General features: G+C 35.1%; 203 protein-coding genes and 1 pseudogene (2 of these 204 cut by a window edge). 109 read left to right on the top strand and 95 right to left on the bottom strand.

The window, feature by feature from the left end:
* The 4 genes in view from AACZ49_RS00780 to panC are tightly spaced (at most 27 nt apart) and all read right to left on the bottom strand, a layout consistent with a single transcriptional unit that may run on beyond the window.
* Positions 1-990, bottom strand: the 5' portion of a protein-coding gene (locus AACZ49_RS00780) for an alpha/beta hydrolase-fold protein (RefSeq protein ID WP_339650594.1). It extends 153 nt beyond the left edge of the window; only the first 990 of its 1,143 coding nucleotides appear in the window; its start codon is at positions 988-990; the stop codon falls past the left edge of the window.
* Between the two features lie 27 nt (positions 991-1,017).
* The gene (locus AACZ49_RS00785; RefSeq protein ID WP_339650595.1) at positions 1,018-1,983 is read right to left on the bottom strand and encodes a lysylphosphatidylglycerol synthase transmembrane domain-containing protein; all 966 of its coding nucleotides are present in this window, start codon (positions 1,981-1,983) and stop codon (positions 1,018-1,020) included.
* Positions 1,984-1,985: 2 nt separating this feature from the next.
* On the bottom strand, positions 1,986-2,336 hold the full coding sequence (gene panD, locus AACZ49_RS00790) for an aspartate 1-decarboxylase (protein WP_079511283.1): 351 nt from the start codon (positions 2,334-2,336) through the stop codon (positions 1,986-1,988).
* A gap of 13 nt (positions 2,337-2,349) precedes the next feature.
* Entirely contained in the window at positions 2,350-3,195 is an 846-nt protein-coding gene (gene panC / locus AACZ49_RS00795; protein WP_339650599.1) for a pantoate--beta-alanine ligase, read from the bottom strand.
* A 102-nt stretch (positions 3,196-3,297) separates the two neighbouring features.
* On the opposite strand from panC, the gene AACZ49_RS00800 reads away from it, so the two are divergent.
* From AACZ49_RS00800 to AACZ49_RS00830, 7 genes are all read left to right on the top strand, one after another.
* Positions 3,298-4,107 carry a glycogen/starch synthase gene (locus AACZ49_RS00800; RefSeq protein ID WP_339650600.1) on the top strand — a complete coding sequence of 270 codons (810 nt, stop codon included), beginning with the start codon at positions 3,298-3,300 and terminating at the stop codon, positions 4,105-4,107.
* Between the two features lie 5 nt (positions 4,108-4,112).
* Entirely contained in the window at positions 4,113-6,023 is a 1,911-nt protein-coding gene (locus tag AACZ49_RS00805) for a DUF4270 family protein (protein WP_339650603.1), read from the top strand.
* A 153-nt stretch (positions 6,024-6,176) separates the two neighbouring features.
* Positions 6,177-8,021: a glutamine--fructose-6-phosphate transaminase (isomerizing) gene (gene glmS / locus AACZ49_RS00810; RefSeq protein ID WP_339650606.1), complete on the top strand. Its 1,845-nt coding sequence runs from the start codon at positions 6,177-6,179 to the stop codon at positions 8,019-8,021.
* A 195-nt stretch (positions 8,022-8,216) separates the two neighbouring features.
* Entirely contained in the window at positions 8,217-11,000 is a 2,784-nt protein-coding gene (locus tag AACZ49_RS00815) for a TonB-dependent receptor (RefSeq protein WP_339650608.1), read from the top strand.
* Between the two features lie 20 nt (positions 11,001-11,020).
* Positions 11,021-12,655 carry a G-D-S-L family lipolytic protein gene (locus tag AACZ49_RS00820; protein WP_339650611.1) on the top strand — a complete coding sequence of 545 codons (1,635 nt, stop codon included), beginning with the start codon at positions 11,021-11,023 and terminating at the stop codon, positions 12,653-12,655.
* Between the two features lie 167 nt (positions 12,656-12,822).
* Positions 12,823-14,331 carry a F0F1 ATP synthase subunit beta gene (gene atpD, locus AACZ49_RS00825; RefSeq protein ID WP_339650613.1) on the top strand — a complete coding sequence of 503 codons (1,509 nt, stop codon included), beginning with the start codon at positions 12,823-12,825 and terminating at the stop codon, positions 14,329-14,331.
* A 72-nt stretch (positions 14,332-14,403) separates the two neighbouring features.
* Positions 14,404-14,682, top strand: coding sequence for a F0F1 ATP synthase subunit epsilon (locus AACZ49_RS00830; RefSeq protein WP_339650615.1), 279 nt, complete (start codon positions 14,404-14,406; stop codon positions 14,680-14,682).
* A gap of 53 nt (positions 14,683-14,735) precedes the next feature.
* Here the strand turns inward: AACZ49_RS00830 and AACZ49_RS00835 are convergent, their stop codons facing one another.
* The 4 genes from AACZ49_RS00835 to AACZ49_RS00850 form a co-directional block, all read right to left on the bottom strand.
* On the bottom strand, positions 14,736-14,942 hold the full coding sequence (locus tag AACZ49_RS00835; RefSeq protein WP_339650617.1) for a helix-turn-helix transcriptional regulator: 207 nt from the start codon (positions 14,940-14,942) through the stop codon (positions 14,736-14,738).
* A gap of 2 nt (positions 14,943-14,944) precedes the next feature.
* Entirely contained in the window at positions 14,945-15,457 is a 513-nt protein-coding gene (locus tag AACZ49_RS00840) for a DUF2975 domain-containing protein (protein ID WP_339650619.1), read from the bottom strand.
* A gap of 71 nt (positions 15,458-15,528) precedes the next feature.
* A complete protein-coding gene (locus tag AACZ49_RS00845; RefSeq protein ID WP_339650621.1) occupies positions 15,529-16,062 on the bottom strand; it encodes a GNAT family N-acetyltransferase in 534 nt (177 codons plus the stop codon).
* The gene (locus tag AACZ49_RS00850) at positions 16,063-17,592 is read right to left on the bottom strand and encodes a PDZ domain-containing protein (protein ID WP_339650622.1); all 1,530 of its coding nucleotides are present in this window, start codon (positions 17,590-17,592) and stop codon (positions 16,063-16,065) included. It lies immediately after the preceding gene.
* A 438-nt stretch (positions 17,593-18,030) separates the two neighbouring features.
* Here AACZ49_RS00850 and ltrA point away from each other — a divergent pair, with 438 nt between their 5' ends.
* A complete protein-coding gene (gene ltrA, locus AACZ49_RS00855) occupies positions 18,031-19,284 on the top strand; it encodes a group II intron reverse transcriptase/maturase (protein ID WP_339650624.1) in 1,254 nt (417 codons plus the stop codon).
* A gap of 75 nt (positions 19,285-19,359) precedes the next feature.
* Here ltrA and AACZ49_RS00860 read toward each other — a convergent pair whose 3' ends face one another.
* Both AACZ49_RS00860 and AACZ49_RS00865 read right to left on the bottom strand, forming a co-directional pair.
* Entirely contained in the window at positions 19,360-19,722 is a 363-nt protein-coding gene (locus AACZ49_RS00860) for a hypothetical protein (protein WP_339650626.1), read from the bottom strand.
* Between the two features lie 92 nt (positions 19,723-19,814).
* The gene (locus tag AACZ49_RS00865) at positions 19,815-22,193 is read right to left on the bottom strand and encodes a T9SS type B sorting domain-containing protein (protein WP_339650629.1); all 2,379 of its coding nucleotides are present in this window, start codon (positions 22,191-22,193) and stop codon (positions 19,815-19,817) included.
* 631 nt (positions 22,194-22,824) lie between these two features.
* On the opposite strand from AACZ49_RS00865, the gene AACZ49_RS00870 reads away from it, so the two are divergent.
* From AACZ49_RS00870 to bioD, 3 genes are read left to right on the top strand one after another with little or no spacing between them, the layout of a single operon-like run.
* Positions 22,825-23,976, top strand: coding sequence for an aminotransferase class I/II-fold pyridoxal phosphate-dependent enzyme (locus AACZ49_RS00870; protein ID WP_339650630.1), 1,152 nt, complete (start codon positions 22,825-22,827; stop codon positions 23,974-23,976).
* 6 nt (positions 23,977-23,982) lie between these two features.
* Positions 23,983-24,366, top strand: coding sequence for a DUF2007 domain-containing protein (locus AACZ49_RS00875; RefSeq protein WP_339650632.1), 384 nt, complete (start codon positions 23,983-23,985; stop codon positions 24,364-24,366).
* Between the two features lie 6 nt (positions 24,367-24,372).
* Positions 24,373-24,990 (top strand): dethiobiotin synthase, encoded by a 618-nt coding sequence (bioD, locus tag AACZ49_RS00880; protein WP_339650634.1) that lies wholly within the window; start codon positions 24,373-24,375, stop codon positions 24,988-24,990.
* On the opposite strand, the gene AACZ49_RS00885 is transcribed toward bioD, so the two are convergent.
* Positions 24,976-26,466, bottom strand: a complete 1,491-nt coding sequence (locus tag AACZ49_RS00885; protein WP_339650636.1) for a glycosyltransferase family 39 protein — start codon at positions 26,464-26,466, stop codon at positions 24,976-24,978. The genes bioD and AACZ49_RS00885 overlap by 15 nt on opposite strands.
* A 63-nt stretch (positions 26,467-26,529) precedes the next feature.
* Here AACZ49_RS00885 and bioA point away from each other — a divergent pair, with 63 nt between their 5' ends.
* The 4 genes from bioA (at position 26,530) to AACZ49_RS00905 (ending at position 31,165) form a co-directional block, all read left to right on the top strand.
* The gene (gene bioA / locus AACZ49_RS00890) at positions 26,530-27,804 is read left to right on the top strand and encodes an adenosylmethionine--8-amino-7-oxononanoate transaminase (protein WP_339650639.1); all 1,275 of its coding nucleotides are present in this window, start codon (positions 26,530-26,532) and stop codon (positions 27,802-27,804) included.
* A 6-nt stretch (positions 27,805-27,810) separates the two neighbouring features.
* Positions 27,811-29,007 carry a beta-ketoacyl synthase N-terminal-like domain-containing protein gene (locus tag AACZ49_RS00895; protein ID WP_339650641.1) on the top strand — a complete coding sequence of 399 codons (1,197 nt, stop codon included), beginning with the start codon at positions 27,811-27,813 and terminating at the stop codon, positions 29,005-29,007.
* 112 nt (positions 29,008-29,119) lie between these two features.
* Entirely contained in the window at positions 29,120-30,214 is a 1,095-nt protein-coding gene (bioB, locus tag AACZ49_RS00900) for a biotin synthase BioB (RefSeq protein ID WP_339650644.1), read from the top strand.
* A gap of 78 nt (positions 30,215-30,292) precedes the next feature.
* A complete protein-coding gene (locus tag AACZ49_RS00905) occupies positions 30,293-31,165 on the top strand; it encodes a cupin-like domain-containing protein (RefSeq protein WP_339650646.1) in 873 nt (290 codons plus the stop codon).
* 2 nt (positions 31,166-31,167) lie between these two features.
* Here the strand turns inward: AACZ49_RS00905 and AACZ49_RS00910 are convergent, their stop codons facing one another.
* The 3 genes from AACZ49_RS00910 to AACZ49_RS00920 form a co-directional block, all read right to left on the bottom strand.
* A complete protein-coding gene (locus tag AACZ49_RS00910) occupies positions 31,168-31,644 on the bottom strand; it encodes a regulatory protein RecX (protein ID WP_339650649.1) in 477 nt (158 codons plus the stop codon).
* A 57-nt stretch (positions 31,645-31,701) separates the two neighbouring features.
* The gene (locus AACZ49_RS00915) at positions 31,702-33,249 is read right to left on the bottom strand and encodes an Rne/Rng family ribonuclease (RefSeq protein WP_339650651.1); all 1,548 of its coding nucleotides are present in this window, start codon (positions 33,247-33,249) and stop codon (positions 31,702-31,704) included.
* Positions 33,250-33,504: 255 nt separating this feature from the next.
* Entirely contained in the window at positions 33,505-33,795 is a 291-nt protein-coding gene (locus AACZ49_RS00920) for an HU family DNA-binding protein (protein WP_027065813.1), read from the bottom strand.
* 127 nt (positions 33,796-33,922) lie between these two features.
* On the opposite strand from AACZ49_RS00920, the gene mutY reads away from it, so the two are divergent.
* From mutY to AACZ49_RS00945, 5 genes are read left to right on the top strand one after another with little or no spacing between them, the layout of a single operon-like run.
* Positions 33,923-34,972: an A/G-specific adenine glycosylase gene (mutY, locus tag AACZ49_RS00925; RefSeq protein ID WP_339651430.1), complete on the top strand. Its 1,050-nt coding sequence runs from the start codon at positions 33,923-33,925 to the stop codon at positions 34,970-34,972.
* A gap of 27 nt (positions 34,973-34,999) precedes the next feature.
* Complete coding sequence (gene ssb, locus AACZ49_RS00930; RefSeq protein WP_339650653.1) at positions 35,000-35,461, top strand: single-stranded DNA-binding protein; 462 nt, start codon at positions 35,000-35,002, stop codon at positions 35,459-35,461.
* A gap of 19 nt (positions 35,462-35,480) precedes the next feature.
* Positions 35,481-36,809 carry a gliding motility-associated protein GldE gene (locus tag AACZ49_RS00935; RefSeq protein WP_339650654.1) on the top strand — a complete coding sequence of 443 codons (1,329 nt, stop codon included), beginning with the start codon at positions 35,481-35,483 and terminating at the stop codon, positions 36,807-36,809.
* Positions 36,799-37,356 carry a gliding motility lipoprotein GldD gene (gldD, locus tag AACZ49_RS00940; protein ID WP_339650655.1) on the top strand — a complete coding sequence of 186 codons (558 nt, stop codon included), beginning with the start codon at positions 36,799-36,801 and terminating at the stop codon, positions 37,354-37,356. Before AACZ49_RS00935 ends, gldD begins: the two co-directional genes overlap by 11 nt.
* A 12-nt stretch (positions 37,357-37,368) precedes the next feature.
* Complete coding sequence (locus tag AACZ49_RS00945) at positions 37,369-38,316, top strand: pyridoxal-phosphate dependent enzyme (protein WP_339651431.1); 948 nt, start codon at positions 37,369-37,371, stop codon at positions 38,314-38,316.
* A 24-nt stretch (positions 38,317-38,340) separates the two neighbouring features.
* On the opposite strand, the gene AACZ49_RS00950 is transcribed toward AACZ49_RS00945, so the two are convergent.
* On the bottom strand, positions 38,341-38,763 hold the full coding sequence (locus AACZ49_RS00950; RefSeq protein WP_339650656.1) for a hypothetical protein: 423 nt from the start codon (positions 38,761-38,763) through the stop codon (positions 38,341-38,343).
* A gap of 1 nt (position 38,764) precedes the next feature.
* Positions 38,765-39,121 carry a heavy metal-associated domain-containing protein gene (locus AACZ49_RS00955; protein ID WP_339650657.1) on the bottom strand — a complete coding sequence of 119 codons (357 nt, stop codon included), beginning with the start codon at positions 39,119-39,121 and terminating at the stop codon, positions 38,765-38,767.
* A 156-nt stretch (positions 39,122-39,277) separates the two neighbouring features.
* On the opposite strand from AACZ49_RS00955, the gene AACZ49_RS00960 reads away from it, so the two are divergent.
* Complete coding sequence (locus AACZ49_RS00960) at positions 39,278-40,168, top strand: DMT family transporter (RefSeq protein WP_339650658.1); 891 nt, start codon at positions 39,278-39,280, stop codon at positions 40,166-40,168.
* Positions 40,169-40,241: 73 nt separating this feature from the next.
* Positions 40,242-40,985: a head GIN domain-containing protein gene (locus AACZ49_RS00965; RefSeq protein WP_339650659.1), complete on the top strand. Its 744-nt coding sequence runs from the start codon at positions 40,242-40,244 to the stop codon at positions 40,983-40,985.
* A 69-nt stretch (positions 40,986-41,054) separates the two neighbouring features.
* On the opposite strand, the gene AACZ49_RS00970 is transcribed toward AACZ49_RS00965, so the two are convergent.
* Positions 41,055-43,127, bottom strand: coding sequence for a pitrilysin family protein (locus tag AACZ49_RS00970; protein WP_339650660.1), 2,073 nt, complete (start codon positions 43,125-43,127; stop codon positions 41,055-41,057).
* 5 nt (positions 43,128-43,132) lie between these two features.
* Positions 43,133-44,455, bottom strand: a complete 1,323-nt coding sequence (locus tag AACZ49_RS00975; protein WP_339650661.1) for a pitrilysin family protein — start codon at positions 44,453-44,455, stop codon at positions 43,133-43,135.
* A 177-nt stretch (positions 44,456-44,632) separates the two neighbouring features.
* Here AACZ49_RS00975 and AACZ49_RS00980 point away from each other — a divergent pair, with 177 nt between their 5' ends.
* The 3 genes from AACZ49_RS00980 (at position 44,633) to rpmA (ending at position 46,152) form a co-directional block, all read left to right on the top strand.
* Complete coding sequence (locus AACZ49_RS00980; protein ID WP_339650662.1) at positions 44,633-45,088, top strand: DUF4199 domain-containing protein; 456 nt, start codon at positions 44,633-44,635, stop codon at positions 45,086-45,088.
* Positions 45,089-45,185: 97 nt separating this feature from the next.
* Complete coding sequence (gene rplU, locus AACZ49_RS00985) at positions 45,186-45,851, top strand: 50S ribosomal protein L21 (protein WP_339650663.1); 666 nt, start codon at positions 45,186-45,188, stop codon at positions 45,849-45,851.
* Positions 45,852-45,891: 40 nt separating this feature from the next.
* Positions 45,892-46,152, top strand: coding sequence for a 50S ribosomal protein L27 (gene rpmA, locus AACZ49_RS00990; RefSeq protein WP_091620949.1), 261 nt, complete (start codon positions 45,892-45,894; stop codon positions 46,150-46,152).
* Positions 46,153-46,242: 90 nt separating this feature from the next.
* Here rpmA and AACZ49_RS00995 read toward each other — a convergent pair whose 3' ends face one another.
* Positions 46,243-46,764 (bottom strand): 5'(3')-deoxyribonucleotidase, encoded by a 522-nt coding sequence (locus AACZ49_RS00995; RefSeq protein ID WP_339650664.1) that lies wholly within the window; start codon positions 46,762-46,764, stop codon positions 46,243-46,245.
* Between the two features lie 229 nt (positions 46,765-46,993).
* Between AACZ49_RS00995 and AACZ49_RS01000 the strand changes: the two genes are divergently transcribed.
* Entirely contained in the window at positions 46,994-47,578 is a 585-nt protein-coding gene (locus tag AACZ49_RS01000; RefSeq protein WP_339650665.1) for a DUF3332 domain-containing protein, read from the top strand.
* 67 nt (positions 47,579-47,645) lie between these two features.
* Here AACZ49_RS01000 and ahcY read toward each other — a convergent pair whose 3' ends face one another.
* A complete protein-coding gene (gene ahcY, locus AACZ49_RS01005) occupies positions 47,646-48,962 on the bottom strand; it encodes an adenosylhomocysteinase (RefSeq protein WP_339650666.1) in 1,317 nt (438 codons plus the stop codon).
* Positions 48,963-49,065: 103 nt separating this feature from the next.
* Here ahcY and AACZ49_RS01010 point away from each other — a divergent pair, with 103 nt between their 5' ends.
* The 8 genes from AACZ49_RS01010 (at position 49,066) to AACZ49_RS01045 (ending at position 57,630) form a co-directional block, all read left to right on the top strand.
* A complete protein-coding gene (locus AACZ49_RS01010) occupies positions 49,066-49,698 on the top strand; it encodes a 4'-phosphopantetheinyl transferase superfamily protein (protein WP_339650669.1) in 633 nt (210 codons plus the stop codon).
* 30 nt (positions 49,699-49,728) lie between these two features.
* Positions 49,729-49,989: a thiamine-binding protein gene (locus tag AACZ49_RS01015; protein ID WP_339650670.1), complete on the top strand. Its 261-nt coding sequence runs from the start codon at positions 49,729-49,731 to the stop codon at positions 49,987-49,989.
* Positions 49,973-50,605 carry a nicotinamide riboside transporter PnuC gene (gene pnuC / locus AACZ49_RS01020; RefSeq protein WP_339650673.1) on the top strand — a complete coding sequence of 211 codons (633 nt, stop codon included), beginning with the start codon at positions 49,973-49,975 and terminating at the stop codon, positions 50,603-50,605. The genes AACZ49_RS01015 and pnuC overlap by 17 nt, the downstream gene beginning before the upstream one ends.
* Positions 50,566-51,129 carry an ATP-binding protein gene (locus tag AACZ49_RS01025; protein WP_339650675.1) on the top strand — a complete coding sequence of 188 codons (564 nt, stop codon included), beginning with the start codon at positions 50,566-50,568 and terminating at the stop codon, positions 51,127-51,129. The genes pnuC and AACZ49_RS01025 overlap by 40 nt, the downstream gene beginning before the upstream one ends.
* A complete protein-coding gene (locus AACZ49_RS01030) occupies positions 51,126-52,664 on the top strand; it encodes a DUF4301 family protein (protein ID WP_339650676.1) in 1,539 nt (512 codons plus the stop codon). The genes AACZ49_RS01025 and AACZ49_RS01030 overlap by 4 nt, the downstream gene beginning before the upstream one ends.
* Positions 52,665-53,251: 587 nt before the next feature.
* Positions 53,252-53,557 carry a hypothetical protein gene (locus AACZ49_RS01035; RefSeq protein ID WP_339650678.1) on the top strand — a complete coding sequence of 102 codons (306 nt, stop codon included), beginning with the start codon at positions 53,252-53,254 and terminating at the stop codon, positions 53,555-53,557.
* Positions 53,558-54,690: 1,133 nt separating this feature from the next.
* Entirely contained in the window at positions 54,691-56,853 is a 2,163-nt protein-coding gene (locus AACZ49_RS01040) for a TonB-dependent receptor (protein WP_339650679.1), read from the top strand.
* Between the two features lie 399 nt (positions 56,854-57,252).
* Positions 57,253-57,630 carry a hypothetical protein gene (locus AACZ49_RS01045; RefSeq protein WP_339650680.1) on the top strand — a complete coding sequence of 126 codons (378 nt, stop codon included), beginning with the start codon at positions 57,253-57,255 and terminating at the stop codon, positions 57,628-57,630.
* 3 nt (positions 57,631-57,633) lie between these two features.
* On the opposite strand, the gene AACZ49_RS01050 is transcribed toward AACZ49_RS01045, so the two are convergent.
* Positions 57,634-58,071 (bottom strand): hypothetical protein, encoded by a 438-nt coding sequence (locus AACZ49_RS01050; RefSeq protein WP_339650682.1) that lies wholly within the window; start codon positions 58,069-58,071, stop codon positions 57,634-57,636.
* 132 nt (positions 58,072-58,203) lie between these two features.
* On the opposite strand from AACZ49_RS01050, the gene greA reads away from it, so the two are divergent.
* Positions 58,204-58,680 carry a transcription elongation factor GreA gene (gene greA, locus AACZ49_RS01055; RefSeq protein ID WP_339650684.1) on the top strand — a complete coding sequence of 159 codons (477 nt, stop codon included), beginning with the start codon at positions 58,204-58,206 and terminating at the stop codon, positions 58,678-58,680.
* Between the two features lie 75 nt (positions 58,681-58,755).
* Positions 58,756-59,148 carry an HIT family protein gene (locus AACZ49_RS01060; RefSeq protein ID WP_339650687.1) on the top strand — a complete coding sequence of 131 codons (393 nt, stop codon included), beginning with the start codon at positions 58,756-58,758 and terminating at the stop codon, positions 59,146-59,148.
* Here the strand turns inward: AACZ49_RS01060 and AACZ49_RS01065 are convergent.
* The gene (locus tag AACZ49_RS01065) at positions 59,135-59,491 is read right to left on the bottom strand and encodes a hypothetical protein (protein WP_339650689.1); all 357 of its coding nucleotides are present in this window, start codon (positions 59,489-59,491) and stop codon (positions 59,135-59,137) included. The genes AACZ49_RS01060 and AACZ49_RS01065 overlap by 14 nt on opposite strands.
* 2 nt (positions 59,492-59,493) lie before the next feature.
* Positions 59,494-60,642 carry a HAMP domain-containing sensor histidine kinase gene (locus AACZ49_RS01070; protein WP_339650691.1) on the bottom strand — a complete coding sequence of 383 codons (1,149 nt, stop codon included), beginning with the start codon at positions 60,640-60,642 and terminating at the stop codon, positions 59,494-59,496.
* Positions 60,643-60,768: 126 nt separating this feature from the next.
* Here AACZ49_RS01070 and AACZ49_RS01075 point away from each other — a divergent pair, with 126 nt between their 5' ends.
* Positions 60,769-61,143 carry a DUF3127 domain-containing protein gene (locus AACZ49_RS01075; RefSeq protein WP_339650694.1) on the top strand — a complete coding sequence of 125 codons (375 nt, stop codon included), beginning with the start codon at positions 60,769-60,771 and terminating at the stop codon, positions 61,141-61,143.
* Between the two features lie 114 nt (positions 61,144-61,257).
* Positions 61,258-61,911 (top strand): leucyl/phenylalanyl-tRNA--protein transferase, encoded by a 654-nt coding sequence (aat, locus tag AACZ49_RS01080; RefSeq protein ID WP_339650697.1) that lies wholly within the window; start codon positions 61,258-61,260, stop codon positions 61,909-61,911.
* Between the two features lie 14 nt (positions 61,912-61,925).
* On the opposite strand, the gene AACZ49_RS01085 is transcribed toward aat, so the two are convergent.
* From AACZ49_RS01085 to AACZ49_RS01100, 4 genes are all read right to left on the bottom strand, one after another.
* Positions 61,926-62,513 (bottom strand): hypothetical protein, encoded by a 588-nt coding sequence (locus tag AACZ49_RS01085; protein ID WP_339650700.1) that lies wholly within the window; start codon positions 62,511-62,513, stop codon positions 61,926-61,928.
* A gap of 23 nt (positions 62,514-62,536) precedes the next feature.
* Entirely contained in the window at positions 62,537-63,100 is a 564-nt protein-coding gene (locus tag AACZ49_RS01090; RefSeq protein WP_339650703.1) for a DNA-3-methyladenine glycosylase I, read from the bottom strand.
* A gap of 55 nt (positions 63,101-63,155) precedes the next feature.
* On the bottom strand, positions 63,156-63,473 hold the full coding sequence (cutA, locus tag AACZ49_RS01095) for a divalent cation tolerance protein CutA (RefSeq protein WP_339650706.1): 318 nt from the start codon (positions 63,471-63,473) through the stop codon (positions 63,156-63,158).
* A 107-nt stretch (positions 63,474-63,580) separates the two neighbouring features.
* Positions 63,581-63,943 (bottom strand): hypothetical protein, encoded by a 363-nt coding sequence (locus tag AACZ49_RS01100; protein ID WP_339650707.1) that lies wholly within the window; start codon positions 63,941-63,943, stop codon positions 63,581-63,583.
* Positions 63,944-64,098: 155 nt separating this feature from the next.
* Here AACZ49_RS01100 and AACZ49_RS01105 point away from each other — a divergent pair, with 155 nt between their 5' ends.
* The 6 genes from AACZ49_RS01105 (at position 64,099) to AACZ49_RS01130 (ending at position 70,771) form a co-directional block, all read left to right on the top strand.
* Positions 64,099-64,785, top strand: a complete 687-nt coding sequence (locus AACZ49_RS01105; RefSeq protein ID WP_339650709.1) for a TetR/AcrR family transcriptional regulator — start codon at positions 64,099-64,101, stop codon at positions 64,783-64,785.
* Positions 64,778-66,460 carry an ATP-binding cassette domain-containing protein gene (locus AACZ49_RS01110; protein ID WP_339650711.1) on the top strand — a complete coding sequence of 561 codons (1,683 nt, stop codon included), beginning with the start codon at positions 64,778-64,780 and terminating at the stop codon, positions 66,458-66,460. Before AACZ49_RS01105 ends, AACZ49_RS01110 begins: the two co-directional genes overlap by 8 nt.
* Entirely contained in the window at positions 66,453-67,805 is a 1,353-nt protein-coding gene (locus AACZ49_RS01115) for a biotin/lipoyl-binding protein (protein ID WP_339650714.1), read from the top strand. The genes AACZ49_RS01110 and AACZ49_RS01115 overlap by 8 nt, the downstream gene beginning before the upstream one ends.
* Positions 67,806-67,807: 2 nt before the next feature.
* Positions 67,808-69,211, top strand: coding sequence for a TolC family protein (locus AACZ49_RS01120; RefSeq protein WP_339650717.1), 1,404 nt, complete (start codon positions 67,808-67,810; stop codon positions 69,209-69,211).
* A gap of 20 nt (positions 69,212-69,231) precedes the next feature.
* Complete coding sequence (locus AACZ49_RS01125; protein ID WP_339650720.1) at positions 69,232-70,110, top strand: YitT family protein; 879 nt, start codon at positions 69,232-69,234, stop codon at positions 70,108-70,110.
* A 64-nt stretch (positions 70,111-70,174) separates the two neighbouring features.
* Positions 70,175-70,771 carry a thioredoxin family protein gene (locus AACZ49_RS01130; RefSeq protein ID WP_339650722.1) on the top strand — a complete coding sequence of 199 codons (597 nt, stop codon included), beginning with the start codon at positions 70,175-70,177 and terminating at the stop codon, positions 70,769-70,771.
* On the opposite strand, the gene AACZ49_RS01135 is transcribed toward AACZ49_RS01130, so the two are convergent.
* From AACZ49_RS01135 to AACZ49_RS01160, 6 genes are all read right to left on the bottom strand, one after another.
* Positions 70,754-71,482, bottom strand: a complete 729-nt coding sequence (locus AACZ49_RS01135; protein ID WP_339650724.1) for a hypothetical protein — start codon at positions 71,480-71,482, stop codon at positions 70,754-70,756. The two genes, AACZ49_RS01130 and AACZ49_RS01135, sit on opposite strands and share 18 nt — an antisense overlap.
* Positions 71,483-71,547: 65 nt before the next feature.
* Positions 71,548-72,261: a tRNA pseudouridine(55) synthase TruB gene (gene truB, locus AACZ49_RS01140; protein ID WP_339650727.1), complete on the bottom strand. Its 714-nt coding sequence runs from the start codon at positions 72,259-72,261 to the stop codon at positions 71,548-71,550.
* A 24-nt stretch (positions 72,262-72,285) separates the two neighbouring features.
* Positions 72,286-73,083 carry an undecaprenyl-diphosphate phosphatase gene (locus AACZ49_RS01145; RefSeq protein ID WP_339650729.1) on the bottom strand — a complete coding sequence of 266 codons (798 nt, stop codon included), beginning with the start codon at positions 73,081-73,083 and terminating at the stop codon, positions 72,286-72,288.
* A complete protein-coding gene (locus AACZ49_RS01150) occupies positions 73,084-73,347 on the bottom strand; it encodes a DUF3098 domain-containing protein (protein ID WP_339650731.1) in 264 nt (87 codons plus the stop codon).
* Positions 73,348-73,356: 9 nt separating this feature from the next.
* Complete coding sequence (locus tag AACZ49_RS01155; RefSeq protein ID WP_339650733.1) at positions 73,357-74,235, bottom strand: permease-like cell division protein FtsX; 879 nt, start codon at positions 74,233-74,235, stop codon at positions 73,357-73,359.
* 65 nt (positions 74,236-74,300) lie between these two features.
* Positions 74,301-76,115: a T9SS type B sorting domain-containing protein gene (locus tag AACZ49_RS01160; protein ID WP_339650734.1), complete on the bottom strand. Its 1,815-nt coding sequence runs from the start codon at positions 76,113-76,115 to the stop codon at positions 74,301-74,303.
* Positions 76,116-76,400: 285 nt separating this feature from the next.
* Between AACZ49_RS01160 and AACZ49_RS01165 the strand changes: the two genes are divergently transcribed.
* From AACZ49_RS01165 to AACZ49_RS01190, 6 genes are all read left to right on the top strand, one after another.
* Complete coding sequence (locus tag AACZ49_RS01165; RefSeq protein ID WP_339650735.1) at positions 76,401-76,592, top strand: hypothetical protein; 192 nt, start codon at positions 76,401-76,403, stop codon at positions 76,590-76,592.
* Positions 76,593-76,594: 2 nt separating this feature from the next.
* Entirely contained in the window at positions 76,595-77,125 is a 531-nt protein-coding gene (locus AACZ49_RS01170; RefSeq protein WP_339650736.1) for a UbiA family prenyltransferase, read from the top strand.
* A gap of 83 nt (positions 77,126-77,208) precedes the next feature.
* Positions 77,209-80,115: a class I tRNA ligase family protein gene (locus tag AACZ49_RS01175; protein ID WP_339650737.1), complete on the top strand. Its 2,907-nt coding sequence runs from the start codon at positions 77,209-77,211 to the stop codon at positions 80,113-80,115.
* A gap of 276 nt (positions 80,116-80,391) precedes the next feature.
* The gene (gene ald / locus AACZ49_RS01180; RefSeq protein WP_339650738.1) at positions 80,392-81,492 is read left to right on the top strand and encodes an alanine dehydrogenase; all 1,101 of its coding nucleotides are present in this window, start codon (positions 80,392-80,394) and stop codon (positions 81,490-81,492) included.
* A gap of 135 nt (positions 81,493-81,627) precedes the next feature.
* Positions 81,628-82,323 carry a zinc metallopeptidase gene (locus AACZ49_RS01185; RefSeq protein WP_339650739.1) on the top strand — a complete coding sequence of 232 codons (696 nt, stop codon included), beginning with the start codon at positions 81,628-81,630 and terminating at the stop codon, positions 82,321-82,323.
* Positions 82,324-82,401: 78 nt separating this feature from the next.
* Complete coding sequence (locus tag AACZ49_RS01190) at positions 82,402-82,902, top strand: GNAT family N-acetyltransferase (protein ID WP_339650741.1); 501 nt, start codon at positions 82,402-82,404, stop codon at positions 82,900-82,902.
* Here the strand turns inward: AACZ49_RS01190 and AACZ49_RS01195 are convergent.
* Together AACZ49_RS01195 and AACZ49_RS01200 are read right to left on the bottom strand one after the other, a co-directional pair.
* Entirely contained in the window at positions 82,899-83,369 is a 471-nt protein-coding gene (locus AACZ49_RS01195) for an Lrp/AsnC ligand binding domain-containing protein (protein WP_339650743.1), read from the bottom strand. The two genes, AACZ49_RS01190 and AACZ49_RS01195, sit on opposite strands and share 4 nt — an antisense overlap.
* Positions 83,370-83,430: 61 nt before the next feature.
* Positions 83,431-84,804, bottom strand: coding sequence for a saccharopine dehydrogenase family protein (locus AACZ49_RS01200; protein WP_339650745.1), 1,374 nt, complete (start codon positions 84,802-84,804; stop codon positions 83,431-83,433).
* A gap of 81 nt (positions 84,805-84,885) precedes the next feature.
* Between AACZ49_RS01200 and AACZ49_RS01205 the strand changes: the two genes are divergently transcribed.
* From AACZ49_RS01205 to pckA, 4 genes are all read left to right on the top strand, one after another.
* Complete coding sequence (locus AACZ49_RS01205; RefSeq protein ID WP_339650747.1) at positions 84,886-85,221, top strand: DUF423 domain-containing protein; 336 nt, start codon at positions 84,886-84,888, stop codon at positions 85,219-85,221.
* Positions 85,222-85,374: 153 nt separating this feature from the next.
* Positions 85,375-86,844 (top strand): DASS family sodium-coupled anion symporter, encoded by a 1,470-nt coding sequence (locus AACZ49_RS01210; RefSeq protein WP_339650749.1) that lies wholly within the window; start codon positions 85,375-85,377, stop codon positions 86,842-86,844.
* A complete protein-coding gene (locus tag AACZ49_RS01215; RefSeq protein WP_339650751.1) occupies positions 86,841-87,974 on the top strand; it encodes a glycerate kinase in 1,134 nt (377 codons plus the stop codon). The genes AACZ49_RS01210 and AACZ49_RS01215 overlap by 4 nt, the downstream gene beginning before the upstream one ends.
* A gap of 251 nt (positions 87,975-88,225) precedes the next feature.
* Positions 88,226-89,842 (top strand): phosphoenolpyruvate carboxykinase (ATP), encoded by a 1,617-nt coding sequence (gene pckA / locus AACZ49_RS01220; RefSeq protein ID WP_339650753.1) that lies wholly within the window; start codon positions 88,226-88,228, stop codon positions 89,840-89,842.
* A 54-nt stretch (positions 89,843-89,896) separates the two neighbouring features.
* On the opposite strand, the gene AACZ49_RS01225 is transcribed toward pckA, so the two are convergent.
* From AACZ49_RS01225 to AACZ49_RS01235, 3 genes are read right to left on the bottom strand one after another with little or no spacing between them, the layout of a single operon-like run.
* Entirely contained in the window at positions 89,897-90,640 is a 744-nt protein-coding gene (locus tag AACZ49_RS01225; protein WP_339650754.1) for a uroporphyrinogen-III synthase, read from the bottom strand.
* Positions 90,641-90,648: 8 nt separating this feature from the next.
* Entirely contained in the window at positions 90,649-91,302 is a 654-nt protein-coding gene (locus tag AACZ49_RS01230; protein WP_339650755.1) for a DUF4271 domain-containing protein, read from the bottom strand.
* Positions 91,302-92,975 carry a glycosyltransferase family 39 protein gene (locus AACZ49_RS01235; RefSeq protein WP_339650757.1) on the bottom strand — a complete coding sequence of 558 codons (1,674 nt, stop codon included), beginning with the start codon at positions 92,973-92,975 and terminating at the stop codon, positions 91,302-91,304. Before AACZ49_RS01235 ends, AACZ49_RS01230 begins: the two co-directional genes overlap by 1 nt.
* Positions 92,976-93,110: 135 nt before the next feature.
* Between AACZ49_RS01235 and AACZ49_RS01240 the strand changes: the two genes are divergently transcribed.
* Genes AACZ49_RS01240 through AACZ49_RS01250 form a run of 3 tightly spaced genes read left to right on the top strand, consistent with a single transcriptional unit; the run spans position 93,111 to position 95,598 of the window.
* A complete protein-coding gene (locus tag AACZ49_RS01240) occupies positions 93,111-93,839 on the top strand; it encodes a polyprenol monophosphomannose synthase (RefSeq protein ID WP_339650759.1) in 729 nt (242 codons plus the stop codon).
* Positions 93,840-93,841: 2 nt separating this feature from the next.
* A complete protein-coding gene (locus AACZ49_RS01245; protein ID WP_339650760.1) occupies positions 93,842-95,179 on the top strand; it encodes a dihydroorotase in 1,338 nt (445 codons plus the stop codon).
* On the top strand, positions 95,176-95,598 hold the full coding sequence (locus AACZ49_RS01250; protein ID WP_339650762.1) for a DUF4296 domain-containing protein: 423 nt from the start codon (positions 95,176-95,178) through the stop codon (positions 95,596-95,598). Before AACZ49_RS01245 ends, AACZ49_RS01250 begins: the two co-directional genes overlap by 4 nt.
* On the opposite strand, the gene AACZ49_RS01255 is transcribed toward AACZ49_RS01250, so the two are convergent.
* The gene (locus AACZ49_RS01255; RefSeq protein WP_339650764.1) at positions 95,595-96,602 is read right to left on the bottom strand and encodes an NAD-dependent epimerase/dehydratase family protein; all 1,008 of its coding nucleotides are present in this window, start codon (positions 96,600-96,602) and stop codon (positions 95,595-95,597) included. The two genes, AACZ49_RS01250 and AACZ49_RS01255, sit on opposite strands and share 4 nt — an antisense overlap.
* Before the next feature lie 104 nt (positions 96,603-96,706).
* Between AACZ49_RS01255 and tyrS the strand changes: the two genes are divergently transcribed.
* From tyrS to AACZ49_RS01270, 3 genes are all read left to right on the top strand, one after another.
* The gene (tyrS, locus tag AACZ49_RS01260; RefSeq protein ID WP_339650765.1) at positions 96,707-97,999 is read left to right on the top strand and encodes a tyrosine--tRNA ligase; all 1,293 of its coding nucleotides are present in this window, start codon (positions 96,707-96,709) and stop codon (positions 97,997-97,999) included.
* A gap of 49 nt (positions 98,000-98,048) precedes the next feature.
* Positions 98,049-98,210 carry a hypothetical protein gene (locus AACZ49_RS01265; RefSeq protein ID WP_339650767.1) on the top strand — a complete coding sequence of 54 codons (162 nt, stop codon included), beginning with the start codon at positions 98,049-98,051 and terminating at the stop codon, positions 98,208-98,210.
* A gap of 340 nt (positions 98,211-98,550) precedes the next feature.
* Positions 98,551-98,853 carry a hypothetical protein gene (locus AACZ49_RS01270; RefSeq protein ID WP_339650769.1) on the top strand — a complete coding sequence of 101 codons (303 nt, stop codon included), beginning with the start codon at positions 98,551-98,553 and terminating at the stop codon, positions 98,851-98,853.
* 19 nt (positions 98,854-98,872) lie between these two features.
* Here the strand turns inward: AACZ49_RS01270 and AACZ49_RS01275 are convergent, their stop codons facing one another.
* The 5 genes from AACZ49_RS01275 to AACZ49_RS01295 all read right to left on the bottom strand — a co-directional run bounded on the left by AACZ49_RS01275 (position 98,873) and on the right by AACZ49_RS01295 (position 105,743).
* Complete coding sequence (locus AACZ49_RS01275) at positions 98,873-99,850, bottom strand: acyl transferase (RefSeq protein WP_339650771.1); 978 nt, start codon at positions 99,848-99,850, stop codon at positions 98,873-98,875.
* Between the two features lie 75 nt (positions 99,851-99,925).
* The gene (locus AACZ49_RS01280) at positions 99,926-100,249 is read right to left on the bottom strand and encodes a T9SS type A sorting domain-containing protein (RefSeq protein ID WP_339650773.1); all 324 of its coding nucleotides are present in this window, start codon (positions 100,247-100,249) and stop codon (positions 99,926-99,928) included.
* Between the two features lie 180 nt (positions 100,250-100,429).
* Complete coding sequence (locus AACZ49_RS01285) at positions 100,430-100,738, bottom strand: T9SS type A sorting domain-containing protein (RefSeq protein ID WP_339650775.1); 309 nt, start codon at positions 100,736-100,738, stop codon at positions 100,430-100,432.
* Positions 100,739-100,886: 148 nt separating this feature from the next.
* On the bottom strand, positions 100,887-102,911 hold the full coding sequence (locus AACZ49_RS01290) for a hypothetical protein (RefSeq protein WP_339650776.1): 2,025 nt from the start codon (positions 102,909-102,911) through the stop codon (positions 100,887-100,889).
* A 24-nt stretch (positions 102,912-102,935) separates the two neighbouring features.
* On the bottom strand, positions 102,936-105,743 hold the full coding sequence (locus tag AACZ49_RS01295; protein WP_339650777.1) for a TonB-dependent receptor: 2,808 nt from the start codon (positions 105,741-105,743) through the stop codon (positions 102,936-102,938).
* A gap of 183 nt (positions 105,744-105,926) precedes the next feature.
* On the opposite strand from AACZ49_RS01295, the gene AACZ49_RS01300 reads away from it, so the two are divergent.
* The 5 genes from AACZ49_RS01300 to AACZ49_RS01320 are packed head-to-tail and all read left to right on the top strand — an operon-like array spanning position 105,927 to position 109,394.
* On the top strand, positions 105,927-106,613 hold the full coding sequence (locus AACZ49_RS01300) for a response regulator transcription factor (protein ID WP_339650779.1): 687 nt from the start codon (positions 105,927-105,929) through the stop codon (positions 106,611-106,613).
* Positions 106,614-107,684 (top strand): ATP-binding protein, encoded by a 1,071-nt coding sequence (locus AACZ49_RS01305; RefSeq protein ID WP_339650781.1) that lies wholly within the window; start codon positions 106,614-106,616, stop codon positions 107,682-107,684.
* 52 nt (positions 107,685-107,736) lie between these two features.
* Positions 107,737-108,405: a tRNA (guanosine(46)-N7)-methyltransferase TrmB gene (gene trmB / locus AACZ49_RS01310; protein WP_339650783.1), complete on the top strand. Its 669-nt coding sequence runs from the start codon at positions 107,737-107,739 to the stop codon at positions 108,403-108,405.
* A gap of 4 nt (positions 108,406-108,409) precedes the next feature.
* On the top strand, positions 108,410-109,036 hold the full coding sequence (locus AACZ49_RS01315; RefSeq protein WP_339650785.1) for a LysE family transporter: 627 nt from the start codon (positions 108,410-108,412) through the stop codon (positions 109,034-109,036).
* Between the two features lie 13 nt (positions 109,037-109,049).
* Entirely contained in the window at positions 109,050-109,394 is a 345-nt protein-coding gene (locus AACZ49_RS01320; protein ID WP_339650786.1) for an MGMT family protein, read from the top strand.
* Positions 109,395-109,396: 2 nt separating this feature from the next.
* On the opposite strand, the gene AACZ49_RS01325 is transcribed toward AACZ49_RS01320, so the two are convergent.
* On the bottom strand, positions 109,397-110,743 hold the full coding sequence (locus tag AACZ49_RS01325) for an ATP-binding protein (protein WP_339650787.1): 1,347 nt from the start codon (positions 110,741-110,743) through the stop codon (positions 109,397-109,399).
* Positions 110,743-112,107: a sigma-54 dependent transcriptional regulator gene (locus AACZ49_RS01330; RefSeq protein ID WP_339650789.1), complete on the bottom strand. Its 1,365-nt coding sequence runs from the start codon at positions 112,105-112,107 to the stop codon at positions 110,743-110,745. The genes AACZ49_RS01325 and AACZ49_RS01330 overlap by 1 nt, the downstream gene beginning before the upstream one ends.
* A 201-nt stretch (positions 112,108-112,308) precedes the next feature.
* On the opposite strand from AACZ49_RS01330, the gene AACZ49_RS01335 reads away from it, so the two are divergent.
* The 10 genes from AACZ49_RS01335 to AACZ49_RS01380 all read left to right on the top strand — a co-directional run bounded on the left by AACZ49_RS01335 (position 112,309) and on the right by AACZ49_RS01380 (position 131,476).
* Positions 112,309-113,655, top strand: a complete 1,347-nt coding sequence (locus AACZ49_RS01335) for a TolC family protein (protein ID WP_339650790.1) — start codon at positions 112,309-112,311, stop codon at positions 113,653-113,655.
* Positions 113,656-113,691: 36 nt separating this feature from the next.
* On the top strand, positions 113,692-114,942 hold the full coding sequence (locus tag AACZ49_RS01340; RefSeq protein WP_339650792.1) for an efflux RND transporter periplasmic adaptor subunit: 1,251 nt from the start codon (positions 113,692-113,694) through the stop codon (positions 114,940-114,942).
* Positions 114,943-115,006: 64 nt separating this feature from the next.
* The gene (locus tag AACZ49_RS01345) at positions 115,007-115,702 is read left to right on the top strand and encodes an ABC transporter ATP-binding protein (RefSeq protein ID WP_091620775.1); all 696 of its coding nucleotides are present in this window, start codon (positions 115,007-115,009) and stop codon (positions 115,700-115,702) included.
* 107 nt (positions 115,703-115,809) lie between these two features.
* Positions 115,810-118,245 carry an ABC transporter permease gene (locus tag AACZ49_RS01350; protein WP_339650794.1) on the top strand — a complete coding sequence of 812 codons (2,436 nt, stop codon included), beginning with the start codon at positions 115,810-115,812 and terminating at the stop codon, positions 118,243-118,245.
* Positions 118,246-118,300: 55 nt separating this feature from the next.
* Complete coding sequence (locus tag AACZ49_RS01355; protein ID WP_339650795.1) at positions 118,301-120,703, top strand: ABC transporter permease; 2,403 nt, start codon at positions 118,301-118,303, stop codon at positions 120,701-120,703.
* Positions 120,704-120,730: 27 nt separating this feature from the next.
* Positions 120,731-123,160, top strand: coding sequence for an ABC transporter permease (locus tag AACZ49_RS01360; protein WP_339650797.1), 2,430 nt, complete (start codon positions 120,731-120,733; stop codon positions 123,158-123,160).
* A gap of 197 nt (positions 123,161-123,357) precedes the next feature.
* Entirely contained in the window at positions 123,358-125,790 is a 2,433-nt protein-coding gene (locus AACZ49_RS01365) for an ABC transporter permease (protein WP_339650798.1), read from the top strand.
* 71 nt (positions 125,791-125,861) lie between these two features.
* Positions 125,862-128,261: an FtsX-like permease family protein gene (locus AACZ49_RS01370; protein WP_339650799.1), complete on the top strand. Its 2,400-nt coding sequence runs from the start codon at positions 125,862-125,864 to the stop codon at positions 128,259-128,261.
* 12 nt (positions 128,262-128,273) lie between these two features.
* Complete coding sequence (locus AACZ49_RS01375; RefSeq protein ID WP_339650800.1) at positions 128,274-130,724, top strand: FtsX-like permease family protein; 2,451 nt, start codon at positions 128,274-128,276, stop codon at positions 130,722-130,724.
* An 80-nt stretch (positions 130,725-130,804) separates the two neighbouring features.
* Positions 130,805-131,476, top strand: a complete 672-nt coding sequence (locus AACZ49_RS01380; protein WP_339650802.1) for an ABC transporter ATP-binding protein — start codon at positions 130,805-130,807, stop codon at positions 131,474-131,476.
* 54 nt (positions 131,477-131,530) lie between these two features.
* Here the strand turns inward: AACZ49_RS01380 and AACZ49_RS01385 are convergent, their stop codons facing one another.
* Entirely contained in the window at positions 131,531-133,204 is a 1,674-nt protein-coding gene (locus tag AACZ49_RS01385; RefSeq protein ID WP_339650804.1) for an amidase, read from the bottom strand.
* A 196-nt stretch (positions 133,205-133,400) separates the two neighbouring features.
* On the opposite strand from AACZ49_RS01385, the gene AACZ49_RS01390 reads away from it, so the two are divergent.
* The 4 genes from AACZ49_RS01390 (at position 133,401) to AACZ49_RS01405 (ending at position 136,323) form a co-directional block, all read left to right on the top strand.
* Positions 133,401-134,546 carry an Mrp/NBP35 family ATP-binding protein gene (locus tag AACZ49_RS01390; protein ID WP_339650806.1) on the top strand — a complete coding sequence of 382 codons (1,146 nt, stop codon included), beginning with the start codon at positions 133,401-133,403 and terminating at the stop codon, positions 134,544-134,546.
* A 2-nt stretch (positions 134,547-134,548) separates the two neighbouring features.
* Positions 134,549-134,791 carry a NifU family protein gene (locus AACZ49_RS01395; RefSeq protein WP_339650807.1) on the top strand — a complete coding sequence of 81 codons (243 nt, stop codon included), beginning with the start codon at positions 134,549-134,551 and terminating at the stop codon, positions 134,789-134,791.
* A gap of 70 nt (positions 134,792-134,861) precedes the next feature.
* On the top strand, positions 134,862-135,920 hold the full coding sequence (locus AACZ49_RS01400; RefSeq protein WP_339650809.1) for an NAD(P)/FAD-dependent oxidoreductase: 1,059 nt from the start codon (positions 134,862-134,864) through the stop codon (positions 135,918-135,920).
* 70 nt (positions 135,921-135,990) lie between these two features.
* A complete protein-coding gene (locus AACZ49_RS01405; RefSeq protein ID WP_339650810.1) occupies positions 135,991-136,323 on the top strand; it encodes a ferredoxin in 333 nt (110 codons plus the stop codon).
* A 121-nt stretch (positions 136,324-136,444) separates the two neighbouring features.
* Here AACZ49_RS01405 and AACZ49_RS01410 read toward each other — a convergent pair whose 3' ends face one another.
* Complete coding sequence (locus AACZ49_RS01410; protein WP_339650812.1) at positions 136,445-138,181, bottom strand: ABC transporter ATP-binding protein; 1,737 nt, start codon at positions 138,179-138,181, stop codon at positions 136,445-136,447.
* Positions 138,182-138,311: 130 nt separating this feature from the next.
* Between AACZ49_RS01410 and AACZ49_RS01415 the strand changes: the two genes are divergently transcribed.
* Both AACZ49_RS01415 and AACZ49_RS01420 read left to right on the top strand, forming a co-directional pair.
* The gene (locus tag AACZ49_RS01415; protein ID WP_339650814.1) at positions 138,312-139,361 is read left to right on the top strand and encodes a TPM domain-containing protein; all 1,050 of its coding nucleotides are present in this window, start codon (positions 138,312-138,314) and stop codon (positions 139,359-139,361) included.
* Positions 139,362-139,413: 52 nt separating this feature from the next.
* Complete coding sequence (locus AACZ49_RS01420) at positions 139,414-141,591, top strand: acylase (RefSeq protein ID WP_339650817.1); 2,178 nt, start codon at positions 139,414-139,416, stop codon at positions 141,589-141,591.
* Between the two features lie 60 nt (positions 141,592-141,651).
* Here AACZ49_RS01420 and AACZ49_RS01425 read toward each other — a convergent pair whose 3' ends face one another.
* The 9 genes and pseudogenes from AACZ49_RS01425 to AACZ49_RS01465 all read right to left on the bottom strand — a co-directional run bounded on the left by AACZ49_RS01425 (position 141,652) and on the right by AACZ49_RS01465 (position 150,643).
* Positions 141,652-142,305: a hypothetical protein gene (locus AACZ49_RS01425; protein WP_339650819.1), complete on the bottom strand. Its 654-nt coding sequence runs from the start codon at positions 142,303-142,305 to the stop codon at positions 141,652-141,654.
* 107 nt (positions 142,306-142,412) lie between these two features.
* A complete protein-coding gene (locus tag AACZ49_RS01430) occupies positions 142,413-143,477 on the bottom strand; it encodes a membrane dipeptidase (protein WP_339650822.1) in 1,065 nt (354 codons plus the stop codon).
* Positions 143,478-143,479: 2 nt separating this feature from the next.
* Positions 143,480-144,592 (bottom strand): D-TA family PLP-dependent enzyme, encoded by a 1,113-nt coding sequence (locus AACZ49_RS01435; RefSeq protein ID WP_339650824.1) that lies wholly within the window; start codon positions 144,590-144,592, stop codon positions 143,480-143,482.
* A gap of 6 nt (positions 144,593-144,598) precedes the next feature.
* Positions 144,599-145,066: a RidA family protein gene (locus AACZ49_RS01440; protein WP_339650827.1), complete on the bottom strand. Its 468-nt coding sequence runs from the start codon at positions 145,064-145,066 to the stop codon at positions 144,599-144,601.
* 13 nt (positions 145,067-145,079) lie between these two features.
* On the bottom strand, positions 145,080-146,396 hold the full coding sequence (locus AACZ49_RS01445) for a gluconate:H+ symporter (RefSeq protein WP_339650829.1): 1,317 nt from the start codon (positions 146,394-146,396) through the stop codon (positions 145,080-145,082).
* 100 nt (positions 146,397-146,496) lie between these two features.
* Positions 146,497-147,188: pseudogene (gene aqpZ, locus AACZ49_RS01450) on the bottom strand (aquaporin Z).
* A 182-nt stretch (positions 147,189-147,370) separates the two neighbouring features.
* Positions 147,371-148,489 carry an acyltransferase family protein gene (locus AACZ49_RS01455; protein ID WP_339650830.1) on the bottom strand — a complete coding sequence of 373 codons (1,119 nt, stop codon included), beginning with the start codon at positions 148,487-148,489 and terminating at the stop codon, positions 147,371-147,373.
* Between the two features lie 77 nt (positions 148,490-148,566).
* Positions 148,567-149,736, bottom strand: a complete 1,170-nt coding sequence (locus tag AACZ49_RS01460; protein ID WP_339650832.1) for an AraC family transcriptional regulator — start codon at positions 149,734-149,736, stop codon at positions 148,567-148,569.
* Positions 149,737-149,743: 7 nt separating this feature from the next.
* Positions 149,744-150,643, bottom strand: coding sequence for a serine/threonine protein phosphatase (locus AACZ49_RS01465; RefSeq protein ID WP_339650834.1), 900 nt, complete (start codon positions 150,641-150,643; stop codon positions 149,744-149,746).
* Between the two features lie 111 nt (positions 150,644-150,754).
* Between AACZ49_RS01465 and AACZ49_RS01470 the strand changes: the two genes are divergently transcribed.
* On the top strand, positions 150,755-153,127 hold the full coding sequence (locus tag AACZ49_RS01470) for a GAF domain-containing protein (RefSeq protein ID WP_339650835.1): 2,373 nt from the start codon (positions 150,755-150,757) through the stop codon (positions 153,125-153,127).
* Here the strand turns inward: AACZ49_RS01470 and AACZ49_RS01475 are convergent.
* Positions 153,116-154,333 carry a Pycsar system effector family protein gene (locus AACZ49_RS01475; protein ID WP_339650836.1) on the bottom strand — a complete coding sequence of 406 codons (1,218 nt, stop codon included), beginning with the start codon at positions 154,331-154,333 and terminating at the stop codon, positions 153,116-153,118. The two genes, AACZ49_RS01470 and AACZ49_RS01475, sit on opposite strands and share 12 nt — an antisense overlap.
* Before the next feature lie 57 nt (positions 154,334-154,390).
* Between AACZ49_RS01475 and AACZ49_RS01480 the strand changes: the two genes are divergently transcribed.
* Entirely contained in the window at positions 154,391-158,107 is a 3,717-nt protein-coding gene (locus AACZ49_RS01480; RefSeq protein WP_339650837.1) for a metallophosphoesterase, read from the top strand.
* Between the two features lie 9 nt (positions 158,108-158,116).
* Here AACZ49_RS01480 and AACZ49_RS01485 read toward each other — a convergent pair whose 3' ends face one another.
* The 5 genes from AACZ49_RS01485 to AACZ49_RS01505 are packed head-to-tail and all read right to left on the bottom strand — an operon-like array spanning position 158,117 to position 167,821.
* A complete protein-coding gene (locus AACZ49_RS01485) occupies positions 158,117-158,974 on the bottom strand; it encodes a hypothetical protein (RefSeq protein ID WP_339650840.1) in 858 nt (285 codons plus the stop codon).
* Positions 158,967-159,866 (bottom strand): AraC family transcriptional regulator, encoded by a 900-nt coding sequence (locus tag AACZ49_RS01490; RefSeq protein WP_339650842.1) that lies wholly within the window; start codon positions 159,864-159,866, stop codon positions 158,967-158,969. Before AACZ49_RS01490 ends, AACZ49_RS01485 begins: the two co-directional genes overlap by 8 nt.
* 6 nt (positions 159,867-159,872) lie before the next feature.
* The gene (locus AACZ49_RS01495) at positions 159,873-161,219 is read right to left on the bottom strand and encodes a vanadium-dependent haloperoxidase (protein WP_091620708.1); all 1,347 of its coding nucleotides are present in this window, start codon (positions 161,217-161,219) and stop codon (positions 159,873-159,875) included.
* Between the two features lie 4 nt (positions 161,220-161,223).
* Positions 161,224-164,475: a VCBS repeat-containing protein gene (locus AACZ49_RS01500; RefSeq protein WP_339650845.1), complete on the bottom strand. Its 3,252-nt coding sequence runs from the start codon at positions 164,473-164,475 to the stop codon at positions 161,224-161,226.
* Positions 164,465-167,821 (bottom strand): VCBS repeat-containing protein, encoded by a 3,357-nt coding sequence (locus tag AACZ49_RS01505; RefSeq protein ID WP_339650847.1) that lies wholly within the window; start codon positions 167,819-167,821, stop codon positions 164,465-164,467. The genes AACZ49_RS01500 and AACZ49_RS01505 overlap by 11 nt, the downstream gene beginning before the upstream one ends.
* 389 nt (positions 167,822-168,210) lie before the next feature.
* Between AACZ49_RS01505 and AACZ49_RS01510 the strand changes: the two genes are divergently transcribed.
* The gene (locus AACZ49_RS01510) at positions 168,211-169,863 is read left to right on the top strand and encodes a solute:sodium symporter family transporter (protein ID WP_091620702.1); all 1,653 of its coding nucleotides are present in this window, start codon (positions 168,211-168,213) and stop codon (positions 169,861-169,863) included.
* Between the two features lie 512 nt (positions 169,864-170,375).
* On the opposite strand, the gene AACZ49_RS01515 is transcribed toward AACZ49_RS01510, so the two are convergent.
* Both AACZ49_RS01515 and AACZ49_RS01520 read right to left on the bottom strand, forming a co-directional pair.
* The gene (locus AACZ49_RS01515; protein ID WP_091620700.1) at positions 170,376-171,986 is read right to left on the bottom strand and encodes a RagB/SusD family nutrient uptake outer membrane protein; all 1,611 of its coding nucleotides are present in this window, start codon (positions 171,984-171,986) and stop codon (positions 170,376-170,378) included.
* A gap of 19 nt (positions 171,987-172,005) precedes the next feature.
* Positions 172,006-175,128: a SusC/RagA family TonB-linked outer membrane protein gene (locus AACZ49_RS01520; RefSeq protein WP_339650854.1), complete on the bottom strand. Its 3,123-nt coding sequence runs from the start codon at positions 175,126-175,128 to the stop codon at positions 172,006-172,008.
* Between the two features lie 323 nt (positions 175,129-175,451).
* Here AACZ49_RS01520 and AACZ49_RS01525 point away from each other — a divergent pair, with 323 nt between their 5' ends.
* The 7 genes from AACZ49_RS01525 to AACZ49_RS01555 are packed head-to-tail and all read left to right on the top strand — an operon-like array spanning position 175,452 to position 183,911.
* Positions 175,452-176,474: a LacI family DNA-binding transcriptional regulator gene (locus AACZ49_RS01525; RefSeq protein WP_091620694.1), complete on the top strand. Its 1,023-nt coding sequence runs from the start codon at positions 175,452-175,454 to the stop codon at positions 176,472-176,474.
* 13 nt (positions 176,475-176,487) lie between these two features.
* Positions 176,488-177,156: a beta-phosphoglucomutase gene (pgmB, locus tag AACZ49_RS01530; RefSeq protein ID WP_091620691.1), complete on the top strand. Its 669-nt coding sequence runs from the start codon at positions 176,488-176,490 to the stop codon at positions 177,154-177,156.
* A 56-nt stretch (positions 177,157-177,212) separates the two neighbouring features.
* Complete coding sequence (locus AACZ49_RS01535) at positions 177,213-179,522, top strand: glycoside hydrolase family 65 protein (protein WP_339650857.1); 2,310 nt, start codon at positions 177,213-177,215, stop codon at positions 179,520-179,522.
* Positions 179,523-179,564: 42 nt separating this feature from the next.
* On the top strand, positions 179,565-181,340 hold the full coding sequence (locus AACZ49_RS01540; RefSeq protein ID WP_339650860.1) for an alpha-amylase family glycosyl hydrolase: 1,776 nt from the start codon (positions 179,565-179,567) through the stop codon (positions 181,338-181,340).
* Between the two features lie 59 nt (positions 181,341-181,399).
* On the top strand, positions 181,400-182,089 hold the full coding sequence (locus AACZ49_RS01545; protein WP_339650863.1) for a glycerophosphodiester phosphodiesterase family protein: 690 nt from the start codon (positions 181,400-181,402) through the stop codon (positions 182,087-182,089).
* A complete protein-coding gene (locus AACZ49_RS01550) occupies positions 182,089-183,366 on the top strand; it encodes an NAD(P)/FAD-dependent oxidoreductase (protein WP_339650866.1) in 1,278 nt (425 codons plus the stop codon). The genes AACZ49_RS01545 and AACZ49_RS01550 overlap by 1 nt, the downstream gene beginning before the upstream one ends.
* Complete coding sequence (locus tag AACZ49_RS01555; protein WP_339650869.1) at positions 183,366-183,911, top strand: DUF1697 domain-containing protein; 546 nt, start codon at positions 183,366-183,368, stop codon at positions 183,909-183,911. The genes AACZ49_RS01550 and AACZ49_RS01555 overlap by 1 nt, the downstream gene beginning before the upstream one ends.
* Before the next feature lie 23 nt (positions 183,912-183,934).
* Here AACZ49_RS01555 and AACZ49_RS01560 read toward each other — a convergent pair whose 3' ends face one another.
* Positions 183,935-184,408, bottom strand: coding sequence for a TspO/MBR family protein (locus AACZ49_RS01560; RefSeq protein ID WP_339650872.1), 474 nt, complete (start codon positions 184,406-184,408; stop codon positions 183,935-183,937).
* Positions 184,409-184,489: 81 nt separating this feature from the next.
* On the opposite strand from AACZ49_RS01560, the gene AACZ49_RS01565 reads away from it, so the two are divergent.
* The 7 genes from AACZ49_RS01565 to AACZ49_RS01595 all read left to right on the top strand — a co-directional run bounded on the left by AACZ49_RS01565 (position 184,490) and on the right by AACZ49_RS01595 (position 189,581).
* On the top strand, positions 184,490-185,572 hold the full coding sequence (locus AACZ49_RS01565; RefSeq protein WP_339650875.1) for a diphosphomevalonate decarboxylase: 1,083 nt from the start codon (positions 184,490-184,492) through the stop codon (positions 185,570-185,572).
* A 135-nt stretch (positions 185,573-185,707) separates the two neighbouring features.
* Positions 185,708-186,646: a mevalonate kinase gene (locus AACZ49_RS01570; RefSeq protein ID WP_339650877.1), complete on the top strand. Its 939-nt coding sequence runs from the start codon at positions 185,708-185,710 to the stop codon at positions 186,644-186,646.
* A gap of 12 nt (positions 186,647-186,658) precedes the next feature.
* Positions 186,659-187,564: a geranylgeranylglycerol-phosphate geranylgeranyltransferase gene (locus tag AACZ49_RS01575; protein WP_339650880.1), complete on the top strand. Its 906-nt coding sequence runs from the start codon at positions 186,659-186,661 to the stop codon at positions 187,562-187,564.
* Positions 187,565-187,639: 75 nt separating this feature from the next.
* Positions 187,640-188,482, top strand: coding sequence for a pseudouridine synthase (locus AACZ49_RS01580; protein ID WP_339650883.1), 843 nt, complete (start codon positions 187,640-187,642; stop codon positions 188,480-188,482).
* 36 nt (positions 188,483-188,518) lie between these two features.
* Complete coding sequence (locus AACZ49_RS01585) at positions 188,519-188,758, top strand: zinc-ribbon domain-containing protein (protein ID WP_339650885.1); 240 nt, start codon at positions 188,519-188,521, stop codon at positions 188,756-188,758.
* A 135-nt stretch (positions 188,759-188,893) separates the two neighbouring features.
* Positions 188,894-189,118, top strand: a complete 225-nt coding sequence (locus AACZ49_RS01590; protein ID WP_339650887.1) for a putative zinc-binding metallopeptidase — start codon at positions 188,894-188,896, stop codon at positions 189,116-189,118.
* 40 nt (positions 189,119-189,158) lie between these two features.
* On the top strand, positions 189,159-189,581 hold the full coding sequence (locus AACZ49_RS01595) for a putative zinc-binding metallopeptidase (protein ID WP_339650890.1): 423 nt from the start codon (positions 189,159-189,161) through the stop codon (positions 189,579-189,581).
* Positions 189,582-189,751: 170 nt separating this feature from the next.
* On the opposite strand, the gene argH is transcribed toward AACZ49_RS01595, so the two are convergent.
* The 15 genes from argH to AACZ49_RS01670 all read right to left on the bottom strand — a co-directional run bounded on the left by argH (position 189,752) and on the right by AACZ49_RS01670 (position 204,574).
* The gene (gene argH, locus AACZ49_RS01600; protein ID WP_339650893.1) at positions 189,752-191,029 is read right to left on the bottom strand and encodes an argininosuccinate lyase; all 1,278 of its coding nucleotides are present in this window, start codon (positions 191,027-191,029) and stop codon (positions 189,752-189,754) included.
* A gap of 63 nt (positions 191,030-191,092) precedes the next feature.
* Positions 191,093-192,157 (bottom strand): M20 family metallo-hydrolase, encoded by a 1,065-nt coding sequence (locus AACZ49_RS01605; RefSeq protein ID WP_339650896.1) that lies wholly within the window; start codon positions 192,155-192,157, stop codon positions 191,093-191,095.
* Position 192,158: 1 nt separating this feature from the next.
* Positions 192,159-192,938, bottom strand: coding sequence for an acetylglutamate kinase (gene argB / locus AACZ49_RS01610; RefSeq protein WP_339650898.1), 780 nt, complete (start codon positions 192,936-192,938; stop codon positions 192,159-192,161).
* Position 192,939: 1 nt separating this feature from the next.
* A complete protein-coding gene (locus AACZ49_RS01615; RefSeq protein WP_339650901.1) occupies positions 192,940-193,692 on the bottom strand; it encodes an SDR family oxidoreductase in 753 nt (250 codons plus the stop codon).
* Between the two features lie 7 nt (positions 193,693-193,699).
* On the bottom strand, positions 193,700-194,638 hold the full coding sequence (locus tag AACZ49_RS01620; RefSeq protein WP_339650904.1) for an acetylornithine carbamoyltransferase: 939 nt from the start codon (positions 194,636-194,638) through the stop codon (positions 193,700-193,702).
* Positions 194,635-195,402: a glutamate 5-kinase gene (proB, locus tag AACZ49_RS01625; protein ID WP_339650906.1), complete on the bottom strand. Its 768-nt coding sequence runs from the start codon at positions 195,400-195,402 to the stop codon at positions 194,635-194,637. The genes AACZ49_RS01620 and proB overlap by 4 nt, the downstream gene beginning before the upstream one ends.
* Before the next feature lie 65 nt (positions 195,403-195,467).
* A complete protein-coding gene (locus tag AACZ49_RS01630) occupies positions 195,468-196,664 on the bottom strand; it encodes a glutamate-5-semialdehyde dehydrogenase (RefSeq protein ID WP_339650907.1) in 1,197 nt (398 codons plus the stop codon).
* Positions 196,661-197,788 (bottom strand): aminotransferase class III-fold pyridoxal phosphate-dependent enzyme, encoded by a 1,128-nt coding sequence (locus AACZ49_RS01635; RefSeq protein ID WP_339650908.1) that lies wholly within the window; start codon positions 197,786-197,788, stop codon positions 196,661-196,663. The genes AACZ49_RS01630 and AACZ49_RS01635 overlap by 4 nt, the downstream gene beginning before the upstream one ends.
* Positions 197,789-197,835: 47 nt before the next feature.
* The gene (proC, locus tag AACZ49_RS01640) at positions 197,836-198,630 is read right to left on the bottom strand and encodes a pyrroline-5-carboxylate reductase (RefSeq protein ID WP_339650910.1); all 795 of its coding nucleotides are present in this window, start codon (positions 198,628-198,630) and stop codon (positions 197,836-197,838) included.
* A gap of 122 nt (positions 198,631-198,752) precedes the next feature.
* The gene (argC, locus tag AACZ49_RS01645) at positions 198,753-199,727 is read right to left on the bottom strand and encodes an N-acetyl-gamma-glutamyl-phosphate reductase (protein WP_339650912.1); all 975 of its coding nucleotides are present in this window, start codon (positions 199,725-199,727) and stop codon (positions 198,753-198,755) included.
* Between the two features lie 58 nt (positions 199,728-199,785).
* Positions 199,786-200,967 (bottom strand): argininosuccinate synthase, encoded by a 1,182-nt coding sequence (gene argG, locus AACZ49_RS01650; protein WP_339650914.1) that lies wholly within the window; start codon positions 200,965-200,967, stop codon positions 199,786-199,788.
* A 68-nt stretch (positions 200,968-201,035) separates the two neighbouring features.
* Entirely contained in the window at positions 201,036-201,665 is a 630-nt protein-coding gene (locus tag AACZ49_RS01655; protein ID WP_339650915.1) for a GNAT family N-acetyltransferase, read from the bottom strand.
* Between the two features lie 237 nt (positions 201,666-201,902).
* Entirely contained in the window at positions 201,903-203,246 is a 1,344-nt protein-coding gene (locus tag AACZ49_RS01660) for a glycosyltransferase 87 family protein (RefSeq protein WP_339650917.1), read from the bottom strand.
* Between the two features lie 52 nt (positions 203,247-203,298).
* Entirely contained in the window at positions 203,299-204,081 is a 783-nt protein-coding gene (gene speB / locus AACZ49_RS01665) for an agmatinase (protein ID WP_339650919.1), read from the bottom strand.
* Between the two features lie 178 nt (positions 204,082-204,259).
* Entirely contained in the window at positions 204,260-204,574 is a 315-nt protein-coding gene (locus tag AACZ49_RS01670; protein WP_339650922.1) for a hypothetical protein, read from the bottom strand.
* Here AACZ49_RS01670 and AACZ49_RS01675 point away from each other — a divergent pair.
* The gene (locus AACZ49_RS01675; RefSeq protein ID WP_339650924.1) at positions 204,563-204,853 is read left to right on the top strand and encodes a Dabb family protein; all 291 of its coding nucleotides are present in this window, start codon (positions 204,563-204,565) and stop codon (positions 204,851-204,853) included. The two genes, AACZ49_RS01670 and AACZ49_RS01675, sit on opposite strands and share 12 nt — an antisense overlap.
* Before the next feature lie 190 nt (positions 204,854-205,043).
* Here the strand turns inward: AACZ49_RS01675 and AACZ49_RS01680 are convergent, their stop codons facing one another.
* Both AACZ49_RS01680 and AACZ49_RS01685 read right to left on the bottom strand, forming a co-directional pair.
* Positions 205,044-205,763, bottom strand: a complete 720-nt coding sequence (locus tag AACZ49_RS01680; RefSeq protein WP_339650927.1) for an SGNH/GDSL hydrolase family protein — start codon at positions 205,761-205,763, stop codon at positions 205,044-205,046.
* A 122-nt stretch (positions 205,764-205,885) separates the two neighbouring features.
* Positions 205,886-207,412, bottom strand: a complete 1,527-nt coding sequence (locus AACZ49_RS01685; protein WP_339650929.1) for a carboxylesterase family protein — start codon at positions 207,410-207,412, stop codon at positions 205,886-205,888.
* A 311-nt stretch (positions 207,413-207,723) separates the two neighbouring features.
* Here AACZ49_RS01685 and AACZ49_RS01690 point away from each other — a divergent pair, with 311 nt between their 5' ends.
* The 6 genes from AACZ49_RS01690 (at position 207,724) to AACZ49_RS01715 (ending at position 213,441) form a co-directional block, all read left to right on the top strand.
* On the top strand, positions 207,724-209,526 hold the full coding sequence (locus tag AACZ49_RS01690) for a DUF885 domain-containing protein (protein WP_339650931.1): 1,803 nt from the start codon (positions 207,724-207,726) through the stop codon (positions 209,524-209,526).
* A 115-nt stretch (positions 209,527-209,641) separates the two neighbouring features.
* A complete protein-coding gene (locus tag AACZ49_RS01695; protein WP_339650933.1) occupies positions 209,642-210,316 on the top strand; it encodes a class I SAM-dependent methyltransferase in 675 nt (224 codons plus the stop codon).
* 131 nt (positions 210,317-210,447) lie between these two features.
* Positions 210,448-210,864, top strand: coding sequence for a hypothetical protein (locus AACZ49_RS01700; RefSeq protein WP_339650934.1), 417 nt, complete (start codon positions 210,448-210,450; stop codon positions 210,862-210,864).
* 103 nt (positions 210,865-210,967) lie between these two features.
* On the top strand, positions 210,968-211,441 hold the full coding sequence (locus tag AACZ49_RS01705; RefSeq protein WP_339650936.1) for a group II intron maturase-specific domain-containing protein: 474 nt from the start codon (positions 210,968-210,970) through the stop codon (positions 211,439-211,441).
* A gap of 258 nt (positions 211,442-211,699) precedes the next feature.
* A complete protein-coding gene (locus tag AACZ49_RS01710; RefSeq protein WP_339651433.1) occupies positions 211,700-212,107 on the top strand; it encodes a group II intron maturase-specific domain-containing protein in 408 nt (135 codons plus the stop codon).
* A 335-nt stretch (positions 212,108-212,442) separates the two neighbouring features.
* On the top strand, positions 212,443-213,441 hold the full coding sequence (locus tag AACZ49_RS01715) for an IS110 family transposase (protein ID WP_339650938.1): 999 nt from the start codon (positions 212,443-212,445) through the stop codon (positions 213,439-213,441).
* Between the two features lie 97 nt (positions 213,442-213,538).
* Here the strand turns inward: AACZ49_RS01715 and AACZ49_RS01720 are convergent, their stop codons facing one another.
* From AACZ49_RS01720 to AACZ49_RS01750, 7 genes are all read right to left on the bottom strand, one after another.
* A complete protein-coding gene (locus tag AACZ49_RS01720; protein ID WP_339650940.1) occupies positions 213,539-215,731 on the bottom strand; it encodes a DNA/RNA helicase domain-containing protein in 2,193 nt (730 codons plus the stop codon).
* Positions 215,731-216,060, bottom strand: a complete 330-nt coding sequence (locus AACZ49_RS01725) for a nucleotide pyrophosphohydrolase (RefSeq protein ID WP_339650942.1) — start codon at positions 216,058-216,060, stop codon at positions 215,731-215,733. Before AACZ49_RS01725 ends, AACZ49_RS01720 begins: the two co-directional genes overlap by 1 nt.
* A 156-nt stretch (positions 216,061-216,216) precedes the next feature.
* Positions 216,217-217,701: a cellulose synthase family protein gene (locus tag AACZ49_RS01730; RefSeq protein WP_339650944.1), complete on the bottom strand. Its 1,485-nt coding sequence runs from the start codon at positions 217,699-217,701 to the stop codon at positions 216,217-216,219.
* 1 nt (position 217,702) lies between these two features.
* The gene (locus AACZ49_RS01735; protein ID WP_339650946.1) at positions 217,703-218,392 is read right to left on the bottom strand and encodes a glycosyltransferase family 2 protein; all 690 of its coding nucleotides are present in this window, start codon (positions 218,390-218,392) and stop codon (positions 217,703-217,705) included.
* 23 nt (positions 218,393-218,415) lie between these two features.
* Entirely contained in the window at positions 218,416-218,883 is a 468-nt protein-coding gene (locus AACZ49_RS01740) for a hypothetical protein (RefSeq protein WP_339650947.1), read from the bottom strand.
* Positions 218,884-219,105: 222 nt separating this feature from the next.
* Positions 219,106-220,686: a 4Fe-4S binding protein gene (locus AACZ49_RS01745; protein ID WP_339650949.1), complete on the bottom strand. Its 1,581-nt coding sequence runs from the start codon at positions 220,684-220,686 to the stop codon at positions 219,106-219,108.
* Between the two features lie 11 nt (positions 220,687-220,697).
* Positions 220,698-222,044: an FAD/NAD(P)-binding oxidoreductase gene (locus AACZ49_RS01750; RefSeq protein ID WP_339650951.1), complete on the bottom strand. Its 1,347-nt coding sequence runs from the start codon at positions 222,042-222,044 to the stop codon at positions 220,698-220,700.
* A gap of 279 nt (positions 222,045-222,323) precedes the next feature.
* Here AACZ49_RS01750 and AACZ49_RS01755 point away from each other — a divergent pair, with 279 nt between their 5' ends.
* From AACZ49_RS01755 to AACZ49_RS01765, 3 genes are all read left to right on the top strand, one after another.
* Entirely contained in the window at positions 222,324-223,037 is a 714-nt protein-coding gene (locus tag AACZ49_RS01755; protein ID WP_339650953.1) for a DUF547 domain-containing protein, read from the top strand.
* Between the two features lie 127 nt (positions 223,038-223,164).
* Entirely contained in the window at positions 223,165-224,172 is a 1,008-nt protein-coding gene (locus AACZ49_RS01760) for a glycoside hydrolase (protein ID WP_339650955.1), read from the top strand.
* Between the two features lie 62 nt (positions 224,173-224,234).
* Positions 224,235-225,260 (top strand): N-acetylmuramoyl-L-alanine amidase, encoded by a 1,026-nt coding sequence (locus AACZ49_RS01765; protein WP_339650957.1) that lies wholly within the window; start codon positions 224,235-224,237, stop codon positions 225,258-225,260.
* Between the two features lie 3 nt (positions 225,261-225,263).
* Here AACZ49_RS01765 and AACZ49_RS01770 read toward each other — a convergent pair whose 3' ends face one another.
* The 4 genes from AACZ49_RS01770 to AACZ49_RS01785 are packed head-to-tail and all read right to left on the bottom strand — an operon-like array spanning position 225,264 to position 228,147.
* Positions 225,264-225,968, bottom strand: a complete 705-nt coding sequence (locus AACZ49_RS01770; RefSeq protein ID WP_339650960.1) for a TIGR04283 family arsenosugar biosynthesis glycosyltransferase — start codon at positions 225,966-225,968, stop codon at positions 225,264-225,266.
* A 44-nt stretch (positions 225,969-226,012) separates the two neighbouring features.
* Positions 226,013-226,828, bottom strand: a complete 816-nt coding sequence (locus AACZ49_RS01775) for a purine-nucleoside phosphorylase (protein WP_339650961.1) — start codon at positions 226,826-226,828, stop codon at positions 226,013-226,015.
* Entirely contained in the window at positions 226,825-227,496 is a 672-nt protein-coding gene (locus tag AACZ49_RS01780) for a TIGR04282 family arsenosugar biosynthesis glycosyltransferase (protein WP_339651435.1), read from the bottom strand. Before AACZ49_RS01780 ends, AACZ49_RS01775 begins: the two co-directional genes overlap by 4 nt.
* A 42-nt stretch (positions 227,497-227,538) precedes the next feature.
* On the bottom strand, positions 227,539-228,147 hold the full coding sequence (locus AACZ49_RS01785; RefSeq protein WP_339650964.1) for a rhodanese-like domain-containing protein: 609 nt from the start codon (positions 228,145-228,147) through the stop codon (positions 227,539-227,541).
* On the opposite strand from AACZ49_RS01785, the gene AACZ49_RS01790 reads away from it, so the two are divergent.
* A complete protein-coding gene (locus tag AACZ49_RS01790) occupies positions 228,146-229,684 on the top strand; it encodes a glycoside hydrolase family 32 protein (protein ID WP_339650967.1) in 1,539 nt (512 codons plus the stop codon). The two genes, AACZ49_RS01785 and AACZ49_RS01790, sit on opposite strands and share 2 nt — an antisense overlap.
* A gap of 2 nt (positions 229,685-229,686) precedes the next feature.
* Here AACZ49_RS01790 and AACZ49_RS01795 read toward each other — a convergent pair whose 3' ends face one another.
* Positions 229,687-230,686 carry the 3' portion of an ADP-ribosylglycohydrolase family protein gene (locus AACZ49_RS01795; protein ID WP_339650969.1) on the bottom strand. The gene runs 278 nt beyond the window's last position, so the window shows 1,000 of its 1,278 coding nt (coding positions 279-1,278); its start codon lies off the right edge, out of view; it ends in the stop codon at positions 229,687-229,689.

Genomic DNA, 230,686 nt, shown 5'->3' on the forward strand with positions numbered 1-230,686 from the left:
AAAGCCGAGCATAGTTTCAGGATATTCTTTTTTACAAAGATCAGAAAGTGGTTTTAATGACTCAAAATCTTCTTTCTTTCTTGACGCTGCGTATATTGCCATGATGTCATTAAGTTCTACGGGTTTGCTAAAACCAAATATATCAGCAATGCCTTGGTATTTGCTTTCTAAATAATTGAAAACCGGTTCTTCGCTAGTAAGTATCTGTGTTTTGTATTCTTTAGGGCTAATTGGCTTGAACATGCCAAAAATATTATCAAATGCTTTGCCTATGCCATAAGTGGCTACTGAAATATGGTCGGCATTTTTATATTCATCAAAATAGTAATGTAACGATTCTTTTTCCAAAGCTTTAATACCTTGGTTCATAGCTGCTATTCGTTGAGTATCCTTGTTTTGTTCACCTTCTACTATGACCTGATAGAATATTTGATTTTCAAAAGTATTAAGTCTCATTGGCACTCTAGTTTCCATTTCTGGAGCGAGAGTAGGCGAAATACTTATATATGCATCAAAAATAGGGTTATCCTTAAATAACCAGTAATTCATGAAGTTAGCTGTGATGTCGTAACCAACAATCATTTTGAAAGGAGCAGTGCTATAGTTTAAGTCTAAATATGGAATAAGTTCCATGCCTATGAACTCATAAAAGTTTTTGCCTTTTTCAGAAGGCAAACCGCTTTCAGCATCAAATGCACAATCTTCAAATCTTAAATCATTCTTGCTTTGATCTATACCAATGACGATGCTTTGAGGCATGCCATGAAAACGACTATAGAATTTTGAGGAGGCAACAACTTGTTCAAAAAGATATTCTCCATCAAGAACTATAATAAGAGGATATTTTTTGTCCTCATGCATATTCTCAGGAAAATAGTAATGTACGTCCCGTCTTTGTTGAAGTTTAAAAGACTCAAAAATTTCTTGGGTTGTTTGGGAATAAGATATTACGCCAAATAAAAGTGCGAATATTAGGGCTACAAAACGCATATACGGTAATTGTAAATAGTACGGATACTATTTGATTCTGTTCAATAACGGTAATAAAATAAAAGATATTGCACCAAAAACAACTATCATTAATGTTTGGGCAATCCAAATTATCCATCCGAAGGCATCACCAGAGATAGTGCTTATGCCAAAAATAGATAAAGCACTACTTACGGCGATTGGGTAAAGACCTATGCCTCCATTCGTGGTTGCCATAGCGAAAGCCCCAGCTACAAAGGCTACGAGTAATTGACTAAGGGTAAGAGAAATAGTTTCGGGGACCGTAAATTTTATAATCCATAGCATGCCTATGTAGCATCCCCAAATAAACAAAGTATGAAAAATAAAAAGCCACTTATGCTTCATTTTAAAAATACTGAAAACACCGTCAAGTAAACCCTTTACAAAAGTTTTGATTTTCTGTGCAAATGCATTTTTTGATTTTTTAATCAATACGGCGAATAAAATGAATAATATAATTCCTGCACCAGCAAGTATGAGAAGGCCATTTAAATTAAAGCCTCGCTGTTGAAGCATGTCCATTATTACATCTGTCTGTAATAGAAATGTTATTAGAACAATTGAAAGTAGCATTATGACATCTATGACCCTTTCGGTAACTATAGTGCCAAATCCTTTTTCAAAAGGTACATTTTCATAAGTGGTGAGTGCTGTAGCTCTCAAAACCTCACCTGTTCTTGGTATGCCAAGATTTGCAAAATAGGAGGTTAATATAATTAAGATATTATTGGAAATACGAGGTTTATAACCTAAAGGTTCTAAGAGGTAGTTCCATCGAATTGCCCTGGAAATATGACCTAAAATACCTAAAAGAACAGAAAGTAAAACGTAAAGAGGATCTGCTTCTTTAATATAAAAGATTATTTCTTTTCTATTTTCTGGTGTGGTAGAATTATAAGAATACCAAACTAAAAAAACTCCCAATAGCATTGGGAGTATGATCTTAAGATTTTTTTTTAGCGTATTCGTCAAGATTAAGTCAATAAATTATTTTCTTCATTTGGAAAAACCAATGACGGATTAAATTTTTTTGCTTCTTCAATATCCATCCAAGTATACGAAATTAAAATAAGTACATCACCTACAGATACCTTTCTCGCTGCAGCTCCGTTTAAAGTGATTTCGCCACTTTTTCTTGGTCCAGGAATGATATAAGTTTCAAGGCGCTCTCCGTTATTATTGTTTACAATTTGTACTTTTTCACCACGGATAAAATTTGCTGCATCCATAAGATCTTCATCAATAGTGATGCTTCCTACGTAATTAAGATCTGCGCCAGTAACCTTTACTCGATGTATTTTTGATTTTACTACTTCTACTTGCATAATGCAAAATTAATTAATTGAGGGCAATGTTATCTATAAGTCTTACACCTTCTACATAAACAGCTATAAAGGCCCTATATTTTATATTGATATTTTTGTTCGTTGCTGGGGTCAAAGTTTCAACATCGGTAATTTCAAAATATTCTAGCTTAAAATCCGAGCTGTTCTTAAATTGCTTGGCTACCCAATCTTTAACATTTAGTACACTTTCCATGCCAAATTTATGTTTGGCGGTTTTCAAGGTTTCGTATATGAATGCAGCATTTTGTCGTATTGTTGAGCTCAACCTTTCATTTCTGGAGCTCATGGCTAAGCCGTTATTTTCACGTACAATCTCGCAGCCAATAATCTCAACAGGTATTTTCTGTATTTCTACAAGCTTTTGGATAATACATAATTGTTGAAAATCTTTTTCGCCGAAATATGCTCTATTCGGCTTTACAAGATTAAAAAGAACTTCAACAATTGTACCAACTCCGTTGAAGTGATTATCTCTAAATTCACCTTCCATAACTTTGTCAAGACCAGCAAAATCATAAATTTTGGTTTTCACATGGTTTTTGTAGATTTCATTAATAGAAGGAGCGAAAACGATTATTTCATTTGAAATAGTGGAAATTAAATTAACATCGTTTTCTAAAGTTTTTGGATATTTTTCAAGATCCTCGTTATTGTTGAACTGGGTTGGGTTAACGAAAATACTAACAACTACTTTTTTATTTTCTGACAAGGCCATTTCTAAAAGGGATATGTGTCCTTGATGTAGCGCTCCCATAGTAGGTACTAGGCCAATATCTGATGAATCATCGATTTTATTTAATTCGCTCCTAAGTTCATTTATGGTTTTAACTACCAGCATTGAAAAGTTCATTAGCGAGCAAACTTACTATAATTACTTCTAATCTCTATATTTTTTGTAATTTTGCAGTTACGTTCCAGTGAAAAATAAAATATAACCTTTATGAATGGTAAAAAGATATTGTTTGTATCTTCTGAATTAGTTCCTTACTTACCCGAAAACGAAGTTTCTTTAATGTCTTATGAAGCGCCTAGAATGGTCAACAGCAATGGTGGTCAAATTAGGATTTTTATGCCGAGATATGGGAACATTAATGAAAGAAGGCATCAATTGCATGAGGTAATTCGGCTTTCTGGAATGAATTTGGTGATTAATGATATGGACATGCCATTGATCATTAAGGTAGCATCTATTCCAAAAGAAAGAATACAAGTTTACTTTATAGATAATGAAGAGTATTTTAAGCGTAAAGCAACATTTACTGATAAGCAAGGAAATCTTTTCCCAGACAATGATCAACGTGCAATTTTCTTTGCAAAAGGTGTTATGGAAACTGTGAAAAAATTGAATTGGTCACCTGATATTATTCATGTACATGGATGGATGGCTAGCTTGTTGCCATTGTATTTGAAAAAATATTATGCTGATGAGCCACTTTTTGCCGATAGTAAAATTGTTTTGTCTGTTTATGGTAAAAGCTTCGAAGGTTCTCTAGATAAGGATATGATTAAAAAAATAGCTTTTGATGGTATACCGGATGAGGCAATTGCATCTATTGCAGAACCAACCTATAATAATTTGTTAAAGGTAGCTGTAGATTATTCTGATGCTATTATTTTAGCATCGGAAGACATTCCTGAAGAATTAGAAAACCATATTTCCAACCAAGAAAAACCAGTGTTGCCATATGTACCCGTTCAAGAATTTGAAGAGGCTTATGCTAATTTTTATAACACAGAAGTTTTAAAATAATCTGAATGAATTTTTTTGATAATTCCGCTACTCCCAAATTTTTGGGAATGTTATTGATATTTGGTTTTTTAGTATCATGTGAACAAGATTTGACAACTATTGGCGCCGGTGTGGTTGGTAATGAGCCATTTACTACAGGTAAAGAAACATATGATGTTTTCGTTTATAATAAGAATATAGAGGCGGTTCAAACGAATAAGTTGCCAATTTATCAACTTGGTGTTTTTAACGACCCCGTATATGGTAAAACTAATGCATCGGTAACATCTCAAATGTTTCTTAGTGCAGCTAATCCAACTTTCGGTGCTTTGTCTCAAGATAAAGAGAACAAGGCAGGGAACACAGGTGAGGCGATAACCACCATTGAGGAAAATGAAACGATAAAGGAAGTTTATCTTTATATTCCGTTTTTAACTAAAAGTATAGCTACAGATAGTGATGGCGATGGTGTAGTTGATGAATTTGATAAAGTGCCCAGTGAGGATAATGATAATGATGGAGATGGGGTTTTGAATTCCGTTGAAATTGCATCAAATACCGATCCTTTAGATGGCACTAGCGTTGATGAAGATGGAGATGGATTGAATGATGGAGATAGCGCGCCTATTTTTACAAATAATTTTGCAAAAAAGATTGAGTTAGATAGCATTTATGTAAATGGTTCTAATTATGACATAGTTTCAAAATCAGCTATTCCTTCATTTGGTCTTAAGGTAGGGAGGTCAACTTTTTTTCTTCGCGATTTAGATCCGAATACTAATTTTCAAGAATCACAAGAGTATTTTTCAAATCAAGAATTTTCTCCTGCATTCGTTTCAGATGTTTTATTTGAAGGTGTTGTTGAAATCAACGATGAAGAAATATTAATACCCAATGACGATGATTTAACGACTGAAGATGTAGATGAATCATTAACGTTTAGAAAACTTGGTCCAGGCATTCGAATTCCTTTAAATAATGAATTTTTTCAAACGAATATTTTAAATAAGGAAGGAAGCTTAGAGTTGTTGAGTCAATCTAATTTTATTGAATTCATAAGAGGTTTGCATTTTTCTATTATGGATGAAATGGGTGATGATGTCATGTTTCTTTTCGATTTAAAAGATTCGAACGTTACTATGACTTATAGCTATACGAATTACGATACTAACGGTACTTTGGCCGATACAAGTGATGATAAGCCGAGTGTTGTAAAAGAAAAAGATTTTGTTTTCTCCTTCTTGTCTCAAGTTCAAAACGGTCCGGTAACGGGTAATGCCATTAATTCGATTATAACGGAGAATTATGGGCCTCAGATAATACAAGCCTTGGAGAATACAGAAAGCGCTTCCAGAATTTATTTAAAAGGTGGGCCAGGTATTTATGCCGAAATTAATTTGTTCGAAGAAAATGGAGCAGAGAATATTGTTGAACAAATACGCAGTGAGAATTGGGTTATTAATGAGGCAAATCTCGTTTTTTATATAGACAGAAACCAATTAGATGCCAGTGGTAGTGAATTAGATCCTCCTAGACTTTATTTATATAATGCAGAAAATAATTTTCCGTTGATAAATGCAAATACTGAGCAAACTGATCCTACAGTAAACGCATTGTTTGGCACATATTTAAATTATGGCGGTATTATAGAGAAATCTAGTGGAAAAGGAGAAAAGTATTCGGTAAAAATAACTGATCATATAAATAATCTGGTGGTTCGAGACTCAGCAAACGCAACATTGGCTTTAACGTTGTCAACTAATATTCAAAATTGGAATGTTGGTGTGGCTAAAGTCGGTGGTGGGGAAAAAAGAATTGCGACAACTTCTAATTTAACTCCTTTAGGTACTGTTTTATATGGTAGCAATCTTCAAGTTACTGACCCTGATTATGAAAAGCGATTAAAGCTGGAAATTTTTTACACAAAGGCCAATTAATTTAAATTTAATCATAGATTTTGGTATTTTTTTGAATAAACATATCAATTTAAAGAATATTCGCGTTATACATCTTGAATGGGTTTATTTCTAATGATATTAACATAATTTCGTGGAAATTAATTTTGCTTAAACTTATCAAACTATAGTATTATGTGTGGAATTGTTGGTTATATAGGTTATCGGGATGCTTTTCCTATTATAATAAAAGGTCTTCAGCGCTTAGAATATCGTGGATACGATAGTGCTGGGATTGCTTTGTTTGATGGTAGTCAGATTAACCTTGCTAAAACTAAGGGTAAAGTAGAAGATTTAAAGAAGAAGGCTGAGGGTATTTCTCAAAAAGGAAGTATTGGTATTGGCCATACACGTTGGGCTACACATGGTGTTCCAAATGATTTAAATTCTCATCCGCATTATTCGAATTCTGGAGAGTTAGTAATAATTCATAATGGAATCATAGAAAACTATGAGGCTATTAAGCAAGAATTGACTAAAAGAGGGTATACGTTTCAGTCGGATACAGATACTGAGGTTTTGGTTAATCTTATTGAAGAGGTTAAGAAAACTGAAAACGTAAAATTAGGTAAGGCTGTTCAAATTGCTTTAAATCAAGTTGTTGGGGCTTATGCTATTTCGGTATTTGATATTCAAAAGCCAGATGAAATTGTAGTTGCCAAATTAGGTAGTCCTTTGGCAATTGGGATTGGTGAAAAAGAATTTTTTATAGCTTCAGATGCTTCTCCTTTTATAGAGTTTACAAATAATGCTGTTTATCTTGAAGATGAGGAAATGGCTGTTATTAGGTTGGGTAAAGAAATTAAATTAAGAAAAATAAAAGATGATTCAGTTGCTTATCCTAGGATTTTAGAATTGCAAATGAATTTGGAAGAGATTGAAAAGGGTGGTTATGACCATTTTATGTTGAAGGAGATTTATGAACAACCTAGGGCGATAAAAGATACATATAGAGGTCGTTTGTTAGCGGATCAGGGTTTAATCAGAATGGCGGGAATTGACCAGAATATGGAAAAGTTCCTTAATGCCAATAGAATTATTATTGTTGCTTGTGGTACTTCATGGCATGCAGGTTTAGTTGCTGAATATATATTTGAAGATTTAGCAAGAATTCCGGTAGAAGTTGAATACGCATCAGAGTTTAGATACAGAAATCCTGTAATTACTGATAAAGATATTCTTATAGCTATTTCGCAATCAGGTGAAACAGCAGATACTTTAGCCGCAATTAAACTTGCTAAGGAAAAAGGAGCTTTTGTTTTCGGTGTTTGTAATGTGGTTGGATCATCAATTGCTAGGGAAACAGATGCAGGAGCATATACTCATGCTGGACCAGAGATAGGAGTTGCTTCTACAAAAGCTTTTACGACGCAGATAACCGTACTTACATTAATTGCCTTAAAATTGGCAAAAGCAAAAGGTGTTTTCTCAGAATCTAGATATCATGAGTATTTAACTGAATTAGAGACTATACCTAGTAAAGTGGAAAAGTCACTACAGTCAAATACATTAATTGAGATAATTGCCGATGTATATAAAGATTCGACAAATTGCCTTTATTTGGGAAGAGGATATAATTTCCCTGTTGCATTAGAGGGTGCTCTTAAATTGAAAGAAATAAGCTACATTCATGCTGAAGGTTATCCAGCAGCAGAAATGAAGCATGGTCCAATTGCATTGATTGATGAACATATGCCGGTTTTCGTAATTGCGACTAAAAAAGGTCATTATGAAAAGGTAGTGAGTAACATACAGGAAATTAAATCAAGAAAAGGTAAAATTATAGCGATTGTTACTGAAGGCGATGAACAAGTAAGAGATTTGGCTGATCATGTTATCGAGGTGCCAGAAACTTTAGAGAGCTTAACGCCTTTGTTGACAACAATACCTCTACAATTATTATCCTACCATATTGCGGTTATGAGAGGTTGTAATGTTGATCAACCAAGGAATCTTGCAAAATCGGTAACGGTGGAATAAACTTAATCAAACGATACAAAAAAAAGGGACATGAAATATTTCATGTCCCTTTTTTTTATATTGCAAATTTGTCAAAATATAATGGTAAAAATTATCATAATAATATTATGCGTGCATAATTTATTTCAAATTACTATAATCCATTTGAAATAATCTGTATCTTGGGCCCAAACTAATTTTAAACTTTAATTAAGAATGAGAGCAATACTACTTTTAGCATTGATGGCTATTGGTGCTATTGGGTTTTCCCAAACCAATATCAATGGTAATGTTGTTGATCAAAACAACGAACCTATCCCCGGAGCCAATATCGTTATTGTTGGTAAGACCATTGGAACCGTAACTGATTTTGATGGTAATTTTAATTTGGCCACATCAGAAATCCCACCTTTTAAAATAGAGATTTCAAGTATTGGATATGCAAATTCTACACAAACTATTACCAGTAGCAGTCAAACGATTACTGTTGTTCTAAATGAGTCACAAACTTTTTTAGATGAAGTTGTAATATCAGCATCTAGAACACCTGAACGAATTTTTGAATCACCTGTAACTGTAGAGAGAATTGGTCTTTCTGAAATAAAAAGTACTACTGCAGCGGATTTTTATGGCGGACTTGAAAATTTAAAGGGTGTTGATGTTAATACCAATAGTTTGACATTTAAATCGGTCAATACAAGAGGTTTTGCATCTTTTGCCAATACACGTTTTATGCAATTGGTTGATGGTATGGATAATTCAACACCAGCCTTGAATTTCCCTATTGGAAATTTAGTAGGTATGGTAGAAACCGATGTTTTAAGTGTTGAGTTATTGCCAGGTGCTTCATCTGCACTATATGGAGCAAATGCTTTTAATGGTATTTTATTCATGAGAAGTAAGAGTCCATTTGATTACGAGGGCATTAGTGTTTCCATTAAGCGCGGTATAACTTCTCAAAAATCTGCAGGTGACAATGCATATACAGATTTCGGAATAAGAGCTGCTCATAAATTTAGTGACAAATTTGCTGCCAAAGTAAATTTCGGTTACCTAAAAGGTACTGATTGGGCTGCAACTAGTGAGGTTGATAAAACATCTCCTGGAGGCACAAGAGCTGATCTAAATTATGACGGAATAAACGTTTATGGTGATGAGGTGTCAACAGATATAAAAGATGTAGCATTAACTCTTGAAGGTTTGGGTATTTTGCCTGCTGGAGCTAATGCTCTAGTGCCATCTCAAGTTGTAAGTAGAACCGGTTATAATGAAAGCGATCTTACCAACTATAATGCTGAAAGCATTAAAGCTGATTGGGGGTTGTACTATAGACCTATTGAAGATAATAGTTTGGAACTTTCGTATGTTGGTAAAGTAGGTACTGGTAATACTATTTACCAAGGTACTAATAGATATAATATTAAAGGTTTCTTTCAAGAACAGCATAAGTTGGAAATTAAGAATGACAACTTTTTTGTAAGAGGGTATTTGGTTGGCGATAAATCAGGTGATTCCTACGATATGGTTTTTACCGGTATTAATATCAATAGAGCTTGGAAAGATGATAATACTTGGTTCGGAGAATATACAGGTGCATATGTACAAGCTACTCTGGGTGGTGCCACAGATGAGCAAGCACACGCTGCCGCAAGAGCACAAGCAGAATCAGGAAGATACTTGCCCGGATCTCCCGAATTTCAAGCGGCATTCAATAGAAGTGTCAATGACCCTGATTTAAGTACAGGATCTAAGTTTCAAGATGCTTCAAAGTATTATCATGCAGATGCTAACTATAATTTTAGCCATTTAATTGACTGGGCAGAAATACAATTGGGAGGCTCTTTTAGGGAGTACAGTTTAAATTCATCTGGTACTATCTACACTGACTCTGATGGGCCAATTAATTATTCTGAATACGGTATTTATTCGCAAGTGCAGAAAACGCTGCCTTTTGAAAATGAAAAAAGTTTGAAATTAACTGGTTCTATCCGTTATGATAAATCTGAATTCTTTGATGGATTTTTCTCTCCAAGATTATCAGCTGGTTTCACATTAAATAGAAATCACAATATTAGAGCTTCGGCACAAACAGGATTCAGAAACCCTACTACTCAAGATTTTTTCATAGGCCTAAACGCTGGTAGAGCTATATTGGTGGGGTCTGCTCCAGATAATTTAGATCGATATTCTAGCGACTTTGCAGTAAGTGGAGGTGGCCAATTATTAGGTCAGCCAGCAACAATTTCCCAAACAGGTGCAGCAGCGTATAATAATTCATATTCTTTAGCTTCGGTTACGGAATTAGGTGCAACAGGAAATCCAGCTGTTTTAGAAGTGGCTAATCCAGATCTTATTAATCCTGAAAAAGTGACTTCATTTGAAATTGGGTATAGAGGTAAAGTTGAAAAATTAGTAATTGATTTTAGTACTTATTATAATAGGTATAAGGACTTTATTTCGCAAGAGGTGGTTATCGCTCCATATTACGGTACTGTTGGTGATGGGGCATTGTCTGTTGCGGCAATAGCAAATGGTGATTACCAGGCCTATAGTGCATATACAAATACCGATGCCGACGTAAATTCATATGGTGCATCATTAGGTTTGAGTATGAAAGTACTTGGAAATTTTGACTTAGAGGGTAGTTATACGTACACGAAACTAGATTTTGACCGTGATGCTAATCCAGATGTGATGTTGAATTTCAATACACCAGAGCATAAGTTCAAAGCTTCTTTTGGAAATCAACAATTGTTCGACAATTTTGGTTTCAATGTTTCTTACAGATTCAGTGATGATTACTTCTGGGAAGCTACTTTCGGAAACGGTGTGATTCCAGAATTTCATGTAGTTGATGCTCAGATTAATTATGATGTTCCAAGTATTAAGTCTTCATTTAAATTGGGAGGTACCAATTTGACTAATAAGGAATATTATACTGCATTCGGTACTGGATTCATAGGCTCTATGTACTACCTGTCTTGGACAATTAACAACTAATTTTAAATCAGGATTTTGAAATGAAAAATTTTAAATTTATATATATAAGTATTGGGATTTTAGCTTTTACAGCTTGTAATGATCCAGAAGACGTGGACATTGCTGCAGAAGTAATGGTTGAAGAGTCGGTTGAATTAACTGCTGGCTCAGCAGATTTTTCAAACTATGTTTCTTTAGGAAATTCTTTAACAGCAGGGTTAACGGATGGTGCCTTATTTCAAGCGGGTCAAGCATCTTCTTTACCAAATTTATTATCACAAAAATTCAGTTTAGTTGGTGGTGGTAGTTTTGTTCAACCACTTACAAATGATAACATAGGCGGACTTGCCGCTGGTGGTGCAAGAATACAGAATCCAAGATTGGTTTTTGGTGGTGCCGGTCCAGTAGGTTTAGAAACTTTAATCGGGCCCGTAACGGTTACAACAGATATCGTATTGAACAACCCAACAGGGCCGTTCAATAATTTAGGTGTGCCTGGTGCAAAGAGTTTTCATCTTTTAGCGCCCGGATATGGTAATTTAGCTAATGTTTCATTGGGACTTGCAAATCCTTATGCTGTTAGATTAACAGGAACCACGCCAAACGCAAGTATTTTAGAATTGGCGGTAGCGCAAGCGCCTAGTTTTTTCTCATTATGGATAGGTAATAATGATGTATTAGGTTATGCTACTACAGGTGGTGACGGTACCAATCCGATTACTCCTGTTTCAGGAGCACCTGGTGTTGGTTTTGATGGTAGTTATGGAGCATTGATTGCTACGTTGACCGCTGGAGGAGCACAGGGTGTTGTTGCCAACATTCCTAATGTTACAGATGTGCCACATTTTACTACAGTACCACATAATCCTTTAGATCCTACGAATCCTGATTTTGGACCACAGATCGCTACGTTAAATGGAATTTTCGGACAATTAAATCAAGTTTATGCTTTTTTAGGTGTTCCAGAGCGTTCTATCGTTTTTTCTTCAACGGCTGCAAGTGAAGTTGTTATAAGAGATGAGACCTTACCAGATTTATCAGCTCAAATTGCTGGAGTTTTAGGTGCAAGTCCAACTTTCCCCGCATTTGTACAGTCTTTTGGATTACCGGTTGAAGCGGCGCCTTTAGTTGCTGGGTTATTAGGAAGTACTTATGGGCAAACAAGAGAGGCTACGGCCGACGATTTATTTGTTTTACCAAGTGCTTCAGTAATAGGAACTGTAAATTTAGAATCGGTAGGTGCTTTAATGGGGGCTGGCTTGCCACAGGCATTAGCTGGTCAGTTCTCGGTTGAGGGGATATCGCTTCCTTTAGAGGATAAGTGGGTTTTGATTCCAAGTGAACAAGAAGAAATTACGGCTGCAACCGAAGCATTTAATCAAATAATTTCGGCAACAGCAAGTCAGGCGGGCCTAGCTTTTGTAGATGCAAATTCTTTGTTGAATCAATTAGCAAATGGTGGAATTACAAGCGGGCAATTCACATTAACCTCAAGTTTGGTTGTTGGTAGTGCATTTTCATTAGATGGTATTCATCCGACGGCAAGGGGTTATGCTTTGTTGGCAAATGAATTTATGAAAGCTATTGATGTAACATACGGCTCAAATTTTGAAGATTCCGGTAATTTATTGAACGTAGGTGATTATCCTACAAATTATCCTGCGACGCTTCAATAATAGTAAATAAAATAGTCAAGTTTAAAAGGTGCTTAATAGGCACCTTTTTACTTTTGTAAAAAACCGAAAAAACAGTTTTTCTTTAAAATTGAATACTATATCTTTGCAGCCTGAAAATGAGAGCATTTTTAAGGTTATATTAAACGTAATACATAAACATAAAAGTAATGTCAAAAGTTACAGGTAAAGTTTCGCAAATCATTGGACCCGTGGTTGATGTAGAATTTCAATCAGGTGCTGATCTACCTAGAATCTATGATTCCTTGGAGATAATTAACAAGGATAAGTCTATTTTGGTATTGGAAGTACAATCTCATGTTGGCGAAAATACGGTTAGAACTATCTCTATGGATTCTACCGATGGTCTAAGTAGAGGTGTTGAGGTGGTTGCTACTGGTAGCGCGATCCAAATGCCTGTTGGAGACGATGTATATGGTCGTTTGTTCAATGTAATCGGTGATGCTATCGATGGACTGGGTAATTTGCCTAAGTCAGGAAAAGATGGACTTCCTATTCATAGAGAGGCTCCAAAATTCGAAGATCTTTCAACTTCAACAGAAGTACTTTTTACAGGTATTAAAGTTATCGATTTAATTGAGCCTTATGCAAAAGGTGGTAAAATTGGTTTGTTCGGTGGTGCTGGTGTTGGTAAAACTGTATTGATTCAGGAATTGATTAACAACATTGCTAAAGGGCATGGTGGTCTTTCTGTATTTGCAGGAGTAGGTGAAAGAACTCGTGAAGGAAATGATTTACTTCGTGAGATGTTAGAGTCTGGTATTATTAAATACGGTGATGATTTCATGCATTCTATGGAAGAAGGCGGTTGGGATTTATCCAAAGTAGATAAAAAAGTGATGAAAGATTCAAAAGCGACTTTCGTTTTTGGACAAATGAACGAACCACCGGGAGCACGTGCAAGAGTTGCTCTTTCAGGTTTGACAATTGCAGAGTACTTCCGTGATGGTGCAGGTGAAGGTCAAGGAAAAGATGTACTTTTCTTCGTAGATAATATTTTCCGTTTTACACAAGCAGGTTCAGAGGTTTCTGCGTTATTAGGTCGTATGCCTTCTGCTGTAGGATATCAACCAACTTTGGCAACAGAGATGGGTGCTATGCAAGAACGTATTACATCAACAAAAAGGGGTTCTATTACTTCTGTACAGGCGGTTTACGTACCTGCAGATGATTTAACGGATCCAGCCCCGGCAACTACGTTTGCTCACTTAGATGCAACAACGGTATTGTCTCGTAAAATTGCTGAGCTAGGTATTTATCCTGCGGTGGATCCATTGGATTCTACATCAAGAATTTTAACAGCTGAAATTTTAGGAAAAGACCATTATGCATGTGCGCAAAGAGTAAAAGAACTTTTGCAACGTTATAAGGAGCTACAAGATATTATTGCCATCTTAGGTATGGAAGAATTATCTGAAGAAGATAAATCGGCTGTAGGTAGAGCAAGACGTGTACAACGTTTCTTATCTCAACCTTTCCACGTAGCAGAGCAGTTTACAGGTCTTAAAGGAGTTTTAGTAGATATTAAAGAAACAATTAAAGGCTTTAATATGATTATGGATGGTGAGTTAGATCACTTACCAGAATCTGCTTTTAACCTTAAAGGTACAATTGAAGAGGCTATTGAAGCAGGAGAGAAAATGTTGTCTGAAGCTTAAAACTAGTAAACGGTTTGCAGTGCCAGTTTTGTTACTGAGTACTAATCACTGAATACTGAATACTTAAAAATTATGTATTTAGAAATTGTATCACCAGAAGCTACATTGTTTGCAGGGGAAGTTACTTCGGTAACCGTACCTGGTATTAATGGGGAGTTTCAAATGTTGAAAGATCACGCACCAATTGTATCATTGTTGCAAGAAGGTAAGGTAAAGTTTGAAGGGAATGTTACTTTGGATAAGGACTATGCCTCAAAGTTTAGTAAAGATGCTGATGGAAATACGGTATTACCAATTTCTAGTGGTACTATTGAGTTGAAGAACAATAAAGTTATTGTACTAGCAGATTAACGATTGCATAACGTAATAAATTAAAAGGCTACACTGTAAAGTGTAGCCTTTTTTTATTCTTTTTCATAAGCTAATATATCTGCTGGTTGACATTCTAGTGCCTTACAAATAGCTTCTAGGGTAGAGAAGCGTATAGCCTTAGCTTTTCCTGATTTAAGTATAGAAAGGTTGGCTTCAGTAATACCGATCATTTCAGCGAGTTCTTTGCTTTTCAAATTTCGCTCAGATAATACGTTGTTTAAGTTTACGACTATGCTCATGATTATATGGTTAGGTCGTTTTCAGATTGTACAGTATATCCTTTTTGAAATACGTAGGTTAGAAACAAGGATATCATTCCAAATATAATCAGGAGAATAAGATTGTGGATACTTCCGAGCTTATTATGATGCATTATTGGAAATTGAATAAGAAAGTATAGAATAGGACCAACAATTAAATTTAATATGGTTAAGAGTTTTAAATTTCTGATAATGCCTATACTAAATATAACTCTTTCTTTTAGGGCTTTAAATATGTTAGAAAGTAAATAGAGAAATAGAATCCCAAAAATTAAAGTTAGGCAAATAGTAAGAATGACGCTAAACTGATTATCAGCCTGTATAGAACTTCCTGTAAGAGGAATTTTCAAATTAAATCTACCGTCTTTAACCGTAAATCTATCAGTAATAAAAGCAAATTCTATATAGGTTAGAAAAACCAATAGTACAATTGAAATACTTCTAAAAATATAATAGAATAAGGTTGAAATTGATTTTGGACCAAATACCTTCATGATATATAAATCATTGTTTAGCGATAATAAATATATAAAATTTATCGAAAAACAATAATAAAATAAATTGTTTAAGACGTTTTTAAAGAGATTAATTCCCAGTCTTGGCCTAAGCTATGGTACGTGCAAATTTTCTCAAAACCAACTGCATAATGTGCCCCTAAAGAGCGTCTATTAGTGGCATCAACTTCAGTAATAATTGCATCGTAAGTTGGGTAAGAAGCTTTCTTCATTGCTTCGTATAGGCCTCTAAATATGCCTTGTTTTCTATGTGTCTTTGCTACACAAATTTGCCCCATGGTTATATAGTTTTGAATTTTATTTTCTTCAAGCTCTGTAAACATTGGTCTCAAAACAGAAATTTCGTATTTAAAGTCTTGTGTCATTGAAAGTGCATAGCCAACTACTAGGTCATTGTCTTTAGCTATAATGTGTGGACAAGCATCATTCATTCTGGTAAGTAAATCTAGATCATGATGAACAGTAACGAAACCCTCTTGTTCCATTTCATCGCTAGAGACAGCAGATTTTAAATTCATTTTTTGTAATGATAGAATTCGTTCTAATTCATCCGTTGTTTTAGCTGTGGTATAATGGATTTTCATTTATTCAGTTTTTAACCAATCTTTTCGTGCTTTTAAAATCTTTTTGGAAGGTTTTATTCCTTCTTTTTCTTCTAAATAAATAGAAAAACTTGGGTCTGATTCAAGAATCACTTCTGTACTTCTTTCTTGACCGTCTCTTAAAAATGATATCGATAGTTTGTCTTTGGGTTTAAATTCTTTAATGAACACATCAAATTGAATTCCGCTCGGAAATGGTTTTCCATGTATTGCAATAATAACATCGTCTTTATCTAGACCAGCTTTATATGCCGGACTACCAATTTTTGTATTACTTTGAATCTTGCCATTTAAATCATCTGTTATAGATACAGTGGCGCCGAAATAGGGCAATTCATTATTCTGAGACAAACTAACCCCAACAATTTTAAAAAGTTCGTTATACCTTGGTATTTCGCTTTCGTAGATAAAGTTATTGAAGAAGTTGTTCCCAAATTCCTCACCAGCATAAGAGTTCAATGATTTGTTTAAATTTTCTATAGTATATGGAATTTCTGTTTCTCCATAAGTAAGCCAAACCAGTTTCATAAAATCATCTAAATTCAAATCTTTCTCTCTTAAAGATAAATCTAATGCTAACCCAAGTACACTGCCATAAGAATAATAGGATATAAAGGTATTTTCACGGTTTACTGGGTCAACAGAGGTAGCTGCATCTACAAAAGGTGCCTGAAAACTCATTTCTATAGGATTGAAAAACTGTCTGGCTGGAGAATTCCAAACATAATTAAAGGTACCTGTTAATCCCTCTACGTATTTTTCTGGTGAAATTAACTGTGCTCTACAAAGTATAAGGTTTGTATAGTAACTTGTAAAGCCCTCTGCAAACCAAAGTTCTCCACTCATATTGGCTTCTTCGAAATTAAAGGGCTCTAATGTTTTTGGTCGAATACGTTCAACATTCCAACTATGAAAAAACTCATGGGAGACTGTTCCTATATTTCCTTCCATACCCCCGTTTGCCAAAGTTCTGGTGCTGGTTAATATGGTAGAGTTTCTATGCTCCATACCATCACCGGAGGCATTTGGTGTGTAGCAAGCTAAAAAAGTATACGAGCCATAATCAAAAGTGGGTAGTGCTCCAAAAACTTCCTTTTCAGCGATTACTACTTTTTTAACCTTTTCAAAATAGGCATCTGCATCTTCCTCAGTTCCTGGGTCATGAAGAGCAAGTTTTACGGTTTGATTGTCAATATTGAATTCCCTAACCTTATGATCACTTAGTTCTGTAGGGCTATCCATAAAATAATACAGGTCTAGGGCGCTATAAGTATTATCCTTTAAATGGGGTAGTTGGGTGGCAACTTTCCAGTTTAAATCTTCTCTTATGGTAAAACTCACTTCAATTTGTCGTTCATGTAGGGTAGGAGCATAAATGAATGTAGCCGGTATATTTAGATGTGCATGAGTTTCATCTATTTGTGTGTACGTACCATCACCTCGATGTGTGCTGTGTAAGCTATAATAAAGATGGAGGTAGGTCCTCCGATGAGGGTTTTTAGGAAAACTCATCAAACCACTTCTATGATGCACTTGCGGTAACAACGGTGTGTGAAGCGATAGAAGAAAAGGCTATTTAAATAGTCAGGTACGGATAGAAGAGATGAGCGAAAGCGAACCTTCCGATGAAGTGACGAAATGACCAGTAGTTGTCAAAACCCGGTTTATATCGAGGAACCGGGGATAAGTATAGAGGAATCCTAATTACTGTCTATGCGGCAACCGTCATAAAGGAGGCATGACTTCTATCCAGGCTTTATTGTGGAACCACAGGAAGCCTATATGCTATGCCAAAAGGAAAACGCAAGCAGGAAATACCTGTAAGCTGATTACTGATGAGCATATAGGTGGCGGATGAAGTTGTAGTAGTGGTGAAGCTCCTGTAATGGGAGTGGAGCGAAGGACTTCAGTTATGCGGTTTAGATTTAAGAACAACTTAAAATTGTAAGGATGATTTTTAAAGAACAAACAAAGTCGGTTCCCATAACCAAGGAGATGGTCTGGGAATCCTACAAGAAGGTGAAAAGTAACGGAGGAAGTGCTGGGATAGACCATCAAAGCCTATCGGATTTCGATAGTGTACGTTCAAATGAACTGTACAAGTTGTGGAACAGACTGGCATCGGGAAGTTATTTTGCACCTGCAGTAAGGAGGGTCAACATTCCCAAGGCAGGCGGTAAGACCCGTCCATTGGGAATACCCACCGTAGGTGATAGGATAGCACAACAAGTGGTAAAGCAGTACCTTGAACCTAGATTGGAACCCATATTTTCAGATAATTCTTATGGATACCGCCCGAACAGGAATGCACACACGGCCATTGAGAAAGTACGCCAAAATGTACGACACTACAGCTGGGTGATAGATTTGGACATACAGGAATTCTTCGGGAATGTAGACCATGGCCTTCTGTTGAAAGCTTTGGAACGCCATGTTTCGGAGAAGTGGGTATTGCTCTACATCAAACGGTGGCTGGAAGCTCCAGTAATACTAGAAGATGGAACGGTCAAAATGTCCACGGGCAAAGGAACACCTCAAGGAGGTGTAATCAGCCCATTGCTGTCCAATCTATATATGCATTACTGTGTGGACAAATGGTTGGAGAAATACTATCCATTGGTAAAGATGGTGCGCTATGCAGATGACCTGATTATCCATTGTAGGAGCCATGAGGAAGCTGCCCGGACACTTACAGTACTAAAAGGACGTCTGACGGAGTGCGGTCTGACCGCACATCCTGAAAAGACCAAAATAGTCTACTGTAAGAAGGATGGTAGAGACCTCAAAGGGTACCCCGTGCAGTTCGATTTCTTGGGATTCAGCTTTCAGCCGTTAAGGTTCAGGTTGAAAAAGGGCGGAAGCTTCCTTCAGTTCGATTGTAAAATGAGCCGAAAGTCGAAAGCTCGAATCACGGGAGAACTCCGTAAACTTGCTTTCCAAAACAAGACCCAACGCGGGATACAGGATTTGGCAAATCTGCTGAACCCAAAGATTCGTGGTTGGGTACAGTATTACGGAAAGATAAGTCGTAGGAGCTTACAACCTGTGTTCTATTACCTACACCACCGTTTGATCAGGTGGATATTGAACAAGTACAAAAGCTTCAAGGGAAGCAAGATCAAAGCTGTAAAATGGCTCAGGTTTATTACGAATTCATATCCAAACCTTTTCTACCATTGGGAATTGGGCTACAAACTGGTCTAAGCTATTTAGACTTTTACTGACTGCATAACAAGAGCCGTATGAATCGAGAGGTTCACGTACGGTTCTGAGAGAGGTTTAGGGGTGAGACTCCCCTTTACCTACTCGACTGGCAAATAAATTGTATGAAATATTCACTGTGCCATCATGTCCGGTAATTACCCAAGAATATGGGTTTGGTCTAGTTATGGTCAGGTTATTTCCTTTACTGTCGGTTGCTTTGAAATAATAGATATTTTTGGCAAACTCATGTAATGCATAGCGTCCTGGCGAAGTTCTACTCATCTGAACAACCAGTGAATCTGCAATTATATTTGGAAAGGTTGCCGTAACCTGAGCTTCATGATGCACGGCATTAGCAAAGGAAATCTCATAGGTATTGGTTTGGGAAAAACCTAAAGTGTAAACGGTAATAAAAATGTATAAAGAAAAGTACTTCATAGTTCATTTGGTTTGACAACTAAGATACCAATTCTTACTATGGTTTGGGATTCTTTTAAAAGAGTCAAAAGTGTTTTAAAATAGAAAATTTATCATCGTATAAGTGAAAAATGGCTCTTAAATTCTTTTCCGTTATCAAGCATCATACTGAACCAATATTCAGACGAAGGAAGAATTTTTCCGTTATATGTACCATCCCAACCCATTTCGTTAGTATTTAATTGTTTGATTAGTTTGCCATACCTATCAAAAATGTGTATTATTTTGTCTTGTAAATTAGCTTTGGTCTTAATGATTTGCCATACATCGTTGGCACCATCACCATTGGGGCTAAAAAATTTTGGAAATCCTACAATAGCGAAATCATCTTCAGATATACCACAACCATTTTTATCTCTTACGAAAACAGAATAAAAACCATTTTCAATTGAATCGAATCTGGGTTGGTCTTGATAAGTTACCCCATCTATTGAATATTCATAATCACCCTCACCGAAAACGTTTATAATAATCGAAGAATCATTGAAAGATTCCAAGATTTCAATGTCTTGGAAGGTAGCTCGGTTTGAAGGTGAAACAATAAAATCGTCGCTTGTTGAACAGTTTATAAGGTTAGTATTATTGTCGGATTTGTATCCAACTTCTAATCTATAATTTCCTGTAGTGGGTATAATTATTTGTTGCTCGTCACCTATTTCGACAATTTGACCAAGATCTAATTCAAACCATTTATATCTATTAAAACCTATGGGTGCTTCGATGGTTATTGGTTCCCCGTCTGTACATAAGTAATAATTTTTTTTTATTGACAACTTCGGAAATGGATTTACTATTAGTTTAATTTCTTTAATTATTACACATTGATTATTTTCAATACGGGCAAAGATGTTAGTTGAGTTAGTTCTATAGTTTCCGTGTAGTGAATTTTGTTCTAACTCAGCATTCTGTAAGGTGTCATAAAAGCTTATTTTCAATCCTGAAAAATTTGTTTGCTTAATACTCTCCAAGTCAAAAGTACTTTCTAAGATTTCATCCTCACTATTTTCATCGCACGCTTGTATTGAATTTAATGTATTTAAATTTGTAGTTGTTGCATTTACTGAGATTGTTAATTCTCCCAGACTTTCGCAATTGTCGCTTAATATTTTATAAAATATGACTGTATTGAAAGTTGTTGTCACCAAATAATCGTTTGGGTTCTCAATAGGAATGTCACTATCTCTTTGGGCATATGTTTCATAGAATAAAATTTTTGAATCAGAAGTAAATGGGAATGCCTGTTCTAAATCAACAGATGTTAAACCATCTATTGAGTTTTCCTGTTCTGTGTCACATTGTATCAAATTTAATGTAGCAGGATACTCTGGAGTGGTAACCTCTAAGAATATAGGAAAAGTTATAAAACACTCTGTTGTATTAACCAAGCTAATCCGTGCATATACATTGGAAGTGGGAACAGTAATTATGGGTTCTATTAATGGGTTGCTATTAGCTATGGCATTGCTTTCATTCATATAAAGCAAAACTTGGAAATTATTTGAATCTTCAAGACTATTTTCGATATCGGTTATGATATCAACAATAGAGAATTCACCTAAATTATCTCTATTACCGTCGCATTGTACATAATCTATATTAGGAGTATTGATGAATTCTAAAGTTGAAATAGAGAAAGTAACAACCTCAAAACAATCATTTGGATTGGTCACTCTTATAAAAATAGGGGTGAAATTGCCATTAAAGGCAAATTGTGTTGGGTTAATAATAGAATTTTCATTGGCAAAAGCATCTTCATAATTTGTGAAATAGGATATGGCAACACTAGTACTATTGGTAATTGCAGATTCTTGATTTGTAAGGTCTAATAGTAAGTTATCTTGGTTGGGACAAATAATCAAGTCCATTGGTTCGTTCACATTTGGAAGCGGAAAAAATTTTGCGCTTCCTGTCCATTCAAGATTAAATCCACCGTTGCCTTCAGGGCGATTAATTAGAATATAATATTGTTCGCCTGTGTCAACTGGTATTGAAGAGACATAGCTATTACCAAATTCTCCGGGGCCTTCATTCTGGTCTGTTTCAGAATCTCTTAGGCCAGTAAAATTATTATCCAGATTTGCTTGTAAAGGGTTGGTTGTTGAACATCTTATAGGGTCGTCGAAATTACCGCAATCATTGTTTGGGCCAAAAATATAAAAATCGTAATCGACCTCAATACCTACATTAACTGGGCTAAGATTAAAGGCCAGGGAACCACCAGTAGCGATTCTTATACTTAACCATAAACTATTTGCCTCTTCAGCGCTACAAGAGTTGGATTCTTCATCCAATTCTTGAATACCAAACCCAGAAATGTTACTTAAGATATTTGTGTTGCCACATACTACAATTGCATTTACACAATCATTTGCCTCTTGGGAAAATGAAAATGAAAATGAGAAATAGATAAGTAGGCAGCCAAGTTTTTTCATGTATTTTTTTCGGTATTCTGGTTGTGAATATAAAATTTATGAGTATTTTATACTAACCCTAAGTAGTAAAAATCATTAAAGTGTTGGATTTTCCTGATGAAATTACTGTTTGAAGGGAATAAAGGAACCAATACTTTTCTATTTTTATAGAATCCCTAGAGCTAATAAATAATTCTATGAAGTTTATTTAGTATAGAAAAAATACTGGGGTTTCAACTAAAAAGTGGGTATTTAGAAAAGAATTATACGTCATACTGCCACTACTTGATTGAACATTTCGATTTCAAATTCTTCAATAGTTTTATACCTCAATGTTGACCTTGGCCTTTATCAAATGGCAAAAGAGTATGTAGATTTTAAATCATCAAAGAAGGCATGCCGAAATAGAAAAAGTACCACCAGACCAAATATATAACCCCTAAAAATTGGACTATTGATGAACTAAAAATTACCTTTAACCTGCCTTACCTTTGGGGTGTATAGTATTATCAATAGTATAAATAATTGGTGTTGTAAGATTTTATCACAAAATTTATGGGCTTTTGACTTATTAATAATTTTTAAATTTAAAAATTAATTTTTCTTTTTAGTTTATCTGTATAAAGCTATTAAATTTGAATGTATGACCCATATGCCAAAAAAGCTATCTTGTAAAATAGAAACAAGAACAAAGGAAAATAAGCTACGATCATTAAGCCTATCGAACAATCTTGTCGATTTTTCATCAAACGATTATTTAGGGTTTGCGAAAAACGAAACCTTGTTTTCCAAAATATTTCAATTGGTGCTACGTGAAAATATAAGTCAGAACGGTGCTACTGGTTCTAGACTAATCAGTGGTAACCATAAATTATACTCAGTTTTGGAAGATTTATTGGCGAATTTTCACCAAACAGAAGCTGCTCTAGTCTTTAATTCTGGGTACGATGCAAATATTGGGTTTTTTAGTGCTGTGCCACAGCGGGGTGATTTTGTATTTTATGATGAGCTCATTCATGCAAGTATTCGAGACGGTATTAGCATGGGGCATGCCAAAGGTTATAATTACAGGCATAACGATTTAGAGGATTTAAAAAGGGTATTGACATCACTTAAAATTGACACTTCTATTAAAGGAAACACTGAGGTATATGTGGTTACCGAGTCTGTTTTTTCTATGGATGGTAATACTCCGGATCTAATAGCATTTGCTCAATTTTGTAAGGGTAATGGTTTTCATTTGGTGGTGGATGAGGCTCACGCATTGGGTGTTTTAGGAAATAATGGGGAAGGATTAGTACAGGAATTAGGATTACAGGCTTCTATTTTTGCGCGGATTATTACCTTTGGTAAAGCTATGGGTGTCCACGGTGCTGCCATTTTAGGGGGTGTAGAATTGATGCAATATCTGCTCAATTTTGCGAGGAGTTTTATTTACTCTACAGGACTTTCACCACATGCTGTTGCAAGTATATTAGCTTCCTATGAATTTTTGAATGCCGATGGTAGAGAAGAACGAATACAGCTTACTGAAAGACTTGTTTACTTTAGGGAACAAATAAGGAAATTTAAATTAGAACCATATTTTATTCCAAGTAGGTCGGCCATACAATCTTGTGTGCTTCCAGGTGTTGACAAAGTGAAGTCGATTTCTGATAAATTAAAAGATGATGGTTTTTATGTTAAACCTATTCTTGCCCCTACCGTTACAGCAGGTCAGGAGCGTTTGCGTTTTTGTCTTCATAGTTATAATTCTAAAGAAGAAATTGGTTTGGTTTTAAAGTTGCTTTCTGGTTATCTTTAAGCCATTATGGAGGATACATTTTATCAACTTGCCACATTTGAATATGTTGCCGACGTACAGATTGTGAAAGGAAAACTTGAATCTGAAGGTATACCTGTATTTCTTAAAGATGAAAACACCTTGAATTCAGACCCCATAATCAGTAATGCTATTGGAGGGGTTAAATTACAGGTATACTCAAAAGATAAAGAGAGAGCAGTAGCAATATATAATGAAATTAGAGCCTATGCCATAGATAATGATGGGGTACCCATAGTTTGTCCAAATTGTAAAGCTCAAAAATCAGAAGCTTATTATAACAGGAAAGGAGTATTTTATAAACTTTTCCCATTTTTTGAAAAAAGAAAATATAAGTGCCTAAATTGTGGTATGATCACTAACTCAAAGTAAAACAGAATGCAGAAGATATTTGTAACCGGAATTTCAACTAGTGTAGGAAAAACTATTGCTTCGGCCATTTTTACTGAAGCTTTACAGGCAGATTATTGGAAACCTGTTCAAGCAGGAGATTTGGATAATTCAGATACCGATAGGGTTAAAGGTCTAATCTCGAATAGTAAGTCCAAGTTTCATCCTTGTAGTTATGAGTTAACATCTCCCATGAGTCCGCATGCTGCTGCGGAAATCGATGGTATTCGAATTGATAGATTTCATATCAATGAACCTGAAACGGATAACAATTTAATTATAGAAGGCTCTGGCGGAATTTTGGTGCCTTTAAATGAGGAAGATACCTTATTCGATATTATTATGCCAGATTATAAAGTTGTTGTGGTTTCAAGAAATTATTTAGGTAGTATTAATCATTCTTTATTGACCATAAATTGGTTGCAAAATAAAGGCTACGATGTTTCTGTTTTGTTTAGTGGAGAAGCAAATTCGCAGTCAGAAAATATTATTCTTCATAAAACCGGAGTATCACTTTTGGGTAGAATAGATGAAGAGGAGAAATTTGATAAAGAGGTAATTAAAAAATATGCCGATAAATTTGAAGGTGTATTAAGGTCGCTCTAGACGCTGTAGAATCTCTGCATTTTCAACAGTAGCGAAATTGTTATAATGTTTGGCTAAATACGCGTCAATATATTCATTTTCCTCAATTTCTTTTTTGTCCAAAATTCGTCTGCCTTTTCGTATGACAACCGTTTTAGGCCGTAACTCTTCCATGATAAATTTCAATTCTTCTAAAGAGTTTTTTCTAGGGTTGTCAAAGAATGTAAAAAGTTCATCTCTGCAAATGTTACTAGGGTGGGTCGAAGCAATGGTTGGGGGTAAGGTGTCTAAATTCCAATACCCGATATGGTATTCGAAGAACAAGATGTTTTTGGTTTCTAAATTATTGTTTTTAATAAAAGAAGGTACAGAAAATCCTTCCCCGTTAAAGAAGGTCTTGCGTTCATAGTTATTCTTTATAATGTTGGCGTATTCCAGATAACTTTCCGCAGGTATTAATAAAACTATGAGCAGTATATATTTTGGTGCTTTAAGCTTAAAATCTGTGGTCGGTTTTTGAGTTACAATTGCAACCAAAATCAATAGCATAGGGTGTAATTGTATGAGGTAATGTCCATTAATTCTTCCTCCTTTTACGAATGACATTAATACACCGATAATAGCCACTAATACTATTTGTACCGTTCTATTCTTAAAATTAAGACTATTGCTTTTATAAGCATAAAAAAGAAAAAGAATTGTAATGACGAATATGGGGGCTAGTTTAAAAATAGAATACCTTCTAGCCTCTGTGTATTCTAATGGAGCCAATATAACAGATTCCCACCAAACAATGGCCTGGTCAGAAAGATAATAAGGTAGAATTGTAGCGAAAATTACAGCTAAAACACCCGTTCCGAATAATAGTACATGAAGCAAGTTAATATGCTTTTTAGCGAAAAATGCTTCGTAAATAAGATAAAGCCCAACAAAGAATATAGGAAAAGCCATATTCAGTTTAACCATTACTGTAGCTCCCATTAATAAGCCAGCTAGAAAAGTATAACCTAATGTCTTTTTACTTTGTAAAAAATAAAGGGCAGGTATAAAAAAGGCAATACAAATATGTTCAGACATTACACCTTGTAGACTGCCGAATAGACTTAAAAGAAAAATGCAAAGCACACCTACTATTATTGAGGCTTTTTTAGATAGAACAGATAATGCAATCTTATAGGTGTAGTAAGAAGTAATGACCACTAAAAAAACGCCTGCTAATCGAATGGCAATAAAGCTTTTACCGAAAACAGATATAATTGCGGCAAAAAAGGCAAATGTTAGTGGCGGTTTTAAATCCCATAATTGGGTGTATGGTAGAAAGCCATCTGCCCACGATTGGCCTAAAAGAATAAAAGTACTCTCATCTCGGTCAATATAATCTCTAAAGAAAAAGGGAAAGCGAATAAAAAAGGTAATTATAAAAAAGAATAGGAATACCAAGCTATTCTTGACTTCGGAAAAATATAAAAATGCTTTTTTGTTTCTTTCTGTGGGCATCTCTTTGTTGCGGTTTATTTCCCGATCTTTGCAAGATAGATAAAATGACGAATTATAAATTCTATGACCGTGGAAAATCTATCTACTCGAGATAAAAAACATTTATGGCATCCGCTAACCCAACATAAGTTGAATAAACGGCAATTGGCTATTGTAAGGGCGAAAGATGCACTGTTATTTGATGAAGATGGTAAAGAATATATTGATGGTATAGCTTCTTGGTACACGGTAATGTATGGCCATTCTAACAAGTATATTGTTTCGGCAATGACCAAGCAAATGAATAAGTTGGATTTTGTGATGTTCAGCGGTTTAACACACGAACCAGCAATTGAATTATCTGAAAAATTGATGGAGATTTTACCAGAAAATCAGGCAAAGATATTTTTCAACGATAATGGTTCTACGGCTATCGAAGCGGCGATAAAAATGGCATTACAATTTTATCATAACAAAGGTGAATTAAGAGATACCCTTATAGCATTTGAGGATGGATTTCATGGTGATACGTTTGGTGCTATGAGCGCATCAGGACTTTCATCATACAATGGCCCTTTTGAAGATTTTCTTTTGAAGGTTGTGCGAATACCTACACCACAAGATGATAATATAGATGAGGTTAAAAATTTATTGACCCATATTTTAAAGAAAAACAAATGTGCAGCTTTTGTTTTTGAGCCATTAGTGCAAGGTGCGGCTGGTATGAGATTTCATTCGACCAAAGGTCTTGATGAGTTAATTGATATATGTCAAAAAAATAATGTGCTAAGTATTGCAGATGAGATAATGACCGGTTTCGGTAAAACAGGAAAGAACTTTGCTTCAGATTATTTGGAGAATAAACCTGATATTATTTGTTTAAGTAAAGCACTTACGGCAGGTATGTTTCCTTTAAGTATTACGAGTTGTTCGCAAGTAGTTTTTAATCGATTTTTAAGTGATGAGGTACATAAAGGGTTCTTTCATGCACATACATTTAGTGCACACCCTATTGGTTGTGTAGCTGCGTTAGCGGGTATTGAGCTTTTGAATTCACCTGAAATTATAGAAAGAAGAAAATATATAGAAAGTGCCCATATATCTTTTGCTACAAGAATCGAAAATCATGAAAAAGTTGGTAATGTAAGGGTAAAGGGGGTCATACTGGCCATAGACTTAAGCAAACAAATGGAGCGTTATGGTAATTTACGTGATGATTTATATGAATTCTTTGTAGCGAGAGGGGTTTTATTAAGACCGCTTGGTAATACAATTTACGTGCTTCCACCTTATGTAATTACAAATTCACAACTTCAAAAGATTTACAAAACCATTATAGCGGCACTAGAAACTTTTTAGATTACGATGTTGAAAGAGAAAATATCCATAACAGCTATAGCATCCCTCTCACCTTTAGGTAGCATATTAGAAGAAACTTGGCGATCCTATCAAAATAAAGAACATTGCTTTTCATTGGTTGATACAAATGGTGAAAAGGCTTGGGTCGCACCATTGTCTAAATCGGGAAGAATTCTTGTAGAGAAACTTCGAGCATCAGATGCCAAGTATAGGAAATTAGACGATAGTGTTTTATATGCAATGGTAGCTTCAAGATTAGCTGTAAGAGATTCTGGATGGAAAAGGGATGCTGAATTTGGAATAAATTTAGGTTCTTCTAGAGGGGCTACAAAATTATTTGAACAATACCATTCAGAGTTTTTAGAAACTGGCCTAGCATCTACATTAAGTTCACCAACAACTACTTTAGGAAATATTTCTTCATGGGTGTCACATGACTTAGGAGCTACGGGTCCTGAAATTTCCCATTCGATTACTTGTTCTACAGGTCTACACTCTGTGCTAAATGGTGTTGCTTGGATTAATAGTGGTATGGCCAATAGGTTTTTGGTAGGCGCAAGTGAAGCGCCTTTAACCGATTTTACGATTGCCCAAATGAAGGCATTGAAGATTTACGCAAAAGCACCCGAGTCGAATTTTTCGTCGGTTGTAGAGCGTAGTCGAAGTTACCCTTGCCAAGCATTGAATTTAGAAAAGGAGAGTAATAGTATGGTACTAGGCGAAGGGGCATCGGTAGCGTGTATAGAAAAAGGAGTAGTGAAAAATGCTTTGGCTACAATTAACGGAGTAGGCTATGCAACTGAAATTTTAAAACACAATACATCTATATCGGCAAATGGCCTTTGTTTTCAAAAATCCATGAAAATGGCCTTGGGTGATTTAGATCCCTCTGAGGTCGATGTTATAGTGCTGCATGCCCCAGGAACTATTAAAGGCGATTTATCAGAATACAATGCTATTAAAAAAGTTTTTGGCAGCAAACACCCTTTGTTAACAACCAATAAATGGAAATTAGGTCACACATTCGCAACTTCTGGTATGCTAAACATAGAGATGGGGGTGCTAATGCTTCAATACGACAAAATGATTTCTGTGCCATTTTTGAGTCAAAAACCAACGGAGCGAGAAATCAAATATGTAATGATAAATGCGGTAGGTTTTGGTGGTAATGCCGTTAGTATTTTATTATGTAGGTTCAATTAAGGTTATTGGTGTAAGAATTAGTTTTTGGTAATCTTAATATTTTAAAACCCAGCAATTATATTTTCTATTCTAATTCAGTTATTTTTGAACTCTGGTAACAACCTAAGATTATATGAGCGAAGCAAGACATAATTGGTCAAAAGAGGAAATTCTAGAAATATATAATACGCCTTTAATGGAGCTTCTTTATGAGGCTGCAACTGTGCATAGAAAGAATCATGACCCCAATACGGTTCAAGTTTCTACCTTACTTTCGATAAAGACAGGCGGTTGTCCTGAAGATTGTGGCTATTGCCCTCAGGCAGCTCGTTATCATACCGATATTAAAGGTAATGACCTTATGGCCGTTTCTCAAGTTAAGGCTCAAGCACTACGAGCGAAAGCATCGGGAAGCTCAAGAGTTTGTATGGGTGCTGCTTGGAGAAATGTAAAAGATGGCCCTGAGTTCGACCAGGTTCTAGAAATGGTGCGTACCATTAATAAATTAGATATGGAAGTATGTTGTACATTAGGTATGATTACCGAAAATCAGGCAAAGCGTTTGGCTGAAGCCGGACTTTACGCCTACAACCATAATTTAGATACTTCAGAAGATTATTATAAAGATGTTATTTCTACGCGTGCCTTTGAAGATCGTTTAGATACTATAGAGAATGTTCGTAAAAGTAATGTTACCGTTTGTAGCGGTGGTATTATTGGTATGGGAGAGGCATTAGAAGATAGAGCAGGGATGCTAGTTGCATTGACTTCTTTAAATCCGCAACCAGAATCTGTACCTATTAATGCACTGGTTGCAGTTGAAGGAACGCCAATGGAAGATATAGAGCCTATATCTATTTGGGAGATGATACGTATGGTGGCAACCACAAGAATTGTTATGCCAGAGACTCAAGTGAGGTTGTCTGCAGGTCGTACCCAAATGAGTAGAGAAGGGCAGGCTATATGCTTCTTCGCTGGTGCCAATTCAATTTTTGCAGGTGATAAATTATTGACCACACCAAACCCTGATGTCAATGAAGACATGGCAATGTTTAAAATGTTGGGCTTAAATCCGCAAAAACCATTTACAAAAGTATCTCAGCCAAAAACAGTGGAAGCAACAGATTCGCAATTACAGGCAATGGGTGAGAAGCCAAAATGGTCTAGACCAGGTCATTCTATCGAGCGAAATGAAACTGCTAAGCAAAAGGCCAAAATTAGTAACTAGTATTACATTTATACATTTTTAAGAAAATCTTTTCTATTCGTTAATTACCTTTGGTTTCCCTAAAAAAACCATGTGTAATTGAAGTTAGCAGAAATTCCGAGGGTAAATAATATTACCAAGGAAGATTTTATCAAGAACTATTTTAAGCTTCAAAAGCCTGTAGTAATACAACGGGCTATTGAAGATTGGCCAGCTTTTGACAAATGGAATCTGTCTTATATGAAAAATGTAGCGGGAGACATTACCGTACCATTATATGATAATAGACCAGTTCAGCATAAAGATGGTTTTAACGAGCCACATGCTAAAATGAAGATGGCTGATTATGTCGATTTATTAAAAAGGGAGCCTACTAAGTATCGAATTTTTCTTTGGAATATTTTAAAGGAGGTTCCTGAGTTGCAGAAAGACTATACTTTTCCGGATTTCGGATTGAAACTGCTTAAAGGACTACCAATGTTGTTCTTTGGCGGTAAAGATTCGTACACTTTCATGCATTATGATATTGATTTGGCTAACATATTTCATTTTCATTTTGATGGAGAAAAGGAAATTGTTCTATTCCCGCAATCGGAATCAAAAAATCTCTATAAAGTACCACATTCATTAATTACACATGAAAGTATAGATTTTTCAAATCCCGATTATGAAAAATGGCCAGCATTAGAAAAAGCTTCAGGATTTAAAACAACACTTTCACATGGTGAAGTTTTATATATGCCAGAAGGTTATTGGCACTACATGAAGTATAGATCTCCTGGGTTTTCAATGAGCCTTCGTGCTATGGCGCAAAACCCCAAAAATTTAGCTAAAGCCTCCTATAATATATTGATTATGCGTTATTACGACGTACTCATGCGTAGATTGAAAGGTCAAAATTGGATAGATTTGAAGAATAAAAAGGCCATTTCTAGAACGAATAAAAGTCTTGAGGCTTTGGTTAAAAGATAATTTTATTTTATGAGTTCCTGTAATTTTTCATAAACCAAGTGACTTTCCCACCCTCTATACATTAGATAATCGGCTAGTTTTTTTCTCCTCTTTTGAATATTTGTGTCAGATATTTGCCCTAATCTTTTTATAGCTAAGGAGTCTAAAGTGGTTGAATATTCATGAGGGTCTATTTCTTTTAAGGCGATGGTTATGTTGTATTTAGAAATATTTCTAAATTTTAGTTCCTTGACTATTCTATTTTTTCCCCACTTTTTTATATTGAATTTACCTCTGGCAAAACTCTTGGCAAAGCGTTCTTCGTTTAAAAATCTATCTTCAATTAGTTGACCGATTATACTGTCAATAGCTAGTGGAATCATGCCCATTTCTTTCAGTTTGCCATTAACTTCTTTATGGCAACGATCTTGATAGGCGCAGTAGCTTTCAATTTTTTTTGTGGCTTCTTGAATGGTGTAGCCTTTGGTTTTGTACTTCATACTTTTCAAAAGTACTAAACAAAAAAAGCGACTCCGTTAGGAAGTCGCTTTTTTTACTTAATATATTGTTTTACCGTCTTTGTTCTTAAAACGGTATTCAAGATACGTATACGCATCACGTGGTTGTATTTTGATCCATCTTTTGTATTCCAAGAACCATTTAGTTCTTAAGGATGGAAATCCTTTTGTAATATAAGCCGCTATAAAAGGATGTATATTTAGTGTTATACTATTATCCTTTGCTGGCCCTTTAAGGAGTTTTTCAAGATCCACTGTAATTTTGTCTATTAAAACAATAGGTGCTTCGACCTCTTTCCCTGCATTATTAGGGTCCTCTTCGGTTGTTTTAATATTCATTTCAGGGCGTACCCTTTGTCGGGTAATCTGAATCAAACCAAATTTACTTGGGGGAAGTATTTTGTGTTTGGCGCGATCGTCTTTCATTTCATCCCTTAGATGTTCAAAAAGCCTTTTTCTATGTTGAGGTTTTACCATGTCGATAAAATCTACTACAATGATGCCTCCCATATCACGAAGGCGTAATTGCCTTGCAATTTCTGATGCTGCCAATAAATTTACTTCTAATGCAGTATCTTCTTGGTTTTTGGCTTTATTGGATCTATTGCCGCTATTAACATCTACTACATGAAGTGCTTCGGTATGCTCTATTATTAAATAAGCACCTTTGCTCATGGTAGCAGTGCGGCCAAAAGACGTTTTAATTTGTCTTTCTATTCCAAATTTTTCAAAAATTGGTACGTTGGAGTCGTAGTGTTTCACGATATTCTCCTTGTCTGGAGCAATTTCGGCCACGTACTCCTTAACTTCATTATATAAGGTGACGTCATCTACATGAATACCTGTATAACTGTCATTAAATACATCTCTTAAAATAGAAGATGCTCTGTTGAGTTCTACAAATACTTTCGATGGTGTTTGAGCACGATATAATTTTTTACACATTGCTGTCCATTTGTTCAGCAAGTTTTCTAGATCTTTGTCCAGTTCCGCTACTTTTTGCCCTTCGGCAACTGTTCTGATAATTACACCAAATCCTTTTGGTTTAATACTCCTCACAAGTCTTTTTAGCCTGTCTTTCTCTTCTTTGCTCTCTATTTTTTGTGATACAGATACACGGTCTGAGAAAGGGACCATTACCAAAAAACGTCCGGCAATTGAAAGCTCAGAGCTGATCCTTGGTCCTTTAGTAGAAATAGGTTCTTTAACAATTTGAACCAATAGGGATTGGTTGGCTTTAATGACATCGGTTATTACACCATTTTTGTCAATATCGGTCTCGATTGGAAAGTTTTTTAAGGAGTAATCCTTTAATTTTCCTGAGCTCACTTGTTTTATGAACTTGAGCATTGAAGATAATTGAGGACCAAGGTCATGGTAATGCAAAAATGCATCTTTTTCATAGCCAACGTTAACAAACGCAGCATTGAGACCGGTTACCGGTTTTCTGATTTTGGCGAGAAAAATATCGCCTACAGAAAAATCATTACTACTTTCTTCTTTGTGCAGTTCAGTGAGTTTTCCGTCCTTTAACAAGGCAAAGTCAACGGCTTGGGAACTAGATCTTACGATTAATTCTCTATTCACCTGAATATATTTTTAGTCGTTCCAACTAAATATAGGGAACGAACTGATTAAACAATACCATAGACAGATACTATTGTACCTGCCGAAATCCAATATATGGATCTCTATGTCAATGAACGTAAAAAGAAAAAGTAGTTATAAAACTACTTTTTCTTGTGTCGGTTAGCTCTTCTACGCTTCTTGCGCTTGTGTGTAGCTACCTTATGTCTCTTTCTTTTTTTACCGCTTGGCATAAAGTTCTTTTTTTAAGATTAATTATTTTACGTGTACGTTGCTCTTAACTCCTTCTACAAAAACCTTTGCAGGTTTAAATGCTGGAATGTTGTGAGCGGGTATTTTAATGGTTGTATTCTTGGAAATATTTCTACCGGTTTTTTCAGCTCTAGTTTTAATAATAAAACTGCCAAAACCTCTAAGGTAAACATTATCACCACTTTCCAATGAAGTTTTTACCTCTTCCATAAAGGATTCAACTGTAGCTTGTACATCTCCTTTTTCAATTCCCAGCTTATCTGAGATTTTCGATACAATTTCCGCTTTCGTCATCTTTCAATATTAGATTTTCTGTATGTTTTTTCGGGTTGCAAATATATAAATTAAATTCAATCTTTCTTTCTAATGGGTTAATTTTAAGTGGATAAACTGCTACTTTTATCACTTAGTATAGATGAGTATGGCTTTTTCGGGTAAAATATTAGATTGGTATCATCAAAATAAGCGTTCATTACCATGGCGAGAATCCATAAGTCCATACAAGATATGGTTGTCAGAAATTATTCTTCAACAGACTCGTGTTGCCCAGGGTACACCATATTACTTAAGATTTGTTGAGGAATTTCCAACAGTACACCATATGGCCAAAGCTAGTGAAGAAGAAGTTTTGAAACTATGGCAAGGTTTGGGCTATTATTCTAGAGCAAGAAATTTACATACTACGGCAAAAATAGTCGTTAATCAATATAATGGGAATTTTCCAGATACCTATAAAGAGCTTTTAAAGTTGAAAGGTGTTGGTGATTATACGGCAAGTGCCATATCTTCTATATGTTTTAATGAGCCACAAGCTGTGGTAGATGGTAATGTGTACAGAGTTTTATCTAGATATTTCGGAATCGACATCCCTATTAATAGTACTGAAGGCATAAAATATTTTAAGTCATTGGCTGAAAATGTAATGGATATAAATGATATAAGAGATTATAATCAAGGTATCATGGAGTTTGGCGCTATTCAATGCTCACCGAAGAAACCACTTTGTTTACACTGTCCTTTAAATGAAAGCTGTGTTGCTTTACAAAAGGGAATTGTAGATCAATTACCCGTGAAGTTGAAAAAGACAAAAGTGAGAAATCGGTACTTTAATTATCTTATACCTATATATAAGGATACAGATGGAAACCTATTTACAAATCTTCAACAAAGAAAAGGAAAGGGCATTTGGCAGAATTTATGGGAGTTTCCATTATTAGAGTCAAATTCTATATTAGAAATGGAAGACGTTAATAATAGGTATAAAGAAGTATTGGGTGGTATTGACGAAGTAGAATTACTAGAATTTAATGAGGTCGCCATTATTCATAAGTTGTCACATCAGCATTTACATACTAAGTTTTGGATATTAAACACTAACTCTGAAATACCGAACCAAATTTCCATTGAAAAAATTAAGGAATTTCCTGTACCTGTTTTAATAGCAGATTTTATTAAAGCGTTTAAATTTTAGTACTTTTGATTTTTATATCTTTAAGTTATGAGCGGTACATTAAATAAGGTAATGTTGATTGGACATTTAGGTGATGAGGTGAAAATGCATTATTTTGAAGGCGGCGGCAGTATTGGGAGATTTCCTATTGCCACAAATGAGACATATACCAATAAATCTACTGGTGAGCGTGTTACGAATACAGACTGGCATAACATTGTGGTCAGAAACAAAGCTGCCGAAATTTGCGAAAAATACCTAAGTAAAGGCGATAAAGTATATGTTGAAGGAAGGTTGAAAAATCGTCAATGGCAAGGTGAAGATGGTAATACAAGGTATAGTACAGAAGTGCATGTAACAGAATTTACCTTTTTGACCACCAAGAAAGAGGCTGGGACAAATGATACTAGTACCGTCTCTTATTCTCCAAAAGCAAGTAATGACAAAGGTAAGCCAGCGAAGGTTCCTGCACCGGCAAGCCCAGAGGCCGAGGATGACCTTCCTTTTTAATAATAAATAATAGAAACTTTTGGACTTAGACCCCTTTCCGTTTTTAGTAACTTTATTGGCCGTAAACGGTGTGTTTACAATTAATATAATCGTGTTATGTTTATTGCTTACTTGCTCTGCACTGGTTTCTGGTGCTGAAGTGGCAATGTTCGGTCTTTCTTCAACCGAAATTAAAGAGTTGCAAGATGAAAAATCGGCAAAAAGCGCAATTCTTATTAAGTTGCTTGCGCGCCCAAAAAAACTACTGGCCACCATATTAATTGCCAATAATGCCATTAATATTGGTATTGTTCTGTTGTTCAGTATAATAGGTGATACGCTTTTTAAAAATGTTGATCAAGTATTATTTGGGGTGGTATCAGTCCGTTTTTTACTTGAAGTGGTTGTTGCGACATTTCTAATTTTAATGTTCGGTGAAATTCTACCTAAGGTCTATGCAAATAGAAATAAAATGAGTTTTTCGCATTTAATGGCATTTCCATTACGTGTATTAGATGTTGTTTTTTCGCCATTAAGTTTACCTATGCGTTCAGGAACATTGTTTTTATACAACAAACTAGGCAAGCAGAAATCAAATTTGAGTATTGATCATTTGTCTCAAGCATTAGATTTGACTTCTCATGGCGATACGACCAAAGAGGAGAAGAAAATTTTAGAAGGTATAGTAACCTTTGGTAATACGGATACGAAACAAGTCATGCGCCCTCGTATTGATATTTTTGCCCTTAATGAGCAAATGAAGTTTCTAGAAGTTATAGGCGAAATAAAGAAAAACGGATATTCTCGTATTCCTGTTTTTGGTGAAAATATAGATACTGTAAAAGGTGTGTTGTATGTAAAAGATTTGTTGCCATATTTAGATAGAAAAACCTTTAATTGGATGACGTTGATACGTGAGCCATACTTTGTTCCGGAGAATAAAAAGCTTGATGATTTATTGGCTGAATTTCAAGAAAAGAAAAATCATTTGGCAATTGTAGTCGATGAATATGGTGGTACTTCAGGTTTGGTGACATTAGAAGATATTATTGAGGAAATTGTTGGTGATATAAGCGATGAATTTGATGATGAGGATTTGATTTTTTCTAAGTTGGATGATTTTAATTATGTTTTCGAAGGTAAAACTCCGCTTAAGGATTTTTACCGTGTAATAAAATTAGAAGACAGTGATATCTTTGAAGAAAATAAAGGAGAATCGGAAACCCTTGCAGGATTTGTTTTAGAGAAAGCTGGAAGTTTTCCTAAACGAGGTGAAAAGATTTTATTTGAATCTTATACTTTTATGGTTGAGGGTATGGATAAAAAAAGATTGAAACAAATAAAAGTAACCCTACCCCATGAAGCTTAAATCGTTAGTCGGTATTTTAAGTGTTGTTGTTTTTGTCATGAGTTGTCAAGACGAGCCGATTCCTAAACCAAAGGCTAAAATGCGCTTAGAGTATCCACAAGGTAAGTTAGCAGATTTGGAAACTGAAAATTTTAGTTTTAAATATAATCAGCTTGCAGTGGCTAAGTTGAATGGAGATAAGGCGTATACCATTTCGTATCCAGAGATGAAAGGAGCTATTTTTCTAAGCTATAAGAAAGTAGACGATAATTTGGAACAATTAATTAATGACTCAAAGCGACTTAGTTACGAGCATGCTGCTAAGGCAGATAATATTGTGGAGCAACCATATATAAACCCTGATGATAAGATATACGGAGCTTTATTTGAAGTTCAGGGTAATGCAGCTTCACAGTCACAGTTTTTTGTAACTGATAGTATCAACCATTTTCTTACAGGCTCTGTCTATTTTTATACAAAGCCCAATTATGATTCTATTTTACCGGCAGCATCATATCTTCAGAATGATATTAGGGGAATTATAGAAACCCTTAGGTGGAAAAACTAACTATTTAGAATGATGACGAAAGAGGATCTTTTAAATTGTCATAAGCGAATACAGCCATTTATTCATAAAACTGCAGTGCTTACCTCTAGGTTAATCGACAAGGAAGTCAATGCCCACCTTTTTTTTAAGTGCGAAAATTTTCAAAGAGCTGGTGCTTATAAAATGCGAGGTGCGACAAATGCAATTTTGCAATTATCGGTGGAACAGAAGAAAAACGGAGTAGTGACCCATTCTTCTGGTAATTTCGCCCAAGCTCTTTCTTTGGCTGCGCAAAGTGTTGGTGTAACTGCTTATATAGTAATGCCTAATACGGCGCCAGAAGTAAAAAAGGTAGGTGTAAAGGAGTATGGTGGTAAGATTTATGAATGCGCGCCTACAGTGTATGCTAGACAAGCTTTGGCAGATGAAATTGCCATAAAAACAGGTGCAACATTCATTCATCCCTCGAACGATGAGAATGTTATACTAGGTCAAGGTACAGCGGCTTTAGAATTATTGAAAGAACATCCTGATTTAGATTTTATATTTTGTCCTGTTGGTGGAGGCGGACTCATAGCAGGTTCCGCTTTAGCTGCAAAATATTTTGGGGATAGTTGTAAGGTATATGGAGCAGAACCTTTTGAGGCAGATGATGCTTATCGTTCTTTATTAAGTGGAAAAATTGAAGGTAATGATACCGTTAATACCATTGCAGACGGGCTCAAAACTACATTAGGGGATATAAATTTCCCAATTATAAAGGAGTTGGTGAACGATATAATTAGGGTTGATGAAGATGAAATTATTGCCGCAATGAAACTTGTTTGGGAACGAATGAAAATTATCATTGAACCATCTAGTGCAGTAACTGTCGCTGCTGTAATCAGGCAATCTAAAGAGAACCCACAGGCTTTAAAAAATAGAAAAGTGGGAATTGTAATTTCTGGTGGAAATGTCGATTTATCTAATCTTCCTTTTTAATTCTCTAAGTTCTACTAGAATTATTTATTGCTTTTTTAAAATTTCTTCAGCACGTTGAATGCTAGAATTGATATCCTCTTTCACCTTTTTAACTTTCTCTTCTTCTTCCTTTAGCCATTGCTCTTTTTCTTCAGAAAGTTCTTTACCGTTCATTATTTCTTCAGAATCAAAACGATTACCAAAACCTTGCATCCAATCCATCATAGCTTTATTTGCTTGTTGCAAATCTTTCATCGCTTTTGCTTCTATAGATTCTGCACCAAGTGAATCTGCCATAGGTTTCAATTGCCCTACTAGTTTGCCTAAAGTTCCCATTTTCGGCATTACTTCATCATGAATGTCCATAACTTGTTCCATTCGTGAAGGTTCATCCACTTTTTTAGAATCCTTGCAAGAAGTTATACTTAGTAGACCGGCGATAGTAAGTAGTGTGAATAATTTTTTCATTTTATTTTTTTTCTTTAATGGTTACAGAATTTATAGTGTACACGTAATCCTTTACTTTGGTACTGGTTATTACAGATTTCAAATCTTCAATTGAAACTAGATTTGGGTCGAATACAATAATTCCTTTTTTATCTTTAAAACTAACTTCTGTCGAGATAACACCTTTCTTTTCATTTAGGTTAGAAGCTATCTTGTCTGCACAACCTTCTTGGCAGGCCATACCATTAATTTCTATGGTAACCACTGTAGATAAGGTAGGTTCAATTATAGTAGTAGAATTAGCAGTGCCTTGAGCTACCAAAATGTTTGCGGTTAAACAAAGCATTATAATGTTTACGAGTAAATAATTGATTTTCATGTTAAAGATTTATAGGTAATAAAAAGTAATACAAAAATTGATGCTTTTGTAAAGATACCAAATATCGAAAATGAACGTGGTAAACAAATATTAAAATAAGTACTTAGACCAATCATTATCTTAGAAAAAAAGCCACATTTGTTTAAAATTAAAGAGTTGAAGAAAATTGATCAAAAGTGGGGTTACCTTATTATTCTTTCAATGATTTGGGGTTCATCTTTTATTCTGATTAAAAAATCACTTTTGGGCTTTACGCCTATGCAAGTTGGGGGATTACGTATTTTATTTGCTTCCCTTTTACTTTTTTTATTAGGCTTTAACTCATTGAAAACCCTAAGAAAAGCCGATTGGAAATGGGTGATTATTGCTGGTCTGTGTAGTTCGTTTTTTCCACCATTTTTCTTTGCTTTAGCGCAAACCGAAATAAGTAGTGGCATTACATCGATTTTAAATTCTGTTTCGCCATTATTCACAACTTTGGTCGGAATTGCTCTTTTTGGACTAGCATTAAAAGGCAGGCAGATTCTAGGGGTGTTTATTGGTCTTTTAGGAACTGTGGTGCTTATCGCTGAGGGAATGGAGAATAACATCAATCAAAACTATTGGTATTCGTTTTTTATCATTTTTTCTGCATTAGGTTATGCCTTTAATATCAACATCATTAAAAAACATTTATCACATTTAAGTTCGTTGGCAGTTACGACTGCAAGTTTTGGAGTAGCTTTTTTTCCGGCTTTAATTTTGCTGGTATATTCCGGGTTTTTCAGTCATTTTGTAAATAATACTGGCATGCAGCATGCGGTATGGTATCTGTTGGCATTGGCATTATTGGGTACAGCATTGGCAAACATATTATTCAATAAGCTTATCAACCTTTCTAGTCCGGTTTTTGCGGCGTCCGTCACATACTTAATACCCCTAGTAGCGGTATTATGGGGCTTTTTGGATGGTGAACGAATTTCTATAGTTCAGTTGTTAGGCGGACTAATTATTTTGTTTGGTGTATGGCTTGTAAATCGCAAAAAAGCAATAATTAGTGCAGGTTAAATCAAGTTTACTGTAACAAATTATATTTAGCCTTGTCTCTAAAAGGAAGTAATTAGATTTAAAACAAGAACTTATGAAAAATTTATATTTTATCGCTTTATCCTTCGTTTTCATTGTAACCGGAATTCGTGCTCAAGAAAAAACATATGCCGTTACATCATTTGATAAGTTAATTGTAAGTCCACATATTGAGGTAAACCTTGTTGAAGGTGACGAAGAAAGCGTTGTAATTGATAATTCAAAAGTTTTATTAGATAAAATAAACGTAGAAGTAGAGGGTAGAACTTTACGATTATACTTGGATGGTGCTAAAATGGTAACAAAATCTGAGCGTATATCTAATGGTCAATGGCGGGGCAGTAAGCCATTATATAATGGCACTATGGCATCGGTTACCGTAACCTATAGAAAGCTTGAAAATTTATCTATTAGAGGTGAAGAGATAGTTAGATGTAAAAATCTTTTTAGTGTCGATGATTTTAAAATGTCTTTATATGGTGAAGCCAAAGTTTATTTTGACTCGGTTTCTATAGATGAAATGACGGTTGCAATTTATGGGAGCAGTTATTTGGAAATCCGTGAAGGTTCAGTATCTCGCCAAGTCTATAGAGCATATGGTGAAAGCGAAGTAAATACCGAAGGTATGGTTGCTGATGAAACTAAAATTACTGCCTACGGTGAAAGCAATTTTAGGGTGAATGTTGTCGACCGATTAACAGTTACATGTTATGGTGAAACCAATATAAACTATTCAGGTAACCCAGAGGTAGATAAAGGATTAATTTTTGGCGAAGCCAGAATAAGAAAGATAGGATAGTGATTTAGTATTAAAGAAAAATAAAAACCCGCTATTTAGCGGGTTTTTAAATACTTAATAATTCAAATTTTATTCAAAATCAACATCGGAGACACCATCATTAATCTTAATTTCAGAAACAATGAACTCAAAATTTTGAGGCCCTATTGTTTGAATTAATTTAAATGGGAATAATATTCCGTCGACTTCCCGGTAATTTTCATAGTTGGAAGTGCTTGTCATTTGCTGCCCTTGCATTTCTGCTATGTTAACTTCTTGTAGTTTTAGTCCAGTTTCAACATCATAAAAGGCCGACTTTTTGTCGTTCACTTTTAGTTTATAAGTATTTTTGTCACCGACCATTTCCATACCTTCTAAAGATATTCCGTCTAGATTTGCATAATTAAGTTCAGGGAAAAGAGTAGATTCCTCTTTAATTTTTATGACTTCCTCTTCTGATAAATCTTTACGTTGACCTTGTGCAACCATATAACCGCCATCACCATTAAGTACTTGCTTGCTCATTGAATTCCCCATCATTTTTACATCTTGCATAAATTGATTATTGGTGGTTTTCTTCATTTCTAGTTCAAGCTTCATACCTTGCATTTCCGCAGCAGCTGTCATGGCGTAAGATTTAGCAGCTTCTAATTTGGCTTTTCCTCCAATTGATTCAATGTATTTTTCAATAATAGTTTCTGCAGTTAATCCTTCAGGTATGGAAGCTTCATAATTTGGAGCTTCGGTTTTTTCAGCGGTTTTGGTGTAAAATAAAACCGGAAGAGTTTTTCCTTTATAAGTAACCTTTTCAAGGTTCTCTAATACTTCACTTCCTTTACCCGTTACAACTACCCTGGCGTTAGACGAATTAAAATATTTTTGAGCGACATTTTGGACATCTTCAATGGTTACTTTTTCTAATCTTTCTAAATAGGTTTTATAAAAATCTTTTGGTAGATTTTCTGTTTCAATATTTAAAGCATAACGTGCAATAGTTTGTGGATCTTCTAAAGCCATGATAAAGCGACCAGCGTATTTGGCTTTTGTGTTTTTTAATTCTTTCTCACTTATAGGTTCTGTATTGATGAGGTCTATTTCTTTTAAAATTTCAACGACAGAACTATCAGTAACCACATTTCTTACAGATGCGGTGGCCCTAAACCTTGATGCTGCATATTTGTTATCGTTAATGGAAGAGTAGGAGCCATAGGTGTATCCTTTGTCTTCACGTAAATTTAGAAACAATCTACCCTCTCCACCTCCACCAAGAATTTGATTGGCAACTAGGACGGGGATGTAGTCTGCATCTTTCATTTTTAATTCAACAACATTTTGTACAGCTATTTCAGATTGAACTGCATTGGGCATATCCACGAAGTTTATTTGCGTATTTGGGACATTTTTAGGGCTAGTGTAGCTAAAACTCGGTGGAATTGCTTTGGTCCATGGCGTGAAAAACTTTTCGGTCAATTCCTTTACCTCTTCAAGTGATACATCGCCAACTATAATTAAATAAGCGTTGGCTGGCACGAAATAATCCCTGTAGAAGGTTTCAACATCTGAAAGAGTTACATTATTAACGGTGGTTTCTGTTGTGAATTCGCCGTAAGGATGGTCTTTGCCATAGGCTAATGCACGTTGAACCCTTCCTGAAATAGCAGATACATCTTTCTCCTCCGTTTTAAGTCCTGTAATCAATTTGTTTTTCTCTTTTTCAAATTCCTCTTGTGTGAAATTGGGGTTAATAGCTGCATCTGACATTAATTCCATCATTCTAGGAAAATATTTGGAAAGAGAGCTTGCATAGGCACTTTGCGAGCCAAAACTCAATCTGGCACCTAAAAAATCGATTTCTTCATTGAATTCATCTTTTGCTATGTTCTTTGATCCATTACCCAGAAGACTGCCAGTTAGACTGCTAACGCCCGCTTTATCGCCTTCTAAAATTGGAGGGTTGTCTATTGTAAGCTGTAAAGATACTCGCGGTAGTTTATGGTTTTCAACAACCATAACCTTTAGACCGTTATTTAATTGAAAACTTTCTGGGTCATTTAAATTAATTTCTGGAGCTGGTCCTGGTTTTGGCATAACCGTACGGTCTACCTGTGCCTGTGCGGCTAAGACCGTAAAAAGTATTGCTAGTAGTATATATGTCTTTTTCATAATTTTTAATTTGCTGTATTTTCTTCAGGTAAATATTCAAGTAATAGTCTTTGGTTTGGGTTCAAATATCTGGTAGCCACTTCTTTAATTTCTTCTCTTGAGATAGACCTATAGATGTCAATTTCTTTATTGATCAATGATGTGTCACCGTATAATAAATAGTATCTAGCTAAGGAATTTGCTATGCCTTCAACACTTGAATTCGAATTAACAAATTGATTTTCAAATTTGTTCTGTATTTTTTGATAATCCTTTTCTGAAATAAGAGTAGTCCGCACTTTTTCAATTTCTTCTTCCATTTCTATTGTAAGTACCTCTAAGCTGGTTTCGCCAATCGGCAAGCCAAATACAACATACATTCCATAATCTTCCTGTGAGATATTGAATGCGCCGACCTGTAAAGCTTGCTTTTGGTCATCAACCATTTTCTTGTATAGTTTTGATGATGGCCCATCACTTAAATAGGTTGATATAACATCTAAAACATACGCATCTCTTTCTTTAAAACCTGGTGTTCTGTATGCAATCATAGATGCAGGTATTTGAATATTCGAGTCGTAGAATTTTGCATTTTTCTGTTGAGTTATCGGTGTTTCCTTAGGGTAGTTTCTTGTGATATTTTCGCCCTTTGGAATAGAACCAAAATAATCTTTGACCATCTTTTTGGTTTTCCCTAAGTCAATATCACCTGCCACAACAAGTACGGCGTTATTAGGTACGTAGTATTTTTTATTATAGGCAATAACATCAGCTAAGGTTGCGGCATCCAAATCTTTCATGTAACCTATGTTAGGGTCTTTGTAAGGGTGTTTTTCAAACAAATTTTCACCTAAAACCGGAAGAAATTGCCCATAGGGCGAATTATCGTAGCGTAATCTTTTTTCTTCTTTTACTACCTCGTTCTGGGTGTCTATGCCACCTTGGTCTATGATTGGGTGTAACATGCGTTCAGATTCCATCCATAACCCTAATTGCAAATTGTTGGATGGAAATACTTCGTAATAATAAGTACGGTCTTGAGTAGTGTTCGCATTGTTCGAACCGCCATTGGATGCGACTATTTCAAACCATTTTCCTTTTTCGATATTTTCAGTACCTTCAAAAAGCAGATGTTCAAAAAAATGGGCAAACCCAGTTCTACCTTCTGTCCTGTCTTTTCCTCCTACATGATACATGACAGATGTTGTCACAATAGGAGCCGTTTTGTCTTGATGCAAAATGACATGAAGGCCATTATTTAATTTATACTCTTCAAAATTAACCTCTTGTGCAAAGGCTGTAATTCCATAAAAAAGTATAGCAGAAGCCAGTAGTAAATTCTTTTTCATTTAAATGGTGTTTAGTGTATTATTATATTTAATCTGTATGAAATGTTGTGAAATTGTTACATTAAAAATATGTTTATATAAGTAATCTCTTAAACATAGTCATTCTTTAACAGAATATTTAAAATAATTTGTTGTTTATTCATTAACTTAAATGTATAAACAACAATATTTACGAAGATGAATAATTATGCCTTACCTATTCGATTTGGCGTTGCCGCTAGCGGGTGTTTAATTGCTTACTTTCTTATCTTGTCACTAATGGGACTACACGTGCATGTGTTATACAGTCTTTTTAATGTTATCATTACTGGATTTGCAATTTTTGAAGCTATAAAATATTTTAAATTGAAAAAAGGGGGTGCTTTTACTTATGCAACTGGTTTTATGGCCGGTCTTATTACAGGATTGGTCGCGACATTGATATTCACCATATTTTTCGCTATATATTCAACAGAGCTTCAGCCAGGCTTTCTAGAAGAACTTTCAACGCGTTGGGCAAATACGTATCGTAGTTTTGAGGCCATTGTATTTTTAGTCGTGGCAACTATGGGTTTTACAACAACTTTGGTATTGACCCTAACATTCATGCAACTTTTTAAAAGTTCAAATACCATCAAAAGTAAGCGCAATTAAAATCTGCAAAAAATGCTTGTAAATTCGTGATTAAGAAGTATATTTGCACCCGCCTATGGAAAAAATCCATCGGGTTTAATTTTTTACATTTAACAATATGTACGCAATTGTAGAGATGGCAGGGCAGCAATTTAAAGTTGCAAAAGACCAGAAAGTGTACGTTCACCGTTTACAGGTAGAGGAAGGTAAGAAAGTCACTTTTGACAATGTACTTCTTTTGTCTGATGGATCGAACGTTACTATTGGCGCCCCGGCTATAGACGGAGCCGCAGTAGAGGCGAAAGTCGTTAAACACCTTAAAGGTGACAAAGTAATCGTTTTTCATAAGAAAAGACGTAAGGGTTACAGAAAGAAAAATGGACATCGTCAATCTTTAACCGAGATTGTAATTGAGTCTATCATTTCAAAAGGAGCTAAAAAAGTAGAAACTAAGAAATCTGAACCAAAAGTTAAAAAAGAAGAAGCTAAAGCCGCTCCAGTTGCAGCTAAGGCAAAAGCTAAAAAAGCTACAGGTAAAGGTGATGATTTGAAGAAGGTTGAAGGTATCGGACCAAAAATTGCCGAAACTTTAAACGCTGCAGGTATTTCTACTTTTGCAGAGTTAGCAAAAATTGATTCAGCAAAAATTTCTGAAATTATAGCTGATGTACGTGGAAACCATGTAACGGAAACTTGGCCAAAGCAAGCACAATTAGCTGCTGATGGTAAATGGGACGAGTTGCAGAAATGGCAAGATGAATTAGATGGTGGTGTAGCTAAATAAGGCTTATATCATTAAAGTATAATATTTAAAACCTTAGACAATGGCACATAAGAAAGGTGTAGGTAGTTCGAAAAACGGTAGAGAATCAGAATCTAAACGATTAGGTGTTAAGATTTTCGGTGGTCAGGCTGCAATCGCTGGTAACATTTTAGTTAGACAGAGAGGAACAAGACACAATCCTGGTGAAAATGTTTACGCAGGAAAAGATCATACATTACACGCACGTGTAGATGGTTTAGTAAAGTTTACGAAAAAAGCGGGTGGAAAATCTTTTGTTTCCATCGAGCCTTTCGAAGCTTAATCTAAATAGTAAATTATTTAAAAAAGCCTCTTCATTTATTAAGAGGCTTTTTTGTGTTTTATAATTTTGAGCTTATAAAAAATTCTATTTTCACAAAAGTTTCTCTCCAATTTCGTGCCAAGTATTTACACGTTCAAAACCTGTTGTGTTTACATTGTGTGGTGAGGTAAATTGTAAACCACGACCATCGAAATTCTCCAAGTTATAATTTCTATCATCAATTAATATATCACCCTTTAAAACATGTTTGTGTCCACAAAGAATTCGGTTTTGCCAAGGTATAAAAGGAAAGTGCTCATCTAGCCATTCGCTTTTCTCTTCTAAAGAATTTGGGAACTGCATGGCTGCTGAAGCAATGTAAACCTCATGTTTTATTGAAAGTTGTTTTAAAACTTCTTGACTTCCAGGAATTAGTTTCAGATTTCTAAAAAAACCCCTTCTTGTGGCATGTTTTCTAACGCTATCTTGATGTGCTTCAGGTACCATTCGCCATACTTCTGATCCAGAGCATAATTCAGTAGTTAGTTCACCATTGAATTCGGCATTATAAAGTTCTATATGAGCACCATAGGTGTCAGCAATAACCTCATCCATATCAACAAATAGTATCATATTTTAATTTTTAACGAAGTTCGTCAAAACGTTTTTATAGAGAAAATGAAAAGAATAAATAAATTATACAAGATTTCCAAAAACCTTAAAATTCAGGATGTTAAAAGTTGATAACCTAAAGACTTGTATGTGCCGAAAATTGGAATGAAGTCAATAATTTTATTAAATCAGCATAGGTTTATGGAGGAATTTTATATATTTTGAAATATAATTTTAAATAATCTAAATCATGAAAAAATCAATCACTTGTGTTGCAATGGCTAGTACATTATTATTCTCTAGTTGTTTGGGTTCTTTTAGTGCTTTTAATAATTTAAAAGACTGGAATCAGGGTTTATCGGATAGTAAGTTTGTTAATAACCTAGTTTTTTGGGGTTTGAATATTATACCGGTATATGGTCTTTTCTTTTTAGGAGATGCTATTATCTTTAATGTAATCGAATTTTGGGGTGGGTCTAATCCAATTGCGATGGAAGAGGGTGAAATAGAAAAGCAAATGGTAGAAAGAGATGGAAATACCTTTGAAATGAGGGCAACTAAAAATAGAATGCAGGTAACTGTTATTGAAGGACCTAAAAAAGGAAAGAAAATTGATTTGGTTTATAAACTAAATGAAAAATCTTGGAATGCTGTAAGGCCTAATGGCGAGATTATAAAACTTTCATCTTTCGAAGAGGGGTTTTATATTGTTTACATGCCTAATGGGTTAGAGGTTAAGATAAATCCTTTAAGTTCTAAAGAAGTAGGTTTAGCTCAAATTAAAGAGCAAACCGATTGTTATTATTTAGAGGGTATGTTGGCTGTGAATAACTAAAACCATACTATTTAAATTAAAAAAGGTCCTGATGAAAATCAGGACCTTTTTTAATTTCTAATATATATTAATATCTGTAGTATTCTGGTTTAAATGGCCCATCAACCGTTACTCCAATATAATCAGCTTGGTCTTTTTTCAATTCGGTAAGTTCCGCACCTAAACGAGACAAGTGAAGTTTTGCTACTTTTTCATCTAAATGTTTTGGCAACATATAAACATCGTTCTCATAATTAGCACTGTTTTTCCAAAGTTCAATTTGGGCAAGAGTTTGGTTAGTAAATGAGTTACTCATTACAAAACTTGGGTGACCGGTTGCGCAACCTAAGTTTACCAATCTACCTTCGGCTAAAATGATAATATCTTTTCCTTTAATAGTGTATTTATCTACTTGAGGTTTAATTTCATCTTTGGTACTACCATGGTTTTTGTTCAACCATGCCATGTCAATTTCATTGTCAAAATGACCAATATTACAAACAATGGCTTTGTCCTTTAAGGCTTCAAAATGCTCCGCTCTAATAATGTCTTTATTCCCTGTGGTGGTAATCACGATGTCTGCATTTCCTATAACAGTCTCTAGTTTCTTCACTTCAAAACCGTCCATGCAAGCTTGCAATGCGCAAATGGGGTCGATTTCTGTTACCGTAACAATTGATCCGGCTCCTTTAAATGATGCAGCTGTACCTTTACCTACATCACCATAACCTGCTACAACTACACGTTTACCAGCTAACATTGTATCCGTGGCTCTGCGAATAGCATCTACAGCGCTCTCGCGACAGCCATATTTATTGTCAAATTTCGATTTAGTAACCGAATCGTTGACATTAATCGCAGGCATTGGTAAAGTTCCTTTCTTAACACGTTCGTATAAACGATGAACACCTGTTGTCGTTTCTTCAGAAAGTCCCTTGATGCCTTTTGCCATTTCTGGATATTTATCTAATACCATATTGGTTAAATCACCACCATCATCTAAAATCATGTTTAATGGCTTTCTGTCTTCACCAAAAAATAAAGTTTGTTCTATACACCAATCAAATTCTTCTTCATTCATTCCTTTCCAAGCATAAACAGGTACTCCTGTTACTGCGATTGCCGCAGCAGCCTGATCTTGAGTGGAAAATATATTACATGAGCTCCAAGTTACATCTGCACCTAAGGCTGTTAATGTTTCAATTAAAACAGCTGTTTGTATGGTCATGTGTAGGCAACCTGCAATACGAGCTCCTTTTAAAGGCTGATCATTTTTATATTCTTCCCGTAAGGCCATTAAACCTGGCATTTCAGCTTCAGCTAATTCGATTTCTTTTCTTCCCCAACCAGCAAGGGAAATATCCTTAACCTTATAAGGCACATACGGAATAGTTTTCGTGCTCATATCTTTATTATTTTATACTTTCGTTTAATTGTGCAAAATTAAATCAAATTCGTGCAAACCTAAATTTATTTCGTGCAAAGGTAGGAATAACACTAAGAATCTCATGCCGCTTTACAAAACTATAACAGTAAATGAAGAAACTTCCTTAGCAATTTGGAAGGTAGAAGAGACCGAAGAGCAGTTGTGGGAAAACATAGAATTGACACCACATTGCCAAAAAAGGTTCGATAGAATGAAATCTGTACTGCACCGAAAGGCATTCTTAAGCATAAGACATTTATTGGCTGAATATGGATATGCAGATTCTGATTTGGTTTATGAAGAAAATGGAAAACCTCATTTACGTGACGGTAATTTTATATCTATAACCCACTCATATAATTTTACAGGAATAATTGTAAGTACGTCAGAGGAGGTAGGTATTGATATTGAAATGCAGCGCAATAAAATTCTGAGAATAGCACATAAATTCACACCTTTTGAAGAATATAAAACCTTGGCAAATACTGATGCTATTGTTAGAAAATTAACCATTGTTTGGGGAGCTAAAGAATCACTTTATAAAATTTATGGAAATAGAGGACTGAGCTTTTTACATCATATAAATGTGCACGATTTTATGTTTGATGCTAAAAAGACTACCGCACAAATAATATTTAAGGGAGTCTTATCAAACTATAAGATTAGATTTCTAGAATTTGAAGAATTTACCTGCGTTTATGCCACACGAGATTAATAACAATCTATATCAGTAAATAACTAATAAATGGAAATATCAGTAGAATTAACGTTTTCACCATTGCAAGATAATTTTGAGCAACATATCATAGGTTTCATTAAAAGGTTACGGTCATCGGGGTTGACCATTCTTGAAAATCCAATCAGTACTCAAGTATTTGGTTCATATGATGAGGTTATGCAGGTCTTGAATAAAGAAATAAAAACAGCGTTTGAATTAATGGATAGAGGATTACTTTTTATGAAAATAGTTAAATCTGATAGAAGCGCCTATGAGCCCCATTTTTGATTATTTTTTTGGGCAATATGCGGAGTATGATACTTTTGACATTGTTCTTGAAATCGTTGCGGTAATTTTTGGACTATTATCCGTTTGGTTTTCTAAACAAAATAAGATCTGGGTGTACCCAACAGGATTGATAAGTACATCAATTTTCGTTTACTTACTTTTAAAGTGGGGTTTAATTGGCGATATGTTAATAAATGTATACTATTTTATAATGAGTATATATGGTTGGTACATATGGACTAGAAAAGTAGATGCTGAACATTTTACCCCCATTACGACAGTTACTAAAAAGGAAAATAGAACTTCAATATTTATTTTTTTTGGAACTGTCATTTTTGTATTTGTTGTATATCAAGTTTTTGATAAATGGAATAGCTGGACGGCTTTTATTGATACTATAACAACTGCTATATTTTTTGTGGGTATGTGGTTAATGGCTAAACGGAAAGTTGAAAATTGGATATATTGGATAATTGGCGATATTATATCGGTGCCACTTTATTTTTATAAAGGATTTACATTTACGAGTTTTCAATATTTAATTTTTACAATATTGGCCATATATGGTTATAATGCATGGAAGAAAAATATAAGCAAGAGCCTTCAGATATCTTAAAAGTGGTTCTTTTTGGGCCAGAATCTACCGGTAAAACTACATTATCAGAACAACTGGCACGACATTATAATACTGTCTGGGTGCCAGAATATGCTAGAGACTATTTGCAAGAAAAATGGAATAATGAACGAAAAACCTGTGAGCCAAATGATTTATTGCCTATAGCTGAGGGTCAAATGAGACTTGAGAATAAGCTTACCAAAAAAGCAACAAAAATTCTTTTTTGCGATACCGATTTATTAGAAACCAAAGTATATTCAGAAGCTTACTATATTGGTGATTGTGACCCTATTTTAGAGAAATATGCCCTACAGAACTCTTATGATTTTTACCTATTAACCTATATAGATATACCTTGGGAAGAAGATGATTTAAGAGATAAGCCAAATGAAAGGGAAGAAATGTTTAACTATTTTAAGTTCACCCTTGAAAGATATGGTAAAAATTTTATTACCTTGAAGGGTAGCAAAAAGCAACGTTTAGAAAAAGCCATTAACCATATAGATCAGTTGTTAGATAAATGATAGAACTTACAGAAAACGACGAAAAACAATTAAAGGAAAAAGGAATTTCTAAAGAAAGTATGCAGAGTCATATCAATACTTTTAAAGAAGGTATTCCATTTGTGCAACTTAAGAATGCTGCCGTAATAGGTAATGGAATTCTTAAATTTACGAGTGTGGAAGAAAAAGAGCTTATAGCTTTTTATGATTCTAAATTAAAAGACTTGGATGTTTTAAAATTTGTACCTGCCTCTGGTGCTGCTTCCCGCATGTTCAAAGCTCTTTTTAATTTTTTAGATGTTTATAATCCACAGAAAGAAACACTTGCTTCTTATTTGAAAAGAACCAATGATAAGGATATTAGAATATTTTCAGAAGGTTTAGAGCGATTGCCATTTTATAAAAAAGTAATGGATAGGATGTCTAATAGCTTTGATTCGCAAGGGGAAAAAGTCTTTTGTTTTGTTTCAGAATTATTGGGTGACAATGCACTTAACTATGGTTTTTATCCTAAGGGCTTATTGCCATTTCATAAGTATGGTGATTTAGAGGCAACACCTTTCGAAGAGCATTTAAAAGAAGGCGCATTGTATGCGGGTTCGAAAGGAAAAGCAAAACTTCATTTTACTGTTTCAGAGCAGCACGAAGAAATGTTCAATAAAGAATTTGCAGAATCAGGACCTAGGGTTTCAGAAGTTACAGATATAAAATATGAGGTAGATTACTCATTTCAAAAATCATCAACCGATACATTGGCAGTCGATATGGAAAACAATCCATTTAGAAATGACGATGGATCTGTATTATTTAGACCAGGTGGGCACGGTGCATTAATTCAAAATTTAAATGAACAAGATGCTGATGTTATTTTTATAAAAAATATCGATAATGTAGCTGTAATGAAAGATGCTAAGGCAGTTGCGGATAGTAAAAAAGTATTGGCAGGTGTCCTTCTTAAGGAGCAGGAAAAGGCATTTTTATATGCTAGTGAATTGGACAAAGGAGAGGTTAATGAAAATAAAATCGCTGAAATTAAGACCTTTTTATTGGAGAGGCTTAATGCAAGATTTTCTAATGATTTCGAGTCAAAATCAAAAGCGGATAAACTGAATATATTAAGAAGTAAAATTAATAGACCAATTCGTATTTGCGGAATGGTTAAGAATGAAGGTGAGCCAGGAGGCGGACCATTTTGGATTACAAATACAAAAGGAGAGGTTTCTTTACAGATAATAGAATCTGCTCAAATAGATATGGAAAATGAGCAACAGGCAAATATTATGAAGAATTCAACCCATTTTAATCCAGTTGATTTGGTGTGTGGTGTTCGTAATTTTAAGGGTGAAAAATTTAACCTATTAAAGTTTGTAGATGATAAGCAAGGTTTTATCACCGGTAAAACAAAAGATGGCAAAGAACTAAAAGCGCTAGAATTACCAGGGTTATGGAACGGAGCAATGGCACTCTGGAATACCATTTTTGTGGAAGTACCATTAGTAACCTTTAATCCTGTTAAAAGTGTCGTTGATCTTTTAAAAGAATCACATCAGGCCTAATTTAAAATAAATATAAGAGTTAAAAGTGTGTAGAAGCTACACACTTTTTTTGTTTACTCATAATTTCACTCAATTATTAAGGCGACGTATGTTATTTTAAATCTACCATTGAGTTGTAAGATGTTTTTGCATAATTATTCTAATACAGTTTAAAATGTTGGTTTTTGTTACAGCTTTGGCGCTAAGTAGTTTAACAAAGGCAACCGATACTTCGATTAAATTTCGTGGTGTTGTTATGGGGAATATTTTCAAAAGATTAAGTAGAAGTAGCTGATTATTATGTGTCTACGTAAATTATAGAAATGTTAGGGGGCAGATTACGTTTGGGCGATATTAAATAAGCATATGTTGACCCTAAAAAAGTATAAGTTAGTTGTTTTTAATTGAAGATGGTACTTCGATAGTGCTATGCAAGCATCAATGTTAATGGGCAGGAACTGTAATTTCTCCTATTCAATTTAGATGTTTTTAAAGAACTGGTTCGTTAGCGTTTTTATCATAAAACTATAAAATTTAGATAACGAGTAATCCATTTGCATACTTGCTTCGTAAATATAAAAGATGTATTAACGATTAAAATAATTAGAATGAAAAATTACGCAATACTTGTTTTAGTGACTTTGGGGATGAACTTTGATGTAACGGCAATGAATGTTTCAAATACGGTAGAATCAGAAGTTGTAATGAATTTGGTTGACGAATTTGTAAAAATAAAATCTAATCAATTAACGCCTCCGGTTATAGAGGAGATATTAAAACAATATCCTACATCTAAACTTGGAGCTGCATATAAGAATGATAAAGGAGAATTTAAATTGGTTATGGTTCTAAAAAGTGGAACTAGAAGAACCGTTTATATTGACAAGTATGGTAATTGGATCAATAAAAAATAAGAGTTTCTCTCTTAGTGTTAAAAAAAACTGCAAAATGCAGTTTTTTTATTTAAAAATGTGACCACCCAGAAAAAGTGGTGTCTTAATATATGAAGCAAGTAATGATACAATAATCACTATAGTTTTTATTACAACAACAATTTTAGTTATAGCATTAGCTATGATTTCAAAAATATGTTGGGAAAAATAAAAATTCAAAATATCACTTTCGCGTAAACACTAACCGTGAACTATGAAGGTGCCACCATGAAGAAAATGTTCTTGTAATAGCCCCCAAATTGACATTACTTTATTTGATTGTAAAAACAAATAGGGACGTTGATTTACAATTTTAAGACAAAAATTTGATAGGTGGTTTGGAGGGAGCTGCTGTTGCAGCTCCTTTTTTTAATTTAAAATTTTGCTATAAGTTCTTTAGAACATTAGTTTATACTGTATAATTATAAAAATGCTTGTTTGTTCAAGTTGGTTTGGTCAGTAAAGGATAGCGGAATGCTACCCTTTACTATTTTTTAGAAAATTGGAATATAATACAATAGCTATCGCATTGTATGTTTACTTAGATTCATAGTACTATTATAACTATTCCAAAAAAATTACAAGAGTATATTGGTTTAAAGGGCAAATTTTACGAGTCTCTTGGTCTCATATAACTGTGCAGGAAAAGAGTTGGTTTTGAGTAGTTTTTAACTTTTTCTGCAATCCTTTTTTATCCAGGTATTCTTGAACTATGGTATAAATATAATTTTAAAAGTGAATAAATTCTTTTTAGAAACCATATAATGAAGTAATGCGCTTGGTATAAGTACGATAAAATCTTTTGAGTAATTTCTATAATGTTGTTATTTTTATGAAATTCTTTATGACAGTTTAAATAACTGCATTACATTTGCGGCATCTCAAAGGGGTGCCGAATTCTAAACATATTTAGGATAAAGCTGAGATTATACCCAAAGAACCTGGGCGGGTAATGCTGCCAAGGGACAATTCAAAAATTTCAATTTAAATTTTTGAAGTAAGATGTAATATGGTTTTTTTATTCATATGAAATCGTTTGGAAACAGAGCTTAGTTGCTCAAAAAATCAATTTTAACTTAGAATAATAGCCCCTTTTATTCGTAATAATTTTACGAATGAAACTATCTATTTTCACAATTTCGGTGTTTTTTACGCTGAGTATGGGTGTCAGCGCCCAAGAACAAGAAACGGACTCTTTAGAGGGTCAAAAAGTAGTGCTAGACGAGGTTTTCGTCTCAGCCATTAGGGTGACCAAAGAATCACCAGTAACATTTTCCAATCTTACAAAAGAGGATATTAAGCCCAGAAACTTGGGGCAAGATATTCCTGTATTGATGAATTTTTTACCATCGGTGGTCACTACTACAGATGCAGGTGCAGGAGTGGGGTACACAGGTATTAGAGTTAGAGGTAGTGATGCTACGCGTGTTAATGTTACCATAAACGGTATACCGTACAACGATGCAGAATCGCAAGGAACATTTTGGGTTAATATGCCTGATTTTGCTTCTTCGACAGAAAGTTTGCAATTACAGCGAGGAGTTGGTACTTCAACCAACGGGGCAGGAGCTTTTGGTGCAAGTTTAAATGTGTTGACAGACGGATTTTCTCAAGATGCTTACGGACAAATATCTACTTCAATCGGGAGTTTTAAGACCTTAAAAAACAACTTGAAATTTAGTACCGGACTTTTAAATGACAATATTGAGATTTCAGGTAGACTATCGAAAATAAATTCTGACGGATATATCGATAGAGCTAGATCAGATTTGGATTCTTATTTTTTACAAGGAGCGTACAAGGATGATAATACATTGATAAAAGCTTTGTTATTTGGAGGTCATGAAGTTACTTATCAAGCATGGTATGGTATTGATGCTCAAACATTACAAGATGATAGAACATTTAATCCTTCAGGAATTTATACTGATTTAGATGGTAATACCCAGTTTTATGACAACGAGGTAGATAATTATAAGCAGGATCATGCCCAGTTATTATGGAACGAAAAGATTTCAAATTTCTGGAGTACCAATATTGCTTTGCACTATACTAGAGGTAGGGGTTTCTTTGAACAATATAAAGAAGCAGATGATTTTTCTACCTATGGTTTTGAGCCCATAACTTTTGAGGGGGAAGTAGTGAATACTACAGATCTAATAAGAAGGCGTTGGTTAGATAATAACTTTTATGGTACAGTGTTCTCCGCAACCTATAAAAAGAAGAGTCTTAATCTAATTATGGGCGGTGGTTTCAATAAGTATGAAGGTGACCATTTTGGCGAAGTAATTTGGGCAAGGTATGCAAGTAATAGTGGTTATCAAGACCGTTATTATGATGATAGTTCGTCTAAGACTGATTTCAATTTGTATACCAAAGTAAATCATCAATTAACCAACCAATGGTCATTATATGGTGATTTACAATATAGAACTGTAGGTTACAAAGCGAATGGTGACGATACAGGAATTGTAGATGATACCTTCAATTTTTTCAATCCAAAAGCTGGAATTACTTTTGACTTGAATGCGAATAACAATTTTTATTTGTCATACGCAGTAGCGAACAGAGAGCCAAACAGAAACGACTATGAAAGTGGAAATCCGAAACCAGAAAAGTTGAACGATTTTGAATTAGGATGGCGGTATGTATCGACCAATGTGCAGCTTAATACTAACATGTATTATATGAGTTATAAGGATCAGTTGGTTCTTACTGGAGAACTGAATGATGTTGGGGCACCATTAAGGGAAAATATAGGTGATAGTTATAGATTAGGACTTGAAATTGATGCAAACATTCGAATTAATGATAAGTTTAGTATTCGTCCAAACGTTGCTTTAAGCACCAATAAAAATGTTGACTTTTTTATTGATAGAGATGATGTGTTGCAGGATTTGGGGAATACGAACATTGCATTTTCGCCATCTTTAGTTGCAGGTAATATCCTAAGCTATACACCATGTGAAGCTATGAATTTATCACTTTTTTCAAAATATGTAGGTGAGCAATATCTTAGTAATACTGATACCGAAGCATCAAGGTTAGATTCTTATTTTACTACAGATTTCAATGTTACTTATGAAATTAAAATGAACAGAATTTTAAAGTCTATCGTAATTTCTGGGTTGGTGAATAATATTTTAAACGAGAAATATGTTTCTAACGGATATACGTATTTAGATTCTTGGTCAACACCTGGAAATACTTTTGAAGTGCAAGGTTTTTATCCACAAGCCGGTACAAATTTTTTAATAGGAGCAACACTTAATTTTTAAAAGATAAAGCCAACTTAAAGCATAGTTATTCTATCTTAAATATTTATTTATTACGTATGAAGTAAGGAAGAAAATTCTAATTTCAGTTGCTTAATTTCTAGGGTAATGGATCGTAATGTTCCTGTATTTGTTGGCAGATTGAGAAACAATATTGTTACTGTTCCAGGGGTAATTTCGCAATGTTCTGGAATACGGGTTTTTTGGTCAATCTATAAAATCGTTCTTATTTTGTACTGATGTTGCTATAATTAGAAATACAAATGCCAATGCCAATGCTATTATTGCGGTTTACCCTTTTACGCCTCAACCAGTTATTTCAAATGCATTGATTTTGGCTGCCGACAAACCTATTTTCTGCGGTGTAGGAGGTGGAATGACAACAGGGTTGAGGTCTTTAGAGTGGCTATTCATGCAGAATTTCAAGGAGCTTTGGGGGTGGTTTTAAACAAGCCAACCCCAAATAGCCTTATTAGCTTGTTAAAAGAGAAAATTGATATTCCTGTAACCATTACCGTGGTATCCGAAAAAGATGATATTAAAGGAAGGCTGCAAGCCGGAGTTGATATTTTTAATGTTTCTGGAGCAGGAAAAACTTCAGATATTATAAAGAAAATAAGAGATTTAAATGCAGATTTAGCTATTATTGCTACGGGTGGTAAAACCGATGAAACTATAATGATGGCCATTGAGGCTGGTGCCAATGCAATTTCTTATAGGCCACCGAGTACGGGTGAGCTTTTCAAAGAAATAATGGATAGGTATCGATTAGAGGAATAAACGTTAATTCGATATTACAACAATGTTACCGCCAAAACTGGTTCTATATTCCAGCATGTCATAATAGCGGTTGCCATCCTCAGGTCTATTTAAGAGCTGACCGGTAAAAAGGCTATATTCATAATCTTCGCAAGAACAGGTTGCCACTTGACCATTTAGGGTCATAGTAGAACAATCGTTTGGAGCGTGATTAGGGCAACTTGCCTCAAAAGCTCTAAATTGATCAAAGCCGGCATTAATAACAAATACCCCTTTTGTGCCAGCAGTGGCACTTTGTATAAATACTGCACTACCCGTATTCGTTAGAGGGCTATAAGAAGGTAAATTTAAATTAGCTTCGAAACGAAAACTTATCTCCTGTAAATATGGATTTCTATTGGTGCCATCATTACTGCAAGCAGTGATTATCAGTAATATTAGGATACTTAAATAACGGATCATGTTGTAATTTTGTTTTGAGAATCTTGGACAAATGTGCGTAAAAATTATGTATATTTGTGTTAAATCCTCTCTTAAAAAGCCAGAATAAAAGGCAATTGCAGAGGATTTGTCTATTTATAAAACGAGGATGTTATGAGTAACGTATCATACTATACCGCAGAAGGTTTAAAAAAACTTAAAGCAGAACTAAATCACTTAAGAGATGTTGAGCGGCCAAAGGCTTCTCAGGCAATTGCCGAAGCGAGAGATAAAGGTGATCTTTCAGAAAATGCTGAATATGATGCTGCAAAAGAAGCGCAGGGCCTTCTTGAAATGAAGATTGCTAAATTAGAGAATACTGTCGCGAATGCCCGTTTAATTGATGAGTCGCAATTAGATACTTCAAAAGTATTGGTGCTTTCTAGTGTAAAGTTGAAAAATCAAAGTAACGGCATGGAGATGACCTATAAATTGGTCGCAGAAAGCGAAGCCGATTTAAAATCAGGTAAAATTTCTGTTAATTCGCCGATAGGCAAAGGTCTTCTAGGTAAAAAAGTAGGAGACACTGCAGAAATTACTGTGCCAAATGGCGCATTGAAATTTGAAATTCTTGAAATTACAAGAGGTTAGATTTTTAAAATAACTATATTTAATCCTATCCTTTTTTAAAAGGGTAGGATTTTTTATTTCCACTAAATTTAAACTATGTCGACTATTTTTACCAAAATTATTAATGGAGAAATACCTTGTTATAAGGTTGCCGAAGATGAAAACTATTTGGCTTTTTTAGATATTAATCCAAATGCAAAAGGTCATACGCTTTGTATTCCAAAAAAGGAAGTAAACAAGATATTAGACCTTGATGAAGATGCTTATTTAGGATTAATGTTATTTTCGCGAAAGATTGGTAAAGCTTTGGAAAAAACGGTTGATTGTAAACGAATTGGTATGACCGTTATTGGTTTAGAAGTGCCTCATGTGCATGTTCATTTAATACCTTTAAATGAAATGAAAGATGCTACTTTTCAACATAAGGTGAAAGTAACTGAGCAAGAGTTAACTAGCCTTGCAAAAGCAATAAGTGTTAAAATTGAATAGTCCCAGAAATAATCAAATAAACAGCACCTGTAACTAACGCTATTAGAGTTAGTAGTAATGCGAAGAATAGTAAGGTTGGTTTAGAAGATTTTTTTTCGGGTATAACTGTCTTTTTGTAATAGTTGAACATGCGTTCAATGTCATCGGTCCAGCTAACAGGGTAGATGGTTGAATGGCAAGTATTACATACTAGTTTATTGCTTAGTTCAGCAGTGGTTTTGTGAAAAAAACTACCGTACGTATGTTTTTGATAAAATGTTAGCTTCAAGTCTTGGTTAAAACACTCAGGGCAGTTGTTGTTCAATCCGGTTTCTTTGATAACTACTAGTTTTTCCTTAGTCATAATCAGTGGGACACTTTTAGAGAAATTTGCATAATTGTACCTTCTTTGCCAGACGATAACACTTTTATTTTACCATCATGATATTCTTCAATAATACGCTTAACCAAAGAAAGTCCAAGGCCCCAGCCTCTTTTTTTAGAAGTGAAACCAGGGGTAAATATACTATTATAGTTGCTCTTAGAAATACCATGCCCTGTATCTGCAATTAAGATATTCACATATCTACCGTCGGGTATAATTTCTATCGCAATACTTCCTTTACCGCGCATGGCATCGATTCCATTTTTAACTAAATTTTCAATCGTCCAATTATACAAAGAGCTATTTAGTAAAACAGGAAGTTGATTAACTTTTGAACTAAATGAAAAATGAATTAGTTTAGAACTTCTTCTTTTTAGATAATTGAATGCGTCTTGTGTTTCTTTAACAATATCACTTTCTACAAGTTTGGGCAACGATCCAATTTTTGAAAATCGGTCTGTAATTGTTTGTAACCTATCAATGTCTTTTTCAATCTCTTTAGTGATGCTTGGGTTTATTGATTCGGTCTTTAATAATTCGTTCCATCCTAAAATCGAAGATAATGGAGTTCCTATTTGATGAGCGGTTTCTTTGGCCATACCTGCCCATAATTTATTCTGCTCGGATGCCTTGTTGGTTTTGAAAAGAAAGTATATGACCGCTGCGAAAAGAAAAATAATAAGTAATAAGGCAATAGGATAAAACTTCAATTTATTCAGTACCTCCGAATTGCCGTAGTATAGTGTTGCCAAATGTTCCCCTTGCTGGTCTATGGAAATAGGAGTATTCTCGTTCGTAAACTTTTTTAGCTTATTTTGTATGTAAATGGAATCTTTAGCCTTGTTCGGCGGAAAATTATTTACCCTAATAGTTTCATCCTTATTAATAAGGATCATCGGGGTAGAGGTATTGTTTTGAAATACCTTTAAATGAAGGCTTCCTAGGTCTACGGTCTCAGAAGATTGTAAAAATTCGGATTGTGCGGTTGCCCAAATCTCCATTTTTAAACGTTCCTCTTCTTTAAATTGCTTAAAAAAACTATTGGTGTTCCATAAGATAAGGCTCACAACAGCAAAGGAGCCTATCAATAGAAAAATGTTAGAAATCTTGTTTTTAGGAATAAAGTTCATCCAATAGTTGTCTAATACTAAAGATAACCTAAAATGTAAATAATTGTTGTGTTGTTATCTGCACAGGTTGTTTTATTACCGCTTCATTTTACCTATTTTTGAACTTTATTGTAAAAAGAGTTCAAGATGGAAATAGAAGGTAAAGTAAAATTGATTGGTGAAACCCAAACCTTTGGTTCTAATGGGTTTAGAAAAAGAGAATTAGTAGTAACTACAGACGAACAATATCCACAACATATTATGGTAGAGTTTGTTCAAGATAAGTGCGATTTGTTGAATTCTTATAAGGTTGGGCAAGATGTAAAAGTTAGTATTAATTTGAGAGGTCGTGAATGGACGAACCCTCAAGGAGAAGTGAAGTATTTTAACTCTATTCAAGGATGGCGTATAGAGGGTTCATCTCAAGCACCGACAGCAGGTATGCCGCCGGTACCACCTATGGAAGCCTTTGAGCCAGCAGATGATTTAAACGAAGAAGATCATGATGATTTGCCATTTTAAATGGCTATCTATCATTGATAGACCTATTGTCTTTATAAAACAAAAAACTTGTTTAACTTTTATGTTAAACAAGTTTTTTGTTTTATGACCTTTTAATTAATTTGGAAACAAAAAGTGGAAAAGCCGCAACATCAATTGTTTTATTTAACTGATGCCTTAGCATTTCCACCAGTGGATACTGCAAATTCAGATGGGCTTTTGGCAGTTGGTGGTGATCTTTCTTCAGAGCGGTTATTGTTAGCGTATCAGCAGGGTATTTTTCCTTGGTTCAATGAAGATTCCATTATATTATGGTGGAGTCCTGATCCAAGAATGGTTCTTTATCCAAAGAAGATTAAAATATCTAAAAGCATGAGAAAAGTGCTTCGAGATAAACGATTTAGGATAACAAAAAATACGTGCTTTAAAGAGGTGTTAGAATATTGTTCATCAGTGGATAGAGTAGGTCAAGATGGCACCTGGATAACGGAACAAATGAAAATGGCATATCTAAAATTGCATGAAAAAAGAATAGCCCAATCATATGAAGTATGGGAAGATGATAAGTTGGTAGGAGGGCTTTACGGAATAGATTTAGGGCATGTGTTTTGTGGAGAAAGTATGTTTAGTTTAACATCGAACGCCTCTAAATTCGCCTTCATAAAACTGGCACAAGAATTACAAGAAAAGGAATATAAAATTATCGATTGCCAACTACACACAGATCATTTAGAAAGTTTAGGAGCACAAGAAATATCAAGAATTGAGTTTTTGAAACTCTTAAAATGAATAAGCCTTTTTTGTTAATAAAGAACATGGTCATAATTTGACGGAAGCGCTGTCCTAATATTGTTGAAATTACCATCTGAATCAAATTGAATTTCATAGTCTAAATATCCTCTTTCTTTTTTTCCGGCAATAACAATTTCATAGATGTTAGAGGATAAAATTAGGTTTTGAAAAGCCTTTTTAAATGTTTTTTCCAAAGTATCATTATTTGAATAATATTGCTGTTTAAGTTTAATAATTCGATAATTAGAGAAAATAGTATTCAAATATTGCTCAATATTTGAATAGGTTTCGTTTGGAATATCTGTAGAATTAATCAATATGTCTATTTTTTCTAAAGTGCCTTCATTGTTGAAATCAATACTATACCAAAGCTTATCTTTCTTAAATTTAGCTGTAAAACCTACTTTGTTGTTGTCATTTTCTTGATAAAACCTTAAATGTTTAGCGCCTACAATATTATTGTTTATAACATCATGTGCAGTTGATGGAAATTGAGATTTTCTAATACGAAATTCTCGTTCATATTTATTCTGGGCAGAGCTCAATTGACAGCATGCAAAAACAGAAACCAAAATAAGATTAACATAATTTTTTTTCAACTGTAGTAGGTTTAAATTGATAACTACACTTCGTGGTATCTAAAGCATTTAATCTCATGGTCATTAACCATGCCGGTGGCTTGCATAAACGCATATATTATAGTGCTGCCAACGAATTTAAAACCACGTTTTTTCAGGTCTTTACTAATTGCATCTGATGTTGGGGTATTTGCTGGAGCTTCTTTGTAGTTGTGAACTTTATTTTTTACTGATACATCCTCAACAAATTGCCATATATAATTGCTGAATGTGCCAAATTCTTTTTGAATTTCCATAAAAGCGATAGCATTACCAACGGTTGCACGAACTTTTAATTTATTGCGAATAATGCCTTCATCTTGTAATAAGTCTAGAATCTTAGTTTCTGGGTATTTAGCAATTTTATGATAATCGAAATTATCAAATGCTGTTCTAAAATTTTCACGCCTACGTAGAATGGTTATCCAGCTTAAGCCTGCTTGAAAAGTTTCTAAAACTAAAAATTCAAATAATAAATCATCATCTTTAATGGGAACTCCCCATTCTTCGTCGTGATATGCTTCATAAAGCGAATCACCCTTGCACCAACCGCAGCGATGTTTTTCCATGATTTAAAAGTACTATATATTGCAGTACGGTCAAATTAAAATAAATTAACAATTTCTATACTTTGGCAGTTTGATCACGTAACGTTTGAGTCTGTTCCGCATCCATATAAATAATAGGTACAGCATAAAGCATAGGCATATTTTCTGGATAAGTGACTCTTAGAATTTGATTAATAGTACTAAATAATAAAGCTTTCGTCTTACCTTCTATAATAGTTTGTTTTTCATACCCTACTTTACCCGTATTTTTATTTTTGCTAAATACTTTTTTTGTTGAAATACTTGCACTATATATTAAATCTTGAGCTAAAAGTAATTTTGCTATCTCTTTAGCTTGCTTTTTATTTTTCACTATTACGTATCCTAAAATCATATTTTAAATATTTGGACGAGTTTTTAGGGTGCATTAATTTGCAAAAAAAACTAAATTTCTCTAGTAAAAAGTTCCATTAAGATTTTCAATAATTTCTATTTATTAAGTCAAGATTTCTGACTAGAGTTTAATTGCTTTAACTCCTTATCGTTTAACGCGCTTTTTAGGTTGGCATTCACATAAGAAAATAGATTAAAGAATTTTTTACCGTTTAAAGGGATGAGTCTAGCAACAGATTCGTCTGTTATGGCTTCAATTTGTACATGCATTCCATTTAAGCCTTTGTAGTTTGCAATTGAACCTCGTTTAATGATAAAATTGGGCTTGGGAAAATGGAGATGTTGAAATGGAGTGTTTGAATCTTTACTTATATATAATATATCGCCAGGTTTCAAACCACTGATTTCATTTTGGCCAAAACTGCTATATGAGAACATTAAAAATGCAAGCAGTACTATTGTATTTTTCATAATACTTCATTTAAAGGTTTAAATGTTTTTCTATTACATCTAAAATAGCCAAAAATTTAAAATAGAAAAGTAATGCTTTCGTTAAAAAATGTTAAACTATTATATAATGATAGTAATACTATTATATTTGCAACTGATTAAAATATTGCGTTTTTATGGATAGGTTATTACAAGGGGTTAAGATTAGAATTAATGACAAATTATTTATAAAAGATCCTGAATCATCAGAGCTAGGTAAAAAAATCATTGAGAAAAGTATTCAAATGATTAACGAAAAGGGTTGGGAAAATTTCACCTTCAAGAAGCTAGGTAATGAAATTGGTTCGAATGAAAGTTCTATCTACCGTTATTTTGAGAATAAGCACAAATTACTGTTGTATCTAACCTCTTGGTATTGGAGTTGGTTAGAGTATCAAATGGTTTTTGCTACCAATAGCATAAAAAATCCAAAAGAGAAATTATTTCAATCAATATTAATAATTACAAGAGAGATTAAAGAGGATTCTGATTTTTCCCATATTAATGAGGTGTTGTTGAATAAGATTGTAATTAATGAATATTCAAAATCATATTTGACCAAAGAGGTTGATAAAGAAAATAAGGAAGGGTATTTTGTTGTTTATAAGAGGCTAGTAAGTAGACTTCGTGATATGATTAAAGAGGTTAATCCTGAGTATATATACCCATCTAGTTTGGCTAGCACCATCTTAGAAAGTGGTTTACATCAGCACTTTTTAAAAGATCATTTTTCATCACTTACAGATTGTAATGCTAATGTAACACCTACGCAATACTTGACTCATCTTGTTTTCAATACGCTAAATCAAAATTTAAATGAGTAAGAATATATTAACCTCATGGCAACGGTTTATTGGGTTGCTTAAGCTTGATAAAAGAGATGTTTTTCAAGTTTTTTATTATGCCATTTTCGCAGGTGTTGTGAACTTATCGCTTCCATTAGGTATACAGGCAATTATAAATTTAATGCAAGGTGCTCAAATTAGCACTTCATGGATAGTTCTTGTAATACTTGTAACGATAGGGGTAGCTTTTGTGGGTATACTTCAGTTAATGCAGATTAGGATTATAGAAAATGTACAGCAAAAGATTTTTACTAGGTCTTCATTTGAGTTTGCATACAGATTCCCTAAAATTAAGATGAGTGAACTTCATAACTATTATCCGCCAGAATTGGCAAATAGATTTTTTGATACGTTGACGATACAAAAATCATTATCAAAGGTATTGATTGATTTTCCTGCTGCTTTATTGCAGATTGTATTCGGGTTGTTGCTGCTTTCATTTTATCATCCATTTTTCATTGTGTATGGTATTCTTCTCCTCCTATTAATATATGTGGTATTTAAATTTACCGCACAAAGAGGTTTAGATACGAGCTTAGATGAGTCTAAAAGCAAATATAAAGTAGCACATTGGTTACAAGAGGTTGCACGCTCAATAGTTAGTTTTAAACTTTCAGGAAAAACATCGCATGCATTAGACAAAAATGATACGTTGGTCGTTGAATACTTAAATGCTAGAGAAGGCCATTTTAAGGTTTTGGCACTTCAGTTTGTTCAAATGATTGGCTTTAAAGTTCTAGTTACAGGTGGACTTTTGTTGATAGGTGGCTTGTTGGTTTTGAATCAAGAGATGAATATAGGGCAGTTTGTTGCGGCAGAAATTATCATTTTATTAGTTATAAATTCTGTTGAAAAACTAATTTTAGGTTTAGAGACCTTTTATGATCTTTTGACATCATTAGAGAAGATGGGTCAGGTGGTCGATAAGGAATTGGAGCCACAAGAAGGAGAAAAACCATTTACTGAAAACCAATCTTTTACAATTGAACTAAGTGACATTTCTTATAGTGTTCCAGAACCGAAAAGAGAAATAATTTCAAATCTAGATTTGACAATTACGCCAAATTGCACCATTTTATTAAGAGGAAATAGTGGTTCTGGTAAAAATACATTGTTAAGAATTATTGCAGGAATATTAGAGCCAGATAGTGGCGGTGTTTATGTGAATGGAGTTTCTTTGAAAGGAATGAACTTAAACTATTACCGGTCTCATTTAGGGCAGTCCTTACCTGAAGAATCACCTTTTGAAGGCACAATTTTACACAATATAACTTTTGGGGATAAGGACATCACAAATGAGCAGGTATATTGGGCTTTAGATAAAGTAGGACTTACTGAATTTGTTAAAAAGCAACCAGATGGATTGAATACGGTTCTTTATCCTGAGGGGAAACAAATACCTCATACTATTTCGAAGAAAATTGTACTAGCAAGAAGTATTGTAAGAAAGCCTAAGCTACTTATTCTAAAGGATCCGTTGGATCAATTTAATAGCGAAGAAGCTGACAGAATTTTAAATTTCTTAAGTGATTCATCTAACGGGTGGGCGCTTTTGGTTGTGAGTGAAAATGATAAGTGGATTAAGAAGTGTTCACGAATCATCACGATGGATAAAGGAAGAATTATAAACGAAATAGAGGGGAAAGATGCTTAATATATCTCAGAAAAAACTAAATGAAAAGGTTTCTATTGAGCGCTTTAAATCCGTTCAAAAAGTGAACCACCAAAAGCATTATAAACACTTTAATCGATTTTTGTTAGCTTTTGCAGTGGTAGGTGTTATAGTTTTGTTTCTGCCTTGGACACAAACTATTAATTCTAGGGGGTTCTTAACTACATTAACTCCAGGGCAACGACCACAAACAATCCAATCTCAAATACCTGGTAGAATAGAGCAATGGTTTGTTAGAGAAGGTGATTATGTTAAAAAAGGGGATACTATTCTGTTTATATCAGAAATTAAGTCAGAATATTTTGATCCTAATTTAGTGGAGCGAACAGGTGAACAACTTAAATCAAAAAGCGCATCAGTGGTCTCTTACGGCGATAAAGTTAAGTCATTGGATAACCAAGTTGCAGCGCTTTTTAATGAAAAAAGATTAAAACTTGAGCAGGCCAAAAACAAATTGCTTCAAGCTAAGTTAAAAGCTCAAAGTGATAGTATTGATTTTGAAGCGGCAAAAACGAATATTAAAATTGCTGAGCGCCAATATGAGCGAACTACACAACTGGAAAGCGAAGGACTTAAAGCCGTTACCGATGTAGAAGAGAAAAGGTTAAAGCTTCAAGAAACACAAGCTAAATTACTTTCACAGGAAAACAAATTGCTTGCAGCTAAAAATGAGATTATCAATGCTGAGGTAGAAATTAATAGTGTTCAAGCCTCATACACCGATAAAATCTCAAAAGCCCAAAGCGATAAGTTTACGGCGATGTCAAATCAATATGACTCAGAAGCGCAAGTAAGTAAATTAGAAAGCGACTACACCAATTACCAAATCCGTAATGAGCTTCGCTATATTCGAGCGCCACAAAATGGATATATCAATAAGGTAATTACCGCAGGTATTGGTGAAACTTTTAAAGAAGGCACACCATTAGTGGGTATTATGCCAGCAGATTATGACATGGCTGTAGAGACTTTTGTGAGTCCTATTGATTTACCGCTAATTCATTTGGGTGAAAAAGTAAGAATTCAATTTGATGGTTGGCCTGCGATTATATTTAGTGGTTGGCCAAATGTTTCTTATGGTACCTATGCAGGTGAGGTTGTAGCGATTGAAACGTTTATAAATTCGAATGGTAAGTATAGGGTTTTATTATCACCAGATGAAAAAGACCAGCCATGGCCCAGTGCGCTACGTGTAGGTTCTGGCGCTAATACCATTGCATTATTGGAAGATGTGCCAATATGGTACGAGTTATGGAGGCAGTTAAATGGCTTTCCCCCTAATTACTACCAACCAGAAGGTGCTCAAGGTAAACCCATAAAGCAATAGTGATGCGAAAAATAATTTTACTGTTTTGTTTTTCTGTTAGTTTATTGGCCAATGCCCAAAACACTGATTCTATTCAATTGGATTTTCGGGAGTATTTGGGGTATGTGAAAAAGTATCATCCTATAGCCAAACAAGCAGAGATGGTTTTAAGTGTTGGTCAAGCAAATCTTATGAAGGCAAGAGGTGGTTTTGACCCAAAAGTTGTAGCAGATTATTCTAGCAAGGAATTTAAGGGAACAGAATATTACGATTTACTCAACACAACTTTTAAAATACCAACATGGTATGGGATAGAGTTTAAGGGAAATTTTGAGCAATACTCGGGAGAATATGTAAATGCCGAGCGCAATGTACCTGATGACGGGTTGTATAGTGCTGGTGTTTCACTTTCATTAGGCCGTGGTTCTTGGATGAATGATAGAATGGCCACCGTTAAAAAAGCTAAATTCTTTAGGGAACAATCTAAGTCCGATAGGGATCTGTTGGTAAATCAAATATTATTCGAAGCTTCTTTAGCATATTTTAATTGGTTACAAGCATATCGTAATAGTCTGGTTTTTAATGATTTTTTGAAAAATGCTAAAGTGAGGCTTAAAGGTGTTGGCCGAAGTGCTGCGGCAGGTGAAGTTGCAGCAATTGACACGGTAGAAGCGAAGATAGCGGTGCAGAATAGAGCATTAGAAATGGAACAGGCCAAAGTGTCTTTGCAAAATGCTCGATTAGAACTTTCTAACTATCTATGGATGGGTGACAATATTCCTATGGAATTACAACCACAAGTAGTGCCAGATTTGTCGTTAGATACTGAGATTGACCAATCTTTAGAGATATTAGGCAAACCGTTAGATAGTTTTTCTCTTGAAAACCATCCTAAGTTAAAATCATTAGGATTTAAGATAGATGGCTTGGTTGTAGACAAACGTTTAAAGACCAATAAGTTGATGCCTAGGATAGATGTAGAGTATAATTTTATTACAGATTCTCCCGATAGTTTTGATTCCTTTGAAACACAGAACTATAAAGGCGGATTGAATTTTGAACTACCACTTTTTTTACGAAAAGAACGAGGAGATTTAAAATTGGCGAAATTGAAATTGAGAGATGCAGAATTCGAGTTAGATAATGCTGAGGTTCAAATTCAGAATAAAATAATAGCCATTTATAATGAATTGGATTCTTTCGAAAATCAGAATGTATTAATTGATGAAATAGTGTCTAGTTATGCTGCTTTATTGGCTGCTGAGGAGAGAAAATTTAGCTTTGGAGAAAGTTCTCTTTTTTTAATTAATTCTAGGGAAAGTAAATTGATCGATGCTGTTTTAAAACAGAATCAAGTGGAGAATAAATATTTTACGGCTAAGGCCAAATTGTTCAATAGTTTGGCCGTCAATCCAGAAAATTTATAGATACATCAAGGAAATAATTTATGCAACCACTTAAGGCAATTGAGCAAGTCGACTTTAGATTACTCGCTAAGGATACTTTTTTTATTATTTCAGGTATTTTTTTCGCTGCATTTGGTTTAGAAAGTTTTTTATTCCCTAATAGTTTTATTGATGGTGGTGCTACCGGAATTTCTCTTTTGATTGCTGAAACTGCGGATATACCGTTGTATATATTAATAATTTTAGTGAATATTCCTTTTGTATTTTTGGGGTACAGGGTGATAGGAAAAATATTTGCTTCGAAAACGGCTTTGGCGATTTTAGGGCTCGCCATTGTTCTCGCATTTGTGAATTTTCCTGAAGTAACACAAGATAAACTTTTGGTTTCTGTATTTGGTGGTTTCTTTCTTGGAGCAGGAATAGGATTGTCGGTTAGAGGAGGAAGCGTGCTTGATGGCACTGAAGTTTTGGCAATTTATCTAAGTCGTAAACTGGGTACTACTATTGGCGATATTATAATATTGGTAAACATTTTAGTTTTTTCTGCAGCGGCTTATATGTTATCTTTAGAAACGGCTTTATATTCTATGCTTACCTATTTATCTGCATCCAAAACGTTAGATTTTGTTATTGAAGGTATCGAAGAATATACAGGTGTAACTATCATATCTGACTCTAGCGAAGAAATAAGGCTTATGATAATAGAAAAATTAGGCCGTGGGTTAACCATATATAAAGCCAAGGGCGGCTTTGGCAAACAGGGCTTTCATAGAGAATATGATGTTATATATACAGTGATTACTCGTTTGGAAATTCGTCGTCTTAATATTGAAATTAATAAAATTGACCCAAAGGCTTTCGTAGTAATGGGTAAAATTAACGATACGCGTGGTGGCATGATTAAGAAACGATCTTTGTAAGTAAAATTATTTTGATACTACTAATGGCTTCGATTAGTATGTATAGCCAATAATGGTAAGATAGATGGATAAATTGATTGAGCAAAGTTTAGAGAATGGTTATACTTATCTTGAGTATAGAAAATTGGTCTCTGATTTGACAGAAAAGGGAGAATCAACAGGCCCTTTGCAGACAGAGGCTTTGGTGCAGTATACCCAGTTAAATAATAGTCGCATGCGTAGGTGGGACAAGACCCTAAACTTTAGTGATGAAGCTATTGCAAAAATTAAATCGGTTCAGGATAAAATAACGTGGTTGGTTCTTACGGAAAGTTGGTGTGGTGATGCTTCTCCTGCGTTACCGGTTTTAAATAAAATCACAGAATTAAATCCTAAGATATCCTTGTCACTTATTCTTCGTGACGAGAATTTAGACGTTATGAATCGGTTTCTTTCAAACGGTTCTATGTCTATTCCTAAACTTATTGCAATTAATGAAGAAGATTTTGTCGTTGCGACTTGGGGTCCTAGATCTTTAAATGCCACACAATTGGTTGACGCATTTAAGGAAGAGCATGGTTCATTAACCGCAGAGTTTAAGCAAGATTTACAGGTGTTTTATAATAAAGATAAAGGCAAAAGCGTGTTGGAAGATATATTGCGTTTACTTCCCCTGAAATAAATAAGTGATAGTGCCTTTTTGAGATTCCTTCTCAGAAGAATTGAATCTTGCTTTAAGAGCATAGGCTATGGCATTCTCAACAAGGCATCCGTTAGAAGTGTCAGAACTTTTTTCATTGAAATCAGCTTCTGTTACATATCCTAAAGCATTCACTTCTATGTTAATTACAACTTTTCCACCTTCAATACAGGTGTAAATTGGCGGTGGTAATTTGTAATTATTTCTATCTACCAATGAATAGGATACTGAAGTTCTTCGAGCAGCAAGATTATTGGTAAACTCTTTCTTTTGAGCTTCTTTTTCTCCTAAAAGTTGTTTTTTTTCTTCTCTCTTTTTTGCCAGGGCTTTCACTCTTTCAGCATACCCTGAGTCGTAATTCGCATTTTCTGAAGGATCACCATCGGTCATTTCACTGCGTTCCTCCATCAATTCCTCTAGGGTTTGTAAAGGCTCAGGATTACCATAACTAGGTTTAGCCGTTTCGTTAAATGCTAAATGACTTTTTATAGGATCGACATTTACTTGGTCTTCTTTGGCTTTTTCTTCCTCTAAAATTTCTTCCAAAATTTCAGAATCCATAACCATCTCAACGACATAATCATCTTCGGTCACCTCTTCGCCACCCAGTTGAATACCATAAAGCACTAACACCACAATAGACATGCTAAAGAATGTAATGAGTAATGATAATTGTTGTCGATTCAGATTCATGGTTATATAACCTTAATAATACTAAAATATTTTAGGGAATCGATATAACGTAAATTTTTGTTTGTTTATTCGGTTATTTGAGGCCCTAATAAAGCATCGGCAAAGACCAAAGGGTCTTCAGCTATATCTACGTTAAAATCACCGATTTTGGTTCTTCTAAGCGTTGTTAAATGTGCTCCAGAATTAAGTGCTTCACCAAAATCATTGGCAATAGAACGTATATAAGTGCCTTTGCTACAGGCAATTCTAAAGTGAACATTTAGGTTGTCGACTTTAGTGATTTCAAAAGCGTTTACTGAAACTTTTCTTTTCGGTATATCCACAATTTTACCTTCTCGTGCGAATTCATATAATCGCTTTCCATCTTTTTTTAAGGCTGAAAACACAGGAGGCGCTTGTTCAATTTCACCAATAAATTGAGCTGTAGTAATTTTAATTAAATCTGTAGTGATGTGATCTGTTGAAAATGTTTCGTTGACTTCTGTTTCTAGGTCATAAGAGGGCGTAGTAGCGCCTAAAGTAAATACACCCGTGTATTCTTTTTCTTGACCTTGATATTCTGTAATTTTCTTTGTGAATTTACCTGTACAGATAACTAACAAACCAGTAGCTAATGGATCTAGAGTTCCGGCATGGCCAATTTTAAATTTCTTTAAACTAAACTTCTTTCTAATAGCCCATTTTAATTTATTCACTGCTTGAAATGATGACCATCCCAAAGGCTTGTCGATCAATAATAGCTGACCATTTAAAAAATCTTCTTTGGTCAAATTTTTCATGAATTCTGGGGATTTAAATACGTCTTATGGATTTGTAAATCCGTAAATAATAGCAATTAGTCCTACAATAAGACAATAGATGGCAAAATAGGATAGTTTGCTTTTTCTTACCAAGGTAATCATCCAGGTACAAGCTCCAAGTCCAGCAATAAAGGCAGCAATAAAGCCTGCACCCATTGCCATGTTGTTTTCGCCAGCAAAATTTAATTCGCCACTCATTAGGTCTTTGGCAATTTTCCCAAAAATTAAAGGGACTACCATTAAAAAAGAAAATCTAGCAGCTTTAGACTTATCAACACCTAAAAGAACGGAGGTAGAAATAGTAGCACCACTACGAGAAATACCTGGTAGCATGGCAATGGCTTGTGAAATACCGACAAGAAAAGCGTTGCCGAAACTTACTTTTTTATCTGTATCCTTTGCTTTGTCTGCAAAATATAGTAGTACAGCCGTAATAATCAACATAAACCCTACAAACTTAACATTGCCTCCAAAGAACGATTCTAATTGCTTTTCAAAAAATAGACCGACAAAGACTGCAGGTAGCATTGAAATGATGATTTTTGCAGAAAACTGACTTTCCTCGTTCCATTTAAATTGGAATAGACCACTTATAATTTCCCAGATATCTTTTCTGAAAACAACAATGGTGCTTAAAGCGGTAGCAAAATGCAAAACAACAGTAAATAATAAGCTCTCTTCTTGAACAGAATTATCTCCTAATATTGCTTTTCCCAATTCTAAATGACCGCTTGAAGAAACAGGAAGAAACTCGGTTAATCCTTGAATAATTCCGAGTATAATTGCATCTAATGTATCCAATTATTCTTTCTTTTTGTATGGGTTTAATAGAATGGCATAGATTTCAATTCCTAAGCCTAAAAGAACCAATGTAGGTGCTAGTCGAATTCTTCTAAAGTTGTAGATTTCTTGATTAAAAACATTTGGGTCGTCACTACCACCACCGCTCATTAGTATAAAACCTAGGGCTATAAAGGCAAGTCCTATGAACATGAAGGTGTAATTCTTCTTCTGAAATATAAACTCTTGCTTAGTTTGCTGTTCTACTTTATTGTTTTTACTCATGGCGCAAATTTAATAATATAATTCGTCGGTTCTAAGATTTAAGAAGCGTTGCGTCGCAATATAGGTGCTAATGAACGAAATAAGTATACCTAAAAGAAAAACACTTACAAATAGGATAACTAGAATGTAAGGTTCGTCGAAAAGGCCGAAATCTTGAAAATTGGTATCTATGTAATAAACAACTCCACCTATGGCTATTAATGCTAGTGCGGCACCAAGCATACCCAATTTAATGTTTTGCCAAATAAATGGTCTTCTAATGAAGGTTTTAGTTGCTCCTACCATCTGCATTGTTTTGATTATAAATCGTTTGGAGTAAATGGAGAGTCTAATAGAACTATTAATCAAAAGTACTGCTATAAATGTAAAGATTGCACTGGCAACTAAAATCCAAAAACCAATCTGCTCTACACTTTTTGCTACCATACTAACAAGTACTTTGTCATAACTTACTTCGTCTACAAAGCTTTTTTCTGAAAGGGTAGCTGCAATTTCTTCCACTTTTTCGGCAGTTACAAAATCGGCATTCAGTTTTACATCTATAGAATTTTTCAACGGATTGTAACCTAAATAATCAACAAAATCTTCACCAATATCCTCACTATGTTGCTTTGCGGCTTCTTCTTTAGAAACATAGGTAGATGATTTTGTATACTCGGACATGGCCAGTGTCTTTTGCAATTGCTCTACCTCAATTTCTTTGGTGTTTTCCTTTAAAAAGACAGAAATGGTAATTTGTTCCTTGGATCGGTCAGCCATTTTTTTTGTGTTCAGCACCAAAAGGCCAAGAATACCTAAAAGGAACAAGACCAATGCAATACTTAGCACCACTGAAAAATAGGATGAAATAAGTTTGCGCCGCTGATAATTTTCGAAAGAGTTTGCCATATAGCAGTTAAAATTGCAGTAAAAATAGCAAAGTAAAGTTAAATGAAACTTAAATTTTTAACCTGTTAACGTTTAAGGCTAAAGTGTCCTTTAAAATGTGATGTATCTGCCTTTATGTTAAACCAATAGTCGTCATCGGGCATTTGTTTTCCTTGAAATGAACCATCCCAATTTGCAGAATTTTTATTGCCGAACTTTAGTGGTTTTCCATAGCGATCATAAATAGAGAATGATACATTTGAGAAAATATCTAAACCATCAGGTTCAAAAAAGTCATTTGTGCCATCTCCATTAGGAGTAAAAAATTTAGGAATCACTAAGTGATAAAAATCTTGGGTCGCAACACCACAATCTGTCTTGTTCTGTACATAAATAGTATAAAAACCACCTGGTACTGCTTCAAAAATAGGGCTTTGTTGAAAAGAAAATCCATCAAGGGAATATTCGAAATCGCCCGAATTTGATAATGTTACAATAACTGATGGTCCGTCAGATGTAATGTTTTCAATTATTGCTAGGTCAATTTGTTCTATAAAAAAACGATGATTATTTGAACATCCGTAGGTATTGGTTACGGTTACCGAATATTCGCCAGGTTCTGTAATGTCTATTAATTTTGTTGTAGCACCAGTGTTCCACAAATAAGTTACATTGTCTACAGCGGCATTGATAGTCAGTGTTGTATTCTCACAATAAAAAGTATAGGTATCGTTTGGTACCGTTGGTAAAGGGTTAACATTTAAGGTTAATGCTGTTCTGGTTGTAGATGAACATTCTATTTCCGGTGAACTAGCTTCGGCGTAATAGGTGCCTGCAATAGTAGTTTCAAAACTGTTATTGGCTTCTAAAAGTAAATTACCGTCTGTAGGCGCATCATACCAATTTACAGTATATTCATTTTGAGTGGTTACGGATAATGCGCCAGATTCACCCTCGCAAATGGTAACATTACCATTGCTCGTCGGAGCATTAGGTATAGGTAAAACAATAATTTCAAAAATATCGGAAACCACATTGCATAAATCATTATTTACGTTAATGGGGTCTTCAGCTATTTTAACTCTAAAATATGTGGTTGAGTTAATTGATGGAGTAGAAAGTGTATTGCTTGTTTCATTAGCGATATCAATCCAGGTTTGTTGGTCTGTACTTTGTTGCCATTGGTAGGCGTGGGTGGCGAATATAGAATTGTCTGGCGTTGCAACAATTGTTCTAGATACGGCACCTTGATCTTCGCAAACGGTTAACCCATTTTCGTTGGTAGTGGTTGATACTATCACGTTATCTCCGCACGACTTAAATAGTATATCATCTATAGCTAGATCATTACCACAGCCACCATTACTGTTGTTTCTCATTTTTAGGATAACCGATGTTTGGCCAGGTTCTGTTTTAAACACCAAAGCGTATTGTTGCCATTCTACATTAGAATTTGCTATGATACTGCCGGTATCGCCTTGTGCCAGTAAATTGGTATCGGTTTCATCCCAAATTTGAAAACGTACGTTTATGGGTATACTGTTGCCTTCACAACTGTTTGCAGATTGTAAATTGATCAACCAAGATGAAAATTCATAAGAGGTGTTCTCGCACAGTCCCGATACCTGGCGTTGATAGAATTCACCTGCGGTGAAACTTGCGTTTACAATAAAAGATTTTCCATTGGTGTCACCAGGTGTGTGATCTTGAATGGATAACCAGTCGAAATAATTGGTAGTGCTAGATATGGTATAGTCACCGTCATTCGGCGTTCCGGTCGTAAAATTATAGGTTGTACTTCCGGCAGGCAAAGCGGGCCCATCTGTTGTGCCAGAGCCAAAATCTTCTAAAAAAATAGGGTCTCCAGAATTTCCTCCACAAAAACCTAATTGGGCATGCATAGATGTTATACTACAACTGGTAATGATTAGGGTAAATAGTAAAAATCTATAGCAAGTCAAGTTCACGTTATAAAGATATGTTTTTTAGTGAAAAGGTTTTTTAATATTGTTTTCAAGGTGATGGTCTATTCTAAGAATGGTAATTTTTTATTGAATGTATACTTCATTGGATCTAAAAATATCTGGACCCGGGCTTTGGTTTCCTACTATTTGGATTTATTTAGTTCCATTCGAAAATCAGGTGGATTATTGGTTGGCTATTAAGTTTTGGCTAGGGCTTTTGTGATGTTCCCTTTGAATTATTTAGTGTATGGTCTAAATGATTATAATGATGTTGATGCCGATGCGGTAAATGAAAGAAAAGGTAATTACTTATTTGGTGCTAAGGCTTCAAGGTCTCAACTAAACGGGGTCTTATTTAAGATAGCTATAGTACTGCTTCCTTTTGTGGTATTGTTTACGTTTTATCAGGGGTGAAAATGTTCCCTTTATTGTTGTTTATGATTGTTGTGAATATCCTGTACAACTTTAAACCATTTAGACTAAAAGAACGATCACCGTTTGAGATATTAATTCAAGTAGGTTATGTCGTGACCGTTTTCTTTTCGACCGAACTGAATTATTTAAATTCTCTTCCTTGGCAGGCACTTGTTTACTTGTGCTTATTTGCATTTCAGGCACATATAGCAGGGGAAATTATGGATATTGAACCAGATTTGGCATCTGGTAAGCGCACTACGGCAACTTTGGTCGGACGTAAAAACTCAAAATCAGTAATGCTAATTCTATTGATATTCGAATCTATTTTGGTTTGGTGCTGGTTCGAAGATCTTATTTTAGCATCGTTTCTTGGTCTTATCTCTGTATTTTTAGTTCTAGATATTTTTGTGCTTTTTAAGGATAAGCCATATTCCTTACCACAAATGAAATTGTTTGGATACCTCATTAATTTATCTGCATTGCTTTCTATGCTCTGGGTATTGTACAGTGGAAAATTATTGATGGCATAGTACTAGTGGTATCTGTAACGTTATTTTTTCCCCTTTAACAGAATAAACCTATTTTTGCGGCTTACAGAAAAGAAGTAACGATCATGCAATACAATTTCAACGAAATTGAGGCCAAATGGCAAAAATACTGGGCAGACAACCAAACATTTAAAGCAGAAAATGACTCTGATAAAGAGAAGTTTTATGTGTTGGATATGTTTCCTTATCCATCGGGAGCAGGGTTGCATGTTGGGCATCCGTTAGGGTATATTGCGAGTGATATATATGCACGGTATAAAAGGCATAAAGGATTTAATGTATTGCACCCGCAAGGGTATGATTCTTTTGGACTGCCCGCAGAACAATATGCGATACAAACAGGTCAGCATCCGGCAGTAACTACGGCAGCTAATATTAAGACCTATAGAAGGCAATTAGACCAATTGGGTTTCTCTTTCGATTGGAGCAGAGAGGTGCGTACTTCTAGTCCGGAGTATTATAAGTGGACGCAGTGGGTTTTTATTCAAATCTTTAATTCTTGGTATAATAAAGATTCGGATAAAGCAGAAGAGATAGAAACCCTGATAGCTAAATTTTCTAAGGATGGTAACGCCAATATAAATGCTGTTTGTGACGATGATATAGAAGATTTTACAGCTGATGAATGGAGGGCTTTTACTGATGTTAAAAAACAAGAAATACTTTTAAAATATAGATTAACATACCTGGCGGATACCGAAGTAAATTGGTGCCCGGCATTAGGAACCGTTTTGGCGAACGACGAAATTGTTAATGGTGTGTCCGAGCGAGGTGGACATCCGGTTGTTCGTAAAAAAATGACCCAGTGGAGCATGCGTATTTCTGCATATGCGCAACGTTTGTTAGATGGGTTGGCAAAGATTGATTGGCCACAACCATTAAAAGATTCGCAGACCAACTGGATAGGAAGGAGTGAGGGTGCATCTGTTACTTTCTTTACAGTTGAGAACTCATTTCCCATTGAGGTTTTTACAACCAGACCCGATACCATTTTCGGGGTGTCTTTTATGACCTTGGCGCCAGAACATGAATTGGTTTCGAAAATTACTACCTCGGACCAGAAAGCCGAAGTGGAAGCTTATATCGAAGCCACTGCAAAACGTTCCGAACGTGATCGTATGGCAGATGTAAAGACTATTTCCGGTGCTTTTACAGGTGCCTATGCAGAGCATCCGTTCACAAAAGAACCAGTTGCAATTTGGATTGGGGATTATGTCTTGGCCGGTTATGGTACAGGAGCGGTAATGTCGGTTCCATGTGGCGATCAGCGAGATTATGATTTTGCGAAACATTTCAATATTCCGATTCCGAATATTTTTGAAGGAGTTGATATTTCCGAAGAAGCATTTTCCGATAAGGATAAAACGGTGATTACCAATTCAGATTTTTTGAATGGATTACCGTATAAGAAAGCGGTAAAGCGAGCGATTTTTGAACTTGAAAAAATAGGACAAGGAGCGGGTAAAATCAATTACCGTTTGCGCGATGCCGTATTTAGTAGGCAGCGTTATTGGGGAGAACCTTTTCCAGTGTATTATGTGGATGGAATGCCTCAAATGATTGCAAACGAGCATTTACCTGTAGAGTTGCCTGAAGTTGAAAAATATTTACCAACAGAAACCGGCGAGCCTCCATTAGGGAATGCTGAGGTTTGGGCATGGGATACTGTCACTACTAAAGTTGTCAATAATAGCGAGATAAATAATACTACGGTATTTCCTTTGGAGTTGAATACTATGCCAGGTTGGGCAGGTAGTTCTCAATATTTTAACCGTTACATGGACCCGCATAATAGCGAAGAAATATTCTCTCAAAAGGCCATTAATTATTGGCAAGATGTGGATTTATATATAGGTGGTAGCGAGCACGCTACTGGGCATTTATTGTATTCTCGTTTTTGGCAGAAGTTCATGTTCGATAAAGGTTTGGTGCCTAAAGATGAATTTGCCAAGAAGTTGATTAATCAGGGGATGATCACGGGGACTAGTGCATTTGTTCATTTTGTAACAGCAAAGTTTGAAAATGAAAAACAATTTTTTATTGCAATAAATAAAAAGGACTTAAATAATGTCGATGCGGTAATAAAAAAATGGAGAAATACGGCCCCGGTAAATTCAAAAGCTTTTAAGTATGGTGCTTTAATTTCAACTCATGTTGATGTTTCATTGATTAATGCTTCGGATGAGTTAGATATAGAAGGATTTAAAAAGTGGAGGCCTGATTTTGAAGATTCTATCTTTATAAAGGATGATGGCGAAGTTTTTAAAGTTGTTCGCGAAGTCGAAAAAATGTCGAAGTCCAAATACAATGTGGTGAATCCTGATTCCATTTGTGAGGAATATGGGGCCGACAGTTTACGTTTGTACGAAATGTTCTTAGGTCCATTAGAGCAATCCAAACCTTGGAACACGGCAGGAATTACGGGCACACATTCTTTCTTAAAGAAATTATGGAGACAGTTCCATACAGGTGAAAATGCTTCGTTTATGGTTAGCGAAGAAGAGCCTTCAAAAGAATCATGGAAAACATTGCACAAAACAATTAAAAAAGTAGAAGAAGATATTGATAATTTCAGTTTCAATACTTCGGTATCTACTTTCATGATCTGTGTTAACGAACTTACTGCGCAGAAATGTGTCAGCAGAAAAGTGTTGGAGCCATTAGCCATTTTGGTTTCACCATATGCACCACATATTGCTGAAGAACTATGGAATAAACTAGGTCATACAAGGTCTATTGCTACGGCAACTTTTCCAACATTTGAAGAAAGGTATTTGGTAGAGAGTAGTAAAGAGTACCCTATTTCCTTCAATGGTAAAATGAAATTCACATTAGCGCTTTCGTTGGATTTATCTAAAGAGGAAATCGAAACTGCGGTAATGGCAAACGAAAAAACCCAACAACAATTACAAGGTCGTGAACCTAAAAAGATAATTGTCGTCCCTGGGAAAATTGTAAATATCGTAGGTTAAACATCTTTTTAATTACCTCATCACCAGCAAAGCGAATTTAACTGTAGGTTCTGTACGCGAATTCAACAGATTGCTTCGCATGCTTTAAATTTTCGTAAAAATCATGGGGTGTAGGATTGTTAAAAATAAAATATTATAAATTTACCCCTAAAAATATAGGGGTATAAAATAATATAAACATATTTTACGCTTCAAACCCCTACCTTTTATCGAATTAATGTTTGATATCAGCATAATTAGCTTCAATTTTGCAGGATAACATTAAATGATAACATCATGATCGTTGGTATTCCAAAAGAAATTAAGAATAATGAAAGCAGGGTAGGTATGACGCCAGCCGGAGTTTTCGAATTGGTAAAGAACAACCACAAAGTATATGTTCAGTCCGAAGCGGGTGAGGGAAGTGGTTTTTTTAATCAAGATTACCAACAGGCGGGAGCAATTATATTAGATACAATAGGTCAGGTTTATGCCATGAGTGAAATGATTGTGAAAGTAAAGGAGCCTATTGCTGAAGAATATGATTTAATACAGGAAGGGCAAATACTGTTTACGTATTTCCATTTTGCTTCAAGTGAGGTTTTGACCAAAGCAATGATAAAGCAAAAAGCGGTTTGTATAGCTTATGAAACAGTAGAAGATGAAGAAGGAACTTTACCACTTTTGACCCCTATGTCTGAAGTTGCGGGTAGAATGGCCATACAGCAAGGTGCAAAATACTTAGAAAAGCCGGCTAAGGGTCGTGGAGTACTTTTAGGTGGAGTACCTGGTGTAGCTCCAGGTAAAGTTTTAGTGTTGGGTGCTGGTGTTGTAGGTGTGCAAGCTGCAAAAATGGCAGCAGGTTTGGGTGCTCACGTTACTATTATGGATATTAATATGAAACGGTTACGTTACGTAAATGATGTAATGCCTCCACATGTTGTTACCGAATTCTCTAACGAGTTTAATATTAGAAGGCTTATTAAAACGCATGATTTAATTATCGGTGGTGTATTGTTAAAAGGTGCCAAGGCACCAAATTTAATTACCAGAGATATGTTAAAGGAAATGCGCCCTGGTACTGTGATAGTCGATGTTGCCGTAGATCAAGGTGGTTGTGTAGAAACTACTAGACCAACAACGCATGAAGATCCTATTTATATAATTGATGATGTAGTGCATTACTCAGTAGCTAATATGCCTGGTGCTGTACCTTATACCTCAACAATGGCATTAACAAATGTAACTTTGTCTTACGCACTAAAATTAGCGAACCTAGGTTGGGAGGCGGCTTGTGAGAAAGATGCATCATTAAAGAAAGGATTGAATATCGTTAAAGGCGAGGTAGTCTATCAAGAGATTATTGAAGCTTTCGGTTGGGAAGAGGTGATTGTATAAACGTACATTTTGTCAGTAAAATATACCCGCGAAGTCCTAAGGGATTTTGGCGGGGTTTTTGCTTTAATGAAAATAGATTTTCTTGAGAAAGCAAATCTTTAAGTATATTTAGTTGATTTAAAAAATTGAAATGTTATGATGGGATATTATATATTGATCGGCGCCATTGCTTTGGTGAGCTGGTTAGTAAGTAGCAAATTAAAAAGTAAGTTTAAGTTTTATTCCAAGGTGCATTTGCAAAATGGAATGAGCGGAGCTGAAGTTGCAGAAAAAATGCTTTCTGATCACGGTATTCGTGATGTAAAAGTAGTTTCTACTCCAGGGATGCTAACGGATCACTACAATCCGAAGAACAAAACAGTTAATTTAAGTGAAGGCGTATATAACCAAAGAAATGCTTCGGCGGCTGCTGTTGCTGCGCACGAATGTGGTCATGCGGTGCAACATGCCCAAGCTTATGAGTGGTTGGGTATGCGTTCTAAATTGGTGCCTATTGTTAGTGTAACTTCCGGTATGTCGATGTGGGTAGTTTTTGGAGGCTTGGTCTTAGGTGGAGCAGCTGGTATTGGTTTAGGATATTGGGTTGCGGTTGCAGGTCTTGTCATGATGGGTTTAGCTACATTGTTTAGTTTTATAACCTTACCTGTAGAGTATGATGCAAGTAACCGTGCTCTGGCATGGTTGAAGAATAAAAACGTTGTTACTCCACAAGAATATAAAGGTTCTGAAGATGCACTAAAATGGGCTGCACGTACCTATTTGGTTGCAGCAATTGGTTCTTTAGCGACATTAGTATATTGGGGTCTTCAAGTATTTGGAGGTAGGGATTAGTCTGATATTGGTTAAGAACTGAATGTAAAAAAAACCTGTTTTGTTTAAAGCAGGTTTTTTATTCTCAATTATATTTTTATGAAAAGAATTGAAACTGAAAGATTGTATTTAAAACGGGCGAAATTCGAGGATGCCCATTTTATTTATGAATTGTTAAATAGTGACAGTTGGTTAAAGTATATTGGGGATAAGAAAATAACAACTGAGAAAAAGGCAAAAGATTACATTCAAAAAACGTTACTTGAAGAGTATGATAAATACCGATTCGGACTGTTAACGGTTTCTTTAAAGGACGAAACTTCGATTGGCCTTTGTGGTTTTTTAAAAAGGGATTATCTAGAGGATGCTGATATAGGTTTTGCATTTTTACCGGAATTTGAAGGCATGGGATATGCATATGAAGCAGCAAATGCCATGATGCAATATGGCCAATCTGAATTAGGTTTAAAGCGGGTACTGGCAATTTGCATGGAAACTAATCAAAGATCGCTTCAATTGTTAAGTAAATTAGGTTTTAAGAAAATAGATACAATAAAACCAAATGAAGCTTCAGAAGAACTGCTTTTACTTTCTACTTAAATAGTAATTTGTCGGTCTATTTGCTGTGCTAAGGAAATAAAAGTTTCTGTTCTAGAAACGCCTTCGATCTGTTGAATTTCTTTGTTTAATACTTGCATTAGGTGTTCATTGTCCCTACATAAAACTTTAATTAAAATAGACCAATTACCAGTGGTGTAATGGCATTCTAAAACTTCAGGTATTTTTTCCAATTGTTTTACCGCCATAGGATTGCTCATCGCCTTATCTAAATAAATACCTATATAAGCCATAGTGGTGTATCCTAATGATTTAGGGTTTACAATGAATTTAGAGCCTGATAAAAGTCCAGATGCTTCCAATTTTCTTAAGCGTTGATGTATCGCAGCACCAGATATTCCAATACTTCGAGCAATTTCTAGAACAGGTTTTCGGGCATCCACCATTAAAAATCTCAAAATCTTTTTGTCAATTCCATCAATTTTAGCTAAGGAAGTGGGTGTTTTCATGTCTTATATCAATTTAAACATAAAAATACCTATTTGGTTTCAATGTGATAGTTAAAAAGGATTAGTTAATTACAGAATTAGGGTTGTATCCTAAATAAGGCACTTCGTATTCTTTAAAGTTGACACCGTATGTTTTTAATTCTTCAAGAATAGGTTCATATACCTCTTTGGAAATAGGAATTTGTACACCAGGGGTGGTGATTTTCCCATTTAATATTTTGAGTGCAGCCATCGCTACAGGTAATCCAACAGTTTTTGCCATTGCCGTAAAAGTTTGATTCTCACCTATGACAACTAACTTAGAGTCTATTTGTTTCTTTTCACCATTTAATTCGTATCCAAATTTATGGTACATGACAATCATATCCTTCTCTTCTGCTTTTAGTGTCCAGCTATCTTCTAGTATTTTCTGTAAAGCTTGGGCCGGTGTGGCATTTGGGATATTTATAAACTTGGTATTATCAAAGATATTCAGCTCCAATAATTTATCCCATCGAATATCATCTTGGTCTAATTTTAAATAGTGTCTAAGTTTTAATTCTACTGAATCGGTTGGTGAGTATGGTAAGAACAGGTTAATGAATTCTCGGTAACTCATCTTTTCAGAATTCTCAATGGTATAGGTGTCATCGGTTACTCCTAGCTGAATAAACATATTCCATGCCTTCGAAAAACCAACACGGCGCATCGTTCCTCTATATAAAGTTAGCGCATTTTGCAGACCGTAAGCTTCTCTATAGCCTAAAGAATCACGATTGGCATAACCTTCGAAACGGCCATAACCTTCAATTTCAAAAAACTCTGTACGCCTAAAAAGACGGTGATAAGGTATGTATTTATAAGTGCCTTCTTGAATAAATTTAGCGGTTCCACCCTGCCCGGCAAGAACAACATTTCTTGGGTTCCAAGTAAACTTATAATTCCAAAGGTTATCATCATGTTCCGGTGCAACCAATCCGCCACAAAATGATTCAAATAGCATTATTTTTCCGCCTTTATCTCGAATGTGATCAATTACCTGCATTGCACTCATATGGTCGAGACCCGGATCAAGACCGATTTCATTCATAAATACAAGTCCATTTTGCTTAACTTTTTCATCAAGAGCAAGTAACTCTGGGCTTATGTAAGAAGCTGTTACCAGGTGTTTTTTATTAACAACACAGTCTTCAGCTACTTTAATATGAAATCGTGCAGGCAGCATTGAAATAACAATGTCTGCATTTACAATAGCATTTGTTCTTTCCGTTTGGTTAAATATATCTAGCGCAATAACTGAGCAGTGTTTATGGTTGGCAAAAGCAGCTGGTATGCCTGATGGATTAATGTCACCAATCGTTATTTTTAATTTTTCTTCTTCCGCTTTCCCTAAAAGATAATCTAACAAGTATGAGGTAGACTTACCCGCACCTATAACAAGAATTTTTCGCATCATCCGATTTCAGTATTTTTGATTGGTAACAAAATACTAAGGTATTAAATTGTTATATTTATAAAGAAAGTTATGGAAAAAGTTATGAAAAAAACAATTTTGGCTACTGCATGCTTGTTCGGTATGTTGGCAGTTGTTCTTGGTGCTTTTGGCGCACACGGATTAAAAAATTTAGTCGATTTAGATGACGTTGCGACATTTGAAACAGGAGTTCGCTATCAAATGTATCATGCATTTTTTTTGTTTGTTCTTGCATTACTGCCCGATACCATTCTTAAATCAAAAAAGTCTATATATCTGTGTGTTGTAATAGGGGTGGTTTTATTTTCCTTTTCTATTTATATTTTGGCGTTGAACGATTTAATACAATTCGATTTTAAAGTTTTTGGCGTTGAACGATTTAATACAATTCGATTTTAAAGTTTTTGGCATTGTTACGCCAATAGGGGGTATTTTCTTATTAGCTGCTTGGGTGTTAATGTTTTTCGGAATTATAAAATCAGACGTTTTAAATTGAAGAAATTAGGTTAGCGCTAAGAAAGATGTATTTTCAACTCTTAATGATACACACACATGATTAAAATAAACTTATTGGGACTTGTTTTAGGTCCGGTTTCCTTCTTTTTAATTCTTTTCTTTTTTCATCCAGAAGGACTTTCTGAGCAAGCCAATGCCGTATTGGCATCAACAATTTGGATTGCTATTTGGTGGATAACGGAGGCAATTCCGATTGCGGTAACCGCATTACTTCCAATAGTGATATTTCCACTTTCTGGCGGATTGGATTTATCGGCTACTTCAGAGTCCTTCGGGCATAAATATGTGTTTCTTTATATGGGTGGCTTCATTATTGCCATAGCAATCGAAAAATGGAATCTACATCGTAGAATTGCCTTGAACATTATTAGTTTGATAGGTTCTGATGTTCGAAAAATAATTCTTGGTTTCATGGTAGCAACTGCATTTTTATCGATGTGGATATCGAATACGGCAACTGCTGTGATGATGCTTCCTATAGGTTTAGCTATTATTAAGCAGCTACAAGATAATCCTGATACTATAGAAGATGAAAATCAGACATTTGGTAAAGCCTTAATGCTGGCTATAGCTTATAGCGCATCTATTGGTGGTTTGGCAACGTTGATTGGTACACCGCCAAACTTAGTGTTGGCCGGTGTTATTTTAGATACCTATGGTTATGAAATAACGTTCATGCAATGGTTTATTTTTGGGTTACCAATCTCAATAATTTTAATATTTATCTGCTGGAAATATTTAACGAAATATGCCTTTACCTTCAAGCAAAAGACTTTTCCTGGTGGTAAGGAGGAGATAAAACGTTTATTATCAAAGCTTGGTAAAATTAGTTATGAAGAGAAAGTAGTGGCTTTTGTTTTTACGCTTACAGCCTTTTGTTGGATCACTAGGTCTTTTCTGCTTCAAAAGATATTACCAAGTCTAGACGATACCATTATTGCTATATTTTTTGCCATTGTTTTGTTTTTAATTCCTTCAAAGAAAAAAGGAGAACAATTGATAAATTGGGAAGAGGCCGTAAAAATGCCTTGGGGTATTATTTTACTTTTCGGTGGAGGTATGGCTTTAGCAAAAGGATTTGAAGAAAGCGGATTAGCATCATGGATAGGAAGTCAGATGACGTCCCTTGCCGGATTACCAATTTTGGTTCTTGTATTGGTTTTGATTGCTGCTGTTAATTTTTTGACCGAGATAACGTCAAATCTTGCAACAACCGCTATGTTGTTGCCGGTATTGGCGCCGATGGCGCTCACAATAAATGTGCATCCGTTTGTGTTAATGGTCGGTGCGGCAGTAGCGGCGTCATGTGCTTTTATGCTTCCAGTAGCTACTCCACCTAATGCTGTAGTTTTTGGTTCAGGTTATTTGAGAATTCCCGATATGGTAAGTAAAGGGTTCGTTATGAATTTAATATCTATATTTATACTAGTCTTTTTCGTATATTTTGTACTCCCAGAATTATGGGATATTACTATTGATAGTTTCCCGCAAAATCTGAACAAATGAAACTATTGCTTATTCCTGATAAATTTAAAGGCTCATTAACAAGCGAGGAAGTGTCTAAAGCTTTTATTTTAGGTGTGGCAAAAGCAGGAGTCAAATTTACTTCACACTATATTAGAGCCTCTGATGGTGGTGATGGTTTTATGAATGCGGTAGCCTATTATAAACCTTGTGTTTCAGTTCAGGTAATTAGTGAAAATCCATTGGGAAAACCAATACAATCTTACTACCTATATAGTCATGAAGCTAATTCGGCATTTATTGAATTAGCAAATGCGTCAGGTATGGAGCTGCTAACTCCTAAAGAACGAAACCCTATGTTGACAAGTACATTTGGTACAGGACTTCAAATAAAGGATGCAGTTCAAAAAGGTATTAAAAACGTTTATATAGGTTTAGGTGGAAGCGCTACTAACGATGGTGGAATTGGCATAGCACAAGCTTTAGGATATTCTTTTTTAGATAAAAATGGTAAGAAGTTAAAAGCCACTGGTGCCAGTTTAAGTCAAATTAAATCTATTGATGATGCAGATGTTTTAGAATGTTTAAAGCTGGTAAAGTTTTTTTCCATAAATGATGTTACCAATCCATTATTTGGTGAAAACGGTGCTGCGCATATTTATGCTGCGCAAAAGGGTGCATCAAAACACATGATCGATGAATTAGACCTTGGGCTAATAAATTTAAATAAGGTAGTAACAGATACTTATAATCTTGAAAATGCTAAGCTACCAGGTTCAGGTGCAGCAGGAGGTGTAGCTTATGGACTTAAAACTTTTCTTGGGGCAAATTATTTTAGTGGGATAGATTTTGTTTTAGAGCTTTCGGGGGTAAATGATTTATTGAGTAAAGAGCGTTTTGATTACTTAATTACGGGAGAAGGTAAAATTGATGAGCAGACCCTGAATGGAAAGTTGATTAAAGGAGTAGTTGCCTTGGGTGTTCGTGAAAATATTCCGGTAATTGCTGTTTGTGGAAAGCTTTCGATAGAAAAAGAGCAACTAAAAAAACATGGTGTTTTTGATGTATTTGAAATACAAGATTCTACGAAAGACCTTACTTATAATATGAAGCATGCTGCAGGATTATTGACTGCTAAAACGACCGAATATTTTAAATTATTGAAAAAATAAAGTCCCTATTTTAAATAATAAATTTTATCCATTTCTTAAAAAATGGAATCAAAATCAATAATAATTCACCAATAGGGTGATATTGTTTATTATTATGCAATAAAACAAATAAACTATCTACGAATACATTTCCTTTTTAGTGTTTCTTTCATTGAATTCGTATTTCGACGGGAATTAGGTTTAATTAAGCTTTGAAAACCAAGGGTTCATCTTTTATTTTTTTAGTTTTACTTCATTAAATTCTCAAAAGCATGAAAAGCTCAACAACAAATACGAATACAATATCCTTAAAAAAATATGGGATAAAACATTCTAATTTTCATTACCAGGAACATCCTGAACAACTGCAGAGGGCTACTTTAGAAATGGATATGGGAGTTGAGACCAGCAATGGTACTCTTGCTGTTAATACTGGTGAATTTACAGGTAGATCGCCAATGGATCGTTTTATCGTAAAAGATGATATTACGAAAGATAAAGTATGGTGGGGTGATATTAATATTCCATTTGAAAAGGAAAAATTTGATTCTTTATATATAAAAGTAATTGACTATTTGAATGAAAAAGAACTTTTCGTTAGGGATAGTTATGCCTGTGCAGATCCTGAATATCAATTAAATATTAGGGTCATAAACGAGTATCCTTGGTCTAATATGTTCGCCTATAATATGTTTTTACGCCCTACAGAAGCTGAGCTACAAGATTTCTCACCTGAGTGGACTGTTATCAACGCTCCGGGTTTTATGGCAGATGTAAAATTAGACGGAACAAGACAACATAATTTTGCGATACTAAACTTTACCGATAAAATTGCACTTATTGGTGGTACCGGATATACAGGTGAAATCAAAAAAGGTATTTTCTCAGCGTTAAACTTTATTTTGCCGGTTTATAAAGAAACCTTGCCAATGCATTGTTCGGCGAATGTAGGTGAAGATGGTGATACTGCTATCTTTTTTGGATTATCTGGTACAGGAAAAACAACCTTGTCAACGGATCCGAATAGAAAGTTAATAGGTGATGATGAACATGGTTGGACGAGTAGAAATACTGTTTTTAATTTTGAAGGCGGTTGTTATGCTAAAGTGATTAATTTATCCGAAGAACAGGAACCAGAAATTTATGGAGCTATAAGACCAGGTGCTATTTTAGAAAATGTTGTTTTAGATGACAAAGGTAATGTTGATTATACCGATACCTCTATTACTCAGAATACTAGAGTTAGTTATCCTATTCATCATATTGATAACATACAGCAGCCATCAATTGGAAAGAATGTAAAGAATATTTTCTTTTTAACTGCCGATGCATTTGGTGTGTTGCCTCCAATATCAAAGCTAACTCCTAGTCAAGCCGCATATCATTTTATATCAGGCTACACGGCTAAAGTTGCGGGTACAGAAGCTGGGGTAGTAGAACCGGTGCCTTCTTTTTCTGCATGTTTTGGGGCTCCGTTTATGCCATTGCATCCAACGAAATATGCAGAAATGTTGAGTAAGAAAATGAAGGAGTCTGGGGTAGATGTTTGGTTGGTGAATACTGGTTGGACTGGTGGCCCTTACGGAATTGGAACACGAATGAAGTTAAAGTATACTAGAGCGATGATATCTGCAGCCTTGAATGGTGATTTAGGTTTGTACTCTTATGATAGATACCATATTCATTCGGTATTTGGAGTTGCTCAACCAAGGGAGTGTCCTGGTGTGCCAACATCTGTTTTAAGCCCGAGATCAACTTGGAACAATGATGAGAAATATTATACGACTGCGTTTAAATTAACAAATGCCTTTAGGGAAAACTTTAAAAAGTATGAAAGTTATGCCACGGAGGAAATTAGAAGAGGCGGACCACAAAGGTATGCATTCTAAAACATAAAAAAAGCCTTGCAATGCAAGGCTTTTTTATTGACTTTTTTGAGCCAGTTATTTATTTACGCTTGTAATATACTTTTGTAACGCCATTGTCATTGATGGAGTTTCTGGCGTAGGAGCTTTAATGTCAATTCTTAAACCAGCACCAGTAGCTGCGTCAACGGTAGAATTACCGAATACTGCAATTCTTGTTTCCTTTTGTTCAAAATCTGGAAAATTCTGTAATAGAGACTCTATTCCGGAAGGACTAAAGAATACTAAAATATCATAATACACATTTCTTAAATCTGAAAGATCGCTAATAACTGTTTTGTAAAAAACAGCGCGTTTCCAATTTATGTTTAGAGATTCTAACGTATCAGGGACATCTAATTTAAGAACATCGGAAGATGGTAGTAAGAATTTCTCATCTTTATATTTCTTGATCAAAGGGACTAAATCTGTGAATAATCGCTTTCCAACATAAATCTTACGCTTTCTATAAACAACGTATTTTTGTAGATAGTAAGCTACGGCTTCAGATTGACAGAAGTATTTCATGGAATCTGGAACTTTAAAACGCATTTCTTCTGCGATTCTAAAGAAATGATCTACTGCGTTTCTACTGGTTAAAATAATGGCAGTAAAATCATTCAGATCTATTTTTTGCTGGCGCACACTTTTTGCGTCAACTCCTTCTACATGAATAAACGGTCTAAAATCAACCTTTACCTTTTCTTTATCGATAAGTTTGGAATAGGGAGAATTTTCCATTTTTGGCTCTGGTTGAGAGACCAAAATCGTTTTTACTTTCATACGCTGCGCTATTTTAGAAAGCTTCCCATAATAATTAAGGGTGCAATTTCGAGTGCGCAAAGGTACAAAATAAAATAGAAAAAATAAGAGCTAATAAAATTTTGGTAATTCCTTAGTACTGTCAACCAGCCAATTATATTAATAATCAAGAATAGAATTACGGCAATATAGATTACGATTTTCGAGTCAATAAAAACATAGGTTAAAAGAACATTGGCAATAAAAAGAACAATGCTTGAATAATTAAGATAGGTTAATTTCTTAAAAAACAGCTCGTTGAAGATATTATAAGAATTAAATATAAAACCGTTGAACAATTGCGCCAATGTTTTTGCGCTTAAGAATAGGAAAACACTTGCAAGCAACAACGGAAAAATAAATGGATTTTCGACTTGAGAAAGAGGCTTATGTAAACGCCAAATAAAAAAAATAAATAGAGTGGTATTTATAATTTGAAAAATACTTAACAGTATATGGAACCAATTGAATAGTTTCTCTTTCTTGGTGTACATAGATATATACCTGTTGTTAAATGGCAGAATTATAAAACTAAAAAAGCGGGAATAATAGATGCTTTTTGCCGTTAATGGAAACAGAAGACTTACCATTAATGTTATGGTGATCCAATCGTTTTGAGAAAATATTCTGGCAATAGGTTCCATTATTGTATTGGAATTGGTTTTCCGTTTAAGCCAAAATAGAGATTGTTCTCTGAAATGACCACCCTAAAGTAACCAATGTTTTCCATTTTTGTTTTTGGTAAGTGAAATGTAAAATTAGTAGTGTCCTGTTTTTTTAGCAACGTAGAATTAGGCTCTACGGTTTCAAGCGCTATATTTAAAGTTTCCTTTGGTATTTTGTGATTATCCATGTAGGTAACTGCAAATCTTAGTTTGCTCAATTCGATAGACTCCTTGTAGGGGTTAAAAACCTTTAGTTTAATATTTTTATCCGTATTTAAAATTACTTCTTTGTCTTCCACAATACAATTAACCTTTCGAAAAGATTGAAAATTTGGTATATACTTCCCTTTATAAAGCCCGCCATCTTCCCTCTCGTAAGAAAATGAGTTGTCTTTAATATATTTTGAAATGTAAGCAACGTCCCTGCCTCGTATTTTTTCTTCAGAATTATCAATTGAATACTGATTTTTACGGTACATATAATTATTCAAAGAAAATGTAGGTGTGCCATCGGTGTAGAATGAATACATTGGGGCATTTCTATAAGAATTTTCAAACACTACAGGAACTTTACCAACTTCATCTTCTATCGCTTGCGCCCATTCTTGATTGCCGTGCGTTTCATAATAGAAATTAAAAAGAAGTGGTTGATAGGCAAGTCCCATTCTTAGATATATGATTATTATCGAATTGATAAGTCCAAATCTAAAAATCCAAGATAATGCCTGTTTATTCTGTAACATGTAGTTAAACGCAATAATGACCAAGGGAATACAGATGATAATAATCCACTGTGTTTGTACTCTTCTGTTAAAACTAGAAATAAAGAAAAATAGAATTACACCATAGGTAAGGTATATAAGAGCCTTGTTGAATAAATCATTGCTTTTGGTTTTAAAAAGTGCCTTATAGATAAAAGGAAAAGTTAGTCCAAAAATAGCTACTAGATTCACGAAAAAACCTAAGGTATATTTTTCAAAGCTATAGGCTCCATTAGGTCTTTCATATAAATGATATTTAATAGATACAAGGTCATTTTCATATAGCCAATAAAAATGAGGAACATAGGAAATTAGAGCCACAAGAACTGAAAGCCATGCATATTTGTTTTGCACTAATTTCAAATTTGATAGTAGAACAAAGAAAATGACTAAAACAGCATGGTACTTACTGTACATTAAGGCAGCCATAAAAATTCCTAATAATACCGATAGGCTTAATGATGGGTTTTTAATAAAATGCTTGTAGGTCAATAAAAAACAACTGGTAAAAAATAGCAAAGGTGTATCTGGTAAGGTAAAGAACCCATAAGCATTTAATAGTGTCATGGAAAAAACCAACACAAAGAAATGTTTTATATAATCGTTCTTTTTGGGATTGTCAATCATTAGCCAAAGCAAAATGATATTAAGGGCAGATAGAATGCAGCTCATGAACCGTACACCTAGTTCGCCATTAAAAAAGTAGCTACTTATTTTAATCAACAAGGCGACCATAGGTGGGTGGTCAAAATAACCCCAGGCCATATTTTGGCTATAATACCAGTAATAGGCTTCATCAAAAATGAGTTGCGTAAAACTAGATTGAATGATATTAAGAATGAAAATAGCAGCTAAAAAAAAATAGAACTGCTTTGGAATTTTAGTCAACATTCGCATAGGATACTTGATGGCGAAATTACAAATTTAAGGTTAGTTACATAATTTAAAAATTTCATAAAGGTTTTCTAGCACGTTTTAAGACGACCATTAAAACCTTACTTTTGTCGAAATACTTTTTTAAGATTTATGGCCAGTAGTATTGTAATCATACCTACCTATAACGAAATTGAGAATATTGAGGCCATTATTAGGGCCGTTTTTGATTTACAAAAAGAATTTCATGTTCTTATTGTAGATGATAGTTCTCCCGATAAAACAGGCGATTGCGTTAATAGGCTACGGAAAGAATTTGAAGGAAAACTTTTTTTGGAGACAAGGACCGAAAAATCAGGACTAGGTACCGCGTACATTCATGGTTTTAAGTGGTCGATTGCGAAAGGGTATGACTATATTTTTGAAATGGATGCGGATTTTTCCCATACTCCTTCAGATTTGATTAGACTGCAAAAGGCTTGTTTAAATGGGGCAGATGTTGCGGTTGGTTCTAGGTATAAAAAAGGAGTAAACGTAGTAAATTGGCCATTGTATAGAGTGTTGTTGTCATACGGTGCTTCAATCTATGTTAAGCTTATTACCGGCATGCGGGTCCATGATCCAACAGCTGGTTTTGTATGTTATAAAAGAGAGGTGTTGGAGGCTATTGATTTAGACTCTGTTCGTTTTGTGGGCTATGCTTTTCAGATAGAAATGAAGTTTAGGGCCTATTTGAAAAATTTTAAAATAGAAGAAGTTTCCATTATTTTTAGAGACCGTGTTTTAGGTAAATCAAAAATGAGTTCTTCAATTATAAGTGAAGCAATCTGGGGTGTATTTATAATGAAAATGAGAAGTCTATTTTTAAGGAATAAATTTTAATTATGGGGAAGATTCTATTAAAAAACGGTGTTATTGTAAATGAAGGGGTCATTCAAGAAAATGATATTCTAATTCAAGATGATTTAATCATAAAAATAGCGAAAGATATTACTGATGCCGATGCAAAGGTTATAGATGTAAAAGGTATGCATATTTTACCTGGTATTATCGATGACCAAGTTCATTTTAGAGAACCAGGTCTAACACATAAGGGAACTATTGCAACAGAAAGTAGAGCGGCACTTGCAGGTGGTATAACCACTTTTATGGAGCAGCCAAATACCGTACCACAAACAACTACCATAAAAAAGCTTGAAGAAAAGTTTGCAATGGCTGCAAATTCTGCTTTTGCAAATTATTCTTTTCTATTGGGGGGCACAAATGATAATCTTGAAGAATTAAAACGACTGGATAAGAATGCTTGTTCGGGCATTAAATTGTTTCTAGGGTCATCAACAGGTAATATGTTGGTTGATGACGAGAAGGTGATAGAGGGTATTTTTAGCAATACGGAAATGGTCATATCTGCCCATTGCGAGGATGAAACCACCATTCGTGAGAATCTGGCCAAATACCAAGAAAAATTTAGAGATGATATTCCAATAAAGTATCATCCAATTATTAGAAGTGAAGAAGCATGTTATTTGTCATCTTCAAGGGCAATTGCCTTAGCAAAGAAAACGGGAGCTAGATTACATGTATTTCATGTGTCTACGGGTAAGGAGACCAATTTATTTAGGAATGACATTCCGTTAGAACAAAAGAAAATAACTGCTGAGGTGTGTATTCACCATTTGTGGTTTTCAGATGCGGATTATGCTGATAAAGGAACTTTAATTAAATGGAACCCAGCGGTGAAGACTGCAAAAGACCGAGAACAATTGTGGGATGCCTTACTAGATGATAGAATTGACGTTATTGCAACAGATCATGCTCCTCATTCATTGGAGGAAAAAGATAATGTGTACACTAAAGCTCCATCTGGTGGGCCATTGGTACAGCATGCGCTTCCTGCCATGTTAGAAAAAGTGAAAGATGGAAAAATAAAATTGGAGAAAATGGTGCAGAAAATGTGTCATAATCCGGCGATTTTATTCCAGATAGAAAAAAGAGGATTTATTCGTGAAGGCTATTATGCTGATTTAGTCGTAGCCGATTTGAATAATCCTTGGGTGGTTACCAAAGAGAATATAGCATATAAATGTAAATGGTCGCCATTCGAAAATGTAATTTTTTCCTCAAAGGTGGTACATACCATAATAAATGGACATTTAGGATATACAAACGGAGAATTCTCAGAAACTAGAAATGCGAAAAGACTAACTTTTAATAGACCATGAAGTATAGTTTAAGTTTCATATTAGTTATGTTGTTGCTTTTTTCATGTGCCGAAGAGTTGATTCAAAAGCCAGAAAATTTAATACCTCAAGACAAAATGGTATTAATTTTTAAGGAAATGGCTATTGTTAATGCTGCAAAAGGAACCAATATAGGCAAATTAAAAGATAACGGTATTGAGCCAACTACCTATATATTCGAAAAATTTGAGATTGATAGTGCTCAATTTGTTGATAGCGACCGTTATTACGCATCGAAGCCACAATTATATGAAACGATATATAAAGATGTTGAAACCCAATTGGAAAATCAGCGGATACTGCTAGAGGCGATGAAAAAGGAAAAAGATAGTCTTGATCTTGTGAAAAAAAGGTCAAGCAAAGATTTGAAAATAACTGACAAGGTTTCTGATACACTTTAAGAGTTCTCCTCAATAAAAAGTTTAGAAGAAAATTCTATTGTTTCATCTAATGGCTCAAACTCAAATTCTAAAGCTTTTGATATTTTAGAATTATCAAATTTGGTGGGGTGTTGTAGACCATAAATGGTACTATTAGTTATCGTTCTAGCTTTTCCTGTAACAATGTTCCTTATTTGGTCACCAAACTTCCCTAATTGAAGTTGCCACAATTTTAGTTCTTTGCTGGGTGCTTTCTTTTCCATTGTAGAGGTTATGTGGCTCAATATATCTTTATAAGATAGATTTTTGGCAACCAAGATAAAACGCTCTCCGGTAATTTTCGAATTCATAAGATTAACCATTGAGCGGGTTACATCGGATACAGTGATAAACCCTGAACCCCCTGGAGGATAAAAAGGATACCCTTTAGATGCTGTTTTAAAAAATATGCCGCTACCATTTCCCCAAAAGCCAGGTCCTAAAATCACTCCGGGATTAACGATAACTATTTGCAGATGCTCTTGGGCGCCCCTCCAAACTTCCATTTCTGCGAGGTTTTTTGTAATAGCATATGGGTTGGTGTGTTGCCTGCTCCACTCTGTTTCTTCCGTAGCTTTTTCATTTAAAATGGGTCTGCCTATGGTGCCAATAGTACTTACATGGCATAGTTTCTTAACACCAACAGCAATACACATATTTACAATGTTGGCCGTTCCTTCTCTATTTATTCGTTCTAATAATTTAAAATCTGACGGATTAAAAGATATGTAAGCTGCACAATGGTATACATGAGTTACCTGTTTAAAGGCTAATTCTAAAGAAGGTATGTCTAAAATATCTCCCTTTACCCAGTTAATTTTTTTAAAGAGAGTATTTGCATTTGGGCAGTAGTAGCCAAATATTTTTTTGACCTCTTCCAGTTTTTCGGTAGTTCTATAAAGCGCACGAACCTCAATATTATCATTGACTAATTTCAGCAACAAATGTGACCCCAATAATCCTGTGCCTCCTGTAACTAATACCATACTTCAAATTTAGGAAATACAGGTGGATAAATTCATGCTTTGATCTACTGTGTACTGGCAAGAATTCCATTTATATTTGCAATTCAATTAAAATAAAGGAAGAGATGACAAATTTTGTCAAGGAGTTACAATGGCGTGGAATGTTACATGATGCAATGCCAGGTACAGAGGAACATTTATTAGAAGATATGCAATCGGCTTATGTGGGTATTGACCCAACGGCAGACTCTTTACATATAGGCCATTTGGTTGGTGTAATGATGCTACGCCACTTTCAATTGGCTGGGCATAAACCATATGCCCTTATTGGCGGTGCTACGGGTATGATCGGTGATCCTTCTGGTAAGTCTGCAGAACGTAATTTACTTGATGAAAAAACCTTACGACATAATGAGAATGCTTTAAAGGAGCAGTTATCTCGTTTTCTAGATTTTACGGTTGACGGTGATAATGCAGCGGTTTTGGTCAATAATTATGACTGGATGAAGAATTTCTCTTTTTTAGATTTCATTAGGGATGTGGGTAAACATATAACCGTAAATTATATGATGTCTAAAGATTCGGTAAAAAAGCGTCTTTCTGCAGAAGCTAAAGAGGGTATGTCTTTTACTGAATTTACGTATCAATTGGTACAAGGGTATGACTTTCTATATTTATACAGAGAACATAATTGTACCCTTCAAATGGGGGGTAGCGATCAATGGGGCAATATAACTACGGGTACTGAATTGATTCGAAGAATTGCGGGAGGTAAAGGGTATGCGCTTACGTGTCCGTTAATTACCAAGGCAGATGGCACTAAATTCGGTAAGACTGAAGGCGGAAATATTTGGCTAGATGCCGAACGAACTTCTCCATATAAATTCTACCAATATTGGTTGAATACTTCTGATGAGGATGCCGAAAAATATATAAAAATATTTACGTTTTTAGGTCAGCAAGAAATAGAAGATTTAACGAAACAACATAAAGAAGCCCCGCATTTACGGTTGTTACAGAAACGGTTGGCAGATGAGGTTACAGTAATGGTGCACTCTCAAGATGATTTGGATAATGCGGTACGTGCCAGTGAAATTTTGTTTGGTAAGTCTACAGCATCAGATTTAAAAGGTATAAATGAAAAAACATTTTTGGAAATTTTTGAAGGTGTACCACAAGCTGAACTTTCTAAATCTGAATTAATTGATGGTTTGGATATGATTGGAGCATTAGCTGCAAAAACTAGTTTTTTAGGCTCTAATGGTGAAGCAAGAAGAGAATTAAAGCAAAATTCCATTTCGGTAAATAAAGAGAAGGTAAAGGAAGATTTTTTGATTACTTCTGATGACTTGATCAATGATAAGTTTGTGCTCTTACAACGAGGTAAGAAAAACTATTTTGTATTGGTTTTTAGTTAGAATAAGCAAGCATTACTAAATGGAGTCATCTTAATTGAAAGCTTCAGATATGAAGCTTAGATTTTTGGATATACTAACAGTATTGTTTTTGACGTGTGATCCAGATGATGAACCTCCTATGGCAGATTCTGCCTTAGAAGGGCAATGGGTCCTCTCATATGCAGTATGTTACAGTGGTTTTGAACCAAAACAGATTTTAGGCTCACCATAGTTGTAATTGACTCAGATTTAAAAGAATATATTAAGAAATATGCATTTAGTCTACGCTTAAATACAATGATAGATGAACTGATGAATTCAGATCATGATTTAGAATTTAATTCAACATTTTTACTTGATGCTAAATTTTTTGGGATTTAAATGTCGTTGTAATTAAATGCAACGTTTTGGTCTTAATGTATCTTCTAAATAGGTTTTAATTCTTGTTGTATGAGAAATTTACTGTTATTACACTAATGTTGTTAACGATGTTTTCATGTTCTAATGAAGATTACTTCTGGTTGGAGTCAACCGAATATGTGTTAACTGAAGAAAAATGAAAATTGATTCAAATGTCAGGGAATTATAAGGGTTCTGAGACTACTGGTAATGATATGGCTTGGCAAGAAAATTATGTGTTCAGTTCAGTTGGCACATTCGTAAAATCTAGAACGAAAGATGAAATGGCCTCAGAAGCCAAAGATACTTTTAAGGTTGTAGAATTTGAAAATGATTCAGAACATTATTTACTCTTAACTTTTGAATCTGGTAAAGAATTGGTCGGTAATAGCGGAGCTGGTGTGAATGAATTGTTGGTTTATAAGTCGGCTACTAAATCTCTAGTACAAGGCAAGCCTTTGATGGATCGGGGTTAGATCATCAGCTTAGTAAAAACTAAAGCACCATTAAATTACAGCCTCTAATATCAGAATTATCAAATCTTCCGATGATTTCAAAAGTGCCATCATCATTAATTTTGCCTAAATCTTGAGTAGCAATAAAAGCGCAAGAATTAATATTGGCTAAATCAATAACATTAACCCCACCTGTTTTACCATTTTTTTGAAAGGTAAGGGGGTCTTCGGTGTCACGAACCAAAATCTTCATCCAAGAAGGGGAATCGAATATTCCGTTTCCTTTAGAATATCCCTGAGATAGTAATTCGGTCATACCATATTCTGAATGTATTTCTTTAACCCCGAAACCAGCAGTTAGTAATTTATGTAATTCTTGTCGAACAATTTCTTTGCGTCGACCTTTCATTCCACCAGTCTCCATAACTATGGCATTCTTTAGAGATAGTTGATATTGTTCGGTAAATTCTAATAAGGCGAAGGATACGCCGATAATTAAAATTTTAGTGTCTGTTTTTTGAAGTTCAATTAAAAGTTGATATAGCTGTTCATATTCGTTTAAGAAAAATCCACTTTTAGGATGATTGGATTTTGCTATTAAATCTTCAACCATATAAATAAGGGAAGAACCTGTACGTTCTAAGTAGGAAGGCAAAAGTGCCAGTACACAATAGTCTTCAATATCCCCGTAAAATTCGTTGAAAGCCTTTAAATAACTTTCTTTGTAAAGGCTTAGGTCTGTAACAAAATGTTTGCTTGTTTCACTGCCAGTTGTACCACTGCTTGTAAAAATAATTTCTTCAGGCTTAGTAGAACTTACAACACTTTTCGATTTAAAAAATTCTATGGGTAAAAATGGAATTTGCTCTAAAGATTGGACCGCATTCGTGTCAACATTTAAGTACTCACAAAAAGTACGGTAAACACTGTTATTTGTGTACTGAAATTTAAAAATACGCAGTGCTTGAATAAGAAATTCATTCTCTGTGCGTATATCGAAAATAGCATTTTGCCTCATGAATTTTTTCCGGTTGAAGCAAAGGTACTGAACCAAATTATTTTAATGGTTTGGTAACCAAATTAAGTAGGAGTATTATTTTACAACTAATTTTCGAGTAATCGATTTATCGTTCTCTTTTACTTGAACAACATATACACCAGATGACAATCGTGAAATGTTCATTGCTTTGCTCGATAATCTATCGGTTAGTACCAATTCGCCAAATACGTCATAGATGCTAACTTCCTTTAAGTTGTTCTTTTCAGTGGTGACATAGATGACATCTGCAAATGCAGGGTTTGGATACAATTTAAATCCAGCAATTTCATCCTTACGTAGATTATTGATATCTATGTTATCTTGGGCGTAAATACCAACAGATAGAACCATTAATAGCAAAAAGTAGATTTTCTTCATTGTTTATTGTTTTGGGGTCAACAAGATAAAGTTACTTATAAGCTATACTAGGAATTTAAAAATGTTGTGAAAGCTAACATTTTGTAGGTCAATGCAATACGTGAAACCATTCATCGGAAATAGGTGTATTTCACCGATTGTAATTAAGTAGTTGAGAGGTAATTTAAATAAAGGAATATACTACTTAACGATAAGTTTCCGAGTAGACATTTTATTTTTTTCGAAAACACGTAAAACGTACACACCAGCGTCTAAATCGTTTAAATTCAGTTCTTTGCCTAGTATGGTCGTTTTTAGTAACAAAGTTCCAAAAACATCGTAAATGAAAATTTCTTTGGGTGCGTTGAGATTTGTAGAAATATATACTTTACCTGTAGTAACCGGGTTTGGGTACATACTAAAACCATCAATATCTCCATTACTTTGGGTGCTTTGACCATAGCTAAAGGAGATAAAAAGAAAAATGATGATTAGGTAAAGGTGCTTCATACGCTACTATGATACAAATTGTATACTACAAATATAAGGATATTGATTCCTGAATGTCAAGGTGATAGGCCTATTCTTTTAATTTTTTCGATAAAATGCAAAAAAACCCGCAAATTGCGGGTTTTTCCTTAATACTATGTATTATTTTTTAGTTTCCTGTTGCCCATGCAAAAGAAGTAACATCTACTTGTGTGCCGGTATTGTATGGTCCGGCTGTTGTAGCAGCTGTACCATCTATTTGAACATTTGCCAAAGCACCATTATCTTTCATGTCTACAAGTGTTGCATAACCCTCTAAATAAAGATTGGTAATGGTAGCACCAGATTCTTTTTTAAACTGAAGAGCTGTACCGTCTACCGTTGAGATTGCTGTTAGGTTAACGAATTTAGGATTGTTGTTCAAACCATCACCTTCCAATGCAGTTGAAAATCCTGTAATTGAATGCAATAGAAAGGCATTTGTTAGAGTACCGCTCCATCCCTCTGTCCAATCCACAGAATCATCTTCATTATTTTCAGAATAGTAATTGGTGACATTTACGGTTCCTCCAAAAAATTCAACACCATCGTCCTTACCATTCAGAATTGCAACATTTTCGATGGTAGTTCCAGAACCAACTGAGTATAAGGTAAGACCGTTATATTGCGACTCGGCATTAATTTGAGCACCTGCATAATTGATTACGAGGTAGTTGATAGATCCAGAAGAATCAGCATTATCATTACCACCATAAAGTATTCCACCTACTTCAGCAACAGCATCAACTCCTTCAGTGGTAATAGCATTACCTGCAATTACCAAACCTCCCCAATCTCCGGGGCTTTCACCGGTAGAAGTCATAATAACTGGATTGCTCTCAGTGCCTTGAATATCGATTTGAGCTCCTTTTTGAACAACTATGTACGTTTGGGTTGCATCACCTGATTCAACATCTGCAATCAACTTTGTACCCGCAGGTATGGTTAGTTTTGCACCTGAATTTACACTAAACGTGCTACTTAAATAGTAGGTTACTTCAGCATCCAATGTAAGATCGGAAGAAATACTACCTGATAAAACACTTGTTGTTACTTCTGTATTTGAGTTTACCCATGCAAACAATGCTATATCAACGCTCGGAGCCATAATATATGTATTAGCAGGGTCTGCAGCTACACCGTCAATTATAACATTGGTTAATGACCCATTATCCTTCATATCTATGGTAGTTTCATAACCTGCCAATGATAAACCGGTAATTGTCGCACCTGATTCCTTTTTAAATTGTAGTGCAGTACCACCTACCGATGAAACAGCAGTAAAATTGGTAAAGGTAGGATTATTGTTGATGCCATCGCCTTCAGCAGCAGTAGAGAATCCTTCTTGGCTATGTACTACATATGTATTCGTAATAGTACCGTTCCAACCTTCTGTCCAGTCAACAGCATCATCTTCGTTGTTTTCTAAATACATGTTGGTTACGTTCACGGTTCCACCAAAAAACTCAACACCATCGTCAGTACCATTTAACATGGCCACATTTTCAATTGTTGTTCCTGAACCAACCGCATATAATGTAAGCCCATTATACTGTGATTCTGCATTGATTTGAGCACCTGCATAATTGATTATTAAATATTCAATAGATCCTGAGTTGTCGGTATCAACAGATCCACCATAAAGTATACCACCTACTTCAGCCGTAGCATCTACACCTTCTGTTGTAGTTGCGTTACCTGCGATAACTAAACCACCCCAGTCACCTGGAGATTCATTAGAAGAAGTCATAGTTACAGGGGCAGAAACTGTACCTTGAATATCAATCATTCCTCCTTTTTGAACTACAATATATTTATCTGTCCCAGCTTGTGAAACAATTTTAGTACCAGCGGGTATTGTTAAAGTTGCACCAGATTCTACACTGAAAGTTCCTGTTAAAGAATATTCTTTAGTACTATCTAAAGTTCTGTCCTCTGCTAAACTGCCGTTAAGGTCGGTACTTTCTAATGGCGGGCAAGTATTACATGAGGTACCACCACAATCAACACCGGTTTCATCTCCGTTTTGTTTACCATCGGTACAAGTTGCATCTGGTATTGGATCACCTCCATCATTATCGTCACCACTACAGCTAGCCAACATAAGAGCACATACTGCGGCGAATATCATCGAAATTTTAATTAATTTTTTCATTTTAGTTTTTTTTCATTTTAGTTTTTAAAAGCTGTAATTCAATCCTAAACTAAGAGTAGTGCCGCTAGTATACGAGCGTACTATTTCTTCTGTTTCTACATTGGTTGTGCTTGGCTTTACTAATTGTGTTCTTTTTATATCTGGATTCAATAAGTTTCTACCTAGAAAACGCAAGGTCCAATGTTCGCCTAACTCTTTGGTTAAGGTGGCATCGAAAACCACAAATCCTTTTTCAATAATTGCATCATTATAGAATGTTTCGCTTTGACTTTGTACCTCTGGGGCCCCAAGAGCGTATATCTTGTCAGAAGCATAATTCGCAGTCAAAGATGCGGAAAAGGGATTGTCTGAAGGTGTTGAAAAGTTTAAGCTTGTGTTAACAATCCAGTCAGAAGCGCCCTGTAAACCCGTTTGTGTTAAGCCTTTGTAACGAAATGTTCTTATAAAGTTACCATCGGCATCGCGAACCTCTTTTAGGTCTTGTGAATGCCACATTCTAGTAGCATTAAAATTAAGATCAAGATTAATGCCTTTTGGAGTTTCGCCTTCGTCGTTAACCTTTACTAAATCTACTTTAGTCTCTAATTCAAAACCGTACACTTCACCTTTTTCTCCAGAATTGAAATAGGAGAATACACCAGCAGAACCACGATCTTGTACTGTGTTTATTGGATCTTTAATTTCTTTATAAAAACCAGCTAGGGATATAAGTTGACCATTTGAAGGAAAGTACTCCCATTTTAGGTCATAATTAATATCTTTTGACGCATCTAAATCTGGATTACCTCTTGTAACTTGACCTGTTTGTGAAACATATTCAAAAGGAGAAACTTCTTTGAACTCAGGTAGTGTAATGGTATTGCTTATGGCTAGGCGTAACGCTTGATTATCATTTAAACTATACTTAACATTTAAACTGGGATAAACATTGTTGTAGTTTTTATTTGCTTCACCAATTCTACCAGGAATGTTACCTACATCATAGGTTACTTTTAGGTCATCTTTTTGAAAACGAAGACCGGCATTAAAATTCCATTTTTTTAAACCAACATTAAAATCTGCAAATGCCGCTTGTGAGGTTAACGCTCCATTATAGAAATCTGTTTGAAGTTCATTTAGTTCTAAAACGCCACTAACGAAATTAGAGGCTTGAAATATAGAGCCAATATTGTCAATGTCTACTGGGTTTATAGCATTAGTACTCGTTTCCTCAACGCCCACAAAAAGTGATTCAAAATCTCTTTTTTTATTTCTATAGTTTACTCCAAGTTCTATATTAAAGGAGTTTTCATTATCCTCGTCATTTAGTACTTCTATTACGTCTTTTAAATATCCGTTGAATTCATTGTCAGTGATAAGTTGTTTGGACTTTCGTTGCTGAAACCCACCTGTACGTCCTAGTTGCACTAAAGTCCCATCAGAGTCAAAATTGACTTCATTTCTAATTCTGTTGGGTTCATTTGCATTAACTAGGTTGTATCCACCAGCCCATTCTAAAGAATTTTTTTCTCCTAGTTTGTGTGTTCCCAAAAGTTGAGAAACCAACAATCTAGTTTGTTTAATGTTTTGGTCACGAACAAATTGTGAAAGTCCTTCTGCTGGATCAGATTCTTCAAAAATAGTTCCTTCGCCATTTCTACCTCCTTCATATACTTCATCAGTCAATTTGTTTACAAAAAAGGTGCTAGACTTTATTTTGTTTTTGTCATTGATAAAGTAGGTAAGGTCTAATAATCCACTAGTAGTTACTTTCTTGCTATATACTGTAGCATCTGTTATAGTATCATCCACGAAGTTTGACCGAAATTGTCTAAAAAGACCTTGTCCATATTCATATGATTCAGATTGAGATGCGTTAATGAATGCAGATAGTTTTTCTTTTATTCGCTTTCCGGCAGCTATTGAATAGGTATAATTAATAGGGGTACTTTGAACTTTCGGGTTCCATCCTTGAATGGTAATTAGGTCTCTTGTAGAGGCATTTTGGTCAAAAAATCCAAAATCTACATTTCGTTGATTAGGAGAGACTTTGAAATTGTCAAAAACTCCACTTTTAGCAACATTTGTATTGACACCTGATCGAATAGAAACACTTAATTCTTCTGAACCTTGTAATTCTCGAGAAGATATGTTGATGTTTCCAGATGCTTGATCGGCAGATGAAAGAACAGAATAAGTTTTGCTTACACTTACATTTTGAATTACCCTTGTTGGGAAAAGACCCAAATCAATATTCTTCTTTTCAACGTCATCAGAAGGTATTGGTAAACCATTTAAAGTTGTGCTAAGGTAACGATCGCCTAAACCTCTAACAAAAATATCGCCTGAAGCTTCGCTGCTAGAAACTCCTGAGATTTTAGTTGTCGCTGTAGCTACATCCGACACGCCTATTTTTGCTAATTGTTGAGCGCCAATACTTTCTTTGATTTCTATAGCTCGTTTCTGATCTAACAACAAAGCAGTTTCAGAATCTTTGCGAGCTACAGTAGTAACGGTTACTTCATCTAAAGACACTCCTTGAGACGCACTTAAGGGTACGTCTATGGTGGTTACTTTGCCGGCTATAACTTCAACATTGGGTATTTCTACGGTTTCATATCCTAAATAACTAAATGAAACAGTATAGATGCCAGGTTCGATATTTGATATTTCATATAATCCATCAAAATCTGATGTGGTCCCTTTAGTGGTGCCTTTTAATAAAACGTTAGCGAATGCTAAAGGTTCATTGTTAACTTCTTTGTCTGTGAGTTTTCCAACAATACTTCCAGTGTCTTGAGCACTAGCATTTATCGAGATAAAAAGGAATGTAAAAAGTAGTAATTTATTCATTAGATATATTGATTCTTAAATCCGCGGCAAAGGACGCTAGTTATTGTAAAGGACAGGTTAGATCCATGTTAAACATTTATTTTGTTTATGTTATGTAAAGGTTACTACATTAAATCAATGTTAACTGACGTTTCTGTAATAGTATTATCTTTACTTTTGACCGAATCAATCAATTTGAAAACCATGAAAAAGAAGGATATTAGGATACTTTTAGTTGATGATGAACCAGACATCCTAGAGATTGTAGCTTACAATCTTTCTGCCGAGGGTTATGATGTCTATACCGCTAAAAATGGTACAGAGGGAGTGGCAAAAGCGAAAAAGAAAATGCCACATCTTATAATACTGGATGTGATGATGCCAGAGATGGATGGGATTGAGGCATGTGAGATTCTGAGGAAAACACCTGGTATGGAAAATACCATTATCACTTTTTTGACAGCTAGAGGGGAAGATTATTCTCAGGTAGCTGGTTTTGAAGCCGGTGCAGACGATTATATTACAAAACCAATAAAACCAAAAGTATTGGTGAGTAAGGTAAATGCATTATTACGTCGCATTAAAAATGATGAAAATGCTCAAGAAGATATAACCAAAGTTGGTGACATTGTAATTAATAGAGAAGAATATAAGATTATACAAAAGGGTATAGAGATTATTTTACCAAGAAAAGAATTTGAACTTCTTGCACTGCTGACTTCAAAACCTAGTAAAGTTTTTAAACGAGAAGTGATTCTTGATAAGGTTTGGGGTAATGAAGTTGTTGTTGGTGGCCGTACTATTGACGTACATATTAGAAAGCTTAGAGAAAAAATTGGGGAAGACCATTTTAAAACGGTAAAGGGAGTAGGATATAAGTTTGTTTTATAGATGGTCGCAACGCTACGTTCAAAAAGATCATATCGTTTTGCATTTCGCTCTTCGCTATATATCGTTGTAATCGGTATATTGGTTCTAGCTTTTTTACAATGGCGATTTAGTACTATCAATTGGGGTATTCTTGTTTCAGCGGCAGTGTTGTTTTTTATAATATCATTTATTACGTTGCAGCTTAGAATTGAAAAATTCATATACAAACGAATTAAGAAAATTTATGACGATGTCGAGTTACTAGAATCAAGCACAGTGCCTTCATATCCGGTAACGACCGATATGAGAACGTTGACCGCTGAGATTGAAAAATTTGCCAAAGACAAGAAAATAGAAATCGATACCCTAAAAATTAGGGAAGAATATCGAAAAGACTTCTTGGGCAATGTTTCCCATGAATTAAAAACGCCACTTTTTACTGTTCAAGGCTATATAGAAACATTGTTAGATGGTGCCATGGAAGATAAAAATGTTCGAAAGAAGTACCTGATTCGTGCAAATAAAGCTGTCGACCGTCTAATTTATATCGTTAAAGATTTAGATCTCATTACTAAATTAGAAGTAGGTCATCTCAATTTAGAGAAGAAGTCTTTTAATATCATAGAATTGATTCAGGGTGTCTTCGATCTTTTAGAAATGAAGGCAGCAAAAAAGAATATCACGCTCACTTTTGACATTATTTACCGAAAACCAATTTTTGTGTATGCCGATAAAGAAAAAATACAACAGGTGCTTACCAATTTGTTGGTGAATTCTATTAAGTATGGTAACGAAAATGGTACTACAGAAGTAAGTGTCGAAAACTTGGTGAAAAATAAAGTAATCGTTAGGGTGACTGATAATGGTGAAGGCATATCCGCAGTACACATTCCAAGACTTTTCGAACGTTTTTATAGAGTCGATCAAAGTGGTAGCAGACGAGAAGGTGGTTCGGGCTTAGGCTTGGCTATCGTTAAGCATGTAATTGAAGCACACGGTGAAAAAATTTATGTTGAAAGTGCCGTAGATGTAGGGTCCGAATTTTCATTTACGCTCGAAAAAAGTAACATACAAATTGAAGAAGTTCAATAATCGCCAAGCCTCTCTTTTTTCTTAGCTTTGCCGAAGTTTAGAATTCATAATTGTGGGAAGTAAAAATAAATTAAAACGATTTCAGGAAAATGAAACTTTTCCGAATGTTATACAACCAAGTCGAGAGGAGGTTGTAGGTGGATTTCCGTTAAAAGGGAAATGGCATACCCATTTTAAAAACAATAACCCAATTGTCTTAGAATTGGGTTGCGGTAAAGGCGAATATACTGTAGGTTTAGCTAAAAGATTTCCAAATAAAAATTTTATAGGTATCGATATAAAAGGCGCCCGTTTTTGGAGAGGCGCTAAAATAGCCATTGAAGAGAATTTACCGAATGTAACTTTTATACGTACTCAAATTGAATTGGTAGATTATATTTTTGGAAAGGAAGAAGTGTCTGAAATCTGGATAACTTTTCCCGACCCTCAAATTAAGTATAAGCGTACTAAACACCGAATGACAAACCAAGAGTTTTTAAAGCGTTACAGGCAGGTTCTAAAAGTGGACGGAACGGTCAATTTAAAAACGGATAGTGAGTTTATGCATGGGTATACATTAGGCTTGCTTCATGGGCTGGGGATAGAGGTTCTTTACGCCAATCATGATGTATACAAAAATGAGGGAAGTCCGAAAGAAGTACTTGAAATACAAACTTTCTATGAAAATCAGTATCTTGAAAAGGGAAAACCTATAACCTTTATTAGATTCAAGGTAAACTAATTAAATGCAACAATTAGCAACTTTATTTGTTTTTACTTTTGGAAGTGCTTTTTTGGCGTCATTGCCACCTGGGTTACTCAATTTAAATGCAGCCAAAACTGGTGTTGAGAAGGGCAGAGCCAATGGAGTTATTTTCGGTTTAGGCGTTGCGGTTGCGGTTATGATGCAATCTTATCTTGCTGTTCGTATCGCTAAATACTTTTCTAGAAATCAACATTTTATAGAGGTTTTATTGCAAATAGCATTAGTCTTGTTTTTAATATTGGCAATTTACTTTTTTGTTAAGGCAAAAAAACAACATAGAGAGCCCTTTGTAGTCGTTGAAGCAAAGAAACGTAAAAGCTTTTCTAAAGGAGTTTTTTTGGCACTAATCAATTTGTTGGCCATACCTTTTTACAGTGGCTTAAATACCGTATTTCATACTCAGGAGTTAATGAGCTATAAAATTGTCGACGAAATTATATTTATAATTGCGGCGGGTAGCGGAACTTTTTTGGCCATGTATCTCTATGTATTCTATTTTAATAGAATGGAACATAAAACAAATGCATTTTCCAAAAACAGCAATTACATTTTAAGTGTGTTAATGGTGCTTCTTTTTATTATTACATGCTTTAGATTATTCAATTAAAGTTCGGATGCCTATGAAACCTGATAACGAAAATTTCTTTGAAAGGGTCTATCAGGTGACCAGATTAATTCCCGAAGGTCGTGTAACCTCATATGGCGCAATAGCTAAGTATTTAGGTGCTTCTCGTAGTGCAAGAATGGTAGGTTGGGCCATGAATGCCTCCCATAATATGGAAGATATACCTGCACATAGGGTAGTCAATAAAGCCGGACTCCTTACTGGAAAGCATCATTTTGATGGTACGAACTTAATGCAACAGCTATTAGAAGGCGAGGGAGTAATAATAAAAGATTTGCAAATAGTAAATCTCGAAAAATATTTTTGGGATCCTTTTATTGAACTACAATCGGATATTTAAGACTATTCAAAAGTTAGGGTAAATGTGGTCGTTTCATTAGAAACTACCCGAATAGATCCACCATGCAAACGCATAATCTGTTTGCTTAGACTTAATCCTATTCCTGTTCCGGTATTTTTGGTGGTGAAAAAGGGTACAAAAATCTCATCTAAAAGTTCGGTTGAAATTCCTGGGCCATTATCGGTAACCGAAATATATTTTTTTTCTTGTTGGTCAATACCTGCCTTTATTATTATACTACCCTCGTCTTGTTCTTCAGTGGCTTGCTGGGCATTTTTGCCTAAGTTCAGTAATATTTGTGTAAGCTGTTTTTCATCGATATAAAGTTCTAAATCCTCAGGTTCACAAGTAACTTCTAAAGTAATGTTATGTGCATTGGTATACTCTTGTAAAAGTAGCCTTACCTTTTCTAGAAACTTTTTGGCTTGAATCAATTCTTTGTCCGGTTCGGGAACACTTAGAAAAGTTCGGTACGACTGTACAAAACTCATCAAATCATTCCCCTGTTCTTTTATCACCTCAAGACCTTTTGCGGTATTTTTAATTTGTATTTCCCCAAACTCTTCAGCTGTAACCAATTCATTTCCTTTTTTAAAATATTTTAGAATAGACTCGGATATTGAAGTTATAGGAGTAATGGTATTCATGATTTCATGTGTAAGAACACGTATCAATTTCACCCAAGAATCGGTTTCCTTATCATCAAGTTCTTTTTGAATATCATGTACGATTACTAGTAATAGTTTTTTTTCCTCTATGGTTATCGGGGTACACTTTAGCGTTAGTTCTTTTTTTCCTCGTTCGTTGCCTAAAGAATACAATGTACTTTCAAATGGCTCTAAAGATTCAAAAAGGCTATATAGATTGGGGTCTATTTGTTTTAATTGTTTTACATGATTAAGAGGTCTGTAGTTTAATAAGTTTTGCACAGTTGGGTTAGCATATAAAATATGTCCTTTCTCATTAATGGTAAAAATGCCAATATCTGCCTGCCGAAGAATCTCTTGGTAATACTGTTCTTGAGCTTGCTTTTTTAGATGAATATCTTGAATCATTTTGTTCAACATATTCAGGCTATGGTTAAGCTCTTCCAAAGATTTAACACTTAGTTTTTCTGGAAATCTTAAGGTGAAATCCTCATTTTTTATGGCATCAAAGAAATAGGCGATTTTTCTATTGGTTTGGTTGACAAAATATACCAAGCTATACGAGAACCCAATGAATACGAAACTTAAAATACCACAAAGTATATAGTGTTCATTAAAGAATAGAAAAGCGACTAAAAGAGCGCAAACTGCAATTAGTATAATTCGGAAAATAAGTTGGTAGTAAATACTTTTGCTGACCATTATTTACCAGATTTTTTAAGTTTGTTATAAAGTGTCTGTCTTGAAATGCCAAGTTGTTCAGCAGCTGCACTGTAATTACCTTCATTTTCGTTTAAAGCCTTGGTAATCATAAGAAGTTCCATTTCTTCTAAAGTTTTGGGTCCATCTTCTACAGAAAATGAGGTTTTGTTTTCCAATAGAAAATCTGTCGGTTTCAAAACATTGCCTTCAGAAAGAATAACAGCACGCTCCATTGTATGCAAGAGCTCCCTGACATTGCCAGGCCAAGCATATTCCATTAGTTTTTCTTGGGCAGATTGGTTAATTTTCAAGCTTGGTTTACCATATTTATGTGCAAATTTTTTCAGGAAGAAATCAGACAAAATTAAAACATCCCCATCTCGTTCTCTAAGAGCTGGCACTTCAATTTGAATAGTATTGATTCTATATAAAAGATCTTCCCTAAATAAACCATCTGCTACCATTTGGTCTAAATTACAATTGGTGGCACAGATTAACCGAATATCGACAGGTATAGGTGTATTGGATCCCACACGAACAACGACCCTGTTTTGAATAACCGATAATAGCTTCGCTTGCATTTGAAGGGATAGGTTTCCTATCTCATCTAAAAATAAAGTGCCACCATTTGCAGCTTCAAACTTACCAGCGCGATCTTCTTTTGCGTCGGTGAAGGAACCTTTTACATGTCCAAAAAGTTCACTTTCAAATAAATTTTCAGAAATAGAACCCATGTCCACCGAAATAAAAACCTCATTATTTCTAATCGATGATTTGTGCAATTCTCTGGCAATCAATTCTTTTCCTGTTCCGTTTTCGCCTGTCACCAAAATATTGACATCTGTTTTGGCAACTTTTTGAACAAGATTAAGAACACTGTTCAAGGCTTTAGAATTACCGATGATATAATTTTTATTCTGATTGATAACCTGTTTCAGGTTACTCTCTTTCTGTTTTAATTGATGTACTTCTTTTTGTGTCTTTCTAAGTTCGAAAGCAGATTTAACTGTAGTTAAAAGGCGTTCATTGTTCCAAGGCTTTAATATAAAATCTGTCGCACCTTCTTTTAGAGCTTCCACCGCAAGTTCTATAGCACCATATGCGGTCATCATTATTACCGAAATATGAGGTGCTTTCTTTTTTATTTCCCGCAACCAATAAAGTCCCTCGTTACCGGTGTTCACTCCTGCTGAAAAATTCATATCCAATAGTATGATATCAATTTCTTTAAGATTTGGAAATGACGATAGAAGATTTGGGTTTGAAATTGTTTGAACACTTTTGTATTCGAACTGTAATAAAATTTCCAAAGCGCTAAGAACACTTTTGGTATCATCAATTACTAAGATTTTGGCTTCGGTCATTAGAAAAATCAATTAACATATTTAAAACTACACATAGAAGATTGTATTTTCAACACAGTGTAAAAATATTTTACAATATCTGTACAACATTTTTACAGTATTCTTATTTTTAAATTTTTTATAATATTATAAATAGTTGATAAACAGAGAGTTGAAATTTTGGCACATATATAGTATAGAGTATGGCATACCAATATAGAAATGAATCAAAAAATTAGAATAACAACTATTTTACTCTTAACCATTTGGGGTTCCATCTTTGCTCAAGAAACATGGACATTAGATGAGTGTGTGGCATTTGCCTTAGAGCATAATTTACAGCTTAATGACGTTGAATATACTAATCAATCGAATAAGGAGACCTATAGACAATCTATCCGAAATTTGTTGCCATCTGTTAATGCAAGTGGAAATTATAATATCAGTTTTGGTAGAGCCGAAGATCCAAATACAGGAACATTCGTTAATCAAGATTTTTATTCGAATAACTATTCGATAGAATCGTCGATCGATTTGTTTCAAGGATTTCAGAAAATCAATACCATTAAAGCATCAAAGTTTTTATATAAGGCGACTCAAGAAGAAGTTTTACAACAAAAGTATTTGTTGGCATTTAGGGTTATGCAGGCTTTTTATGATATTCAATTTTTTAAGGGGCTTGTAGCCATTTCAAAAGAACAGTTATCTGTTTCGCAATCGAATTATAATTTAGTTGAAAAGCAGATAGAATTAGGACTGAAAGCCGGTGCCGATTTGTATGAAGCAGAATCTTTATTATTGACAGATAAATTGAATGTGACACAAAGTAATAATCAATTGGCCAGCGCCAAGCTTACATTGATTCAAGAAATGAATTTGGAGAATACTTCAGATATTTCTATTCATGAAGATTTAGCAGAGATTACCACCGATTTAGGCGATGAAGAGATGGCATCAGATTCTATATATGGTGAAGCACGTGAATTTTTACCTTTAATTAGGGCGCAAGAATTGAGGGTGAAGGCAGCGAAAAAGCAGGTGGCAATTTCAAGGGGAAGACTTTATCCGTCACTATCATTATTTGCTGGTGTGGGTACAGGCTATTTTGAGACTACACGAGATACATTGGGTAATACATTACCTTTTAGAGAGCAGTTTAGAGATAACACCTCGCAATATGTAGGTATAAATTTAAATGTTCCTATTAGTAACGGTTGGTCTGCAAGATCTAGGGTGAAACAATCAAAAATTGAACGGCTAAGGGCAGAAAATAATTTAAAGACACAAGAACAAGTACTTTTTCAGGCTATTCAGCAATTGGTGCAAGACTATAATTCACTTTTAGTAGAATTGGTACAAAGTAACCAAAAAATGGAGGCCCAAAACTTAGCATTCACGATTGCTCAAAAACGCTATGAGAAAGGGATGATAAATGCGCTTGAACTATTTACGGCAAAAAATTTATTCGCCAGTGCGCAAAATGAAAATTTACAGGTAAAGCTTCGTTCAGAAATCAATAAAAGTACTTTGGATTTTTACAGAGGATTACCAGTATTTAATATAAACTAAGCGTTAACGAACAACCAAGTACGAACAACGAACAAAATGGATATAAAATTAGAAAAGAAAAAAGGATTAAGACCCAAGCATTATGGGTACATCGCAATAGGTTTATTGATCTTATTTGTAGGATATAAACTTTTGTTCGGAAGTTCTGTTTCGACCTTTAGAACCGAAAAGGACAAACTGTCTATTGCTGATGTAACAGCAGGTAAGTTTGATGATTACATTACCATTAATGGGAATGTTGCTCCTATTGCCACTATTTATATGGATGCCTATGAAGGCGGGCGCGTTAGTGAAAAATTAATTGAAGAAGGTGCAATCGTCAAAAAAGGAGATATCATACTAAAGTTGGAAAATATGAACTTGTATGAACAGATTTTGGCAAGCGAAAGTAATTTGGCATTGAAGCAGAACGATTTGCGGTCGACCAAGATGAATTTCGATTCTCGACAGGTAGAAGGTAGAAAATCATTGGCAACGGCAAGTACAGATTTACAACGTCTGAAGAGAAATTATGAGCAAAATAAAGCGTTATATGATAATGAGTTGATCTCTAAAGAAGTCTTTCAACTTTCGAAAGAAAATTATGAGCTATCACAAAAACAACATGAAATTATAAAACTACAAACCGCACAAGATGATGAACTGCGAGAAACATCATTAAAAGGATTGGATACCGATTTAGACCGAATGCAAAAAACTTTAGGTATGGTGTACCAACGATTGGATCATTTAAATGTACGTGCCCCTGCCGATGGTCAATTAGGATTTTTAGATGCTGAAATAGGTCAGAATATAGCACAAGGGCAGCGAATTGGTCAGATAAATGTATTGACAGATTATAAAATTGAAGCTGATATTGACGAGCATTACATTGATCGTGTTAAAAGAGATTTAACGGCAGTTTTAGAACGTAACGGTACGGAGTTTCCTTTACGGTTAAGAAAAGTATATCCTGAAGTAAGAAATGGACGGTTTAAGGTAGATTTGGTTTTTACGGATAACAAACCAGAAACGATACGATCAGGTCAGAGTTATAATATAAAATTGCAATTGGGAGAATCTAATGATGCACTTTTATTACCAAAAGGAAGCTTTTTTCAAAGCACAGGAGGACAATGGATTTTTGTAGTAGCGCCAAATGGTAACGAGGCCATTAAAAGAAACATCCGTATAGGAAAACAAAACTCTAGATTTTATGAAGTATTGGAAGGTTTGCAATCTGGAGAAAAAGTAATTACCAGCAACTATGACAATTTCGGAGAGGCCGAAAGAATTGTCTTAAAATAAAAATAAACTGTCACATCTAATATAGTCGAGATGTCTTTTAGATAACAATTAAAATCAATCGAAAATGATAACCATTACGAATCTTAAAAAGAGTTTTAGAACAGAAGAAGTAGAAACTTTGGCATTGAACAACGTCAACCTAAAAGTTGAGGATGGTGAGTTTGTTGCAATTATGGGACCTTCGGGTTGCGGTAAATCAACGCTATTGAATATTATAGGTATGTTGGATAACCCAACCGATGGCAGTTATAATTTTGCTGGTAACGAAGTTGGGGGCTTAAAAGAGAGTCAGCGTACGCAATTACGTAAAGGTAATTTAGGCTTCGTGTTTCAAAGCTTTAATCTAATAGATGAACTTACCGTGTTTGAAAATGTAGAGCTGCCGTTGATCTATTTGAAGATGGGAAAGGCAGAGCGTAAAGAAAAAGTAATGAAGGTTTTGGAGCGTATGAAAATTGCGCATAGAGAAAAGCATTTTCCACAACAACTATCAGGCGGGCAACAGCAGCGTGTTGCTATTTCACGAGCGGTAGTAACGAATCCAAAATTGATATTGGCAGATGAGCCAACAGGTAACCTAGATTCGAAGAACGGTATAGAGGTAATGAACCTATTAACAGAATTAAACCAAGAGGGAACCACTATAGTAATGGTTACACACTCAGATAGAGATTCGCATTATGCCCATAGGGTGGTAAATCTATTTGATGGTCAAGTGGTGACCGAGAGTCAAAATAGGGCTATAGGAGCCATGATGTAAGGGGGTTTATTCATCAATTAACAATTAACCAGCCAACAAACCAAACCAACCAAACTTATCCCTTAATCACGGATAATAAAATTATCATCAATCAAAAAACGAGCATCATGTTTAAAAATTATATCAAAATCGCATGGCGAAGTCTAAAAAAGCAACCTTTTTTTACATTTCTTAATACATTCGGCTTAGCTATTGGCATGGCTGGGGCACTACTTATATCATTATATATCTATGATGAAATGAGTTATGATAAAATGTTTGAAGATGCCGATCGGATCCATAGAATAAATGCAGATATTAAATTTGGTGGAGATGCTCGTGAGTTTGCTGTAACACCGGCTCCCATGGCAGATGCATTAAAAAATGATTTTTCCGAAATCGAGTTGGTCACTAGGTTTAGGACTCGGGGCAGTGCATTGATACGTAAGGCGGATGATCAAACTAATGTAAAAGAAGAACAGACTACTTTTGTTGATCCTAGCTTTTTTAAAATGTTTGGGATAGAATTGTTGGCAGGCGATGTTAAAACGGCTTTAAAAGATCCAAACACTTTAGTGCTAACTAAAACTGCTGTTGAAAAACATTTTGAGATTGGCAATGCGATAGGTCAAAATTTGGTGCTTAATAATGAAGAGACCTATACGGTAGTAGGAGTTGTTGATGATTTTCCACAGAATTCTTTCTTAAGAGATTATTCTGTTTTTGAATCTATGGAAGGAAATGGTGATGCAAAAGAGATTAATTGGGGAAGTAATAACTATCAAACATTTATTAAACTTATACCCTCGGTCAAAGCTTCCGATATACAAGAACAATTACGTGGATTTTTAGGTAAATATGTGATTCCTGGTGTACAACAATTTATGCCAGGTATAACTGAAGAACAGTTGAAAAAATCTGGTAGCTACTTGGTTTATAGCACGATGCCATTGACCGATATTCATTTGAAATCACATAGGGTTGCCGAGATCAGCGCTAACAATGATATTCAAAGTATTTATATTCTTTCATTTATAGCTGTATTTCTTATTGTTTTAGCCAGTGTTAATTTCATGAACCTCTCTACTGCGCATTCTTTAAAACGGGCAAAGGAAGTTGGGGTTCGAAAAACATTGGGGTCCAATAAATTAGACTTGGTGCGTCAATTTTTAGTAGAGTCAGGTTTAATATCTTTCCTCTCCTTGTTACTCGCACTTGTTTTTGCCATTATTGCGTTACCTTTTTTTAATACGTTGGCGAATAAGGATTTGTCCTTTCCTTTTGTAAGTCCGGTGTTTTGGATCATTATTTTAGTTTCAGTAGTTATTTTAGGTCTTTTTTCAGGAAGTTATCCTGCTTTTTTTATGTCGCGATTTATGCCTGTTAAAGTGTTAAAAGGGGGTGGCGGAAGCAGTGTTGGTGGTGGAACGATAAGAAATTCCCTAGTTGTATTTCAGTTCGCCATTTCAGTCTTTTTAATAGTGAGTACTTTGGTAGTTTACCAACAATTAAAGTATATACAAGGTAAGGACCTAGGATTCTCTAAAGATCAGGTCTTGATCATTAATGATGTATATACTGCAGGCGATAAGGTCAACTCTTTTAAAGAACAGGTGAAACAATTGAGCTTTGTAAAAGATGCCACATTAAGTAGTTTTTTCCCGACACCTTCTAGCCGAAGTGATTCTACTTTTAGTCCTGAAGAAGGGGGAACCAATCAAGAGAATGCGGTAAGCATGCAGACATGGGCGGTTGACTATGATTATGTTTCGACCATGGATTTTGAATTGGTAGCTGGGCGCAATTTTGATAGGAATTTTGGAAATGATTCTACGACCATTATAGTCAATGAAGCTGCGTTAAGAATAATGAAATTAAGCCCGAAAGAAGCCATCGGTAAAAGATATACGCCCAATTTTGATTCAAATAATCCAGAATATTTCACCATAATCGGTGTTGTTAAAGATTTTCATATTGCTTCTTTAAAAGAAGATATCGACGCAGTAAGTCTTCATTTAGGAGATGGAGCCTATGCTTTGGCCGTAAAAATACAGTCAGGTGATTTTTCGAATGCGATCACACGAATAGAAGGTGTTTGGAATACTGTAGTACCTGGTGAGCCCTTTGATTACTATTTTATGGAAGATGCCTTTAATAATACGTATCAAAGTGAACGAAGGTTAGGTAATATTTTCATAATTTTTACCATACTTTCCCTTTTAATTGCCTGTTTGGGTCTTTTTGGTTTGGCAGCATTTAATGCAGAAAAGCGAATAAAAGAGATTGGGGTACGCAAGGTTCTGGGTGCAAGTGTAAGTCAAATATCCACGAGGCTTACGGTAGATTTCTTAAAGCTGGTGGGTATTGCTATTTTAATTTCTTTACCGCTTGGTTGGTACGCCATGAACATGTGGTTAGAAGATTTTACCTATAGAATAGCCATACCATGGTGGGTTTTTTTACTAGCGTCATTTTTAGCGATTCTAATTTCTGTGCTAACGGTAAGCTATCAAAGTATAAAAGCGGCAATTGTTAACCCAGTAAAAAGTTTACGGTCAGAATAATTCATCAATTTATGTCTAGTGTAGCAGAATCATCAATCATCAAAAAACGAGAATCATGTTCAAAAATTATATCAAAATCGCATGGCGAAACCTAATCAAGAACAAAGGCTACTCGATAATCAATATAGGGGGTTTGGCCATCGGTATGGCATGTTTTCTAATAATAGCTTTGTTCGTAAACAACGAACTCTCTTATGATACCTATCATGAAAAAGGTGATAATATTTATAGGGTAGTACATCATAATGGATCTGAGGATATAGACGACCAATGGATTTGGGGTAATGCCCCTATTGGTCCTGCCTTAAAAGCTGACTTTTCTGAAGTGATAGAGAAGGTTCAATTTTCAGGAAGATCTGACGTACTGCTTGAATATAACAATAACTCTTTTCAAGAAAGCAATTGTTTTTATGTGGATGATATGGTTTTTGATGTCTTTAGTTGGCCATTAATTTCGGGTAATCCAAAAACTGCGTTAGAAGCACCTTACTCTATTGTGCTAACTGAAAGTACCGCAAAAAAATACTTTGATAATGAAGACCCAATGGGTAAAACTGTTGACGGTATTGGCGGTAGAGCTAATGATGGCATGTATACCGTTACGGGTGTGATGAAAGACGTGCCCTCTAATTCACATTTTAGTTTTGATGTGTTACTCTCCATGAGTTCTTTTTATCAAACCCGGCCCAGTATTTTTGAATCATGGGGCTATGTAGATTTCTACACGTACTTTTTAGTGAACGATAATTTTAATTTAGAGGTTTTTCAGGAAAAGATGCCCAGTTTCTTAAAAACAAGGCTTCCAGAAGAATCGAAAGAATATTATTACAACGTTTCGTTTGAACCTTTAAAAGATGCGTATTTAAATTCTAAAGCGGTTCGTCAACCAGGTATAACGGGAAGCTTGTCCAACATTTATATTTTCGCCATAATAGGCTTGTTTATTCTGATTATTGCCAGTATTAACTTTATGAATCTGGCCACTGCTAGATCTATGGAACGTGCCAAGGAGGTTGGGGTTAGAAAAGCGATCGGGGCAGATAAAAAAGGACTCATCTATCAGTTTATGGGCGAGTCGTTGATTATGGTATTTCTATCGGCAATAATAGGTCTTTTGATAGTATCTATTTGTCTTCCTTGGATGGGTAATATTACAGGAAAGGAGTTTGTTATAAAAAACATTTTTAATACAAATACCTTACTACTTTATTTTGGAACTGCTTTGGTTACCGGTTTGTTAGCGGGTAGTTATCCTGCTTTCGTTTTGTCCAACTTTAAACCTGTAAGTGTGCTGAAAGGTCTTGTGAGTTCTTCACCGCAAGGAGTTAACCTTAGAAAGGGTTTGGTAATATTCCAGTTTAGTCTTTCCATTGTATTAATAGCGAGTACCGTTATTGTATATTTTCAATTGAGTTTTATGTTGGATAAAAACCTTGGGTTTGACAGTGAACAGCAACTGGTGATAGATTTTAATTATGACGGTGCTATTCGTGAAAATTTGGAAACCATTAAGAACGAGTTTTTGACGTTACCAGAAGTATCCTCAGCTTCTGCTTCAAGGACTGTGCCTGGTGCTCATTTCCCGGCTGCAGGAACAAATATTGAAAGTAAGAAGGGTGAAATGCTAAATTATGATCCATTTCTGTACGAGATAGATGTTGATTTCATACCCCATTATAAGTTAGAAATGGCGGCTGGTAGGGCTTACTCTAGAGACTTTCCGGCAGATACTATATCATCAATGATTATAAACGAGGCGGCGGTCAAGGAATTCGGATACGCGAATCCTGAGAACATATTAGGAAAGAAATTTGAACAATGGGGTAAGTCAGGTACTATCATTGGGGTTGTGAAAGATTTTAATTACTTATCTCTTCATGAAAAAGTAGGCCCTCTTACCTTACGATATGAACCTGGTAGTAGTAGATTTTTATCACTAAGCATAAAATCGGAAAACATGGCTGCAGCTATAGACAAAATTGAAAATAAGTGGGCTGAATTGGCGCCACATCGTCCGTTTCTCTATAGTTTTTTAGACGAAAGTTTTAATGAACAATACATAGCCGATTTCAGATTTAAAGAGCTATTTACACTTTTTTCCTTCTTGGCAATATTAATAGCTTGTTTGGGTCTATTTGGGTTGGCTACTTACAGTGCCATGCTCCGTACGAAAGAGATTGGAATTCGAAAAGTATTAGGAGCAGAGATTTCTAGTATTGTTACCTTATTATCAAAAGATTTTATCAAATTGGTATTAATATCTATTCTAATAGCAACACCATTTGCATGGTATGCCATGAACAAATGGCTAAATGTGTACGCTTATAAAATTGACATTAGTTGGTGGATTTTTGCCTTGGCCGGAATAATTGCACTTTCAGTGGCCATATTAACCGTAAGCTATCATGCGATTAGATCAGCGAGAGCAAACCCTATAAAAAGCTTGCGTACAGAATAATTCATCAATCATCAAAAAACGAGAATCATGTTCAAACAATATATCAAAATCGCTTGGCGAAACCTGTTAAAAAGTAAGCAGCAGACCGTTATAAATTTATTAGGTCTTACGGTTGGTACGGTTAGTTGTCTAGCCATTTTATTATTCGTGTTTTCTCAATTTGGTTATGATGAACATCATGAAAACGCAGAAAGTATTTTTAGGGTTGAGACCGTTATAGAAAGAGATGGCAAAGAAGGTTTTGATACTGCTGCTGCTTCGCCTCCTATTGCATTTGCGCTAAAAGAAGATTTTCCAGAAGTTGAGGAAGCTACACGTGCATTCTTGACAGATGTGTTCTTTAGTAATTTAATTAGTGCTGCCGATAGTAAAGATGCCTATTATGAACCAAGAGTGTATATGGCAGATTCTACTTTTTTTAAGGTGTTCACTTATAAATTTATTGAAGGTACAGAAGAGGCAGCTTTAGACGAGCCTTTTTCATTGGTACTATCTTCTTCTTTAGCGAAAAAATTATTCGGTAATCAAGAAGCTTTGGGTAAGGCAGTAACATGGGGTAGTGGAGATGATGCCCAAACCTTAACCGTTAAAGGTGTTTTTGATGAATCGTTTGGTAAGTCACATTTAAAACCGAATTATATTGTAAGCATGAGTACCCCAGGTATTGGAACTTTTGTTCAGAATTTCAAAAGTTTTGCTACCAATAACTTTGTGTACAGTTATGTAAAGTTAAAACCAAATAGTAATGCCGAAGGCTTACAAAATAAACTGCCTGGATTTTTACAAGAAAGAGGAGCAGATGACCTCAAAAATGCTGGCATGGATAGAAAAATTTTATCACTACAAAATATCGCAAAAATCCACCTGTATTCCGATGGTCGTAACAATCAGATTCATGAAGTTTCTAACATCAAATATCTTTATTTTTTATTGACACTCGCCTTTTTTATTCAATTGGTTGCATGTATTAATTTTATAAACCTGAGTACGGCAAGAGCCAGTAAAAGGGCAAAAGAGATTGGGGTTCGTAAGGTTGTAGGCGCCGGTACCAATAGTTTAATGCGACAATTTTTAGGCGAATCTTTTCTACTGTCTATTTTTGCAATGCTCATAAGTATTCCTATTACGGTTTTGCTGTTGCCACTTGTAAATGAATTAACCAATGCGAGTTTAGGTTATGAAGATTTATTGAACTTGCGCATTGGTTCTATATTAATCGGGTTGGGAGTCATCACAGGTATTGTGTCGGGCATATATCCAGCAATAATTTTATCCAAAATAAAACCTATCAGTGCCTTGAAAAGTGCTACGATTTTACAATCGGGTAACGGTACGTTCAGAAAAGCTTTGGTGGTATTTCAATTTGTTGTTTCTATCAGTTTAGTGGCGACGGTAATTATCGTGACACAGCAGTTCCGTTTTACACAAAGTAAGGATCTTGGCTTTGAGAAAAAGAATCTTTTAGCACTAAGAATAGGTACGTCCGAATCTTCAAGCAAGTTTGAATCGCTTAAAAAATCATTTCTAAAAATACCAGGGGTGCTAAATGTATCTAGCGGAAATTATGCACCATCTGAAGTAGTATTAAATGATAATGGCTTGTATTTGCCAGGTGGAAATAGAGAGAATAATATTATTGTAAAAAGACAAGGTATAAGCGAAGATTATTTTGAAACCATGAATATTCCATTGGTAATGGGAAGGGATTTTACACCTGCTGATACCACGGATCAAATTATTGTAAATCAAGCGACATTACGAATTTTTAAAATTAAGGAAGAAGATGCTTTAAGTACAAGACTCATTCAAAGTTTTGGAGACGAGACTAATGAAATGAGGATTATAGGAGTAGCAAAAGATTACCACTTTGCATCCTTAAAAAATGAGATAGCACCTTTATTTCTTTATAAGGAAAATGAACCAAACTGGTTGTTTTTAAAGACCCAAACTACCAATTACGAACAATTATTGGCAAATTTAGAACAACAATGGAAGGCAACTGTAAACAATGTTCCTTTTGACTATAGGTTTGTAGATCAGGAAGTCGAGAAACTCTATGACGAAGAAAAACGGTTAAGTCAAATTTCAATTGTTTTTACCATACTGGCTATTCTTATAAGTTGCTTGGGTCTTTTCGGACTTGTTTCCTTTGTAGCCGAGCAGAAAAAGAAAGAAATCGGTATACGCAAAGTATTGGGAGCAAGCATTGGGTCAGTAGTTCAATTATTGACAAAAGATTTTATTAAGCTAGTGCTTATCGCACTTGCTATAGCAACACCTATTGCTTATTATTTTATGCAACGCTGGTTAGAAGATTTCACCTATCGTATAGATATACAATGGTGGGTATTTGCGTTGGCAGGTGGTTTTGCGGTACTAATTACTTTTTTCGCTGTAGGGCTTCAATCTTTAAAATCAGCAATTGCGAACCCTGTAAAAAGCTTAAGAACCGAATAAGAATTTATTATTCGACATAAGCGGGCTTACTATTATTTTTATGTAAATATATTAGACATCATTTGTCCAATAATTTTACAGTTTTCAAAGAAAGAAAATTTATAAATAACTAAAAATCAAATAGTTGAATATATGGCATAAAATTAGTCCTTTGTATATAGGTAATAGGAATTACCATCAATCAAAAAACGAGCATCATGTTCAAAAATCATATTAAAATCGCATGGCGAAGTTTAAAGAAGCAAGCCTTTTTTACGTTCCTAAATACATTTGGTCTTGCCATAGGTATGGCTGGGGCACTAATGATTTCATTGTACATATATGATGAACTAAGCTATGATAAAATGTTTGCCGATGCAGACCGTATTTACCGAATAGATACTGATGTAAAATTTGGTGGAGCGGAAATTAAGGCAGCTGAATCAGCACCGCCAATGGCGGCAGCCTTAAAAAGAGATTATTCTCAGGTAGAATCTACAGTACGTTTCAGGACGGTGGGTAGCATGTACTTGAAAAAGGTAGGTGGTGATAAAAGTTCTAAGGAAACCCATGTAACCTATGCAGATTCCACTTTTTTCGAATTCTTTGGGATTGATTTATTGGTAGGTAACCCTAAAACTGCGTTAACAGGTACCAACTCCTTAGTGCTGACAAAAACAGCCGCAGAAAAATACTTTGGATCAACAGATGTTTTAGGGCAAGATTTACTTCTGGATAATTCCGATACCTATACAGTAACAGGGATTATTGATGATATGCCCAAAAACTCTTATTTTAACGAATACAGTGTTTTTTTGGCAATGGCAGGTAATGTTGCATCAAGAGAAGAGTTATGGGGCAGTAATAACTATTTTACGTTCATAAAATTAATACCCGGAGCATCTGTAGAAGATTTTAAAGAGCCATTACAGGGCATGCTGGAAAGGTATATGTTGCCATGGGCACAAAAATATTTTCCGGGTATGACGGCAGAATCCTTTGCGGCATCAGGTAATTACATTCGTTATCATACTATGGCGCTGACAGATATTCATTTATACTCCGATAGAAGCTCTGAAATGAATGCTACCAGTAGTATGCAGAACATATATATACTTTCATTTATAGGGCTGTTCTTGATTATTTTGGCAAGTGTAAATTTTATGAACCTATCAACGGCACACTCGTTAAAAAGAGCAAAAGAAGTTGGTGTTCGAAAAACGTTGGGTTCTAATAAAGTGCATTTGGTTTTTCAGTTTTTGACAGAATCTGGCTTAATAGCTTTTATTTCGTTAATAGCAGCGCTGTTGATCACAATGGTAGCATTGCCATTTTTCAACGGATTCACAGGTAAGTCTATTGGAATTCCATTCATACAGCCCTTATTCTGGATTGCATTACTTGCTGCAACCTTTATATTGGGCTTATTTTCTGGAAGCTATCCTGCCTTTTTCATGTCAAGATTTACTCCGGTTAAATCACTTAAAGGAGTTGGTGCTGAAAGTGTTGGCAATGGATGGGTACGAAACACTTTGGTTATTTTTCAATTTTCGATTTCCGTTTTTCTTATTGTAAGCACATTGGTAGTATTTCAACAATTAAATTATATACAGGGTAAAGATTTAGGCTTTACAAAAGACCAAGTGTTGTTGATCAACGAAACCGGTCCGTTGGGATCTAAAACCAATGCGTTTAAAGAAGAAATTCTTAAAATGGGAAATGTTGAAAATGTTACCTTAAGTAACTATTACCCTACGCCGTCATGGCGATCGGATAGTTCATTCTTTCAAGAAGGTGTTAGAAGTCAAGAAAATGCAATTCAAATGCAGACCTGGGGGGTGGATACGGATTATTTGAAGACGTTGCAGATGGATATTGTTGCGGGGCGCGATTTTAATAAGCAGTATGCCTCAGATTCAACTGCTTTGATTATTAATGAAGCCACATTGCCAATTTTGAATGCAACTGCAGAGGAAGCGTTAGGGATGCGAATTTCTGAGGAGATAGAATTGGAAGACCCTACCTACTACACCATTGTTGGGGTGGTAAAAGATTTTCATTTTAAATCGCTTCGGGAAAATATAGGAGCATTAGGAATGCATTTAGAAAATACTGCAGAAAATATGGCGGTAAGGTTAAGTGGCGGTGAATATTCAAGTTCAATTGCCGAAATCGAAAATAAGTGGAACCAAATGGCACCTGGTCAACCATTTGATTATCAGTTTATGGACGAAGCTTTTAATACCACTTATGAAGCGGAACAAAAGCTTAGCCAAATATTTTTCATTTTTACTATTCTATCCATTTTCATTGCTTGTTTGGGATTATTTGGATTAGCTGCCTTTAATGCTGAAAAGCGTACAAAAGAAATTGGCGTTAGAAAAGTGTTGGGGGCTACTGTAAGTCAGATATCATATCGGCTTACGGTAGATTTTCTAAAATTAGTAGCCGTAGCTATATTGGTTTCATTGCCTTTAGGATGGTTTATTATGAACAAATGGCTTGAAGATTTTTCATATCGAATAGAAATCGGATTTGGAATTTTTGCATTGGCAGCATTTCTAGCAATTATGGTAGCTGTAATTACGGTAAGCTATCAAAGTATAAAAGCGGCAATTGTTAACCCAGTAAAAAGTTTACGGTCAGAATGAAACATTTCAATTTTAAAACACTCTTTATAGTGGTATAAAGCAAACATCATCAATCATAAAAAACACTCATCATGTTCAAAAATTATTTGAAAATCGCCTGGCGAAACCTTTGGAAGAACAAAGGATACACCATCATAAATGTAGGCGGACTTGCCTTAGGTATGGCCGTTACTTTGATTATTGGTCTGTGGATATTAGATGAACTTTCCTATGACAATTATTTCAAGAATAAGGATAAAATAGCCCAAGTCTTTCAATCACAGACATTCAATGGGGAAACAGGAACCGGACCAGCGATTCCCAGACCTTTAGAAAAAGGTTTGCGAGATGGGTACAGTGATAATTTCAAGCATTTGGTAATGTGTTCATGGACAAATGATCACTATTTAAAATATGGAGATAAAAGCCTATCTAGACCAGGTAATTATATGCAACAGGTAGGTCCAGAGCTTTTTGGTTTAGAAATTATAAAAGGGGAGAAAGACGGACTTCGTGAAATCAACTCCATCATGTTATCGGAATCTACGGCCAATGCTTTATTTGGAAGCGAAGATCCAATCGGTAAAACGGTTACCGTAAGTAATGAGCACAAGTTAAATGTAAGTTCGGTTTACAAGGATATACCCGTAAATAATTCGTTCAATGACACCGAATTTATAATCCCGTGGGAAAAATATTTGGCGAACAACGAATGGATACGAAATGCAGAAGACCAATGGGGCAACAACTCTTTTCAAATGTTCGTTCAAATTGCCGACAACACATCATTCGAGAAAATCACTAATAGTATTAAAGATGTAAAGAAAACCCTTAATCCAGATTCGGTTGAATTTAACCCGCAGCTTTTTCTTTTTCCAATGAAAGACTGGTACCTGCGCAGTAGTTTCGAAAACGGTAAGCAAAATGGCGGTCGTATCAAGTATGTGTGGTTATTTGGTATAATCGGTGCTTTCGTATTGCTTTTAGCATGTATTAATTTCATGAATCTAAGTACCGCTAGATCTGAGAAACGCGGTAAGGAAGTAGGTATTAGAAAATCAATAGGATCGCAGAGAGGTCAATTAATTTATCAATTTTTAAGCGAGTCTTTTTTAGTTGTATTATTCGCTTTTGTAGTAGCGATACTTATTGTATTACTTACTTTAAACGGATTTAATGAACTGTCTAGAAAAGAGATTTTGTTTCCATGGGATAATGGAATGTTTTGGTTGATGTCATTAGTGTTCATCTTGTTCACATCATTATTGGCAGGTAGTTACCCCGCGCTTTATCTATCCTCTTTTAAACCAGTCGATGTTTTAAAGGGAACATTTAAAGTGGGTAAATACGCAGGGCTTCCAAGAAAAATATTGGTCGTTGTACAGTTTACGGTTTCTGTAGCTTTTATTATCGGTACTGTCATCGTAATGCAACAGATAAACTATGCCAAGAACCGCCCTGTAGGTTATGATAAAGAAGGATTGATACAGATACCTACATTCAGTCAAGATTTTGAAGGTAAATATGACTTGATGCGTAGCGAGTTTTTAGGTTCTAACGCAGTGGTAGAGATGTCAACCTCGAGTAGCCCTACCACCCAAATATGGTCTAATAGAAGTGGTTTTACTTGGGATGGTAAACCAGAAGGGTTTCAAGAAGATTTAGCATGGACGGAAGTTTCGTCAGAGTACGCAAAATCATTGAACCTTAAAATTCTGGAAGGCAGGGATTTTTCTAGAGAATTTGCAACCGATTCTTTGGGCGTATTAATCAATGAATCTGCAAAGAAATACTTAGGGTTGGAAAATCCGGTAGGTATGTTACTAAAAGATGATGATGAAGAAGACCCAGGACCACCATTGAAAATTATTGGAGTCGTTCAAGATATGATTACGCAATCACCTTACGAACCAGTAAAGCAAGGGGTTTATGTATATGATCGTTTTAATAATGCCAGTTATTATAATCTAAGATTAAACCCAAATGAGAGTGCCAGTAAAAACATTGCTACAATTGAGAGGGTTTTTAAAGAGCATTTTCCAGATATACCTTTCGAATATGAATTTGTAGATGGGCAATATGGAGAAAAATTTGCATCTGAAGAACGTATTGGCACCCTCTCTGGCATTTTTACAGCATTGGCCATCTTAATAAGTTGTTTAGGCCTTTTCGGTTTAACATCATTCGTTGCAGAACAACGTAAGAAAGAAATAGGGGTAAGAAAGGTGTTGGGTGCAAGTATATTTAATGTGTGGAATATGCTTTCGAAAGACTTTTTAAAGCTGGTAATCATCTCTTGTTTTATAGCAGTGCCCATTGCATATTTCATTATGAACGGTTGGCTTCAAGAATACCCTTACCGGGTAATCTTAAAGTGGTGGATATTCGCCTTGGCCATGGTTGGGGCGATGTTGGTAACCGTGGTTACGGTAAGTTTTCAGGCAATTAAAGCAGCAAAAGCTAATCCGGTAAAAAGTTTACGAACGGAGTAAAACTAAACAGATATGCTACATAATTATATAAAAATTGCTTTTCGAAATGTTTGGAAAAACAAGGTGTTTTCATTGATAAATATCTTAGGTCTTTCTATTGGTCTAAGTGCTGCTTTTGTAATTGGGGCTATGGTTTTTTATGACCTTTCTTTTGATAAGTTTCACCCTGATGGCGATAGAATCTATAGAGTTACTACTGCTTTTAAAAGCCCGGATGGTGATTTTTACAATGCAGGGGTAACGGTACCTCTGGCGCAAGCACTCGTAGATCTTAAAATGGAAGAATTGGAAACCGTGGCACCATTTTTCACCACGTATCCATTACATGTTCAAAATCAGGAAACAGGCGATCGATTTAAAAATCCTGAATTTGTAATCTATACCGATGCATCTTACTTTAAAACTTTTGAATATAATTGGTTAGTAGGAAATAAGGAAAGTGCTTTAGAGGAACCTAATAGGGTAGTATTATCCGAAGAACGAGCTAGAAAATATTTTCCTAATAAAGAGTTAGATGACATTTTAGGTAAGTCTGTAATGTATAATGACACAATACCAGCAACGGTATCGGGTATTGTGGCCAATTTCAATAAAAGAACAGATATTGTTTTCGAAGAATTTATCTCTTTAAAAACTGCAGCGACCCAAGATATGACCAATGCCGTAAACGAAGCTAATTGGAACAACACTAACTCTGCCTCTCAATTGTTCATTAAACTTTCGAAAAGGGCAGACCCTATAGAGGTTCAAGAAACACTTACCCAAATTGCAAAAGAACATGATGAGCCAGAAATGGTCGCTATTGGCAGAAGTAATACCTATGCCATACAGCCGCTAGCTGATATTCATTTGAATCCAGATTATGGTACGTTTGACTTCGATGATAGCCGAACAACAATGGCGGCGTTAAAAAGTTTGTTGTTATTGGCTGCCATTTTAGTCCTTTTAGGATGTATAAATTTTATCAATTTAAATACTGCCCAGGCCATACAACGCGCTAAGGAAATTGGGGTCAGAAAAACTTTGGGCAGTTCTAGAAAGCAGTTGATATTTCAGTTCTTGGGGGAAACGTTTATCTTGACTTTGGCAGCAGCTGCTCTTTCTTTTTTTCTATCGAAATGGTTACTCACATTATTTTCTGATTTTATTCCCGTAGGACTCACTTTTGAGCTTTTTTGGAATCATTGGATTGTGCTTGGTATAGTTTTGTTGCTACTTTTGGTAACGGTTTTATCAGGTTTTTATCCTGCTTTGGTCATGTCTAAATACGAACCTGTTTCGGTCCTTAAACAGCAGATTCTACCCAATTCTGACAAAGGCTCTTTAAGAAAGTATTTAACCGTATTTCAATTTGTGATTGCGCAAGTATTTATAATAGCTACGCTGATGGTGGGTAAGCAGTTGAACTATATTATGAAAAAGGACATGGGCTTTAAGACAGAAGCCATTGCGTATTTACGAACACCTTGGCGAGACACATCAGCCATTAAACGAGCCAGGTTTGTACGTCAAATGGAAGAATTGTCAGGAATTAATCAGGTTGTTCTTTCTGGAAATCCACCAGCATCATTTTCTACAATGAGTATGGGTGCTTTGTTTGTAGATGAGGAAAAGGAAGTAAATTCAGATTTACAATTAATGTATGGCAATGCTAACTATTTTGATTTATACAATTTAAAATTAGTTGCAGGTCGAATGCCATTAAATGATTCAATAAGAGAATATGTAGTCAATAGGTCTTATTTAAAAGTAATTGGAATCGAAAACCCTGAAGATGTGGTCGGTAAAAATCTAAAGGCTGACAATGAAATGCTCCCTATTGTTGGTGTTATGGAAGATTTTAATCAACATTCCTTAAAATATGGTGTAGCGCCAATGGCATTTACTGGAGGTTCTTACAGTGGAAAATGGACACAGTTTAGAACCATTCATTTTAAATTGAATAGTTTGGATACTAGTGATTGGCCAACTACTATTTCTCGTGTAGAAACCATATGGAAAGACATGTATCCAGAATCTGATTTTGAGTATAGTTTTATGGATGATACCGTAAAAAAATTTTACGAAAGTGAGCAAAAAACATCAATACTTTTACAATGGGCTACTGGTCTTGCAATTCTTATAAGTTGTTTAGGTTTGTTTGGGTTGGTTATTCATACTACAGAGCGCAGAACAAAGGAAATAGGTGTTCGTAAAATACTCGGTGCCAGTCTATTTCAACTTAATTTTTTGTTGTCTAAAGAATTTTTAAAATTAGTGTTGATTGCCTTTTTGATAGCTACGCCTATCGCGTGGTACGGACTTAATTACTGGCTAGAGGGTTTTGCGAATAAAACAACTTTAAGCTGGTGGATATTCACCTTGAGCGGGCTTGCAATGATTTTGATAGCACTTTTGATTATGAGTGTTAAAACAATTGCATCAGCGAATACAAACCCAGTAAAAAGTTTACGAACAGAATAGAGATTACTATTTCTTAATCTACAATTAGCCAATACTAGTGCTGAGTGATACTGAAATAATGAACAACTAAAAACAAAATAATGCTATTACAATTAAATAATATTTTCAAATGGGTACAGCAAGGTGGTCAGCGTATATTCTTACTAAAAGATATTAATCTAGAAGTAGAAGAAGGGGAGTTTATTTCCATTATGGGACCGTCTGGTTCAGGGAAGTCAACCTTACTTAATGTCATTGGTATGTTAGATACTTTTGACGAAGGAGAGTATGATTTTTTAAGCGAATCAGTACACACTTTAAAAGAAAAATACCGTACTAATTTATATAAAGAATATATTGGTTTTGTTTTTCAATCGTATCATTTATTGGATGACCTTACGGTTGAGGAAAATTTAGAAATGCCCTTGTTATATAAAAAGGTGAAGGGCTCTGAACGAAAGGCTTTGGTGGCAGATATGTTAGACAGGTTTAATTTTGTGGGTAAAAAAGATTTGTTTCCCAGTCAATTGAGTGGGGGCCAACAACAACTGGTGGGTGTTGCCCGTGCATTGATCGGCAAGCCAAAACTGATTTTAGCAGATGAACCTACCGGAAATTTAAATTCACAACAAAGTGAAGAAATCATGGAGCTTTTTAAAAGGCTTAATAAGGAAGAGGGTGTAACTATTATTCAAGTGACTCACTCAGAAAAAAATGCTGCGTACGGATCAAGAATCATTAATTTATTAGACGGTAGGCAGATAGGGTTATAATTAGATTCTTTATGTAAGTTCGATTTTCTTATTTCTAAAAAAAAATTACCAGAATTAATCTGTATACCCCTTAGGATGCATTTCATCAAAATCGGTTTGGTCTTGAAAAGCTTTTGCCAATAGTAAAATACTAGCTTCATCGTACAAATTACCAACAAGGGTAATACTTGTAGGGTGTTTTTCTTTATCAAGCCCTGTTGGAATAGCGATAACAGGATGCCCAGTTAGATTTGTAATGATCAATTGTTTATTGCCGAAGGTTGGAGAAATAAGAATGTCATAATTTTTCATGATACCTTCCATTTTCTCAATTAGTACTTGGCGGTGCCTATTGGCCTGTAAATATTCCACAGCTGGTATAAAGCGAGCTTGGCGCAATGAATTGGCTCTTGAACTTTGGTTTTGTTCTACCATTTTATCAACGTTTCTTGATTGCACTAGGTCGTCAAAAAAAGCACCTGCCTCTGCTCTTAAAATCACATCAAAACTATTATAGGGCACATCTTCTGGTAATTCAATTTCATTTAAGGTTATTCCCATTTTCTTAAAAGATTCTATAGCTTTTTCTAAATTAGGTTTACTTAGCGAAGTATCTTTTTCGATGTCCTTTTTTAGATAGGCCACCCGAAGAGATTTGATATCTTTTTTAGGTTCAAAACCATCAGGAAAATCTGTGGTCGTACCATCTTTCGGATCCTTTCCGGTAATAATACTATAAACTATCGCACAATCTTCTGCACTTCTTGCCATGGGGCCAACTTTGTCCATAGACCAACTCAAACTCATAATTCCGTGTCTACTTACCCTCCCATAGGTGGGGCGTAATCCTGTAATTCCGTTTCTAGTACTTGGTGAGGTTATTGAACCTAATGTTTCTGTTCCCAAAGCAAAAGGTACCAACCCAGCAGAAGTTGCAGAACCTGAACCTGCAGATGATCCTGAGGCACCTTGTTCCGTATCCCAAGGGTTTTTTGTATTTCCACCGAACCACACATCACCTCGAGCCAAAGAACCGGAAACCAGTTTGGCAATTAAAACACCACCTGCATTTTGTAATTTTTCAACTACGGTTGCAGTCATCTCAATTTGTTGGTCTTTATATGGTTCGGCGCCCCAAGTGGTTTTGTAGCCTTCAACTGCCATTAAATCTTTTACGCCGTATGGTATTCCGTGTAATATGCCTCTGTATTGGCCATCAGCTAATTCTTGATCCATCTTTTTTGCTTGTTCCAAGGCCATTTCCTCTGTAATGGTAATAGTGCATTGTAGAATAGGATTGTACTTTTTTAATCGGGCTATGAAAAATTCAGTCAATTTTAAAGAACTTATTTTTTTGTATTTAATTAATGAAGCAAGTTGTGGAATGTTATAAAAAGCTAAGTCAGCTACATTTTCTGGTAGCTGAACATTTTCAGCAATTTCCCAATCTGGAAATCCGGCCTGTAGTCTCGGTATAAAGTTTAGGGGTATAGGATTGAACTGAATCGCTGGAAAAACGTCATTATCCAAAGTATATTTACGTAACGTATCGAAACCTTCTTTATTAAGTTTAAGGTAAGGATAAAGCGTGTCAATATATTTTTTATCAAAATCGAGGCCTATTAATTTTTGTGACCTAACAACATCTTTTTTAGAAAACTCAGATTTTGAACTTGAGCAGGCTACGGTCATTAATACGATTGAACTTAAGGCTAAGAGTTGAATGGTTTTTTTGGTGGGCAGATACATGCTGGATATAATTTTTAGTCGTGTTCTAAATTACAATTTTTGTCTAGCTTGTATTCTAGTCTTGATTATAATTGAACAAGAAATTATTTTCTAGTAATAAAAGGTTCTATTTATGATGGCATCTTCATTTTCAATACATGAACTTCATAATCTCCCATCTAAGGATTATCTTTGTTGTTTAGAATGAATTCATATAATGAAGATAGATAAAAAGGACATTTTGAAGGCTTTGGAACATATTACGGTTCCTGGTGAAGGTCAGAATATGGTAGATAGTGGTGCGGTAACCAATATTCAGATATTTGGCGATGAGGTTGAGGTTGATATTACCATTAAAAACCCTAGTCTACAAGCCCGGAAAAAGACAGAGGTCGAGATTTTAAAAATAATCCATAAAGAGGTTTATGCGAAAGCAAAGATCAAGATTAACGTTAAAGTAGAGGTCCCAGATACTAAGCCTAAAAGAGCAAATGAAATAAAGGGAAAAGCAATTCCTGGTATTTCTAATATAATCGCGGTGGCTTCAGGTAAGGGTGGAGTAGGTAAATCTACTGTTACAGCAAACCTAGCAGTTACTTTGTCTAAAATGGGCTTTAAAGTAGGGTTGTTAGATGCCGATATTTATGGGCCATCGATGCCAATTATGTTCGATGTAGCCAATGAAAAGCCATTGGCCGTAAATGTAGATGGTAAATCTAAAATGAAACCTGTAGAAAGTTTCGGGGTAAAATTATTATCAATAGGCTTTTTTACACAAAGAGATCAAGCGGTAATTTGGAGAGGGCCAATGGCTTCCAAAGCACTAAATCAAATGATATTTGATGCACATTGGGGCGATTTAGATTTTATGCTGATTGATTTACCGCCAGGAACGGGCGATATTCATTTGAGCATCATGCAAGCTTTGCCAATAACTGGGGCAGTTGTGGTAAGTACACCTCAAGAAGTTGCTCTTGCAGATGCTAGAAAGGGAGTAGCAATGTTTCAGCAAGAATCTATAAATGTACCGGTGTTAGGTATCATAGAAAATATGGCCTATTTTACACCAGCGGAGTTGCCAGAAAATAAATACTATATATTTGGTAAAAAAGGAGCAAAACATCTTGCAGAAGATTTAAAAGTGCCTTTCCTTGGTGAAATACCATTGGTGCAGAGTATACGCGAGGCGGGTGATGTAGGTAGACCTGCGGCATTACAAAGTGGCACACCAGTGGAGGTTGCTTTTGAAGAAATCACAAGGCAAGTAGTAAGTGAGGTTGTTGGAAGAAATAAGACACTGCCACCGACCGAAGCAATAAAAATTACAACAATGGCAGGATGTTCTGCTATTAAGAAAAAATAGATATGACATCGGAAGAACTAACATTGAATGTTGAAAAAGCATTAGAGGAAATTAGACCTTTTTTACAAAGTGATGGAGGTGATATTACGTTGATTTCTGTTGAAGATTATTCCGTAAAAGTAAGATTGGAGGGAGCCTGTGTTGGGTGCAGCGTTAATCAGATGACATTGAAAAGTGGTGTGGAAATGACGATCAAAAAATACGCACCACAAATTGAAGAGGTGATTAATGTAGTAGGTGTATAACCTGAGATATGTCATTATATATTATGAAGCATAACAATAACTTTGAAGGGTATTAAAAATACTTTTTTTAATGATTAAGACCGATATACTTATAATTGGCGCGGGACCTACGGGTCTTTTCGCAGTTTTTGAAGCAGGACTATTAAAATTAAAATGCCATTTAATCGATGCGCTACCTCAAGCAGGTGGGCAGTGTTCTGAAATCTATCCTAAGAAACCTATTTACGATATTCCCGGTTTTCCAGAAGTTTTGGCAGGCGATTTGGTAGATAATCTTATGGAACAGATTAAGCCATTTCAACCAGGTTTTACCTTGGGTGAGCGCGCTGAAACTATTCTAAAACTAGAAGACGGTTCTTTTGTGGTAACCACTAATAAAGGCACGAAACACCATGCACCAATTGTAGCAATTGCAGGTGGTTTAGGGAGTTTTGAGCCTAGAAAACCACTATTGGAAAATTTGACAAAATTTGAAGATAATGGGGTTGCCTATATGATCAAGAATCCTGAAGTCTATCGCGATAAAAAAGTGGTCATTGCCGGTGGTGGTGATTCTGCTCTCGATTGGAGTATTTTCTTATCTAATGTTGCATCAGAAGTCACCTTGGTTCATAGAAGAAATGAATTTAGGGGAGCTTTAGACTCCGTTGAAAAAGTACAAGAACTAAAAAATCAAGGAAAAATCAACCTTGTTACCCCGGGAGAAATTATAGGGTTAAATGGAACGAATTCACTGGAGTCTGTTTTAATTCGTAAGACTACTGATGCTAAAGAGGATATCACCTTAACTGTTGATGCTTTTATTCCTTTATTCGGACTATCTCCTAAACTTGGGCCCATTGATGACTGGGGATTAGAGATAGAGAAAAATGCAATCAAAGTAGATACATTTGATTATCAAACCAATATACCCGGTATTTATGCAATTGGGGATGTAAATACATATCCTGGCAAATTAAAATTGATTCTTTGTGGCTTTCATGAAGCAACTTTAATGTGCCAAAGTGCATTTCAAAAAATATTTCCGGATAAGAAATATGTCATGAAGTATACTACGGTAGGTGGGGTAGAAGGTTTTGACGGTAGTAAGAAAGAATCGCCAAAAGCAGTCGTGAAGGCGATAGAATAAATGAATTATAATGATATGCTGAGCGATGTAAAACGAGTACAATGCTATTGGCTTAAAAAAGTGTTACTTAATGACTGATATTAAAATTACTATAATTGACCGAGAGGGCATTTCACATGAAATCGATGCACCAACAGATATGAATATGAATTTAATGGAAGTAGTTCGTTCGTACGAATTAGCTCCAGAAGGGACAATAGGTATTTGTGGTGGTATGGCGATGTGTGCATCTTGTCAATGTTATGTGTTATCCGATCACGAACTTCCTGAGATGGGTGATGATGAGGAAGCTATGTTGTCAGAGGCATTTAATGTAAAAGATAATTCACGATTAGGTTGCCAATTACATATTTCTGAAGATATGGATGGGCTAAAAGTAGAGCTAGCTCCAGAAGAGGCTTAATACCATTTATTGAAATGTACATTTTAGTGACGAAGTAATCTGTTGAATTGGCGTTCTGAAGATTCACCATGGCGCCAAAACTTAAAAAAGAATTTTTATTTTCCAACAGCAAACAACCAAATTATATCCTCGCCTGATATGTAAACAAGTTATGGTACCTTCCTTCCGTTGCAATCAATTCATCATGTGTTCCTTGCTCTGCAATACGTCCGTTTTCAATTACCAAAATTTGGTCAGCTTTTCTAATGGTACTTAAGCGGTGTGCGATAACAAAGGTGGTTCTGCCTTTAGTAAGTTCTGCTAAACTTTTCTGAATTAATGCTTCACTTTCCGTATCAAGGTTAGAAGTTGCTTCATCCAATATTAAAATTCTTGGGTTGGCCAACACAGCTCTTGCTATGGCAATACGTTGTCGTTGTCCGCCAGATAATTTAACACCTCGTTCACCAATCAATGTTTCTAATCCGTCATCAAAACGGTCTGTAAATTCATTTACATAAGCAGCATTTACTGCTGCGGTCAATTCTTCCTCTGTTGCATCAGGTCTCGGGAAAAGAATGTTCTGGCGTATAGTGCCTTCAAAAAGAAATTCATCTTGTAAAACGACCCCTAGATGTTTTCTAAAGCTACCTAAGTTCACTTTAGAGATATCTTCCCCATCAACGGTAATTACACCTGATTGTGGGTTCAAAAAAGTCGCAGCCAACCCTGCAATAGTACTTTTGCCAGAACCTGAACTACCGACCAAAGCAATAACCTCTCCCGATCTTGCTTCAAAACTTATGTTATGTAGCACTTCTTTGTCCTCTTCATAGGCAAATGACACATCATTAAAAACGATATGGCCTTCTAGGTTTTTCAGTATTTCGGTACGATTTTCTTCATCAGATTCAGGAGTCATATTCATCAGTTCTTCGGTACGGTCTAAACCGGCCAATGCTTCTGTAAGTTGACTGCCAATATTGCTCATTTGAACAATAGGAGCCACCATAAGACCCAGCAAGAAGGTAAAGGTCAAGAAATCACCAATGGTCAATTCACCCATCATTATTTTGTAACCTCCAATTCCCATAATACCTGTAGTTGCCAACCCTAATAAAAAAGTAGATGAGCTTGTCATAAAAGCAGTTGCAGTCAAACTCTTCTTCACATTTTGAAAAAGACGTTCTACACCTTCCTCAAAAATTCTATTTTCTTGTTCCTCGGCATTAAAACCTTTAATTACACGGACACCGCCTAAAGTTTCGGTTAGCCGACCTGTTACTTCCGCATTTATTTTTCCTCTATTCCTAAATATGGGGCGAATAACTTTAAATGCCTTTAATGCAATTAAAGCAAAAATAGCCAAGGGTATTAAAGTGAAAATAGTCATTGTCCAACTAATTCGGAGTAGTAATATCAAGGATACTATAGCTGTTATAGTGCCACCAACGAGTTGTACTAATCCAGTTCCTATTAAATTACGAACACCTTCAACATCGCTCATAATTCGAGAAACCAATGCTCCTGATTTCGTATTATCGAAAAATCGAATAGGTAATGAAAGAACCTTCTTTTGTACTTGTGCCCTCAGCTCTGATATTAAATATTGAGCCTGAACACTTAGTATTTTTGTTAGTAAAAAAGAAGTAACCGCTTGCACTAATATTGCCAAACCAACGGAAAGTACCAGAATTTTTAAAAGGTCTACATTTTTATTGGGTATAATATCATCCATTAAATACTTAAGGGATAAGGGTGCTACAAAACTTGCAGCTTTACTGATTACGATTAACAGTAATCCTATGAAGACTAGCTTTCGTCTGGGCCAAATGATAGTTTTAAATGCGGAAAGTATAGTTACTTTTTTTTCTGACATGAAAAGGAGATTTTAAAAGTCTGCAAGTTACTTCAATTCTAAAGATTTGAATGTTTATTGATAAGGTTTTGAAATTGGGGTATAGTATCGATAAAGGTTTTTATATTTGAGTGTCGGTATCTATCTAGCCATGAGCAATAAAATTCTCATACTCTTTCTTTTATTAAGCTCAGTGCATGCTAATGCCCAGCAACAGTATTATGAGTTACAGGAGTTTGTGACAGATAGTGCACATATATTTACTCAAGAACAGGTGGAAGGTCTGAATCAAAAATTGGTATATTTTGAAGATGCAACCACCAATCAGCTAGTTGTGGTTGCTATAGGAGAATTGGGTTTTGATACCATTGAAACATATGCCAATGGACTTTTCAATGAAAATGGAATTGGACAAGAAGGTAAAGACAATGGTTTGTTGATTTTATTTTCAGAATTGGATAGAGAGGTGAGAATAGAAGTGGGTTATGGTTTAGAACCTTATATTACAGACGCCGTCGCTTCAAGAATTATAAGAAATACCATGATTCCTAATTTTAAGGAGGAGAAATATTTTCAAGGTATAAATGAAGCTACAGATCAATTAATAGAATTTTTAAATAACCCGGATGCTTTAGAAGAATTTAAAAAAGAGATAGCCGACGAAGAAGATAACGACCAGCTTATCGGGTATCTATTTCTTGGTTTTTTCCTTTTGATTTTTACCTCCGTAGGTGGATTGTTCTTCTATAAGAGCTATAAAAATATAATAGAAGTTTTTAGGGGAATTTTTATGGGTAAACTAGGAGTCATACCTGGATTTTTTATGATTGTAGCTGGGTCTCTGTCAAGCATTTTTGGACTGATTTTTATGGTGGTTCCGCTAGTTATAGCTTACAGTATATATGCGTCTAACCATGAAGCCGCTAAACAGGTTTTTGATGAGCCAACTGTTCTACTGTGGTTGTTATTACCATATTTTGGCATTGCAGCAATCATAGCTTTTATAAAAATTAAGGTGTTGGGTAAAGAAGAATTGGGTATATCTTGGTTAAAAAACGATAAAATATATTATAGAAAAACATTCTCTTCTTCAGGAACACATTCATTTAGTTCGGGTAGTGGTTCTTCAGGTGGTAGTTCCAGTTCTTTTTCTGGCGGAGGAGGAAGTTCTGGCGGCGGGGGCTCTAGTGGAAGCTGGTAAATTTCAAGTACATTTAAAATAACATTTATTAAAAATAGATAAAAGTACAATTATGAAAAGAATTACATACTTGTTGTTATTCGTTTTGGTTATTGCGTGTAAGGCAGAAAGACCGAATAATCCGGAAGCTGAGAAATGGAAAGCTCAGGCAGAGAATATTGAAATTATTAGAGACGATTATGGTGTTCCACATATTTATGGTAAAACGGATGCTGATGCTGTATTCGGATTATTATATGCGCAGTGTGAAGACGATTTTAACCGAGTAGAACAGAATTATATATGGGCAACCGGCAGACTTGCGGAAGTAGATGGGGAAGAAGCGTTGTATAGTGATTTGCGGGCTAAATTATTCATGAATGAAGCAGAGGCGAAAGCTAATTATGAAAAGAGTCCCGATTGGTTAAGGAAATTGTGTGATGCCTTTGCAGATGGGGTTAATTATTATCTCTACACGCATCCTGAAGTAAAACCAAGGTTATTAACACATTTTGAACCTTGGATGCCCATGTATTTTAGCGAAGGTTCAATAGGTGGGGATATTGAGCGAATTTCAACAGAAAAAATGGCGGCTTTTTATGAAAGTGATATGGCATTGCCAGAGATGGAAATACTGCAAATGAAAAAGAAAAAGGAAGCAGAAGAACCGCAAGGGTCTAACGGAATCGCAATTTCAGGAAAATTAACGCAGTCAGGTAATCCGTTGTTATTGATTAATCCACATACTTCATTTTATTTTAGGGGGGAAGTTCATGTGGTTTCAGAGGAAGGATTGAATGCCTACGGAGCGGTAACCTGGGGGCAATTTTTCGTATACCAAGGGTTCAATGAAAAGACGGGTTGGATGCATACCTCGACCTACACCGATGTTATGGATGAATTTAAGGAGACCATTGTTAAGAATGATGATAATTTGTTATATCAATATGGAGAGGAATTACGCCCAGTAACATCATCTGAAATAGTGCTTAAATATATTGATGGTGCTGAGCTAAAAGAAAAAAAGTATCCTACTTATAGAACGCACCACGGACCAATAACGCATGTTGTAGATGGCCAATGGACAGCTTCTGCAATGATGTGGGAGCCTGTGAAAGCACTTGAACAGTCTTTTGTAAGAACGAAACAAAATGGATATAAAGGCTTTCGCGATATGATGGACATTCGCACTAATTCAAGTAATAATACCGTGTATGCGGATGCCGAGGGGAATATTGCTTATTTCCACGGAAATTTTGTTCCGAAAAGAGATGAAATGTTTAATTATGAAGAGCCTGTTGACGGTAGTAATCCTAAAACCGACTGGCAAGGGTTGCACACGGTAGATGAAAATATTTTGGTATTGAATCCGGAAAATGGATGGATTCAGAATTGTAATTCTACGCCCTATACTTCGGCATTGGAGTTCAGTCCGAAAAAAGAGAATTATCCCAATTATATGTCGAAAGACCAAGAAAATTTTAGGGGTGTGCATGCCATTGAATTACTAACGGATAGAAAAGAATATACCATCGATAGTTTAATTCAACTAGCTCATGACCCGTATTTACCAGCTTTTAAGGCTCTAATTCCTGGTTTGGTAAAAGCATATGATGCTAGCCCAAAAAAGGAATTAAAAGAAGCGATTGAGGTGTTTCGCAATTGGGACTATAAAACTTCAAAAGAATCTGTAGCGATGACTTTAGCACATTTCTATGGCACCTTAAATTACCAAAAAGCAGTTCGACCAAAGGGTCTTAATAGTATGGAGTTGGTCGAATATTGGGGAAGTGATTCTCCTAATACCGAAAAGCTGGCGGTATTTAAAGAAACTATAAAAATTTTAAATGATGATTTTGGAACATGGAAAATGCCTTGGGGCGAAGTCAACCGATACCAACGTTTAAATGGTGATATTAGGCAAGCCTTCAATGATGGTTTACCTAGTATTGGTGTAGGTTTTGCTTCGGGAACTTGGGGTGCTTTAGCTGCTTATGGGGCAAGATATACTGCACCTGGCGCTAAAAAAATATACGGTACACGAGGCAATAGTTTTGTGGCCGCGGTAGAATTTGGGGATAAAGTAAAAGCAAAAACCATTTTGGCAGGCGGACAAAGTGGTGATCCAACATCACCTCATTTTGACGATCAAACCGAAAAGTATCTAAACATAGATTGGAAGGATGCGGCTTATTATCGAGAAGATGTATTAAAAAGAGCGCAAGAAACATATACTCCAGGGAAAAGATAATATTTAAGCGTATTGGTATGTACTAATGGTAGGTATATCCAATAAAGAGAAGTAGTAGACCTACATAGATTCTTTGGTTACAATCAACGTAGCTTTCGAACCTGCGGATAGAAGCCATTTGTTCGAATAAATTAATTCTCCTTTATCATTATACACATCGACCTGGGCAGTATTTGGTGCAGAAGACCCGTGATTTAGTGCTTCGAAATCTAGACGATTGAAACCATCTTGCAAATCGACATTCACTCCTTTAAATGCACCGGTAAGTAATAGATTTGGCTCTACAACCATGTCGTTCATGTAGATTTTAACGCGATCACCATCTACATATTCATGATCTCTACAAACAATACCTATAAATTTTCCACTGCTTTTAACGTCTCCTAAATACTGGTCAGCAAAAAATTGTCCTGACCCACCCAAGCGTTCACCAGGACCAATTCGAGGGTCAATTTTCAATCCTGTGCCTGCTTGTACCAATTCTTCATCCCGTAACATTTTAACAGGATTAGGGTCTGTCATGTTTAAATTTGGCTGCTCTTTAATAAGAGAAGGCATATTTAATACAGGACCCGCACTTGGTTTTCCTAAAGGCTCAATAGGATTTGCACTTTCAATTTTAAGTGGCTTAGACGTAGGTAAATCTGTTTGTGCGGAAACGATAACCACGTTAAAACAGAATAAAATAATAGAAAGAAAAAAAAGTTTCCTCATTTGGTTATCAATATGATGAAATAAAGATAACAAATACCCTGCCATGCGTACTTAAGGCTTCGTTAAATTAACTTCGATACTATGATTATTCGATAAACGAAGTATAATTATTTTAAATTTCTTTTTAAAAAGTCGATAAAATTACCATTCATGATTTTTTCTATATCCTGTTGGGCATATCCTCTGTTTTCTAACAAACCCACTATTTTTTGAAGGTCGGCAATAGTGTCAACATCCGCCGGCCCTTGTTCTTTTCCAAAACCGCCATCAAGGTCAGAGCCTATACCGACATGGTCTGCATTTCCAGAAAGTTGACATATATGGTCAATATTATCTAGTATTTGATGTAAACTTACATTAGCAGATTCAGGTGTAGATACTCCGCGTTCCCATGTTGCCGTCATCATCCAAGCATCTAAAACAACTCCAACTACGCCTTTTCGAGCTATGATTTCTTTTAGCTGCTCATCGGTAAATTGCCTATGATGATTTACTAATGCTCTACAATTATTATGGCTCGCCCAAAGAGGACCGTCATAATTCACCATAGTCTCCCAAAAGCTTAGGTCACATAAGTGGGTGACATCTAATATAATTCCTAATCGTTGAATTTCTTTTAATAGTTCTCTTCCTTTCGTACCAATGCCACCTACAGAATTTGTGCCATGAGCATATGTTCCAGGGCCATAATGAGCAGGTCCAATTGCGCGAAGACCTAGGTCATACGATTTTTGTAAGTAAGATATGTCGACTATAGAATCTGCTCCCTCAAGGCTTAGTAAATAACCAATCGGCTTTTTTCCTTCATCAGATTTCCAAAGTTCTAGGTGGGCATCAAGTTCAGTTCTGTTAGTAATCTGTACCATTTCTCCTAAATCTTCCATACTCTTGTACCAAGCCAATTGTCCCTGCGTATGTGCCCAAGCCTGCTGAGGTGATTTCCATCCTGGTAAGGTGTTGTCCTTGTGTACATAACGTGCAATTTGGGTAGCCATACAGAGTCCGATATTTCCTTCTCTCATTGCCTCTAATGAAACCGTGTTGTTGCCACGACCTGGCTTATCGGTTAAACCCTGTTCACTTTTTCGTATTTCTTCTATTGACCAAGTAAGGTCACGATTCCAGTCCATTGCATTCATGGACAGGTCTAAATGTGCATCAAATATGAACATAACTAAATAGTTAATTTATGGGTTCTGGCTGTTACTTTCCAATGGTCGATAACAGCTTCATCTTTTACAACCGTTAAGGTATCGTACTTTGCTACTGTAGGGCAAATATGTTTTGGTATAGCATAATGTACATCACCAATTTCTGGCATTGTCAAATCATCATATTCTACCACTAAATGTTCTTCTGATTGACTAATTTGGTTACTGTGCTCAAGGTCTAGAAATTCAATCCGTGGAAAAGGCATTTCTGGCGCTATTGATTTATGTCCCAAATCAAAACATAAGATGCCAGTAGTTGGTTTGCTGATAATTCGAGTTAATAGAACAGCGGCTGGTAGAAAGTTCATCTCCGGAAATTGACTGCCGTAGCCTGAATCCCATAATAGGGTTGTGCCCGGACTAGATTCTACATTTTTGCGCTTGCAGTGAAAAGGAAAAGTCGGAGACCCACCAGCAACGATTTTTGGGCTAGGAATGTCTTGGTGTTCCAAAGATTTTTTTAATAATTCGACCTCTTCAAAAGCAGCATTACAATCTGCCTCTCTTATTTTTGGATCAGTATTTCTTATATGACCATCATAAACATGTAGGCCTTCTGCTATTAAATAGGGATGGTTATGAATCTGCTTAAATAATTCTAACGCTTTTTTATCAGGAGCAATACCTGTTCTGTTCATCCCATTATTAATATCAACCCAAAGATGAATTTTGATATTATTTGCCTCTGCTAAATCTCCTAAAATAGTAACCATTGTCTCGTTATCGACTATGGTAGAAAATTTTGAATTCGGGTATTGTTTTGTTAATTGAATAAACCGTTGAGCATTTGGCCCAATTGGTTGCATGGCCAACAAAATATCTAGTGCATTACAATCACCTAGTAATTCAGCCTCTGCGATGGTAGCGCATTTGAATTTCTTAATTCCGCGTTCCATCTGCATGTGTATGATATTCGCGTTCTTATATGTTTTTACATGAGGACGCAGACGATCTACATCACCAATCATAGAAATCATTAATTCAATATTATGTTGAATTCTATCAGGATAGACCAACAAAGAAGGGGATATAACTTCCTCTGTATTATTCAAAGAATACCAATCGTTGTTTTGCATAAGCGTTTAGTGATGTAGTTCGAAATGAGCTTCTATTTCAACAGGAATTCCACCAGGCAAAATCATACCAACTGCACTACGAACACCAACACCATTGTCAGGACCAAAAATATCGGCCATTAATTCACTAAACCCATTGATGACAAGGGGTTGCTGACCAAAATCTGGGGTCGAGTTCACCATGCCCAAAGTTTTTACGATTCGTTTGATTTTATCAATGTCGCCAAAATGGGTTTGTATGGTAGATAGCATGGTCAAGGCAACTTGTCTTGCCGCTATTTTAGCCTCTTCCATGGTCATGTTGTGACCAGCACGACCAATGATCAATGAGCCGTCATTTTGCATTGGCCCTTGGCCAGAAATGTATAAAAAATGGTCTACAACTAAAACAGGTTTGTAAAGGCCTGCAGGAGGTGGTGCAGGAGGTAGGACCAAACCTAGTTCCTTAATTCTTTCAGAAGGTTTCTTCATCATGCTACTTTAGATTTTAAATGAAAATGTTTATAACTAATACACCGACTAGACCCATAACACCAACGGTGGTTTCCATAACGGTCCAGCTTTTTAGGGTGTCCTTCACCGAAAGGTTGAAGTATTCTTTGAACAACCAAAATCCGCTATCGTTTACATGAGATAACATTAAACTACCAGAGCCAATGGCCAATACCATTAATTCAGGACTAACCCCTGTTCCTTGAATAAGCGGTAATACAATACCTGCAGCCGTTAAACCTGCAACTGTAGCAGAACCAACACATACACGAATTACCGTTGCAATTAACCATGCTAGAATTAATGGGGAAATGGATGATTCTTTTAGCATGGCGCCAATATATTCACTTACGCCACTATCGATTAGCACTTGTTTTAATGCGCCAGAACCTGCAATGATTAATAAAACCATGGTGATACCTGTAATAGCACTACCCACAGAGTCCATAACTTCTTTCATTTTTTTACCACGCCCCAAACCTAAAGTGTAAATCGCTACTAAAACAGAAATAAGCATAGCTATTGCCGGATTTCCGATAAATATTAATGCCTTCTTAAGGAAAAAAGTATCTGGTAGTGAAAACTCGGCTAACGCAGCAATGGCAATTAGAATAACAGGGAGAAGTGCACTTATAATGCTGTTGGCCATACTAGGCATTTCTTCTTCCTTTAATATAACAGGATTTATAAATTCTTTAAGCGGAGTAGCATTTATGCCTTTAAGTGTTCTGGAGAGTAATGGTCCTGCAACAATAATAGCTGGTATTGCTACTAGTATTCCATATAATAATGTTTTGCCGATATCGGCATTAAATGTTGCTGCAATAGCCGTTGGGGCAGGGTGAGGTGGTAAATAACCGTGCGTTACCGAAAGGGATGCCAGCATAGGTAAGCCAACATATAAAAGAGGTAAACCGGTGGCAGCTGCAATGGTAAATACCAATGGCACTAAAATGACAAACCCTACAGAATAAAACATAGGAATACCTACAATAAAACCAGTAAGTACAACTGCCCATTGAATATTTTTCTTTCCAAATTTTTCTACCAATTGTGTTGTGATGCGTTGCGCGGCACCGCTATCTGCAACGAGTTTACCTAGCATGGCCCCTAGTCCCAATATTATAACTAGAAACCCAAGAATGCTGCCAATACCTTTTTGAATGGAGTCTACTACCGATAAAGGTTCCATTCCTTCTGCGATACCAACGAATAACGATACAATTATAAAGGTGATAAAAGCATTTAGTTTGAATTTGGCAATGAGGATAAAGAGGAGTAAAATTCCTAAAATAACAATGAATAACGGCATATTATATTTGGTTTGGATAGGTTGAAAACCTAAATATACCATAAAAAAAAGGCTCAACATATTTTATCTAAATACGTTGAGCCTATTCAATAAAATTCTATTAACGATCTGTTAATTCTGGAGAAATAATTTTATAAAGAATACCTGCTAAAATGGCGCCAACTATAGGAGCAAGCCAAAACAACCAAAGTTGATCTAGTGCCCAATCACCTACAAATAGAGCTTGACTTGTACTACGGGCAGGGTTCACAGAAGTATTGGTGACAGGTATACTAATAAGGTGAATAAGCGTAAGGCAGAGTCCTATTGCCAAGCCTGCGAAACCTCTTGGCGCCTTGGTATAGGTTGATCCTAAAATAACAAATATGAAAATGAAAGTCATTGCCACCTCAATAATTAATGCTGATGTCATACTGAATCCGCCTGGGGACTGTTCGGCATAACCATTGGCTGCAAAACCACCAATAACAAAATCAGGCTTACCTGAAGCGATTAAGAAAAGTATTGCTGCCCCAGCAATACCACCTATGACTTGGGCAATTACATAAGGTAGTACGTATTTCCATCAAAACGGCCACCTACCCAAAGGCCTATTGAGACTGCGGGATTTAAGTGACAACCAGAGATATGGCCAATGGCAAAAGCCATTGTAATTACAGTTAAACCGAAGGCAAGGGAAACCCTAACAAAGCCAATTCCTAATTCAGGAAATCCTGCGGCAAGTACGGCACTACCACAGCCACCTAGCACCAACCAAAGGGTGCCAATAAATTCTGCTATTATTTTTTTCATTTTAAAAAGGTTATTTGGTTTCTATTTATTTAGAAATCAAAACATTACGTAAGTCACATAATTTTAACCATTTTGTTTAATAAATACCTAATGTAGATTCAATTTTGCATAGAAAGGATTTATGAGTTGTTTTTAAAACGCTGTATCAATACGAACTCAAAAGTGTTTAGTTCGTAATTCTGTCATTTATTTTTTATACCAAATAGTGGTTGCAGAAGACCTATTTTTAGAATGATAAAGTGATAAATAATCCAGCTAATTAAAAATGTTCCAATAACAAGAATAAGCGCTTTTGGTAACAATCCCCAATCTAAATCCATCAGGTAATAAGCTATCGCAACAGTTACGGTTTGATGAAGAATATAGAAAGGGTAAACGGCCCTATTCGCATAACCCAAAAATTTACTAGGTTTATTTTGATGTTTGGCGGCGTAACCCAATAGCACCAATATCCAAGACCAAAGATTAATAATTTTTAAAAAAGCTTCGGTAAAATGTCTAGTATAACCATCTTCAAATTGCCATATAATGAGTAATCCTATGAAGCATAGAATGCCTAGAATAAACGCTTTTTTACGTATTTTTTCTATCTCTATCCAAAGAATTTGACCACATGATACCATGATAAATCCAAAGAAAAATAAGGTCATTGAGGAAAAGAAATTAAACCAGTCATTAATTAAATCATGCGTGATATCATAAAAAGGTTCAAGTAATGATTCTAATAAATACAAGGGTAGGGTGAAAATATAGAGTCCGAATGGCTTTTGTATCACTTTGCTAAACCAATCAACTATTTTGGTTTTTCTTTTTTTGATATACACAAAGATGGGTGAAAGTAACACTGAGAAAACAAATAGATAGGGTAAAAACCAGAGATGATGCCAGCTGATATTTCCTTCGGGATAGATACCTTCATAAGCTACGGTACTGAGATAATGTAAATAGGAACCTTGAAATTGACCTTCTGCCAATCGTTCAAAATATATTTGTGGTGGCACTACCACCAACATCCCAAATAGTAGTGGAATACCTAATCTTAGAAACCGTTCCTTATTAAACTGCCAAATAGTTCTTTTTGATAAAGCGTAGAAGGTACCCATACCAGATATTAGGAACAAAATGGGTAAACGCCACTGATTCAAAAATAGCATTGGCCATTTAATCCAATCATAGATAATATTGTTTTTTAGATGCCATCCCCAAGGGACAAAGAACATCCCGACATGATAAAAAATCAAAAGCGAAAAGACCACTACCCGTAACCAATCTAAATCGTACCTCCTAAATGTTTTTTCCATGACCCAATATTTAATTGGTCAAAATTGAGGGAATATGATATGGAAATTAAATTTTAGCATTTACAATTCGTCCATAATTACAATTTTGGAGAGATTGACCTTACGTACTGAGATGGTGAGTAGCCTGTTTGAATTTTAAAAGCATTGTAAAAAGCAGACTTAGATTTGAAGCCTACTGAATCTCCAATTGCTTCTATAGTAAGTTTATTGTATTGTGGATCAACAAGTCTTTCCTTAGCAACAACAATTCTTTTCGAATTGATATAATGGTTAAAATTAGAGCCAAACCCTGAGTTTATTGATTTTGATATTTGATTGGGATGAATATTCAAAAGATTGGCCAAATCATTCAAACTTGTATTTTTGGACAAATAATAACACTCAACATCAACAAATTTTTCAATATCAGTAAATGCTATTTCTTTAATCGGTTTACCTAAGGTCTCGTATTTGTCGGCAACCCAAGATTTGTCAAAGAATCGTGATTCTGTAATAATTATATAGGTTGTTGAAAAAGCGACTATGGTTTGAAAAATTGAAATATAATGATCGCCTCCATCATCATCAAATATGTAGAAAACTAAAAATAGAAGCAGAAAGAAGGCACATAGTATAATAGCTGAATTTCGTGTGAAAATATATTTGGACGATTTTTTTTCAGCATTATTGTTTAAGTTTCTGAACCATTCTTCTCTGACTAATTTTAAGCTCAGTAATGTATATAGCAAAAGGCTAAAAAGTATGAGCCAATCTAAAATGTCTTTTATAAAATGATAATTATAATTAAATGATTCTGGAACGGTTGCAGTTTCCATTTTACTGTAATATGCGCCTAAATAGGCATTCAATTTTACAGAAATAGGAGCAAGATAAAATGGAATTTGAGATATAAAATAACCAAGTGGTAAAACAAAATGCCACCAATCTTTCTTAAATGAAATAGATGTTCTTTTTAAAAAACCATAAATAGAAAAGTATAGAAATGGTCCTATCAACAGAACCAGTGCTTCAGTTGAATCATTCAATACTAGTATATATTTCATTAGGCCAGTGTAGCATAAATAGGTGTCTAAAAATACAATTGCTCCAAAAAAGATTAAGAGTCCTAAATAAGTCAACGGTAAATTACCTTTGCTCTTGGTGAAAAGTACAATGCTTAAAAATAGATTTTGAACAACGCCTAATAGCATAAAACTTGACGTAAGATTATGTCTTATCGGAATTTGTTCTATGAGATCATTGAGCATGTTCACTTTAACTTTTTTCTAAATAATCTTTTAATTTCTGAGGTCCTTCTAACAAAATACGAACTACGCGTAACGTACCATCGTCAGTGGTATTGATCTGCCATTTTATTAAAGAGATGTTGCCTTTTTCTATTTCAATTCCAGTAATACTTCTTGGGTGTACACAACTACCATCGTTAAATAGGGGTATATCGCCCGGTTCAGGAAAACGGGGTCTATGCGTATGGCCAACAACGGTTACTTTTAAACTGTTTTTAAGGATCCATTTTTTAATACGTCGTTCAACTTTTATAAGTTCTGTGTAGTTCTTGGCTGGTGATGTTGGGTCAGCAATACCCCAAACCTGTAATGGTTTCCAGAGTACCCTAACTAAAAATCTACCCCAACGCCAAAAAGTATAATTCCACCAATCAGCCTGGTGGCCGTGGGTTAGAAAAATTTCCTGCTGAGTGTCCCTATGTTTTAAGATAATTGCTTCATGATATTTAATTCCTTCAAAAAGCGCCTTGTCTTTATCTTCTATCGGTTCAAAATAACTTGACAGGTGTTTCTTTACGTAATCTTCATCTTTATAGACCATATCATGGTTTCCCCAAATCATATGTAGTCTATGTTCTAAATGAAATTGCTTTAAAAGTTTATAAATATTTTTGTGGGCTTCAAATAAGGATGCAAAATTAATATTCTCCCAAAGTTCATCACCATCACCGAGCTCGCAGTATTGAAATCCTTCTGAATGATAAAATTTTAGGGCATGAAAATAGATGTTTCTATTATTGGCAAATTCATCGGCAAAACTGTTGTCACCCCTGTGACAATCACTAAAAAGTATGAATTTAGAGTTGTTGTTAAATGGAATGACCTTGGCATTTTCATAAGCTCTATTAAGTCTACTATCCGATGACATGGGCTATTTTTCGTTAAATATCCGAAAATCCAGTTAACCATAGGGGGTGAGTCTCCTAAAAAACTTGTATTGTTTTGTAACTTTACAGTGATTTACTAGACTAAATAATTCATGGTTCAGCACGAGAGAAAGATAATGCCTGTAAAGCACCTCATTAGTTTTGAAGAACTTCTCAAGAAGTACGATGAACATTTAGAAGTTGATGATTCCTTTTTAGCTGCTACTGCCGAGAGAATATTGTATGCTCAAAGTGAATACCCAGAATTACGTGACGGATTTTCTGATTTTACATTGTTAGAAAAATATAAGGACGTAATTGAACGTATTTTACAAGATACATTTACGGAAGCTTTAAGTACGAATGAAATAAAGGTGGCTACCTTACCTTATCAAAATACCATTATAAAGTCTTCGAAACGCTTTCAGAAAATTATTAGCGAAGCGGGTAAGGAGTATGAGCCAGAACTGCGAAGTCTTGGCGACGATATGGATTATATTATGAGCTGTGTGGTCATATTAAATTTCTACTATGGTTTTCAGTTAGACTTTAGTCGCCCATACTTTTATGATATACCAGATGTTAATGGAGTAATGCGTCACTATCGCGTTTTATATAATGCTGATTTTATTAACATTATTCCTACAGAAAAATCTAAGAAGATTACACAAGAAGATGTAGATGAATTACTTGCAAGGCCAAATGATGTTGATCTTTGGATGGATAAAATTCCACCTGAAAGTTTTATATCTAAAGGATTTGTTATCGCCAATTTGTTCGATGTTACTATGGAACAGGCAATTTCTGATATAAAGTCAAAATTGATTTCTAAGGACCATTTAGCTCCAGATAATTTTACGGAAGAACTTCAAGAGACTTTTAAATCGTTTTTTAAGTTGCCGAATATTAGAGTAGGGTTCGCAAACTTCAATGTAAGACAAGATCAGTTCGAGGCAGTTGCAGGTATGGGGTTTGAAAGTTATCTTTTAAATGGAGAAGTAATAGTCGGTTGTAAGCGTGCGCTTTGTGAAGAATCTTACAGAAAACTGATTAAGGAAAATTCATATTTTGCCATTACAGATGTTAATCGAATGGCTGAGCTATCTAGCGGTATCGAGCCTTATGCAGGCTTAAAAAAGCAGGGAGTTCAAAGTGCAATTTTTGCACCTATTGCCTATGAGAATAAACTCTTAGGAATTTTGGAAATAGTTTCTGAGAAAAAAGGGGTGCTTAACGGTGTTAATGCTCAAAAGCTTGATGATGTATTGCCATATATTGTTTCGGCATTAGTGCGTAATAATAATGAAGAAAATAATAGAATAGATGCTATAATTCAAAATGAATGTACTTCTGTGCACTCATCTGTATACTGGAAATTTCAAGAGGAAGCCAAAAGGTTTATGAACGATCAGCTAGAAGGTAGAGCACCTACTTTCAGGGAAATTGTTTTTAAGGATGTTTATCCTCTATTTGGACAGATTGATATTAAAGACTCATCAAAAGCTAGAAATTTAGCTATTCAAAGAGATTTGATGATTCAACTTTCTGAAATTAATGACGTCTTGGTAATTGCATTGAAAAAATGGAGTTTACCTATCTATGAAGAATTGATTTTTAGGGTGAACAATCATCTTGAAAGTATTAAAGAAATGCTCTTTACAAATAGTGAACAATCCATTTTCGACTTTGTTAAAGATGAAATTTCCCCGATTTTTGAACACCTTAAAAAGTCAGATGTTGTTTTAGAAAAACATATTTTGACTTATGAGGCTAAAATAGATATGGGTACAGATTCCTATTACGATCATAGAAAGAATTATGATGAAAGTGTTACGTTAATTAATAAGAAGCTGTCTTTGGTAATAGATAAAAGACAGGAAAGTGCACAAGCAATGTTTCCTCATTATTATGAGCGCTATAAAACCGATGGTGTTGAACATAATATGTATATCGGCGCTTCTATTTCAGAAAATACAGACTACAATGATTTATATCTAAACAATCTTAGATTGTGGCAATTGCAGGTTATGTGTGAAATGGAGAATGTTCATTATGCATTAAAACCAAAATTACCGGTACCATTAGATGCCACATCATTGATATTGGTTTATAATACATCATTGTCTATCCGATTTAGAATGGATGAAAAACAATTTGATGTTGATGGCACATATAATGCTCGTTATGAGGTAATTAAAAAGAGAATTGATAAATCTTATATTAAAGGGACAACCCAACGTTTAACTCAAAAAGGATTACTTTCCATAGTTTATTCTCAGAAAAAAGATGAGTTGGAATATTTGAGATACATTAAGTTCTTGAGGTCTAAAGGCTGTTTCACCGATAAGATTGAAATTGTAGAGCTAGAAGGTTTACAGGGCGTTTCTGGTTTAAAAGCTATACGTGCCGAAATTCTATATAAAAGAGATCAAGAGCCTGAAAAGACCTACACTTATGAGGATTTGATGGAAGCTTTAAAAGAATAACACCTGACTTAGTAGCTCTAATTTACGATCTGGACCATAGAATTTAAAAGATATTGCAAACGCGATAACCGATAAAATCATTCCTATCATGAAGATGGTATAGGTCCAACGTAAAAGTTTATATTTTCTATTTAATACAATACCTAGAAAGTAAAGATCTTTTGTCAATGAGGTGTAGATGTAGTCTTTGTCTTTTAGCATTTGTTGAATTGCCCACTCATATTCTGTCAAATTCATCTTATGAAAATTACCGAAGAACAATAGATTAACATTTTTATTTTCTACATCTTCTTTAGTGAATTCACCGCTGGTAACGTTTGGTCTGGTTGCCAATACGGCCAATATCATTGAAATAATAGCAAACAAAACGAATATCACGGTTGGGTAAATTAAATAATCGTTTGAAGGATTATCTAATTTTGGAATAAGATTAGATAGGGCCAATGAGATAATAATGGCATTTACAGATAATAGAATATTTGCTTTGGTATCTGCAATATCACTAAGGGCAATATGATTTTTTAAAGTTACACGATATAAAGTTTGGATTCCTCGATCTGGACTCTCACTTTTAAACTTAACTTTTAGTCTTTCTTTTTTGGCTAGTTTTTTTTCAGATTTTTTATCCTTAATTAATTTTCTAAGGTTTTTATCTTTTTTTTCTAACCAATGCTCTTTAGCATAATCTGTATAGTAGTGATGGTCAGTTCTAAAAACCTTAATATTTCCGTCTAACCATTCTTTTGGGCTATAATCTTTAATGCCTAAAAGCTTCAGTTCTTCCCGTAATAACTCTGAAGTTTCTATGTAGCTACTTTGGGCAAAATGAGAAGAATCTGCATCTCGAATGATTTCATCCATCAAATTAGATGGTTTGGCATTCCATTTTGTGGCCCTAATGCATGCTTTGATTTTTTCTATTCCTTCTTTATAATACCCTTCTTTCAATAAAAACGCTTCTGCTATTTCACAACTACTTTCTTCATGTGCTTCAGTTCCTTTGGTGTAACCAGTGTCATGAAACCAAGCTACTAATTGTAATAGCTCTCTTTCTTGATTGGAAAGAGAACATGCCTCAAGTAATTCTTTAGTACTTTTAACGACTCTTTGTGTATGTCTTAGGTTGTGGTACAGAAAATTTTTATCCAATTTGGTGGTAAGTAGCTCGACTACAAACTGTTGTGTCTTCTCTAAAATGTTCGACATAGAAACTGTTGGTTAGAATTACACAAATTACGAAAATATAAATAGGGTTACATTGCTATGAAAAAATATTATTCCTATCTGTTAATTTTATTATTCATTACTAGTTGCGCTACATATAGCACTAAGTATGTAGATGAGAAATATGCTGTAGATGTTAAAGAGTTAAAAGAGATTTCACATACATTCTATTTAATAGGTGATGCTGGTTTATCACCTATGGGAAGTATGAACCCTGCACTTAAGATTTTTAAAGATAAATTAGATAAGGCAGATAAGAATAGTACCGCTATTTTTTTGGGTGACAATATATATCCAGCAGGTTTGCCAGACCCAAAAGATTCAACAGTGGCCTATTTGACTGCAAAAAATCATTTAGATGCACAGTTGAAAACACTTGACGATTTTAAAGGAAGACCACTTTTTATTCCAGGTAATCATGATTGGTATACAGAAGGATTAGTAGGTCTTGAGCGTGAAGAAGATTATATTAAAAAGGCCTTAAAACACGAGAATCCTTTTTTGCCAGAAAACGGTTGCCCTCTTGATGTTGTTGAAATTGGTGAAGATATAGCGATAATAACCATAGATACGGAGTGGTACCTTACCAATTGGGATAAAAGGCCCGATATGAATGACAAGTGCGATATAAAAAGCAGGGAAAAGTTCTTATTAGAACTTGAAGACGCCATAAAGGATTACCGAGATAGAACTACAGTTATTGCCATGCATCATCCTTCAAGCAGTTATGGTCCACATGGTGGTCAATATTCCTTAAGAAAACAATTTTACCCCAAAGAATTACCATTCCCAATTCCGGTTTTGGGTACATTCATTAATGTTTTAAGAAATACATCTGGTGCATCAATAGAAGATTTAAATAATAAGAGATATAGAGAGCTAATGAACAGGGTGACTACATTGGCTCAATTTTCTGAACGGGTAATATTTGTATCGGGTCATGAGCATACATTACAATATATAGTTGAAAATAATACGCCGCAGATTGTTAGTGGGTCTGGATCAAAAGAGGGTACTACTAAGTTAGTGAATGGATCTCAATTTAATACAGGTAAAATGGGATTTGCTGCTTTAGAAGTTTATACTGATGGTTCTTCTAGAGTTCGATTTTATGGTGTTGGCGAAGATAAAAAAGAAGAGTTTTTATTTACTAACGTAGTATTGCCACCTACTCTAAATGAATATATAGGTAATCTTACAACTAACTTTCCAGATTCTGTAAAGGCATCGGTCTATACTAAAAAAGAAATTGATAAAAGTGGTTTCTTTAAAGGAGTTTGGGGAGAACGTTATCGTAAATATTATGGTACAGAGGTGAAGGTGCCAACCGTAAATCTTGATACATTGATGGGCGGTTTAGTTCCTGTAAAAAAAGGCGGAGGCCATCAGTCTAAATCATTACGCCTTCAAGGTGAAGATGGTAGAGAATATGTAATGAGGGCTTTGAAAAAGAGCGCTGAGCTTTATTTGCAGTCTATGGCCTTTCAAGATCAATATGTTTTGGACGATTTAAAGGAAACCTATACCCAAGAATTGCTTCAAGATTTTTACACAGGATCTCACCCATATGGACCGTTTACTACTGGTGTGCTCTCAGATGCAGTCGGTATATACCATACTAACCCTGTACTTTATTATGTGCCAAAACAACCTGCGTTAAAGCAGTACAATGATTCTTTTGGTGATGAGTTGTATATGATAGAAGAACATACCGGTGATGGTCATGGCGATTTGGCGAGTTTTGGTTACACGAACGAATTAAAAAGCACCGATGGTATGCTTGAAGATTTACGTGATGATGAAAAGTATGAAGTCGATAAAGATTTATATCTAAGATCTAGACTGTTTGATATGGTTTTGGGAGATTGGGATAGGCACGTAGACCAATGGAGATGGGCAGAATTTAAAGATAAGGAAAAAGGTAAAATAGTTTATAGACCAATACCTAGAGATCGCGACCAAGTATATTCTAAAATGGGAGATGGAGCATTAATGAACATTGCAACACGTATTATACCTGGATTAAGACTTATGGAAGGTTTTAATGAAGAGATTAGAAGCGTAAAAGGTTTCAATTCTTCACCGATGACTTATGTTTTAGATTTGACCCTATTAGGTGAAACTGAAAAAAGCCAATGGTTAGCTCAAGCAAAGTATTTACAAGAAAATTTGACTGTGAATACCATTGATAGGGCATTTAAAGCCTTTCCTGAAGAGGTTCGCGATGAAACAGTCGTAGAGATAAAAAATATTTTGTTAGCACGTTTAAGTCATATTCAAGAGACGGCTGAAGAGTATTATAAAATATTGAATAAGTATGCGGTTGTCGCAGGTACCGATAAGGACGATTGGTTTGAAATAAACAGATTTGATGACAAAGAAACAGAAGTAAAAGTATATAGAAATATAGATGGTAAAAAGGATAAGTTATTCTTTTACAAAGTATTTACAAAAGAGGATACCAAAGAAATATGGGTATTTGGTTTGGATGATGATGATATTTTTGAAGTTAACAATCCTTTAAATTATAATGGGGTAAAAGTTAGGATAATAGGAGGCCAAAATAATGATATCTATAGAGTTGAAAATGGAAAGAATATTGCGCTATATGATTACAAAAGCAAAAAAAATACCTTTGAAGAAAGAGGAGGGGCAAAAGTTAAATTGTCCGATGATTATGAACTAAACACGTATCAACCTCTTAAATTAAGAAATAGTTTTAATCAAATTATCCCTACTGTTGGCTTTAATCCTGATGATGGCATACGTATTGGATTTATGAATACATATACCTATAATGGATTTAGACAGAATCCATTCACCCAACAGCATACTATTGGGGCATCATATTATTTTGCTACCAGTGGTTTTGATTTTAAATACCAAGGTGAGTTTGCACATTTGTTTGAAAATTGGAACGGCGAAATATCCGCTCGATTTACTAGTCCTAATTTTGCCGTGAATTTTTTCGGATATGGGAATAACACAATAAATTTAGATGATGACCTAGAACTTGATTACAATCGAGTAAAACTTAGGCAAATTGAATTTTCACCTTCTTTGGTTTGGAGAGGGGAATTAGGGGCAAAAGTAAAGGTTGGTCTATCATATCAAGATATTAGTGTTGAAGAAACAGATGATAGATTTATAAATACATTTTACCAACAAAATGGGGAAGAGACCAATAGCGATTTTATTGGTGCTCATGCAGGATATTCATATGAAAACAGAGATAATGAAGCTTTTCCTACATTAGGTATGGCAAGCTCTTTACAAGTTGGTTTTAAAGACAATATTTCTACAGATGGAGGTAATTATGGATATGTTATACCTTCAATAAGTTTCGATTATAAATTGATTCCAAGTGGCCGCTTAGTTTTGGCTACTAAATGGAAAGCCCATTTTAATATGGGTAATGGTTATGAGTTTTACCAAGCAGCAAGTATCGGTGGCTTAGATGGTTTGCGAGGTTTTAGAAATCAACGATTTACTGGTAAAACATCATACTATCAAAATACGGATATCAGATTTAGCCTAAATAAAAAGCGGACAAGATTACTACCAATGGCCATGGGGCTATTTGGAGGGTTTGATTATGGTAGAGTTTGGTATCCTGGGTTGAGTTCTGAAAGATGGCATACGTCATACGGTGGCGGATTCTTTTTGAATGCCTCTGATATTATATCTATCAATACAGCCCTATTTGCAAGTGAAGATGGCCCTAGATTTACCTTTGGGTTAGGTTTCGGTTTCTAAAAGCGAAAATCACTTTAAAGAATAGGAGTATAGATTGCCACCAGTACCATGTGAGCGTTCATCGGAAATGAGTAGTGTGTTGTCATTTAGAAAACATACAGATTCTAACTGCGTTCTGGCGCCTAAATCAATTTCCTGAAGTTTGCCTTTAGAGAAATCATTCCACGTAAATTCAGTAAACACAAAAAGTTTACCATAACTAAGAGCTACTATTTTATCTCCTTTGGGTGAAATATCAATTGAGGTAATTTGACATATTTTCCAATCTGTACAAGGTATAAATGACCCAACAAAAGTAGCTTCATATTTACCGGCAGTATCTGGAACAGAATAAATATGAGCCTCTCCTTTAAATGGTTTAGACCTGTTTTTCGTAATTATGTAAAGTGAATTTTCATGATGAAATAGTGCTTCGGCATCATATAAAAGTCTGTCTTCTTTAGGTGGAAATTCTTTTTGATCCGGATAGTTAAATTCAATTTGTTCAGCATCTATTTTATCGCCAGGTTCAATAGATGGGTTTGGTAATTTATAAATGACCAAATTTTTACGAGCATTAGCATTGTTGCCTATGTCGGCAATGTAGAGGTTGCCTGCCTGGTCCATCGCCATATCTTCCCAATCATCATTATCTCCATTTTTCACTTCTAGGGTTTTTATGATGTCACCCTTAAAATTTACCTGATAGATTTCATCCTTATTGCCGTTATCCTCAACCGCCCAAACTGTAGAATCACCATAAGTAACCAAGCCAGAGTTTTCCTTTAAGCTCCCTGGTAAGTCTGTTATTACTTTTAATTGCCCATAATTGGAGCACGATGTAAGTGTAGAAAATATGGTAAATGTGATTAATACTAGTCTATTCATCTGAATCTAATAATGGCATATATATTTCAGCTTTCCATCGTAAGGCATCTCCTCCCATATTCGGATTGTTAAAAAAGAATTCAATAGGTTTTTGGTCTACTTCAATGCCATTCTTTTCAGCATAATCTAGCAAAGTATACCACGCTCTATCTGAAGTCATGTAATTACCATTGTATACAGCTTTTAATGAATTCGTTCCTATAAATTCCTTATAAACAAGATCTTTTATGGTCGGTAAAGTATCTTTTTTAATTATTGGATAACAAAAGTTAAAAACAATACTATCGTTTTGCATATTCCAATCGGTAGTTTCTATAAAGGGAATACCGTTAAATTCAATTCCATTATTGCCAATGACCGAATTAAGAAAAGGATAGCTTTCCATCATTGCAAATGCCTTTTTATTTTGAATGGTTTTATGCTCTACACATGCACAATAGGTAGAAGGCAGCGCCTCTTCCCCAATAAATGTAACCTTGAATTCTTTAAGATGTTCATTTAAATTTTCTATAAATTCAGTAACTGTTTTTCTAGATTTTATTTCGAAATCGGTATCAGTAAAAGGAATGTATAACTTGTTTTTTAAGCTATGGTCCGCATCTTTTATATCTACCACTATATGCGATGTAGAATCTGTTACATAATTAATATTCCATTCATAAATATGGGTCGAATCACCAAAAGAAATTATTTGCTCTAAATGATTCATGTCATTGACTTGTCTTAGAGAAGCTTTGGGTAATGTTTTGCTCCATGCTTTTAGTGCTTGGTTAATTACGCCTGTATTCGATTTAGCGGTTACTCTAACCTGATAGTCTTGTGGCTTAATGAAAAAATACCAGAGTAATCCAATTGAAATAATAGCTATTGCAATGGTATAACCTTTTCTCATATTTATTTAATTCTGTGCGATATTGGAGTTGTTCTTCATTTTAATTTTAGAGTTCAATAGAGCGCCTATTTGCCTCCCTTGACCAACCCCAACTTCAACTGCTGCTCTATAGTGAATACCACCGTACATTCTGCTAATGGCTGCTTCATCTGCTGCTGTATTAAATGAAGTATACTTTCTAATGGGCAGGCCGTATGGTGTTTCTGTATCATCAATAAAACTAAAATTTTCACCAAAAATACTGGTTAGGGCAGTAGCAGCGGCTCCTGATACTACGCTATGTCCACTAGTGTATTCAGGAAATGGTGGTGTTTGAAGAATAGGCTTCCAATTTTCGTCAATATGTTGATTTATTAAAGTTTCAGGTCTAATTAAATTACTTCTATACTTTTCATCCCAGCAACTAATAAATGCATCTGCGATTGCCAATGACGTTTTGGTATATGCAAAAACGGTATCGTCGAAATTGCTGTCTGTACTTCTACAGGCAATTTTGGTAATACCAATCCAATGCGCACCAGGAGTTATTTTTTTGGTAGCGAACATTAAGTGTCCCCGAGTAACAGATACATACGGGTTGCAATCCCAAAATTTGGCAATGGCCACTTCATCAGACGCATCTCCAATCGCCGTAATTTTGTTGCTAATATTATAAACCTCTAGCAGTTCTTTATAGAAGTCTGAATCTTTTTCTAATGAAAAAGGTGGCGGAGGTACAGGTTTAAATTGTGAGGCAGAATCTAATACAAATGGTCGAATTTTGCTCCAATGTGGTTCAATACCATCCATGTATGCTGGTGGTGTGGGTTGCCATCTAGAAGCTTCATCCGTGTTTACCGTAAACTTTGGCATGGTACGGGTTTGGCTATAATTATCCTTGCTCATCCATCCTTTAATATGTTCTGCGACTTTTAATCCATAAGCTTTAGAAGCTTCGAATTCAGTTTCATTTTTAGTTTTCCATACATTGAATAAACTGTCTTGCAAAACATCGAATTTATCTTCTGAGAAAATCAATTGACGACTTATATTCATATGTGCAATTAACGCCGACAGTTGAGGGTTTATTCCTGAGATAGAATCCATTTTAGGAATCGGTTTCAAGTCTGTAATTTGACCGGATAACGTTTGATAATCAGGGTTCACCTGTGCTATTATTTCATAGGCAGCAATATTGGGGTAAGCGAATATTCTACTAGCCACAGGAGGCGAGAAAATATCATGAATCATTATTTCTACTATCTTATCGATAGAGTTGTGCAATTCTTCCGGAGATATTATAATAGGCTCTTCTTTCTTAGCGCAACTCGCAAGAATAAGGCCGGCCATTAATAATGTAATATACCTTTTCATACGTCTATTGTTTTAGTATTTTATATACTTGTGCCGCTTCATTGTTGAATGTTAGCAGTAAGTAATTATTGTTGTTTGATTGTATAATATTAATATTTCTGATTGATTTACCCATAAGGTCAAGACCAATTCGATTGGCTAAGGTAATATTGTTGACATCATTTATCAAAGCTCCAGGGAAAGAATCAAAACGACCGTGGTAAGGTTTTACTCCAAAATAGTTTCCAACGGCTAAAACTTCAGTTTTAGTATCACCATCAAAATCAAATTCTAAAAAGGACATAATAGGAGCTAACTGCAATTCGAAATTAAAAGGAATAAAGGAAAATTTACCATTATCATTTCTCAAATATCCAGAACTTAAGGTATGTACTTCTTGAATTTCTGCATTAGGTAACACATCTTCACCTAAAATTTCTTCCATTGATTTTCCGGCAAAAGAAGTGTAATTAGTGAATTTTTTACGAAGTGAAACCAACTGACTCGATAGCTCTCTTAGTCCGTCAATCGGATAATTTTTACCATCTTTATATGTGCTGACGATGGTTTCGGTAGCTCCATTTTTATCAAGGTCACCATAATACATTTTCATAGGATGTTCTGAAGATGCTGAAAATTTCGTATTCAATCCCCAGTTACCTAACAAATAATCCTGGTCACCATCAGCATCGATATCGAAACTGGTAACAGCTTGCCATAATCCGTTTGCCTTATCATTTTCTAACAGATGTACTTCAGTAAATACACCCTTGTTGTTCTGAAAAAATAGTGGAGACATCCATTCACCCACAAATAAAAGGTCTTCCCAGCCATCATTATTAAAATCTGTAACAACTGCATCTGTAATCATTCCCAAGTTTTCAAAGGGATTGTTCGCTATGGTAAAGTCTCCGTTTTTATTTTCTAATAAATAGCTGTTTGGTTTATTGCCATAATCTGCACTAATAGATTGATTACAAATTAATATATCTAAATCATTGTCATGATCATAATCTAATTTGAGAAGTACAGATGCATTTTCAAATAATTCAGGAAATTCTTTTTTAATGAAAGTGCTCTCGCTTGCTGAGTAGTAAGAGTCGGTTAAAGGTTTCATTTCATTGAAAAAATCAGCGCCACCCGTGCCAACTATCAAATCATTTTTGCCATCAGAATTAAAATCACCAATAATCGATGTGATATCTTCCTTTATACTATCGTTCTGAATTTCTGGAAAAATTTTTAATTGAAAACTTGAATCACCTTGAATAAAAATCTTAGAAGGAATGTATTTAGAGCCTCCAAAAAAGACATCTTCCTTACCATCTTCATTTAAGTCGCCAACGCTAACGGCAGGTCCTCTGTCTGACATTTGATAAGGTATAAGCTTTTGGCGTAGATAATCGCTGTAGGCATCTTCTATGTGCTCATAATTTATTCCAAGATTATTTGGTTCTTTTTCAAAAAGAGGCTTTTGTTTTAGGTGTAAGCTATTATAGTCAAACGGTTTTGCTAGCTCTGGTTTAATAAAAAGAGTTTGGTTAGTGGTTATGTTCTTAAGTATTTGAAAGCTTTTGTCTGGCCAAATTATTTTTAAGGAATCAACGGTATTAAGGTCCCCGTAACCAAAATGTATTATAGGTTCTGAAGAAGCTTGAAAACCACGTACAGTATACATCTCTTTGAACTGTTGAATGCCATTCGCAAAGGAGAAAATTTTGGTGCCGATTCCGAATTTATTTTCTTTTTTAAAGTTCAGTTTTATTTTTAACCAATTACGAGTGCTATTAGTGGTATTCTCTTGTATGATTGCTGGGCTAAATAGATTATTGGTCACGATATCTAAGTCACCGTCATTATCTAAATCTCCATAGGCTGTTGCGCCAGAGATTACAGTATCTTGAGCAATCCAAGTTTTCGACTCATCGATAAACTTAAGATTCTTAGTGCCTTTGAAAATTTTATTGCCTACAAAGCCCGATGGCATCATGGCCAATGCCTTTTGGTCTACAAGATTTGTACTATTTATTTTTTGCTTGATATTATCGTTCGATACATAATTGATGTAATCAAGATCGTTCGGGCGTTTTGGAATACCGTTGCTAATGTAAAGATCCTGCTCGCCATCTTGATTGTAATCGCCAAATAATGCGCTCCAACTCCAATCTGTAGCGGCTATGCCACTAAGCAAAGCAGTTTCTAAAAACATGCCATTGGGTTGGTTTACATATAGCATGTTTCTGGTATACTGATTATGATAGCCAAAGGTTTGTGTTTTTAATTTTTGAATTTGAACATCATCATCACCTTCAGAAGTTTTTAAGACCATTTCGTCTTGTGCCAACATATCCAATGAAATTAAATCAGGTAGACCATCATGATTAATATCTGCCACATCACTACCCATTGAAAATCTTGAGGTATGTCCGAAATATTGTTTCAAACTTTCTTTAAATGTTCCATCGCCATTATTTAGATAATAATAATCATCTTCATGAAAATCATTGCCAATGTATAAATCTGGAAATCCATCTTGGTTAAAATCTGAAACAGCAATACCTAGACCATAACCATTGATGCCACCATAGATGCCAGCTTCTTCACTTACATCGGTAAATTGCCCATTATCATTACGAAGTAATTTGTCGCCGGTTTCATAGCTTCTTTTGAAGCGAACTTCTGCGTTGCCATAAGAGTCTTGGGTATGTACAGCATGATTAAGTAAATACATGTCTAGATCACCATCTAAATCATAATCTAAGAATGCTGCCGATGAACTATACGATTCATAATCTAAGCCGTATTCGGCAGAACTTTCTTTAAAAGTGGCATTACCTTGATTTATAAAAAGTTCATTGTGGCCATTAAACCCGTTTAGACCTACCACGGCACAAACATAAATATCTAAAAGACCATCTCCGTTTACGTCACCCATTATAGTACCTGTGTTCCACGAGCTATTTCCTTCAACACCAGCTTTAATAGATATATCTTCAAACTTGAGATTTCCTTTGTTGAGGTATAATTTGTTTTTTACTTGATTTCCTGAAAAGTAAATGTCTGGCAAGCTATCGTTATTAATATCACCAATGGCGACGCCACCACCATTATAAAAGTATAAGTAGTCTAAAATACTAAGGTCTTTAGATTCGGTAAGGGTATTTTCGAAGCTAATGCCAGTATCACTTGGGGAGTGTTTTATAAAAAGCTCGCCCGAATTTTCCTTGCAACCAATTGCAAAGATCAATAAACAAAGAATAAGAATGTTATTTTTCATTTAATCGATAAAGTTTTGGAGTGTCATTATTGATTGCTGCAATGATAAATTGATTTCCCTTTTTATCCTTAATTACTTCGATGTGTTTTACTTCGTTTCGAATGAAGAAACCACTATATGAATAGTTTTGCCATTCAAACCCAAGTTTGCCATCGCCAAGTAAAACATTTCCGTAATTTGCATCTAACCTTGAGTATTGCGGTTTAAATTCAAAATTATTGCCAGCCATTACCAAGTCAAGATTTCCATCTTTGTTAACATCTATACATTGAATACCGCAGATACAAGAGAATTGAACTTGCGGTGGTAAAATTTTAATAGTAAAATTACCATTGCCATCATTAATAGCAATTACTGATTCTGAGATACTAGCCTGTTTTTGTATTGTATTTTCTATAATATTTTTAGGAAAGAGTTCATCAATGGTTTTTTTTGCATATTCTGAAGCCTTTATATTCTTTTTCTTTAAGGCCAATATTTGAGAGGTCAACTCCTTTTTTTGGTGTAAAGGATAATCACCATTATTATAATTTTGTGTGGTTATCTGTTCTATAGTACCATCGTTATCAAAATCATTTACCCACATTTTCATTGGTTGGCCAGGTGCAGGTTTGTAATGTAGATTACTTCCCATGTTACCTAGTATTAAATCTTGATCACCGTCGTTATCTAAATCGTATCCTTCGACAGCTCCCCACCAACCATTAAGGCTATCGAGAGAACTCTTGGAGTCGCTAAGTCTTCTACCAGAATTCTTATAGATTTTAGGGCTGCCCCAATCGGATACCGTGACTAAATCTTTTTTGCCATCACCATCCATATCTAGCCATTTGGCGTCAGTAACCATTCCGGCATCCTTTAGGTCGTATGCTGAGCGTTCAGTAACATTGGTGAAGGTGCCATCTCCGTTATTAAGTAGAAATAAATGGTCAGGATTTATACCATAAGTGCCAACTACACTTCTTGAACCTACAAAAACATCGATGTCGCCATCGTCATCAAAATCTGAAGGGGCTATAACGGCAACATTTTTATTAGTTGTGGGTAATTTATTGGTGCTTAAAGTAAAATTTCCTTTACCGTCATTAAGATATAGACGAATGCCATAAGTGCCTTGCATGCCTATTTCATTGCCGCCAGTACCTACCATAAGATCTAAGTCTCCATCATTATCCGAATCAAAAAATGATGCAGCGGTATCTTCAAGTGGAGCTTCTGTTTCGAAATATTTTATTATAGGTTTTGATAACGTGCCGTCGCCAGAATGCAAATACAAAGCGCCAGATTGTTCTTTGCCGCCACCAATAAAAATGTCATCATTGCCATCACCATTTACATCGCCTACAGTTAAACCCGGTCCTTCTTCCGCTAATGATCTAGAAATTAATCCTTCATTATCAAAATCCATATAATTGTTTTCCTTGTGGGTCAACAAGGTGTTATTTTCTATTTGATTTAAGATAGTGGGTTTGTTTTCTTTTTTAGTCTTGTAGATTTCTTCAGCTTCATTTTGAACGAAGGTTATCGATTGATTTGCTTTTACATTTGTAAGCTTTACCGTTGCATCGTTTGGCCATATAATTCTAACGGAATCTAAAGTCGTAGTCGCACCAAGACCAATGGTCATCGGGTAATCTACAGAAGACTGAAAACCTCTTGAAGGCATTAAAGTTTGGTCGATAATGTTGTTAGTGTAATATAAACGTGCTATGGTACCTATTCCAAATCTATTCCCATCAGAACCTTCAAATTTTAATTTGATATAATTATTGCTAGATTCGGTTTCCGAATTATTTCTGTAAACGAATGTTTCCATGTTTACGTTATTGACCACTAAATCTAAATCTCCGTCATTATCTAAATCTCCATAGGCAGATCCATTAGAACGACTCGGAATTTCGAAACCCCATTGTTTATTATAGTTGCTAAAAGTGATATCTCCATTATTTCGATAAGCATAATTGGGTAAAGGAGTTACAGGCATTTTATTGATGATAGAATCTATAGATTCCTTTCTTCCTGTTAAAGCCATTTTCTGAATTATCTCATTGGCAAAGAAATCTACAAAATCCAAATCGGTTAAATCATGGTTAATGCCGTTTGTAATATAAATATCTTTTAAGCCATCATTATCCATATCGAATAACAACCCAGACCAACTCCAATCGGTTGCTTCAACACCGCTATAATATGCGATTTCAGAAAATGAACCATTGCCGTTATTTAGTTGTAAGGTGTTTTGAATATACTGCTGGTGAAAGTCTTTACTTTGCTTTAATTTGAAGACATTGTAGCCTTCGAACTCCATAACCGATTTTACGCGTTGGTCAGGTTCAGGAAGCATGTCGGTAATGAATATGTCGGTTAAGCCGTCATTGTTAATATCAGCCATATCAACACCCATAGCCGACAAACTAAGATGATTTGTCCATTTTTGAATTTCCTCGTTAAAAGTACCATCTTGGTTATTGATATATAAATAATCCCTTTCATAAAAGTCATTGGATACGTAAATATCTGGATATAAATCGTTGTTGATATCAATGACCATAACACCGAGACCAAAGCCAATTAGACTCCCATAAATACCTGCTTTTTCGCTTACATCTACGAACTTACCGTTGTCGTTTCTTAATAACATGTCGCCAACACCTCTAAAAATTTTTGGTACACCTTCCCAATCTTGAGCCCTAACGTCACGTTGTTCAGCATACCCAAGACTACTTACGGGAATATTACTGTTGTTTAGAATGTAAGCATCTAAGTCACCATCCTTGTCATAATCAAAGAAAGAGGCATGTGTAGAAAAACCTGTTTCCGCCAAATTAAATTCATGCGCACGCTCGGTAAAAGTTCCATTTCCATTATTAATGAAAAGGTCATTGTCATGGTTATTGCCTTCCATGTTCCCAGCATTGCTTACATAAATGTCTAGTAGCCCGTCATTATTAATATCTGCCATAACCACACCGGTAGACCAAGGTTTGTTTCCCGCAATTCCGGCAGCTTCAGAAATATCTTCAAATTTTAAACCCCCTTTATTTAGATACAATTTATTCGGTTCCATATTTCCGGTAAGAAAAACATCAGAAAGTCCATCATTGTTAATATCGCCGATGGCAACACCACCACCATTATAAAAATTTCTGTATTTGAAAATGTTAAATTCTTTTGAATTTTGAACCTTGTTTATAAAGTTAATACCAGTCTCTTCTGAAGGTAAAAGGGTAAACAAAGTTGGTTCTGACTTTTCAATTGATTCGCTAGAATCTTTTTTAGAGTGACAAGAGTACAAAAGTGAAAAAAGTAAGCTAAAATAGGCTAGCCTAAGTAAATTCGATTTCATTCTTAAATATTTTTGAAATAACAATTCGATTTCATCGTGAATTAGGAAATGGTACATTGACAAAAGAATATTTAGAGCAATCATGCTTTTAGGATAATTCGATAATCATTACAAAAATTGCTCTATATCTTTGATTCCTTAAAAATTTTATAGACTATCTAAATTGAATGAGTCACCCCTAAAACAGTATCTTAAAAATTAGATTGCAAGATAGCCAAATACCTACTATTTGCTAGGCTTTATTTACATAAGTCGATGTTAATATTTGTCGAAAACGTTATAGATTTTGTGGAATATTGTGAATAATCAGTTTTTCATAGCTTGAATTTAGAAGTAATGAAAATAATCCAATATATTTAGGCTTGACTAATTAACCAACAACAGACCACATGATAGGGATTTTATCTTTTATAGGCTTTACAGTTTTAGTAGCTGTTATTTCATATTTTGCAACAAGAAGTACCGATGAACAAACATCCGATGGCTATTTTCTAGGAGGAAGAAGTTTAACGGCCGGGGTTATCGCTGGGTCATTGTTGCTTACGAATTTATCTACAGAGCAAATTGTTGGTCTAAATGGTAGCGCATATACAGACGGATTATCAGTTATGGCCTGGGAAACCTTGGCCGCAATAGCAATAATCGTCGCTGCAATATTCTTACTGCCGAGATATCTTAAAGGTGGTCTTACCACAGTGCCCCAGTTTTTGGCAAAAAGATTCGATGTAGCCACAAAAACGCTTACTTCCGGATTATTTCTTACAGGATACGTCGTGGTTTTACTTCCGGTTATTTTGTACTCTGGTTCAGTAGCTATAAGTGGTATGTTCGATGTGCCGACGCTGTTAGGTGTTTCTGATAGTACTGCGTTGGTTATTTGTATTTGGGGAATTGGAATCATAGGTTCTATTTATGCTGTTTTTGGAGGGTTAAAAGCTGTTGCAGTATCTGATTCTATCAATGCAATAGGTTTGTTAATAGGAGGATTGTTAATTCCAATATTCGGATTAATGGCTATTGGTGATGGTAGCGTTTTTACCGGACTTGAAACTTTAGTGAATACTAATCCAGAACGATTCGATTCTACTGGTAACGCTGGTCAAGAAGTTCCTTTCAGCACCATTTTCACGGGTATGATGTTGGTTCAACTTTTTTATTGGGGAACCAATCAACAAATAATACAAAGAGCTTTAGGGGCTAAAAATTTAGCTGAAGGTCAAAAAGGTTTACTCTTGGCTTCATTTTTGAAAATATTGGGTCCTTTAATTTTGGTTTTACCAGGTATGATTGCCTACCATTATTTTGATGGTAATTTAGATACAAGTGATTTGGCTTATCCAGAATTGGTGCGAGCGGTATTACCTAAACCATTAGTAGGATTTTTTGCTGCCGTTTTATTCGGGGCTATTTTAAGTTCATTTAATAGTGTTTTAAATAGTTCTGTAACGCTATTTGGTATAGATATATACAAGCAACATATAAATAAACAAGCATCGGAATCTACCGTAGTGAAATATGGAAAAATTTTCGGTATCTGTTTGGCATTAGCCGCTATGTTTATAGCTCCATTAATTGCTAATGCAGGTAGTTTGTTTAATTACTTACAGGAAATAAATGGTATATACAGTATTCCAATATTTACAATTATAGTTGTTGGGTACTTGACAAAAAGAGTACCAGCTATTGCAGCAAAAATCGGAATTTTATCAGGGTCAGTACTATATATAATCAGTCAATTTTGGCTTAAGAATAAATTTGTGGATGAGGCACTTGCCCAAGCTAATGTATCGGGAATTACTGATCCAGCTCAACTTAAATTAATAGAGGCTGAGGCATATCCTCATTATTTACATATTATGGCCATATTATTCGTAACAAACATTATAATTATGCTAATTATTGGTGCGATTAGGCCACGTAAAGAACCATTTGTATTGGAGTATACAAATCAAGTTTCGATTACTCCTTATAAGTATGTGAATCAAGTTGGAATTTTGATTTGCTGTATAGTAATAGGAATTTATGTCTATTTTGCTAAATAGGGATATTTCTATTCTTCAAAGGTAAAAAGCTTAACCATATTTGTTTAACGTTTAGCTTATATTTCGACTTATCCGCAATCAAAATACCCTTCAATTATTACCAATAATTGAAGGGTATTTTGATTTTCAGATGTACCATAAGCGATTAAATACTTAAAGTAGTGTTCTTAATTTGCTAATTAATATAGATAATCTAGTTTTCTATTCGTGACAGTTTAGTTCTATGCTAAAGTTAGATTGTGAATAAGGATTTACTTTATGGTGTATTATTAATTACTATTTTAAAAATATAAGCGAAGCGTGCAATGAACTCAGGTCTTATACATTTTCTGAATATTCTTTATATGATTGGCTATTATGGATTCTTTTTAAGCAAAGGTAAAGCACCAATTTTTTATCCTTTTCAAAACATTGATTTATAAAGCCATATTTTTATTTTGTTACAAATAAGATAGGAAACAAAAAAGCCTCCAATTATTGGAGGCCTTTTCGAACTTAAACAAAATTTATTCTTAATACCCTGGGTTCTGAACCAAATTAGGGTTTGCAAGCAATTGTGCTGGTGGAATTGGGAACACATTATAATCATCATTATTAATAGTGCCTTCAGCTTTAAATAACCAGTCTCTACCAAATTGACCGAAACGAATTAAATCGTTACGTCTCCAAGCTTCTTGATACAATTCTCTACCTCTTTCATCTAAAATGTCTTGAGCTGAAACAGTACCTAACAATTGTTGAGTATTACGTATCGTTCTTAAGTCATTTATCATTGAAGTAGGGTCACCACCACTTCTAAACATAGCTTCAGCTTTCATTAAGTGTGCATCTGAATATCTAAATACAATTTGATGACTTATTGAAGCATCACCGTTTCTAGCTGCATATTTTTGAACTCTAATACCTGTGGTTTCATCATTGTTGATGAAATTAACTGCACCAGAATTGTCCTTAAACTCTCTTTTGAAAGTTAAAGGAGCACCTTGTCTATCTTTTAATGGTGTTCCGTCAAGAGCATATTGTTGGTTGATAAGAAAGCCATACCCAACATTTGAACCATTAACATAGCCATTTAATTCAGCGGCATAAGGTTGGTCAGCAAAAGCAACACCTTTTGTTGGTACACCACCTCTACGCTCTTCTTGGCCATTTGCTGGTTCTTGGTTTGCATCTAATTCATTAAATTCTGAATCTCCTTCAAAAAGGTCGTAAAATTCAGCTAATGTGCTGAAACCATTCCATCCACCACCTTGTATGCTAGTGTTGTTGTAATGAAGACCCATAACTATTTTGTTAATAGTGTTGGCCTCTAAAGACCATATAGTTTCATTATCAGCATCTGGTAAGAAAAGGTCAAAGTATCCTTCTTGCAAAGCATAACCATCAGCGGTAATTGCATCAACTAAAGAAATAACTTCAGCCATATCACTTGATTGTGGTTCTCCACCAACATAAATATGTTTGTTTAAAAGAACTTTAGCTTTCAAGTATCTAGCAGCTGCTTTACTAGCTCTGCCATTTGCGACACCGCTCGCTGCTGGTGTACCAGGAGCATTAGCAATAGCTGTCTCTATATCAGCTAGGATAAAATCAACTGCAGCCTGCCCTGTTAATACTTCGGGAATCGATGATGATGGTAACGAAGTATCTCTAAAAGGTACTTGGCCATAGTTATCTAAAATTACCCACATACTATAGGCTCTAATAAAGCTAGCATCTCCAATATTGGTAGCACTAGGATTACTTCTAGCATCTAATATTTGTGATGCTTGTAGTTGATTTCCATTCCATCTTTGGAATAGATTTACTATAAATTGGTGTTGCCCATTCCAATCATGGGTATGCATAACTCTCCATAAGCCATTATCTCCCCAATCTCCTCCACGGGTAGGAATTAAATGTTCATCTGTCGTTACTTCTTGAAGGGCAAAGTAATCTTCTTGCACAGCGTATTGTCCAGCAAGAGTACCGTATAGATTCGTAACGGTAGATGATGGATCGGCTAAGCCTTGAAAGCCATCAGAAATTATCGAATCTGTTTCTTCTATTTCTAAGTCGGTACAGGAGGTAACCCCTACCAACGATAGAATAGAAAGCGTTAAGATTTTAAAATTATTTTTCATGATATTCAATTTTTTTTAATTAAAATGATGCGTTTATACCAAAAGTAATTGTTCTTGGTCTTGGGTATGAACCATAATCAAGTCCCCTAGATGGAACACCAGAACCTAAGTCACCTGTATTAGCAGTAACCTCTGGGTCTAAACCACTATAGTCAGTTATCAAAAATAAGTTCTGACCAGTAAGTGAGAAACGTAAAGCATCTAAAGCACCTTCACCAGATAATGGGAAGTTATACCCAACACTTGCATTTTGGAAACGTACAAAATCTCCTTTTTCTAAAAAGCGTGTTGAAGCATCAGCAGAAGCTCCAGGATTTTCACCGTTACCTATTACATTTTGAGTAACGTTTCTAGAGTTTGAAAGTGCGCCTGCATTGAAGTAAGCATTGTCTGTGTTATTGTAAACAGAAAAACCAAATTGACCTTGAAAAAATACAGAAGCATCAAAATCTTTAACTCTTAAATTTAAGCTTAAACCAGTCGTAATATCTGGTAAGGCATCTTCACCTACGAATTTTTTATCTCCAAAAGGGTCTCCTACACCGTTTCCATCAACATCTTGGTAGATTGGATTTCCAGCATTGTCAAAACCTTCAAAAACAGGTAGGTAGTATGAGTATAATGATTGTCCAGAAGCAAAACGTTGCGCGAAAGCTCCAGTTAATCCAGGACCGTTAACGGCTCCAGTATCAATTAATCCAGCAAAATCCTGAACTTCATTATTGTTATAAGCTATGTTGAAATCTGCAGAAAAAGTTGTATCATCCGATTGCACGAAATCATAAGCTAAAGCAAGTTCAACCCCTTGGTTGATAATACTTGCATCAACATTGCTGAATTGGAAAGGGTCAACAGCAGGTGACGCTGGTGGCGTTTGTAAAAGCACATCGGTTGTTTTTGTTCTATACACATCAAAACTACCGCTAAAACGATCGTTATTAAAACCAAAATCAATACCGGCGTTAATATTAAATGAAGATTCCCATTTTAAATCTGGTCTATCCGTTGCTACAATTTCAGTACCATTAGGAGTAATTTCAAGATTTTGTTGAATTGTTAAACCAGAAAAGCGTTGTCTAGCAACAAAATTTCCATATCCTAATCCATCTTGGTTACCAGTGATACCTGTACTCAATCTAAGTTTTAACGTAGAAACATTTTCGCCTACAAAATCTTCTTCATTAATTTTCCAAGCAAAAGCTCCAGAAGGGAAATAACCATATTGATTTTCTGGTCCGAATCTAGATGAACCATCAGCTCTCATGGTACCTGTAAACAAATATTTGTTGTTTAAAGTGTAGTTAAGTCTTGCGAAGAATGATTGTAACTCATCGGTATTGTCAAAAGCATCGGTGTAAACTGAAGTTACCGAACTTGATAGGCTTCTGCCTAATTCTTCTTGCGGTACTACATTAGGAAATAATCTATTGATTAAAACTCCATTAGAATTTGTAGCGTAATAGGCCTGTTGGTAAGAACCTGTTACTGAATTTTGCAAATCACTTACAGCACTTCTTAGATCAGAACCCATTGCATTAAGATCTCCTGTGTTATAGCCTCTACCTCCTGCATTGAAACCGAAAGTTTGAAAGTCTTGGTAACCAAAACCTACTAAAGCTTCTAAACTAGAATTTTCGAATTCTTTGTTGTAGTTTACAGTAGCTTCAAAAGTTTTATTATTTCTTTCTAAAACACTGTAGTTACCACGACCAACGCCTGATACACCATTTATGTTATTAATATTTTTAGAGATAACAGATGTGTTAGAAGCTTCTGCTTTATCTAAACCAGCATTTAACTTAGCTGAAATTTCTGGGGTAAAATTATACTGTACAGAACCATTTAATAAATACCTATCTGTATTAGTTAAATTCTGTGTATTGTCTAAAGCGTTTTGTGGGTTTACATTTAAACCACCCGCATTAAAACTAGAACTAGCTGGCCATGTTGGGTTTGCTGCATAGGCACCACCTAAAACATCTCCTGCTGCACCCGCTTGTGCACTGATAGGCGCTTGAGAGTCATTTATTCTAGCAACAGACATTTGAAGGCCAAGAACCAATTTGTCATCTAAAAATCGTTGATTAAAATTAATTCTACCTGTAATTCTTTCTAAGTCAGAATTTTCAACGATACCAAATTGCTTACCGTAACCAAAAGTAGCTCTTACGTTACCACTACCATAATTTTTAGAATAAGAAAGGTTTTGATTTTGAGAAGCTGTTGATCTCAATACAACTTGTTGCCAATCTGTATTTGAGCCAAAATTAACGGCATTGGCATCACCACCTACAGCTGCAACACCAGCTAAAAATTCAGGGCCATCTAGAAGGTCATAAGTATTTGCTGCAGTTGCTACACTTAAAGAACTAGAGAAATCGAAAACTCCTTTACTGCTTCCCTTTCCACTTTTGGTAGTAATGATAACAACACCGTTGGCACCACGAGAACCGTAGATTGCAGTTGCAGAGGCATCTTTTAAGATACTCATGCTTTCAATATCGTTCGGGTTAATAAAGTTCAAAGGGTTTTTTACGGCACTTTGCCCAAAACCGGTTTCACCTTGTGGAGATGTATCTCCCCCACCTAATGGAACACCATCAACAACAAATAGAGGATTGTTGTTCGCACGAACAGAATTAGAACCTCTAATGTTAATTTGGATACCTGCTCCTGGCTCACCACTTGTCTCTTGTATGTTTACACCAGCAGTTTTACCTTGAATCAATTGTTCTGGCGAAGCAATATTACCCCCATTAAAATCTTTTGCTGTAACAGCTGTAACAGACCCAGTAGCATCTTTTACAGTAGTAGTACCATAACCTATGATTACTACCTCTTCAAGAGCTTCGGCATCTTCTTCTAAAGTAAAGTTTATAGAACTTCTTCCATTAATAGCTACCTCTTGAGTTTTGTAGCCAATATAACTAACAATAAGTACTGCACCATCTTGAGCGGTCAATGTGTAATTACCGTCAAAATCTGTTTGCGTACCATTTGTAGTACCCTTTTCAAGAACACTTGCTCCTGGTAAAGGTCCACTTGCATCTGAAACAGTTCCAGATACTTCTTGTGCCTGAGAAAGTCCAAAGCACAAAAATGTACTTAGCACCAACAGGCTTTTAAGGAATGTAATCTTCATAAATTGTTAATTTAAGTTGAGTTAATTTAATTTCAATTGTTAAAAATATGTAAAATGATGAGTTGATAAGAATATAGGCAAGGTTTAATTATTACGAAAACGGTTTCGTGTTGATAACTTTTAAATATTACGAGTATACAGAAAGATAACAGTCAAATTTGTAATATTGTTAAATATTGGCACTACTTACTGCGAATATACAATGTTTGTCAAATATATAAAAATTACATTTTGTATATTAACCTAATTATTTTGAACTTAATTTTGTTTTTGACTTTTAGAAAATTTTAAGTTCTTATCTTAAAATTTTAAAATAATATTACTTGAAACCAAAGATTACGTTAAAAGATATTGCTAGAGAGTTGGATGTTTCGATTTCAACTGTTTCTAAAGCTCTCAAAAACAGTGCGGAGATAAGTAAGGATACAAAGGATAAAATTAAAGCTTTTGCAAAATTCTATAATTATCGTCCTAATAATATAGCTCTTAGTCTCAAAAATAAAAGAACAAAAAACATTGGAGTTATTATTCCTGATATTGTCCATCATTTTTTTACCACGGTTTTTAGGGGAATAGAAAAATATGCAAATGAAAAAGGGTATAATGTTATCGTTTGTATTTCAGATGAATCTAACGAGAAGGAAGTCATTAACATGGAGATGTTAGCAAATGGTAGTATAGATGGTTTTATTCTTTCCTTAAGTGCAGAAACCCAATTAAAAAATGAATACACTCATTTGAAAGAGTTATTAGATCAAGGTATTCCTATTGTCCTTTTTGACCGTGTAACTTCAGAAATTGAATGTGATAAGGTTGTATTGAACGATGCAGAAATTGCTTGTGAGGCTGTTGGTCATTTTATTAAGGCAGGATCGAAAAGAATCGCATTAGTAACTACAGAGAAATATTTTAATGTAAGCGAAAATAGGCGAATAGGATATTTAGATGCTCTAAAAGTCCATAATTTTAAAGTTGACGAAAATTTGATACTGACGCTATCCCATGATATGGAAAATGATATGCTCATAACAGAATTTTTTCAAAATAATAAGGTAGATGCTGTTTTATGCGTCAATGAGATATTTGCCATTCAATGTATGAGTATCATACAGGAATTAGGTTTCAATGTGCCTAATGATATTTCGATAATCGGTTTTACTGATGGCATATTGTCAAGATTTTCCGTCCCTAGATTAAGTACAGTTGCTCAACACGGTGAATTAATGGGTGAAACAGCTGCTAAATTACTAATTGATCGTATGGAGTGGTTAGATGAAGTTGAAGAACCTTTTAAAACAGAAGTAATAAATGCCACATTAATAAAGCGAGGTTCATCAATCAATTAATACTTTTGTGATTATGGAAAAAGTGGGATTTATTTTTGATTTAGATGGTGTTATTGTAGATACGGCTAAATACCATTACTTGGCTTGGAGAAAATTAGCCAATGAATTAGGTTTTGAATTTTCAAAGGAACAAAACGAACTCTTTAAAGGGGTAAGTAGAAAAAGGTGCTTAGAAATTTTATTGGATATTGGTAAAATTAAAGCGACACAAGAGCAATTTGATACTTGGATGATAAATAAGAATATAGATTATTTGGCTTACATAGATAAGATGGATTCCAAAGAAATACTTCCTGATGTACCTAGAGTGCTTGAATATTTAAAGAAAAAAAACATCCCAATCGCGTTAGGATCTGCAAGTAAGAATGCTAGACCAATTTTAGAGAAAGTAAATTTATTATCATATTTCGATACTATTGTAGATGGCAATAGTGTAACAAAGGCAAAACCTGATCCTGAGGTATTTTTGATTGCGGCTAATAATTTAGGCGTAAATGCGAGTTCATGTGTTGTTTTTGAAGATGCCGTTGCAGGTATACAGGCGGCAAATAGCGCAAAAATGACTAGTATAGGTATTGGTGATTCTAATATACTTGATGAAGCCGACTATAATTTTAAAGATTTCACAGAAATAAGTGATAGTTTTTTGGAATCACTTCTAAACAATAATCAAAATAAATAATTTAGGCTATCTATAAATAGTTCTATTATTTTTGATTTCAATTCAACATTAAATTAATGAATCAAGATTATATAAAAGCAGATAAGTGGTGCATCATTGAGGAAGGTTTTGATAAAGAAAATGTAAAATCTTCTGAGAGCATTTTTAGTATCGGTAATGGTGCAATGGGTCAGAGAGCTAATTTTGAAGAAAGTTATTCTGGCGAAACTTTTCAAGGAAGTTATATTGCGGGAGTATATTATCCAGATAAAACCCGAGTAGGTTGGTGGAAAAACGGCTATCCGGAATATTTCGCTAAAGTATTGAACGCACCAAATTGGATTGGTATCAAAATCTATATAGACGATACAGAGTTTGATTTGGCAACATGTAAAAAGGTATCAGGCTTCAAAAGGGAGCTGAATATGAAAGAAGGTATTTATACCAGAACGTTTCAGGCGGTTTCTTCGAACAATGTTGAAATAGAAGTAGTCGTTAAGCGTTTTTTAAGTTTAGATATTGATGAAGTGGGCGCTATTTCATACTCAATTAAAGTAATTAAGGCAGATGCTAAAATTGCTTTCGAACCTTTTTTAGATAGCGGTATTACTAATGAAGATAGCAATTGGGACGATAAATTTTGGAACACCACTAATGTAAATGTATCTCAAAATCGTGCTTTTATAGAAGCGCACACCATGAAGACAAATTTTGAGACCTGTACATTTATGCAGGCGACTCTTAATTATAATGGTAAAGAAGTACCTGCTCTGCAAGGTGATAAGTCTGAAACATATGTTTCCTTAAAATTTGAACAAAATGTAAAAGCAGATGAAATCTTAACATTAACCAAATTTGGAGGTTATACGGTAACAAGAAATCATGATGCAAATAAATTGGTAAATGTAGCGAATGATACTTTAGATAAAGTTTCCTCTGTTGGATTTGATGGTTTGCTGCAAAAACAAAAAGAAGCTTGGGCTTCAATTTGGGAAATGAGTGACATTGTTATTGAAGGCGATGTAAAGGCGCAACAAGGTATTCGGTTCAATATATTTCAATTGAACCAAACCTACTTGGGTACAGATTCGAGATTAAATATTGGCCCAAAAGGATTTACAGGAGAAAAATATGGTGGTAGCACCTATTGGGATACTGAAGCATATTGTATTCCTTTTTATATGGCTACCAAAGATGATAAAGTAGCCAGAAAATTATTGAAATATCGTTATAATCATTTAGAGAAAGCCATAGCTAACGCAACCAAACTTGGCTTTTCAAATGGTGCCGCATTATATCCAATGGTAACCATGAACGGTGAAGAATGTCACAATGAGTGGGAAATCACCTTTGAGGAAATTCATAGAAATGGGGCTATTGCCTTTGCTATTTATAACTATTATAGATATACTGGCGATTATAGCTATATACCCGAAATGGGTTTAGAAGTGTTAATTGGTATAGCTAGGTTCTGGCATCAACGGGTTAACTTTTCAAAAGACAAGAACAAGTACGTAATGTTAGGTGTCACTGGACCAAACGAGTACGAGAATAACGTACACAATAATTGGTATACAAATTACTTGGCCAAATGGTGTATCAATTATACGTTGACACAATTAACAAAGGTCAAAAATGGATATCCTGATGATTACCATAGAATTATAGGGAAGACAAAGCTTACGGATAGGGAATGTGATAAATGGAAGAATGTTGCTGATAATATGTACTTTCCATATTCAAAGGAATTTGGCGTGTTTTTGCAACAAGACGGTTTTTTAGATAAAGATTTGGTCAAAGTCGATGATTTGCCAAAAACCGATAGACCTATCAATCAAAAATGGAGCTGGGATAGAATTCTAAGATCACCTTATATAAAACAAGCAGACGTTTTGCAAGGTTTCTACTTTTTCGAAGACGACTTTTCATTGGAAGATCTTGAAAAGCATTTTGATTTTTATGAACCCTTTACCGTTCACGAATCTTCGTTATCACCTTGTGTGCATAGTATTCAGGCAGCAAAACTTGGTAGAATGGAGCAAGCTTATAATTTCTATTTAAGAACATCGAGGTTAGATCTAGATGACTATAATAAAGAAGTAGAAGAAGGGCTACATATTACTTCAATGGCTGGTACCTGGATGAGTATTGTTGAAGGTTTTGGTGGTATGCGCGTTATAGACGACAAACTATCGTTTAAACCTCAGATACCAAACCAGTGGAAAGGATATTCGTTTAAGGTGAATTTCCGAAATCGTATTATAAAAGTCAATGTTACTGCTAAAACGACAACCTTCGAATTGTCAGGTTCTAAAGAAGTATCTATCCGAGTCAATGGCAAGAAAGTAGAGTTGTTTCCAGATGAGATAGCTACTGTATCCCTATGATGAAATTATCAAACGTAAATAGTAGAATACCAAAATAGACGAATGAATAAGAAGATTGTTATTTATCATGTGTTCACTAGACTTTTTGGAAATACCAATACCAACAATAAACCTTGGGGTACTATTGAAGAAAACGGGGTTGGTAAATTTTCCGATTTCACTAAAAAGGCATTAGATGAAATTAAAGATTTAGGAATAACGCATATTTGGTATACTGGTATTCCGCATCATGCAGTTATAAATGATTATACGCAATATGGTATTTCTAATGACGATCCAAACGTGGTAAAAGGCCGGGCTGGGTCACCATACGCTGTTAAAGACTATTACAATGTTAACCCAGATTTAGCAAATGACCCATCCAAAAGATTAAAAGAGTTCAAATCTTTACTTGATCGCACTCATAAGGCGGGCATGAAAGTCATTATAGATATTGTGCCTAATCATGTTGCAAGACGATATGAAGGTAAGACCAACCCAAAAGGGGTGTCTGATTTTGGTTTTGGTGATGATACTTCGGTAGAGTACCAAAAGGATAACAACTACTATTATATACCAGGTGCGGAATTTCAAACTCCTGAATGGAGAGATGGCTATAAGCCTTTAGGTGGTGAGACTATAAATCTGCCAGATTCCAAGTTGATTGAAGTGCCAGCAAAATGGACTGGTAATGGTTCAAGAAGTCCACAACCCGATATTAACGACTGGTATGAGACAGTTCGTATCAATTATGGAGTAAGACCAGATGGGGTTTTAGATTTTGACATGCTGCCCAATGATTATGGTGAGCTGGATTATAAAGAGCATTACAATTATTGGAAGAATAAAATAGTGCCAAGTTCATGGAGAAAATTCAGGGATGTGGCCTTGTATTGGCTGAAGATGGGAGTTGATGGGTTCAGGTACGATATGGCCGAAATGGTTCCTGTAGAATTTTGGAGCTTTATGAATTCATCCATAAAAATGGAAAATCCCGATGCCTTTATTATGGCCGAGGTTTACAATCCAGATTTATATAGAGCCTACATTCGTAAAGGTAAAATGGACTATTTATATGATAAGGTTGATTTTTATGATGGGTTAAAGCATATTATGAAAGGCTATGGTTGGACAGACCATTTACCAGTGGTGCAAAATGGATTAAAAGATATTGAGCATAACATGTTGCATTTTCTAGAGAACCATGATGAACAGCGAATAGCCAGTCCTGAATTCGTTGGCAACCCAGAAATAGGAAAACCCGCAATGGTAGTTTCAGCTACGATTAGTACTTCGCCAACTATGATCTATTTTGGGCAAGAAGTAGGTGAGCCAGCGGCAGAGAATGCAGGTTTCGGTAGTGCTTCACGAACTTCTATATTTGACTATGTAGGCGTTCCTAATCATCAGCGTTGGGTAAATGACAAGAAGTTTGATGGTGGGCAATTAAAGCCACAAGAAGTTGCATTACGTGATTTTTATAAAAGACTATTGAATTTCACGATTAACAGTGAAGCGTTAATGGGAGCCTATAGAGAAATACATTTTTACAATAAAGAAATTACAGAGAATTATAATCATAGAGTGCTATCTTACGTACGTTGGTCTGAGAATCAAAAGTTAATTATCATCTCTAATTTTGATGCAAATGTGCATTGCTCTTTTGACTTGAAAATACCTGTAGATATTATTAATAAATGGCAATTGAACCAAGGTGCTTATGAGCTGAATGATGTTCTTTATGGTCAAACAAATTCATTAAGAATTGAGAATGGTGAAGGTCATATATCAATCGTTCTAAATCCATTGGAATCCTTTATTTTTGAATTAAAATTATAAAACACATGTTTAGTAGAATTACATTATTATTTATTTGTTTCTCTTTATTGTCCTGCGATATGAAAAAAACTTTGGTTATTGGTCATAGGGGTGCCATGGGGCATGAAACTGAGAATACCTTGCCATCAATTCAAAAAGCGATGGATTTAGGTGTTGACATGATTGAAATAGATGTTTTTAAGATCAAAAGTGGAGAGATTGTAGTTTTTCATGATAATACCGTCGATAGACTTACCAACGGTCCAGGAAGTATTGAAGGGTATAATATTATTGAATTGAGAAAACTGATTGTAGATGGTGGACATCAAATTCCCATGTTGCAGGATGTGTTAAGGCTAATCGATAATAAGGTAGCTTTAAATATAGAATTGAAAGGTGCCGGTACTGCAGATAAGGTCAATTATATTATGAATTATTATATAAATAAAAAAAATTGGTCGCCAGAGAATTTTATTATTTCCAGTTTTAATTGGGATGAGTTAAAGGAAATGAGAAGATTAAATCCAGATGTGGCAATTGCAGTTCTAACAGAAGAAAATCCTATAGATGCTATCCCTACGGCGAAGGAACTGAAAGCAGTTGCAATTAATCCATATTTCAAAAAATTAGATTTAGAAGTAGCCGATCAGATACATGATGCCGGTTTTAAAATATATACTTGGACGGTCAATGAACTTGAAGATATCGATGCTATGAAGAAAATAGCAGTTGATGGTATCATTACTAATTTCCCTGAACGTATAAATTAATGTATGATGTTCTAGTAATTGGTGGTGGTGCTGCAGGTTTTTATGCTGCAATTCATATTGCAGAGGCTAGGACGAACACTAAAATTGCAATTCTAGAACGAGGTAAGGAAGTACTTACCAAAGTAAAAATATCTGGGGGTGGGCGTTGTAATGTAACCCACGCAGAATTCGACCCTAAAGAGTTGAACAAGAATTACCCAAGAGGTGAAAAAGAGCTGTTAGGTCCATTTCATACCTATGCTAGTGGCGATACTGTTGGGTTTTTTGAGGAACGAGGCGTTTCTTTAAAAATTGAAGAAGACGGCAGAATGTTTCCGGTAAGTAATTCTTCACAAACTATTATCGATTGTTTTATATCTGAAACAGAACGGTTAGGAATAGAGGTTAAAACACTTTGTCCTGTAAGTGGAATGGAACAAATTCAACAAAAGGACGATACCTTATGGAGAGTTAAAATCGCAGAAAATTTTCTATTGGCAAAAAACTTAATTCTAGCCACGGGCAGCAATCCAAAAATCTGGAAGCAAATGGAAGAATTAGGCCATACCATTGTTCCACCGGTACCTTCACTTTTCACTTTTAATATTAAAGATGACCGTATTTCGGGTATCCCAGGTTTGGCAACGCATGCCGAGGTTACTGTTATGCCTAAAAAAAAGCATGGTGTAAGTTCTAAAAAGTCAAAATTAGAAACTGCTAGTCTAATTTCAGAAGGGCCTCTTTTAATTACACATTGGGGCGTCAGTGGTCCGGCTATTTTAAAACTATCAGCATGGGGAGCAAGAGTTTTAGAACAATACAATTATCAATTCAAGATTCAAGTAAATTGGGTGCCAGAATATCATAAGGATGGTCTTTTAGAGCTGTTTCTAAAAGTTAAACAAGATGAGAAAAAGACGGTTCTTAGAACTAAGGTATTAGATATTCCCAAGCGATTGTGGGCAAATTTGATTAAAGCTTCAAATATTCAAGATAGTACAACTTGGCCTGAGGTTTCTAAGCAACAACTATTGGCGTTGGCAGAACAATTAACAGCAAGTGTTTTTCAAGTAAATGGGAAAAGTACTTTTAAGGAAGAATTTGTGACTGCAGGTGGTATAGATTTGAAAGAAATTAATTTTAAGACCTATCAAAGTAAAGTTTTATCAAACTTATATTTCGCAGGTGAAATTATAAATATTGATGCTATTACGGGAGGCTTCAATTTTCAAAATGCATGGACAGGTGGTTTTATAGCTGCTAAAGGTGTAGTCGAAGAATTAAATAAAGATCTATAATGGAACTAATAACTTATGTTACCTTTTTACGTGGTATAAATGTTGGTGGAAAAAGAAAAGTTCCCATGGAAGAACTTAGGGCTATTTGTGAAAGATTGAATTTACAAGATGTTAAAACCTATATTCAAAGTGGAAATATTATTTTTAAAAGTTCGATAGCTAAAACAGATCATTTAGCGAATATATTACATGATGAAATTCAAAAATACTTTGATTTTGATGTTCCGATAATTGTAAAAACTATTGATGGCTTGAGTCGAATTATTGAGAAAAATCCGTTTGTTTCTCAGGATGATATAACGGCAAATAGAATATATTTTGTGCTACTAAATAGCTTTCCTGCGATTGAATTACTTGAAAATTTAAGCCAAGAAACATTTGAGAACGAACAATACGCAGTAGTTGATAATTGTTTATATTTAAAGTGTGCTTTAGGTTATGGTAAGGCAAAATTGAATAATAATTTAATTGAGCGTAAGTTGAAAGTTTTAGCAACAACCAGAAATTATAGGACTTTGAATAAATTGCAAGAATTATGTAATTAGTAATTGTAGAAGAAGATTTTTTTTTAATTCAACTCCCATATTTTATAGTTTAATACTGTAGCGAAACATACCCAAAGTAAATAGGGTATCAATAAAATGGCTGCTACTTTGCTCACCACCTTAAACCATTTTATAGTTAATATTAGAATCACTAATAAGGTTAAAATTACCAAAAGGCCCAAGAAGGGTTGTTGTAATCCAAAGAATACGATACTCCATAAACCATTTAATAATAATTGGAAACCAAAATGGTACAGTCCGGTTTTCACCCATTTATGATGAAATCCTTTTGACCAGACTAAGCCAAAAGAAATACCCATTAAAATGTAAAGGACGGTCCATACAGGAGCGAATATCCAATTTGGTGGATTAAAACTCGGTTTATTCAGAGCCATATACCAACCATTCACTGAACTTTGAGTAACAACGCTACTAAGAAATCCTATGATAGAACATAAGGCAATTCCGATAATAATATAGGTTAGTTTTCTTTTCAATCAGTTGGTGTTTAGCTCTAAAATAAGGATTAATTTTAATTGATAGCCCTAAAAACTATCTTTGCACAAATTAAAATTTCAATGACAGAAAAAGATTTCACTTCAGTTTCCTATACAACATTGAAAGAAGAAGGGGTAGTGACTTATTCTTCACCTAGTAATATTGCTTTAGTGAAGTATTGGGGTAAAAGAGAAAATCAAATTCCGGCGAATCCGTCTATCAGTTTTACATTGGCCGCTTGTGCGACAAAAACTAAAGTTCACTTTAAAAAAAGAGAGGGTAGCAATGGTGAGTTTTCTTTTGATTTTTTATTTGAAGGGCAAGAGAAGGAAGAGTTTAAGCCAAAAATCAATACTTTTTTAAAGAGAATAGAAGTGTATTTACCTTTTTTGAAAGATTATCATTTTGTCATAAATACATCAAATACTTTTCCACATAGCAGCGGAATTGCATCGTCTGCTAGTGGTATGTCTGCATTAGCACTTTGTTTTATGGAAATGGAAAGGTCATTTGTTAAAAATATGACCGTGGAGTATTTTAATAGAAAAGTCTCATTTTTATCTCGATTAGGTTCTGGTAGTGCATGTCGTAGTATCGAAGGGCCTTTGGTGCAATGGGGAGAAAGCAAAGTAATAAAAGGTAGTTCAAATTTTTATGGAATTAAGTATCCTTATGATGTTCATCCAATATTTAAGAATTATCACGACACCATTTTATTAGTTGACAAAGGTGAAAAACAAGTGAGTAGTACTGTTGGGCATGAATTAATGCATGGTCACCCTTATGCTGTAAACAGATTTGCTCAAGCGGATACTAATTTAGGTAAATTAAAGGCTGTTTTTTCAAATGGCAATTTAGTTGATTTTATAAGCATTGTTGAAAGTGAAGCACTTACGTTACACGCTATGATGATGACCAGTAATCCATATTTTATTCTTATGAAGCCGAATACGCTATCTATAATAAATAGTATTTGGAAATTTAGAGAGCAATCTAAAACCCATGTTTGTTTTACGCTAGATGCAGGTGCAAATGTGCATGTGTTGTATCCTGAGGGTGAAAAAAATATTGTTTTTCCATTTATAAAAGAAAAGTTGGTTCCATTTTGTCAAAATGGGCAGTATATTTGTGACCGAATAGGTCTGGGTGCTAAGAAGTTGTAAGTTGTTTATGTACGATAGCGTTCAAATTTTCGTTAGTAAAAGAGCGATTCAATTATTTTGTTCAACAAAAAAAGAGGAAACGTTCAACTTTGCGTATATTTATAAGTAACATTTGATAATTGCCCAGTTTTTAAAATGAAAGGACCACTGTTTTATTCCAAAATTCTTCTCTTCGGGGAGTACGGTATCATAAAAGATTCAAAAGGATTATCTATACCTTATAATTTTTATAAAGGAGCGCTAAAATCAAATGCAAAAGCTTCAAAAGAAGCAATGAAGTCTAACGAAAGTTTAGAAGCTTTTGCTGTCTATCTTAAAAAGCTAACTAAAAAAGAACCTAGTTTGGTTTCTTTTGATTTAGATCTGCTGAAAGCTGATGTAGCGGACGGTATGTATTTTGATAGCTCAATACCGCAGGGTTATGGTGTGGGTAGTAGTGGTGCGCTAGTAGCAGCGATCTATGATAAATATGCATATGATAAAATAACGGTCTTAGAAAATTTGACTAGGGAAAAATTATTGAAATTGAAGGCTATTTTCGGTAAAATGGAATCTTTTTTTCATGGTAAATCTTCTGGTCTTGACCCTTTAAACAGTTATTTAAGTTTGCCTATACTTATTAATTCTAAAGATAATATTGAATCTACGAGTATACCTTCACAAAACTCGGAAGGAAAAGGAGCTGTATTTTTATTGGATAGTGGCATAGTTGGCGAAACTGCACCGATGGTTCAGATTTTTATGGAGCAGATGAAGAACGATGGTTTTCGAAAGATGTTAAAGAATCAGTTCATAAAACATACCGATGCTTGTGTTGAAGATTTTGTCAATGGCAATTTTCAGTCTTTATTTGGGAATTTAAAACAACTATCTCATGTTGTTTTAGATAACTTTAAACCAATGATACCAGCTAAATTTCACGAGTTATGGAAAAATGGCATCGATACCAATGATTATTACCTGAAGCTTTGTGGCTCTGGTGGTGGTGGGTATATTCTTGGTTTTACAGAAGATTTTGAAAAGGCGAAAACTGCACTTAAAGACTACAAACTTGAAGTAGTTTATAATTTCTAGGAAATTTCTAAAATGTTTAATAGGAAAAACAAACTCTTACTTTTAAAGGTATTGAGTCTTTTTTCGGTGGTTAGAGGATATAATATTCTTGTTATCGCCTTGGCTCAATACTTGGCATCCATTTATATTTTATCGCCAAAACTACCATTACGACAAGTTGTTTTTGATGTTAATTTATTCGCCATCGTTATTTCTTCAGCAATGGTAATCGCTGGTGGCTACATTATTAATAATTTCTATGATGCGGAAAAGGATTTAATTAATAAGCCTAGAAAGAGTATGCTTGATCGTTTGGTTAGCCAGCGGTTTAAATTAACGACCTATTTTGTGTTAAACTTTCTGGCTGTAATTGTAGCTAGTTATGTTTCGTTTAGGGCGGTATTCTTTTTCTCTTCCTATATTTTTGGTATCTGGCTCTATTCCCATAAATTGAAAAGAATTCCTTTATTGGGGAATTTCATATCGGCAACTTTAGCAATTACTCCCTTTTTTGTTGTATTTGTATACTATCGAAATTTTGAAGCGGTAATATTTGTTCATGCCATCTTTCTATTTCTTTTGATTTTAGCACGTGAAATGATAAAAGATTTAGAGAATCTTTCAGGAGATATTGCGCAAAATTATAGAACTATCCCTATTATTTACGGGGCAAAAACTTCTAAAATTAGTATAACTCTTTTAGTGTTGTTAACTCTACTACCGTCACTTCTTCTTATTTTTAAGTTCGATGTAGGTTATATGAATTTTTATTTCTCTATATGTGTATTATTATTGGTACTATTTATTTTTCTACTTTCGAGGGCAGAAACTAAAAAAGATTATGTTTGGTTGCATAATATTTTAAAACTGATAATTGTGGTGGGAGTTTTCAGTATTTTATTGATTGACGTAAACCTAGTATTAAATAGAATACTATAGTTCTTGTGAATATGTTCAATATAACTATTTGAACGGCAATGCAATTTCCTACCTTTGTGCAAAATAGGTACAATTATGAATAGGGATGATTCTAGTAGAGAGAAAAAATCTTCGGGTAGACAAGGGGGTAATTTCAAAAAGAAGAGCTATGCACGTGGCAATGCTCCTATCAAGAAAAATGTAACTCCAAGCAAACCGTCAGACCCAAATTCTATTCGACTTAATAAATATGTAGCTAACTCTGGTGTTTGTTCGCGTAGAGATGCTGATATCTATATTGCCGCAGGTAATGTGACTGTTAATGGTAAGCCAATCATTGAGATGGGTTATAAAGTAAAGTTGACAGATGAGGTGAAGTTCGACGGACAATTATTGAACCCTGTTAAGAAAGAATATGTACTACTAAATAAGCCAAAAGATTTTGTAACTACTATACGTGACGAAAAAGGTAGAAGGCATGTATCTGGGTTAATATCAAGTGCATCTAAGTCAAAATTACTACCAGTTGATAAGTTAGAAAAAGAACATACTGGTTTACTTTTGTTTACGAATGATGGTAGTATGACCAAGACCTTGAAAAGTCCAATAAATGGTATGCGTAAGATATATCATTTAGTATTGGATTTAGAATTACGTAGTGCCGATTTGAAGAAAATTCAAGAGGGAGTAATTGTAGATGAAAAGGTAGTTCGTGTTCAAGATATAAGTTTTATCGCCGATGCTCCTAAACGAGAAGTAGGTATTGAAATTTTTAGTTCTAGGAGTAAAATTGTAGAACGTTTATTTGAAACTTTAGGTTACAAAGTTCAAAAATCTGATAGAGTTGTTTATGGTGGTCTAACTAAAAAAGATTTGCCAAGAGGGCATTGGCGATATTTGACCGCCCAAGAGGTGATAAACCTTAAAATGATTAAATAATATATTGTCCTTGTCTAATGAAGGGCAAAAGGCAATATGAAACTATTTCAATGCAGTAACTGTAAGGATACGGTTGTTTTCGAAAATCATACGTGTGTAAATTGCAGCTATTTTTTAGGTTACCCCTCTTATTTCAATGCGATTGTTTCATTAGATACAAATGTATCTCAATGGCAATTACCTAGTCTTGAGAATAAAACATATGTTTATTGCGAAAACCATAAACACGATGTGTGCAATTGGTTGGTTGAAACTGGTCAAAAAGCAGAGATTTGACTAGCTTGTTCGTTAAACAGGACAATCCCTCAATTATTAGATGATGAAAATTCAGAAAAATGGAAGTATATTGAACTTGCCTAACATAGGTTAGTATATCAATTATTGCAATTCAGGCTACCGGTCATTAGTAAAATGAACGATGAACAAAACGGTTTGTGTTTTGATTTTTTATCTAAAGATGACCTTGTAAAAGCATCAAAAGATATTAAGAAAGGGTATGCCAATGGTGTCATAACTCTTCTGATTTCAGAAGCTGATCCAGTAGTGCGCGAGAAAGTTAAAAAACAGATGGCTGAACGCTATAGAACCTTATTGGGTCATTTTAGGCATGAGGTTGGTCATTATTATTGGGATTAATTAATTCGTGATAATGAGCAGGTTTTAAAGAATTTTAGAGGTGTTTTTTGGTGATGAATCGGAATCATATGCTGACGCATTACAAAGACATTACGAAAACGGACCCAAATCTAATTGGCAACAAAGTTTTATAAGCAAATATGCAACTTCCCACCCTTGGGAAGATTGGGCAGAAACATGGTCTCATTATCTTCATTTAATCGATGTTTTAGAGACGGCCTATAATTTTGGAATGCAAACCGATCCCAAGATTTCATCGCCAGAAAGTTTAAAAATGAACGCTAGTTTTAACCCTTATAAGGAAACTAGTTTTAATAAAATAATGGATACTGGTATACCGCTTTTATATGCCTTAAATGGCATGAATAGGTCAATGGGAGAAAATGACCTTTATCCATTTATTATTACAGAACCTGTAAAGAAAAAAATAGGGTTTATTCATAACCTGTTAAAGGACATCTAAATTTTTAAAATAGAGTTCTTTTGTTTTGGAAAAGCCGTGATTTATGCTCTACCTAAAATACTTTAGGTAACATTATTTTAGTGCTCGTAAAGGTTTCCTATTTTAAAATTAATAGTCACATTTATAGCGAAATTCACTGAGATTTATGTGAACCTATTTTAATATCTGGACTAAATATTTTTCATTTTATCATTAATTTCCTTCAGGCATAAATTCCCTAAACTGCCTTCATGTGTATGGTGAATATCTCTTTTAGGGGTAAATGTACCTTCATTAATTTCTTGCCCCATTTTCTTGTAGGCATCCCTAAAAGGCATTCCATTTTGCACAAGCTCATTTAGCGTATCTACGCTAAATAAAAAATCATACTTCGGGTCGTCTAAAATATTTTCATTTACTTTAATTTCTTTTAAGCTAAAGGTTAAAATTTCTAAACACGCTTTCATGTCCTGTATCGCCGGAACGATTATTTCCTTTACCAATTGTAAATCTCTATGATACCCACTCGGTAGATTATTGATGATTAATGTCAATTGATTTGGTATAGACTGTAACTTATTACACTTGCCACGTACCAATTCAAATACATCAGGATTTTTCTTATGTGGCATAATACTCGAACCTGTTGTCAACTCATCTGGAAAAGAGATAAAGTTGAAATTTTGGCTCATGTATAAGCAAATATCCATGGCCATTTTAGATAGGGTAGCAGCGATATTTGCAATACCGAAAGCAGTCGCTTTTTCTGCTTTCCCTCTGCTCATTTGAGCAGCGACTACATTAAATTTTAAAGTGCTAAAGCCCATTTCTTTTGTAGTAAATCTGCGATCAATAGCAAAAGAACTGCCGTATCCGGCAGCACTACCTAAGGGGTTTTGGTCTACAACTTTATAAGCGGCCTCAATAAAATAAAGATCATCTATTAAACTTTCTGCATAGGCAGAAAACCATAGTCCAAAAGAAGAAGGCATGGCAATTTGTAAATGGGTGTACCCAGGCAACATCACATCTTTATGTTCTTGAGCCTTTACTAACAAAAGGTTAAAAAGTGATTTAGTCATCGATTTAATTTCTTCTAACTCATCTTTTAAATAAAGATGCATAGCCACTAAAACCTGATCGTTTCTTGAACGTGCCGTGTGAATTTTTTTACCTGTATCTCCTAAACTAAGGGTGAGCATGTATTCAATTTTAGAATGCATGTCCTCAAAAGATTTTTCTATAGAGAAAGTGCCCTTTTCTATTCGTGCAGCAATATTGTTCAGCTCATTAACAAGTTCTTTGGTTTCTTTGGGAGTTATCAAACCAATTTCACCTAGCATTTTAGCATGGGCTTTGGATGCGATTACATCGTACTTGGCTAAAACCAAATCCAATTCCCTATCATTGCCAACGGTGAAATGGTCAATCTTTTTATCAGTGCTAAATCCTTTGTCCCAGAGTTTCATTTTATGTCAGTTTACAATTTTCAATGAACAAATATAAATTGCTCATTGTTAAATGATTATTGTTTATTGCAAGAAGCCTTTTAATATTTTAATATATAAATCTATTCCCTCTCCAATTTCCTGAACATAAATAAATTCATTGGCGGAATGAGAACGTGTACTGTCTCCCGGTCCTAATTTTAATGATTGACAACTTAATGCTGCTTGATCCGAAAGGGTAGGTGATCCGTAGGTTGTTCTACCTAACGCGATACCTGACTTTACTAACGGATGGTTTTTATCTATTTTCGATGAATTGAGGCGTAAAGATCGCTCCTTTAATTCGCATGGGGCATCCTTCTTTAGTAAATCTGCAATTTCTTTATTACTGTAGGCATCATTTACACGAACATCAACCACCATATCTACTTGTGCTGGCACTACATTATGTTGCGTACCAGCATTAATTTGGGTAACCGTCATTTTTACATCGCCCAACGCTTCAGAAGTTTTTCCGAATGTGTAATTCTTGAACCATTCCAGCACTTTTATGGAGTTGTAAATGGAGTTATCATTATTAGGATGGGCAGCATGCGAAGGGGTGCCTTTCACTACAGCATCAAAAACGACGAGTCCTTTTTCGGCTATGGCGAGTTGCATCAACGTTGGTTCACCAACAATAGCAACATCTATATTTGGAAGTTTTGGTAACAACCCACGTAGGCTATTTTCTCCTGCATTCTCTTCCTCTGCAGATGCTACCATTAAAATATTATGGTTGAGGTCTTCTGCATTATAATAGTATACAAATGTTGCTAATAGCGATACTAATGGTCCACCTGCATCATTACTTCCCAATCCGAATAATTTACCATCCTCAATATGAGGATGAAAAGGGTCTTTTGTATATGCCGTATTTGGTTTTACGGTGTCATGATGCGAATTTAAAAGAAGGGTTGGCTTATTGTCATCCCAAAATTTGTTTTTCGCGATTATATTGTTAAGGTCACGTTCGGTAGGTATGTTATATTGAGCCAACCAGGCCTGTATGGCATCTGCAGTTTTATCCTCTTCCTTAGAAAAAGATTCTATTGAAATCAACTCTTTCAATAATTCTAATGCACTTTCTGTAAGTTCTGTTTGGTTCATCTTATAATTTTAAAGTAGTGAACAGTTCGGCATTTTCATTTAGCATACTAACATCTCCTAAACATACTTTTTCAACATTATTTTGTAACGCATAAAAACAATTATGCAGTTTCGGTATCATGCCGTCAGCAATTATTCCGTCAGCTAAAAGTTCATTGTATTTAGGGGTGTTTATGTGTTTCACTACGCTGTCGTCATCGGTAATATCCAATAAAACACCTTTCTTTTCAAAACAATAATATAGTGTGGTTTCATAAATAGAAGCCATACCAATTGCAATTTCCGCAGCTATGGTATCGGCATTGGTATTCAATAATTGACCATTGCCATCATGCGAAATAGCGCAAAAAATAGGAGTGAGGTTTATAGATAAAAGGTTCGTCAGTAAATCAGAATCAATACTTTCAATGTCACCTACAAATCCGTAATCAATATCCTTTACAGGTCGTTTATGTGCATGTATGCTATTGCCATCAGCACCGCTTAAACCTATAGCATTAATATTTTTTGACTGAAGTTGGGCGACAATCTTCTTGTTGGCCAAGCCACCATAAACCATAGTTATGATGTCAACGGTATCTTTATCAGTTATGCGTCTGCCATCTATCAATTTAGATTCAATACCTAGCTTTGTTGCTAATTGAGTTGCTAATTTTCCGCCCCCATGTACCAAAATTTTCAGTCCTTCTAATTTAGAAAATGTTGTTAAGAATACATCTAGTGCCTTCTCATCTTCTATAACGTTTCCACCAATTTTTACTACCGATAATTTGTCTCTCATTCTATGCATTTAAGATTCCGCCATCAATCGTCATCGCCGAACCTGTTATCCATGAAGCATCATTGGAGACTAGGAATAAAGCAAGATTTGCGATGTCTTTTGGTTGACCTAATCGTTTTAACAAGGTTTTGTTCACTGCATTTTCAACTGCCTTTTTTGGATGTTCAAATGCCTTGGCAGAATCCCAAAGAAGGGGTGTGTCAACAGGACCGGGACACATAGCATTCACCCTAATTTCAGGAGCGTATTCAACCGCCATTTGCCGCATTAATGCAAGTGATCCTGCCTTTGAGGCACAATATGCCGGATGATTTGGAAAACTTTTATAAGCTGCGATTGATGCGTTAATTAGTATTGAAGCACCTTCGTTTTTTTTCAATTCTGGGATGCTATATTTTGAAAGGTAGAAAATGGAAGATAGATTGGTATCTATTGTATTTTTCCACAATTCATCTTGTAGTTCGGTTACGCTTCCTAAACCTAAAATACCGGCGTTCAGCGAAAGAATATCGAGCTTATGAAAATGTTCAATTGCAGTTGAAACTAGTATATTGTTGTATGATGCTTTTGTAATGTCACCAGCAACGAAAACAGCATTATCGCCCAGTTCATTTGATAATTTATTTCCTCTGATTTCATCTCTACCCGATAAAATTACCTTAGCACCATTGGCTACAAAGGTGATGGCAATCGCCTTACCCATACCACTAGTTGCCCCTGTAATTATTGCTACTTTATTTTCGAGTTTCTTCACTGCCTGTTTATTTTTGGTTTTCAAGAATTTTTTTCAATACCAATTGTGCGGCGTAGGTTCTATTATTTGCTTGCTCAATGACCAAAGACTGTTTACTATCTAATACTTCATCAGCTACGACCACATTTCTACGAACGGGAAGGCAGTGCATGAATTTAGCTTTACCTAATTTTTTTAGGGTCATTTGCCAGTTTTTGTCTTGTAATTTTACCTGGCCATAATCGGTATAGCTACTCCAATTTTTAACGTATACAAAATCTGCGTTTTCCAAAGCTTTTTCTTGGTCATGCTCAATTTTAGAATCTTTGGTGATATTTGGGTCCAACTCATATCCTTTCGGATGGGTAATTACGAATTCTGCATTTTGCTTTTGCATCATTTGTATAAATGAATTTGCAACGGCATGTGGTAGGGCCTTTGGATGTGGTGCCCACGACAATACCACTTTCGGATTGTCTTTGAATTTGTGCTCCTCTAGGGTTATGGCATCGGTAAGTGCCTGTAATGGATGCCCAACTGAACTTTCCATGTTTACTATAGGCACACTGGCGTATTTTTTAAATCCGTTCAATACTTCCTCTGTTTCATCCTTTTCTTTGTCGACTAAACCTGCAAAGGCACGTATGGCGATAATATCGCAATATTGAGAAATTACTTGTGCAGCTTCTTTTATATGCTCAGAAGTGCCTTGGTCCATAACCGAACCATCAGCATATTCTAAGGCCCAACCTTCACTGCCAAAGTTCATGACAATTACATCCATACCTAAATTCATTGCTGCTTTTTGAGTACTTAATCGCGTACGGAGGGAGTTATTAAAAAATAGAAGTCCTATAGTTTTGTCACTACCTAGTACTTTATCTTTTTTAGGCTGCTTTTTAAGGGAAATAGCTTCTTTTACCCAAGTGGATAAAGAATCTATGTCATTTATAGAGAGGTAATTCATGTTGCTTTAATTTTTGTAAATGTGCTTTTGTTTTCAATGGCGTCGGTAATGAAATTATCATTTAAACCATTGGTAATCCAAGTTTCAATACCTGCATTTTGGGCAATAGTTGCAGCATCGATTTTAGACTGCATTCCACCAGTGCCGTGGGTTGATTTCGATTCGCCAATTTCATCCAATAAATCACTTAAATCTGTAACTTCTTCTATGGTTTTTGGTGATGTAGATAATAAAGACGCCTTCGTGTAAATACCATCTGTATTCGTTGCAATAATTAAAATATCTGCGGATAAAAGAGCAGCCGTTAAGCCTGCCAATTTATCGTTGTCACCAAATTTTATTTCATCGGTAGCAACTGTATCGTTTTCATTTATTATTGGAATGAAATTATTGGCTACCAAAACATTTATCGTGTTCTTGATATTTACTTTTGATTGTTCCTTTTCAAAGTCGGAATAAGATAAAAGACATTGTGAGGTAAATAAGCCTAACTCACGAAAATTTTCTTGAAAAATACGCATTAGATGTGGCTGACCAATAGAGGCGAGAGCCTGTTTTACGTTAATTTCCTCACCATTATGCTCTAGTTTTACAAATTGCCGAGCGGCTGCAATTGCTCCAGAACTAACAATGATAAATTCGTATTCTTCTTTTAAGGCTGCTATTTGTCTACCAATATCTTCAATTTTACCTCGAGAGATATGGTCGGTATCTTTAGTTAAGGTATTAGAACCTATTTTTAATAATATTCTCTTTTTTAACATTGCTGCCTATTTTCCATTTAGACTTAATCAACAGTTTTGTTGATTAAAGAAATTGTAATTCGCTTTTACCTTACCTGTCCATTTCCTTTTACAAACCACTTATTGGTTACCAAATGTTGAAGACCAATTGGGCCACGTTGGTGTAGCTTGTCAGTGCTTATTGCTAATTCTCCACCAAGACCAAACTGTCCGCCATCTGTAAAACGAGTAGATGCGTTATGGTATACGGCTGCAGTATCTACAGATTGCATAAATGTATCTGCTTCTTCTTCGTTTTTAGTAATGATTGCTGCAGAATGACCACCACCATAAGTATTGATGTGTTGAATAGCCTCTTCAATATCAGGTACTTGACCAATGACGATTTTATAATCTAAAAACTCTTCGTACCAAACTGATTTATCGGCCATTTGTGAAGTGCCTTCTAATCCTGCTAATTTGGCATCGGTTAAAATTTCAACATTATGCTTTTTTAAAGACTGTATCAAAAGACTTAAAAATTCCATTTTACGTGGTAAATCTCTGGAAATAATAACCTTGTCAACAGCATTGCAAGCCGAAATTTTGGTGGTTTTTGCATTTATAATAATGTCTAAGGCCATTTGCAAATCGGCTTCTTGTGAAACATACACAAAATTGTTTCCTCTACCGCTAACGATTACGGGGCATTTTGCATGTTGTTTTACAAATGCAATTAATCGCTCACCACCTCTAGGTACAATTAGGTCCAATTTTTCAGTCGGATTTTCTAAGAATTTCTGAGTCTCTTCTCTTGAATAATTGAGATAGGTTATCCAGTCTTTAGAACAATCACAAGCTTCTAATGCTTTATGCCATAGATTAACTAGCACTAAATTTGAATTCAACGATTCTTTTCCACCTTTCAATAAAATTTTATTTCCAGATTTAAAAGCAATGCCTGCTGCTTCAATAGTAACATCAGGCCTAGATTCATAAATAATCATTATTGTGCCAAATGGGGCGGTTTTATTACTTATTTCAAGTCCGTTATCATGTGTAAATTGAAAGCGTTCTACATGTAAAGGGTCATTAAGAGCGGCCAATTGTTTTAAGGAATAGATCATTTCGCCTACCTTTTTTTTATTCACCTTTAATCGGTCGACCATGGCTATGTCATCAGACTCAAATGAACTTAAATCTTTATCATTGGCAGATAGTAATATCGATTCTTCTTGTCTTATAAGGTCGGCCATGCATAATAGTACGGCATTTCTTTTTTTTAAAGTGAGTGTTTTTTTCATGCTAAAGCGGTCTTAAGAGCTTTAAAGAAAATATCTAAATCTTGTTTTGTAATATTCAAAGCAGGTAAAATTCGTAGTACGGTTTTGTCTTTAGCACCGCCTGTAAATAAGTGATGTTCGTATATCAATTTTTTGCGAAGATCGGCTACCTGAAAATCAAACTCAAGTCCAAGCATTAATCCGCGACCTTTTACACGTTTTACTTGCGGAATTTCCTTTGCCTTTTCATTAAAGTAAAGGCCTAATTCTTCGGCATTCTGTATAAGGTTTTCTTTTTCTAACACTTCAAGAACCGCTAAAGTAGCTACACAGGCCAAATGATTACCACCAAATGTGGTGCCTAGCATCCCGAATTTAGCACTAATACTTTTATGAATTAAGACTCCACCTACAGGAAATCCATTTCCCATGCCTTTGGCTATACTTATGATGTCCGGTTGTATGTTGTGATGCTGAAACCCGAAGAATTTACCACTTCTACCAAATCCGCATTGTACTTCATCGGCAATTAAAAAAACTCCATTCTCTTTACAGAGTGATGCCACTTTTTGAAAAAATTCTGTGGTCGGTTCATCCAAACCTCCAACACCTTGTATCGATTCTATAATTACAGCACAAACATTTTTTTTAACGATCTCATTTTTAAAACCTTTAATATCGTTAAGTTCCAAAAAGTTTACTTTTTGTTGTTGGTTGATAGGTGCATTAATAGAAATATTATCGGTTGCAGCAACTGCGGCAGAAGTTCGCCCATGAAATCCGTTATTAAAGGCAATTACTTTAGATTTTCCGGTCACGAAAGATGCCATTTTTAAGGCATTTTCATTTGCCTCGGCACCCGAATTGCACATAAAAAGATTGTAATCTTCGCATTTGGATAGTACACCAAGTTTTTCAGCAAGTTCTTCTTGTAAAGGATTTTGAACGGCATTGCTATAAAACCCGATTTTGTCTAATTGGTCTTTTAAACGCTGCACATAATGTGGGTGTGTATGACCAATGGAAATTACGGCATGACCACCGTAAAAATCTAAATAATCTTGACCTTTATCGTCGGTTACAACTATTCCTTTCGCGGAAACCGGAGTAACATTATATAATGGGTAAACGTCGAATAATTTCATAGTTCAAAAAATTCTAGTTCCAAAAAGAACTGGTGTGGTAGCTTATTTTACTTGGTTTTAAATTCGGTAATCTTATCATAAGAGGCAATAATACCTTGTATTAATGATGAGCTTAAACCTTGGTGTTCCATTTCGTTTAATCCAGTAATTGTACAGCCCATTGGTGTGGTTACCCTGTCTATTTCTTCTTCAGGATGATTGCCCGATTCTATAAGTAAACTTGCAGCACCATTACATGTGTGCATGGCCAGTTCTTGGGCCTCTTGGGCATCAAAACCTAACTGTATGGCACCTTGGGTTGTAGCGCGTATTAATCGCATCCAAAAGGCAACACCGCTTGCGCAAATAACCGTAGCAGCCTGCATTTGGTTTTCAGGAATTTCCATAGAATGTCCCATCCTGTTAAAAATAGCTTTCGCTAAGTCAATTCGTTTTTTACCTTTCTCGTTGCTACAGATACAAGTCATTGACTTACCTACCGAAATAGCTGTATTGGGCATACTTCTTATAATATAGTTGTCCTTACCAATAACCGCTTCTATTTTGTCGATACCAAAACCGGTTATGGTAGAAATAATTACATGGTTTTCGTTCAATAAATCTTTTATATTTTCTAAGATTTCTGCAAAATGAACAGGTTGAACGGCAAATATTAAAATATCTGAATTCTGAATAGCCAATCGGTTATCAGTCGTTACAGTTACCTTGTTGTGTTTTTCAAAATCGAGAATAGATTTTGTGTCTCTTTTGGTAAGGTACATAGTAGTAGCACCATTACTGTTTAGAATTCCGTTTGCAATCGAAAGTCCTAAGTTGCCTGCACCTATAATGGCTATTTTCATAATTTTAATTGTGTTTGGTAATGAGCTAAGCGTTATAAGTAAGTTTTAACAACAACTTTGAATTCATCACTTATAATGTTTTGCTAATATTCAATTTCTAAATCCCATTCTTGGAATAATATTTAAAATACCCCTGCTTTCAAATTAAGGCCTAAATCTTCTTCCAATCCGAATATTAAATTCATATTCTGCACCGCTTGTCCCGATGCACCTTTTAATAAATTGTCAATAGCTGATGTGATCAATAGAATATCATCGTGTTTGTGTAAATGCACATGACACTGATTCGTATTCACTACTTGCTTTAAGTTAATTGGTTCCTCAGAAATTTGCGTAAAGACAGCATTCTTATAGAAATCTTGATAGATTTTTTCTGCATCAGCTAAACTGCCAGCAAATTTGGTATATGATGTAGCTAAAATTCCACGAGTGAAATTTCCTCTATTTGGCATGAAAAATAAATTCCCGGTATTGGTTTGAAGCGAATGTAAACTCTCGTTGATTTCACCCAAATGTTGATGGGTAAAAGGTTTGTACCAACTTACATTATTGTTTCGCCATGAAAAATGAGAGGTAGCAGACGGACTAACACCAGCACCTGTACTGCCTGTAACAGCATTAATATGTACTTCGTTTTCCAATAGATTTGCCTTAGCTAAGGGTAGTAATGATAACTGAATAGCCGTTGCAAAACAACCTGGATTGGCAATATATTGGGCGTTTTCAATCTCTTTTTTGAAAAGTTCTGGTAAACCATATACGAATTGCTTACCATTAATTTTAGCATCTGCGTGAAGTCTGAAATCGTTGCTTAAATCGATTATTTTAGTATCAGCAGAAAAAGAATGTTCCTTTATAAAAGCAGTAGAATTACCATGTCCTAGACATAGAAAAACAACATCTACATTCAGGTTTACATTTCCAGTAAACTCTAAATCTGTAACTCCCAATAAATCGGGGTGTGCTGTGGTTACTCTTTTGCCAGCTCTTGTAGTGCTGTATACAAAATCGATTTCCGTAGCAGGATGGTTTAAAAGAATACGAATAAGTTCGCCCCCCGTATAACCTGATCCGCCTATTATACCCGCTTTAATCATTTTTTATGCTTTATAGGTCTCGTCTACGCTCGACCAGTCAGAATAATTTGTTTTCTAATTACTCACCATTAACATGGTTGTAGATTTTACCGGCATTCGATTGAATTTTGATAAATCCTTTTGCTTCCTCTGCAGTCCATCCTTTATTCATTTCACCATAACTACCGAAAGAAGCATTCATTAAATCATGTTTAGATGAAATACCGTTCAATCTAAATTGGAAAGGGTACAGACTAACAAAAACATCTCCCGAAACTGTTTTTTGTGTATCGGTTAAAAAGGCTTCTATGTTTCGCATTACCGCATCTAAATAATTACCTTCATGTAATAACATTCCATAGAAATTACCTTGCTGTTCTTTTTGATATTGTTGCCATTTGGTAAGTGTATGCTTCTCTAATAAGTGATGTGCTTTTATAATTAGTAATGCGGCAGAGGCTTCGAAGCCAACTCTACCTTTAATACCAATAATAGTATCACCAACATGAATATCTCTACCAATCGCATATTTAGAAGCAATGGCTTCTACTTTTTCAATATTAGTAACCGGTAAACCTTTTTCACCATTTACAGCTACCAATTCTCCTTTTTCAAAAGTTAAAGTGATATCTGTTGGATTTTTTTCTTGCAATTGGCTAGGGTAGGCACTATCGGGTAAAGCCTTATCAGAAGTTAAAGTTTCCTCACCGCCAACTGAAGTTCCCCAAAGTCCTCTATTTATAGAATACTTTGCCTTTTCCCAAGGGTAATCAACTCCATTATCCTTTAAGTAAGCTATTTCAGCTTCTCTGGCCAATTTATTATCACGAATAGGGGTAATGATCTCAATCTCTGGAGCAATGATTTGAAAAATCATATCGAAACGTACTTGGTCGTTACCAGCACCTGTACTACCATGGGCAATATATTTAGCACCAACTTTTTTAGCGTAATTGACAATCTCTATGGCTTGTACTATTCGTTCGGCACTAACCGAAAGAGGGTAGGTGTTGTTTTTAAGGACATTACCGAAAATAAGATACTTCACTACTTTTTCATAGAATGTTTGCACAGCGTCAATAGAAGTATAGGATGTTGCTCCTAATTGCAGTGCTTTACGTTCTATTTCCTTTATTTCTTCAGATGAAAATCCGCCAGTGTTGACACTTACTGCGTGTACTTCAAATCCTTTGTCTTTTGATAAATATTTTGCGCAGTAAGATGTATCTAATCCACCACTATAAGCTAAAACTAATTTCATTGTAATGTTTTTTACTGTATTTGATTGTTAGGGAAGCTGAATGACTAATGCAATGAACCTTATAACAATTACTTACTTTTTTCTTCTTTTTTTCTAAGAAACAAACTTTCCTTGATACTTTTTAATCTTGTAAAGGCTTTACTGTTTACTTCTTTGACTTCTTCATTTTTTTTCTTGCTGTTAGCATCATAGAGCATACCTGTACATAAGCACATTTTTTGCTCTGTACGGGTAAGAATATCGAAATTTTTACACGTTTGACAGCCTTTCCAAAATTCTGGGTCATCTGTCAGTTCAGAGAAGGTTACAGGTTTATAACCCAATTCGTAATTGATTTTCATAACCGCTAAACCTGTGGTAATACCAAATATTTTAGCATCGGGAAATTTCTTCCTACTCAATTCAAAGATTTTGGATTTTATGCTTTTTGCAAGACCTTGACCTCTATAATCAGGATGTACTATGAGCCCTGAATTTGCTACAAATTTCTCATGCCCCCAGACTTCAATATAGCAGAAGCCTGCAAATTTATCTCCGTCCAAAGCCAGTATGGCATTGCCGTTAGATAATTTTCTCTGAATATATTCAGGTGTGCGTTTTGCAATACCTGTGCCACGAATTTTTGCCGATTCTGCAATCGTATCACAAATGTCTTGGGCGTATTTAAAATGTGATTCGTTAGCAACAATTAAGTTCATTGCCAAATAGATTTAAAAGTGTAAAAAATAATTTTGATTTTCTGTGCGGAAATGGACTCACCTAATTCCATAAATATATCTTACCCTTACGGGCGACGACGGCGAGATGTGAACGGACGCGCAAGAGCAACTGGGCTCACGGTACTATATAAAAAGTAGATTTCTTCGTTCATTACAGGGTAAATGTACAAATTAAATTTATTTGACAACACCCATGCGAAAATTTTTACAAAAACTTCACTTTTTGTTATTATGTACAACAATTTCATAAATTAAGAAGCTGTACACTGAAATATATTCAAGAGTGAGAAGCCAAAAGTTTTCCTTGAAATCGGCCTGTGAGTATGCGTAATAGCTAAGGATAATAGCCACAGACCAGATGATGGCATAACGGTATGTTGTAAAGATCGCGAGAAGCACTAAGAAAATACAATACCAAGGATGAAGGGTAGTCGACATAAAATAATAAATAGTCAAAACCCACATCATAGAAGCAAGAAGCTGGTTTAAATCTTTCCTTTTGGGAAGAATTGTAAATAAAAGTACCGCTAGTATGGTTGCTATAGGTGTAATTTTACCATAGACCTTTATAAATTCCCATGGTTTGGCATCAAATTGTATTGCAATTCGTTTTACGATATTATATATGCTGCCGTTGAACTCAAAATTAGAAAACCACAGGCTTAAAGTTTTTGTGTAATTACCAATGAATTCTGGTGTGTAAAAAGGTAGGAATAACAATAGAACTGTTACGCCAATTACACCATAGGATAGTAAACTTTTCTTCCATCCTAAATACCGAATGAAGAGCGGTAAAAATAGCAGCGGCACTAGTTTAATAGATATTGAACAGGCCATAATAGCAGCTGCCCATGTCCATTTGCTTATTGATAAAAGAAACAAGGAAAATATAAAGAAGAATAGCATTACACCTTCAAAATGAAGGTTGCCGGTAAGTTCAATAATTACTAAAGGATTTAAGAAGTACCAAAAAATTAGATGGGGCGATTTGTTGAGGTTTTTTAACAGTTTTCTTCCAAAATAGAAAATACCAAGATCGGCTAAAATTATGGTGATACGCATTACAACTAATGAACCGAAAATGCTTTTGCCTCCGATCAGAGCGGCTATTCCAAAAATTAATTGGTTCAATGGTGGGTAATTACTATAGTGTTTTGCACTTAAACTACCCATGCCCTCATATAGCTGATTAGCATTGGGGATTATATCTGCCATGTTTTTAATCAGCTCATTTGGGGTGTGTAAGTACGGGTTAATGGCATTGGCGATTAAGTGCCCATCCCATATAAATCGATAATAATCTTGAGATAGATTCGGCTCCGTACAAATAAAAACTAGTCTAAAAATGATGCCTGCTACCAATAGAAATTTAAGGTTCCATTTTTCGAACTGAATAAGTTTAAAGCAGAGGAAAAAAAGTGCAACAAAGAGTCCCAGTAGTTTTGGGAAATCGGTTCTATGCAAATGGTACGCAAATGTATAGTAGAAAATCAAGCTCAACACCGCCAATAACAATGAAACCTTATGTAGTTTCAAAAATGTTTTTAGGGTTTTGGACATTGATGGTTTGGTTTTGAGAAAGCTTAATATAAGGTTTTAACGTAATATATGTTTAACTCTCCATCATTATACCTAAAAGTTCTTTCATCATTTTCGCAGCTAAATAGGCGGTCATATCTTGAAAATCACGATCAGGATTGTATTCTACGATATCTGCCCCTACTACCTCTGTATCAATACTTTGAATTAAATTGATTACCTGACGTGAAGAAAGTCCTCCTGGTTCATGATGAGATACGCCAGGGGCAAAGGCAGGATCAAAACCATCCATATCTAAAGAAATATATAGTGGGTTTTCGAATTTAGGAATGTTGTCTAAATTTAAATTACGCATTTCATGTACCTCAACCTTGTATTTTTTTGCCTGTGCAGCTTGATGCGGATTTAACGTTCTGATACCAACTTGAACTAATTTCACAGCAAAACCATTTTCCATAATTCTTGCAAAAGGGCATGCGTGTGAATAGGGGTCGCCTTCATAATCATGATATAGGTCGGCATGCGCATCTATATGCAATATGTCTAGTTTAGGGTAATGGTCGTGATATGCTTTTATAATCGGAAAAGTTATGGAATGGTCACCACCTAGTGTAAGCACTTTTGATCCGGTTTTAAGATGCTTTTTAGTGGTTGAGGCAATGTCAAAATATTCATCGATTTTAAAATCACCTTTGTCTAAAATGATATTGTTTTCGATTGAAATACCAAATTCGGTACATAAGTTCATAGAATCGCTATAAAGTGCTTTTCTAATAAGGTCTGGCGCTTTTGACGGTCCTTTTTGAAAGGAAGATTTCGCGTCCCAATTTATACCTTGTATAATAATGTTTTTCATTTGAATGATTTGTTGGCTTTAGTCGGTTATATATTTTAAACCTAAACGCGGATTAATTTATCGTATTAGGATTCTCGGATTTTACAGGAATCTTCTAAATCGAATGCAATTGTTCTCAATTTTTTCCATCTATAACAAACCGAATAAAATTCATGGTAACTTCCTGGTCGTTGTCTGGTTAGGTTTGGTGAGTATGAAGTGCAACTAGATTTTCCTCTGCAATGCAACGAACAAATTCTATAGATTTGTATGGGTATTCTTCTTGCATTCGGTTAAAATAATCGATAAAGCCCAGTTTGCCGTTTGCTACCTCAGGGTTGTGTTGAATATATTCCTTGTCGACATATTTTTCAATAGCAAGTTCAGGTTGGACCAAGTATGAGGTTCTATAAAAAGCGATGGCGTGTTCCTTGTGTTTTTTTAGATTCATAATTATAAATATATCGATTTTCTGTACTTTACTCACTTTAAAATTATACAAATGATTAAACATACCGTAACGTTTAAACTAAAGTATGCAAAAGGATCTAAGGAAGAATCAGTTTTTATGAAAGCTGCTGGAGAACTTCGTTCAATACCCGGAGTTGAAAATTTTGAGTGCCTACGTCAAATTAGTACGAAGAGCCATTTTGAATATGCCCTTTCAATGGATTTTGATTCTATGCAAACATACAGCACCTATAGCGAGCATCCAGAACATACTACTTTCGTTAGTCAATACTGGGCAGCCTATGTAGAGGATTTTTTAGAATTGGATTTTGAAGTGATCTAGAAATTGGCTTTTATATTTAATTATGAGTCATTTGGCTGAAGCATTTTATAATAGCATATGTGTAAATGTAATTATAGATTTTTATCTAAATCACAAGGGGGTTAAATGCAAATGTCCTATTCTTAATTAAGTAACGATTTATATATTTAAGTCATTTAGTAAGTTATCAGTTTTTAAAGAGTAATGATTCTTACATAGGAAAGGCTAAAAATGAGACTTGTAATTCACCTAATTTTTTGTATCCCAAAACATTCATATGAATAGGGTCACGATAATATAAATCCTTATTATATATGTTGTAGCCGCCTAAAAGAAATTGGTCAAGAACGGGAATACCATGGAGGGCACAAATCATTTTTTGCATATTAACGTGCTGTGCCATTCCTTCCGAATAAAATGGGTCATAGGCACCTCTATCATTAAAAGCTTTACTTGATGTAAAGAAGTATATAGTTGCATTAGGGTTTATCTCATAAATCTTTTTTACACAATAATTAATGCCTCCTGCCTGCGTAGTTAGTTTTTCAGTATTATAATTGTCAAATTCTGTATAATCGGTATAGGATCCTACTTCTCTATTGTTCGTGTAATCGTTTGTTGAAGCCCAAAGAATATAAATATCAAATAAATCGGCTTCATCTACTTGTTGTTGCATAGATTTTCCTTGTAAAGAAGAAAAACCAGCACCTGGAACGCCAAAGTTTGTAATGGTCAAGCCTAAATGTTTCTCCCATAAAACTTTGGCGCTATTACTTTCTGGAATAACAGAAACAGAACCGCCAAATACCGCTACAGATTTCCCAAAATTATAAGAACCTTTTAGTGATAAGGAATCTAAGGTAGTTTGTGAAAAAATACTGCCAGATAATAAAAGAAATAGAAAGGTTAAATAATTGAAATATATTTTCATAGGAGTGTATATTTTAAATGTCAAAATCAAATTAACTGCCAGAAATAACAAGTAGGACTATGTGTATAAATCGAATTCTTTATAATGTTTTTGATGGCTATCAAAATACCTCAACTTTATATTTATAAATGACTCAAAAAATCTAATTCCTTTTTCAGAAACCCTTCTTTTGAACCAAGTACATTATCCTCTATAACCATGATATGGCCAGATTGTTTGTTGTACGTTTTCCAAATAGGTAAGTTATCTCCATTCGGATTTCCTGTTTTTGCAAAATTGACCCAATACGAAGATAGAGCGTCCTCGATTTTTTCGTCCGAAGGTTGCCAATCACGATTCCATGTATGAAGCGTATGAAGTGCATAAGGTACTTCTGAGGTGTGAAAAGCACCGTAGTTTGGAAAATCTTGCTTTTCTGGGGGTGCATGACCAAACTGATATAAATAACTTGGCTGTGTACTGAATTCTGCCAGCAAGTGTGATGTTACTCCTGCAAAATTCAACATGCCTAATTTGCTTTTAATTTTTTTGACATCCTCATTTGTATCCGCATTAAAAATCGATAAAAAAGAGGCTGCTTTATCACCATATTTAGCAATTGCTTCTTCTTTGTATTCTTCAATTGTCATTTCATTACCCCCTAAAAAATCGCCATCACCTGTAACCCATCCGGCTATTATAGGTATTTGATGTTGTTTGCCATTTTTAAAATGAGCCATTAAATCTTCAGGTACTACGTAGTCGTCTTTTGTAATTCCGACACTACCTATTTCAGAATCATTACTAATATTTTGCAATTCTTCTGCAGGTAATTGCCGTAATTCTTTAATGGAGGATGCATCCGCTTTTTCCATAAATCGCATTCCTGTTGCTTCAGCATCGGCTAAGGGTTGAGCTCTATTGCTTCCTAATAATCCACCACTTTGTAAAATTGCTTTATGAAACAGATTTTCCGCAAGGGGAGAGGCAATTAAGGTATTTACGCTGAATGCCCCTGCAGATTGCCCAGCAATTGTTACATTATTAGGGTCTCCTCCAAATATATCGATATTTTTTTGCACCCAATTTAGTGCCGCTATTTGATCCATGAAACCATAATTGCCCGATGCGTCATTTCCAGATTCTTTACTTAATTCAGGGTGTGCCATAAAACCAAGAACGCCCACACGATAATTGATACTGACAAATACAACACCTTTTTTAGCCAGTTCTTCACCATCATAAATATCACAATTAGCAGAGCCACTAGTGAACCCGCCGCCATAAATCCAAACAATAACGGGCTGTTTTTCGTTTTCTGATTTTGCGGTTGTCCAAACGTTGAGGTATAGACAATCTTCATTTATGGGTTCAGATTTGGCTATAAATTCTTCGGTCCAACAATAAAAAGGTTCAGGTGTATTTTGAATTGGGTTTGGTCCAAATTCGGTACATGGTAGAATACCATCCCAAGCAGTTGCTGGTTGGGGAGCTTTCCATCTTAAATCACCTACAGGTGGTGCCGCAAAAGGTATGCCTTTGAAAATACGAACCGTTTTGTCTATGTTGAAACTACCTTCTATTTTACCCTTATCAGTTGATATGATGGTTTCCTTTGGTTGATTACATCCTAAAAATAGGCAACATGTAAAAATGAATAAGTGTTTCATAGTTTGGTTTTACTTAGTTTATAAAAGCTCTGGTGTCGATACATATGGGTAACCTTTGTTTGAACTTTTATGTGGTAGTCCTAAGATACTACATACCGATTGATTTTTAGAAATGGGAATTCATAATACATCATTTAAGGTCATCAATCCGTAAAAAGTAACTTAAAAGCTAGAATACCGGTTTACTAGGAATTCATTAATTGTAAGAATGGATTTGAACAAATTACTATATCTTTAAACATCCTCTAACGCTTTTTAATATAAGTATTTGCTTACACAACTAATATTGATTCAATACAAACTAAACTATCATGAAAAAACGAATTACTATAGCAATTACAACTACACTTTCGATTGCTTTTCTGTTACTTTCTTCCTGTAAAGAAGAACCAAAACCGGTTATAGATCAAACGGCAGAGTTGAACAAATGGTTCGATGAAAAATACGAAGAGCAATTACAGATGAGTCCGTTGGGGCTTACTGCTCAAGGACGAAAAGACCAGTATGATAAAATTGATGATTTAAGTAAGGAGGCAGAGGACAAAGAATTGGCCTGGTATGCTGAAAGAACAAAAGAGCTAAAAGAAAAATTTGACTATGATAGCTTAAATGAAGCAGACCAAACTTCTTATGATTTGTGGGTATACCAGTACGAAATCATGAAAGAAGGTGCAGCTTTCGAAAATATGGACTATGTATTTGACCAAATGCGCGGCATGCATACGCGACTGCCAAGTTATTTAATCAATTTTCATAAGGTAGATAGCTTATCCGATATGAATGCCTATGTCTCTAGAATTAAGGAAACAGCTAGGGGAATTGATCAATTGGTAGTACGGGCAAAAGAACAGGCTGCTGTCGGTATATTGCCTCCAAAGTTTGCATTTGAGACGGTTATAATCCAAACAAAAGCATTAAAAGATGGTACGCCGGTGTTAAATGACATGAACGGAAAAATCGATGCACTTTTAACTTCAGAAAAGATAACTGATGAAGAAGCTACATCTCTTAAAGAACAGTCAGAAAAAGCACTTAATGATTATTTTATACCCGCTTACGCCAGTTTGTTAACTTGGTTGGAGAGTGAAGTTGATAATGCAGAAGCTACACCAACAGGAGTTAGTCGTCATGAAAATGGAAAAGATTTCTACAATTACCGATTAAAGGTATTTACAACAACCGGACTTACTGCTGATGAGATACACGAAATTGGATTAAAGGAGGTTGCTAGAATCAAAGAAGAGATGATGGCCATAAAAGAAAAAGTTGGTTTCGATGGTGATTTAAATGCCTTTTTTAAATTCGTGAATACCGATAAACAGTTTTTCTTTCCAAATACAGATGAGGGTAGACAAGGGTACTTAGATGAGTCAACGAAGTATTTAGATGATTTGACTAAGAAATTACCAGACTATTTCGGAATTCTACCAAAAGCAAAATTACAGGTAAAACGAGTAGAAGCATTTCGTGAGCAAGATGGTGCCCCACAACATTATTCGGCAGGTACGCCAGATGGTTCTAGATCAGGTACCTATTATGTGCACCTATCCGATATGAATGCGATGCCGAAATCTACCATGGAAGGTGTGGCGTATCATGAAGGTAATCCTGGGCATCATATGCAGATTTCTATTGCTCAAGAATTGGTGTCGGTGCCTAAGTTTAGAACCCAAGCAGGTTTTAGTGTTTACAGCGAAGGTTGGGGGTTATACTCAGAAGCATTGGCAAAAGAGATGGGTGGATACCAAAACCCATATTATGATTTTGGTCGTTTGGTGAACGAAATATGGAGAGCTATACGATTAGTAGTCGATACGGGTTTACATGCTAAAGGATGGACCGAAGAAGACGGCATAAAATACTTTACCGAAAACTCTTCTATATCTCAAGGAGCTATAAAGGCAGAAGTACAGCGTTATATGGTGATGCCAGGTCAAGCTACTTCATATAAAATAGGGATGCTTAAGATTCAAGAATTACGTAAAATGGCCGAAACGGAATTGGGCGATAAATTTGATATTAAAGGATTTCATGATACTGTTCTTGGAGGTGGTGCTTTGCCTTTAGAATTATTGGAACGCAGGGTTAAAGCTTGGATAAGCACACAGAAGTAAATAATAGCTTTTAGCAACAAAGTGCAGTAAGGTATAGTTGTCTTACTGCATTTTGTATTTAATGCTATTTTATAAATTTTAATTGTAGTTCGCAAATATCAAATAGTTGCTTGTGATGAAGAAAGTAAATGAAGCTAAAAGCAGAAAGAAGCCTTGGCCAACCAAAGATGCTATGAAGCAGGTGTATGCCATGCAACTATGGGGCAAAGATGATTCTCCTTATTATTCTGGTGATGGGTCACATTACCCTGAAATTGTGGATCCCTATTTAAAAGTTCTTAAATCATTTTTGACATCGTTTGCAAGGCCTATAACTGTATGTGATTTAGGGTGTGGCGATTTTAATGTAGGCAAAGAGCTGGTAAAGTATACCGATAAATATGTTGCCGTAGATATCGTAGAAGACTTAATAGTTTATAATAAAAGAACGTTTAATGACGATAATTTAGAGTTTCAATGCTTGGATATTGCTGTCGATGATTTGCCAAATGCCGATTGTGTTTTATTGAGACAGGTGTTACAACACTTATCGAATGCAGAAATTCTATCAATTGTGAAAAAATTACCTGCTTTTGAATATGTAATACTAACAGAACATCTACCTGAAGGCGAGTTTATGCCCAATAAAGATATTATTTCAGGACAGGGGACTCGGCTGAAAAAACAAAGCGGAGTTGACCTTTTAGCGTCACCATTTAACTTAAAGGTTAAAAAGCAAAAACATATGTTATCTATTCTTCCAAAAGGTCATAAAGGAGTTATAGAAACTACGTTGTACAAAGTTTTTTAGCGCAACTGTTTTTAACTATTTGTACTTAGCTTCAATAATTGTAGAAGACATGAATTAGCGTATCTGATAAATGTCATAGTATTTATAATAACCGTTATCTAGTTTTGAAAGCATAATCAAAACAAAATTATATGAGTAAGGTAGAGATAAATCAAGGTGAGATAAAAGTGAACTTTAATGAGTCAAGTTCTGGTAAATTATCATTTGCGGAATTGGGAATTAAAGATGAGGATGTCAACGTTGAAGGCGGATTATTACGTATAGTTTTTGATTTTGAAGCAATAGGTGATTATAATTATTTTCAAACACCGACGATTGAATTTTTTTATGAAGAAAATATGGCTGAAACTCATTGGATATGTGAGTTTAATGGAAAAACAGTTTTAGATAAATTGGATAATCATGGTCACTCAACTATTTTATTGTTGAACAGAAAAGTGTTGAATAATTTAGAACAGCATCATGAGAATACATTAATTGTTCATGCTGAATTTCCAGAACCAGCGAGCTTAAATATTAAGGAATCTTACGTACATTTTTTTAAATAAGACATAAGACTATCATTATAACAGAGCTTATAATGATAGTCTCTTATTGAAACAGTTACAAGTTAATTTATAAAGGTCATTAGAGATAAACCGATGCAAAAACTTGTATACATATAGGTTTACGCCGGTCTATAAGAAAGGCGTAAAGGGCCATTATCAGTTAACAGTAAGCGAACAGGCTTGGCAAACACTTAAACGCAAGCTCAGGTATCTTACCAAGAAAACGCTGCCCTTGTCCTTAGTAGAAAGGTTACAACGGCTAAAACCCATCTATAAAGGGTGGTTGAACAATTTCCGATTAGGGAATATACATACCAAACTTAAGAAGATGGATGAATGGCTACGGAACCGACTACGCTACTGCATATGGCACGATTGGAAGAAACCGGAACGCAAACGCAAGAATCTCATTGGCTTAGGTATAAAACAGGGACAAGCATATGCTTGGAGTAGAACAAGGATGGGAGGATGGGCAGTAGCCCAAAGTCCTATACTTAGAACTACTATTACTGAAAAACGCCTAAGAAAAAGAGGTTATGAAAGTATGCTAGCGTACTACCTTAGTGTAAAGTTCTGATATAACGAACCGCCGTGTACGAGACCCGTACGCACGGTGGTGTGAGAGGCGCAGTCCGTTCCTAACTAGGGGCGGACCCGCCTACTCGATGTGTGCCCAGCATGGGCATCTTTACCTTATAGCAATATAAGGATTTATTTAGAGGGTGTAAGTCCCTTATGCGCTGGGGTAACGTCTGGAACCATTAGTAAGTCCAATCCTGAAAAGACCAAAATAGTGTACTGTAAGAAGGAAGGAAGGGGCCTCAAAGGGTATCCCGTGCAATTCGATTTCTTGGGATTCAGCTTTCAGCCGATACGGTTCAGATTGAAAAAGGGCGGAAGCTTCCTTCAGTTCGATTGCAAAATAGGCCGAAAGTCCAAGACTCGAATCACGGGAGAACTCCGTGAACTTGCTTTCCACAACAAAACCCAACGTGGGATACAGGATTTGGCAAATCTGCTAAACCCAAAGATTCGTGGTTGGGTCCAGTATTACGGAAAGATAAGCCGTAGGAGCTTGCAACCTGTGTTCTATTACCTGCACAATCGTATGATAAGATGGATATTGAATAAGTACAAAAGCTTCAAGGGAAGCAAGATCAAAGCAGTACAATGGCTTAGGTTTATTACAAAGTCATATCCAAACCTGTTCTACCATTGGGAATTGGGCTACAAATTGGTCTAACGATCAGGCCTTGCCGACTGTATGACAAGAGCCGTATGATGTGAGAGCATCACGTTCGGTTCCTTTAGATTTGAACCTATAAACAATATACAATTAATCAATAATCATGTTGTTGAAAAGAGGGGGTCCGGGGGAGACTCATAACTTATTAAATTGTTCATATTTTTATTAAAAAAGGCCGGGGTGAACTTGGTTCGGTTCTAGAGGTTAAATCTCTATTCACAGTATTAGTCCCCGCTCTTTTATAACCGGTTACAAAGGACCAAATAGAATACTAATTAGTAATAAATTACTAAAGGTTTTAGTCAAAGTAACCATTAATAATAGTTAAAAGTATGGAAATTTTAGAAACTGTAGGTATCGATATTAGCAAAAAAGTAATCGATACACACCTTCACAAAAGAGATCTTTACCAGCAATTTGAGAACAATAAGAAAGGGTTCAAACAAATGGTTAAGTGGTTAGAAAAGAATAATGATGTTCCCACAGAAAACTTGATGTTTGCAATGGAACATACAGGAATATATTGTAATAATTTATCTCTCTTTTTGTCTGAAGAAAGCTTTAATTATGTGATTTTACCTGGATTGGAAATTAAACAATCTATGGGAATGACCAGAGGGAAAAATGACAAAGCAGATGCTAAAAGAATAGCGCTCTACGCTTATGAAAAACGTGATCGATTAAAATCCCATGTCCAAAGTTCTGAGAGTACCCTTAAATTAAAACGATTGTTCTCACTACGCGAGCGCATGGTAAAACAAAGAGCCGGCTATAAAATGAGTTTAAAAGAGCAATCTGAAATACTTTCAAAAAGTGAAAATAAATTACTATTAAAAATTCAAAAAGAGCTTATCAAATATTTGACAAAAGAAATAGATATAATTGAAAAGGAAATAGAAACTATTGTTAATGAAGATGAGACTCTCAAAAGCCAGTATGACCTAATTATCACAATAAAAGGTGTAGGAAAGCAAACCGCGCTTTATATGATCGTTTTTACAGAGGGCTTTAAAAAGTTTGACAGTTGGAGGAAATTCGCCTCTTATTGCGGTATAGCGCCTTTCCCAAATACTTCCGGTTCAAGTGTTAGAGGAAGGACCAAAGTAAGCCATTTAGCGAATAAAAAACTAAAAAGTTTATTGGACCTATGCGCTAAGTCTTCTATACAATACAATGAAGAGATGAAATTGTATTATCAAAAAAGAATCAATTTGGGAAAAAATAAAATGTCAACAATAAACATTATCAGAAACAAAATACTGGCTAGGATCTTTGCTGTTATTAACAGAAAATCTCCCTATGTTGATTTAATGAAATATGCAGCAAATTAATTTAAAAAATGTGTAATATAATTTGTTTTAGTCATAGAATACTAGGAGAGGTTTAGGGGTGAGAATCCCCTTTACCTACTCGACTGCGTTTTTGTTTTTATTCTATTACACATTCAAAGGTTCCTATTACCTTAAACGTGGCCATATCTTCATCTTCTAACACTATGTTTTCATACGAGCTGTCAGTCGATAAAGGTTTTAAAATAATCGATTGGTGTTTCCAACCATCTTCATCTTCATATTTTTTGCTATCATATTCTTTTACTGTATAACATGAGCCGAAATCGGAATCATGCATATTGGTGTTTTCAACCAAAACTATTTGACCATTTCTCGAACCTCCTGAATATTTTCTAAATAAACATAATGCACCATTTGGAATTACCTTGTTCATAGATTCACCAATTACCTGACATGCAAACAAGTCTTTACTCGGTTTGATTTTCTCAGGGATATTAAGCCATTCCACATCTTCTACTTGTTGTAAATCACCAAATTCACCAGCTGCTACTTTTAGGCTGTAAAGTGGAATTGAATTTTCAAAAGGTTTGATATTCTCGGTTTTGAATAGTGTTTTGATTTCAACTTGATCAGTTTTGTATTTAGGCACAAAAGATTCAAAATGAGCTTTTAATAAGGGGTCACACACATAGAGGTATGTGCCTTTTATCCCCCTAAGCATAATAGTTTTGTATATATTTAGAATAAAGGCTTTTAATTCCTTGGGGTCTTTAATGGACTGTTTTCCGTTTTTATCAAAGTAGTTTTCCTCGTTTACTATGATTTCTTTGGTCTCAGGATTAAAGGATATTTCGTTTCCGAAAATTATCCCAGAATAATTTAGGTCATAGCCTTGAGTAGTATGTATACATCCAACTTCATTTATTGCTCCATCTGAATTAATCCAGTCATTTGAAGTGCCGTTCCATTTTAGTTGTACATCATCTATTTTGATATCAAAAGCATTTTTGTCTTTGTTTGATTTCCATTCCCAGGAGTAACCAGCAATAAGTCTTGAAAGCCCACTTTCTTTATCACGTAATTTTATTTGTTCAATCATTGTTTCTAGTGAATCGAACAGGGTAAACTCGTACTCTTTAGAATTGAATTTTGAAGAGTCTACTTTTAACTTATCGTGTAATAAAGAGTCTATATACTCAACATACGCATTTCCTCCCTTTACTCTGAACTGAGACTTTAATTTGAGAATAGAGGTGTCTTTATCTCTTTTGATTAGGTCAAATTGTTCTTTTTTTGCATCAGATGGTTTAATTGACTGCCCTTCATCATAGAATAAAACAGTATGCTTGGATTGCATGGTAACCCAGTCTAATTCACTTGCATTATGCTTATCAAGATTAAGTGCTAAACAAGCTTTATCAAAAGCTCCGAAATAAGCACCTAGATTTACTCTCCTTCTCAATCTGTGCGACTCATCAACTACGAGTAAATCATATTTTTCCTTGCTCACTTGGGCAGGTCCAATAACCATACTAGCACTTAGCCCTTTTATGTTCTTAAATACTTTTTTTAATGTGGTTCTGAATGAAGACATTGGGACAACTAAAGCCATTTTAGGATTTGGGAGCACCTTTTTTATTTGATTAACTAAATCAAGATAGACGTTTTCTTCTGCACCGAACTCTTTAAAACTGAAATCCTCTAATTGACTTGAAAGCATTTTAAATAAGAAAATGGCTAAAATTGTCTTACCAGTACCAGCGCCTCCTTCGACAATAGTATTATCATATTTTCCTGTTGCGAGACTCTGTAAAATTTGAAGTAAACCTTGACTTTGTTCTTTAGTTAAACTTTTATATGGGGAGTATTTAAAAAGGTCAGAATTGTCAATATGTTCTATAGGATGTTTAGATATTCCTTCTGCTCTAAGTTGATTCCAAATCGTGTTAAAAATATCCCAGTATACTTCTTTCTTTTGGTAATAATTGTGATTAGCAAGTCCAAGATTTCCATTGAGCAGGGTGAATTTATTATCCCCTGACATATATTTTATCAGATTGGATTCTATATCAAGAGTAGCAGATTTGTTGAATTTTTCACTCGTGATTAAATGGACAGATGTAAGTTTATTTTTAGTCTTATGTTTTAAGTGGGTTCCCATTCTAGAATAGGCATCAGTTGTTTCACCAACATATGCTGTTTTGGTATCACCATCACTTAAAATGTAAACTATAGGCCAAAGGTCTTTAGCAAAATGATTTGTACTGAAATCTTCAAATAGACTATTTTCAAAGTCGTAATGATTTATTTTTAGTTGAGTCTTAATCATTAAAGCTCGTTATATTTTTTCGCAGTTCCTTTTGCTTTCTCTATTGGATATTTTTCTCCGTTCTTTTTGATTTTGTCGAGCAGAATATCTTTGACGTCAAATCCATATTTTTCAGCTAACAGAAGAGAATAAGCAAGAACATCAGCTAATTCTTCTTTTACTTTTTCTTTATCTGCTTCTTCATGAGATTTCCATAAGAAGTTTTCTAAAAGTTCACCTGCCTCAATATTAAGAGCCACCGCTAGATCTTTAGGATTGTGAAACTGTTCCCAGTCTCTTTCATTTCTGAATTTAATCAGAGCTTCAGTTATTTCTTTTATGTCACTCATATTTAGTTTTTCTTAATGAAACACAACGTACGGATATATGTACAATTACATATATCCGTACGTTGTATGTAATTTAAACAATCTTGTAGAATTGACATAAAATAAAAAAGGGATAGTAACGACCATCCCTTTTTTAAATATTTTATAACGAAGGTTTTACGCTCTAGATGTCAATGATTTAAAGAATACAAAGCCAAAGCCTAAGAATAACATAAAATGGAATGGGAACAAACCGAAATCATTTAAAGGTATAGCGCTATACATGCCAAACATGAAATAGACCATTAAGGCAAATTCCAATATCATATTCGGGGATAATTTTTTTGCCAAATACTTATTGCCTTTCCAGCTTTGTTTCAGCGTACTTATATTAAATTTAGGGGTACGTACAAATTCACTTCGCTTACCCATGTGGCCTTCTATTACCGCAATGGTGTTGTGCAAGGAGAACCCTAGGGCAACTGAGAAAAATGTAAAGAATATGCGGATATAATCTACAAAATTGTTAAAGCCGCTACCTTGAATACTCTTGTAGGTAAACCAATAGCAGACAAATAAAATGATGGTACTTATGGCGAATAAACTTAATAGAGAGAAAACCCAGTCTAGGTGACCATAGGTATTCTTGATATATAAAGAAGGTATACTTAATATCGCCACTAAAAATACACATAAGAACATAGAGCTATTCAGCAAATGCATAACCCCATGAAACTTTGTTTTAAATGATATGTTCTTGGCTGTAATAACATTCCAAACCGTTTTTCTAAAGTTCTCTGCACCACCCTTGTTCCATCGAAACTGTTGTGAACGTGCGGCACTGATAACTACAGGTAGCTCTGCAGGTGTCTCTACTTCTTCTAAATATTTAAATTTCCAGTTCTTTAGTTGTGCACGGTAACTTAGGTCTAAATCTTCGGTTAGTGTGTCGCCCTCCCAGTTACCTGCGTCAATAATACATTCTTTTCTCCAAATACCTGCAGTACCATTAAAATTAATGAAATGTCCTTTACTGTTACGACCTACTTGTTCTAAAGTAAAGTGGGCATCTAGGGCAAAGGCCTGTATTTTTGTAAGGGTAGAATAATTACGGTTTAAATGGCCCCAACGGGTTTGTACTGCGCCTATTTCTTCATCTTTAAAATAAATTACGGTTTTCTTTAACCAATCTGAAGCTGGCATAAAATCGGCATCAAAAATGGCGATGAATTCACCTTTTGCAATTTTTAAACCTTCTTTTAATGCACCTGCTTTAAAGCCAGATCTATCGGTTCTGCGAATATGCTGAATATCTAATCCGGTCTCTTGCAATTTAGCAATGGTGGCGGCAGTAGCAATTACGGTATCATCGGTAGAATCATCCAAAACTTGAATCTCCAATTTGCTTTTTGGGTATTCTATTTTGGCGATATTTTCCAATAAACGATCCATTACATACTCTTCATTAAAAACAGGAAGCTGAATGGTAACGAACGGAATTTCCTTTGGGTCTAACAAATTAAATTTAGGAGCCGTCTGGTGCTGTCTTTTTTGAGACAAATAGTTGAATAAAAGATTTAGCTGCGCCAAGCTATAAAAGAAAATCAATAGTAATGAAATACTATAAATTACGATGATAAAATACGCTAGTGCTAATTCCATATTATTTTATACTGTATTTGAAGATCCACCCCAAAATTTTTATGCCTGCAAATATACTACCTTTTACGGTTCCTGATACTTTTGAGACACCAATTCTTCGTTTGTAACGTACTGGTACTTCGGTATATGTCATTTTCTTTTTTAGAACTTTCAATTGCATTTCTACTGTCCAACCATAGGTTTTGTCTTCCATGTTCAATTCCTTGAGCTTTTCGTACTTAATGGCTCTAAAAGGGCCTAGGTCAGTAAACGTTGCTCCAAAAAATAATCGCATTAAAAAAGTGGCTAACCAGTTGCCGAACACTTGTTGTGGGGTCATTGAACCCTCTTCGCGCAAGTTTTTTCTCCTGGCCCCTACAACAAAATCAATATTTTCATTTAAAATAGGAGCTACTACCTTATCAAGTTCTTCTGGATAATCAGAAAAGTCTCCATCGATAAATACGATGATTTCTGGCTGTTTGGATTGCGAGGCAACATAGTCGAGTCCACATAGACAAGCATACCCATAACCTTTTCTTTGTTCGGTTAATACGGTAGCTCCTACCGCCTCAGCATTTTTTACCGTATTATCTGAAGAATTATTATTAACGACTATCACCTCAGAAACTGATTTTGGTAGTGCTTTGATAACAAGGGCAATAGAATCTGCTTCGTTAAACGCCGGTATAATTACTTTAATGTCAGACATTATTTGAAGTCGGATAAACTATTTTATTTTGTGAAAGGGCTAAAATTAGTCCATTCTTTTACTTTTACGCTCGCGGTATATTTTTCGGCAGAAATCATTTTTGAATCTTTGTATTTCAAACAATAACCATTTTTTATACCATTTTTCAACTGGCATTTATGATTGATCTGACCTTTCTTGTCATAAAATAACCACCAGCCTTCCTGCTTGTTTTTAACATATAGCCCTTGTTTGGTACGTATTCGATTTTCATCATAGAAAAACCAATATTTTTCTCTTTTGTCATAAGCGAAATAACCCTGATCCGACTTTTTTCCGTTTGGGTGGTAGAATGTCCAATAATCTGTTTTTATATTAAAACGCATCCATCCTTCGCTTGCCAAAGTGCCATCTTCATAATAGGTGCGTTCATAACGTTTGTCTTCAGAGCCGTTAAAAGCTAACAAGGCCAAACAAGTAAGAATGGTATAAACGAATTTTAATAGCTTCATTTTCTGACTTTTTTCTACATTACAATCAGTTGGTAAAGATCGTATAAAATACTTTGATAATGATTTGCACCTATTTTGGGTGTTTATATAAACTTTTATAAAGTGAAACATGGTGATTGTCTTTTTCAATCATTATGTTTTTTTTAAAAGTTACCTTCTTAATTTAGCATTTCATCGTAGTTTTTTCAGGAAATGTTTAATTAGGCAACTAAATTAAAGAATCTATTTTTTATTCACCAAATCCATTAAGTCTACATCGTTGCCTAATAATACCTCTGTCGGATTAATGCGACCTGCCTCAGGACCATTCTCTAATTTAAGCACACCACGTGGGCATACTGCAGAACATACGCCGCAACCTACACAGCTAGAGCGAACAATATTTTCACCCTTTTGGGCATATGCCCTAACATCGATGCCTTGTTCGCAATAGGTAGAACAATTACCACATGAAATACATTGCCCACCATTTGTTGTAATTCTAAAACGAGATTTAAAACGTTGTACAAATCCTAAATATGCGGCTAGCGGACAACCAAACCTACACCATACCCTATTACCAAAAATTGGATAAAAACCAGTGCCAATAACTCCTGCAAAAACAGACCCTATTGCCAAACTATATGAATTTTGTACACTTTGGGTTTTTATTCCTAAAACGGTACCCGTTTCTGAAAAGAAACTGTAAAGTGTCATTCCTGTCATTACAACGGCAAAAAGAAGTACCCCATGAATTAACCAACGTTCAACTTTCCATGCGAAAAGTGATTTATCTGAATGTTGTCTGTATGGGTCACCTAAGGTTTCCGCTAGGCCACCACAACCGCAAACCCATGAACAATACCATCTTTTCCCAAAAAAATATACCATTACAGGAACGATGACCAAGGTTAAGATAACTCCCCAGAAAAGAATAAAAATTCCGATACCGCCACTATTTAAAAGCGTCTTAAGATTCCATTGAAAAAAGAAGTCATAATCTAAGGGGAAAGCATTTTTAAAATCATAATAGGGCATTTGTAAACGTACCATAATTTCTGGAATAAGAAAGGCGAATACAATCTGAAAGAACAATACAGATGTTGTTCTAACTACCTGGTATAAATTGTGGCGATATTTTATGTACATACGTACGGCCATTACCAACATTACAACACAATACATAAAGCCATACACTAACCAGTGACCGGCTGGGTTGCCACTTAAACTTTCACTAATAGGGTCTACTAAATAAGTCCAGTTCGTTGCATACTCTGGGCGGAAATATAAGATCAAGTAAAATGAAACCAAGAAGATAAATACAAGCCAAGCGATCCAACCTCTATTTGTGGAACTCTGATGGTAGATTCCATTATTCTTAATTCCTTTTGGTCCTAAAAGAACCACTTGGGGAATAATGAAAAGTAAGGCGCCAATAATGCCTAATCCAAAAGTCATGAACCACATTAGACCTTTGTTTTCTGCAATAAAGCCTACGCCAGATTTTTTGGCAATAGACCCTGCCATATCTCTGCCCTTTGTATGAATAACCTTTTTGTACTCTTTGTTTTTTCTGTGCGTCGTATTCGCATTATCCACAGCAGAAACAATTATTGGAGATAAGCTTTGTACACCATTAAATACTTTACCCTGTATTTTGGTTTCTAAATTTTGAATGAATAATTCACTTTTAATTGAATTATCTAATACTATTCCTTTAACGATGGTTTTGTCCACTTTAAACGTTCCAAGAAGTGGTAAGGCAGCAAATGTGCTTAGACCTACCAAAAAAATAATTATTCCTATATTTTGAAGTACTTTCATTTTTTTGTTCGTTAAGCTTTGCTAAAAATGCGTTTCCAACTTTTCTTTTTTAGACGAATATTTTTATTGAAATCCGTATTGTATTTGTTTACAATTTCTGCCTCGTATTGTATGTAAAACTCAGGGTCGAAATTTGCGTCCCTGAGGTAAGTCATTACATGGTCTACATCTTTATTTTCGGTAAGCCATTGGTCAAAAATCTCATGCCGCATGCGAATACCGAAGGTGTTGATACCCAAAAATTTCATAGTGTCTTTGTGATATGCAATGGTAATGCAAATTTTTTCTTTTGAATGTCTCCAATGGAAATGATGCTCGTGGTCTTCTTTGCTTTTTTCGGTAAAAACCCAGCCGTACGTTTGGTATTCTATATCTAAAAACTTGGCAGAATTAAACCAGTGTCCAGGATTATATTCTCTAGGTTTGTCACATAGGGTTTGGGCTAAAGCTTCCCCCATCATACGGCCTGTGTACCAAACAGCTTCAACAGGTCTTCTATTACCTATGCCTTCGTGCTGCTCTGCACAGTCACCAATGGCATAAACATCTTTGGCACTGGTTTCTAAAAATCGATTGACCTTTACACCTCTTCCTAATTCGATGCCAGATTCTTTTAAAAAATTAATATTTGGAGTAACACCTGCTGTTAAACCAACTACATTACATTCTATGGTATCCCCTTTATCGGTTATTACAGCTTTTGCTCTTCCGTTTTCATCAGATAAAATCTCTATTAAATTGGTGTCCAAACGTAAATCGATATGGTGTTCTAAAATGTGTTCGTTAATCATAGTAGATTCTCCTGCGGGTAAAACACCGTTCCAAAAACTTTTTTCGCGAACAAGAAATGTTACTGGAATTTTGCGTGAGCGTAACATTTCTGCCATTTCAATACCAATGAGTCCGCCACCTACAATTACCGTTCGTTTGCAAACCTTATTATTAGGAGCATTCTTTTCAAGTAATTCTAGGTCTTGTTTTGTATATAGCCCTTGAACACCTTTTAGATCTTGACCTGGCCATCCAAATTTATTCGGTTTTGATCCTGTTGCTATTACCAGTTTATCATAAGTAATTGTAGAGCCATCTTTTAGGGTTAACTTTTTCGACCCTGTTGCTACTTTTTGTACAAAGCCATTAACTAAATCGATTTTGTTTTTTTTCCAAAACCAATTTTCATAGGGCTGAGTATGTTCAAATTTCATGTGTCCCATGTAGACATACATTAATGCCGTACGGGAGAAAAAATAATCGCTTTCTGCAGATATAATGGTGATTTTATTATCTGACAGCTTTCGTATATGTCTAGCTAAAGTAACCCCAGAAATACCATTGCCTATAATTACAATATGAGTCATAAATTTCTTTTGATGGTCTTTGTGTCGGTATTAAAGGTAATAACTTAACAGCTACATTTTTATTTAGAAAGATTATTAACGTGTGTTGAGACTGAAGTATTTTTTAATTTATATTACGTTTTATACATCTTTAAACGGGTTAATTATGATTACATAATCAGTATTATTCTTTAATTGAAGTTTATTGAAAAAAAGCAAGAAAAATATTTCTTAAGTGTATGGTTGTAATTAAAAACACGACTTAAAGTAACTCGATATCAGAACTAAATTTAAAGTTTTATGAAACGACATATCAAACAAACCCTATTTTTCTTTTTGATAGTGACCGGTTCATCAGCACAAGAATTGAATACGTTTTTTAACGAAACCGATAGTTTTTTAAAAGCTACTATCATAGATGGTCGGGTTAAGTATAATACAATTAAGGAAAATTCAGAGGATTTGAAAGCTGTTTTAGATGTAGCAAAAGATATTTCTGTGTCAGAGTCAGATGTTATGAACTACCAAGCCTTTTGGATCAATGCTTATAATCTTATTGTGATAGATGCTATCGTTAAAAACTATCCATTAAAGTCACCCTTAAATGTTGATGGATTTTTTGATAAAATTAAGCATAGTGTCGGTGGTAAAATGATTACTTTAAATGGTATTGAGAATGATTTGTTACGAGCGAAATTTCCAAATGAACCGAGATTTCATTTTGTATTGGTATGTGCAGGTTTAAGTTGTCCACCCATAATAAATGAAGCGTATACCCCAAAAAAGTTAGAAACTCAAATGCAACGACAAACAGTTCTAGCAATTAATAATCCTAATTTTATTAGGATAGAAGGTAATAAAGTTAATGTTTCGCAAATCTTTGAATGGTATAAAGATGATTTCGATAGGGCAGGAGGTATAGTTACATTCATCAATACATACAGAACTTCAAAACTACCTGAGGCAATTCAATTCGGTTATTACCCTTACGACTGGACCATAAATTCCAAATAGTTGAATTGCTTTATATAAGCAATGGATTGTAAACGATTAGCTGGTATTTCTTAACAAATAGTTATGTGTTTAGCGTATTGCAAAATGCTGTAAATACTATAATTTTAGGGGATTAAGGAAATTAAAAATGAAAAAATTAAGTGTTTTATTTTTATTGGCTATTCAGTTTTCTTGTTTTGGTCAGGCAAATAAGAAAATTAATGGGGTTAGTTTTGTTGCCTCAAGGGAAAAGGTGGTTCAAGAGCAAGTGGAAGCCATTGTGCAGGTAAATGCTAATAGTGCTGCTGTAATGCCTTTTGGATTTATAAGGGAAGTGAATAATCCGCAAATTACTTTCAATACCGAACAACAATGGTTTGGTGAAACTAAGAGCGGAGCAAAACAATATATAGAAATGCTACATGAAAATGGTATTTCGGTAATGATGAAGCCACAAATCTGGATTTCTAAAGGCGTTTTTACCGGAGTTCTAAAAATGGATAGCGAAAACCATTGGAAGCAATTAGAAGAATCATATTGTGATTTTATCATGACTTTTGCTCAATTAGCGGAGGATAGTAATGTTGATGTGTTTTGTATAGGAACCGAATTAGAGCAATTTGTTCAGAATAGACCAGCGTATTGGAATGGATTAATTACTGAAATACGGCAAGTATATAAAGGGAAGCTCACCTATGCTGCGAATTGGGACGAGTTTGACCGAGTGCCCTTTTGGAAGCAATTAGATTATATTGGTGTTGACGCCTATTTTCCGTTATCAGAATCAAAAACACCATCGGTAGAGGAACTTGTAGCTGGTTGGCAACCTTGGAAATCTAAGATATCAATGCTGTCGAATGAAACCCAAAAGCCAATTCTATTCACGGAATATGGATATAGGAGTATGGACTATTCTGCTAAGAAACCCTGGCTTGTAGACCGCACTGAAGAAAGGCCTAATATGGTGTCCCAGGCGAATTGTAAAGAAGCTATTTTCTCTGAGTTTTGGGGAGAAAAATGGTTTGCTGGTGGTTATGTTTGGAAATGGTTTCCAAACCATGGTACGGCCGGCGGTGTAAATGACAATAGATTTACACCACAGAATAAACCATCGTTAAAAATAATCAGCGATAATTATAAAAAGTACAGTGAATAGTATCAATTTTGTAGGCCGTTACTTGTTTCGCAAAATGGCACAAACTTTGTTCCCCTTATCATATGTTTAGGTATTTAATTTTATTGGTATTTATTGCGCAGGCCGCAATCGGTCAAGAATCGTTGAAAACAGTAACGGCCGAACCTGGCGATGGTATTCTTTCCCTATTAAGAAAACAGGGGGTTAATCCCTATGAAATATTTGATGACTTCGTAGCCTTAAATCATCATGATTTAAGAGATAGTATACATCTTATCGCTGGTAAAACCTACGTAATTCCCAAGTTCGAATTAGAAATAGTCCCTATTGTTGATTCGATACAAAAGCAATCTACTGATGTTAAAAAGTTAGAGAGTGCTTCTTATACTATTTTCGGTGATAAGCATAAGACGGTTATAGCCAAAAGTGAACGACTAAAAGGTAATGTGTATTATCTGGTTTCTGGTCATGGGGGGCCTGACCCTGGTGCAATGGGAATTTATGCAGGGAAATCCATTTCGGAAGATGAATATGCGTATGATATTACATTACGATTGGCGAAAGAATTATTAGCTCATGGGGCAATGGTCTACATTATTATACAAGATGAAAACGACGGAATTAGAGATGAGCGTGTTCTAGAAATTGACCATGATGAGGTAGCCTATCCAAATAAAACGATTCCTTTAAACCAAGTAGCACGATTAAAACAGCGAGTAGAAATCGTTAATGACCTTTATAAGACGAATAAAGGTAAGTATCAGCGTTTAATAGTTACACATGTTGATAGCAGAAGTGTGGGGCAAAATATAGATGTGTTTTTCTATTATCATGAAAATAGTAAGAATGGTAAAAAGTTGGCAGAAAGTATTCATACTACTTTCGATGCCAAGTATAAAAAATATCAACCCAATAGAAGCTATGCGGGTACTTTTGAAGATAGAACCTCGCTTTATTTGGTAAAGAAAACGCACCCTGCAATGACGTTTATTGAAATTGGCAATATTCGCAATGCTAAAGATCAAGTAAGAATCGTAGATCCCGATAATCGTCAAGCATTATCAAAGTGGATTAGTGAAGGTGTACTATTGGATTTTGAAGAGAAATAAAACTTATACGGCGATATGTTTTAAATAATATTGATGTAATTCTTGAGGTTTTGCCCCAAGAAAATGTTTTAAATGAATCATTCCGAAATGCCATTGAAGGTTTACCATTCCACGTTCCTCATAGCGTCGAGCAGAGGTTGTAATTTTTTCAGGTATTATTTTGAAAGGTTTTAATTTATACATGCGGCCAATAAATTCATTATCCTCATATATGATATAGTTTTCATTAAAACCGTTGTTTTCATGAAATAGCTTGTTGGTGATAAACAGGGATTGGTCTCCGCCCCGACAAATCTGATGGTTTATTTTGGTGCACCAAGCAAAAAATCTCAGAAAATTACTATCACTATTAAAGCGCAATTGAAAACAACCAACTTCATTACCTTCTTCAAAAGCATGAAATATAGCCAAGTCAAAGTGTTTTGGTGGTAAGGAATCCACATGTAAAAAATAAAGAATTTCTCCGGTAGCATTTTCAGCACCGACATTCATTTGAGCTGCCCTTCCTTTTTTGCTATTAATTACTGTAGCACCATAATCACGAGCAATAGAAATTGTTTCGTCACTACTGCCGCCATCAACGACCAGTATTTCTCCAATGCGATTAGAACCTGCATTTTTTGAAATGGCCAAAAGCACCTTCTTGATATAATTAGCCTCGTTCAATACTGGAATAATGATACTAATTGTGGGTTGAAAACTACTCATAAACACCTATTTGCTTTCTTATGGTAGCAAAATGAAAACCTAACTTACAGTTGCTTTATTAATTCTTGAAATAATTTCACCATTTTAGGTTCTGTTTTTTCAGCTATGGAAATAATTTCATTAATGTCTACAGGCTTAAGATTATCTGGGTCACATTCGTCGGTTAAAACTGAAACAGCTACAATCGGAAGCGATAAATGGTTGGCTACGATTACTTCTGGTACTGTACTCATACCGACGGCGTCTGCGCCTATTAGCTTAATCATTCTATATTCTGCCTTCGTCTCAAGTTGAGGACCTACGACCGAAGCATAGACTCCAGTTTTTAATGAAATATCGTATGCTTTGGCGATAGCTAATAATTTATTTCGCATGTCTATATCGTAAGGTTCGGACATGTCTGCGAAACGCACTCCATACTCACCAACATTTTTAAACGCCAATGGCGATCCACCTTGCAGGTTAATGTGATCTTCGATCAACATCATATCACCTTTTTTGAAGTTTAGGTTAACGGCACCTGCTGCATTTGAAATGAAAAGTTTGGTAATGCCCAACATATGCATAACACGTATTGGGTAGGTAACATCTAAAAAATCATAGCCTTCATATAAATGAAATCGACCTTGCATAACCACTACTTTCTTACCAGAGATTGTACCATAAACCAATTTTCCCGTATGAAATTCTACGGTTGCTAAAGGAAAAAATGGAATATGGTTGTAATGGGCTTCTATAGGGTCTTCGATGCTATCTACCAATTTTCCTAACCCGGTACCTAATACGATTCCTATTTCGGGATTGTCAAAACCTTTATTTTTAAGGTATGCTACAGACTCTAATAATTGTTCTTTAATCATGAATTTATATGTTTTAAAAAGGGTTGAAAAGCTTCAATATCCTTTATGTCCTCGTAATAATCTATGTCGTTTCTTGTTTCTAAAATAGCGGTTTTCTTGTCTTTAAGGTCGGTAAGGGTATCTTTTAAAACCGTGTCGGTGCCCCAAACTTTGTTTTTAAAAAGTTCTGGCATGTAATTATTCATCCCAAGTAAATAATAGCCGCCATCTTCTGCTGGACCCACTACAAAATCATTTTTTTCGAGAGCCTTAAATGCTTGTTCTATATCTTTCTGCGATAAATCGAACATATCACTGCCAATGATTATGATTTTTTGAAATTCATTTTGAAATCCTTCTTTAAAAGCATTGGCCATTCGTACTCCTAAATCATTGCCCTGTTGAAGTTTTTTACCATATCGGCTATTGTCCCAAATATCTTTTTGCCAAATTTCTTCAGAATAGTACACCAGTTTTTCGGCATAAAGATGGCTTGTTATTTTCACGGTATGGTTTAGTAAAAATTGATAGATATGTAACGCGGCTTCATCACCTACAGTGGCAGCTAAACGTCTTTTTCCTTTGCCTAATTCCGGATTTCTAGTAAAAATAAGCAATAGATTGTTGGAGTTCGCTAATGTGTAATCAATGGCTTTTTCGTCTCGCTCCGCCTTATTGTCTTGTAGTATTCCCAAAGTTCTTTTTTAATTTTCCTAACTCCTAACTCCTAACTAATATACTTTAACCCCTTCATGTAACAATTTTCCCCAAAGCAAGCTAAAGGCATGCACGCTATCCGTGGCCATATTTTGATTATTAAATACTTCGCCACCTTTATTTTTCCATTCAAAAATACCGCCATGTAGATTAAGTATTTTGGTATAGCCAAGCTTCTTCAATCTTTCTCCAATATTTTCTGAACGCACACCAATAGAGCAGTATACAATTATAGGCTGTGATTTATCTGGAATAATTGTGAGCACTTTTGCTTCGTCAAAATCTTTATACCCTATCCAAATGGCATTCTTTAAATGGCTAACATTATACTCTTCCTTTTCCCGAGTATCTAAAAATAGAATTGAATCTGATATAGATAAATTTTCAGGATTGATATAAGGTATACTTTCTTTGTTCCAGATTTTTAAGGCGCGATCAATATCATCTTGTCCAACTACAACGTTTGAAAACAATATGAGAAAAAGTAAACTAAAAACCTGCAGATATTTGATTAACTTCATGGCCGCAAAGGTACTATTTTTAGTTTCCAAGGGATATAGGTTTAAATACGAGTTTATGGTTAAAGTTTTGCAAAAAGTGTTTTTTAAATTAATGTTTCTCATGCTTATCATTTTTGGTTTTAGCTGTAAACAGGACACGAAAATTAAAGAAAATAGTACAGAACCAGAACCATCTGATTATTATACAGAATCGTATCGGCCACAGTTTCATTTTACCCCAGAACAAAAATGGATGAACGATCCTAACGGACTTGTTTATAGCAATGGTAAATATCATTTGTTCTATCAATATTATCCAGACAGCACGGTTTGGGGCCCTATGCATTGGGGGCATGCCGTTAGTAAAGACTTATTAACATGGGAGCATAAACCCATAGCATTGTTTCCAGATAAACATGGGTTGATCTTTTCGGGTAGTGCTGTAATTGATAAAGAGAACACCTCTGGCTTTGGAACAATAGAAAAACCGGCAATGGTGGCAATTTTTACGTATCATGATATGGAAGGTGAACAGTCTGGTAAAAAAGATTTTCAAACACAGGGTATTGCCTACAGTTTAGATGATGGCGATAGTTGGACGAAGTATGACGGTAATCCTGTAATCGGTAATGATGGAATTAAGGATTTTCGAGACCCAAAAGTTTTCTGGAATGATAAAGAGCAAAATTGGACGATGCTTGTAGTAGCAGGAGACCATTTGCAGATATGGAACTCGCCAAATTTAAAGGAATGGAAAAAAGTAAGTGAGTTTGGAAAAGAAAAAGGGGCACATGGTGGCGTATGGGAATGTCCTGATTTATTTCCTTTAAAAATTGAGGGCAGTGATGAAGAGAAATGGGTGCTTTTAATAAGTATTAATCCAGGCGCACCAAATGGAGGTAGTGGAACACAATATTTTATTGGTGATTTTGATGGGACTACATTTACTACAGATCAAACCGAAAACAAGTGGATAGATTTAGGAAGAGATAATTATGCGGGAGTAACTTACAATGATGCGCCGAACAATGACCGAATTTTTATAGGATGGATGAGTAATTGGGATTATGCGCGTGATACACCAACCGAAAAATGGCGTAGTGCTATGACCGTGCCTAGAAAATTGACATTACGTGAAATTGAAGATGAGGTATTCTTGGTAAATTATCCTTTAGACAATATGAAGGGTGTAGAAGATAAAGTCACTTCAAATAGTCAAATTGAGTTAAAGAAAGATCAGAATAAGATAATTCCATTGCAATACGGAAACCAATCTGAAATTAGATTCATGTTAAAAAATCCTGAAATGAAAATGTATTTCAGTAACGGAGCTGGAGATAGTTTGGAAATAGGAATTGATAGAAAAAACAAAATGGTGACTTTTAACAGAGATAAATCGGGTAAAACCGATTTTAGTGAAAAATTTGCTGGAGGTTTACAAAAGATGGCGATGTCTAATTTACCAGAAGAAACTTTAGAGGTAAGGATGTTTTTAGATCATTCTTCTATAGAGCTATTTGTTAACGGAGGGCAGTATGTGATGACCAATCAAATATTTCCAAACGAGTTCTATACTGCTTTGACCCTTGAGAATAATTCAAGTGGTGAATTGAAAATAAACGATTTTAGTGAGCTTAAAATCGAGCGTATATGGGATTAGATCTATTCTTGCGTCATTTCTTTTGCCAAAGTTTCTAGGTCTATACCTAAATTTTCCTTGTTAACTTTAAGTGCCTTTTCTCGTAATTCTTTAGGAAGTGCTTTGAAGCCTAATTTTGTACCTAAAATCATGCCAGCCACTGAGGCTACGGTATCATTGTCCCTGCCATAATTGACAATGAACTGCATTGTTTTTTCAAAATCACCGTTACCGAATTCTAATCCGGTTACTAAGATCTGCCAAATTTCGGCAGAATGAAAGGCTATGCCCTTTTTGTCCTTTTCTAATAATTGATAGAGCATTTCTTGACGCACCCAATCATTCTTAGTTCCTGGATAACCCTTTGGTACCTTGAAAACAGAAGTGTTGTTTATTAGTAAAGAATCGATAAGTACAATATCATTTATTCGTCGAACGTTTTTTTGTGCACCATCTAAAATAACTGTAGGTATACGACCTACTAATCTACTATCTGCATACCCAATAGGGTCTATAAATTTAGGTGCACTCAAAATTGAATCTAGTTCTTGTGTTCTCATGGCCATGTTAGTCATTACTGCAACTAAAGCCGATATATCTTTCGCGTAGCCAATATCGAAAAGACTCAAGCCATACGATTTTTGATAGGCGTCTAAAGGAGAATTAGCGATAAGTCCGATCATTGGGGTATACAGCTGTCCGGCGCACGACATTTCTCCACCATAGAATCGGTTCAGGGCTTGCAAATATGCATTGCTGTCTTTTTTGTAGGCCATTGCCACTCTGGCCCATTCCTTGATCCAATCTATTTTTTCAATCTGTGTGTCGAGAGCATCCGTACTTGTTTGAATATCTTTATTAACTAATTCCTTTGTTAGACTAGTATAATATTCGATGATGAATTGTGCGAAATTATCTGGCGTTATTGTGTTATTATAGGCCTTAAAATAATGAGCCATTAAACTCTTCCAGCGCGTGTCGTCGGTTGTTGCGCCAGCCAATAAGTTATGTTCCCAAGTACCT

The sequence above is a fragment of the uncultured Maribacter sp. genome (genome assembly GCF_963975365.1).
Taxonomy (GTDB): Bacteria; Bacteroidota; Bacteroidia; order Flavobacteriales; family Flavobacteriaceae; genus Maribacter.

Excerpts from the sequence above, each read along its gene's own strand:
- panD (WP_079511283.1), bottom strand. The coding sequence starts at position 2,336 with ATGCAAGTAGAAGTAGTAAAATCAAAAATACATCGAGTAAAGGTTACT.
- panC (WP_339650599.1), bottom strand. The coding sequence starts at position 3,195 with ATGCTGGTAGTTAAAACCATAAATGAACTTAGGAGCGAATTAAATAAA.
- AACZ49_RS00800 (WP_339650600.1), top strand. The coding sequence starts at position 3,298 with ATGAATGGTAAAAAGATATTGTTTGTATCTTCTGAATTAGTTCCTTAC.
- AACZ49_RS00805 (WP_339650603.1), top strand. The coding sequence starts at position 4,113 with ATGAATTTTTTTGATAATTCCGCTACTCCCAAATTTTTGGGAATGTTA.
- glmS (WP_339650606.1), top strand. The coding sequence starts at position 6,177 with ATGTGTGGAATTGTTGGTTATATAGGTTATCGGGATGCTTTTCCTATT.
- AACZ49_RS00815 (WP_339650608.1), top strand. The coding sequence starts at position 8,217 with ATGAGAGCAATACTACTTTTAGCATTGATGGCTATTGGTGCTATTGGG.
- AACZ49_RS00820 (WP_339650611.1), top strand. The coding sequence starts at position 11,021 with ATGAAAAATTTTAAATTTATATATATAAGTATTGGGATTTTAGCTTTT.
- atpD (WP_339650613.1), top strand. The coding sequence starts at position 12,823 with ATGTCAAAAGTTACAGGTAAAGTTTCGCAAATCATTGGACCCGTGGTT.
- AACZ49_RS00830 (WP_339650615.1), top strand. The coding sequence starts at position 14,404 with ATGTATTTAGAAATTGTATCACCAGAAGCTACATTGTTTGCAGGGGAA.
- AACZ49_RS00835 (WP_339650617.1), bottom strand. The coding sequence starts at position 14,942 with ATGAGCATAGTCGTAAACTTAAACAACGTATTATCTGAGCGAAATTTG.
- AACZ49_RS00840 (WP_339650619.1), bottom strand. The coding sequence starts at position 15,457 with ATGAAGGTATTTGGTCCAAAATCAATTTCAACCTTATTCTATTATATT.
- AACZ49_RS00845 (WP_339650621.1), bottom strand. The coding sequence starts at position 16,062 with ATGAAAATCCATTATACCACAGCTAAAACAACGGATGAATTAGAACGA.
- AACZ49_RS00850 (WP_339650622.1), bottom strand. The coding sequence starts at position 17,592 with ATGAGTTTTCCTAAAAACCCTCATCGGAGGACCTACCTCCATCTTTAT.
- ltrA (WP_339650624.1), top strand. The coding sequence starts at position 18,031 with ATGATTTTTAAAGAACAAACAAAGTCGGTTCCCATAACCAAGGAGATG.
- AACZ49_RS00860 (WP_339650626.1), bottom strand. The coding sequence starts at position 19,722 with ATGAAGTACTTTTCTTTATACATTTTTATTACCGTTTACACTTTAGGT.
- AACZ49_RS00865 (WP_339650629.1), bottom strand. The coding sequence starts at position 22,193 with ATGAAAAAACTTGGCTGCCTACTTATCTATTTCTCATTTTCATTTTCA.
- AACZ49_RS00870 (WP_339650630.1), top strand. The coding sequence starts at position 22,825 with ATGCCAAAAAAGCTATCTTGTAAAATAGAAACAAGAACAAAGGAAAAT.
- AACZ49_RS00875 (WP_339650632.1), top strand. The coding sequence starts at position 23,983 with ATGGAGGATACATTTTATCAACTTGCCACATTTGAATATGTTGCCGAC.
- bioD (WP_339650634.1), top strand. The coding sequence starts at position 24,373 with ATGCAGAAGATATTTGTAACCGGAATTTCAACTAGTGTAGGAAAAACT.
- AACZ49_RS00885 (WP_339650636.1), bottom strand. The coding sequence starts at position 26,466 with ATGCCCACAGAAAGAAACAAAAAAGCATTTTTATATTTTTCCGAAGTC.
- bioA (WP_339650639.1), top strand. The coding sequence starts at position 26,530 with ATGACCGTGGAAAATCTATCTACTCGAGATAAAAAACATTTATGGCAT.
- AACZ49_RS00895 (WP_339650641.1), top strand. The coding sequence starts at position 27,811 with ATGTTGAAAGAGAAAATATCCATAACAGCTATAGCATCCCTCTCACCT.
- bioB (WP_339650644.1), top strand. The coding sequence starts at position 29,120 with ATGAGCGAAGCAAGACATAATTGGTCAAAAGAGGAAATTCTAGAAATA.
- AACZ49_RS00910 (WP_339650649.1), bottom strand. The coding sequence starts at position 31,644 with ATGAAGTACAAAACCAAAGGCTACACCATTCAAGAAGCCACAAAAAAA.
- AACZ49_RS00920 (WP_027065813.1), bottom strand. The coding sequence starts at position 33,795 with ATGACGAAAGCGGAAATTGTATCGAAAATCTCAGATAAGCTGGGAATT.
- mutY (WP_339651430.1), top strand. The coding sequence starts at position 33,923 with ATGGCTTTTTCGGGTAAAATATTAGATTGGTATCATCAAAATAAGCGT.
- ssb (WP_339650653.1), top strand. The coding sequence starts at position 35,000 with ATGAGCGGTACATTAAATAAGGTAATGTTGATTGGACATTTAGGTGAT.
- gldD (WP_339650655.1), top strand. The coding sequence starts at position 36,799 with ATGAAGCTTAAATCGTTAGTCGGTATTTTAAGTGTTGTTGTTTTTGTC.
- AACZ49_RS00945 (WP_339651431.1), top strand. The coding sequence starts at position 37,369 with ATGACGAAAGAGGATCTTTTAAATTGTCATAAGCGAATACAGCCATTT.
- AACZ49_RS00950 (WP_339650656.1), bottom strand. The coding sequence starts at position 38,763 with ATGAAAAAATTATTCACACTACTTACTATCGCCGGTCTACTAAGTATA.
- AACZ49_RS00955 (WP_339650657.1), bottom strand. The coding sequence starts at position 39,121 with ATGAAAATCAATTATTTACTCGTAAACATTATAATGCTTTGTTTAACC.
- AACZ49_RS00965 (WP_339650659.1), top strand. The coding sequence starts at position 40,242 with ATGAAAAATTTATATTTTATCGCTTTATCCTTCGTTTTCATTGTAACC.
- AACZ49_RS00970 (WP_339650660.1), bottom strand. The coding sequence starts at position 43,127 with ATGAAAAAGACATATATACTACTAGCAATACTTTTTACGGTCTTAGCC.
- AACZ49_RS00975 (WP_339650661.1), bottom strand. The coding sequence starts at position 44,455 with ATGAAAAAGAATTTACTACTGGCTTCTGCTATACTTTTTTATGGAATT.
- AACZ49_RS00980 (WP_339650662.1), top strand. The coding sequence starts at position 44,633 with ATGAATAATTATGCCTTACCTATTCGATTTGGCGTTGCCGCTAGCGGG.
- rplU (WP_339650663.1), top strand. The coding sequence starts at position 45,186 with ATGTACGCAATTGTAGAGATGGCAGGGCAGCAATTTAAAGTTGCAAAA.
- rpmA (WP_091620949.1), top strand. The coding sequence starts at position 45,892 with ATGGCACATAAGAAAGGTGTAGGTAGTTCGAAAAACGGTAGAGAATCA.
- AACZ49_RS00995 (WP_339650664.1), bottom strand. The coding sequence starts at position 46,764 with ATGATACTATTTGTTGATATGGATGAGGTTATTGCTGACACCTATGGT.
- AACZ49_RS01000 (WP_339650665.1), top strand. The coding sequence starts at position 46,994 with ATGAAAAAATCAATCACTTGTGTTGCAATGGCTAGTACATTATTATTC.
- ahcY (WP_339650666.1), bottom strand. The coding sequence starts at position 48,962 with ATGAGCACGAAAACTATTCCGTATGTGCCTTATAAGGTTAAGGATATT.
- AACZ49_RS01010 (WP_339650669.1), top strand. The coding sequence starts at position 49,066 with ATGCCGCTTTACAAAACTATAACAGTAAATGAAGAAACTTCCTTAGCA.
- AACZ49_RS01015 (WP_339650670.1), top strand. The coding sequence starts at position 49,729 with ATGGAAATATCAGTAGAATTAACGTTTTCACCATTGCAAGATAATTTT.
- pnuC (WP_339650673.1), top strand. The coding sequence starts at position 49,973 with ATGAGCCCCATTTTTGATTATTTTTTTGGGCAATATGCGGAGTATGAT.
- AACZ49_RS01025 (WP_339650675.1), top strand. The coding sequence starts at position 50,566 with ATGGAAGAAAAATATAAGCAAGAGCCTTCAGATATCTTAAAAGTGGTT.
- AACZ49_RS01030 (WP_339650676.1), top strand. The coding sequence starts at position 51,126 with ATGATAGAACTTACAGAAAACGACGAAAAACAATTAAAGGAAAAAGGA.
- AACZ49_RS01035 (WP_339650678.1), top strand. The coding sequence starts at position 53,252 with ATGAAAAATTACGCAATACTTGTTTTAGTGACTTTGGGGATGAACTTT.
- AACZ49_RS01040 (WP_339650679.1), top strand. The coding sequence starts at position 54,691 with ATGAAACTATCTATTTTCACAATTTCGGTGTTTTTTACGCTGAGTATG.
- AACZ49_RS01050 (WP_339650682.1), bottom strand. The coding sequence starts at position 58,071 with ATGATCCGTTATTTAAGTATCCTAATATTACTGATAATCACTGCTTGC.
- greA (WP_339650684.1), top strand. The coding sequence starts at position 58,204 with ATGAGTAACGTATCATACTATACCGCAGAAGGTTTAAAAAAACTTAAA.
- AACZ49_RS01060 (WP_339650687.1), top strand. The coding sequence starts at position 58,756 with ATGTCGACTATTTTTACCAAAATTATTAATGGAGAAATACCTTGTTAT.
- AACZ49_RS01065 (WP_339650689.1), bottom strand. The coding sequence starts at position 59,491 with ATGACTAAGGAAAAACTAGTAGTTATCAAAGAAACCGGATTGAACAAC.
- AACZ49_RS01070 (WP_339650691.1), bottom strand. The coding sequence starts at position 60,642 with ATGAACTTTATTCCTAAAAACAAGATTTCTAACATTTTTCTATTGATA.
- AACZ49_RS01075 (WP_339650694.1), top strand. The coding sequence starts at position 60,769 with ATGGAAATAGAAGGTAAAGTAAAATTGATTGGTGAAACCCAAACCTTT.
- AACZ49_RS01090 (WP_339650703.1), bottom strand. The coding sequence starts at position 63,100 with ATGGAAAAACATCGCTGCGGTTGGTGCAAGGGTGATTCGCTTTATGAA.
- cutA (WP_339650706.1), bottom strand. The coding sequence starts at position 63,473 with ATGATTTTAGGATACGTAATAGTGAAAAATAAAAAGCAAGCTAAAGAG.
- AACZ49_RS01100 (WP_339650707.1), bottom strand. The coding sequence starts at position 63,943 with ATGAAAAATACAATAGTACTGCTTGCATTTTTAATGTTCTCATATAGC.
- AACZ49_RS01105 (WP_339650709.1), top strand. The coding sequence starts at position 64,099 with ATGGATAGGTTATTACAAGGGGTTAAGATTAGAATTAATGACAAATTA.
- AACZ49_RS01110 (WP_339650711.1), top strand. The coding sequence starts at position 64,778 with ATGAGTAAGAATATATTAACCTCATGGCAACGGTTTATTGGGTTGCTT.
- AACZ49_RS01115 (WP_339650714.1), top strand. The coding sequence starts at position 66,453 with ATGCTTAATATATCTCAGAAAAAACTAAATGAAAAGGTTTCTATTGAG.
- AACZ49_RS01120 (WP_339650717.1), top strand. The coding sequence starts at position 67,808 with ATGCGAAAAATAATTTTACTGTTTTGTTTTTCTGTTAGTTTATTGGCC.
- AACZ49_RS01125 (WP_339650720.1), top strand. The coding sequence starts at position 69,232 with ATGCAACCACTTAAGGCAATTGAGCAAGTCGACTTTAGATTACTCGCT.
- AACZ49_RS01130 (WP_339650722.1), top strand. The coding sequence starts at position 70,175 with ATGGATAAATTGATTGAGCAAAGTTTAGAGAATGGTTATACTTATCTT.
- AACZ49_RS01135 (WP_339650724.1), bottom strand. The coding sequence starts at position 71,482 with ATGAATCTGAATCGACAACAATTATCATTACTCATTACATTCTTTAGC.
- truB (WP_339650727.1), bottom strand. The coding sequence starts at position 72,261 with ATGAAAAATTTGACCAAAGAAGATTTTTTAAATGGTCAGCTATTATTG.
- AACZ49_RS01150 (WP_339650731.1), bottom strand. The coding sequence starts at position 73,347 with ATGAGTAAAAACAATAAAGTAGAACAGCAAACTAAGCAAGAGTTTATA.
- AACZ49_RS01155 (WP_339650733.1), bottom strand. The coding sequence starts at position 74,235 with ATGGCAAACTCTTTCGAAAATTATCAGCGGCGCAAACTTATTTCATCC.
- AACZ49_RS01160 (WP_339650734.1), bottom strand. The coding sequence starts at position 76,115 with ATGCATGCCCAATTAGGTTTTTGTGGAGGAAATTCTGGAGACCCTATT.
- AACZ49_RS01165 (WP_339650735.1), top strand. The coding sequence starts at position 76,401 with ATGTTCCCTTTGAATTATTTAGTGTATGGTCTAAATGATTATAATGAT.
- AACZ49_RS01170 (WP_339650736.1), top strand. The coding sequence starts at position 76,595 with ATGTTCCCTTTATTGTTGTTTATGATTGTTGTGAATATCCTGTACAAC.
- AACZ49_RS01175 (WP_339650737.1), top strand. The coding sequence starts at position 77,209 with ATGCAATACAATTTCAACGAAATTGAGGCCAAATGGCAAAAATACTGG.
- ald (WP_339650738.1), top strand. The coding sequence starts at position 80,392 with ATGATCGTTGGTATTCCAAAAGAAATTAAGAATAATGAAAGCAGGGTA.
- AACZ49_RS01185 (WP_339650739.1), top strand. The coding sequence starts at position 81,628 with ATGATGGGATATTATATATTGATCGGCGCCATTGCTTTGGTGAGCTGG.
- AACZ49_RS01190 (WP_339650741.1), top strand. The coding sequence starts at position 82,402 with ATGAAAAGAATTGAAACTGAAAGATTGTATTTAAAACGGGCGAAATTC.
- AACZ49_RS01195 (WP_339650743.1), bottom strand. The coding sequence starts at position 83,369 with ATGAAAACACCCACTTCCTTAGCTAAAATTGATGGAATTGACAAAAAG.
- AACZ49_RS01200 (WP_339650745.1), bottom strand. The coding sequence starts at position 84,804 with ATGATGCGAAAAATTCTTGTTATAGGTGCGGGTAAGTCTACCTCATAC.
- AACZ49_RS01205 (WP_339650747.1), top strand. The coding sequence starts at position 84,886 with ATGAAAAAAACAATTTTGGCTACTGCATGCTTGTTCGGTATGTTGGCA.
- AACZ49_RS01210 (WP_339650749.1), top strand. The coding sequence starts at position 85,375 with ATGATTAAAATAAACTTATTGGGACTTGTTTTAGGTCCGGTTTCCTTC.
- AACZ49_RS01215 (WP_339650751.1), top strand. The coding sequence starts at position 86,841 with ATGAAACTATTGCTTATTCCTGATAAATTTAAAGGCTCATTAACAAGC.
- pckA (WP_339650753.1), top strand. The coding sequence starts at position 88,226 with ATGAAAAGCTCAACAACAAATACGAATACAATATCCTTAAAAAAATAT.
- AACZ49_RS01225 (WP_339650754.1), bottom strand. The coding sequence starts at position 90,640 with ATGAAAGTAAAAACGATTTTGGTCTCTCAACCAGAGCCAAAAATGGAA.
- AACZ49_RS01230 (WP_339650755.1), bottom strand. The coding sequence starts at position 91,302 with ATGGAACCTATTGCCAGAATATTTTCTCAAAACGATTGGATCACCATA.
- AACZ49_RS01235 (WP_339650757.1), bottom strand. The coding sequence starts at position 92,975 with ATGTTGACTAAAATTCCAAAGCAGTTCTATTTTTTTTTAGCTGCTATT.
- AACZ49_RS01240 (WP_339650759.1), top strand. The coding sequence starts at position 93,111 with ATGGCCAGTAGTATTGTAATCATACCTACCTATAACGAAATTGAGAAT.
- AACZ49_RS01245 (WP_339650760.1), top strand. The coding sequence starts at position 93,842 with ATGGGGAAGATTCTATTAAAAAACGGTGTTATTGTAAATGAAGGGGTC.
- AACZ49_RS01250 (WP_339650762.1), top strand. The coding sequence starts at position 95,176 with ATGAAGTATAGTTTAAGTTTCATATTAGTTATGTTGTTGCTTTTTTCA.
- AACZ49_RS01255 (WP_339650764.1), bottom strand. The coding sequence starts at position 96,602 with ATGGTATTAGTTACAGGAGGCACAGGATTATTGGGGTCACATTTGTTG.
- tyrS (WP_339650765.1), top strand. The coding sequence starts at position 96,707 with ATGACAAATTTTGTCAAGGAGTTACAATGGCGTGGAATGTTACATGAT.
- AACZ49_RS01265 (WP_339650767.1), top strand. The coding sequence starts at position 98,049 with ATGAAGCTTAGATTTTTGGATATACTAACAGTATTGTTTTTGACGTGT.
- AACZ49_RS01270 (WP_339650769.1), top strand. The coding sequence starts at position 98,551 with ATGTCAGGGAATTATAAGGGTTCTGAGACTACTGGTAATGATATGGCT.
- AACZ49_RS01275 (WP_339650771.1), bottom strand. The coding sequence starts at position 99,850 with ATGAGGCAAAATGCTATTTTCGATATACGCACAGAGAATGAATTTCTT.
- AACZ49_RS01280 (WP_339650773.1), bottom strand. The coding sequence starts at position 100,249 with ATGAAGAAAATCTACTTTTTGCTATTAATGGTTCTATCTGTTGGTATT.
- AACZ49_RS01285 (WP_339650775.1), bottom strand. The coding sequence starts at position 100,738 with ATGAAGCACCTTTACCTAATCATCATTTTTCTTTTTATCTCCTTTAGC.
- AACZ49_RS01290 (WP_339650776.1), bottom strand. The coding sequence starts at position 102,911 with ATGAAAAAATTAATTAAAATTTCGATGATATTCGCCGCAGTATGTGCT.
- AACZ49_RS01295 (WP_339650777.1), bottom strand. The coding sequence starts at position 105,743 with ATGAATAAATTACTACTTTTTACATTCCTTTTTATCTCGATAAATGCT.
- AACZ49_RS01300 (WP_339650779.1), top strand. The coding sequence starts at position 105,927 with ATGAAAAAGAAGGATATTAGGATACTTTTAGTTGATGATGAACCAGAC.
- AACZ49_RS01305 (WP_339650781.1), top strand. The coding sequence starts at position 106,614 with ATGGTCGCAACGCTACGTTCAAAAAGATCATATCGTTTTGCATTTCGC.
- AACZ49_RS01315 (WP_339650785.1), top strand. The coding sequence starts at position 108,410 with ATGCAACAATTAGCAACTTTATTTGTTTTTACTTTTGGAAGTGCTTTT.
- AACZ49_RS01320 (WP_339650786.1), top strand. The coding sequence starts at position 109,050 with ATGAAACCTGATAACGAAAATTTCTTTGAAAGGGTCTATCAGGTGACC.
- AACZ49_RS01325 (WP_339650787.1), bottom strand. The coding sequence starts at position 110,743 with ATGGTCAGCAAAAGTATTTACTACCAACTTATTTTCCGAATTATACTA.
- AACZ49_RS01330 (WP_339650789.1), bottom strand. The coding sequence starts at position 112,107 with ATGACCGAAGCCAAAATCTTAGTAATTGATGATACCAAAAGTGTTCTT.
- AACZ49_RS01335 (WP_339650790.1), top strand. The coding sequence starts at position 112,309 with ATGAATCAAAAAATTAGAATAACAACTATTTTACTCTTAACCATTTGG.
- AACZ49_RS01340 (WP_339650792.1), top strand. The coding sequence starts at position 113,692 with ATGGATATAAAATTAGAAAAGAAAAAAGGATTAAGACCCAAGCATTAT.
- AACZ49_RS01345 (WP_091620775.1), top strand. The coding sequence starts at position 115,007 with ATGATAACCATTACGAATCTTAAAAAGAGTTTTAGAACAGAAGAAGTA.
- AACZ49_RS01350 (WP_339650794.1), top strand. The coding sequence starts at position 115,810 with ATGTTTAAAAATTATATCAAAATCGCATGGCGAAGTCTAAAAAAGCAA.
- AACZ49_RS01355 (WP_339650795.1), top strand. The coding sequence starts at position 118,301 with ATGTTCAAAAATTATATCAAAATCGCATGGCGAAACCTAATCAAGAAC.
- AACZ49_RS01360 (WP_339650797.1), top strand. The coding sequence starts at position 120,731 with ATGTTCAAACAATATATCAAAATCGCTTGGCGAAACCTGTTAAAAAGT.
- AACZ49_RS01365 (WP_339650798.1), top strand. The coding sequence starts at position 123,358 with ATGTTCAAAAATCATATTAAAATCGCATGGCGAAGTTTAAAGAAGCAA.
- AACZ49_RS01370 (WP_339650799.1), top strand. The coding sequence starts at position 125,862 with ATGTTCAAAAATTATTTGAAAATCGCCTGGCGAAACCTTTGGAAGAAC.
- AACZ49_RS01375 (WP_339650800.1), top strand. The coding sequence starts at position 128,274 with ATGCTACATAATTATATAAAAATTGCTTTTCGAAATGTTTGGAAAAAC.
- AACZ49_RS01380 (WP_339650802.1), top strand. The coding sequence starts at position 130,805 with ATGCTATTACAATTAAATAATATTTTCAAATGGGTACAGCAAGGTGGT.
- AACZ49_RS01385 (WP_339650804.1), bottom strand. The coding sequence starts at position 133,204 with ATGTATCTGCCCACCAAAAAAACCATTCAACTCTTAGCCTTAAGTTCA.
- AACZ49_RS01390 (WP_339650806.1), top strand. The coding sequence starts at position 133,401 with ATGAAGATAGATAAAAAGGACATTTTGAAGGCTTTGGAACATATTACG.
- AACZ49_RS01395 (WP_339650807.1), top strand. The coding sequence starts at position 134,549 with ATGACATCGGAAGAACTAACATTGAATGTTGAAAAAGCATTAGAGGAA.
- AACZ49_RS01400 (WP_339650809.1), top strand. The coding sequence starts at position 134,862 with ATGATTAAGACCGATATACTTATAATTGGCGCGGGACCTACGGGTCTT.
- AACZ49_RS01405 (WP_339650810.1), top strand. The coding sequence starts at position 135,991 with ATGACTGATATTAAAATTACTATAATTGACCGAGAGGGCATTTCACAT.
- AACZ49_RS01410 (WP_339650812.1), bottom strand. The coding sequence starts at position 138,181 with ATGTCAGAAAAAAAAGTAACTATACTTTCCGCATTTAAAACTATCATT.
- AACZ49_RS01415 (WP_339650814.1), top strand. The coding sequence starts at position 138,312 with ATGAGCAATAAAATTCTCATACTCTTTCTTTTATTAAGCTCAGTGCAT.
- AACZ49_RS01420 (WP_339650817.1), top strand. The coding sequence starts at position 139,414 with ATGAAAAGAATTACATACTTGTTGTTATTCGTTTTGGTTATTGCGTGT.
- AACZ49_RS01425 (WP_339650819.1), bottom strand. The coding sequence starts at position 142,305 with ATGAGGAAACTTTTTTTTCTTTCTATTATTTTATTCTGTTTTAACGTG.
- AACZ49_RS01430 (WP_339650822.1), bottom strand. The coding sequence starts at position 143,477 with ATGTTCATATTTGATGCACATTTAGACCTGTCCATGAATGCAATGGAC.
- AACZ49_RS01435 (WP_339650824.1), bottom strand. The coding sequence starts at position 144,592 with ATGCAAAACAACGATTGGTATTCTTTGAATAATACAGAGGAAGTTATA.
- AACZ49_RS01440 (WP_339650827.1), bottom strand. The coding sequence starts at position 145,066 with ATGATGAAGAAACCTTCTGAAAGAATTAAGGAACTAGGTTTGGTCCTA.
- AACZ49_RS01445 (WP_339650829.1), bottom strand. The coding sequence starts at position 146,396 with ATGCCGTTATTCATTGTTATTTTAGGAATTTTACTCCTCTTTATCCTC.
- AACZ49_RS01455 (WP_339650830.1), bottom strand. The coding sequence starts at position 148,489 with ATGGAAAAAACATTTAGGAGGTACGATTTAGATTGGTTACGGGTAGTG.
- AACZ49_RS01460 (WP_339650832.1), bottom strand. The coding sequence starts at position 149,736 with ATGCTCAATGATCTCATAGAACAAATTCCGATAAGACATAATCTTACG.
- AACZ49_RS01465 (WP_339650834.1), bottom strand. The coding sequence starts at position 150,643 with ATGTCATCGGATAGTAGACTTAATAGAGCTTATGAAAATGCCAAGGTC.
- AACZ49_RS01470 (WP_339650835.1), top strand. The coding sequence starts at position 150,755 with ATGGTTCAGCACGAGAGAAAGATAATGCCTGTAAAGCACCTCATTAGT.
- AACZ49_RS01475 (WP_339650836.1), bottom strand. The coding sequence starts at position 154,333 with ATGTCGAACATTTTAGAGAAGACACAACAGTTTGTAGTCGAGCTACTT.
- AACZ49_RS01480 (WP_339650837.1), top strand. The coding sequence starts at position 154,391 with ATGAAAAAATATTATTCCTATCTGTTAATTTTATTATTCATTACTAGT.
- AACZ49_RS01485 (WP_339650840.1), bottom strand. The coding sequence starts at position 158,974 with ATGAATAGACTAGTATTAATCACATTTACCATATTTTCTACACTTACA.
- AACZ49_RS01490 (WP_339650842.1), bottom strand. The coding sequence starts at position 159,866 with ATGAGAAAAGGTTATACCATTGCAATAGCTATTATTTCAATTGGATTA.
- AACZ49_RS01495 (WP_091620708.1), bottom strand. The coding sequence starts at position 161,219 with ATGAAAAGGTATATTACATTATTAATGGCCGGCCTTATTCTTGCGAGT.
- AACZ49_RS01500 (WP_339650845.1), bottom strand. The coding sequence starts at position 164,475 with ATGAAAAATAACATTCTTATTCTTTGTTTATTGATCTTTGCAATTGGT.
- AACZ49_RS01505 (WP_339650847.1), bottom strand. The coding sequence starts at position 167,821 with ATGAAATCGAATTTACTTAGGCTAGCCTATTTTAGCTTACTTTTTTCA.
- AACZ49_RS01510 (WP_091620702.1), top strand. The coding sequence starts at position 168,211 with ATGATAGGGATTTTATCTTTTATAGGCTTTACAGTTTTAGTAGCTGTT.
- AACZ49_RS01515 (WP_091620700.1), bottom strand. The coding sequence starts at position 171,986 with ATGAAAAATAATTTTAAAATCTTAACGCTTTCTATTCTATCGTTGGTA.
- AACZ49_RS01520 (WP_339650854.1), bottom strand. The coding sequence starts at position 175,128 with ATGAAGATTACATTCCTTAAAAGCCTGTTGGTGCTAAGTACATTTTTG.
- pgmB (WP_091620691.1), top strand. The coding sequence starts at position 176,488 with ATGGAAAAAGTGGGATTTATTTTTGATTTAGATGGTGTTATTGTAGAT.
- AACZ49_RS01535 (WP_339650857.1), top strand. The coding sequence starts at position 177,213 with ATGAATCAAGATTATATAAAAGCAGATAAGTGGTGCATCATTGAGGAA.
- AACZ49_RS01540 (WP_339650860.1), top strand. The coding sequence starts at position 179,565 with ATGAATAAGAAGATTGTTATTTATCATGTGTTCACTAGACTTTTTGGA.
- AACZ49_RS01545 (WP_339650863.1), top strand. The coding sequence starts at position 181,400 with ATGAAAAAAACTTTGGTTATTGGTCATAGGGGTGCCATGGGGCATGAA.
- AACZ49_RS01550 (WP_339650866.1), top strand. The coding sequence starts at position 182,089 with ATGTATGATGTTCTAGTAATTGGTGGTGGTGCTGCAGGTTTTTATGCT.
- AACZ49_RS01555 (WP_339650869.1), top strand. The coding sequence starts at position 183,366 with ATGGAACTAATAACTTATGTTACCTTTTTACGTGGTATAAATGTTGGT.
- AACZ49_RS01565 (WP_339650875.1), top strand. The coding sequence starts at position 184,490 with ATGACAGAAAAAGATTTCACTTCAGTTTCCTATACAACATTGAAAGAA.
- AACZ49_RS01570 (WP_339650877.1), top strand. The coding sequence starts at position 185,708 with ATGAAAGGACCACTGTTTTATTCCAAAATTCTTCTCTTCGGGGAGTAC.
- AACZ49_RS01575 (WP_339650880.1), top strand. The coding sequence starts at position 186,659 with ATGTTTAATAGGAAAAACAAACTCTTACTTTTAAAGGTATTGAGTCTT.
- AACZ49_RS01580 (WP_339650883.1), top strand. The coding sequence starts at position 187,640 with ATGAATAGGGATGATTCTAGTAGAGAGAAAAAATCTTCGGGTAGACAA.
- AACZ49_RS01585 (WP_339650885.1), top strand. The coding sequence starts at position 188,519 with ATGAAACTATTTCAATGCAGTAACTGTAAGGATACGGTTGTTTTCGAA.
- AACZ49_RS01590 (WP_339650887.1), top strand. The coding sequence starts at position 188,894 with ATGAACGATGAACAAAACGGTTTGTGTTTTGATTTTTTATCTAAAGAT.
- argH (WP_339650893.1), bottom strand. The coding sequence starts at position 191,029 with ATGAAACTCTGGGACAAAGGATTTAGCACTGATAAAAAGATTGACCAT.
- AACZ49_RS01605 (WP_339650896.1), bottom strand. The coding sequence starts at position 192,157 with ATGAACCAAACAGAACTTACAGAAAGTGCATTAGAATTATTGAAAGAG.
- argB (WP_339650898.1), bottom strand. The coding sequence starts at position 192,938 with ATGAGAGACAAATTATCGGTAGTAAAAATTGGTGGAAACGTTATAGAA.
- AACZ49_RS01620 (WP_339650904.1), bottom strand. The coding sequence starts at position 194,638 with ATGAATTACCTCTCTATAAATGACATAGATTCTTTATCCACTTGGGTA.
- proB (WP_339650906.1), bottom strand. The coding sequence starts at position 195,402 with ATGTTAAAAAAGAGAATATTATTAAAAATAGGTTCTAATACCTTAACT.
- AACZ49_RS01630 (WP_339650907.1), bottom strand. The coding sequence starts at position 196,664 with ATGAAAAAAACACTCACTTTAAAAAAAAGAAATGCCGTACTATTATGC.
- AACZ49_RS01635 (WP_339650908.1), bottom strand. The coding sequence starts at position 197,788 with ATGAAATTATTCGACGTTTACCCATTATATAATGTTACTCCGGTTTCC.
- proC (WP_339650910.1), bottom strand. The coding sequence starts at position 198,630 with ATGAAAATAGCCATTATAGGTGCAGGCAACTTAGGACTTTCGATTGCA.
- argC (WP_339650912.1), bottom strand. The coding sequence starts at position 199,727 with ATGATTAAAGCGGGTATAATAGGCGGATCAGGTTATACGGGGGGCGAA.
- argG (WP_339650914.1), bottom strand. The coding sequence starts at position 200,967 with ATGAAATTAGTTTTAGCTTATAGTGGTGGATTAGATACATCTTACTGC.
- AACZ49_RS01655 (WP_339650915.1), bottom strand. The coding sequence starts at position 201,665 with ATGAACTTAATTGTTGCTAACGAATCACATTTTAAATACGCCCAAGAC.
- AACZ49_RS01660 (WP_339650917.1), bottom strand. The coding sequence starts at position 203,246 with ATGTCCAAAACCCTAAAAACATTTTTGAAACTACATAAGGTTTCATTG.
- speB (WP_339650919.1), bottom strand. The coding sequence starts at position 204,081 with ATGAAAAACATTATTATACAAGGTATAAATTGGGACGCGAAATCTTCC.
- AACZ49_RS01675 (WP_339650924.1), top strand. The coding sequence starts at position 204,563 with ATGATTAAACATACCGTAACGTTTAAACTAAAGTATGCAAAAGGATCT.
- AACZ49_RS01670 (WP_339650922.1), bottom strand. The coding sequence starts at position 204,574 with ATGTTTAATCATTTGTATAATTTTAAAGTGAGTAAAGTACAGAAAATC.
- AACZ49_RS01680 (WP_339650927.1), bottom strand. The coding sequence starts at position 205,763 with ATGAAAATATATTTCAATTATTTAACCTTTCTATTTCTTTTATTATCT.
- AACZ49_RS01685 (WP_339650929.1), bottom strand. The coding sequence starts at position 207,412 with ATGAAACACTTATTCATTTTTACATGTTGCCTATTTTTAGGATGTAAT.
- AACZ49_RS01690 (WP_339650931.1), top strand. The coding sequence starts at position 207,724 with ATGAAAAAACGAATTACTATAGCAATTACAACTACACTTTCGATTGCT.
- AACZ49_RS01695 (WP_339650933.1), top strand. The coding sequence starts at position 209,642 with ATGAAGAAAGTAAATGAAGCTAAAAGCAGAAAGAAGCCTTGGCCAACC.
- AACZ49_RS01700 (WP_339650934.1), top strand. The coding sequence starts at position 210,448 with ATGAGTAAGGTAGAGATAAATCAAGGTGAGATAAAAGTGAACTTTAAT.
- AACZ49_RS01715 (WP_339650938.1), top strand. The coding sequence starts at position 212,443 with ATGGAAATTTTAGAAACTGTAGGTATCGATATTAGCAAAAAAGTAATC.
- AACZ49_RS01720 (WP_339650940.1), bottom strand. The coding sequence starts at position 215,731 with ATGATTAAGACTCAACTAAAAATAAATCATTACGACTTTGAAAATAGT.
- AACZ49_RS01725 (WP_339650942.1), bottom strand. The coding sequence starts at position 216,060 with ATGAGTGACATAAAAGAAATAACTGAAGCTCTGATTAAATTCAGAAAT.
- AACZ49_RS01730 (WP_339650944.1), bottom strand. The coding sequence starts at position 217,701 with ATGGAATTAGCACTAGCGTATTTTATCATCGTAATTTATAGTATTTCA.
- AACZ49_RS01735 (WP_339650946.1), bottom strand. The coding sequence starts at position 218,392 with ATGTCTGACATTAAAGTAATTATACCGGCGTTTAACGAAGCAGATTCT.
- AACZ49_RS01740 (WP_339650947.1), bottom strand. The coding sequence starts at position 218,883 with ATGAAGCTATTAAAATTCGTTTATACCATTCTTACTTGTTTGGCCTTG.
- AACZ49_RS01745 (WP_339650949.1), bottom strand. The coding sequence starts at position 220,686 with ATGAAAGTACTTCAAAATATAGGAATAATTATTTTTTTGGTAGGTCTA.
- AACZ49_RS01750 (WP_339650951.1), bottom strand. The coding sequence starts at position 222,044 with ATGACTCATATTGTAATTATAGGCAATGGTATTTCTGGGGTTACTTTA.
- AACZ49_RS01755 (WP_339650953.1), top strand. The coding sequence starts at position 222,324 with ATGAAACGACATATCAAACAAACCCTATTTTTCTTTTTGATAGTGACC.
- AACZ49_RS01760 (WP_339650955.1), top strand. The coding sequence starts at position 223,165 with ATGAAAAAATTAAGTGTTTTATTTTTATTGGCTATTCAGTTTTCTTGT.
- AACZ49_RS01765 (WP_339650957.1), top strand. The coding sequence starts at position 224,235 with ATGTTTAGGTATTTAATTTTATTGGTATTTATTGCGCAGGCCGCAATC.
- AACZ49_RS01770 (WP_339650960.1), bottom strand. The coding sequence starts at position 225,968 with ATGAGTAGTTTTCAACCCACAATTAGTATCATTATTCCAGTATTGAAC.
- AACZ49_RS01775 (WP_339650961.1), bottom strand. The coding sequence starts at position 226,828 with ATGATTAAAGAACAATTATTAGAGTCTGTAGCATACCTTAAAAATAAA.
- AACZ49_RS01790 (WP_339650967.1), top strand. The coding sequence starts at position 228,146 with ATGCTTATCATTTTTGGTTTTAGCTGTAAACAGGACACGAAAATTAAA.
- AACZ49_RS01785 (WP_339650964.1), bottom strand. The coding sequence starts at position 228,147 with ATGAGAAACATTAATTTAAAAAACACTTTTTGCAAAACTTTAACCATA.